General features: G+C 28.2%; 150 protein-coding genes, 1 tRNA gene, 2 riboswitches and 1 other annotated feature. Of the genes, 30 read left to right on the top strand and 121 right to left on the bottom strand.

Going from position 1 to position 179,465, the window contains the following annotated elements; genetic code table 11:
• Positions 1–520: 520 nt before the first annotated feature.
• Both OIF33_RS16225 and OIF33_RS16220 read right to left on the bottom strand, forming a co-directional pair.
• Positions 521–1,177, bottom strand: a complete 657-nt coding sequence (locus OIF33_RS16225; protein ID WP_322505281.1) for a hypothetical protein — start codon at positions 1,175–1,177, stop codon at positions 521–523.
• Positions 1,178–1,842: 665 nt separating this feature from the next.
• A complete protein-coding gene (locus OIF33_RS16220; RefSeq protein ID WP_322505280.1) occupies positions 1,843–6,867 on the bottom strand; it encodes an endo-alpha-N-acetylgalactosaminidase family protein in 5,025 nt (1,674 codons plus the stop codon).
• A 293-nt stretch (positions 6,868–7,160) separates the two neighbouring features.
• Here OIF33_RS16220 and OIF33_RS16215 point away from each other — a divergent pair, with 293 nt between their 5' ends.
• Positions 7,161–8,390 (top strand): murein hydrolase activator EnvC family protein, encoded by a 1,230-nt coding sequence (locus OIF33_RS16215; RefSeq protein ID WP_322505279.1) that lies wholly within the window; start codon positions 7,161–7,163, stop codon positions 8,388–8,390.
• Positions 8,391–8,484: 94 nt separating this feature from the next.
• On the opposite strand, the gene galU is transcribed toward OIF33_RS16215, so the two are convergent.
• Complete coding sequence (galU, locus tag OIF33_RS16210) at positions 8,485–9,360, bottom strand: UTP--glucose-1-phosphate uridylyltransferase GalU (protein ID WP_322505278.1); 876 nt, start codon at positions 9,358–9,360, stop codon at positions 8,485–8,487.
• Between the two features lie 235 nt (positions 9,361–9,595).
• On the opposite strand from galU, the gene OIF33_RS16205 reads away from it, so the two are divergent.
• Positions 9,596–10,459, top strand: a complete 864-nt coding sequence (locus OIF33_RS16205) for a 5'-nucleotidase, lipoprotein e(P4) family (RefSeq protein ID WP_322505277.1) — start codon at positions 9,596–9,598, stop codon at positions 10,457–10,459.
• A gap of 246 nt (positions 10,460–10,705) precedes the next feature.
• Here the strand turns inward: OIF33_RS16205 and OIF33_RS16200 are convergent, their stop codons facing one another.
• The 10 genes from OIF33_RS16200 to OIF33_RS16155 all read right to left on the bottom strand — a co-directional run bounded on the left by OIF33_RS16200 (position 10,706) and on the right by OIF33_RS16155 (position 23,016).
• A complete protein-coding gene (locus OIF33_RS16200) occupies positions 10,706–10,897 on the bottom strand; it encodes a hypothetical protein (protein ID WP_322505276.1) in 192 nt (63 codons plus the stop codon).
• A gap of 663 nt (positions 10,898–11,560) precedes the next feature.
• A complete protein-coding gene (locus OIF33_RS16195; protein ID WP_322505275.1) occupies positions 11,561–12,478 on the bottom strand; it encodes an aldo/keto reductase in 918 nt (305 codons plus the stop codon).
• A 432-nt stretch (positions 12,479–12,910) separates the two neighbouring features.
• Positions 12,911–14,353 carry a glycoside hydrolase family 1 protein gene (locus tag OIF33_RS16190; RefSeq protein WP_322505274.1) on the bottom strand — a complete coding sequence of 481 codons (1,443 nt, stop codon included), beginning with the start codon at positions 14,351–14,353 and terminating at the stop codon, positions 12,911–12,913.
• Between the two features lie 109 nt (positions 14,354–14,462).
• The gene (locus OIF33_RS16185) at positions 14,463–15,215 is read right to left on the bottom strand and encodes a MurR/RpiR family transcriptional regulator (RefSeq protein WP_322505273.1); all 753 of its coding nucleotides are present in this window, start codon (positions 15,213–15,215) and stop codon (positions 14,463–14,465) included.
• A gap of 89 nt (positions 15,216–15,304) precedes the next feature.
• Positions 15,305–15,835 carry a hypothetical protein gene (locus OIF33_RS16180; RefSeq protein WP_322505272.1) on the bottom strand — a complete coding sequence of 177 codons (531 nt, stop codon included), beginning with the start codon at positions 15,833–15,835 and terminating at the stop codon, positions 15,305–15,307.
• A 190-nt stretch (positions 15,836–16,025) separates the two neighbouring features.
• Positions 16,026–17,351, bottom strand: coding sequence for a 6-phospho-alpha-glucosidase (locus tag OIF33_RS16175; RefSeq protein WP_322505271.1), 1,326 nt, complete (start codon positions 17,349–17,351; stop codon positions 16,026–16,028).
• Between the two features lie 261 nt (positions 17,352–17,612).
• Positions 17,613–18,113, bottom strand: coding sequence for an SIS domain-containing protein (locus OIF33_RS16170; RefSeq protein WP_322505270.1), 501 nt, complete (start codon positions 18,111–18,113; stop codon positions 17,613–17,615).
• Between the two features lie 94 nt (positions 18,114–18,207).
• Positions 18,208–19,779 carry an alpha-glucoside-specific PTS transporter subunit IIBC gene (locus OIF33_RS16165; protein WP_322505269.1) on the bottom strand — a complete coding sequence of 524 codons (1,572 nt, stop codon included), beginning with the start codon at positions 19,777–19,779 and terminating at the stop codon, positions 18,208–18,210.
• Positions 19,780–20,278: 499 nt separating this feature from the next.
• Positions 20,279–21,049 (bottom strand): MurR/RpiR family transcriptional regulator, encoded by a 771-nt coding sequence (locus tag OIF33_RS16160; RefSeq protein ID WP_322505268.1) that lies wholly within the window; start codon positions 21,047–21,049, stop codon positions 20,279–20,281.
• A gap of 383 nt (positions 21,050–21,432) precedes the next feature.
• The gene (locus OIF33_RS16155; RefSeq protein ID WP_322505267.1) at positions 21,433–23,016 is read right to left on the bottom strand and encodes an alpha-glucoside-specific PTS transporter subunit IIBC; all 1,584 of its coding nucleotides are present in this window, start codon (positions 23,014–23,016) and stop codon (positions 21,433–21,435) included.
• Between the two features lie 330 nt (positions 23,017–23,346).
• Between OIF33_RS16155 and OIF33_RS16150 the strand changes: the two genes are divergently transcribed.
• Positions 23,347–23,616: a SemiSWEET transporter gene (locus tag OIF33_RS16150; RefSeq protein WP_322505266.1), complete on the top strand. Its 270-nt coding sequence runs from the start codon at positions 23,347–23,349 to the stop codon at positions 23,614–23,616.
• 215 nt (positions 23,617–23,831) lie between these two features.
• Here the strand turns inward: OIF33_RS16150 and OIF33_RS16145 are convergent, their stop codons facing one another.
• The 7 genes from OIF33_RS16145 to OIF33_RS16115 form a co-directional block, all read right to left on the bottom strand.
• The gene (locus tag OIF33_RS16145) at positions 23,832–24,689 is read right to left on the bottom strand and encodes an ATP-binding cassette domain-containing protein (protein ID WP_322505265.1); all 858 of its coding nucleotides are present in this window, start codon (positions 24,687–24,689) and stop codon (positions 23,832–23,834) included.
• A 14-nt stretch (positions 24,690–24,703) separates the two neighbouring features.
• Complete coding sequence (gene cbiQ / locus OIF33_RS16140; protein WP_322505264.1) at positions 24,704–25,474, bottom strand: cobalt ECF transporter T component CbiQ; 771 nt, start codon at positions 25,472–25,474, stop codon at positions 24,704–24,706.
• Positions 25,461–25,769 carry an energy-coupling factor ABC transporter substrate-binding protein gene (locus tag OIF33_RS16135; protein ID WP_322505263.1) on the bottom strand — a complete coding sequence of 103 codons (309 nt, stop codon included), beginning with the start codon at positions 25,767–25,769 and terminating at the stop codon, positions 25,461–25,463. The genes cbiQ and OIF33_RS16135 overlap by 14 nt, the downstream gene beginning before the upstream one ends.
• Positions 25,769–26,512: an energy-coupling factor ABC transporter permease gene (locus OIF33_RS16130; RefSeq protein WP_322505262.1), complete on the bottom strand. Its 744-nt coding sequence runs from the start codon at positions 26,510–26,512 to the stop codon at positions 25,769–25,771. Before OIF33_RS16130 ends, OIF33_RS16135 begins: the two co-directional genes overlap by 1 nt.
• A gap of 286 nt (positions 26,513–26,798) precedes the next feature.
• Positions 26,799–27,001, bottom strand: a riboswitch (cobalamin riboswitch).
• 258 nt (positions 27,002–27,259) lie between these two features.
• Entirely contained in the window at positions 27,260–32,143 is a 4,884-nt protein-coding gene (nagH, locus tag OIF33_RS16125; RefSeq protein ID WP_322505261.1) for a hyaluronoglucosaminidase, read from the bottom strand.
• A gap of 219 nt (positions 32,144–32,362) precedes the next feature.
• Positions 32,363–32,779 carry a DUF3021 family protein gene (locus tag OIF33_RS16120; RefSeq protein WP_322505260.1) on the bottom strand — a complete coding sequence of 139 codons (417 nt, stop codon included), beginning with the start codon at positions 32,777–32,779 and terminating at the stop codon, positions 32,363–32,365.
• Position 32,780: 1 nt separating this feature from the next.
• Positions 32,781–33,230 (bottom strand): LytTR family DNA-binding domain-containing protein, encoded by a 450-nt coding sequence (locus OIF33_RS16115; RefSeq protein ID WP_322505259.1) that lies wholly within the window; start codon positions 33,228–33,230, stop codon positions 32,781–32,783.
• 271 nt (positions 33,231–33,501) lie between these two features.
• Here OIF33_RS16115 and OIF33_RS16110 point away from each other — a divergent pair, with 271 nt between their 5' ends.
• Positions 33,502–33,891, top strand: coding sequence for a hypothetical protein (locus OIF33_RS16110; protein WP_322505258.1), 390 nt, complete (start codon positions 33,502–33,504; stop codon positions 33,889–33,891).
• Positions 33,892–33,976: 85 nt separating this feature from the next.
• Here the strand turns inward: OIF33_RS16110 and OIF33_RS16105 are convergent, their stop codons facing one another.
• From OIF33_RS16105 to OIF33_RS16070, 8 genes are all read right to left on the bottom strand, one after another.
• Positions 33,977–34,828 (bottom strand): MurR/RpiR family transcriptional regulator, encoded by an 852-nt coding sequence (locus OIF33_RS16105; protein ID WP_322505257.1) that lies wholly within the window; start codon positions 34,826–34,828, stop codon positions 33,977–33,979.
• A gap of 164 nt (positions 34,829–34,992) precedes the next feature.
• The gene (locus tag OIF33_RS16100) at positions 34,993–35,877 is read right to left on the bottom strand and encodes an ROK family protein (protein WP_322505256.1); all 885 of its coding nucleotides are present in this window, start codon (positions 35,875–35,877) and stop codon (positions 34,993–34,995) included.
• Between the two features lie 172 nt (positions 35,878–36,049).
• Entirely contained in the window at positions 36,050–36,502 is a 453-nt protein-coding gene (locus tag OIF33_RS16095) for a YhcH/YjgK/YiaL family protein (RefSeq protein ID WP_322505255.1), read from the bottom strand.
• A gap of 93 nt (positions 36,503–36,595) precedes the next feature.
• On the bottom strand, positions 36,596–37,393 hold the full coding sequence (locus OIF33_RS16090; RefSeq protein ID WP_322505254.1) for a sialate O-acetylesterase: 798 nt from the start codon (positions 37,391–37,393) through the stop codon (positions 36,596–36,598).
• Between the two features lie 144 nt (positions 37,394–37,537).
• On the bottom strand, positions 37,538–39,055 hold the full coding sequence (locus OIF33_RS16085; protein ID WP_322505253.1) for a sodium:solute symporter: 1,518 nt from the start codon (positions 39,053–39,055) through the stop codon (positions 37,538–37,540).
• A gap of 67 nt (positions 39,056–39,122) precedes the next feature.
• On the bottom strand, positions 39,123–39,989 hold the full coding sequence (locus OIF33_RS16080) for an N-acetylneuraminate lyase (RefSeq protein ID WP_322505252.1): 867 nt from the start codon (positions 39,987–39,989) through the stop codon (positions 39,123–39,125).
• A gap of 36 nt (positions 39,990–40,025) precedes the next feature.
• The gene (locus OIF33_RS16075) at positions 40,026–40,691 is read right to left on the bottom strand and encodes an N-acetylmannosamine-6-phosphate 2-epimerase (protein WP_322505251.1); all 666 of its coding nucleotides are present in this window, start codon (positions 40,689–40,691) and stop codon (positions 40,026–40,028) included.
• A 252-nt stretch (positions 40,692–40,943) separates the two neighbouring features.
• Entirely contained in the window at positions 40,944–41,324 is a 381-nt protein-coding gene (locus OIF33_RS16070; RefSeq protein WP_322505250.1) for an SHOCT domain-containing protein, read from the bottom strand.
• A 298-nt stretch (positions 41,325–41,622) separates the two neighbouring features.
• Between OIF33_RS16070 and OIF33_RS16065 the strand changes: the two genes are divergently transcribed.
• Genes OIF33_RS16065 through OIF33_RS16055 form a run of 3 tightly spaced genes read left to right on the top strand, consistent with a single transcriptional unit; the run spans position 41,623 to position 44,265 of the window.
• Positions 41,623–42,648 carry an ABC transporter ATP-binding protein gene (locus OIF33_RS16065; RefSeq protein ID WP_322505249.1) on the top strand — a complete coding sequence of 342 codons (1,026 nt, stop codon included), beginning with the start codon at positions 41,623–41,625 and terminating at the stop codon, positions 42,646–42,648.
• 2 nt (positions 42,649–42,650) lie between these two features.
• On the top strand, positions 42,651–43,469 hold the full coding sequence (locus tag OIF33_RS16060; RefSeq protein WP_322505248.1) for an ABC transporter permease: 819 nt from the start codon (positions 42,651–42,653) through the stop codon (positions 43,467–43,469).
• A 4-nt stretch (positions 43,470–43,473) separates the two neighbouring features.
• Complete coding sequence (locus tag OIF33_RS16055; RefSeq protein ID WP_322505247.1) at positions 43,474–44,265, top strand: ABC transporter permease; 792 nt, start codon at positions 43,474–43,476, stop codon at positions 44,263–44,265.
• 212 nt (positions 44,266–44,477) lie between these two features.
• On the opposite strand, the gene OIF33_RS16050 is transcribed toward OIF33_RS16055, so the two are convergent.
• The 5 genes from OIF33_RS16050 to OIF33_RS16030 form a co-directional block, all read right to left on the bottom strand.
• Positions 44,478–45,446 (bottom strand): alpha/beta hydrolase, encoded by a 969-nt coding sequence (locus OIF33_RS16050; RefSeq protein WP_322505246.1) that lies wholly within the window; start codon positions 45,444–45,446, stop codon positions 44,478–44,480.
• Positions 45,447–46,149: 703 nt separating this feature from the next.
• A complete protein-coding gene (locus tag OIF33_RS16045; protein WP_322505245.1) occupies positions 46,150–46,605 on the bottom strand; it encodes an S-ribosylhomocysteine lyase in 456 nt (151 codons plus the stop codon).
• A 55-nt stretch (positions 46,606–46,660) separates the two neighbouring features.
• Positions 46,661–47,569 (bottom strand): cysteine synthase family protein, encoded by a 909-nt coding sequence (locus tag OIF33_RS16040; RefSeq protein ID WP_322505244.1) that lies wholly within the window; start codon positions 47,567–47,569, stop codon positions 46,661–46,663.
• Positions 47,556–48,710 (bottom strand): trans-sulfuration enzyme family protein, encoded by a 1,155-nt coding sequence (locus OIF33_RS16035; protein ID WP_322505243.1) that lies wholly within the window; start codon positions 48,708–48,710, stop codon positions 47,556–47,558. Before OIF33_RS16035 ends, OIF33_RS16040 begins: the two co-directional genes overlap by 14 nt.
• Before the next feature lie 100 nt (positions 48,711–48,810).
• Positions 48,811–49,434, bottom strand: coding sequence for a class I SAM-dependent methyltransferase (locus OIF33_RS16030; RefSeq protein ID WP_322505242.1), 624 nt, complete (start codon positions 49,432–49,434; stop codon positions 48,811–48,813).
• Between the two features lie 56 nt (positions 49,435–49,490).
• Positions 49,491–49,732: a binding site (T-box leader), on the bottom strand.
• 436 nt (positions 49,733–50,168) lie between these two features.
• On the opposite strand from OIF33_RS16030, the gene mscL reads away from it, so the two are divergent.
• The 3 genes from mscL to OIF33_RS16015 all read left to right on the top strand — a co-directional run bounded on the left by mscL (position 50,169) and on the right by OIF33_RS16015 (position 54,926).
• Entirely contained in the window at positions 50,169–50,627 is a 459-nt protein-coding gene (gene mscL / locus OIF33_RS16025; RefSeq protein ID WP_322505241.1) for a large conductance mechanosensitive channel protein MscL, read from the top strand.
• A gap of 584 nt (positions 50,628–51,211) precedes the next feature.
• The gene (locus OIF33_RS16020) at positions 51,212–52,702 is read left to right on the top strand and encodes an amino acid permease (protein WP_322505240.1); all 1,491 of its coding nucleotides are present in this window, start codon (positions 51,212–51,214) and stop codon (positions 52,700–52,702) included.
• Between the two features lie 154 nt (positions 52,703–52,856).
• On the top strand, positions 52,857–54,926 hold the full coding sequence (locus tag OIF33_RS16015) for a beta-galactosidase (protein WP_322505239.1): 2,070 nt from the start codon (positions 52,857–52,859) through the stop codon (positions 54,924–54,926).
• Positions 54,927–54,973: 47 nt separating this feature from the next.
• On the opposite strand, the gene OIF33_RS16010 is transcribed toward OIF33_RS16015, so the two are convergent.
• From OIF33_RS16010 to OIF33_RS15855, 32 genes are all read right to left on the bottom strand, one after another.
• Positions 54,974–55,528 (bottom strand): metallophosphoesterase, encoded by a 555-nt coding sequence (locus OIF33_RS16010; RefSeq protein ID WP_322505238.1) that lies wholly within the window; start codon positions 55,526–55,528, stop codon positions 54,974–54,976.
• Positions 55,529–55,706: 178 nt separating this feature from the next.
• A complete protein-coding gene (locus OIF33_RS16005; RefSeq protein WP_322505237.1) occupies positions 55,707–55,892 on the bottom strand; it encodes a hypothetical protein in 186 nt (61 codons plus the stop codon).
• A 360-nt stretch (positions 55,893–56,252) separates the two neighbouring features.
• The gene (locus OIF33_RS16000) at positions 56,253–56,708 is read right to left on the bottom strand and encodes an arginine regulator (protein ID WP_322505236.1); all 456 of its coding nucleotides are present in this window, start codon (positions 56,706–56,708) and stop codon (positions 56,253–56,255) included.
• Positions 56,709–56,780: 72 nt separating this feature from the next.
• Positions 56,781–57,725 (bottom strand): carbamate kinase, encoded by a 945-nt coding sequence (gene arcC / locus OIF33_RS15995; protein ID WP_322505235.1) that lies wholly within the window; start codon positions 57,723–57,725, stop codon positions 56,781–56,783.
• Positions 57,726–57,855: 130 nt separating this feature from the next.
• The gene (gene arcD, locus OIF33_RS15990) at positions 57,856–59,289 is read right to left on the bottom strand and encodes an arginine-ornithine antiporter (protein ID WP_322505234.1); all 1,434 of its coding nucleotides are present in this window, start codon (positions 59,287–59,289) and stop codon (positions 57,856–57,858) included.
• A gap of 145 nt (positions 59,290–59,434) precedes the next feature.
• The gene (argF, locus tag OIF33_RS15985; RefSeq protein WP_322505233.1) at positions 59,435–60,430 is read right to left on the bottom strand and encodes an ornithine carbamoyltransferase; all 996 of its coding nucleotides are present in this window, start codon (positions 60,428–60,430) and stop codon (positions 59,435–59,437) included.
• Between the two features lie 107 nt (positions 60,431–60,537).
• Positions 60,538–61,779: an arginine deiminase gene (arcA, locus tag OIF33_RS15980; RefSeq protein WP_322505232.1), complete on the bottom strand. Its 1,242-nt coding sequence runs from the start codon at positions 61,777–61,779 to the stop codon at positions 60,538–60,540.
• 627 nt (positions 61,780–62,406) lie between these two features.
• Entirely contained in the window at positions 62,407–62,547 is a 141-nt protein-coding gene (locus OIF33_RS15975; RefSeq protein ID WP_322505231.1) for a DUF6019 family protein, read from the bottom strand.
• 48 nt (positions 62,548–62,595) lie between these two features.
• Positions 62,596–63,378 (bottom strand): helix-turn-helix transcriptional regulator, encoded by a 783-nt coding sequence (locus OIF33_RS15970; protein ID WP_322505230.1) that lies wholly within the window; start codon positions 63,376–63,378, stop codon positions 62,596–62,598.
• A 455-nt stretch (positions 63,379–63,833) separates the two neighbouring features.
• Positions 63,834–64,289 carry a hypothetical protein gene (locus tag OIF33_RS15965; protein WP_322505229.1) on the bottom strand — a complete coding sequence of 152 codons (456 nt, stop codon included), beginning with the start codon at positions 64,287–64,289 and terminating at the stop codon, positions 63,834–63,836.
• A gap of 473 nt (positions 64,290–64,762) precedes the next feature.
• Complete coding sequence (locus tag OIF33_RS15960; RefSeq protein WP_322505228.1) at positions 64,763–65,221, bottom strand: DIP1984 family protein; 459 nt, start codon at positions 65,219–65,221, stop codon at positions 64,763–64,765.
• 78 nt (positions 65,222–65,299) lie between these two features.
• Positions 65,300–65,800, bottom strand: coding sequence for a YbhB/YbcL family Raf kinase inhibitor-like protein (locus tag OIF33_RS15955; protein ID WP_322505227.1), 501 nt, complete (start codon positions 65,798–65,800; stop codon positions 65,300–65,302).
• Positions 65,801–66,247: 447 nt separating this feature from the next.
• Positions 66,248–67,753 (bottom strand): thiol-activated cytolysin family protein, encoded by a 1,506-nt coding sequence (locus OIF33_RS15950; protein WP_322505226.1) that lies wholly within the window; start codon positions 67,751–67,753, stop codon positions 66,248–66,250.
• Between the two features lie 614 nt (positions 67,754–68,367).
• Positions 68,368–69,399, bottom strand: coding sequence for a PTS sugar transporter subunit IIC (locus OIF33_RS15945; RefSeq protein WP_322505225.1), 1,032 nt, complete (start codon positions 69,397–69,399; stop codon positions 68,368–68,370).
• Between the two features lie 439 nt (positions 69,400–69,838).
• The gene (locus tag OIF33_RS15940; protein WP_322505224.1) at positions 69,839–70,000 is read right to left on the bottom strand and encodes a hypothetical protein; all 162 of its coding nucleotides are present in this window, start codon (positions 69,998–70,000) and stop codon (positions 69,839–69,841) included.
• A 24-nt stretch (positions 70,001–70,024) separates the two neighbouring features.
• Entirely contained in the window at positions 70,025–70,882 is an 858-nt protein-coding gene (locus OIF33_RS15935) for a hypothetical protein (RefSeq protein WP_322505223.1), read from the bottom strand.
• A 226-nt stretch (positions 70,883–71,108) separates the two neighbouring features.
• Positions 71,109–72,080 carry an HD domain-containing protein gene (locus tag OIF33_RS15930; RefSeq protein ID WP_322505222.1) on the bottom strand — a complete coding sequence of 324 codons (972 nt, stop codon included), beginning with the start codon at positions 72,078–72,080 and terminating at the stop codon, positions 71,109–71,111.
• Positions 72,081–72,488: 408 nt separating this feature from the next.
• Positions 72,489–73,400, bottom strand: coding sequence for a DUF2935 domain-containing protein (locus tag OIF33_RS15925; RefSeq protein ID WP_322505221.1), 912 nt, complete (start codon positions 73,398–73,400; stop codon positions 72,489–72,491).
• Between the two features lie 264 nt (positions 73,401–73,664).
• Entirely contained in the window at positions 73,665–74,342 is a 678-nt protein-coding gene (locus OIF33_RS15920) for a TVP38/TMEM64 family protein (protein ID WP_322505220.1), read from the bottom strand.
• A 236-nt stretch (positions 74,343–74,578) separates the two neighbouring features.
• Positions 74,579–75,130: an RNA 2'-phosphotransferase gene (locus OIF33_RS15915; protein WP_322505219.1), complete on the bottom strand. Its 552-nt coding sequence runs from the start codon at positions 75,128–75,130 to the stop codon at positions 74,579–74,581.
• An 84-nt stretch (positions 75,131–75,214) separates the two neighbouring features.
• Complete coding sequence (locus tag OIF33_RS15910; protein WP_322505218.1) at positions 75,215–76,033, bottom strand: class C sortase; 819 nt, start codon at positions 76,031–76,033, stop codon at positions 75,215–75,217.
• A gap of 221 nt (positions 76,034–76,254) precedes the next feature.
• The gene (locus tag OIF33_RS15905; RefSeq protein WP_322505217.1) at positions 76,255–77,829 is read right to left on the bottom strand and encodes a SpaH/EbpB family LPXTG-anchored major pilin; all 1,575 of its coding nucleotides are present in this window, start codon (positions 77,827–77,829) and stop codon (positions 76,255–76,257) included.
• Between the two features lie 3 nt (positions 77,830–77,832).
• The gene (locus OIF33_RS15900) at positions 77,833–80,001 is read right to left on the bottom strand and encodes a SpaA isopeptide-forming pilin-related protein (RefSeq protein ID WP_322505216.1); all 2,169 of its coding nucleotides are present in this window, start codon (positions 79,999–80,001) and stop codon (positions 77,833–77,835) included.
• A 62-nt stretch (positions 80,002–80,063) separates the two neighbouring features.
• Positions 80,064–80,147: riboswitch (cyclic di-GMP riboswitch) on the bottom strand.
• 285 nt (positions 80,148–80,432) lie between these two features.
• Positions 80,433–81,122 (bottom strand): ABC transporter permease, encoded by a 690-nt coding sequence (locus OIF33_RS15895; RefSeq protein WP_322505215.1) that lies wholly within the window; start codon positions 81,120–81,122, stop codon positions 80,433–80,435.
• Positions 81,123–81,166: 44 nt separating this feature from the next.
• Complete coding sequence (locus OIF33_RS15890; RefSeq protein WP_322505214.1) at positions 81,167–81,862, bottom strand: ABC transporter permease; 696 nt, start codon at positions 81,860–81,862, stop codon at positions 81,167–81,169.
• Between the two features lie 208 nt (positions 81,863–82,070).
• Positions 82,071–83,438, bottom strand: coding sequence for a PapB family radical SAM/SPASM ranthipeptide maturase (papB, locus tag OIF33_RS15885; RefSeq protein WP_322505213.1), 1,368 nt, complete (start codon positions 83,436–83,438; stop codon positions 82,071–82,073).
• Positions 83,439–83,867: 429 nt separating this feature from the next.
• Positions 83,868–84,572 carry an ABC transporter permease gene (locus tag OIF33_RS15880; RefSeq protein WP_322505212.1) on the bottom strand — a complete coding sequence of 235 codons (705 nt, stop codon included), beginning with the start codon at positions 84,570–84,572 and terminating at the stop codon, positions 83,868–83,870.
• Entirely contained in the window at positions 84,556–85,485 is a 930-nt protein-coding gene (locus OIF33_RS15875; RefSeq protein ID WP_322505211.1) for an ABC transporter ATP-binding protein, read from the bottom strand. Before OIF33_RS15875 ends, OIF33_RS15880 begins: the two co-directional genes overlap by 17 nt.
• 80 nt (positions 85,486–85,565) lie before the next feature.
• Positions 85,566–86,483 carry a HAMP domain-containing sensor histidine kinase gene (locus tag OIF33_RS15870; RefSeq protein WP_322505210.1) on the bottom strand — a complete coding sequence of 306 codons (918 nt, stop codon included), beginning with the start codon at positions 86,481–86,483 and terminating at the stop codon, positions 85,566–85,568.
• Positions 86,484–86,486: 3 nt separating this feature from the next.
• On the bottom strand, positions 86,487–87,167 hold the full coding sequence (locus tag OIF33_RS15865; RefSeq protein WP_322505209.1) for a response regulator transcription factor: 681 nt from the start codon (positions 87,165–87,167) through the stop codon (positions 86,487–86,489).
• A 388-nt stretch (positions 87,168–87,555) separates the two neighbouring features.
• A complete protein-coding gene (locus OIF33_RS15860; RefSeq protein ID WP_322505208.1) occupies positions 87,556–89,112 on the bottom strand; it encodes an ABC-F family ATP-binding cassette domain-containing protein in 1,557 nt (518 codons plus the stop codon).
• Positions 89,113–89,346: 234 nt separating this feature from the next.
• The gene (locus OIF33_RS15855; RefSeq protein ID WP_322505207.1) at positions 89,347–89,472 is read right to left on the bottom strand and encodes a hypothetical protein; all 126 of its coding nucleotides are present in this window, start codon (positions 89,470–89,472) and stop codon (positions 89,347–89,349) included.
• A gap of 533 nt (positions 89,473–90,005) precedes the next feature.
• Here OIF33_RS15855 and OIF33_RS15850 point away from each other — a divergent pair.
• Positions 90,006–90,551: a 2'-5' RNA ligase family protein gene (locus tag OIF33_RS15850; protein ID WP_322505206.1), complete on the top strand. Its 546-nt coding sequence runs from the start codon at positions 90,006–90,008 to the stop codon at positions 90,549–90,551.
• 395 nt (positions 90,552–90,946) lie between these two features.
• On the opposite strand, the gene rbr is transcribed toward OIF33_RS15850, so the two are convergent.
• The 3 genes from rbr to OIF33_RS15835 all read right to left on the bottom strand — a co-directional run bounded on the left by rbr (position 90,947) and on the right by OIF33_RS15835 (position 95,245).
• Positions 90,947–91,534 carry a rubrerythrin gene (gene rbr, locus OIF33_RS15845; RefSeq protein WP_322505205.1) on the bottom strand — a complete coding sequence of 196 codons (588 nt, stop codon included), beginning with the start codon at positions 91,532–91,534 and terminating at the stop codon, positions 90,947–90,949.
• 780 nt (positions 91,535–92,314) lie between these two features.
• On the bottom strand, positions 92,315–93,238 hold the full coding sequence (locus tag OIF33_RS15840) for a type II CAAX endopeptidase family protein (protein ID WP_322505204.1): 924 nt from the start codon (positions 93,236–93,238) through the stop codon (positions 92,315–92,317).
• Between the two features lie 768 nt (positions 93,239–94,006).
• Positions 94,007–95,245: a competence/damage-inducible protein A gene (locus tag OIF33_RS15835; RefSeq protein ID WP_322505203.1), complete on the bottom strand. Its 1,239-nt coding sequence runs from the start codon at positions 95,243–95,245 to the stop codon at positions 94,007–94,009.
• Positions 95,246–95,829: 584 nt separating this feature from the next.
• Between OIF33_RS15835 and OIF33_RS15830 the strand changes: the two genes are divergently transcribed.
• The 3 genes from OIF33_RS15830 to OIF33_RS15820 all read left to right on the top strand — a co-directional run bounded on the left by OIF33_RS15830 (position 95,830) and on the right by OIF33_RS15820 (position 99,012).
• Positions 95,830–96,723: a DMT family transporter gene (locus OIF33_RS15830; RefSeq protein ID WP_322505202.1), complete on the top strand. Its 894-nt coding sequence runs from the start codon at positions 95,830–95,832 to the stop codon at positions 96,721–96,723.
• 283 nt (positions 96,724–97,006) lie between these two features.
• Positions 97,007–98,080 carry a hypothetical protein gene (locus OIF33_RS15825; RefSeq protein WP_322505201.1) on the top strand — a complete coding sequence of 358 codons (1,074 nt, stop codon included), beginning with the start codon at positions 97,007–97,009 and terminating at the stop codon, positions 98,078–98,080.
• A 101-nt stretch (positions 98,081–98,181) separates the two neighbouring features.
• Complete coding sequence (locus OIF33_RS15820) at positions 98,182–99,012, top strand: SdrD B-like domain-containing protein (protein ID WP_322505200.1); 831 nt, start codon at positions 98,182–98,184, stop codon at positions 99,010–99,012.
• Positions 99,013–99,047: 35 nt separating this feature from the next.
• Here the strand turns inward: OIF33_RS15820 and OIF33_RS15815 are convergent, their stop codons facing one another.
• The 3 genes from OIF33_RS15815 to OIF33_RS15805 form a co-directional block, all read right to left on the bottom strand.
• Positions 99,048–99,203, bottom strand: a complete 156-nt coding sequence (locus OIF33_RS15815; RefSeq protein WP_322505199.1) for a hypothetical protein — start codon at positions 99,201–99,203, stop codon at positions 99,048–99,050.
• A 117-nt stretch (positions 99,204–99,320) separates the two neighbouring features.
• The gene (locus OIF33_RS15810) at positions 99,321–100,340 is read right to left on the bottom strand and encodes a YeiH family protein (protein ID WP_322505198.1); all 1,020 of its coding nucleotides are present in this window, start codon (positions 100,338–100,340) and stop codon (positions 99,321–99,323) included.
• A 507-nt stretch (positions 100,341–100,847) separates the two neighbouring features.
• Positions 100,848–101,864, bottom strand: coding sequence for a TDT family transporter (locus OIF33_RS15805; RefSeq protein ID WP_322505197.1), 1,017 nt, complete (start codon positions 101,862–101,864; stop codon positions 100,848–100,850).
• 390 nt (positions 101,865–102,254) lie between these two features.
• Here OIF33_RS15805 and OIF33_RS15800 point away from each other — a divergent pair, with 390 nt between their 5' ends.
• The 5 genes from OIF33_RS15800 (at position 102,255) to OIF33_RS15780 (ending at position 107,779) form a co-directional block, all read left to right on the top strand.
• Positions 102,255–102,833, top strand: coding sequence for a TetR/AcrR family transcriptional regulator (locus tag OIF33_RS15800; protein ID WP_322505196.1), 579 nt, complete (start codon positions 102,255–102,257; stop codon positions 102,831–102,833).
• A gap of 93 nt (positions 102,834–102,926) precedes the next feature.
• On the top strand, positions 102,927–104,354 hold the full coding sequence (locus tag OIF33_RS15795; RefSeq protein WP_322505195.1) for an MDR family MFS transporter: 1,428 nt from the start codon (positions 102,927–102,929) through the stop codon (positions 104,352–104,354).
• Between the two features lie 694 nt (positions 104,355–105,048).
• A complete protein-coding gene (locus OIF33_RS15790) occupies positions 105,049–105,876 on the top strand; it encodes a type II CAAX endopeptidase family protein (RefSeq protein ID WP_322505194.1) in 828 nt (275 codons plus the stop codon).
• A gap of 133 nt (positions 105,877–106,009) precedes the next feature.
• On the top strand, positions 106,010–106,846 hold the full coding sequence (locus OIF33_RS15785) for a CPBP family intramembrane glutamic endopeptidase (RefSeq protein ID WP_322505193.1): 837 nt from the start codon (positions 106,010–106,012) through the stop codon (positions 106,844–106,846).
• Positions 106,847–106,978: 132 nt separating this feature from the next.
• Positions 106,979–107,779, top strand: coding sequence for an LssY C-terminal domain-containing protein (locus OIF33_RS15780; protein ID WP_322505192.1), 801 nt, complete (start codon positions 106,979–106,981; stop codon positions 107,777–107,779).
• A 168-nt stretch (positions 107,780–107,947) separates the two neighbouring features.
• Here OIF33_RS15780 and OIF33_RS15775 read toward each other — a convergent pair whose 3' ends face one another.
• The 18 genes from OIF33_RS15775 to OIF33_RS15690 form a co-directional block, all read right to left on the bottom strand.
• The gene (locus OIF33_RS15775; protein ID WP_322505191.1) at positions 107,948–109,303 is read right to left on the bottom strand and encodes an MATE family efflux transporter; all 1,356 of its coding nucleotides are present in this window, start codon (positions 109,301–109,303) and stop codon (positions 107,948–107,950) included.
• 232 nt (positions 109,304–109,535) lie between these two features.
• Positions 109,536–109,961: a MarR family transcriptional regulator gene (locus OIF33_RS15770; protein WP_322505190.1), complete on the bottom strand. Its 426-nt coding sequence runs from the start codon at positions 109,959–109,961 to the stop codon at positions 109,536–109,538.
• Between the two features lie 79 nt (positions 109,962–110,040).
• Positions 110,041–110,568: a YcxB family protein gene (locus tag OIF33_RS15765; protein WP_322505189.1), complete on the bottom strand. Its 528-nt coding sequence runs from the start codon at positions 110,566–110,568 to the stop codon at positions 110,041–110,043.
• A 683-nt stretch (positions 110,569–111,251) separates the two neighbouring features.
• Positions 111,252–111,638: a hypothetical protein gene (locus tag OIF33_RS15760; protein ID WP_322505188.1), complete on the bottom strand. Its 387-nt coding sequence runs from the start codon at positions 111,636–111,638 to the stop codon at positions 111,252–111,254.
• A gap of 1,594 nt (positions 111,639–113,232) precedes the next feature.
• Positions 113,233–113,781 carry an RNA 2'-phosphotransferase gene (locus OIF33_RS15755; RefSeq protein WP_322505187.1) on the bottom strand — a complete coding sequence of 183 codons (549 nt, stop codon included), beginning with the start codon at positions 113,779–113,781 and terminating at the stop codon, positions 113,233–113,235.
• 10 nt (positions 113,782–113,791) lie between these two features.
• The gene (locus OIF33_RS15750; RefSeq protein WP_322505186.1) at positions 113,792–114,184 is read right to left on the bottom strand and encodes a hypothetical protein; all 393 of its coding nucleotides are present in this window, start codon (positions 114,182–114,184) and stop codon (positions 113,792–113,794) included.
• Positions 114,165–116,858, bottom strand: a complete 2,694-nt coding sequence (locus tag OIF33_RS15745; RefSeq protein WP_322505185.1) for an SH3 domain-containing protein — start codon at positions 116,856–116,858, stop codon at positions 114,165–114,167. Before OIF33_RS15745 ends, OIF33_RS15750 begins: the two co-directional genes overlap by 20 nt.
• A gap of 429 nt (positions 116,859–117,287) precedes the next feature.
• Positions 117,288–117,641, bottom strand: coding sequence for a sigma-70 family RNA polymerase sigma factor (locus tag OIF33_RS15740; protein ID WP_322505184.1), 354 nt, complete (start codon positions 117,639–117,641; stop codon positions 117,288–117,290).
• Positions 117,638–117,844 carry a helix-turn-helix domain-containing protein gene (locus OIF33_RS15735; RefSeq protein ID WP_322505183.1) on the bottom strand — a complete coding sequence of 69 codons (207 nt, stop codon included), beginning with the start codon at positions 117,842–117,844 and terminating at the stop codon, positions 117,638–117,640. The genes OIF33_RS15740 and OIF33_RS15735 overlap by 4 nt, the downstream gene beginning before the upstream one ends.
• 259 nt (positions 117,845–118,103) lie before the next feature.
• Positions 118,104–118,301, bottom strand: coding sequence for a BhlA/UviB family holin-like peptide (locus OIF33_RS15730; RefSeq protein ID WP_322505182.1), 198 nt, complete (start codon positions 118,299–118,301; stop codon positions 118,104–118,106).
• A gap of 263 nt (positions 118,302–118,564) precedes the next feature.
• On the bottom strand, positions 118,565–119,122 hold the full coding sequence (locus OIF33_RS15725; RefSeq protein WP_322505181.1) for a sigma-70 family RNA polymerase sigma factor: 558 nt from the start codon (positions 119,120–119,122) through the stop codon (positions 118,565–118,567).
• Positions 119,123–119,844: 722 nt separating this feature from the next.
• The gene (locus OIF33_RS15720; RefSeq protein ID WP_322505180.1) at positions 119,845–121,824 is read right to left on the bottom strand and encodes an ABC transporter permease; all 1,980 of its coding nucleotides are present in this window, start codon (positions 121,822–121,824) and stop codon (positions 119,845–119,847) included.
• The gene (locus tag OIF33_RS15715) at positions 121,814–122,584 is read right to left on the bottom strand and encodes an ABC transporter ATP-binding protein (protein WP_322505179.1); all 771 of its coding nucleotides are present in this window, start codon (positions 122,582–122,584) and stop codon (positions 121,814–121,816) included. Before OIF33_RS15715 ends, OIF33_RS15720 begins: the two co-directional genes overlap by 11 nt.
• Before the next feature lie 176 nt (positions 122,585–122,760).
• Positions 122,761–123,774, bottom strand: a complete 1,014-nt coding sequence (locus OIF33_RS15710) for a sensor histidine kinase (RefSeq protein WP_322505178.1) — start codon at positions 123,772–123,774, stop codon at positions 122,761–122,763.
• Positions 123,771–124,451, bottom strand: coding sequence for a response regulator transcription factor (locus OIF33_RS15705; protein ID WP_322505177.1), 681 nt, complete (start codon positions 124,449–124,451; stop codon positions 123,771–123,773). The genes OIF33_RS15710 and OIF33_RS15705 overlap by 4 nt, the downstream gene beginning before the upstream one ends.
• 221 nt (positions 124,452–124,672) lie before the next feature.
• Complete coding sequence (locus OIF33_RS15700; protein ID WP_322505176.1) at positions 124,673–124,897, bottom strand: DUF2922 domain-containing protein; 225 nt, start codon at positions 124,895–124,897, stop codon at positions 124,673–124,675.
• 310 nt (positions 124,898–125,207) lie between these two features.
• Positions 125,208–125,441 carry a DUF1659 domain-containing protein gene (locus tag OIF33_RS15695; protein WP_322505175.1) on the bottom strand — a complete coding sequence of 78 codons (234 nt, stop codon included), beginning with the start codon at positions 125,439–125,441 and terminating at the stop codon, positions 125,208–125,210.
• 191 nt (positions 125,442–125,632) lie between these two features.
• Positions 125,633–127,159: a DUF1002 domain-containing protein gene (locus tag OIF33_RS15690; protein WP_322505174.1), complete on the bottom strand. Its 1,527-nt coding sequence runs from the start codon at positions 127,157–127,159 to the stop codon at positions 125,633–125,635.
• A gap of 377 nt (positions 127,160–127,536) precedes the next feature.
• On the opposite strand from OIF33_RS15690, the gene OIF33_RS15685 reads away from it, so the two are divergent.
• On the top strand, positions 127,537–127,788 hold the full coding sequence (locus OIF33_RS15685) for a TM1266 family iron-only hydrogenase system putative regulator (protein WP_322505173.1): 252 nt from the start codon (positions 127,537–127,539) through the stop codon (positions 127,786–127,788).
• A gap of 105 nt (positions 127,789–127,893) precedes the next feature.
• Positions 127,894–129,315, top strand: a complete 1,422-nt coding sequence (hydG, locus tag OIF33_RS15680; protein WP_322505172.1) for a [FeFe] hydrogenase H-cluster radical SAM maturase HydG — start codon at positions 127,894–127,896, stop codon at positions 129,313–129,315.
• A gap of 285 nt (positions 129,316–129,600) precedes the next feature.
• On the opposite strand, the gene OIF33_RS15675 is transcribed toward hydG, so the two are convergent.
• Positions 129,601–129,795, bottom strand: coding sequence for a hypothetical protein (locus tag OIF33_RS15675; protein WP_322505171.1), 195 nt, complete (start codon positions 129,793–129,795; stop codon positions 129,601–129,603).
• A gap of 245 nt (positions 129,796–130,040) precedes the next feature.
• Here OIF33_RS15675 and OIF33_RS15670 point away from each other — a divergent pair, with 245 nt between their 5' ends.
• From OIF33_RS15670 to OIF33_RS15660, 3 genes are all read left to right on the top strand, one after another.
• Positions 130,041–130,973 carry an AEC family transporter gene (locus tag OIF33_RS15670; RefSeq protein WP_322505170.1) on the top strand — a complete coding sequence of 311 codons (933 nt, stop codon included), beginning with the start codon at positions 130,041–130,043 and terminating at the stop codon, positions 130,971–130,973.
• Positions 130,974–131,182: 209 nt separating this feature from the next.
• Positions 131,183–131,470: a hypothetical protein gene (locus OIF33_RS15665; RefSeq protein ID WP_322505169.1), complete on the top strand. Its 288-nt coding sequence runs from the start codon at positions 131,183–131,185 to the stop codon at positions 131,468–131,470.
• A gap of 871 nt (positions 131,471–132,341) precedes the next feature.
• Complete coding sequence (locus OIF33_RS15660; protein ID WP_322505168.1) at positions 132,342–133,664, top strand: GTP-binding protein; 1,323 nt, start codon at positions 132,342–132,344, stop codon at positions 133,662–133,664.
• A 148-nt stretch (positions 133,665–133,812) separates the two neighbouring features.
• Here OIF33_RS15660 and OIF33_RS15655 read toward each other — a convergent pair whose 3' ends face one another.
• The 5 genes from OIF33_RS15655 to OIF33_RS15635 all read right to left on the bottom strand — a co-directional run bounded on the left by OIF33_RS15655 (position 133,813) and on the right by OIF33_RS15635 (position 138,623).
• Positions 133,813–134,769, bottom strand: a complete 957-nt coding sequence (locus OIF33_RS15655; protein WP_322505167.1) for a DUF975 family protein — start codon at positions 134,767–134,769, stop codon at positions 133,813–133,815.
• A 181-nt stretch (positions 134,770–134,950) separates the two neighbouring features.
• On the bottom strand, positions 134,951–135,742 hold the full coding sequence (locus tag OIF33_RS15650; RefSeq protein WP_322505166.1) for a DUF975 family protein: 792 nt from the start codon (positions 135,740–135,742) through the stop codon (positions 134,951–134,953).
• Positions 135,743–135,940: 198 nt separating this feature from the next.
• On the bottom strand, positions 135,941–136,681 hold the full coding sequence (locus OIF33_RS15645) for a DUF975 family protein (protein WP_322505165.1): 741 nt from the start codon (positions 136,679–136,681) through the stop codon (positions 135,941–135,943).
• Between the two features lie 208 nt (positions 136,682–136,889).
• Positions 136,890–137,303, bottom strand: coding sequence for a hypothetical protein (locus OIF33_RS15640; protein WP_322505164.1), 414 nt, complete (start codon positions 137,301–137,303; stop codon positions 136,890–136,892).
• A gap of 153 nt (positions 137,304–137,456) precedes the next feature.
• The gene (locus tag OIF33_RS15635; protein WP_322505163.1) at positions 137,457–138,623 is read right to left on the bottom strand and encodes a hypothetical protein; all 1,167 of its coding nucleotides are present in this window, start codon (positions 138,621–138,623) and stop codon (positions 137,457–137,459) included.
• A gap of 661 nt (positions 138,624–139,284) precedes the next feature.
• Here OIF33_RS15635 and OIF33_RS15630 point away from each other — a divergent pair.
• Positions 139,285–140,238, top strand: a complete 954-nt coding sequence (locus OIF33_RS15630) for an L-lactate dehydrogenase (RefSeq protein WP_322505162.1) — start codon at positions 139,285–139,287, stop codon at positions 140,236–140,238.
• A gap of 476 nt (positions 140,239–140,714) precedes the next feature.
• The gene (locus OIF33_RS15625) at positions 140,715–141,326 is read left to right on the top strand and encodes a DedA family protein (protein ID WP_322505161.1); all 612 of its coding nucleotides are present in this window, start codon (positions 140,715–140,717) and stop codon (positions 141,324–141,326) included.
• A gap of 188 nt (positions 141,327–141,514) precedes the next feature.
• Here OIF33_RS15625 and OIF33_RS15620 read toward each other — a convergent pair whose 3' ends face one another.
• From OIF33_RS15620 to OIF33_RS15600, 5 genes are all read right to left on the bottom strand, one after another.
• Positions 141,515–141,787 (bottom strand): hypothetical protein, encoded by a 273-nt coding sequence (locus tag OIF33_RS15620; RefSeq protein WP_322505160.1) that lies wholly within the window; start codon positions 141,785–141,787, stop codon positions 141,515–141,517.
• A 289-nt stretch (positions 141,788–142,076) separates the two neighbouring features.
• On the bottom strand, positions 142,077–143,702 hold the full coding sequence (gene yjeM, locus OIF33_RS15615) for a glutamate/gamma-aminobutyrate family transporter YjeM (protein ID WP_322505159.1): 1,626 nt from the start codon (positions 143,700–143,702) through the stop codon (positions 142,077–142,079).
• A 693-nt stretch (positions 143,703–144,395) separates the two neighbouring features.
• The gene (locus OIF33_RS15610; protein WP_322505158.1) at positions 144,396–145,829 is read right to left on the bottom strand and encodes an MFS transporter; all 1,434 of its coding nucleotides are present in this window, start codon (positions 145,827–145,829) and stop codon (positions 144,396–144,398) included.
• Positions 145,830–146,167: 338 nt separating this feature from the next.
• Positions 146,168–147,916: a dihydroxyacetone kinase subunit DhaK gene (gene dhaK, locus OIF33_RS15605; RefSeq protein ID WP_322505157.1), complete on the bottom strand. Its 1,749-nt coding sequence runs from the start codon at positions 147,914–147,916 to the stop codon at positions 146,168–146,170.
• 25 nt (positions 147,917–147,941) lie between these two features.
• On the bottom strand, positions 147,942–149,072 hold the full coding sequence (locus OIF33_RS15600) for a glycerol dehydrogenase (RefSeq protein WP_322505156.1): 1,131 nt from the start codon (positions 149,070–149,072) through the stop codon (positions 147,942–147,944).
• 588 nt (positions 149,073–149,660) lie between these two features.
• Between OIF33_RS15600 and OIF33_RS15595 the strand changes: the two genes are divergently transcribed.
• On the top strand, positions 149,661–150,011 hold the full coding sequence (locus tag OIF33_RS15595; protein WP_322505155.1) for a DsrE family protein: 351 nt from the start codon (positions 149,661–149,663) through the stop codon (positions 150,009–150,011).
• An 82-nt stretch (positions 150,012–150,093) separates the two neighbouring features.
• Here OIF33_RS15595 and OIF33_RS15590 read toward each other — a convergent pair whose 3' ends face one another.
• A complete protein-coding gene (locus tag OIF33_RS15590; protein ID WP_322505154.1) occupies positions 150,094–150,750 on the bottom strand; it encodes a toxin regulator in 657 nt (218 codons plus the stop codon).
• A 261-nt stretch (positions 150,751–151,011) separates the two neighbouring features.
• Between OIF33_RS15590 and OIF33_RS15585 the strand changes: the two genes are divergently transcribed.
• Positions 151,012–151,335, top strand: a complete 324-nt coding sequence (locus OIF33_RS15585; protein ID WP_322505153.1) for a PadR family transcriptional regulator — start codon at positions 151,012–151,014, stop codon at positions 151,333–151,335.
• Positions 151,328–152,935, top strand: a complete 1,608-nt coding sequence (locus OIF33_RS15580; protein WP_322505152.1) for a DUF4097 family beta strand repeat-containing protein — start codon at positions 151,328–151,330, stop codon at positions 152,933–152,935. Before OIF33_RS15585 ends, OIF33_RS15580 begins: the two co-directional genes overlap by 8 nt.
• A 311-nt stretch (positions 152,936–153,246) precedes the next feature.
• Here the strand turns inward: OIF33_RS15580 and OIF33_RS15575 are convergent, their stop codons facing one another.
• The 13 genes from OIF33_RS15575 to OIF33_RS15515 all read right to left on the bottom strand — a co-directional run bounded on the left by OIF33_RS15575 (position 153,247) and on the right by OIF33_RS15515 (position 168,885).
• Positions 153,247–154,383 carry an acyl-CoA dehydrogenase family protein gene (locus OIF33_RS15575; protein ID WP_322505151.1) on the bottom strand — a complete coding sequence of 379 codons (1,137 nt, stop codon included), beginning with the start codon at positions 154,381–154,383 and terminating at the stop codon, positions 153,247–153,249.
• Between the two features lie 170 nt (positions 154,384–154,553).
• Complete coding sequence (locus OIF33_RS15570; protein ID WP_322505150.1) at positions 154,554–156,104, bottom strand: acyl CoA:acetate/3-ketoacid CoA transferase; 1,551 nt, start codon at positions 156,102–156,104, stop codon at positions 154,554–154,556.
• 102 nt (positions 156,105–156,206) lie between these two features.
• The gene (locus OIF33_RS15565; RefSeq protein ID WP_322505149.1) at positions 156,207–156,983 is read right to left on the bottom strand and encodes an enoyl-CoA hydratase-related protein; all 777 of its coding nucleotides are present in this window, start codon (positions 156,981–156,983) and stop codon (positions 156,207–156,209) included.
• A 226-nt stretch (positions 156,984–157,209) separates the two neighbouring features.
• On the bottom strand, positions 157,210–157,974 hold the full coding sequence (locus OIF33_RS15560; RefSeq protein WP_322505148.1) for a formate/nitrite transporter family protein: 765 nt from the start codon (positions 157,972–157,974) through the stop codon (positions 157,210–157,212).
• A gap of 284 nt (positions 157,975–158,258) precedes the next feature.
• Positions 158,259–159,308 carry a Gfo/Idh/MocA family oxidoreductase gene (locus OIF33_RS15555; RefSeq protein WP_322505147.1) on the bottom strand — a complete coding sequence of 350 codons (1,050 nt, stop codon included), beginning with the start codon at positions 159,306–159,308 and terminating at the stop codon, positions 158,259–158,261.
• A 63-nt stretch (positions 159,309–159,371) separates the two neighbouring features.
• Positions 159,372–160,964: a solute:sodium symporter family transporter gene (locus OIF33_RS15550; protein WP_322505146.1), complete on the bottom strand. Its 1,593-nt coding sequence runs from the start codon at positions 160,962–160,964 to the stop codon at positions 159,372–159,374.
• Between the two features lie 83 nt (positions 160,965–161,047).
• A complete protein-coding gene (gene iolE / locus OIF33_RS15545; protein WP_322505145.1) occupies positions 161,048–161,941 on the bottom strand; it encodes a myo-inosose-2 dehydratase in 894 nt (297 codons plus the stop codon).
• A gap of 113 nt (positions 161,942–162,054) precedes the next feature.
• Entirely contained in the window at positions 162,055–163,056 is a 1,002-nt protein-coding gene (gene iolG / locus OIF33_RS15540; RefSeq protein WP_322505144.1) for an inositol 2-dehydrogenase, read from the bottom strand.
• 75 nt (positions 163,057–163,131) lie between these two features.
• Positions 163,132–165,051 carry a 3D-(3,5/4)-trihydroxycyclohexane-1,2-dione acylhydrolase (decyclizing) gene (gene iolD, locus OIF33_RS15535; protein WP_322505143.1) on the bottom strand — a complete coding sequence of 640 codons (1,920 nt, stop codon included), beginning with the start codon at positions 165,049–165,051 and terminating at the stop codon, positions 163,132–163,134.
• Between the two features lie 16 nt (positions 165,052–165,067).
• The gene (locus tag OIF33_RS15530) at positions 165,068–165,835 is read right to left on the bottom strand and encodes a 5-deoxy-glucuronate isomerase (RefSeq protein ID WP_322505142.1); all 768 of its coding nucleotides are present in this window, start codon (positions 165,833–165,835) and stop codon (positions 165,068–165,070) included.
• 13 nt (positions 165,836–165,848) lie between these two features.
• Entirely contained in the window at positions 165,849–166,865 is a 1,017-nt protein-coding gene (iolC, locus tag OIF33_RS15525; RefSeq protein WP_322505141.1) for a 5-dehydro-2-deoxygluconokinase, read from the bottom strand.
• A gap of 13 nt (positions 166,866–166,878) precedes the next feature.
• Positions 166,879–167,724 carry a class II fructose-bisphosphate aldolase gene (locus tag OIF33_RS15520; RefSeq protein WP_322505140.1) on the bottom strand — a complete coding sequence of 282 codons (846 nt, stop codon included), beginning with the start codon at positions 167,722–167,724 and terminating at the stop codon, positions 166,879–166,881.
• A gap of 6 nt (positions 167,725–167,730) precedes the next feature.
• Positions 167,731–168,885 carry an iron-containing alcohol dehydrogenase gene (locus OIF33_RS15515; protein WP_322505139.1) on the bottom strand — a complete coding sequence of 385 codons (1,155 nt, stop codon included), beginning with the start codon at positions 168,883–168,885 and terminating at the stop codon, positions 167,731–167,733.
• Between the two features lie 475 nt (positions 168,886–169,360).
• Between OIF33_RS15515 and OIF33_RS15510 the strand changes: the two genes are divergently transcribed.
• On the top strand, positions 169,361–170,131 hold the full coding sequence (locus tag OIF33_RS15510; RefSeq protein ID WP_322505138.1) for a DeoR/GlpR family DNA-binding transcription regulator: 771 nt from the start codon (positions 169,361–169,363) through the stop codon (positions 170,129–170,131).
• 384 nt (positions 170,132–170,515) lie between these two features.
• Here the strand turns inward: OIF33_RS15510 and OIF33_RS15505 are convergent, their stop codons facing one another.
• The 7 genes from OIF33_RS15505 to OIF33_RS15475 form a co-directional block, all read right to left on the bottom strand.
• A complete protein-coding gene (locus tag OIF33_RS15505; protein WP_322505137.1) occupies positions 170,516–171,139 on the bottom strand; it encodes a histidine phosphatase family protein in 624 nt (207 codons plus the stop codon).
• Positions 171,140–171,167: 28 nt separating this feature from the next.
• Positions 171,168–173,162 (bottom strand): EAL domain-containing protein, encoded by a 1,995-nt coding sequence (locus OIF33_RS15500; protein WP_322505136.1) that lies wholly within the window; start codon positions 173,160–173,162, stop codon positions 171,168–171,170.
• A gap of 365 nt (positions 173,163–173,527) precedes the next feature.
• The gene (locus OIF33_RS15495) at positions 173,528–174,073 is read right to left on the bottom strand and encodes an NADH peroxidase (protein ID WP_322505135.1); all 546 of its coding nucleotides are present in this window, start codon (positions 174,071–174,073) and stop codon (positions 173,528–173,530) included.
• A gap of 626 nt (positions 174,074–174,699) precedes the next feature.
• Positions 174,700–175,647 carry an ROK family protein gene (locus tag OIF33_RS15490; protein WP_322505134.1) on the bottom strand — a complete coding sequence of 316 codons (948 nt, stop codon included), beginning with the start codon at positions 175,645–175,647 and terminating at the stop codon, positions 174,700–174,702.
• A 253-nt stretch (positions 175,648–175,900) separates the two neighbouring features.
• Positions 175,901–176,137: a hypothetical protein gene (locus tag OIF33_RS15485; protein WP_322505133.1), complete on the bottom strand. Its 237-nt coding sequence runs from the start codon at positions 176,135–176,137 to the stop codon at positions 175,901–175,903.
• Between the two features lie 441 nt (positions 176,138–176,578).
• Positions 176,579–178,669 (bottom strand): elongation factor G, encoded by a 2,091-nt coding sequence (gene fusA, locus OIF33_RS15480; RefSeq protein ID WP_322505132.1) that lies wholly within the window; start codon positions 178,667–178,669, stop codon positions 176,579–176,581.
• Positions 178,670–179,381: 712 nt separating this feature from the next.
• Positions 179,382–179,456, bottom strand: a tRNA-Asn gene (locus tag OIF33_RS15475).
• Positions 179,457–179,465 lie beyond the last annotated feature (9 nt).

Below are 179,465 nucleotides of genomic sequence, written 5' to 3'. Positions count from 1 at the left end.
CGTCACCCTCAAGCGACTTACTTGGTTTAACATCTTTAAGAAACTTTGTCAACAACTTTTTTCAAATTTTTCATTTGATATTTTGTTGCCGTGTCTCTTACTGACGAGATTTATCTTACCACCTCAGATACTTTTAAGTTAATATATTTTCCTATTTTAATGAGAATAAATTTATATTTCTGTATTTCTCTTTAGAATACTTTCTTTATCTTATATAGACACACTAGGAGTAGTGTCTTATATAAAATTTACATTCAATATACTTTTTTGTAGAATATTGTATTATTTTTAATATATATTAATAGCTTATCACCGTAAATTATTAATATTTTTCTTGTAAATAACCATTTTTCTATTAATCATTTCCATATTTTTAGCTAAATTTTTAATTCGACCCTAAAAATCTATATTTTTATTGTACTTATAAATAAAATTTTCTTACTTAAATAACAACTTAATATTTAACTAAAGCAATTGAACTATTTTAATTCTACATTTTACTTAATAAAAACAAATGCACCTATTTACTAGATGCATTTAAACTATAAGCAAACTCTTCTAAACTATATTTCACATCATCTGTAGGAATAGATTCTTTTCCTATATCCATATAACATGCTGTACAAACAGATATTATGAAAAATGCTACTAAAGAAAATACTACAGTCTTTCTTAAATACTTTATAAATAATATTCCCATTAGCAAAGATATAACTAACCATAGTATTTCTGAAGATACATCTATTTTTAAAGAATTTATAACTACCATACCTTGCATTACACAGAAAAACAATAAAACTCCTGCTAACAACAAAAATACTGTTATTATAGATGAGAATAAATAAGCTATAACAATATTAAAATAAAAATTTCCTGTAAGATCCTTTTTACTTAATATATAAGATGCTACTAATATATTTACAATTACTATTAATGTTATTCCTTTATAAGTTTCCAAAGTAAAGCTTCCAAAGAAATTTACAAGACTCTCTAAAAACATTCCTGCTGTGATATCTCCATTATAAATCCTAGCCTTTGATAACTCTTCAAATTCCATTCCAGATAGTTCACTCATGAAGTTTAAAACTACCATTCTCATTATTACCATGATTAAAACAAATAATATTATTTGTGCATTCACTTCTTTTAAATATTTTTTAGATCCTCTTCTTCCCATAAGAAATACCCCCTTTTTCTAACTTACCTAAATTATTGACAAGCTATCTTACTTTTAATCAAATAACTTTTATAAATTTAAATAAGTTATCTTAAAAAATAAAATAACTATGTTAAATTCCATAAATTCAATAATTCGTACTTAAAATCTATTAACTTAGAAAAGGTTCATCTTATAAAAATTATTTCTTCTATTTAAAACTCATACCTTTAGACTATCTTTTAAACTAGTTTTGATTTTTAGATAGAACTGTAAGACCATCTTAATGATCAGTTAGTATTAGTATTGCATCTCCTAATAGCTAGTAACTCTAAGATTTCAGCTTATCCAAGCTGTCATCAAGAGTTTCTACGCTTTAGATAAATTCGACTAAAATTCAGAGTTCTCATTATCTCTCTCTGAATTAAGTCTCATTTTATATACGTAAGAATAATAGCGTTAAGAAGCCTTTTCTGTTTGAGCGAAGGTAAAAGTAGATGATAGCAATACTTTGCGAAATTAAGTTAGGTCTGAAGGACTAACTAAAAATCAACATTTGCTTAAAAAAGATCCTAAAATAAAAAGAGTGTATTAAGATGAATTTAAATTCACCTTAATACACCTTGTATAAAATAAATTAATATGAGGTAGCTATTTAATATGCTGTTATATTAATAACAGTTTAATTACCTTTCTGTTCTAATAGTTAGCGATTCTTTACTTGAAATCTCTGCATTAGAATACTTTGCAGCAACTTTAAAGTTATAGATTGTATGTCTATTTAACCTTTTGAATGTATATTCAGTTTCATCTGCTGAAATTTCATCAACAATCTTACCATCTTTGTATAAAACATATCCTTCTAATCCATAAGTGTTTTCTGGTTCATCCCAACTTACGGTTACATGTTTCTTATCCTTCTCCACAACTTTGAAGTTCCTAATTGGTGAAACAACTATCTCCTCTTCACTTTGTGGATTTCCAACCTTTATCTTAATCTTATTTGAAGAAACCTTAGTTCCATCAAGAGTTACATCAACAACTAATTCACTTATTCCTTCTTTTAATCCTGTCATAGTATTATTTTCTATAATTAATACTTCTGGATTTGAAATATTATATTGTACTTTGGCCTCTTCTAAGTTTACTTTAGCTCCATTATTCATTAAAGCATTAACATTAAACTCAACGGCTTGACCAATCTCCAATTTGTTTAAACTTGTATTTAGATTTACATACTCTAAATTAGGATTTTCTATACTATTATCTATTTCCTTAATATATAAGTTATCTAATAATAATTCACTATAAACTTTGCCATTCTTCACTATAGAGATATAATAATCATCCTTATCTCCAGTAGCAAACTGAACACTCTTGTCTTTAGTTACAGTGAATACATCCTTGCTATAATCTGAGCCAGTAGCCTCTAAATTTATTGTTGCTACAGGTTCTTTTGAAGATTTAGACATTATATTAACAGAATAATTTGGGCCAGCATTAGCTAATGAATACAAGAATCCTAATTCATAAGTCTTATTAGGTTCTAAATTAAGTGTTCCACTATCAGTTACAAGTATTGTTCCTGTCTCTTCTTCCTTTTGATTTGATTTTAATGATAATCTTCCATCAAGAACCCAGTTCATTCTTTGCTTAGCATCAATAGATATATCTTTTTCTGCTAAATGAGTTCTATTTGAATTTCCTCTACCCGGAGCTAAGAACAATGGGTTAATTCCTTCATCTACATTTTCAAAATCTTCATATAAAACATATCCATCTTTATTAGTATGTCCTGGATTTTCCCATAACCTGAAATCATCAATATAAACTAAAGAGCCTTCTTCACCTTCTCCTACATTCAATTTAAGAGTTGCTGAATCCACTCCCTCTGGAACTTTAAATTCAACTTCTAATCTAGTAAAATTATCATTTCTAAATTTAACAGCCTGTCCTGATCTTTCAAAAGAATCTTTATTTACATAATTAGAATACTCTTCTTCTCCACTATTAACGCTTAAAGTTACCATTCTATTTTGATTATTTTTTACCCAAACAGATGCAGAATAAGTTTTTCCTGCCTCTAACCCTTCTAATTCTTGAGATATTGACACTTCTTTACTTCCTATTTCAACAATATCATTACCTGCTCTTCTCTCATGAGTTTCATTTATTATATTCACATGTTCAGTAGAACCCTCTTCTGACTCAACATTCCATTTATCAAAAGTTTGAGAATCAAATCCTGGATCTTTTATACCTGAACCCTCTCCCCAATCATCAATTCTTTCTTCTTCAACTTTTTCTTTTACAACTATATAAGGAGTATCTTGATCTACTTTTAAATTAACCTCTCCATTAACTATTGGAACTTCCTTAACAAAAGTTTTTCCTAAATCAGATAGTTCATATAGATATAATTTCTCTAAAGAAGACCATGACTCCGGTAATGTCCAAGTTGAACTTGTCCCTAATGGATTCCAATGATAAATCTTTTCGTCTTCCTCAACTGGATTCCATGGTAAGAATAACTGAGTATCACCAACCCCTCTTTCATCAATTGAAGACTCTGGAGTTGTAGCGACTAATCTACCACCTCTATAATAATTTATATTTGCACCTTCTCTAATAGCTTTTAATCCATTATCAAAGTTAATCTCATTTTCACTCATATCCATTATATTAAAGTGTTGCATATACTTAGTAGGTAATATCTGATTATAAAATACTTCCTCTGCATATTTACCCTCTATATTATGTCTATCACCCCAACCGCCAGATAACATATGCTTATTACCTTTTAATAATGGATCCGCTAAAAATGTATCTTGAGTTCCATTTTTCATAAATCTCATTATTTTACTTGCATTACCTTTGTTTGGATATGCAGGGTCTCCCCCCCAATGAGTCCAAACAGATTGTTGCTCTAATGGTCCATTCATTTCAGTTGCAAGAGTATAATCTAAATCATTTATCTTTCCTGCAAGTTCATGAGCATTCCATCCGTTACCCGTATAAACGTCAACATATACCCAACCTAGGTCTGGAGCATCTGCTTTTAGCATGTCTAATCTTCTAAATAATTCTCCAGTTGTTATATCTGCTCTTTGGTCAACATAATATGATTTATCCATCCATCCCCAACCTGGAGCATTTTCATTAACTATTTCAGCTGGATATTCAAAAGCATCCATCATATATTCAGTAGCATTTATGTGAACTCCTATTTCAGCACCATACTTTTTACCTTCTTCTATAAGAGTATTGAAATCCTCAATACCACCTTGTCTCATACCAATATGTCCACCGTAATCTGGATGTGAATCATCATGTCCTTCTGCTTGATATCCCTTATGAAGAACCAATTGACCAAAACCATCGGTCATATTGCTTACTTTTTTAACCATATCTAAAGATCTTAAAAATGGATTTTGAGTATATCCAATATTCATTGCTATATAGGAAAGTTGATTCTTTATTTTATCTCCCCCCTTAGCAATGTCCATATTCTTTCTATATAAAATAGCTGCATCTTGCCAATCAATGGATGAATCTTCATTTTCATCTCTAGCAATCATAACTTCAGCCCATGGTAATTCTTCTTCTACTGCTAACACATTTCCATCTAAATCTTTAGCATTCCAATCTAATACTTCCCTATATGTCCATGCACCACTACTAATACCTGTTTGTACATATCCAGCTCTGCTTGAAGTTGAAAAACTAACCCTATTTCCGCCTTCAATAACGTTATTATTAACTGTTATTGCAAAGTCATCATTTGAAATGAATCCATAAGTCTTACCAGCTATTCCTGGCTTCATCTCATCTACTGAAGTAAACTCTTCAATTATATTGTTCCAATCTCCAGTAGTTAACACTGAGGCAGCTTGTCCATTTTCAACATTTTTGACGGAAGCTAAATTATGATTTGGGAAATTTATTTTTTGAACTTTAAAGTCTCCCTCTTCTCTTATTTCCTTAAATTCCATTCTAACCTTGTTATCTTCTGCTATCATGTCTAGCACTAAAGTAATCTTTATTTCTGGAATTCTTATATTATAAGTTACCTTATCTCTACTAAATGAACTTCTTATTTCTGGAACATATTTATCTCCATTTATCTCTACTATATAAAGCTGTTCATCTTCTCCAGCTAAAATTTTTCCATCATCTTTCCACTCATACTGAAGTATTCTTGGATAATTGGCATCTAAAGTAACCCTCATCTTATCAGATTCTATAGTCTCAAATTTTTCATCAACAATAGGAGGTGTTGGAGGTGTTAATTCATTTACTTTAACATTATCTAAAGTTACAGTTTTATTACCATACCATCCTGTTAATCCTATTTTTCCAGCCTCTTGTGGTAAACTTGCAATTGTTTGACTTCCCTGCAATTCATTATTTACCCATAAAGAAACATTATTATCCTCAACCTTTACTTTTAATTTATATGTTTTATTTGCTTCTAATTTAAATGAACTTGGGAAACTTCCATATTGTTTAGCTCCAGTCTTCCAAATCCAAGCACCTGCATCATAACATATAGACCCCCATTCTGATGGTGATTTATACCTAAACATTAATCCAATTCTTCCATCATTATTACTAGTTGTAAACTCTGTTTCATAAATAAAGTTTTTAACCTCTGGTGCAGCTTCATCATAAGCTAAAGAAACACCATTCATTCCAACTTGAACCTTACCATCAACATAGTTAACTACTCCGCCACCACTTACAATTTGCCAATTTCCTTGTGTCTCTTGTGTGTTAAAATTAGTTTCATAGGAGATAGCTTCTCCTCTTACTGTTACATAAGCCTTTGCCTTAATATCAGTTCCTTCAACAGTACCTTCAACAATAAACTCACCTGGATTTTGATATTGCTCTTTATTTATTCCATCCCAAATAACATTGGCATTACCTGCTGCTCCATTAGTGTATTTAACTCTAACCTTAGAAGTTAATTCAGGTTTTAGCCTTGGAAAAGTTTCAACATGAATATCTTCAATACTTTCAACTATATATTCAGGTTTCTCCATATCACCTAATGAGCCAACAGGTCCATATTTTATATAGTCTATGGAACTTGTTTTATTACTAAACCAACTTCTATAGCCTATATGTCCAGCTTTAACTGGTATTGTATTATTTGTCGCATTATAATACTCTTCTCCATTAATATTTATAGTTAAGTGATTTCCTACAAAGGTTACCTTTAAAGTTACCCAATCGCCTGCTTGAATCTCTGGTCCATCAAATAATTCATAACCACCATTTTTATGTATTGTCCATTTAGTTTCCTTATCATAAGCAACACCAGCATGTCCATTTTCATCTGCTCTAAATAAAAGCCCAAATTGACCTGGTATCTCATCAGCATTTATTTGGAATCTTGCTTCAAGTTCTCCATCTTCTAAAACAGGAGATTCATTTTCATAAAATCTATAATCACCATTATTATTTACTCTTAAAAATCCATCAGAAACCTCTGGCGTTCCATTTCCACTTATACCAGTCCATGTTATTCCTTCAGGTCTATCATATTGCTGATCATAAATCTCCGCACTCTTTTCTATCCCCTCATTTTGAATGTCCTCAATCTTAGTCTTATTAGCATCCTTTTTAACCTCATCGGCCAATGCCATAGTAGGTAATTGTCCAATAGCTAAAACCGTAGCTATAATTAAAGCAATCTTCCTATTCATATATATTTCCCCCTCACAAAATCCACTCTAAAACCTTTACATAAATATTGTATTGTTTTATCAACCAATAAGACATATATTATTTCTACTTAATCATGTATTTATTTTACATTTATTGAATTTAATCTCAAAATATAGCCACATTTAACTATTTGTTAACCTTTTATTAAAAAAATAAAGCAAAGTTTTCAAAATGTTTGTGGTTACATATAAGGCTTTTACGATATAATACGGTATAATTTGATGAAATTAGAATAAAATTCTCGAAAAATATATTAAAGATAGGTGATTAAATGAACAAACTTAAAATAGTATCTTTGTTTATGAGTAGCTTTTTAATATTTAGTGCTGTTTCAGCACCATTAGTGGCTAAAGCTAATCCCGAAGTTAATAAATTGCAGGAAGAGAAAAGACAGATTACAGAAGAAAAAGAAGTTCAAAAGGGAAAGCTAGATCAAATTAAAGATAGTATAGATTCTAAACAAGCTGAAGTTAATTCAGCTCAAGCTAAAGTTGATGAATATGAAAATAAAATAGAAAGTTTAAATAATGAGATATCTTCAACTGACTCTGAAATAAACAAAGTAGAAAAATCAATTGAAGAAAACACTAAGGAAATTGAAAAAGCTAAAAAAGAACAAGAATTAAAAAAAGAAATTCTTGGAGAAAGACTTAGAAATGTTTATAAGTCTGACTTAAGTGATAGATTTTTATACATAATTCTTGAATCTAAAAGCTTTGGAGAATTAATGTCTAACATAGCTAATATAAGAACTCTTGTTAAAACAGATAACAAGCTTATTGATGAAATTGAAGCTCTACAAAAGGAGCTTGAAAGTAGACAAGCTGAACTTGAAAGTTCAAAATCAACACTAGATAGTAAGAAGGATGAACTTCTTTCTAAAGAAGAAAGCCTAAAGGAAGTTAAGGCTGAACATGAAAATACACTAAATAGTTATAAATCTCAATTAAGTGAGTTAGAAAATCTAGAAGATGAAAAGAATGCCGAATTAAAGGCTCTAGCTGAAAAAGAAGACGAAATAGAAAAAGAAATACAGTCTTATTTCACACCTGCTCCAGCTGCTGATAATGATAATTCTTCATCAGGGGGTTCAAGTACTATAATAGAAGGATCTTCAGGTGGATTTATAAGACCAGTATCTTCTTCATCAATAACAAGCTCATATGGTCCAAGAGTACACCCTGTTACTGGACAATACAAAGTTCACACTGGTGTAGACTTTGCAGCCTCAACTGGAACACCATTTGTTGCCGCAAAAGATGGTGTAGTAACAGCTGCTGAATATCATCCGGCTTATGGAAACATGGTTATTATAGATCATGGTGGTGGAGTTAGTACACTTTATGCTCATGCATCTCAGTTAAAAGTTTCTGCTGGACAAAGAGTAAAACAAGGACAAGTTGTATCTCTAGTTGGGTCTACAGGATATAGTACTGGTCCTCATGCTCACTTTGAAATTAGAATTAATGGACAACATGTAAATCCAATGAATTATATCTAAAACAAAAAGGATAGTCATAGGACTATCCTTTTTTAACTTCTCCAAAACTTATTATAAATATATCTTTTCAACTTATTAATCTGTATTTGAATTTTTATTCTACTATTTCTCTTAGATACTCAATAAATCCATCCTTTAACTCTGGTTTTCTTAAGGCATATTCAACTGTCGCTTTCAAAAAACCAAGCTTATCTCCTACATCATATCTTTTTCCCTTAAAGTTATAAGCGTATATGGCCTCATACTCTAATAGCTTTAAAAGAGCATCTGTAAGTTGTATCTCTCCACCCTTTCCAGGTTTTGTTTCATCAAGTATTTCAAATATTTTTGGAGTTAATATATATCTTCCTAAAATGGCTATATTTGAAGGCGCTTTATCTATATCTGGTTTTTCAACCAAATCAGTTACTTTATATACATCTCCTTCAATATGGATTCCATTAACTATTCCATACTTATTAACATCCTTTTCAGGAACCGCTTGCACGCCTAATATACTTGTATGATATTCGTTATAACAATCAATTAACTGTTTTAAACAAGGATACTCATCATTATAAACAACATCATCTCCTAGGAGAACAGCAAAAGGTTCATCTCCAACAAAAGTTCTAGCACAATTTATAGCATGTCCTAATCCCCTTGGCTCTTTCTGTCTTATATAATGTATATCAACCATATCAGTAATATCTTTAACTAAATCTAACAGTTCACTTTTCCCTGCTTTTTCAAGTTCATATTCAAGTTCAACTGATTTATCAAAGTGATCTTCTATACACTTTTTATTTCTTCCAGTTACTATTAATATCTCTTCTATTCCTGACTCTACAGCTTCCTCAATTATATATTGAATTGTTGGTTTATCTACTATTGGTAGCATCTCTTTAGGCTGTGCTTTAGTAGCTGGTAAAAATCTTGTTCCTAGCCCAGCTGCAGGAATAATTGCCTTTTTTATTGTTTCTCTTCTCATTTCATCCTCCTATAATACTCCATATTTTTCAAATAATACAATTAAAAATAAATATATTTCCTATTATACACTTCTTTTTTTAATTGATAAAATATCCATAATAAAATTTTTTTATATTATTTTTCCTTTAATACTTGATTTTAACAATGACATAAAATATAATGAAAGCGTTAACATAATAAGAACTAATTTAATTATTTATACATACTTAAGAAACAATTGAAAGGAAGATCTTATGAAAAACTCAAAAATCACTTCGATTATATTATCAGCAATAATAGGTATTGGTGTTGGAACTGGTGGAACTCTAGTCTATGAAAATCACCAGACAGCAAAGGAAGTAGCTCAAATAGAACAAATTACTGGAACCAATGCAACAAAGCAACTTGTTCAAGGAAATGTTTTAGCCACTTTATGGCAACAAAATTCAGGTGAGGTAAAAGCTTTAAGATATGAAGCATATAACTCTGGAAAAAGATATATTGATGAATTAGTAAAAGAACCTGCTGCTAAACCATATGCAGTTACTTTAGATATCGATGAAACAATAATCGATAACTCTCCTCATGCAGGATATGAAATAAAAAACAATGAACTATATTCTAAAGAAAACTTTGGTGAATGGGTTCAAATGGCTGATGCCGCTGCAATAGATGGAGCTAAAGACTTTACTGATTATGCCAAAAGTAAAGGCCTTGAAGTTTTCTATGTGTCTAATAGAAGTGAAGAAAAAGAGCTTGATGCTACAATAAAAAACATGGAAAAACTAGGCTTTGTAAATGCTGATAAAGATCATGTGCTTTTAAAAACAGATACAAATAGCAAAGATGCTAGATGGGATAAAATTAAAGAAAATTATAATCTTGCAATTTATTGTGGAGATAACTTAGGTGATTTCCCTAATGGATATGATAATAAATCAAATGAAGAAAGAAGAGAAATTGTAGATAAAGAAGCTCAATTCTTCGGAACAAAGTATATTGTACTTCCAAACCCAACTTATGGTGACTTTGAAAACGCAGTTTATGGATATGACTTTAAGAAATCTCCTGAACAAAAACAACAAGATAGATTAAATAGCATTAAATCATTTAAATAAAATTTCACTAATCATTTATAATATGTAGTTTTAAACCTTTAAGTTACATAATTTACAAATAACAAAAGAAAATCTATACTACTCTAAAGTGGAATAGATTTTCTTTTTATAATCATTATATATAATATAAAATCTAAATATCAACTTCTTTAAAATTAATTGCAGTGTCCATAGTCTAAGAAAATTATCCTTAAACATTAGAGTTAATAAGTATTATCTTGGTTTATTGCCTTTAAGATTAATATTCTATTTTCTTTCTTTATATTCTTTTAATCTTGCACTTTGTTCTTCAACTATAATTCTGTCTATTATATTGCTTAGCTTAAGAACTTCTTGAGTACAGCCATATTTTTGATATAAACCTGCTAATAAATCCTTTAACTCCTTTGTAAACATATTATCATACTCTCCCTTTTTTATTTTAATATCATCCCCCAATTAAAACTCTCCAATTTCTTTGATTATAGAAATCTCAATAAACCATAATAAATAATTAAAGTTACTTATGTTAAGAATCCATAATTAAACTGAATTTGTAATTTATTATTACTGTATGTAATAAATTATCATTAATTATATTTTAAAATCATTTAATAAATTAGTAAATAACATTCAAATTACAAAATTCGACCATGTTTATTTATCAATTTAGTATTACTTTTTATAATATTTATTCTTTTATAACAGTAACTTATTAATAAAATATTAAATTAACCTAATTCTATTTATTTATATTATCTATTTTTATAATTTTCATCCATATTTTATTTTTAATAAAATATTTAAATTAAAAATAAAACACTATAATGTAAGTAAATTACATTTTTATTTTAAATTAAATCTATTATTTTTATAATTATTAAACTTCGTATAAAAGTTTAATAATTATTTTTTAAATAATTTTGATAAATTAAGATTTTTCCTACTTAAATACTGTTATATAAGTAAAAACAACTCAATATTATACTTTAAATGAGAAAAGATGCTTAAATATATAAAGCATCTCATCTAGATTTCATATCTTAACTTGCATAAATTTAAAATTAAAAACTATTTTCTAAACTTATAATTAATAAACTCCTTTTAATATATTTTTATGTTCTAAGGTAGTTTATTTCCTGCTGCTCTATAAAGTTCGTACCATTCTTCTCTACTTAATACTACCTCTGAAGCTTTACATATAGCTTTAATTCTATCCTTATTAGTAGTTCCAACAATAGGTTGCATCTTAGCTGGATGTCTTAATATCCAAGCAATAGCAATAGCTTCTTTGGTAACATTATATTTTTTTGCAAATTCATCTATTTTATCATTAAGCTCCTTAAACTTAGGATTATTTAAGAATACACCTTCAAAGAATCCATATTGGAAAGGAGACCATGGTTGTATTGTTATATCATTTAAACGACAAAACTCTAATACACTTCCATCCCTATCTATTGAAGGAGCTATTTCCATGTTAACATTCAACCCTGAATCTATCATTCCAGTGTTAGTTAAGCTAAGTTGAAGTTGATTAGCTATTATCTTATCTTTTAAAAACTTATTAAGTAATTGTATTTGCATGGGGTTTTGATTACTAACTCCAAATTTTTTAACCTTACCACTATTACTTAAAATTTCAAAAGCTTCAGCAACCTCCTCAGGTTTCATCAATGTATCCGGTCTGTGTAAAAGCAAAATATCTAAATAGTCAGTTTTTAGTCTTTTTAAGATACCATCTACAGAATTTAATATATGCTCTTTAGAAAAATCAAAAAATCCAGGTCTTATTCCACACTTACTTTGAATTATAATTTTTTCTCTAATGCTTGGATTCATATCAATTGCATCTGCAAAAACTTCTTCTGATTTTCCTTGTCCATATATATCTGCATGATCAAAAAGGGTTATCCCCTCATCTAATGCAGTATTTATAAGTAAATTAGCCTCTTTCTTAGACATATCAGCAATTCTCATACATCCTAAAGAAATTTCAGAAGCTATTATCCCACTATTCCCTATGTTTATATTCTTCATAAAAAAACTCCTCCTAATACCAAATCTTTTTAAAGTCTATGTCTTAAACCAATGTTGATTTTTAGATAGAACTGTAATGCCATCTTAATGAGCAGTTAGTCTAAAGTTGATGATAGCAATACTTTATGTCTAAAAATCAACATTTACATAAAACATTTTCTCTACTTAACCTTTCTTTACTTAAGTAAAGGTTTAACTCTATTATACAAAAAAATATGAATTTATTATGTTAATTTTAATGCAAACTATGAAAATTTTTAATGCCAAATTATTTAAAAATCTAATATTTAAATCTATTTATAATTTAAAGTCATTAAAAAGGAGCAGCTTATTTAAGTAGTTAATATTAACAACCTTTAAGCCACTCCATTAAAGAATTTAAATCATTCTTTTAGTTAAAAACAGTCCTTCTGTACCTATTTAAAAATCAGTCTATTTTATATTTTCTCCATTTGTTTTTATAACATCTTTATACCAATAGAAGCTATCCTTCTTATATCTATTTAAAGTTCCATTATCAGTCTCATCTCTATCAATATATACAAAACCATATCTCTTTTGATATCCATTTAACCAACTTAAAAGATCTGTAAATGACCATGTACAATATCCTATTAAGTCTACCCCATCACTTATAGCTTCTCTACATGCTTTTACATGAGCTTGTAAATAATCAATTCTATATTGGTCATGTATTTCATCACCATTTTCTAAAGTATCAAAAGCACCTAATCCATTTTCAGTAATAAGTATAGGTAAATTATATCTATCTGTTATTCTTCTTAACCCTATTCTTAATCCTTCTGGATCTATAGTCCAATCCCAATCTGTCGCTTCTAAATACTTATTTTTAACAGTTTTATATACTCCTGGAATCCCACTATCTTGTGTAGTTCCTTTCTTACCACTGTTATTAAATGTTCCTTCACCAACTCCACCTTCTAGTGGATTTTCTTCATAAGTTGTTGTTTGATAGTAGTTAACTCCCATGAAGTCAGGTCTACCCTTCTTTAATAGTTCAATATCACCATCTTCTATAGTAGGTGCTAATCCTTCACTAGCTAAGTATTTCCATGCTCTAATAGGATATTCTCCATTACAATAGACTTCTAACCACCAATCATTATTTAAAAGTTCTGCATTTTCACCAGCTAATATATCTTCTGGTTTTGGTGAATTATAATATGAAGGTGAATAAGCAAAACTAGGTCCTATCATACCTTTTAAGTTAAGCTTTCTAAATGAATCTATTACCTTAGCATTAGCTAAATTAGCTATATGGTTGGCTTCATACATTCTCTTTAAGTCTTTAACTCCTGGAGGGTGAAGAGCTATAGCATATCCTAATTTTATAAATATGTTTTGTTCATTCAGTGTAACCCAATACTTTACTCTATCTCCAAAAGCCTTAAATAAAGTAACTGCATAGTTATTGAAGTCTTCAATTATCTCCCTAGATTCCCATCCATTGTACTCATCCATAAGAGCTTGAGGTAAATCCCAATGGTATAAAGTCACTATTGGTTCTATATCATTTTTAATTAACTCATCTATTAAGTTCCCGTAGAATTCTAATCCTTTTTGGTTTACCTCACCTTTTCCCTTTGGATATATTCTTGGCCAACTTACAGAAAATCTATATGCTTTTAAGCCCATCTCTTTCATTAAGGCTACATCTTCTTTATATCTATCGTAATGGTCAACTGCAACATCACCGTTAGTTCCTTTAAAAGTCGTTCCAGGTATTTTAGTGTAAATATCCCAAACTGAAGGCCCTTTCCCATCTTTATCCCAAGCACCTTCTACTTGATAAGCTGCTGATGCAGATCCCCATAAAAAATTCTCATTAAATTTATCAAGGTTTAAATACTTCATAAAAACACTCCCTTCATCTCTTAAGGAAATCATAACATAAAGAAAATTCAAAATGTTTAATATAAAAATAAGTGTTACAAGTAACATAAGAAAGTTACTTGTAACACTTTTAAAACACCTTGTTACTTCTGCAGTTTCTAGCCAACCTTTCAATTATATAAACTGTTGGAATATGTGATGTTACATCATTATACTCAAGAGAACTTCCCGCTTCATAATAATATCTTTCCTGGCTTATGTAATAATTTATTGTATAATCAGTTAACTTAGCTAAGGTATTACTTCTCTTATTTGTTATGCTTAAGGTCTCTACCCCTAATGACTTAAGCTTTTCAACCATTCCTATTATTGAAGAATTTTCTCCAGAAACAGATAAAATTATAGCCATGCTATTATTTAATGACTTTGTATTTATAGGATAAAAAGGATCATCAATATATATTGAGAACTTACCAAAATAAGACATATATTTAGCTGCATAAGATGCCATAGCTCCTGAGCTTCCTATTCCAATAAATAATATGGTGTCTTTATTTTTAATTACTTCCTTTAATTCATCAACTTGTTCATTTATACTTTCCATATTCTTAGAAAACTCATCAAAATAATCTATTTTTTCAAAGGCAGTAGAAACTTTTTCTTCTTTTAAATTGCTTTTAAGAAAAGATTTGAATTCACTAAAGCCACTAAAATTATTTTTCTTACAGAATCTTAATATAGTGGCTGTAGAAACATGAACTTCATCTGCCAACTCCCTTATTGTCATATAAACTACCTTTTCTTTATTTTCTAATATATACTTATAAACATCTAATTCTAAATCGTTTAAATCTGATATGTTAATATTAAATATTTTTCTCACCTCTAAGCACATTGTATAGTTTTAATCCACATTATAATTATAAACTAAACATATTATATGAGCCATTTTCTCTTTTGATTGTAAATAATTTAATTATCTTTATAAATCATAACTTCATTTACTAAAATATTATCAAAATACAAGTAATCTTCAAAAGTTAATTTATTAGGATAACTAAGAACAACAGAATTTATATCTTCTGATATACTCTTATATGCTGGATGCTTATGCAAGTATATATTCCTCTTAAATCCAAGTTCCTCATAAGATATAATTCTCATAATAGTTTCATCATCAACAACTTTATCTAACTCTATTATAGTTGGTCTATTATCTTCACAAAGCTTTGAAAGAATTTCACATTCATATCCTGAACACTTTAATTCCTTATCCCAACCTAAATGTTCCACATATCGAAAGTTATCTAAATCCCAATAAAAAATCATACCAATAACTCTCTTTTTTAGTATAGCTGCCAAACACTTAAAATCTTTGTTTTTCATAGCTTCCTCTTGCATCTTTAAGCTTCTTTGTTTATAAATTGGAAAGCTATTTTTATAGATTTTCCAAACATCGCCCCAATAATAATCATCTACACTTTCAACAATTCTAAAACGCATATTCCCTTCCCCCAAAAAAATTCCTATAATAAACATTGTACCATATAATGTAATATTTTACATATATATCATCAATTTTCATTGTTTTTCTTTGTAAAATAATACGTAAAATATAAAAAAACACTCGTTTTTTGTAAAACAAGTGTTTTTCTATTGTGGACTTTATATATATTTTAAAGAAATCATTTAACTATTTTAATTCTGGCCAGAAACCTTTATTAGCTTCTATTAAATCATCTAATATTTCTTTAGCAACTGTCGCACTTGGTACAGTTTTTGATAAAGTTAAAGCTTGCCATAATTTTTGATATGAATGTTCAGCCCAAGCTTCTACAACTAACTTTTCAACAGCTACTTGTTGTTCCATTAATCCCTTTTGGAATCTTGGAATATCTCCAATAACTAATGGTTCTGGTCCATTTGATCCAACTATACATGGTATTTCAACCATTGCAGTTTTATCAAAGTTTTCTATAGCTCCGTTATTTTCAACTATTAATAACATTCTTTCTTGAGTGTTAAATGCTATAGCTCTTGCTAAATCAACAATGTATGAAGCATGTTCATCAATGTGTAATCCTGATCCTTCAGCAGTACCATTTTCAGCAACTTTTCTACATTCTCCAAATACAAATTTTTCTCTTCCATCCATAACTTCATTTGCTCTAGTATATTCTTTGTCTGAATGGTTTACTACATAGTCTTGGAATAAGTAGTATTTTAAATAAGTATTTGGTAAGTGAGTTGGATCTACTGCTAGGATATCTTTAGCCTTAGCAAAAGTATCATTCCAACTTGCTTCTGAATGTTGGTTTTCATCTATATCAACAATATAACCATGTTTAGCCACATGTTCTTTTAATCTTGGCATTAAATCATTACCTTCTTTATCTCTGATGCTTGACCACCATCCGAAGTGATTTAATCCATAGTATTTAACTATCATATCTTTTCTTGATTCTAATCCTAAGATTTGAGCCATATGAGTTTCTATACCTATTGGCATATCACATATATTTAAAACTTTTGAATTTGGTTTTAATTTTCTTGTAGCTTCAGCAACTATAGCTGCTGGATTTGAATAGTTAAGCATCCATGCATTTGGTGAATATTTTTCCATGTAATCAATTATTTCTAATATTCCACCTATTGATCTCATACCATAAGCTATTCCTCCTGGTCCACAAGTTTCTTGTCCAACTACACCATGTCTTAGTGGAATTTTTTCATCTAATTCTCTCATAGCGTATTTACCAACTCTTATGTGGGCCATTACGAAATCTATATCAGTAAATGCTTCTTCTGGATCTATTGTTGCTAAGAACTCAATTTCTGGAGCTCTTTCTCTTAATAATATTTCACAAGCTTTTGCTATTGTTTCTTGTCTTGCAGCATCATTATCATAGAATTTAATCTTTCTTATTGGGAATTTGTCTAAGTTATCTAATAACATTAAAACTATTCCTGGAGTAAATGTACTTCCGCCACCTGCTATAACTATTGAAAATTTCTTCATAAAAATCTCCTCCTAAACTATACCCTTTATTTATTTCAAAATTTGTTAGTTCGTTTCTATGAGTTAATGATAACAAAGCTTTTTTCTATATACAACGTTTTCACACCCTTTAGGGAATAGTATCACATATACGAACATCCTCTCATTTGATGTGAAATTTCACAGGTCAATTAATAACTCTCGCAATTAGCTTATATTCTGGCTTTAGCTAGTGTTTTATATAATGAAAACTCCTCTTTTATAAATTTACATATTTTATTTTCACATGTCGCATAATTCATATAAAAACTTAATAAGCATACAATATAATTCTAACCCCTCATAAACCTCATCATAATTTTTATCTATTCTCTCTAAATCACCACTACAAACTGGAACCTTTTTCTCTTTATCTAAACCTATAAAAAATTTACTAACTTCTTCTTTTTCTAGTCTCTCTTTAATTTTATATAAATACTCCTCTGAATTCTCTAAAGAAATTATTATCATACAATCATCATCCCTTATTAAGCTTAAAACAGCATTAATTTCATCGCCTTTGTAGAAATCAAAAACATATTTTCCTAAGGCTGTAAAAGCTCTTTTTAACTCTTGTCCTAGTATTGTTGAACTTATTCCTTTTCCATAGATAAATATCCTATTACTTCTATTTATTTTTTCAATGAAATCTCCACAAGCTCCCTCTTCTATAAGTTCAAGTATTAATGCATTTTTAATCCTATTATCTTCTATTGTTTTTCTTAGTAAAGTTATATTTTCCATACAAATCATCTCCATATCTTATAATTTTATCTATAAAAAATTTCAGGGCTGTACCGTTTAATGTACAACCCTTACTTAATATAAATATTTTTAATTACTTATTAGTTTGAGTTAATAGACCTTCAAACTCCTCTCTAACACTTGGAACAGAAAGTCCAACTATAACCTGAATAGCCTTTCCTTTTTTAACCAAGCCATGTGCTCCAGCAGCTTTAAACACTGATTGATCCTGAACTTTATCTGGATCTTTAACAGAAATTCTTAATCTAGTAGCACAGTTAGTAACATCAACTATATTTTCACTACCACCTAAAGCTTCTAAGAATAATGCTGCTTTGCTTGATTCCTTTACTTCATCAGATTTCTTATTCTTATAATCAGCCTTGGTATATAACTTAGTTTCTTCATTATCATCTTCTCTACCTGGAGTTTTAAAGTTAAACTTAATTATTAGGAATCTAAATACAAAGAAATATATTCCTGTAAATATAAGCCCAATAATTATTTGAGTTATATAAGTATCAGCATGATATTTAAATAATGGTATCCAGTTTAATGCTACCCATTCTATAAGCCCACTTCCAAAGTTTCCAACAACCCCAAAGGCATAAGAAACCGCTGAAAGCGTTGCTGCCAATAATGAATGTACTAAAAATAAAGCCGGTGCTATAAATAAGAATGTAAATTCTAAAGGTTCTGTAATTCCTGCAACGACCGCTGTAAGTGTGGCTGGTATTAAAAGCCCTGCAACAAGCTTTTTCTTACTTGGCTTAGCAGTAAAATAAAGTGCTAATGCTATCCCTAAAGATCCAAATACCTTTGATAAACCATGAAGTGCAAATCCTCCTGCCGGGAACATTTCTTTTAAGCTTTGTGCAGAAGTAGCAAACTCACCTAAATGTGTTGCCCAATAAACATTTATTCCACCGTTAACTACAGCTGAGTCAAATATAAAAGGTGAATAAATAAAATGATGTAATCCTGTTGGTATTAAAAATCTTTCAAGGAATGTATAAACCCATACCCCTATAACTCCTGATGAAGTCAAGAATCCTTGCATTGAAGCAATTATTCCCTGTATTTTTGGCCAAATAAATGCCATTAAGAATGCAACAGGTATCATAACGAAAAATGCTATCATAACTACAAAGGAAGACCCTTTAAAAGTTCCTAGGAATTCAGGTAGTTTAACATCAAAGAACTTATCATGTAAATAAACAACTATACCTGCTATTAATATTGAACCAACCATACCAGTATCTAAAGTCTTTATTCCAGCTATTAAAGTTAAACCAGAACCGCCTCCTACTTCTTGTAAAAAATCGACCCCGAAAGTTGGTCCCCACATTGTAAGAATGGCATTTAGAAAATAATTAAAAGTTAAGTAAACAACCAAAGCCTCCATACATGCACGTGCCTGTTGTTTCTTAGCAAGACCAATAGGTAACCCAATAACAAACAATAGTGGTAACTGTCTAAAAACAGTCCATGCTCCCTCTTCTAACAATGTCCAAACCTGAACCCAAGTACTTCCCTCAGCTGCTATGCTTCCCATAATTTCTGGATTCTTAAACAAGATTGCTAATCCAACCATTATACCTGAGAAAGCAAACAACAGTACTGGCGTAAACATTGCGCCACCAAATCTTTGAATTTTTTGCATCATAAACCCTTATACCCCCAATTTCATATATACATTTTTTCCCTTAAATATTTCTGTAAGAGAATAATATCAATTTCCAAAAACGTTTTCAATGAAATTAGGTTCTTTAGGGACTTTTCTACCTTTATTGTTATTAGTAACATTTACTGTGAATTTTCCCACTATTAAATTTGTTAAAAAGGTATAGGATTCTAGTCTTCTTTTAATCAAATCATAATTTTAAAATATTAATTCAATAAAAATAAATGAGGTTATAACATACTAAAAACATAAATAATACGTTTTTATCCATATGATATAACCTCATAAAGCATATCAAATATTAGAGCACAACTTAAATAAAACTAAACCTCTTTTCTATTTAAGTACATATATCCAAAAGAAATTGATGCTATAATAGGCGCTACTGCAACTAAAAAATCTATTATGATCTCAAACATAAAAACTTCCCTTCTTTTATTTAATCTAATATTTTATTTGATATGCTTATGTTCTATATTTATTAATTTGTATCTTCCTTTTCTAGATCATTTTTATACATTGAATATTTCAAGAATATCATCTCTGCAAGAGTAAAGAATAATGCTGTTGATTCATATTCCTTTCCTCCCCCTAAATCATGCATTGATGTATTTATGTATAAATTCTCATCACTTAATCTAGCTAAGGCATTATTCTTCAATTTTGTTATAGATATTATAGGAACATTTCTTAACTTAAATTGCTTAGCTAAAGCTTTTATATGATTTGATTCTCCAGTTAATGATATTAAAATTATTAAATCTTCATCACTTATTGTATTTAAAATCATATCGGCCTCTGCTTCTCCTTGTATATTATATATACACTCTTGGCCTGATAAAAATATTCTTTTTAATTCAGCTGCAACTGCTGACTGTACGGCCCCAGTTCCATAAACAAATATTCTTTTAGCATTGTACATAAGACTACAGACACTAGAAAAATCTTTTTCTTGCATATCATTTATAAATTTTGTTATATCGTTACAAACAACCTTTAAATAATCTTGCTCTTCAACTTCTTTATCTTCACTTTCCCATTTTAAATATATTTTAAGTTCACTATATCCTTTTAATGAAAGTTTCTGCGCAAATCTTAAAACTGTTGTTCTAGACACATTACATCTATTTGCTAACTCATCAATGGTTAGATTACAACAATCCTTTTTATGATTGAACACATATTTCCAAATATGCAAATCACTATGATTTAATTTATCATAATGTTTATTTACAAGCTCTTCTAATCTCATACCAGCCCTCCAAATAATACGAATAACTTAAATGTCATACTTTATAAAATCCGTTTATATATGAATAAATTTTAGCTTTTTTTAATTAATTTACAATAAAATTACTTCTTGTTTTAATAATACCATAGATTTACTATTTTTGAACTACTCTACATTAATGCATTACTTATTTCATTAACTAAAATAAAATTATTTAACCAAACATTTTATTCTATAAAATTCTTTTAAATACCTGTTGATTTTTTAATAATACCATATTTTAAATCAGTATTAATTTTTAGATAGAACTGCATGGCCATCTTAATTATTATTTAATAAAAAAACACCATGGGAACCTTCTCCCCATGATGTTTTTAGGTATTTGAGTTAATTGTATGCTTGTGTTATAGAAGTTGTTCAAACTCTTCTCTTACTTGAGAAACAGATAATCCTATTATTACTTGAATAGCCTTTCCATTTCTAACAACTCCAAGAGCCCCAGCAGCTTTAAATGCTGCATCTGAGGCTAATTTACTTTCATCTTTTACACTTAAACGTAAACGAGTTGCACAGTTTGTAACATCTACTATGTTATCTTTTCCTCCTAAAGCTTCTAAAATCGCTTCAGCTTTTTGAGCTGTTTTACTTTTTCCTGATTTGTTTTCATTTCCTGATTCTTCGCCTTTTTTAGCCTTGTAATCAGCCTTAGTGTATAATTTAGTTTCTTCATCATCATCTTCTCTACCTGGAGTCTTAAGATTTAATTTAAGTATGAAGAATTTAAATACAAAGAAGTATATTGCTGTGAAACTTAAGCCTATAGCTATTTGAATTAAATATGTTTGCCAATGGTTATGAGCTAGAGGTATCCAGTTTTGAGCTGCCCATTCAATTATTCCTCCACCAAAGTTACCTGATACTCCAAAAGCATATTCTGTAGCTGCTAAAGTAGCTGCTAATATTGAGTGAATAACGAATAATATTGGTGCAACGAATAAGAAAGTAAACTCTAGTGGCTCTGTGATACCAGCTAATATGGCTGTTAATGTGGCTGGTATTAATAAACCTGCAACGATTTTCTTTTTATTAGGCTTAGCTGTTACATATAATGCTAAGGCTATACCTACAGAACCAAATATTTTAGAATGACCATGTAAAGCAAATCCACCAGCTGGGAATAATTCTGTTAAACTTTGAGATGACATAGCATATTGAGCTAAATGTTGAGGCCAATAAGTGGCTATTCCACCTTCTACAACGGCTGGTCCAAATATAAATGGTCCATATATAAAATGATGTAATCCTGTTGGTATTAATATACGTTCTAGGAATGTGTATATCCAAACTCCTACTATTCCTGATGAAGCTAGGAACCCTTGTAATGAATTAATTCCATTTTGAACTGCTGGCCATACTAAACAAATAATAAATGCTGTTGGAATCATTACGAAGAATCCTATCATAACTACGAAAGATGATCCTCTGAATATTCCTAAGTACTCTGGTAATTCTGTATCAAAGAAACGATTATGTAGCCAAACAGCTATACCAGCTATTAGGATTGCTCCTATCATACCAGTATCAAATGTTTTAATACCAGCTATGGTTGTTAATCCACTTACTCCACCAACCTCTTGTGAGAAGTCAACTCCGAAGAATCCACCCCATTGAGTTAGCATTGAATTAACAAAGTAGTTAAAAGTTAAATATGTAACTAAAGCTTCCATACATGCTCTTGCTTGAGCCTTTTTAGCTAATGCTATTGGTAAACCAACAACGAATAGTAATGGAAGTTGTCTAAATACTGTCCATCCACCTTCTTCAATAAGTGTCCAAATTTGATACCATAAAGTACCTTGGTTTGCAATTGGTCCTACTATGTCCGGATTTTTGAATAGAATACATAGTCCTACTGTTATACCTGCAAAAGCAAATAGTAAAACTGGTGTAAACATTGCAGCTCCAAAACGTTGAATTTTTTGCATCATCCTTTACCACCTCATTTTATAAATCCTATTATTACCCTTAACTTAAATATTCTAAGAAACCCATAATACTTAAGTTATATTTATAAGTCCAAGTACAGTTCATAATTTATTTATTGAAATGAACTTTTCTTGTACGATTTGTTAATTAAATAATAGCAATCAATGATAACATTTACAATAATATTCACTCACTCTGTTCCTAGTTTCATCATCATGTAACTTTTTCCCAAAAGCCGTGAAATTTCACAGCTATATTATATTGACGAAACTAGCTCTTATCTATAGATTATTACTATATGGTGTAATTTTAAAAGGTAAGGAGAAAATTTTATGATAGGTTCATTAGCTGCAATTTTAACAACAGCATCCTTTATTCCTCAAGCAATAAAGGTAATAAAAACTAAAGATACCTCAGGTATATCTCTTATAATGTATTCAATGTTCACAATAGGTGTTTTTCTTTGGATTATACATGGCTTTATAATAAATGATTTAGCTGTTATATTAGCTAATTCTTGTACTTTTATATTTGCCGTAATAATATTATTCTTTAAGATTAAATATAAAGATGGTGTTACTAAAGAAAATATAGTCAATTAATTTACTGTAATAAGTTTAAAATAGCATTTTTAATATAATATTTAACTTACCCAGTTTTTTAATTAATTCTTTAACCACTTAAAACGCGCTCAGAATACATTAATATTTATACCAATTTAAATATTAATATAAAAGGTTTGTATAAAGTATGATTATTTTGAAATCTTACTTTAATACAAACCTTTTTAAGTTAATTTCCCATATTTAATTTTGCTCTAATCTTTAAATAATTTAAATTTCCAAGAGTTTATTGTCTTTCTAGCCTGTCCGATAGTTAATGATAATTCGTCAAATACAAAGCCATCTTTTTCTTTCAATATCTCCATGAGATGTCCGATACGCGGTAATCTTAAATTTACTTTTCTTATAGTATCTTTTTGATCAAACACTTCCTTAGGACTTCCCTTTAATATCACTTTTCCCTCTTTCATTACAAAGACATTATCACAGTATAATGGAACAATATCTATATCATGAGTTGCTATTATTATGGTTATGCCAAGTTCCTTTTGCATTTCAATTAATAACTTCATTATCTCTGAAACACCCATTGGATCCAAACCAGCTGTTGGTTCATCTAGTATTAAAACCTTAGGTTCCATAACTAGTACTCCTGCAATTGCTACTCTTTTCTTTTGCCCAAAGCTTAAACAGTGAGTTGGTTTCTCCTTTAAATGCTCTATTCCTGTTCTTTTTAATGCCTTATTAACTCTTTCTCTTACCGCTTCAGTTGGAAGCTTCATATTAACAGCTCCGAAAGAAACATCCTGATACACACTAGCTGAAAAAAGCTGATTATCAGGGTCCTGAAAAACAATTCCTATAGATTCTCTAAGCTTCATGATTCCCTTCCTAGAATAATCAATAGGTTTATTCTCAAAAAGTATCCTTCCTGAAGAAGGCTTTAATATACCATTAAGATTTTGGAATAATGTTGATTTTCCTACACCATTTCCTCCTAATATAGCCGTTACTTCCCCTCTTTTTATATTCATATCTATACCCTTTAGAGCATGAGTTCCATCTGAATAATTATAATTAAGATCCTCTACTTTTAATATATAGTCTTCCATAAAATCCTCCTACTCTACTTTGTAAATATAGTTATTCCTATAAAAATCATATTAATAATTATAGCTAAAATATAAATATAGTTTCTTCTTTGAACTTCTTCTTCTAATACCTTAAGCTCTCCATTATATCCTCTAGATTCTAATGCAGTATATAAATCATTAGCTCTCTTAAATGAGCGTATAAACAGTGTTGATGCAAGAGCTCCTAAAGATTTATATGATGTCCTTATGTCTCTATACCCTAACCTAGATTTTTGAGATATAAACATCATTTCTGAAGTTTCTAAGATTATAAATATAAACCTATATACTAAGCTTATTAATTCTATTAAAAAGCTTGGTATTTTAAGCTTTGATAATACTGATATCACATCTATCATTGGTGTAGTTAAAGATATAAAATATAAGCAACTTAAAGATCCCATTACTTTTAGGAACATATTAACACCTTGAAAAATCCCCTCTTTAGAAACTCCGATCCATCCATTAAAGAACCTAAAGGATATTAAAAGATTTTCCTTATTCATAGAATAATTTATAACTATTGTTAGAATGCTAATTATTAAAAAAGCTATTGGTATCATCATTAACTTAATAAAAACATTTATTTTGGTCTTTCCTAATTTAGTTATTAAAAAAGTCATAAGACCTATTACAAGCATAGAAACAATAAAATTATTTGCCCATAAGCAAACACATAAAGTAATTAGAGCAAAAAATATCTTTTCTGCAGGATTGATATTTTTTAGTTTTGATGAATAAGCATATTTATCAATATTTATCATTTACTTCTTCATTCACTTTCTTTTTCCCCTTTAGATATCCTAGTCCAAACCCAATTACTCCTGCACCTATAGCTGCTTGAAGAGCAAATAATAGACTTTCTATCTCTCCACTTGCAGGTTCAAATATTGGTGAGAACCAAGGCTCGTAATTTTCATCTATTTGTGTTATTGCTTCTTCTGCTTGATCATCAGATCCACCGAACTCACCATTCTTAGCCACAAAGAAAGGTATGATTGTAATAAATACAACTAATAAAATTAATATCACATTAGTTAATGCTCTCTTATTTTTCATTATTTTACCTCCTCTGAAAGAATGTTAAGTTCCATTAAATCATCTTTTGCATAATTTTCTATAGTATTAAATATTATAACTGTTAATATTCCCTCACTTATAGCTAAAGGAATTTGAGTAATAGCAAATATACCCATGAATTTCATAACCGATGCCATAATTCCACCAACTTCTGCTGGGAAAGCTAGTCCTAATTGAATTGAAGTTACCATGTATGTTGCTAAGTCACCAAGGGCAGCTGCCAAAAATACTCCTAACCATGTTGGTCCATTAAGTTTTTTTACTAATTTATAAAGTCCATATGATACTAAAGGTCCAACAACAGCCATTGAAAAAGTATTAGCTCCAAGAGTTGTAAGTCCCCCATGTGCTAAAAGTAAAGCTTGGAATAAAAGAACAATAAGTCCTAAGACTGATGCTGCTGTAGGTCCGAATAATATTGCCGCAAGACCAACCCCCGTAGGGTGTGAACAACTACCAGTAACTGATGGAAGTTTCAAAGCTGAAAGAACAAAGGCATAAGCTCCTGCCATAGCTAATAGTATTTTTAATCTTGGATTATTCCCTACTTTTTTCTTAATAGAAAATACACCTAAAACCACAAAAGGTATTGTTATAACACCCCATGCTATACACCATTTGGGTTGCAAAAATCCCTCCATAATATGCATAGCTGAAACACTTTTTGGTATTAATAAGAACATTAACAAAAATCCTATAAATACTTGATTCTTTTTTGACATAATAATTCTACTCCTTAAATTATATTTTTATTTTGTATATCCACTTCATAAAATAGATTTTCTTTATTTCTTAGGTCTTAAAGTCTCTTTTAAATCTGTTAGTCTTTCCTATTTTCCCTCTGAGATTGTCCAAATTAAAATCAAATGCATTTTGCTTAAATTTAGGTTGACTCTAAGCTAACTTTAATCCTAAAAATAAAAACCTCTAGACATTGAGTCAAGAGGTTATAAAAATTCTAAAAAAATATAACTTACCAAAGCACAACACCTCCTATTTCCCGTAGGATCTGATGTTTTAAAAACAGGCAGGTCTTCTGGCTCAAGTATCAGCACCTTTTGTAACCTTCCCAAAATCTTATGTTTCAGTGGCTTACAATACAAAAAGCTCCTCTATTACAGCGGCGGGACCGCGTGGGATTCAAACCCAACTTCCCTTTTAATAAATAAATTTACTTAAATAACTATTTAACCTATTTTTAAATATTTAATTTTACATTCTATTAACATTATATATTATCTAGAATTGATTTACAATTAAACTATATTTAATAAATCATTATTAAAGCTAAACAATAAGCTTTTTAACTTAATATAAAAAGGATATAAAAATAAAAAGGGACTATCTTTGACGATACATTACTCTAATCTCAATATTAATCTTTTTAATGATTAATATTACAAAATTAGTTTAATATATCTTCATAGTCCCTTAAACTTAAAAATTTAATTTTATTCTAATAAATTACCTTAATTTAATATTCTATGATTTATGAAGCTTATTTCATATTCATCAACGACTCCATCTTTGTTTAAATCAAAAGAAGCATTCTCACTTCCATAGTTTTTAGAAACTATTGCTAAGTCACCTATGTCAATCTTTCCATTACTATTGAAGTCTCCTGTACTTTCCTCAATTATTAAAGAGTTGAATCTTTCTATTGCATTATTTAAAGCTTCTTTAGCTGAATTGATTTCTTCTTGAGTGACTTCTTCATTATTGAATATCTCTTCAGCCTTATTTATTTCACTTACTAAAGTATCTTTAGCCCCTTTATGATATTCACCAACTTCAAAACCTTCTACAGCCTCTTCTACTAAAGCTTTACCTTGGTTAATTAAAGCTTCTAAATCTGCTTTATCAACTTCTGGAGTCTCTTTAACTAAAGCTTTTATTGAAGCATCTAAATCAGATACTATTTGATTTATTTGCTCTTGAGTATAATCTGCTCTATTTTCATTAGCTTCATTAGCAAGGGCTAGTTTTTCACTGAATACAGCCCAAGACTCTGCTGTATACTCATCTTCTACTAAAGAATTTCCTAAAGCTAATACTTCATCAAAGGCTTCAAAATCAGTTGCTCTAAGAACTAACCCTTCTTCTGCCTTATTTAAATTATCTAAAGCCTTATCTATTTTCTTTTGAGAAGAATTAGAATTATCTAAAATAACTTTTGCATTGTCTAAAGCTTCTTTTAAGGCTTCATAACTGCTTAAAGTATATTCATCTCCACTTAAATCAATAAGCTCATCATACTTCACTTTTAATGCATCATTAACTGGGAATTCAAACTCTTGATTTAAAGTTATTATTTCATAAATATTTGGTGCCACATCTGTCCACTCAATCTTTATTTCATAAATGTTACTATAATCACGATTTATAAATTCATTTAAGCTATTACCTAATGTGCCTAATTGAACCCACTCATCAGTTACAGATTCGCTTCCATCACCAACTCTAGCCATAACCTTAGCATTTGAAATTGAGCTTCCATCTTGAACTATAGTAACCTTTCTAACATCAGTTTTTTCTGATAGACGATAAGTTATGCTACCTTCAGTTATCTCTCCATTATTAGTATTAGGTTTATATGAGCTAGTTAAATCTCCATCTCTTAAATTATTTGGAGTAAATCCTCTTTCTTCAATTGGATTTGAAACATAAGTTGGGTCATTTACTGTAGGAATATACTCCCCATTATTTATCATAAGCTCGTTTATAACAGTCCAACGATGTTTGTATGGAGCAGTAAATAATATTCTTACATATCTAGCTTTTTGATTTAAATTAGATCCTTCAACATATGCACTATCTATTGGAATAATTCCACCAGATTGATTTCCATGCTTATAACCATTTTCTAATGGTTTAGCATATATGTCATCTACACCATTTTCTATTCCATCCCCAATAGTAATAGCATCTGTCCAAGTTTCACCGTCTAAAGATAATTGAATTTTACCATCTCTTACGTGGTCAACTTCAGTATCTAATACAACATATTTTAAATTGTCTACTTGGATTTCTTGTCCTAAATCATAAACTATAGTATCGCCAAATTTAGGAGCTCCATTAAACTTAACGCTAGTTTTCAAGTCTCCATCTACAGCTTTTTTAGCTCCAGTATCACCAACATAAGCCTCAACTAATGATGGCTCATAAACCTCAGTTGAATTAACCTCAAATTTAGTTAAATTAAAGCTAGCAGTTTCATTTCCTGTATTTATTAATCTTACATATCTTCCATCCTCTAAAGTGTTAGTATCTGTTATCTCTGTCCATTCAACACCATTCATAGAGCTTTGAAGTTTTAAGCCTGTATCATTTGAAACCTCAAGGTTAATATTACTTAAATCCTTAATACGATCTAATTTAACACCAATATATTCCCCTGAATTTAAGCTTATATTATCTACTGGCATTAACTTAGTTACATCTTCCTTAGCTAAAGATAATAAATCTAGCTCTGTATTGGTATAAACATTCTCTCTGTTTCCTGTACTTTCTAATTCTTCACTCTTTATTCCGAACTCTGAGAAAGTAAGCCACTTATTGATGTTTTCCATATTAGTAAGTCTTACATATCTAGCTGAAATAGGAGCTTCAAAGGATTCTTCTATGACATCCTTACCAGCTGGAGCACCAGTCTTATTATACTCCTTAATAGTTGTCCAATTTTCATTGTCTAGTGAATATTCAAGTTTAAACTTATTCCACTTATCGGCACTTCCTCCACCATTTTTTCCTATTACGAATCTGATTCCATCAAGCTTAAGTTCTTTTCCTAAATCTAGACCTATAAACTCTCCTGCTAAAGATGTATCTCCATTAGCTGTTTTATACCAAACACCAGTATTATCATCACCATCTAAAAGACTTGATTCATTTCCCTCATAGACTTTCCAAGATTCACTTCTTATGAGACTTGGATTAAACTCTACACCTGAGTCTGAATCTTCTTTTTTATTTACGTTAATATCTCTAATACCTAACCAAGTATTACTTCTTGCCTCTGTAGCTATTAAACGAACTCCTCTAACTTTTAAGTCTAGGTTTTCTACCTTTACAGCTTTAGGCATTGTATATTCAACACCCTCTTCTAAATCAATCCACTCTTTTCCATCAATAGTGTATTGAATTTTAGCTTTTTGCATTGTATCATTTGGGTTTGAATTAGCTCCCATTAAGAACTCAACATTATTTAAAGTTATAGGATTACTATACTTAACCCCTACATAAGTTCCAACATCTACTCTGTTCGGATTCTTATATACTATTTCTGTACTAGCATTATTATCAAAAATATTATCTGGATTTCCTGCTGGTGCATCCTGTCTATTACTTATATAAGTTGCTATTATCTTATTTGGATCAACAATTGAGCCTATAACAGCTGATAGGTTCTGTCCCATATGCTTTATAAATGGAACAATATGTTGAACTCCAACCTCTGCATATTCAGTATGGTCTACATAATGGAACCCATATGTTTTTGATTTTTCAAAGGCAGTCTGAGCTTCTGAATAATTAACCCAAGCAGCCTCATCATCACCATCTTCTACTGCAATTGCTGATTTTAAATATCCAATAGCTGCATCCATAGTATCTTCCCAACAATTTAACCAATGTATTATTTGATCTCTTGTTCTCTCATTACCCGGATTATTCTTATAGTAATCTGCAGCCTTTTGAAGGTTTGTAAACTCTTCTATTAAATCTAATGCCTCTTCTTTAATACTTAATCCACTATCATATTTTTCTTTGAATGCCTCTAGTTTAGGTGCTAACTCAACAGACTCTTGTAGTGGCTTAACTCTTCCATCCATATTTTGATTTATCATGTGCTTACTAATTTCTCTTAAAGCCAGTGAAGAGTTTGTCTCCTCAGCAGTTCCATGGTCCATATACTTAAATGAATCATGCCAATTTTGATCTGCCTCATCTTTATTGTCCCATATATTCCAAGCATAATCTGCTACTGCAAATAAAGCTGATTTATTAGCCTCTGCCTGTTGCATTGGATTTAAAACTATACCATCAATCTTACTTGGGTCAACGCCTGGGTGTAAGAATGTATCATTTCCTCCCATTATTAAGTGTTGCTTTGAGTTATCTGAACAAGGCCAGTTAATCCAGAAGAAAGGTGCTCTTCCAGGGTTCCCCTCTGTAGCTATGTTATTCATGAAGTTATTTGCAAAGTTCTCATCTACTTCTCCCCAAATTTTACCTCCAGTCATAACAATACTTACATTATCTTCAGCCTTATTTAATTCCTTTAATTGAGTTGAACTTCCATTACCATAATAATCTGAAGGACAGAACATTAAATCAGTTTTTAAATCTGGATAATCAGCCTGTTGCTCTTCTAACCATCTTGTTAAATCCGTAAGAAGTTTAACATACATACTAGCTCCTTGAGCTGGTGCTGCAGCATCATCAGCCAATATAGCAAATTGTCTAACATCGTTTTCTAAAAGCTGAGTAAATTTTTCCTTTATTACTCCTAAGTCAGTTTGATAGTTTTCCTCTGTATCAAATCTAACTGGATTACTCATAAATGGGTGTAAAGCATATACATATCTATTTTTAGTTTCATTACCAACCTGAGCTAACTTTTTAATTTCTGATAACTTTTCTTCTGGATATAATTCTCTCCATTTACTGTTATGATAAGGATCATCTTTAGGAGCAAACACATATTGGTTTAACTTATAATCTCCTCCAAACTTCATAAGCTCTGCTCTATCCTCATTTGACCAAGGGTTTCCATAATAACCTTCTATAAAACCTCTATGAGCAACTTCTGCATAGTCATCTGCTCTGAAATTTTGAATCATTTTATCGTCTTCTATTTGATTAAATACGTGTTTTAAAGTAGTAACTCCATAGAAAGCACTGTCTGGATCTTCCCCAATTACACTAATTACTCCATCATCAACACTTACTATATGTGAATCCATTTTCTCATCAAAAAAGCTTTCTTCATGAGGCACATTCTCGTTAAAATAATTATCAACAAATCCTCCAGATTCATTAATACCTACTAATAAGTTTGTCTTTCCTGGTACTATTTCACCTGAAATAGTAGCTTCTAAATTGCTAGATTCTAAAACCTCATTAACACGATTTTTAGTGTAAATATCAATTCCTTCATCATATACGATATTTACTTCATCACTTAATTGAAATTCTCCCCCACTATAATTAATTTCTTGCGGCTTTGGATAAATTTCATAAAAATTTTTGCTTGTACCATCCGTTGCAAAAACTACTAAGTTAGATGGTAAAACACTAATTGTCATAGCAGCTAAAGCTGTAGATGCAACAATTTTTCGAATGCTTTTCTTCATAAATCTTCCCCCTTATACTTATTACAAATTAATCATTTTGTTTCATAATTTCCCATTTTATACTCATATTGTAATTGATTTCACTAAAAGAGTACATGTATTTTATTTACTTCTTATGTCTATTACTGATTTATTTACAAAAAAATAGGGCTGTATCAAAACTCAATAATACAACCCAATTTAAATTAAGTTTGTTTTCACTTAATTTAAAATATAAATCTATTTATTTTTCTTACTTAAAGCTTTATTTATTTTCTCTATCTTTTTTTTTTCAATAAAATAAAAGATACTCCAAATGGCAATAAATATAACTATACTCATTATCACTGTACCTAAGTTTATTGAAAACCATCCAGCATAAGAACCAACAAATAAATATACTACTATTCCTATAATAAAATGTATTGATATTTTCCCAAGCATACTAAGATTATCTAAAACATAAATTGCAGATAATCCAACTGGAACTCCTCCTGCTAGGCATGAAGCTAAAAATTGTTTAAATAGAATATCGAAATCAACACTAATAGTTCCTATATGCTTTAAAATTATGAGAAATATGATTTGGTTTACTAAAACTCCAAAGGCTGCTCCAACAAAAAATCTCTTTATAAATTGACATATAAAATTCTTCATACTACTTTCCTCCTATATTTAAATAATTTTTTATATTTTTTAAATATCTTCTAGAGACATATTCTTTTTTTCCATTATTAAAATTAACGACTAAATTTCCATTGAACATCTGTTCAAAATTTAATACCTTATCCATATTTATAATTACTCCTTTAGACGCTCTTATCATTGATGTTCCTTTTAATCTTTCTTCCAATTCTAAAAGTGTATGTTTAACAAAAAAGGATTCCTTTTCTGTAAGTAATAAGACCTTTCTTGATTCTGTATAAAAACAATAAACATCCTTTATGTCAATAAGATATATCTTTGAATTATTATAAGCTGTTATCTTCTCTAATTTATCTTCTTCTAAAATGTTCATAACTTCAGAAACCTTTCTATCAAGCTTAGGTGCTCTTATTGTTACAAATATCTCTTTTAATTTACTATCTATGTCTAAGCTTATCTTCATTACTTCTCAGCCCCTTTTATTTTTCTTTTCTACTAACAGTATATAGTCTTCCAATATTCCCTTAAACAGATTTTGACTATGTGGTTACTTTTCATGTCTAAGTGGCATATATGCATAACTTAAATATTTCTAAAGAATCTTTTCTTTTTCTTTAGAAATATTTATAGGAAATTTAAGGTCTTTGTAACTACGATGTCACTCTCTTCCTCTATTTAATTGTTAAAATTTTGTGTATAATCAATATTATAGTAAGATTTTAGGGGGGATTGTAGTGAAAAAAAGAAACATCCGTACTTTAGATGCTTTGGTTTACTTCTTATTTGTTTTAATGACTATGGTTACACTATTCATAATATATAAAGATGTTCCAAGTAGAAGTGCTCTTACATTTGTTACTGCTTATGCTATACTTGCAATACTAATTCCTTTTTATATATTAATAAGAGTGTTATTTACAGTAAAGCAATTTACTTTCGAAGAAGTAAAAAAAGAAGGGTTTAAATTTGTAATATTCTTTATATGTATTATGATGCTTGGATTAATAGGTAATTTTATTCTACCATTACCTGATTTAAGACTTAGCAAAATATTACCTTCATCACTTGCTTTTGCTTTTGGAATAACATGCTTTGATATAGCATTTTCAAAAAGAACAAAGTAAAAAGAGTTAGGCAATTTACCTAACTCTTTTTTGTTAACCAATTTTCTTTAACTATTAATTTAAATATACTTCTCATTTATTTTATCTAACTATAAACGTTTAATCCCTCAATAGCACTAGTAGTCTTAATTTTCTTTTCAACAGCTTCGCTAAACATCTCTTTAATTACCTCTGTGTACAATAAATCTAGTAAAAATATTTGAGGTATTTTTGAAGAAATAGATCCAGTTTCAAAAATTGTTTCAGCTGATGTATATGTAAGTTCATAATCAGCTAATTTTCTTAATGGATTATCACTATCTTCAGTTAATGTTATTATGTTAACTCCATTCTCTTTAGCCTGCTTAACTGTTTTTATTACCTCTTTAGTTGTACCTGAGTTTGATATGGCAACTATTACATCATCATTATTCATTATAGGTGACATAATAACCATTGTATGACTATCGGTTATAGGTACTGTAGTAAAACCTATTCTCATAAACTTATAGTTTATATCCATAGCTGCTATACCTGAATATCCGATTCCTATAAAGTAAACTCTTTTAGCATTCATTATTATATTTCTACACTTGCACATTAAGTCTACATCTATATGTTTAACAGTTTGTTCTAATATATTTATAGATGACTTTAACATTTTATTGGCGGTCTCTGTTACCCCTTCATCTCTGTGAACATGTAAGTTTATAATACTTGTGTTCTTCTTATTTGAAAGTTCCTTAGCTAAAGTAACCTTAAAATCTTGGAAACCATTAAATCCAAGCTTTTTTGTAAATCTTGTTATGGTAGCCTCTCCAACTCCAGACTCTTTTGCTATTACGGATATTGATTTATATATAATATTATCTAAGTCTGATTCTATATATTCAATTAATGTCTTTTCGGATTTAGTTGCTTTAAATTTTGGATTTTCTAATTGTTCTAATATCCCCATAAAATACCTCTTAATACTTTAATATTTTGGCTATGTTTTAAACTAATGTTGATTTTAGCTAGTTGTTAAGAGCTATCTAAAAATCATCACTAACTTAAAACAGAGCTAATATCTTATATTTTAAGTATATCATTCCTACCAATAAAATTACAAAGAAAGCCTATTTAATTAAATTTTGATTTAAAATTATAAAAAGCTCCTTTCATTCCAGCGGTATTTTTAAGTTGTGCAAAAGCTATATTAGTATTCTTATAAACTGATTCTATTAAATACTTTCTTAAACTATTCTCAATTAATGGTCTGAAAATTTCTTCTCTAGCCATTATTCCTCCACCTAAAACAACAACCTCAGGATTTATTAAATAAACAATATTTGAAATTCCTAAAGCTAGATTATCAGCTAATTTCTCAACCTCCTCCTTACATATTAAATCTCCATTTCCATAGCTATCTAATACATATCTTCCATCTATACTACTAACATCAATCTCCTTTCTCAAAGCTACATTCTTAACCAAAGCGCTTGCTGATGCGATATTTTGGATATGATCTCCATTAACCATCATATAACCTATTTCCCCAGCAGAATTACTAAATCCATGAAGTATTTTTCCATCTATGATTAAAGCTCCTCCAATTCCAGTTCCTATTGTTAAACAAGCCATTGAATTAGTACCTTTAGCCGCTCCACCAAAGAATTCTCCTAATGCTGCACAGTTTACATCATTTTCTACTGAGCAAGGTAAGTTAAATTCCTCTTCTAGAATCCTCTTAATCTCAACTCCAGTATAATTAGGTATTGTTGGACCAGCATAAACAATCTTTCCTTCCTTTGGACATACCATCCCTGCGGTTGAAATACATATTCCTTTTAAATCATTATTGATTTGAAGGCTTTTAACTATGTCCTTAACCTTATCTATTATACTTAATCCTCCTTTATACGCTTCTGTATCTCTACTATTTGTTTCTAATAATGTTCCTTCTTCATTTATAATTCCATACTTTATGCTAGTTCCACCTATATCTATAGCTACAAATAACTTCATACTTATCACCTCTACAAAAATTTATACCTTCTAGAAATTATTATAAACAACAAGGTTGCATCAAGATTAACTTAAAATAAAACTTATAAATCTCTTTCTATAATAACTTTTTTATTAAGACTTATAAGATTTATTATTTTAAGTTTCGATACAACCTCATAAAATAAACATACTATAAAATTACTTTATAAATAGCCTTTTTAACATCTGAAGGCTCATTATCAGCCTTTAAGCAAGTCATGTGTATATCCTCTGGATAACAAATAAGGAAATCTCCCTCTTCTAAAATAACTGATGCATCTGCATCCCCTTCAAAGGATAAGAAATCATCCTTTTCAACAAACTCTTTAAACTCTAAATTTTCTTTAAAGTTAAGATTTATTCTTTCCTTTCCACTGAAAACCACATGAACATCTATATATTTTTTATGACCTTCCCAAAAACGATCCTCTTTATTTTTTGTAGTGTAATTAACTCTATTAAAGAACAGCTCTTCACCTTTTATTTCATGAGTACCTGGATCAAATTCTATTACATTATTATTTTTCGCATGTAATAAAGCTTCTTTAACAAGCTTTGGTAGATAATCATAACTTTCTAAATTTATTAAATTGCCGAATATCATTTCATTCACCTCTAAATTAATCTTTTATAAATATAACTTTCAAATCATACCATACTTAAATAAAAAACTATATTTAATATTTCTAAATTCATATTATAAATTTTCATATAAATCAATTAATTTGCTTACATATTTTTTATTGTCTTCTAAATCTATTTCATATTTTAATTTAGGAGTTTCTTTTTTAAAATAAAACTTATAAATATTATTAGCTAAATCTTCTCCTAATTCATTTAAAGCGTCCTGTGAATAATGCACTTCATCAATTAAAAGTTCTCTTTCTCTAAATGATAATCCTAGATTTGAAGCTACAATTAAGTTTTCACATTCTTCAGATGTGATTATTTGTGTACTTGCAATATTGTGAACCCTCTTATCATCTACACCATCCCAGTAACCCGTAAGACTCAAAAACACATTTTCAACTCCTATATTCTTTAAATCATTTACTAACTGTTTTAACTTTTCTCTATAATATACGGGGTCTGTTCCGTACTTAGCATCACTTTCCCCTTGAATCCAAATAGCATTTTGACTATTTATTGAATATATTTTACTTATTTTTTCAATACCTCTTTTATATTTCTTCAAAGTATTTTCTAAATAATTATATCTGTCATGCCCCCAGTTTTTTATCATAGATCCATCTACTGCACTGTGTATAAAACACACATATCTATTAGTTAATTCATTCCACTTTACTGAGAAACTTTGTGCTATAGTTCCATTTCCTCTAGATACTTCTAAAAATTTTCTCATAGGTATAATTTCATCTAGTTCAATGTATTCAAAACATTTACTATTTGGAGTTACTGCATATTCTGTATTTCCAATTCCGAGAGCATTGCTTTGTCCTATTAATAAAAACACATCAATTAAAGGCTTATTCATTTTAAACTCGCTCCTTTTAACCTTATTAATGCATAGTTTATAAAAACATATAATTTTAAAGTAGTGCTGAACTTTAAATAGTTTATAAAAACATTTTAAAGTCAACACTTACCTTAATTAACCATTCATATTCTTTATTTTACACTATCCATTTGCAACTTCATTTTTATCATAGTATATTGTTGCTTCATCTATAGTCTTTTGATCAACTAATTGTGATTGAGTCATCATTGAAACTATCATTCCAACTATAACTGAAACACCTATTGATATGATTGAATATGACCATATGCTTACGTCGAATCCGCCGTATTTACATACTACAACAGCTATTGCTGATGCTATAAAACCAGCATATGCACCTGCTTTTGTAGCCTTCTTGAAGAATATTCCTAATACGAATATTCCAGCTAAAACTCCAAGAACAAGTCCCATAAATCCATTAAACCACTCATAAGCTGAGTTTACTCCACCATTTGCAAGTATTACAGCCATTACGATTGAAGCTATACCAACTCCTAAAGATATATATTGAGCAACTTTTGTTTGTTTTTCCATTGACATATCTTTTGTTATAAAGTTTTGAATATCTAAAGTCCAGCTTGTTGCAACTGAGTTTAATCCAGTTGAAAGTGTTGATTGTGCTGCTGCATATATAGCTGCAAGAACTATACCTGTTATACCTACTGGTAATTGGAATGCTATATATGATGCAAAAATTTGGTCTTGTTGAGCAGTTTGTAATAATTGTGGATTTTGATTATAGAAAACATATAAAGCTGTTCCTATTAAATAGAATATAGTTGCTACAAATAATGATAAAACTAAGTTACCATAAGTCATTTTCTTTAATTGTTTTATATCTGTAGTTGTAGTAAACCTTTGCACTATATCCTGACTTGAAATATATGATGAGAAAGTATTTAATCCTCCTCCAACTATTAATAAGAATACACTTGTCTTAAATATATTCGCATTAAATATCGGCTCTGTTGAAGCTAGGAATTTTCCGCCCTCAGTTAACTCACCCATGATAGCTCCAAATCCACCATTTATTGTTGAAATTAAGAATATTAATGAGAAAATAATACCTGCTATAAGTACACATCCTTGAATAAAGTCTGTCCATAATACTGACTTTAATCCACCTGTATATGAATAAATTATTGCTATTACGCCCATTGCTACGATAAGTAAATAAACATTTATGCCTGTAAGATTTGCTAATACCATTGATGGTAAATACATTATGATTGCCATACGTCCTATTTGATAAATGATGAACATTATAGCTCCAAGAATTCTAAGTCCTTTATCTTTATATCTTATTTCTAGATATTCATAAGCTGTATCTATATCTAGTCTACTATAAACTGGTAAGAAATATCTTATTGTAAGAGGTACTGCTATGAACATACCAAGTTGAGCAAACCACATTATCCAAGTTCCTTTGTAAGAGTTACCAGCTAATGATAAGAATGAAATTGGACTTAATAAAGTTGCAAATATAGAAACTGAAGTAACCCACCAAGGAATAGTTCCGTCACCTCTGAAGAACTCTTTTCCTTTCATTTCTTTCTTAGAAAACTTTAATCCTGCGTAAAGCACAGCTCCTAAGTAAAGAACTAGAACAACCAAATCAAATTTCGTAAATCCTTGCATACCAATTCTCCCCTTCTAATTTTTTTGTGTAGACTAACTTTAAAAAGTTAGTCTACATTTAATATCCTTAAAAATATTTTTTATTAATTTCTTTAGCTTTTTGAATCATTTCTTCAGTAGCTTCTTTCATAGGTTGTCTACAATATCCAGCGTCAACACCTTGTTCTTGAAGCATTAACTTAATTGTTTGGTAAAGACCATTGTTTAAGATATCAGTTATTAAATCATTAGTTACATGTTGAACTTCTAAAGCTGTTTGAATATCACCCTTTTGAGCAGCCTCAAATATTTGTCTTGCTCTAACACCATTTACGTTGAATGTTGATCCTATAGCTCCATCAACTCCAAGTACTGTAGCTGGTAACATCATTTCATCAAATCCAGCAAAGATTAATTTGTCTGGGAATGCTTTTCTCATACGTTCTAATAAGTAGAAGTCTGCTGCTGTGAACTTAACTCCTATAATCTTATCGTTTTCAAAAAGCTCAGCAAATTGATCTATTGACATATTTACTCCTGTTAAGAATGGAATTGAATAAATTATAAGTTTATTATCAACAGAATTTATTATTGTTTCATAATAGTGTTTTATTTCATTAAAATCGAATTTATAGTAGAATGGTGTAACTGCTGATATTGCATCATATCCTAAATCTGTAGTAAACTTAGCTAACTCTACAGCTTCTTTTAAATTAACTGATCCAACTTGAGCTATTAATTTAACTTGTCCTTTTGCTTCATCCATAGCAATTTCAAATATTCTTTTCTTTTCATCAGTTGCAAGCATGAAGTTCTCTCCAGTACTTCCTCCTACATAAAGACCATCTACTTTACATACATCAATATTGTGTCTAATTATTTCTCTTAATCCCTTTTCATTGATGTTTCCATCCTTATCAAATGAAACTAATAATGCTGAATAAATACCTTTCATTGTTCTTCTCCTCCCAAAATCCTTTAAATATTTAATTTATTTTAAAATATCAGTAAATCTCTTAGTTATTTGTTGTGGTCTTGTTATTGCTCCTCCAACCACCGCTGAATATGCACCTAAATCAAATGCCTTCTTTAGTTCTTCTGGAGTGTTTATCCTTCCCTCGCAAATAACTGGGATTTTTACCGTTTTTACTAACTCTTCTAAAAGTTCAAAGTCAACACTGTTGCTTTGCTTAGAATATGGTGTATATCCTGAAAGTGTTGTTGATATACAATCAAATCCTATCTTTTCTGCCTCAATACCTTCTTCTAAAGTTGATACATCAGCCATAGCCAACTTTCCTTTTGCATGGATAGCATCAACTAAATCCTTTACATTTTCGTTATTAGGTCTTCTTCTCTTTGTAGCATCTAATGCTATCATTTCACAACCTGTTTCTAGAAGCTCGTCCACTTCTTTTCTAGTTGGCGTTATATAAATTTCTGAATCATCGTAATTTCTCTTTATTATTCCAATGATAGGAAGCTTTGTAACCTCTTTTATTTCATTGATATCACTAACACCTTGTGACCTTATTGCTACTGCTCCACCTTCCTTAGCCGCGATTGCCATTCTTCCCATAATAAAAGAACTATGCAAAGGTTCATCTGCTAAAGCTTGGCAAGAAACTATTAAATTCCCTTTTACCCCATCTAACATTCTATCACCTTTTTCTGAAAATTATTTTCTTTATGTTTTTATTGTAATCCTTTTCTAATAAAAATTCAATACTTTTTGAAAATATTTTTCTATTTTATGGTTGTTTATTTTTCTTTTCTTGTGGAAAACCCTTATTTTTAGCCATTCTAATTCATATTTTTTTCATTTTTATACCCTTTAATTTATTTTTGAAAATTAATTTCAAAATAAAAAGAACTAAACTTTCGCTTAGTTCCTAACTTTGAATGGAATTTACCACTTTTCTTCTAATATCTCTTGCTTTTTTATTTGATACTCTAACTCACTTAACACTCCATCATCTCTTAGCTTTTTTAATTTTCTAAGCTTTTCATCAAAGTTATATTTTTCTTCGATTTTTTCCGCTTTAAAGCCATTAATACTGTCTAAATCATTTTCTGAGTTAAACTCAATAACCTCTGTTGCTACTCCTTTGTCACTAAATACATTCATTCCATGAGTAACAGTTATTACTATTGCAATAACAGTCCATACTATACCAAAAGCTCCCATTTGAGATATAGTGGTAATACCTATAAACACAAATATTAAACCAACTATTAATCCAAGTACAGACTGACTTTTACTAGGTTTTACTCTAATCTTTTTCTTCATAAATCCTCCTATAGAACCTAAATATATCTTAAATATTTACTATAAATTTAATCTCAAATCACTTTGATTATGCCATTTAATTCAAATTGTTATGCACTTAATCTACATATACAATAATGTTTTAAATATTCATTTTAATAAGATATTTTTATTTTCTAAAACTAATTAAATTTCATTTGTAATTTTACTTGAAAAGAACTAAAATATAATAGGCATCATGGGTTAATCGTATTCAAAAATTATTATTTTAACCAATATGCTAAGGGATATTATTGAGAAATTTTTAGGAGGTGATTTTATGATAAAAGTTGAAAACTTAACAAAGGAATTTAAGATTCAAAAGAAAGAAAGTGGTCTTAAAGGTGCTTTTAAGTCATTGTTTTCAAATGAGTTCGATTTAAAAACTGCAGTTTCCAATGTTTCATTTGAAATAGGAAGTGGAGAAATTGTTGGTTACATTGGCTCAAATGGTGCTGGTAAATCTACTACAATTAAGATGATGACAGGGATACTAACCCCTTCTTCTGGAGAAGTCTTAGTTAATGGAAGAATTCCTTACAAAGAAAGAGAAAAGAATGCTAAAGATATTGGAGTTGTTTTTGGACAAAGAACTCAACTTTGGTGGGATTTAGCTCTATCGGAGACCTTTACTATCTTAAAGGATATATACTCTATTCCAGATGAAGTGTTCGAAAAAAACATGAAATTCTTAAATGAAACTCTAGATTTAGATGAGTTTATGACTCGACCTGTTAGAACCCTTTCCCTAGGACAAAGAATGAGAGGAGATTTAGCTGCCTCATTAATACATAGTCCTAAAATATTATATCTAGATGAGCCAACTATTGGATTAGATGTAGTTGTAAAGGAAAAGGTTAGGACAGCCATAAAAGAGATAAACAAAGAATTCGGGACAACCATTATACTTACAACTCATGACTTAAGCGATATTGAGGAACTTTGTAAAAGAATAATCATTATAGACAAAGGAACCAAAATATATGATGGTAGTTTAGATGACATTAAAAAGAAATATGGCTATATGACTACATTAGAAATCCAAAGCAAAAATGATTTTAAAAACACTTTAAATCTAAAAGATTTATTTACCTCAGATAATAATGAAACTCTACGAAATTTGAAAGATGAAGATTTAAATGAATATATTGAAAATGGTATGCTTATTATAAACTTCAATAAAAACAAAATAAGCTCATCTAAAATCCTTTCAAAGGTTATGGAAAAGGTTGATGTTTTAGACTTCTTATTAAGAGAAAGTAGCATTGAAGATATAATCAAGAAAATCTATAGAAATGAGGTGTAACTATGGATTTCTTTAAAACAATACGAGTTTATAGTTCCTTTGCTAAAGGTGACTTTAAAAAACTCTCAGCTTACAAAGCCAACCTATTCATGGGATTAATAGGTCAATTAATTATGATAAGTGTTACTTATTTTCTTTGGATAGCTATTTATAGCAGTTCACAAGAAGGAGTTATGAAAGGTTTCACTCTAAAGGAAATGCTTACTTATATTATGATTACGCTTTTAATCGGAATCGTTACCAGTACTGATGTAAGCCGTGATATATCCTTTGAGGTTAGAGATGGTTCTATTGCTATGAATCTAATTAAGCCCATAAATTATAGACTAAGAATAATTTTTATTGGAATAGGAAACTTCATATTTTCCTTTTTGACCTTGTTTTTACCTGGTGCAATTTTAGTTAGTATTTATGCATTATATAATGGAATAAATATTAACCTAATTTCACTTTTAATATTTTTGATTAGTATTATTTTAGGTTTTTTAATCAATATTTATTATTCTTATATGTTTGGATTATTAGCTTTTAAATTTTACAACATATGGGGAATATCTCAAATTGCTCGTGCTATTATAATGCTTGTTTCAGGAGCTATGATTCCACTTACATTCTTCCCTGAAATAGTACAAAAGCTATTTAACTTTTTACCATTTAGCTCAATAATATATACTCCTGCTATGATTTATCTTAATAAATTAAGCTCTATTGAAATAGCTAAATCACTTGGATTACAACTTCTTTGGGTTATTATACTTATGGGCTTATCTAAGGTTATGTGGAATAGAATAATTGATAAATTAACTATTCAAGGGGGTTAAGAGCATGAAAAGATATTATAAAATTTATATACAATTTTTAAAGCAATACTTAAAAACCTTAATGGAATATAAAGAAGACTTTATTTATGGAATCTTTGGATTTTTGTTAGTACAAGCTACTTCCTTAATATTTATTTCTCTTATATTCAGCAACATCCCTACTCTAGCTGGATGGAGTTTTTACGAAATAATATTCATATATGGCTTTTCCCAAATTCCAAGAGGAATTGACCACATATTTACTGACTATCTTTGGATTTTTTGTTGGAAAAGTATAGTTCATGGAGAGTTTGACAGATATCTATTAAGACCTTTAAATCCATTATTTCAAGTAATAGCAGAAAGGTTTCAACCTGACGGCTTTGGAGAACTTATAGTTGGAATTATACTTGTTATTTATTCAGGAATAAAACTTGGAGTAAAAGTTACCCCTCTTTGGATTATAGGATTCATAATTGCTGTTATAGGAGGTACTTTCATATACACAGGAGTAAAACTTGCTGCAACATCAATATCCTTTTGGACTAAAACAAGCTTTAGACATGTTCAAATTGCTTATGGATTAAGTGATTTTGCTAAATATCCTATAAATATTTATCCAAGTGCAATAAAGTTTTTATTAACTTTTTTAATACCATTTGCTTTTACAGGATATTATCCCGGAACCTATCTTCTTGGAAAGGAAGGCTTTTTTATGGGAGTTATATTAACCTTAGTAGTAGGTGTTGCTACTATTCTTGTAGCTTATATGATATGGCTTAAAGGGGTTTCCTCTTATGAAAGTGCCGGAAACTAAACTTATAATAAATAGAATGTATTTTTATCAAATGTTTGTTCTTATAGTGAACCATAAGAACATCTTAATTAGCAGTTAATATTACATTCTCTAATAGTTAGCAACTCTAAGACCCTTATCTTTACAAGCTATAACCTTAGAGTTTCTCGCTACTAAATAAAATGAGACCATGTATTAGAGTTAAATTTAACTCTAATACATGGCCTTATTTTTTATGCTTTACTATTTTCTTTTAAGAAGTCAATCACACTCTTAAATGTTTCTTGAGCTTCTTGAAGAGAAAACTTAAATTGATATTCATGCCATAAATCCTTATTTTCAAAGAATTTTGAAGTAACTTTAACTCCCGAATCTCTTAATAAAGCTGCTAACTCTTTTCCTTGATTTACAAAAGGATCTATATCTCCAACAGTTATAAAGGTATTAGGATAATTAAGGGTTATGTTTTTAATTGTAGATAGCTCGTCTATTCTTTTATAATGCTCAAAATCTTTAACTCCAGTTAAACATTGCATATATGTTTGAATCCCAGGGAATTTTGTTGCTCTAACAGAATCCATATCATATAGTCCACAAAATAATATAACTCCCCTTAATACACTATTACATATACTTGGTTTTAAATTCATTCCTTCAGCTAATTTTTTATTACTTATAATAGCCCCTAACTGGCTCGCTATTTGAGCTCCTGCTGAATCTCCTCCAATGAATATACTCTCTCTATCTCCATTAAAGTTTTCTATGTTATTCCAAACATATTTTAAAGCTTCATTACATTGAGTAATCTGACTTGGATATTTATATGTTGGTGCTAAAGCATAATCTATATTAACTACAACAAAGCCTTCATTAGCTAGAGCCATCATATAACTTTTAACTGTCTCCTTACTATTAGCTATGTATCCTCCACCATGAATCCACATTATAACTGGCATCTTTTCATTAATGCTCTTTGGATAATATATATCTAATTTATTATTATTTAAAATTGATGATTTATAAGTAATATCATCTTTAATATTTAAGTTATTATATATCTCACTAAAATTCTTAGGCTTTGGATAAGCTCCCAATTGGAAAATAACCTTATAAATTTTAGCTGCTAAAGTATATTTAGTAACTTTCTCTACAACACTAGATGATAAATTTATGGCATCTATATATAAACTTTTAAAACTCATTTTACTCACCTTCTTAAGTTGCTTTTCATCCAAATAAGTATATCCCAAGTATTATTATATACTTCTATTTTAATAAGGTATATTATTCATTTAAATTTATTTTTTCCTACATACCCAATATTTATTTTATTAGCTTATTTAAGCTTGTTTTATTTTTTATCTTTTGTCATTTTATCCATAAAATAGCTTTAACTTATATATCAAACTCTTTAATTATCTTCAACTTAATCATAAAAAATTATCTTTAATCTAAATAATAATAAATTTAAAAAATATCCTTAAAATTTATTTATGTTATAATAATTTCATTGATTAAAACGTTTAAAAATAAACTAAACTAACCTCTCAAAGCTAATAATTAACTTGATTTTTAATTATAGATTCCATCTGTTATATGACATCTTAGAATTTACTTCAATGAAATTTATGATTTATATAAATATTTTATAGTATTAAACTATACGGATGTTACTCCTATATACCAAGAATAATATTATGTAATAGTCCTTATAGCTGCCCTAATAAACTAAATTTAAATAGCTTTCCATCAAATTTTAAAATATAAATAATCATCACTCCAATGTGCTTTTTTATATAAAAAGCATCATATACTCCTAAAGCCATGAATAGATTTATTTCTATTCATGGCTTTAATATATTTACAATCTCTATTCAAAATACTTTTTATAACACTATTTTCTTTTTACTCTACATAAAATTTATCACTTATTCCATTTTCTAAAACTTGTCTTGCATGATTTTTAGCCAATTCTAATGAATGTAACTTTGCACTTCCACATTGTAATTCATTGGCAGCAGGAATTTCTTCTTGTACTAAAACCTTATCTAGTGAATATTCTAATGCTTCTATAACCGCTTTAACTTCAACATCTCCAAAGCTTGTTAAATAAAAACCTGTTTTACATCCCATAGGTGATATATCTATAACATCTTCTAATTTTTCTCTCATAAACCCTGCTAGAAAATGTTCTAATGTGTGCATTCCCTTATCACTTAAAAGTTCCTTATTAGGTTGTACAAATCTTAAATCAAACTTTGAAACAATGTCTCCTTTAGGTCCAACCTTTATCCCAGCTTTTCTGACATAAGGTGCTTTAACCTTTGTGTGATCTAATTCAAAACTTTCAACTTTAACCATTTAACCCATCTCCTTTTAATATGTTCTATTAATATATTATTTTATATATATTTTTTTAGAATAATTCTGTACTAAAATATCTATCTCCTCTGTCAGGAAATATTGTTATTATATTACCTTTTTTTATCCTTTCAGCTAGTTTCAATGTAGCTGAAAGTGCTGCCCCCGATGATGAGCCTACTATTAATCCTTCTTTTTGTGCTAGTAGTTTCACTGCCTCAAAGGCTTCTTCATCATCTACTTTTATAACATCATCTACTAAGCCCATTTCCATAGTTTCAGGAATAAAGTTATTACCTATTCCCTCTATTTTGTAGCATCCACAAGTTCCCCCTCCTATAATGGAACCTACAGGATCTGCTAATACACCTTTTACTTCTCGTATATTCTCTTTTAAATATTTCAATACCCCTGAGAATGTTCCACCACTTCCTGCTCCAGCAACGAAATAATCAATTTCCCCATCTAGCCCCTCATATATCTCTTTTCCAGTAGTCTCATAGTGAGCCAATGGATTTGCTTCATTTGAGAATTGATTTAAGGATAAGGAATTAGGAATTTCACTTAATAATGAATTGGCTACCTTTATGGCACCTTCCATTCCATCTTCTTTAGGAGTATTTATTATAGCAGCCCCCAAAGCCTTCATTATTTTCTGTTTTTCTATAGAAAATTTATCTGGAACCACAAATATTATTTTATAGCCTTTATTAATAGCAGCTAAGGCAATGCCAATACCAGTATTACCTGCTGTTGCCTCTATAATAGTATCTCCCTCTTTAAGTTTGCCTTCTTTTTCTGCTTTAGCTACCATATACATTCCTACTCTATCTTTGCAACTTCCTCCTGGACTATTCCCCTCTATTTTTGCATATATATTTACTCCATCTTTAACTTTTATATTATTTAATTTTAATATTGGAGTATTTCCTATTAATTCTCTTATATCGTTATAGTACTTCATTTTCATCACCAGCCTTAACTAAAGCTTGTTTTATATCTTCCAATATATCTTCCCTATCTTCTATACCTACAGAAATTCTTATTAATCTATCTGTTATACCTATACGTTCTCTAAGTTCTATAGGCATAGCAGCATGAGTCATTGATGCTGGATGGCATGCTAAAGATTCAACACCGCCTAAGCTTTCCCCAAAGGTAATAAGTTTTAGATTATTTAAAAATTTCTTATAATCAATTTTGCTATCTAACGTAAATGAAATTACTCCTCCAAACCCAGAAGCTTGTTTCTTTTGTATCTCATGTCCTTTATGACTGTCTAAACCTGGATAATATATCTTTTCTATCCCGGATAATTTACTTAATTCTTTAGATATAAACTCAGCATTTAATTCGTGTCTATCCATTCTTACTGATAAAGTCTTAATTCCTCTAATCAATAAGAAACTATCAAAAGGTTGAAGTATTCCTCCAGTAGAGTTTTGAATAAAATGTATTCTTTCTCCAAGTTCTTCACCATTAACTACAACTAATCCTGCAACTAAATCACTATGTCCTCCAAGATACTTAGTAGCTGAATGAAGTACAATATCAGCTCCAAGATTTAATGGATTTTGGAAATATGGACTCATAAATGTGTTATCTACAATTGTTAATAATCCATATTTTTTAGCTTTGTTTGCTATCATTTTTATATCCATAACATCTAATAAAGGATTTGTTGGCGATTCTATATAAACAGCCTTAACATCTTCATCTACCTTTTCTTCAAGTTTTGTGAAGTCATCAACAACTTCATATTTTATTCCAAAGTTAGAGAATACTTTGTCTATTACTCTAAAAGTTCCTCCATAAACATTGTTAGTAATTAATATTTTGTCTCCACTCTTAAATAAGCTTAAAACTGCTGTAATGGCTGTAAGACCAGAGGCAAAGGCAAATCCTCTTTTTCCATATTCTATATCTGCAATCAACTTTTCTAAGGCTTCCCTTGTTGGATTACCTGTTCTTGAATACTCATAACCACTATTTTCCTCAAAATCCTTTTGCTTATATGTAGATGTTTGATATATAGGTATATTTACTGCCCCAGTTTTTTCATCTATACTTATGCCCCCATGTATTAATAAAGAATTCTTTTTCATAATTATCTCTCCTTTTTATTTTTGCTTTGCTTTAATTAACATCAATTTTAAGCTAGCTTTGAATAATTAGCTTAAAATCAACATACCCCTAAAAAAAGTTCTATTTTTTTGCTATTGCCATAAAAATACCTGGTTCTATTACTTCCCCAAGTAAAGACTCTCCTCTAGCAATTAATCCTGTATTTTCTACATGAATATTTTTAAAATATGCTTTTTCAAACCAATTTATTAATTGCTCATAATTAAATCCTAGCCAAATATCAAACATCTCCTCTCTTGCCCATTGTCCATTATGCTCTAATACATCAGTTATAATGACCTTTCCACCTGGTTTTAATATCCTATACATTTCCTTTATGGCCATGTCTGGATTTTCCACATGGTGTAATGCCATATTCATAAAAATTAAGTCAATGGAATCATCAAAAATTGGAAGATTTTCTACTTCCCCATTTATTGGATAGATATTATTTAACTCATTATCCTTAGCTGTTCTATAAAGCTCACTTAGCATATTCTTAGATGAATCTACTGAAAAAACTATATTAGCCTCTTTAGCTATTTCAAGACTTATAAATCCTGTTCCAGCTCCTAAATCTGCAATAACTTTATTTTTAATATCTACAGAGTTTATAGCCTTTTCTCTTAATTCATCTTTGAAATACTCTACTCTTATTCTGTTCCACTCCTTAGCTATGGAATTAAAATAGTTTACTGAATTCATGTTTTTAGCCCCCTAATTATAAAATTTACAATAAAAAAAACTCGCCTCTATAAAAATATAGAGACGAGGTAATTCGCGGTTCCACTCTAATTCAGATAAAATAAAATATATCTGCACTCAAAAAAATCAGCACTAATATGCCTAATCACTATAACGGGCGAACCCGGAGAACCCTACTAATAATTTCGGATTTCTGCTCCAAAGTGCACTTCACATTTTTTCTAAATAGAAAATTCTCACCATCATTTTCCTCTCTGTGATTTTCCAAAATGCTACTTTACTTTTTCAACGCATTTATACCCTAGTAATCTTATCTGAAAACTAGCAATTTTTATTAAATTCTAATACAATTCTTTTTAAAAATCAATACTTTTTTTGAATAAAATGAAAATAAAATTTATAATTTAGATTTATCTATTACAAAATAAACATACATATTCACTCACCAAGGTGTTTCTTTTCCTAACCATCCTTTTTGACTCCAGTATTCCTTATCTGCTTCAATTAGCTTTGTCTTTTATGCAAAAATAATATAGTATAAAACAATCCTTTAACTATTAATTTCACAGTTTTTTAAGTTATAAAAGTTTATTGTTTTAATAATAGGCTCTAAGGGAATGATAATATTTATATTATTTTACACTTATCTAAAACAAATATAGGTTTAAAATATAGCCTAATAATAAAAAATATAAATTATAGCTTGTAATTATATTTTGAAAGGAGAAATTAACATGTGGAAAGAATTCAAAGAATTTGCCATGAAAGGAAATGTAGTAGATTTAGCTGTCGGTGTTGTTATTGGTGGTGCTTTTGGTAAAATTGTAACTTCATTAGTAAATGATATTATAATGCCTTTAGTAGGAGGTTTAATAGGTAAAGTGGATTTTTCTAATCTATATATAAACTTAAGCGGTCAGCCCTTCAACTCTTTACAAGAAGCTCAAGCGGCTGGCGCAGCTACTATAAATTACGGACTATTTTTAAATAATTTACTTAATTTCTTAATTATTTCATTTTCTATATTTATAGTAATAAAGCAAATTAATAAAATTAAAGACTTCTCTATGAAAAAAGAAGAAGTTGAAGTTAAAGCTACAGAAAAAGATTGTCCTTATTGCTTTACAAAAATGGATATAAAAGCTACTAGATGTCCTAACTGTACTTCTACTTTAGAGAAATCAAATAGTTAATATACATATTGACTTTATCTTAAATATCGCATAAAACATAAAAGCTTTAAAACTATATTTTAACACTCTCACATAAAAATCAAGATTATGAATGGCAGAATTTCAAAATAAAATCCTGCCATTTTTTTATTATTGTTTTAGGTAAATATTGATTTTTAGCGACTTCTCCAAATCTAGCTTAATATGGCAAAAATCATATTAACTAAAGCATGAATTTACTCAGTAAATTTTTACCAATATTTTTACTAGAAAAACACTTACTTTATATAGTCATTTCATAACTATCTTCTTAAATCATATATTTTATTTTCACGAAATTTAATTTCAAAATAAATACTTTTATTGAAATATATGTATTAAATCTATGTTTACGAGTATAATTTTCTTTAAATTTAATATTAAAACAAATTTTATTACCATAATTATTTAGTAAAACTTTTTAGTAAAATTATTATTTTTTTACTAAAAATTCAAACTTTATACATTAATATCCAAGTCAAAAATGGTATTATATACTCACGGAAAACGTTTCCTTGATAAAAAATCAAATTAAAAAACTATGGAATATAAGGGGGAAATTTAAAATGAGTGAAAGAAAAAGGTCGCTTAGTTCAGGAGCTTTAATGCTTATGACATTTACGGCAGTATTTTCATTTGGAAACATAATTGATAGTAGTGTAAACATCGGACTTGCTACAGTACCATCTTACATTTTTGGTACAATATTTTATTTCTTACCATTTGCATTGATGATAGGTGAATTTGCAACAGCTAGTTCCGATTCTGAATCTGGAATCAACAGTTGGATAAAAAAATCCTTAGGTGCAAGATGGGCATTCTTAGGATCTTGGTCTTATTTCTTTGTTAATTTATTTTTCTTTACATCACTATTACCAAAGATATTAATTTACGCATCTTACACAGTAGTTGGTAGAAATGTCTTTGATGGAAGAACTGTTTTAATATCTGTTATATCAATAGCATTATTCTGGATAGTAACATTCTTATCTACAAAAGGGGTATCTTGGGTTGCTAAAGTAACAAATGTATCTGGTGTAGCTAGAATAGTTCTTGGATTAGGATTTATAGCATTATCTTTTGGAGTAATCTTATTCTTAGGGGAAGCTCCTGCTCAGGAATTCACTGCAGAAACTCTTGCTCCAAAGTTTGATTGGAAATTCTTCATGGTTTTAGCTTGGATATTACAAGCAGTAGGTGGAGCTGAAAGTATTGGAGTATATATTAAAGACGTAAAAGGTGGAAATAAAACTTTCATAAGAACAATGTTAATCTCAACTGGAATAGTTGGTGGCTTATATGCTCTTGGAGCTGTATCAGTAGGTTTAGTTGTACCATCTGAAACATTAAGCGGTAACTTCTCTAATGGATTATTTGACGCTTTCGCAATATTAGGTTCTCACTATGGAATAGGAAATATAGTAACAAACATAGTTGGATTTATAATGATGCTTGCTTCTTTAGGCTCATTAGTTTTATGGACAGCAGCACCAGTAAAAGTATTATTCTCTGAAATTCCAGAAGGAATATTTGGTAAGTGGATTTCTCAAACAGATAAAAAAGGTACTCCTGTAAATGCTTTATATGTTCAAGCAGCAGTTGTAACAGTATTATTATTAATACCTGCTTTAGGAATTGGATCAGTAGATAGCTTACTTGAAATGTTAATAAACATGACAGCATCAACTTCTCTAATCCCAGTATTATTCTTCTTAGTTGGATATATTGTTTTAAGAGCTAAGAAAGATGATATGGAAAGAAGCTTTAAAGTTGGACCAAGAGGTTTTGGTATAGCAATTGGTGTATTATTACTTGCACTATTCTCATTAGTATTTGTAATATCTTCAGTTCCAGCACCACAAGACTTTATGGCTTACTTCAATGGAACATTAGAAGCTGGAGCAACAAATCCTGTATTCATACTTGCATATAACGTAATAGGCTTAATAGTATTCCTAGGATTTGCTGAAATATGCTGGAGAAAATATGAGAAAAAAGTTGGAAAAGCTATTGCTAATGAATGGGTTGATGAATCTAACTCAGAAAAAATTGCTTAATTAAATCTGGTAATCTTTTAAGTTGAGACGTAAGGATTTAATACATCCTTATTTTCTCTCAACTTAAATTAATAAATAAATACTTAAAATTTTAAAACTTAAACAAACTTAAATAAAAATAATTTAATTAATATGGTATATGGAGGAGATTATTTTGAAAAACTTTGGACCAATAAGTTCTAAAATAACAAGAATGCTTCACGGAGCAGATTATAACCCAGAACAATGGATTGATATGCCTAATATATGGGGTGAAGATGTAAGATTAATGAAACTTTCACATACAAATGTTGTTGCTGTAGGAATTTTCTCATGGACAATGTTAGAGCCTGAAGAAGGAAAATTCAACTTTGAATGGTTAGACGAAATCATGGATTTAATGCACAAGAATGGTAACCAAGTTATACTTGCTACACCAAGTGGAGCTAAACCAGTTTGGATGGCTCATAAATATCCTGAAACTTTAAGAGTTATGCCAAACAGAGTAAGAAATTTATATGGTGAGCGTCATAATCACTGCTACACTTCTTCTATATATAGAGAAAAAATCGCTATAATAGATAGACTATTAGCAGAGAGATATAAAGACCATCCTGCTCTAATCATGTGGCACATTTCAAATGAATTTGAAGGACAATGTTACTGCCCTCTATGTGAAGAAGCATTTAGAGAATTTTTAAGAGAAAAATATGATAATGATATAAATAAATTAAACAATGCTTGGTGGGCTAAATTCTGGAGCCACACATATGCGAGCTTTGATGAAATAGAAGCACCAGCACCTCATGGGGAGCCTGCTCTTCATGGATTAAACCTAGATTGGATGAGGTTTGTTACTCACCAAACATTAGATTACTACAAGCATGAAAGAAGTATATTAAAGGAAATCACACCTGATATTCCTGTAACTACTAATTTCCATGACTATATATCACTTTACAGAGGTATAGATTACTGGAAATTTGCACCTTATTTAGATGTTGTATCATGGGATAACTATCCTTACTGGCATGGTGATGACAGAAATGATGCCCATGAAGGAAGTAGAATTGGCTTTGTTCATGATTTAAACAGAGCTATTTTAAATGGTAAACCATTTATGATGATGGAGAGTTCTCCAAGTTCAACAAACTGGCAATCAGTTGCAAAGCTTAGACGTCCTAACATGCACGTTCTATCTTCTCTTCAAGCTGTTGCTCATGGATCAGATACTGTTCAGTACTTCCAATGGAGAAAAAGTAGAGGATCATCTGAGAAATTCCATGGTGCTGTAGTTGACCATTGTGGACATGAAAATACAAGAGTATTTAGAGATGTAACTAAGGTTGGAGAAATTTTATCTAAGCTTAATGATGTAATTGGAACATCTGTAGAACCTGAAGTAGCAGTTATTTATGACTGGGAAAACTACTGGGCAATTAATGATGCTCAAGGTCCAAGAATAGAAAAGAAAGATTATCACGATACTTGTCAAAAACACTATAAAGCATTCTGGGATATGTCAATTCCAGTTGACGTTATAAACATGGATTGTGATTTCTCAAAATATAAAGTAGTTGTTGCACCAATGCTTTACTTATTAAGACCTGGTGTAGGTGAAAGACTTGAAGAGTTCGTTAATAATGGTGGTACTCTAGTTACAACTTACTGGAGCGGAATTGTTGATGAAAATGACCTATGCTTCTTAGGAGGATTCCCTGGTCCACTAAAAAAAGTTACAGGAATATGGGCTGAAGAGTTAGATGCTCTTTATGATAGCGATGTAAACTACGTAGCTATTGAAGAAGGAAATAGCCTTGGAATGAACGGTGAATATGAAGCTAGAATATTCTGTGACCTAATCCACTCTGAAGGTGCTGAAGTTCTTGCAACATACAAAACTGACTTCTATAAAGGCATGCCAGCTCTAACTTGTAATAAATTTGGACAAGGAGAAGCTTACTATATAGCATTTAGAAACAATGATGAATTCCTTGCTGATTTCTATGGAAACTTAGCTAAGAAAATCAACTTAAAGAAAGCTATAGAGCTTGATTTACCTGCTGGAGTTAACGCTCAAGTCCGTATGGATGAAAATAATGAGTTTGTATTCTTTATGAACTTCTCAGATGAATCTAAGTCTATCGATACTAAAGATCTTAATTTAACAGATATGTTAACAGGTGAAAAAGTAGAAAAAGTATTTGAAATGGAACCTTATGGAATAAGAATAGTTAGAAGATAATTTAAATAAAAGATACTAGGTAAAATTTTACCTAGTATCTTTTTAATTTATTTTTCATATATATCATATCCAAAGTTCTTTTTATTTCTTATTATCTCTTCCAAAGTACAAGGTTCTAAATTATTAACGTCAGCTCCAACGTTATAAACATTATCCATATTATACATTATTTTAGTTTCCGTATTGCAAATATCATGTACATGTCCATACAGATGTAGTGAACCATTATTTTTATACGCCCACTCAATTATTGGATAATGAAATAATACAATTTGTTTCCCACAATCCTTAATTATTTTATAATCTACTACTTCTAAAAATAGCTTTTTTAAATTTTCATTATTCTCTATCCATTGATCATGATTTCCCTTAATTAATATCTTTTTACCATTTAATCTATTTATTATCTTTTCATAATCTAACTTTATTCCATAAAACATATCTCCTAGAACATAGACCGTATCCTCATGGCTCACTTTATTATTCCAACGTTTTATTAATCCTTCTGTCATATCTTCTATAGATTTAAATGGTCTCTTTGAGTATTTTATAATGTTTTTATGACCAAAATGAGTATCACTAATATAAATTTTTTTTCCCATAGTAACCTCTCCTATTCATTTCTATTAATTAAATCAAAGCATTCTTAACTTTATTATTAATTATATTAATAAATTCACCATAAAATTTATTATAAATCTTACTCATATTATACTTATTATTTTTAAACTTTATATATAATCAAAACTATAAATTCATAAGAAAGTTATGTTTTCAGAATTACTTATTTTCTTTAATTACATAGTAAATTAATCCAATAACTATATAATCAATTACACAGGATATTAAACTAGAAATTGTAAATCCATTCTTAAAATTTGTTATTAAAGTTATCGTATTTAAAATTAAAGTTAAAATCAAAAGTATTTTAGTTATTTTTGTTAACCTAGATATTTTTTCTTGCATCTTAATCTCCTCTTATTCTAATCATATTAAATTAATTATAAAAAAATTATCCAAATACAGTTTATTATATTTAAATTATTATTAGTTTTAAATATAGTAATTTAAATATTAAACAAGGTTAAAATGTTTACTTTTCAGATATAAAAAATGTCACAGTCAAAGTTTATAAATTACAAACTTTGACTGTGACATTTTAATTTTATATTTAGGTAATTGTTTAGGATTTTAATTACTCAATTAAAACATTTTTTATTTTTTAATATTCTTAATTCTTAATAATAAAAATTGTTAATTTCTTTATGGTTTCTTGTATAATTTTTAAGTATAAAATGCAACATTTTTAAGGTGGTAAGATTTTAATTATAGTCTTAAAGAATCTAATTCTTTAAATATTTGTTGTGTAGCATTAAGGCTTCTACACAACACTAATATATGATTTTTTCTAGCTACAGTTCCAGCTATTCTATTATCTCCAAGCCTATCTATAAATTCTCCAACTAAACTAGCCATACCATTTAATGTATTAACTAATATAAAATACTCTTGAATAGCTATATCTACAACTGAGCTTTTAAATATGTTTTTATATTTTTTCACAAAAGCTCCTTCTTTTGTAACTACATATTTATGTTCTTTATTATCAAGTTTTTTTCTAATTATATTCATTTCATGTAAATCTCTTGATAGTGTAGCCTGTGTTACAATTATTCCACATGCTTTTAGTTCAATTATTAATTCTTCTTGTTTACCGATACATTTCTTTTCTATTATATCTAATATTGCCTGTTGTCTTAAAGATTTCTCTAAATTACTCATAGTTTCTCCTTTTCTACCATCTAACCCTTTATGTATGCTAATATAAACAATGAAATTAATATTTTTAGGTAATTATTTAACTATTTTAGTTCCAGATTCTCCTCTAAGAGCATCTCTAGCATTGCTTAAAGAAGCAATTATAGCCACTTTATCATCGCCACTTAATACGAATTTTTTACAAGCTTCTACTTTTGGAAGCATGCTTCCTGGAGCAAATTGTCCTTCTTCTATGTATCTATCTACTTTTTGTAAATTAATTTCTTTTAAAGCTTCTTGATTTGGCTTGTTGAAATTTACACAAACTCTATCTACTGCTGTTAATATTAATAATGCATCTGCATCTAATATTTCAGCTAATTTTTCAGCGGCAAAGTCTTTATCTATAACAGCTGGCACTCCTATAAGACTATCTCCTTCTTCTATTACAGGAATTCCACCGCCTCCGCAAGCGATTACAATAAAATCATTCTCTACCATAGTTTTTATAGCATCTTTTTCTACTATATCCAGTGGTTTTGGAGAAGCTACCACTCTTCTATACCCTCTACCAGCATCTTCTTTCATAACATAACCATTTTCTTTTTCTAATCTTTCAGCTTCTTCTTTTGAGTAAAAAGAACCTATTGGTTTAGTTGGATTTTTAAATCCAGGATCATCTTTATTAACAATTACTTGAGTTGTAATTGTATCCACTGATTTTTTAATTCCTCTTTTTAAAAGTTCTTCTCTTATTGTGTTTTGAAGATGATAGCCTATATAACCTTCTGAAAATGCATCAACTACATCAAATGGGAATAATGGATTTTTATCATCAATTTGATGAGCTAACTCAAGACTAGCTAATATTTGTCCAACTTGTGGTCCATTTCCATGTACTATTGATACTTCATGTCCATCTTCTATTAAATCAGCTACTGAAGCAGCTGTTTGTCTACATGCTTGTAATTGTCCTTCTGCACTTTTATCTGTTGAGTCTTTTTGTAATGCGTTTCCGCCTAATGCTAAAACAATTTTCATTGTCTTTTCCTCCTTTATTTCTCACAATTTAATCTTTAAGTAACCCTTTATATTTATACTTGTTTTTAATTTTATTCTTTGTCTTAAATCAACGTTTGCATAAAATATAGCCTTCTTTTAAAGCCACTATTTAAATAGTAATTGTTCCATTAGCTAGCATTACTACTGCTATGATTGCTATAACTAAAACTATTAAAGCTAGGACTTTTTCTTTTCCTTCAAAGACTTTATCTTTATTATTTTGTTTCTTACCAATGTAGAAGAATATAATACCTACTGCATATAATATAAAACATAATAATAAGTACTTAATTCCTGCAGCATAGCAAAGCCATATAGCATAAACGGTTGCTATTACACCAAAAATTTTATCTTTTGTTCTACCTGTAGGATCTTTATCGTAAGTTTCACCTGTTAAAGCTAATTTTAATCCATACATTGCACTTAAAAGATATGGAACTAAAATAGCTGTACTAGCTACTGAATATAAAGCTTGATAAGTACTACTTGCTACTAAAGTTAATATTAAGAATGCTTGTACTAATAAGTTAGTTATTATTAAAGAACCACTTGGTGTACCTTTTTTATTTAATTTAGCAAAAACCTTAGGTAATACCCCATCTTTTGCTGCTACATAAGGAATTTCGGCTGCAAGTAATGACCAACCAAGAAGTGATCCAAATAATGATATTATTAATCCTAAATTTATAAGAACTGCACCCCATTTACCCACAGCAAACTCTAAAACATATGCCATTGAAGGATTTTCAAGACCTGAAAGTTTAACTCTGTCCATAACGCCAAGTGCCATTAATGATATTAACATGTATATTACAAGTGTACCTACAAGACCAATTACTGTTGCCTTACCTACATCACTTTGCTTCTTAGCTCTTCCAGAAACAACTACGGCACCTTCAATACCTATAAAGCACCATAATGTTACTAGCATTGTGCTTTTAGCTTGTTGTACAATTCCACCTAAGTCAGTTGTACCCCAGAATTGGAATGTAAAGTTATGAAAATTAAACACAAATAATGAAATAACTATAAATAAAAATATTGGAACTAATTTAGCTATAGTAGTTATAAGATTTATAAGTGCCGCTCCACTTACACCATTTAATATTAGTAATGTAAATGCCCAAAGTAATATTGATGCACCAATAATAGCTGCTACATTATTCCCTTCTCCAAAGACTGGAAAGAAATAACCAATAGCTCCAAATAGAAGTACTGAATAAGATACGTTTCCAATCCATGCACTTAACCAATATCCCCAAGCTGAGTTAAATCCTATATATTCTCCAAAACCAGCTTTTGCATAACTATAAACCCCACCAGTAAGTTCAGGTTTTCTATTAGCTAATGATTGGTATACAAATGCTAATGCTATCATTCCAATACCTGTTATAACCCATCCTATTATAATTGCTCCAGTTCCAGCTCCTCTTGCCATATCTGATGGAAGATTGAAAGCTCCTCCTCCAATCATAGAACCAACTATTAATGCTGCTAACTGAGCAAACCCTAATTTTTTTGGTTCATTTTGTTGATCTGCCATATAACTCACCCACTTTCACATTAGTAAAAACAGGGCGGCATTTATAATATGATGAAAGGAAAACTCAGTTATTAAATTTAAATAATTTAAATGCTAATTATTTTCCTTAGATAATATTATAAATACAGCCCCTTAAGAAAATTTATTATTTACCAGCAGTTGCTACCATTACTGCCTTAATTGTATGCATTCTGTTTTCAGCTTCATCAAATACAACTGAATTTTTGCTTTTGAATACTTCATCCTCAACTTCTCTTATATCAAGGCCTAATCTATCAAGCATATCTCTGCATACTTCTGTATCTTCATCATGGAATGATGGTAAACAGTGCATGAATAATGTATGTTTATTACCTGTTTTATTCATCATTTCTTTAGTTACTTTGTATGGAGTTAATAATTTAACTCTTTCTGGATATAAGCTTTCATCTTCTCCCATTGATACCCAGATATCAGTGTATATAACGTCTGCATCTTTAACTGCTTCATCAACATTTGAACTAAATTCTATTGTTGCTCCAGTTTGTTTTGAGTATTCTTGCATTTCTTTAAGAATATCTTCATCTGGTTTTAAGCTTTCTGGTCCAAGAGCTACGAAGTGCATTCCCATTTTAGCTGCACCATACATTAATGCATAACTCATGTTATTTCTTGTATCTCCAGTGAATACTAATTTTATTTCACTTAATGGTTTATGTGCATGTTCTTCTATTGTTAAGAAATCTGCTAATATTTGAGTTGGGTGGTCAGCATCAGTTAATCCATTCCATACTGGAACTCCTGCATATTTAGCTAATTCTTCAACAGTAGATTGTTTGAATCCTCTAAATTCAATACCATCGTACATTCTTCCAAGAACTTTTGCAGTATCTTCTATTGATTCTTTTTTACCCATTTGTGAGTTAGTTAAGAATGTTACATGAGCACCTTCTTCAGCAGCTCCGCATTCAAAAGCACATCTTGTTCTAGTTGAAGTTTTTTCGAATAATAAAACTACATTTTTACCTTTTAAGTTATCTCCTAATATTCCTGCTCTTTTTTTAGCTTTTAGATCATGAGAAAGATCTAATAAGTATCTAATTTCTGCTGGTGTAAAGTCTTTTAATGTTAAGAAGCTTCTTCCTTTTAAGTTAACTGCCATTGTTAATTCCTCCTAATATTCAATATCTCTTAATTTATATACGTTTACAAAAAATCCGAAAGTTTTGTATTCTCTTAAATTCTCTAATATATTATGTTAAGTATATTCTATAAATCTTCTCTAATTAGAGGCATTGACATACATCTTGGGCCCCCTCTACCTCTTGATAACTCAGATGAAGGGATAACATGTAATTTGATTCCTTCTTTTTCTAATATTGCATTAGTTACGTAGTTTCTTGAGTAAACTACAACTTCACCTGGTGCAATAGCAAGCGTATTTGAACCATCATTCCATTGTTCTCTAGCAGCTATTATTTCATCTCCGCCACCACATTTTATTAATTTAATATCTCTATCTAGATATTTCTTTAATATATTTTCTAAAGTATCTGATTCTTCAGTTGCAAGTAATTGTCCATCATTATCAGGATCCTTAGTTAATGCATAAACTTCTAAAGGTCCTACGATACCAGGATGAACTGTAAATTTATCATAATCTACTTGAGTAAATACTGTATCTAAGTGCATAAATGCTCTTGATACTGGTATTTTAAATGCTAATACAGTTTTGAAAGTTGTATCTGGATAGTAAAGTAACTTTTTAGCTAGTTTTTCAACTGATTTTGAATCAGTTCTTTGAGATATACCAACTGCTAATATTTCTTTTGAAAGTATTAATTCATCTCCACCTTCAAGAGAAGTTTTGTCATCTCTGTTAAACCAGAATGGAATATCTTTTCCTTCAAATCTTGGATGATATTTGAATATGTATTTTGCAAATATTGTTTCTCTGTTTCTTGTAGCTGTTCTCATATGGTTTAATGTAATACCATTTCCAATTGTTGCAAATGGATCTCTAGTAAAATAAAGATTTGGCATTGGATCACATACAAATGGATATACATCATTTACTTGATCATATAATGATTCTCTGTGATAACCCTTAAGTTCTTCTTTTCTTACTCCAGCCATCATTACATCAATCATTCTTTTATTATCACTAAATGAAGTAAAGTATTCTATTAATGCTTCTTTTAATTTTTCACTTTCAACTCCAGCTTCATCTATAAACTCATTTATAAATTGTTCCTTAACTTCTTCACTAGTTCCTATTGCTTCAGCAGCAAGAACTTCTAGATAAAGCACCTCTACTCCCGCATCTCTTAAAGTTTGTGCAAAGGCGTCATGTTCTTCCCTTGCAACTTTTAAGTATGGAATGTCATCGAATAATAATCTATCTAATAAATCTGGTGTTAAATTTTCAATTTCTTCTCCAGGTCTATGTAGTAGAACTGTTTTTAATCTTCCAATTTCAGAAGTAACGTTTAATGCTCTGTCATCTCTCATAATATACACTTCCTCCCTTTATCTTTTAGTTTTTTTTGTAGGTCGTTGTCCTCCCCACACCTATGTTATACACCCTCTTAAAAACGATTTCAAACCCATATATTTGAAATTATTGTATATAAGTTTTCATTTTTATTCAAAATAAAAATTACTAAATAAACCGGTTAATCAAGAAATTTTTGTAAAAGTCAGATATTTCAATTACCGTGAATATTTTAAATTTTTTGAATATATTATGTATATTTATTGAATAATATTTTTAAAAAATTTAATGTTTTTTTATTTTTATCTTGAAATTAGGGTTAAACTTAGAAATTCTAAATAAAATCTTACACATATTTTTATCATTTTACTTTAAAAATAATCGAAATATATTTGCATCTATTTGATTAAGTTTCCATTTTAAATAGTTATTAATAAAATAAAAAAAGACAAGTCTACACTTGCCCTTTTTTAAAAAATATTCCTTATATTTAACTTAAAATATTATTTACTAAAGTACTAAAACTTAGAACTCTCTACTTTTCTTTCTCATCTTTTTTAGTATCCTAAAACTAAATGAACTATTATATGTTTTTAATTATAGACTAAACACACATAACTCCAAAATAATTATTTCTAACCATATTAAAATTCATCTTTATTTTTATAATTTCTTCCTAAATTTGATTCATTAATACCATTTTTCACAGCCAATTTTATTACAAAATAAATAGCAATTAGTACTATTATTGCAGTCCCACCGCTAATGCCTAATTCTTCCCACATAAAATCACTCCCTTATTTTAAGTAAATATTATTGTTATCTAGATAACTCTAAAAATCGCCATGCTTTTCTCTCATCTTCTTTAGTACCTTAAAGCTAAATTTATTAACATATTCATCATTCTTAACTATTAACTCATAAGCCTCCATCATAGAGGCAAAATATGCAACCATATACGCTCCAATTGAAATCATAAATGCACAAATAACATAATAGTCACTTGGTTTTCCATCTAAGTTAAATCCACTTTCTAATAAGAAAATAACTGTTCCACTTGCAATGATAAATCCTAAACCAGTTATTATTAAAGCAATATATTTTTTTCTTAAAATGTTATATTTACTTTTTAATTCTTTCAAAACATTTTCATCAAAGATAAGGGTTTCCCTTTTTAAAATCTTATAATCTTCCTCTCTAAAACTAGCTGCTATGATTAATCCAAATCCTAGAGCGACCATTATTGCTATGATTATAATTGCAAAAGAATCCTTTAAAAGCGCATAAGGGATATATGCTGCTATAATAGTACTGATTCCTAAAGAAGTATATTTTGAAATCTTATTGGCATTTATTAAAAAGCCTTCAATCATTTCTTTGCTCACATAATAACCTTTTTGAGTTTCAATATTCTCTTCCTTAGTTTCTTTAAGTAAATAATCAATAGACACATTAAAAAAATTACTAATCATAAGTAGTTTTTCAGTTTCAGGGAACCCCTGTCCATTTTCCCATTTACTTATCGCTTGTCTGCTTGTATTTAACCTTTCAGCTAATGCCTCTTGAGACATTCCTTTCTCTTTTCGTAGCTTTAATAATTTCTCACCAAATACCATATACATTCCTCCTATTTAACTTTGTACATGTATCTTATCAAAACAAGCTTTTTACTACTATCACTTTTAAAATGCACTTTGTCAACTTCAGGTTGCACTTGCGCAACTCCTGTAAAATAGCCATTTATATATATCAAAGCTTTCACTTAAGTTTGTATTCCTCAGCTTTTATTTTTTAGATTCTCTAATACTTATTTTCCTCCTTTTTTTGCCTATTGGTATTAATATATTAAACTTTTTATATTTAGCAAAAATACTGTTTTATAGATTTTAACATTTTTTACCTTATAACTTATTAATTTCAATAAAAGTTTAAAAAAACTTGATTCTAAATTAATATTCATATAGCTTAATTATTTATATAGGATTTTTTTTAATTACTACTTAACCATTTTTATTGTTGCTTAAATAAAAAGAAGAGGAATATATCCTCTCCTTTACCATATAAATATATTCTATTTTAATTTAGTACTTTCATAATTATAATCCACACTACTTCCAAGAAGCACATCTTCAATTTTCTCTACTATAAGCCAATCATCCATATTGTTTTGATGTTCAAAATCTAAAGGCTCTATTTTCTCTAAGTTATTAAACTCCACTAAACACAAACATTTTTTATTCCATCTTTTCATTTGCTTTTCAGATAGATTTAATTTATCTTGATTTTCTTGAATAACATTTAAAGAATCATCCTGAGAAAGTTTGACGTAATTTTTTACATTAATTATACTTGCTTTGGCACAAATTTTTTTAGATCCTTTTTTCATAAAATATAAGTCTTCACCTTTAAATACCCTACTATGAGGAATTTTTCTGCCTGCGGCTCCTCTAATGATCATTGTTTTTGTACCCTCAATTATCTTTTCTAACACCTTTTCTTTATCATCACAATAAACTACATGAACCATATTTCCCTCCATTTTCTCCCATTTATATCTATTAATTATACCCACTTACATAATATTATACAAACAAACTTTAATTTAATAATTATTATAAAAAATGATCTTTTTAAATTAGTATTGCTTTTTAGATATAACTGTAAGACCATCTTAATAAACCATTAATTTTAACAGGCTAGGTAAAAATCAACACTTATCTAAAGCATAGCCTAAAAAAAAAGACCAATATTCTATATAAATATAGAATATTAGCCTAACTTTACTCTAATCCCCTTACCCATCCTCACTTATTATTAACAGTCATATGGTTGTAAATTGTAAGTTGTAAATCGTACTCATGTAAATTGTTTGAGCATAAATTATAAAAAGAGTATCTGCTCCTAGATACATATGTACATTTAATTACCTTTTTCCTAGGTTAGGATTTATGACCTCTTTAATAAAAGCTACCAACTAAAAATACTTGTATTATTTAAAACTTACTCTATTAAGTCTATTGTCCAATTTAATCCTTGTAACTTTGTATCAAGTTCTCTATACTCCTTAGAGTATTTATTAATCTCTCTTTGTATCTCATCAACTTTCATTGTGGAAAATATTTTTATTTCAGTTTGAGAATATCTATTGACCTTTACTGTAGCCTCTTCCGCTATTTCTTTTAAAATATTTATTTTCTTTCCAATCATATCTCTTTTAACAATTAAGTCTGAAATACTTTCATTACTACTTGTAATATAGTCACTATTAGTCTTGTTAATCCTTAATATTAAATCTTCCAATTCATTTAATTTCAAAAATATTTCATCATATAAAATATAGGGATTTTCTGATGTTTCTTCTCCTTCTTGAACTAATAGATTCTGATTTATTCTGTTTTTTAAGTTCATTAATTGCTTTTGTAAGTCTGCTCTTAAAATTAATGCCTCAGCTAACTTCATCTTAATTCCTCCAATAAAAAAGCCTGTTAATATTAGTCTCTGTTTTAAAGCAACACTCAACTAAAATAAAGCCTAATATTAAGCTTCATAAATTCCTTTTAATGTGTATTCGTCTAATATATGTCCATCCATTTTCCTAAATAATTCATTTGCATAGAAGCCATTCTCTAAATCCACCATACAATCTAATGCATATACATGAATTTCATAAATATGAGCCTTATCTGGTGGTGCCATTCCCCCATAGTACATACATGCTTCTTTTGGTTTTTGTCCTCCTTGAATACTAATCCAGCTATTTAAGCCTTGTACAATATTCTTTAAAGTTCTACTTGCATTCTCAGGGATTTCTTTTTCTGTGATATTAGCAGCAACCCAATGAATCCATGAGAATCCTCCGCTTACTGGTATAGCATCCTTATCTTCAAGGAAAATAGCATATGATTTTGTCTTCTTTGGTGAATCTTTTATTTTTAAAGGAAGAGAGCACATTGGTATTCCATACTCATCTAAAGGTCCTCTTTTCCCAAATTCATCCTGAATAACTCCATCAATTATTCCCGTACTAGTTACCCTCACAAAATCATCTCCTAAAAATCTTATTTTTGATGCTTACCTCTTTTCTAAGCATCTCTGATTTATACTATGAGTTTATGATAAATCTAATATTTAGTAGACACAATTAATAACTTTTTTGTTTGTATTAAATAAATCGAGTAAATATAATAGGTATTTCCTTTTATCCTACTTAAAATTATTGATTTTATATTTATTCTATATAAAAAACTTATTTATTAAAATCTTTTACTTTGACTCTATTTAAAGTTGATTTTAATATAATTCCAAAAGAAAAAAGCTCTCCTTCCATTAAGAAGTAAAACTTTTTTCTTTACATATCATTATATATTCAATTTTGTTTTTTAATTATTTAATATCATATTTTATTAAATCTCTAACTTAAATTAAAGCAAATTCTAAAAGACTTTCATCTTTCTACTCTTTAGAATTAGTTATATTCCCACTAAATTAATTATAAGTGATACTAGATGCCGGATATAAAGTAGTCCCCCATATTGAAACATTTATATTATTTGTTAATGGTACATTATTCTCATTAATAACATTTCTCCACCATTCCCAAGCAAGTCCTGTACACTCTCTTGCCTTAATATTTATATTCTTTGTATTGGCTTCAAGTGGTATTACTGTAGAATAGTGAGCTGTTTTATCTTGGTAGTTTCCATCCCAAGTTTTATGAGTTAATACTTCATTTCCATTTTTATCGTATGAAACCTCATCCCATGATACATCAAACTGAGCAACATAAGCTCCACTATGATCAAGATTAATCTTTCCTTTAGAATATTCTGTAGAAGTTGTTTCTATATAATCTGTTTTATTATGTACAGCGGCAACTGAATTATCCTTTAAGAAAACACTAGTATATGAAATTGGATAAGCAGGATTTTTTGTACTAAATGTTGCATTATCTTTAATTACATTTCTTATTTCATCAAAGTCTTTAGTTACTACTTTGTTATGTTCCTGTGCATCTCCACCTAAAACAACCGCTGTAAATGAACTGTCTTCATAAATATCTTTATATTGTTCACTATTTTTTACATCAACATTTTTTATAAGGGCATTAAATGCAGCCTGTACATCTTTACTCTTAGATGTTGTTTCTAATTTAACATAAATAGTTCTACCATAAGCTACGTTTGAAACCATAAGTGGTGGTGCTTCGTTGCTTACTCCCTTTTGAGTTAATTCATTAAATGTAACACTATCATCAAAAAGTTCAGATGGATTATTAGGTAACTCTGCACTTACTGTATAAAATATTTGTTTATATGCTAAAACCATAACTTTTTTTTCATTGTTTGCTACGGCATTAAAATCTATTCCAAGTGAGTTCTCAAGAACCTTAGCATTAACATTAAGTGCACTTGCTATTTGAGATTTACTATAAACCATAGATTCTGAATATTGAGTTCTTGCAGGTAAGGTATGTGTTGATGAGTACTTATCACTCCAATTGGATACTAATTGGTCAATTGCTCCTGATACCTTTCCGTAAGTTGGATTGTCCACTTTTATAGTATTTTCATTTTTTAAGCCTGGTAAATCTATACTGATATTCATAGGTTTTCTTTTACACATTAAAAGTGTAGGTCTATTTTCAACAAAGGCATCATCTGCAAGTTGTAACGCCCCTGGATATGTACGATCATTTACAGAATCAACTATTGAGATATCTACTGGTGATGTAGTAAGTGATTTTTTCTGACGCTCTACTACTACAAATTTATCTCCTGTCTTTTTACCCTCTTTTGGAACAAAGCTTTCAATTGTATCTCCATTGTTTGCTAATACTTCGTTTCTATTATAATTTAAGCTTGCTATTCCTGAGTTAATCCCCTCTTGATTGTTAGTAGTATTTGTTGCTGCAAAAGTAGCTACTGGCTGTGTAAACAGACATAAAGCCATTGCAATACTTGCCATAAGTTTTGTTCTCTTAAATTTTATCATAATGTGAATCCCCCTCTTGTAATATAAGTTGATGGTTAATTATCCATTAAACCGTAACAAGTTCATTTTATTTTTCCAATTGTTTAAACAATTAAAAAATGCTTATTATTTTTAGCTTTTTCAGAAAATATTTTCAAACTTTACTTCTATAAGATGCTCAAATTATTGCCTACGCTCAAATAAGTAAACGTATTCTTAGAGTGTAAAAGGAGTCATCTAAAATTACTATTTTATTTAGGTGATTTATCTATTATTAATATGCTTATACACATACCATAATAGATAAATTCACAACCCATTAAATACTCCTAAAAAACTCTTTTTATTAAAATTTAATTAAGAAAATATTTACTAATTGTTCATTTGTAATAAGCAACTTCAATATAACAGACTAAATAATTGCTTTCAATACTCTGTGCATAACTGGCCCTTAAGCGTGAATAACTGGACTTCAAATTATAATTTATAATCACAAATAGAATTTCAAGGTGTTAAAATAAGTCCACAAAAACTTAAAAATAAATTCAAAAAACACTTATAAATATATTCCGAGAGATATTCCCTTCATACTATTTATAAGTGTTTTAGAAAAAGTTTTGATGCAACTCTTTTAATTACTCTATCTCTAGAGCATTCCCACGAATCTCATCAACTGTATGTATTTTATAATTTTTAAATAATAAATATCCTATGTATCCACTACCTGCACTTACAACTACACATCCTAAAGCAGTTAATAATACTTTGTAAGCTGGATTATAAGCAAACATTACAGCAAATCCTGCAATAGGGGTAGCTGTACCTGGAGACATGTTAGTAAGCCCCATTAAAACTATTATTATACCACATAAAGCTCCACCAATAAAATTAGTCACATAGATTGGAATAGGATTAGCTGTGATTATATCAGCCTGTGTTAAAGGCTCTATAGCTACTGATATTGTATCCTTCTTGCTTCCAAACTTCATCTTTTGGAATAAAACAAAATTTAAAAAAGATGATCCGAATACTGATAATGCTCCTATTGCCATTGGTGCTCCCGTTAGTCCAAGCATGGCTGTTAATGCCATTGAACTTAAAGGTGCTGTAGCAACTACTGTTATGATTCCACCAAGGATTATTCCCATTATTATTGGATTAGAATCTGCTGAAGCTATTAAAACTTGTCCAATTTTTAATAAAGTAGAATCAACTATTGGTGTTGTGAAATCACCTATGATTCTTGTAAGAGGTGTAGCTATAACTATTATTACAATTAAATCTAAACCACTTGGTAATTTTTCTTCTAAGAATTTCACTACAAATGACATTAAATAACCTGCTATAAATCCTGGTAATATTCCTAATCCTAAACAAGATAGTCCTATTAAAACTGAATAAACTGGTGAAACTCCTAAAGCTAGTGGTACAAGAATTGCCGCTGCAACTCCTCCTAGGCTTCCATTAGCATCTCCAACCTTCTTCAAAAACTCTATATTTAGAATATTTCCAAAGAATGATGAATGAAATGCCTCAACTAGAAAGCTCGCACAAGCAGCTCCTGCTAATGCTCCCATAGCCTTCATTCCATGTGGTGCTTTGTAACTAAATAAAGTAAACAATCCTAAAACCATTAATAAAAGTCCTGCCCCAATTAAAACTTGCATAAATTTTTTCCTCCTTAGTTTTTAAAAAACCTTTTCTTAAAAATGTTTATTGATTGATATTTATAATAAATTGTATTATTACCTATTAATTTTTTAATCTTCCATGGACTTGTATAATTTATTTTTTAATATTACTTTTATAAATATTAAATCCAACTTAATATTTATATTTTTTTAAGGTTATTTATCATTTTATACTAATTTTTAAAATAATTAAACATTTTTTTAATAAAATGAAAATTTTTAAATATAAAGGAGAAAATATTACAACTTTTCCCTGTTGCATATTTTCTCCTATTATTTGGTTGAAATATTTACTTATATGCTGTTTTATTTACTCCAACTAACAAAGTATAAAACTTCTCAATTAAATTTATATCTTTATAATAATATATATCCATATAATCTTGTGACATTAATAATTATTTTAGCACTTAAATTACACCCATATTTTTATACTTATAAAAATAAATATTAAAGTAATTATCATGCAAATTATCTTAGATAAAATTTTTACATCTTTTTCTTTCCAAGTTTCATAAATATCTTTTATTCCATCAACTAAATCCCATAAAAACATCAATTTCTCAAATAACCACATCTAAGTATCCCCTTAAACAAAGCTTTAATTTCTAATAAAATCTGAATTCATTTTTTGTTTTAGAAAAATCCACCATTGATTATGAAATCCATCATAAAAAACTTCTTCAAATTCATCATTATCTAGTAACCATGCTCTTACTATAGGTATTAAGTCCTCAAATATTTCTCTAGGATATCCTAAATCTAAATCTAGTTGAAACATATAATGACTTATGACTATAATTCCTTGTGGTTTTAGTACGGAATCTAAAGTTTTTAATAAATTTAAAAATGGTTCTTTTAAACTTTCATTAAAACTCTTATTTGCCACTTCCCTCTTAACTAATTCAATCATTTTAGGTAAACATTCCATCCAATCACAATTTACTGTATCAACATCATTTTTAGCACATAAGATTCCTTGAAGAACATCATTTACTCCATGCTGAAATGCTATTATATCAACTTCTCTTTCTTTTATATATTCATTTATAACCCCAGCATCATCATCGATGAGCTCTAAACTTATATTTAAATCTTTTGTTTTTCTAATAAGACTCTCATTTAAAGCCTTATTCATGTTTGCTGTTATATATTTTGAATTTGGATTTGAAACTGATAAACTTTGAGGAATCATATCAGCATCTCCAGATGCTACTTCTAAAAGACACACCTCATTTTTTCCATATAGCTTATTAAATAGTTCTGACCATTTCCACCTAAAATAAAGTTCATTTACTTCTGTAAATTCATTTATTGGTTTTTCTAATAAATTTCTTAATAACTCTTCTCTAACCTCAGTGTTAAATTTTATAAAATTCTCATATTCTTGTTCATTCAAAAACCTTTTTGCATTTTCTAAAGATATAATTTCACTCCTAAAATTATCTATCGCTCTCATATCCTCTTTCCCCTTTAAAATAAATTATAGAAGAAATAATATCATATATACTATTTATTTACGCATATCTAGTTTTGAATTATATATTTTTTCAACTATATGTATAATAATTTCAAATTTACAAATTTTACTTAATAAAAAAGCTATATCAAAATCAATTAACAAAACTCATAATTGAAATATATTATGAGTTTTATCACAGGCTTTGATATAGCATAATTTTTTATTATAAAATTCTAATGTAAGTTCCCGCTTTACATGTTTTTAGAGCATTTTCATTTAATGTTTCAACTTTTTCTGACTTTTCTGATGCTAAATAAACTTTATCTTCTATAACTAAACCTGGGTTAATAGTTCTTATCTTATTTACTTGATATATATCATAATTTTCACTATCTTCTACTACTTTAGCATCATAATTTAATTGATTAACAAAAGCCATTACCTCTTCATCTTTAGAACTTTTAAGTATATTAAACACGTAATTATCATCTTCTAATAAATCATCTAACGTAATCTCATTTACCTTTAAAGCAGCCTTTATTGCTTTAGACAATCTATCATTAGAATATATACTAAGAGGATTCATAAATAAGCCTATAACCTCTTTATAGTATAAATCAACAAACCATTCAGCACTTTCAATAGAACTAATAACAACTTCCCCATTAACTACTCTTAAACTATCTAAAAAGGGTTTAATTTCTTCCTTTGATATAACACCATAGCTAAACATATCTCTTAATGTATAATCAATTCTATCAGCACATAATTTTGGTGCTTTTCTTTCTAAGATAGTCCATTTTGATTCATCATAAAGTATTTCTTTTGGATCATAACCATATTTATTTAATATCTTAGGAATATCAGAATTCTCAATTACATTTTCGAATATTTTCTCATGATAATCTTCTTCTTTGTTGCCTACTACTAAGTCAACAACATGAGAAAATGCAGTATGAGATATATCATGTAATAATCCTGCTGCCTGCTCTGCTATACTTCCTCCCATAAGGCGTACAAATAACATTACTCCAACTGAATGCTCATATCTAGTAACATTCCACCCTGGATTAACAAGGTAGTTAGCTCCCCCTTGATGAATGTTCTTTAATCTCTGAACTTCCCTTGTGTTTACTAGTTCCTCTAATACTGGCTCAACAACAAACTCACCATATACTACATCTTTTATCTTCATGTTCCCCTCCTATTTCTCTTAATATAAAAACTTAAATCATAACATTTTACCATTCAAAGGTAGCTTATTTAAATCAATTATTGTTTTTAATTAATAAAATAATAACATAGCTTTTATTATTTTATTCTCAAATATATTTAAAATTAAAATAAAAAGCGAGCATACAATATACTTACTTTTTCTTTATTTAAAAATTCTATTATCAAACTTATTAATCCTTTTTTATTTTTTAGAGACATTAAAAATTTAAATAATACATATTTACTGATGCAACTACTGTTATATCAGTATTATTTAATTTAAAACTCACAATTGGCGAATAATTATATTTAATTTACTTCAAATACAAAAAGAGCTAGTTTTTAAACTAACTCTTATAATATTCTACTTAAAGATAAATTTCATTATTTAGTCTTCATAGCTTTCTAGTATTCTTACATAGTGATTTGCTTCTCTTAGTACATGGTCAGCAAGAAGTGGTACTATTATAGACCTTATCTCACAATCAAGTATTCCTTTTGTACCAGCCTTTTTAAAATCTCTTAACTTAATTGTTTCTGCTAATGTATCATCTGTAACACTAGGCATTGTCATTTCCATAGCATGACTTGCTTCTTCAATTAATTCGCTAAACTCATTTGCAAAATCATTTGCAGTACTTACTAATTTAGCTTCACTTGGATCAAGTAATCCTCTAATAAATAAAGAATGCTCCATCATAATTTGATTCCAAAATAGTTCAGTTTCTTTAACATTACCATTATCTATATCGTTATTACATTCAATCTCCTCTATATATGAACGATATAATTTAGCTTCTCGTATTATATGTTCAATAAGTAATGGATAATTTACTGTAAACAGCTTACAGCATAACATACCATCTAGAATTTTCATTTTAAATTCTATTAGTCCATCCAATAATTTCAAGGCTCTATTATTAATACTCTTTACACAGCTTATCACCTTAGAATCAATATTCTTTATAGTTGCGCATTCCAAATCTTCCTGCATTAATGTTATCTTAGAATTAATGTTTATTCCTGTATAATATTCTGTTTTCTTTTCTGCACTTAAAGTATACTCAGTAAAAACTTCTCCAGAATTTATTACTGATTGTCTAACCCTTCCTTGGCTTAATTTGACCACCTCTAGTAGAAGCTTTTCAAAACTCTCTTTATACCTATCAGCCTCTTTAGCAAGTTTTGAATTTTTAGGTGTAAATCCAGCCTCTAAAAATAGGGAGTGTTCCTTCATAATTCTCCCAAAAAAAAGATGTAATTCTAGTGATGATGTAACATACTTCTCTCTAGTTATCATAGCTCTCTCCAATACAAGTTTTCTATATTATACTCTTATAAGAACCATTATGTTCTTAATTATAAAACCTATATTTTTATATTATTTCTAATAAAATTGGATTGAAAGATTTAAGAATACTAAATAGATTTATATTTTATAACATAGTAGTTATAAGACTTTTAGTTTATCAATAGCTATTCCGTAATTCATAAATATTAGCCTTTAATATCCTAAAAAAATTACCCCTATTCTTCAGAAAGGGGTAATTTAAATAAAATAACTTTAAAGCTTTTCTATGTACTTAAAAACATCTTTTCTAAATATAACTCCTAAAACACAAGCTATTAGTGCTATTACACCAACAACTATCACAGTAACAATCTTACCTTGTGCTAAATTTGCTCCCATAAAAGATGAAACAGCTAAGGCTGGTATTCTTCCAAGCATAGAAAATATTATAAAATTTTTCATTGTTATGTTACTCAGAGCACAAACCATAATAAGTGAATCCTTAGGTGCACCTGGTACAAGGAATAATATTACTAAAATCAGTTTAAATTTAGGACTATTCAATACTTTTTCTAAGCCATCATACATATCTTTAGGTACAAATTTTTGTACTAACTTCTTTCCAAACTTCTTGCATATATAAAATAAAGCCGCTGATCCAACTGCAATTCCAAAGAATGAAAGCAAAGTTCCTTCTAATGTACCAAATATATATCCCCCAGCCGCTTGTATAACTTCTCCAGGGATAAAAAATATAACAACTTGCAATACCTGAAATATAAAAAATATTAAAGCTGCCCAAGCACCAAACCCTTCAATATAACTCTTTATAACCTCACCATTAGTAATCAATTTATAAAAAACTATTATCTGCTCTCGAGTTAAATAAAGAGTTATTCCTGTAAATATTAAAACTAATATACTTAAAATTATTAAAATCTTCTTTTTCATAAGTTAAATAAATCTTTGATTTTCCTCCTTAACTAGTTTATTTTAAATTTATGGCTTTAGTTTATGTTAATGTTCCCTATAATACTTTATATATAACCTAACTTTAACCACATTAACTCTTTTTATGTAAATCTATTGTAATTTTTTACATACATTATAACTTAATTTTATATGTTAGAGATTATAATAATATTAAATTTGAATTACATTTTAACTTTAAAAGTCTGGCATATAATTTAATCTATTCTTAATTCTTTTATATATTCTACAGGTACATAATCACAAAGCCATACATTGTTATTAGATAAATAAAATTTAATTTCTTTATTAAACATATCTTCTGCATTTACTTCTAAAATAACTAAATCTCCATGTCTCTTGCCAACAATACTTGCTGTTTCTAAATCCTTTGATAAATGAACATACTGTCTTTCCTTTTTTATAAGTCCATTTTTCAAAATAGAATCTAAATATTTTCTTCCAGTACCATGATATAGTTTATTAGGAGGTTTAATAGGCTTTAATTCTAAATTTACAGGAATTGAGTGACCTTGATTGGCTCTTATCTTACTTTTATCTTCATTAAAAGAATATCTTTGTTTTGAATCTCCTCTAACTATTCTTTCTAAGTCATCCATATTAAAATCTTTCCAAGATTTATTTAATCCATTTATTAAGTCTGAAACATTTAAATATCCATGCTCATCTAATTCTAATCCTATTTCTTCTGGTTTATGTCTTAATATTAAACTTATATATTTACTTATTTTTGTATCATTATTTTTCATCCTCAATTACCAACTTTCATCTATATAAATTGACTTTATTATAACTTAATCTAGTCGCGCTTACATAGAAATATTTATATTGATTTAAGCTTTCTTTTTAGATTTAAATTTCATGATTAAAAATACTAAGAAAATAAATAATATTATTGTAAGTAATATTATTACTATTAATATAAGATTTTGATTTGAATGATTAAAAGTGCTTATTTCTTTTGGAATATCATCTGCGTGATTTGAATTTAATTCAGTTCTTTCTCCTCTTACTAATAAACGTTCAGTATTAACACCATAAGGATAACAAGTTAGTAAAGTAACATAGTCTTTACCATTAACTATTTTTAAATCATCAATTTGGTTAGGATTTACCACTTTAATCTGATCTACTTTATAAGCAAGATCTTTTTTGAAAACATGTAAATAGAATATGTCTCCTTCTTTTAATTTATCTATATCTGTAAATAATTTTTGATTTGTCAGACCAGTATGAGCAGACAATACAGAATGAGTATTTACTCCACCAATTGGAATAGAAGTGCCTTCTAACACTCCAACCCCCTTTTTTAATGTATCTACTGAAGTTCCAAAATATATAGGTAAATTAATATTTATACTAGGAATTTCTATATATCCTAATACGCTCCCCTGCTCAATATTTAAATCTGAAGGTAGATTATTGTCTGCAGTTCCATTGAATAAATCTTGATTATATTTATTAATTTTTTTTATTAAACCACTAAGTTCTTCATCATTAACATTATTTATTTTTTTTGTATAATCGGAAATTGTGGAAACTGCCATTTTATTGTTTATGTAATTAGAAAAGCTAGGATATAGTAAGAATCCTAAGGCAATTAATGTAATTAAAATTAAAATAAAAAAATATAGTTTTCTTAGCTTTTTCAAATAATTTTTCATAGTAATAAAATTACTATGAAGTTCACCTCCTCAATTAAATATAATGCATCAAATATAAATATTATCTCATAAAAAAACTTCTTTTTAAGTAAAGGATTATATAGAATAAACTTTACATTATAAAAAGAAGTTTTTTATTTAGGCTATGTTTTAGGTGAATGTTAAGTTTTAGCTAGTTCTTCAGACTTAGCTTAAAACAAACCTTTTATTTAATATTTATTTTTAGTTTTTTTATTATTTTCTAATTTAATGTATCCAAGCCCTAATATAGCTAGAACGCAAACCACACTTAATAAGATAATAGCTATTTTTATGAATCCTGTTGTTCCAAATCCACCTGTGTTTGGAAGAGAGAATCCTTCATAGTTTTCTATTTGAACATTAAATAAAGTATTTCCATCTTTTTCTGAAATATCATCTATTATGCTAGAAGCCTCATTGATGTTAGAAATATTTATAGTGGCAGCACCATTATAATTACCTCTAATATCTTTGTTAGCTGTAATTCTTAAGTCTATCGGATCTTTTAATAGACTATATCCATTTGGAGCTTTTTCTTCTGTAATAATATAAGTTCCTTCTTCTAATCCTGTGAATGTTGTAACACCATTTGAGTCAGTTACTGCATTTCCTGTAAGAGGAACTACTTGTCCATCTTTATTGTATGTATATGATGCTAATACATTTCCTTTAGAATCTTTTATTGAGAATTCAGCACCAGCTAAAACTTTAGACTTATCATTTGAATCAACTTTTTTAATACCAAATCCCCAAGTATAAGAAGTAACTTTATCAGTTAAAGTTTTATAACTATTTTCAACATTTGGATTATTAGTATAATCTAATTCTATAGTATTGGGATTACCAGGATTTCCTACAGTACTAACAACTGCCTCATTATTTAAAGTAGCTTGGTAATTTAATGTTAAACCAGTATCTACATAAGTTTTTATATTATCATATACAAAATTAATTGTAATCACTGTTGAACCATCTGATTGTTTTTGTGAACTTAAAGTATAATCTTCTGGACTACTAAAAACTTTATCTCCTGAAGTTATTTTAAATCCAGTAGCCTCATCGTATGTTAACCCTTTGCTCATAGTATCTGTAAATTTATACATTATATTTTTCGCATTTGCTTCATATGTTGGTATAGTCGCATTTACTTGATATTTTATAACATCTCCAATATTATCAGAAGAAGTTTTAACTTTTTCATTATTTTCAATTATATTTTTTTCTAATGCAGGAGTATTATCTTTTGGATTAATAGTCACATTATAATTCCATGTATCTCCTGAAACTTCTGGAACTGAAACTAATATAGGTCCTGAAGCAACAGCAGCCCCCTCTGAATCACTTGAAGTTTCTGTTACTAAATAATATCCTAAATTAACAGTATTTTCTTGTCCCTCTAAAAGTTTTTGTCCTAATACATCATTATCAGTAACATATTTATGTAAATCAACGGCAAATTGTTTTGTTTGTTCTGCATCTAAATTTTGTATATCATTTTCAGAATAAGAACCATATTGTGAATTATTAAAAAATCCTTTAAACTCACTAGTTGGTGAATATTCATAAGCATCTCCACTCTGGGTTGCATCTAATAACTTATATGCATTAAAAGTTGCCCCATTTTTTGCTATTGTTATACTACCTGTAGTTGGTGCATTCTTAGAAATTGATGGTGTTGCTGCAAATACAGGGATTGATGTTGCAATAAAAATAAACATGAATGACATAAAGATACTAAGTTTTTTTAAAATATTGTTTTTCATTTATTAATTCTTCCTTTCTTTTAAAATAAATTTAGTGCTAACTAACAAGATTAATACCCCTGCTAATAATGTAATTCCAATTAAATAAAATTTAAAAGTTCCACTTCCGCCTGTTTCAGGTAATATTATTCTTGGGATATTTTTTACTGAAATACTATATCCATCTATTTCCGAGTTTTTATTTAAAATTATTTTTTCGCCTTGTTCTCCTATTTTATAAAAGCTTTCTTCAGAGTTTAAAGTTATATAAATATCTTCACTTAATTTATAACCATTAGGAGACTTTATTTCTTTTAATATGTAATTACCATAAGGTAAGTTATTAATTTTAAAAGATGCATCATTTCCTAAAGGTACTAAATTTATAGTTCCATTTTCATTTATTTCATAATTGTCTTGTTCAGAGCTAAATTTTAAAGCATTTTCAGGATCGTCTTGTTTTGCTAATTCAAATTCAGCACCTAAAATAGGATCATCTTTTTCATCTATTTTATTTATAACTAAGTTACAAGTAGTTGGGAGTGGATCATCTTTAGCAACTACTTTAACTACCTTACTTTGATTATTCACATTAAATTTAATAGGTATCTGACCAAGTTTATATCCATCTGGTGCTTTAGTTTCTTCTAATTTATAATCACCATAAGGTAATTCTAGTGTTATTGGTGATTCTGATGAACTTATAATATTGGTAATCTCTTTACCATAGACATCTTTAACAGGGTTGCCATCTTTAGTTGTTAGTTTAAAAATAGCTCCATCAAGTAAAGTGGCTTCTGCATCATTTTTAGATATTTTGATTATTTCTACTAAAGGATTTTTTTTAGTAGAAACTTCATTGGTAGGATTGCCATTTACATATGCAATATTTTTAACCTCATCTCCTGGCTTAACATTTTTCATACTTGCTTCTATAGTAATATAAGCATCATCATTAGGATCTATAGCCGCTTTATCATTTTTAATAGTCAGTTTTTTTGTTGTTTCATCAAAATTAGTAGTAAATTGATCAGTAGATGTTATTTTAATATCACTTAATCTAGAATCTAATGTATCAACAATATTTAAAGTATCTTTTAAAAAATGTCCATAAGAATCAAATTTAATTTGATATTTAATTTTTTGATCATTAGGATCATTGGTTACATTTGTTTTATCTACATGTTTGTAAACGTTTAGAGCACCTGCATCTTTGGATAATCTTGAATAATGACTAGAAGGTACATCTTTTGATTCACTGTCATAATATAAATTTGCATTATTTAAATATCCATCTTCAGTAGATGTAACAAGTGTATTATAACTAATAAAGTAATGGTCATATGGTATATCTCCAAAATCTACTTCCAAAGATTTAGTATCAGCTTTAAGTTTATTATTGTCCCAAAACTCTTGTGTGGCATCTGTGCTTTTCCCAGAAAAACTATCTCTCCTTATATGTATACTTGCTGTATCTAAAGCCATTCCTTTTGGAATATTATCAACAAATTTAGCATTATTTAAATATTGTCTAGTATGTGGATTTATACCATCACCTAAATTTATTTCTATATAATATGTTATAGGCTTGTTTCTATCAGTTATTTCTCCATAATATTGCTTTACCCCATCCTTATCTATAGCAGCGTTTGGTAAATTAGCTGTTTTGTACATAAGTGGATACTTACCAGAACCCCCACCTTGAGACTCGTTACCTGTTACATCTATTGTTTTAGTTTGTCCATTTAAATCAATGTTAACTGGATATTTTACACCTTGTCTAATATTGCTATTTCCAGTGACACGTATAGATAGATATCCTGTTACAGCTTTTTCTACATTTTCATTAAATATTAGAGTAACTACTCCATTTTTATTAGTACAACTGGTAAAATGTGCATCGGAATATACAGGTGTTATATCCTTAAAAATATCTGGAAATTCAATAACAATTTTATCGCCAGGTTTTAGTTTGCTTTTATCTAAAATCTTATAGTCAATTTGTAAAGTATTGATTATATCTTTTGAGACAGTATTACTTTGGAAAGTAGCACTTGTAATTTCAACACCACCATCACCTTGAAGTAATTTTGAATTTTCACCAAATACAAGAACTCCAGGTGAGATTATACTTAATAGCATAGAAATAAATGTTGCTAAGGCCGTAATAAAATACTTTTTCTTTCGCTTCACAGAACTCCTCCTTTCTTTAATAAAATTAAAAATAAAAAAACCGACTAATATTTATAAATTTTTATAAATATAGCCGGTTGCATCAATAACTCAATATATCCCAGATGCCCAGATACAGGATATATCTCAACGTTTCTATAATTTGTATTCATTTTATTTACTTTTTAATTGTTTTTAGGTCAATTGAATTCGTCTTGTATACTACATCATTTTGGGAAAACTGTCAAAATATATGTAAAATTTCCGAATACATATTATTAATATTAATCACAAATAATTAATATTAATAATTTATTCCTATATTTAGTTACCATATTTCTAAATAAACAACAAATTTCTTAACAAATTCATTTTATTTAATTTATTAAAGTTATTTTTAAAAATGAATTTTTAATCTATTACTAATTGAGTTGTTTTTCATAAATCTTTATTTAATTATTTACTATATCACTTTTTATAAGAATATAACAAAAAGTTATTCCCACAATTACTAACCCTATTAAAACTGACACAACAACTAAATTTCTTATATTAGAACTTATTCCTATTATTATTGGTATTAATATTGAAATTATTATTGAGGTGACCAAAGTTGCTACTGATGATTTTTTTATACTTCCAATAACAAATGGAAGTAATGATAATATACCTCCAATAATTATACTTATAAAAAGTACTACTATCATGAAATTTTCAAAGACGAATTCTCCATATATTACATGTGTAAAAGAATTTAAAATTATCATATAAGAAGAACAGACTAAATCTCCAATTAATATAGATATCATAGTAAATCCAACAACTATAAGCATTTTAGATATAATAATTTTTCTCCTACTTATTGGATATGTAAACATAACTAAAATAGTTTTATTCTTATATTCACTTATCATTATTTTTGCTGTTAGTACTGCTGAAAATATTATAAACGTTATTGTTACAATCATAATACTCATTCTTAAATTGCGTAACATTGTATTTCCTGTATCTATAGCTCTATTTGAATCTTTTACAAAATCACTTGTCATACTAGCCATTATTGCGACTATACATATAATAGCCGCTAATATATATCTTTGTAATTTATATTTCTTAAATTCTAACTTAATTAAATCAAACATATTTTTTATCCTTTCAAAATTTATCAGTCTCTAAACATTATTTCTTACCTATAATTATTTATCTCCTTTTTAAAAACATAAAACATTGATATAACTAAAATCATTAAAATTACAGCAATTTCAATAAATATAGCTTTTTCATTGATTATTAGATTTGTGTTTTTAGATATTATCTTAGGCATAAACGCAGCTATTATTACTGCTGTAACTATGGTAACTATACCCGACTTTTTCAAAATACCAATTACAAAAGGAAATAATGATAAAATTATTCCCATGATTACACTTATAATAGGGCCCACTATAATAAAATGTCTTAAATTAAAATTTCCCTTTATTCCTTGTGTAACTGATTCTAAAATTATCATATAACCTGTACATACTAAATTACCAATTAGTAAAACTATAATTGTAAATATAATAACTATTATTAATTTTGCCAAAATAACCTTTTTTCTGTTTATTGGATAAGTAAAAAGAATTAGAATGGTTCTATTCTTATATTCATCCATTATTATTTTTGTCATTAATACTGCTGAAAATATAACAAATGTTCCTATAACAATTACATCAACCATCCAAAAAATCATTTCGTATGTAGTATTTCTTTCTATAATTTTTTGTGTAAATAAATTAGTTATTGTTATATATGTCAAGATACCAATTATGCATATAAAAGCAAAAAATATGTATTTATATAATTTATATTTTTTTAATTCTAACTTAATCAAATGAAACATAGTTCTCCTCCTTGATAAGTAAAAAACTTCTAATCTCTCTATTAATTAGTTTATCAATAGAAAAATTCTTTTTTCTGTCTTAAAACTATCTTTTATATTAATTTTTAATTTCAACATTTTTTATATTCTTAGCAACTTATTAATCTATTTATTAATTTAAACTAAAAAAGAGAGTATAATTACTCTCTTAAAACTTATAACTTTCAAATTAAATATTTTCAAAAATATGTTTTTTATCTTCGTCATCTAAACGTAAATATAACTTAATTATTTCCTCATAAATTATTTTAGTAAAATTACAATTACGATAACTCGAAGTTTGAATATTACCTGTATTAACTAGATTTTCATTTGGACATCCACCTAGACATAAATTTTGCACCCAACAATTTTCGCATTGTTTATGGCTATAAACATTGAATTTTTTAATAAATTTATCTATGTTATTAAATTTTTTAAATATGCTTCCAACACAATATTCTTTGTTAGCTACAAATCTATGACAAGGAAATAAATTACCATATATATCTACAGCATATGTATTTCTACCCGCTCCACATCCCAAAGATCTTTTATTAGAAAATTCTATTTTCTCTAAAGCTGACTTTAACATTGGAAATTTATTTATTTCAAAATATTTCTTTTCTTTTATTAAATTTTCAAAATAATTTATAAATTTTACATATTCTTCAGTCGCTTTTTTATAATCATTATCATCTAGTAAATTTTGTGCTAAAGCAATTGGAATACATTTAAATCCTAATGAATTTAAGTGGTTAAATATTTCAATAAAATTCAAATTATTTTTTGTAGCTGTTGCTCTGGCAGTAATTTTATCATATTTTCTTATATTTTTAGTTTTGATTATTATTTCATCGTATGATTCTCTTTTATTACTAAAATATCTATTTTCATTATGTTTTTCTTTTACACCGTCAATACTTATTTGAATAGAAATATTATTTTCTACTAAGAATTCTTCTATTTCATCATTAATAACTGTTCCATTAGTTGTAATTGTGTAAGAAAATTTCTTATTGTATTTTTTCTCTTTTATTTTACAATAATTAACGACTTCTTTAATTAACTTAAAATTTAATAAAGGTTCTCCCCCTAAAAAAGCTATTAATAATTCTCTTTCATCTGTATTATCTATTAAGAAATCAATTGCCTTTAAAGCAACTTCCTTATTCATTTTACCTTTGTCACTATATTCGCCACCATCTCCATAACAATATTTACATCTCATGTTACATTCTTGAATAACCATTAATGTTAATGAAGATAATTTCTTATCTAAAAGATAAGTATCATTATTATATATTTTTTCAAATCCCTTTAAGAATTCTACCTGCTCCATTTGAATTAATACTTCTATAAATTCATTTTTAGAAAATAAATGTTTTAAATTATTATAAGCTTCCTTAATACTTTTCCCCTCATTTTCTATTAAAAGTAAAGTTCTATAATCTAATTCAAATAATCCATTTGAATTAATAGTATATAAATAAATTTTATTATTTTGTTTAAAAATTTTAAATGGATAAAATTCTAAAACTCTATCAAAGTTATTCATGTATAAACTCCTTATATTTTCTCATATAAAAAATCACTTTTTATTTATTAAATAAAAAGTGATTTTTTGTTAGATTTTTTTAGCTAAGTACATCCCATGACCATTCATCACAAAGCATACAAGGCCAACGATTCTCTTTTTTAGCATTTTGATTTACTTGTTTAAACATTAATATCTCTCCCTTGTTGTTTATTTTTTGTATATATAACAATAACTAGTATATCAATTAAATATTTCTTTTTTATATTGTAAAACTGTCTAAAAACTTTCTTTTTTATTAATTTTTCAATTTATATTTTGTATTCAGCCATCAACTTACATATAATTTTATTATCTTGCAAAAAATTTTTATTGTTCTCACAAATATAAAAAACCATCAGATAATCTGATGGTTATATATTAAATCTTTATATAAAATCACTATTATTTTTAATCTACATAATTATTTTCTATTTTATTTATTTGATTTTTTAAAACATAGAAACTTATACCCCAAACTATTATTAATACTATTATTAACTTAATAAGTGTACTTAATAAACTAGAGTTGCCTATTATTATAGGTTGTAATACTACTGCTATTATTACTGAAGTAATTAAAGTAGCCACCCCCGATTTTTTTAATATAATACCAATTGAAAAAGGAATTAATGATAAAATTCCTCCCATAGCTACGCTTGTAAGAAGTACTCCTATAAGAAAATATTTTAAATCAAAATTTCCACTTACTACATTTACAAATGAATCTAAAATCATTACATAAGCTGTACATATTAAATCACCAATTAATATAGCTATCATTGTGAATAATATAATTACTAATAGTTTTGCTATAATAATCTTCTTTCTATTTATTGGATAAGTAAACATATTTAAAATAGTTCTATTTTTATACTCATCCATTATTATTTTTGTCGTTAATACTGCTGAAAATATTATAAATATTTGTGTCATAATCACTTGTATCATTCTTAAAGTGTTTTCATATGTATCCATAGCTTGTCTTGAATCAACTAAAGTAGTTATAAAAGACATTGTTAAAAAAGCTATAACGCCAATAATACAAATAACAGCTGGTAAAACATATCTATATAATTTATATTTTTTTATTTCTAGCTTAATCAAATGAAACATAGTTTGCCTCCTGAATAAGCTTTAAAAAATATTCTTCTAAGGTGCTTTCCTTTTTACTTATACTTTCTAATTCAATATTATTATTAATCATTAATTTTGAAATTTCATTTTTGGATACTGTTAAATCATAGATTCTAATTTTATTTTCAGAAATTATTTTATAATTTTTAATACCAAATTCTTCTTCAATTAAGTATCCAGTCTTTTCTAGATTATTAACTTCTAATTCTATGTAATTTGAGTTATATTTTTGCATATCTTTCATAGAAATTTCTTCTAAAATTCTACCATTTTTTATAACCCCAATAGTATCTGCTATCAATTCAATTTCTGATAGAATATGACTTGAAATAAGTATTGTTGTTCCATACTTCTCATTTAACTCCCTTATTATCAACCTCATTTCTTTTATTCCCTCTGGATCTAATCCATTAATAGGCTCATCTAATATAAGAAATTCAGGTTGTGTAATTATAGCTCTAGCTATTGCTAGTCTCTGTTTCATTCCTAATGAAAAATCACAAACACGTTTTTTTTCGATATTATGTAAACCAACAAAATCTAAAACTTCTTTAATTCTTTCTTTATTGTGATATCCCATATACTCACAATGTAAATTTAAATTTTCTCTTGCCGTTAACTTATCGTAAAAATATGGACTTTCTATGAGAGAACCAATTCTTTTTAAAATATCAAAATTATCTCTATTAGAATCTTTATCAAATACTAAAACTTCACCTTCAGTTGGCTTTACTAGATTAAGAATTATTTTCATAATAGTACTTTTCCCTGCTCCATTCGGACCTAGAAAACCATATATTTCACCTTTTTTTATCCTCATATTTACATTATCAATAACCTTATTATTGTTATATATTTTAGTTAAATTATTTATCTTTAACATATCATCCATGAAGTTCTCTCCTTTCAATGAAAAGTATAGCAAAGTAAAAATTCTTTTTTCTGTCTTAAAACTGTCTTTTATATTAACTTTTAATTAGCTAATGGAAATAGTATTTTAAATACCGTTTTTTCATTAGGTATACTAAACAAACTAATTTTACCATTCATCTTTTCAACAAGTTCTTTTGTTATAGTTAAACCTAGCCCACTTCCTTGATATTCCATACTTCTTGAATCTTCTAATGTATATAATCTTTCAAAAATTAGTTCTTTTTCTTTTTCTATTATCCCCTTACCATGATCCTCAACCTCTACACAGGTATATTCTTTATTTTTATAAAGCTTTATCCCTAAATATTGCCCATCACTACCATATTTAATAGCATTATCTATCAAATTTTTTAGTATTCTTCCAAGCGCTTCTTCATCACCACTTATAAAAATAGGTTCTTCTGGTATTTTTATTTTTACTTCAAGTTTTTTTCTAGAAATAACATTATAGAACTCAAACATATTTTTCCTACATACTTCACATAAGTTTATCTTCTTTAACTTAAGAATTTTATCTCCTGACTCAAGTTTTGCTAAATCAAAAAATTTATTTATCAGTTGTAAAATTTCATCAATTCTAGATTCTACTTTAATGATCATTTTGTCCTCATTAAATTTCATTTTTAGCATTTCTACGTACCCTTTTAAAGTTGTTAATGGTGTTTTCAAATCATGTGAAATATTAGATATCATCCTCATCATTGATAATTTAGAATGCTCATATGCTACTTTATTATTAGTACTATAATCCAACAATCTGTTTATACCAGAAATTAAACTTATTAACTCTTTACTATCAGTAAATAATAAAATTTTTTCATTTGTTCTATTTTCCAAAATATCATTAAGTTTGTCGCTTATATAATTTATTTCATTTGTTTGTTTTTTATATTTTTTAAATTCATATAAATAACCTAATATTAAAAAAATTATTACTAGTAACATTAGTATTTTCATCAGTTATTCCTCCTCTATACAGTACCCAATGCCCCATAGAGTTTTAATATAACTATTTTCCTTTTTATCTTCTATCTTTTTTCTTATCCTTCTTATATGTAAATTTATCACGTTTTCTTCACCATAATATGGTTCATTCCATACATGGTTATATATCATTTCCTTTGAAAAAACTTTCCCTTTATTTGAAGCCAATAATTTTAAAATTCCAAACTCTGTCTGAGTGAAATTTAAATTTTCTCCATTTTTAGTTACTGAATATCTATCTAAATCTATTTCTAAGTCCTTCACAAAAATTATATTATTTTTCTTTTCTATATATTGAGTAACCCTTCTTATATTTGCTTTAATTCTTGCAGAAAGCTCAACTAAAGAAAATGGTTTAGTTATATAATCATCAGCTCCTAACCCTAATCCTATGGCCTTATCATTATCATCATCTTTAGCAGTAATAATGATTATAGGAACTGTACTAGTCTTTCTAATTTTTCTTAAAACATCTATTCCATTTATTTTTGGTATCATTAAATCCAATAAAATCAAATCATATTTTTCTGTATTGAAATAATTAATAGCATCTTCTCCATTGAAGCATGTGTTAATAATATATGATTCACTGGTCAAATAATCTGTAATCATCTCACTTATGTTCTTATCATCTTCCACTAATAGTATTTTAAACATTTTATCGCTCCTCTTAAGTTTATGTATCTAACATATATATTAGTTTAAAATTCCTTTTAAATCAAAAATTTCTAAAATAAACTATTTATTCAATGAATTCATATTAAAATAAAAAGCTATATTTAAGTCAAAGTATTTTAAAACATAAGAAAAAGTGCTTAACATTTTAAATGTTAAGCACTTATTTTTGCATCATTATCTTTCATCCTCAATTACAAACTTTCATTCTTCATAAATTAAGCTTATTTTAATTTCTATTTATTCATTCATCAATAATCACTATACTATATTTTAATTTTTTACTTTTAATGATGTAAATATAAAAAAATATATACTTAATATATCTAAAAAGAGTTAGCAAAAATCAGCTAACTCTTTTCTAACTTATTTACACAATTTTAGTCGTCCACTCTTCGCAATTCCATACATCTGTTACTACATCTCTATAGAATTCAGGTTCATGGCAAACTAAAAGTATGCTTCCTTTATATTCTTTTAATGCTCTCTTTAATTCATCCTTAGCTTCAACATCTAAGTGGTTTGTAGGCTCGTCTAGGATAAGTATGTTTGTTTCATTGTTTATTAGTTTACAAAGTCTTACCTTAGCTTGTTCTCCCCCACTTAATACTGCTACTGAGCTTTCTATGTGTTTTGTTGTTAGTCCACATTTAGCTAAGGCGCTTCTTACCTCGTATTGAGTGTATCCTGGGAACTCTTGCCATACTTCTTCTATACATGAATTGTAATTAGCTTCTTTTATTTCTTGCTCGAAGTATCCTATGCTTTGGTAATCTCCTGTTTCAACTTCTCCACTTATAGGTTTAATTATTCCCATTAAACTTTTTAGAAGAGTTGATTTTCCAAGACCGTTAGCTCCAACTAAAGCTATTTTTTGGCCTCTTTCCATTCTTATGTTAAGTGGCTTACTTAATGGCTCATCATATCCTATAACTAAGTCTCTTGCTTCAAATATTAATTTACCTGAAGTTCTTCCTTGCTTGAAGTTGAACTCTGGTTTTGGTTTTTCTCCTACAAGTTCTATTCTATCCATCTTATCTAATTTCTTTTGTCTAGCTCTTGCCATACCTGTTGTGGCAACTCTCGCCTTATTTCTAGCAACGAAATCCTCAAGCTTAGCAATCTCAGCCTGTTGTCTTTCGTAAGCGGCCTCTAATTGCTTCTTATTAGCTTCATATACTCTCATGAAGTTGTCGTAATCTCCTGTGTATCTAGTTAATGCTCTATTTTCAACATGGTAGATTACATTTACTACGCTATTTAAGAATGGAATATCATGTGATATTAATATAAATGCATTTTCATATCCTATTAAGTAGTTCTTAAGCCAAGCTATATGTTCCTCATCAAGATAGTTTGTAGGCTCGTCTAGAAGTAATATATCCGGTGTTTCTAATAAAAGTTTAGCTAATAAAACCTTAGTTCTTTGTCCTCCACTTAAATCAGTAACGTCTTTGTCTAATCCTACATCTCTAAGACCTAAACCAGCTGCAACTTCTTCAACCTTTGCATCTATCATATAAAATCCGTTATGATCTAGCATATCTTGAATTGTAGCTGTTCTTTCTAAGGCTTTAGTCATTTCATCCTCTGACATTTCACCCATTCTCTCATAAAGACCATTCATTTCAATTTCCATATCAAAAAGATATTGGAATGCTTCTCTTAAAACTTCTCTTATACTCTTACCTTTTTCAAGTTGAGCATGCTGATCCATGTAACCAACTCTAACCTTGTTACTCCATTGAACATCTCCCTCATCTGGCATAAGTTTACCTGTGATTATGTTCATGAAAGTTGATTTACCTTCTCCATTAGCTCCTATAAGACCTACGTGCTCCCCCTTTAAAAGTCTAAAGGACACATCTTCAAATATGGCTCTATCTCCAAAGCCATGATTCATATTCTTAACTATTAAAATACTCATTTAACTTATATCTCTCCTTATCTACAAATCTAAAAAAATTTCTATAAAAATCATTAATCTTATATTATAAACTCAAAATAGTATATCTTAGTAAATTAAACCTGCACTTCAATACTAAGTGAAATTTTCATATCAAAACTTATATATTATGTAACATATAAAATATTTTAAGCTGGAATTTATATTTACCGAATAGTTATTCGTGCAAATAAACTCCAACTAAGTAATCAATTCTTAAAGAAACATTTGGCTACCAATAAACAAAATTAGAGCTAAGAAACAAACTCCAATTATATTATATAGAACTGATCCCTTAGATGCTTTTTTCTTATTTAATCTACTTACTCTGCTCTCTACCATTTCCCTATTCCACCTTTCAAACTAAAATTTTTATATAAAAATCTATATTACTGTTTTTCATACTATGTTTTAAACTATTATTTATTTTTAGCTAAATCTGAAAGTCTATCTAAAAATAAATATTAACTTTAAAATTCTTTAATACACATCATATATAGTATATTATCTAAGTTTGATTTTTCAAATATATTTTTATTTCCTCCCCATAAAATTCAAACCTTATTTACTCTTAATTTACTGAAAAAAATTTTTACTTCCATGATAAATTCCCTCAATAAACTAATATATACATTTTAAAGAAAATTGTTCTAAAAATTTTACTTTAAAATAAAAAATTCTTTTTATCAATACTAATTAAATAAAAAACTATATTTTAAATTAACCTTTACTTAAATCAAAAAAAGAAACTCTTACTCTAACTCTGTATATAATATAATCAAGATGTTCTATTATAGTATTAATAGGTTTCAATATGCTATAATAAACTAAATACTTGGTATAAATTTGTACATTTAGTAAGAAAGGGGTTTATTATGCTATATTATTTAGTTGCATTATTTGACAAGGCTTCCTATGCAATAATAAAGCCACTGCAAGAATCAATTTCAAATGAATATAAGCTTTATGAGAATCTCCCAATGCTTCATATTACTCTAGATGTAATTGAAGATCCTGATATGGATAAATTAAATGAGGTAGTAAAAAACACTTTAAAATCATATAAAAAATTTGAAGTGCACATAAACGGGCTTATTAAGTTTGGAGAACCATATAGGTCTGTAAATTTAAAAGTAGATGAGAAAAGTGGCGTAATTAAAAAACTTTCTATAGAGCTTTATGAAAACCTATTAAAAGCAGGATTTAAGCTAACATCTAATCCAAATACATGGAAACTTCATGTATCCTTAGCTAATCCATATTTTGCTCAAAGGGTATGGGGAAAGGACGAGTTTGAATCAGCTTATACTAAACTTCAAGACTATAATTTTAATAGAGAACTTCTAATTGATGAAATTCAATTTTGGAGACCAATTAATGATGAAAGTAAAATGGTGGTGTTTAAATACTCATTATCCTAATAAAAAGTTTATATTAAAGATTATATAGATATTAATAAAAACTTACACAGATACTAAACAAAATAGTATTTATGTAAGTTTTTTTAGAAAGTAATTTTAATACAACAATTTTTATTTTGTCCATAAACATACTAATTTAATATAATAAAAAGGACTATCTCTAAGCTTAAAATAAAGAACTTTTAATTGGCGCAAGGGTAATGTACCAATTAATTTATAAGTATTTTAAGCTATTTTTGATGCAGTCCTCTTAAAGTGTGCTAAATAATATTATGGTAATCGTAAAAAAAATTCAGAGAGAGTTTAGGCTCCCTCTGAAATAAGTTTAGTTTTATCAAATTCACATTCAATCCATAATAAAATGGTACGAGTTAAGCGTAAATAAAATTTATATTTTAATAAGTTTCTTTAAAAACTTCAAAGTAACCTTGTGGATGATGACATGAAGGACATTTTAATGGAGCTTCTTTACCTTCCCAAATGAATCCACAGTTATCACATTTCCAAAGAACAACTTCATCTTTTTTGAACACTTGTCCTTCTTCAATGTTTTTAGCTAATTTAGTATATCTATTAAAATGAGCTGTTTCAGCTTTAGCTATCATTCTAAAAGAAGCAGCTACTTCTGGGAATCCTTCCTTATCCGCAACCTCTGCAAATGATGGATAAAGATTACTTAATTCATCATATTCTCCTGCAGCAGCAAATTTTAAATTAGTTAATGTATTTGTAGGTAATTCTACTGGATAAGCAGCATCAATTTCTACCATTTCTCCTTGTAAATCATTTTGTAAATGCTTAAAAAATACTTTAGCATGTTCTTTTTCATTTTCTGCAGTTTCTAAGAAGATATTTGATATTTGAATATATCCTTCTTTTCTAGCTGTACTTGAAAAATAAGTATATCTAGTTCTTGCTTGGCATTCACCAGCGAATGATTTCATTAGATTTTCAGCAGTTTTAGTTCCTTTTAAACTTTTCATTATAAAAACCTCCTACAAATCACTTATTTGAAGAAACATTACATTGTCTATTTTTCCAAATAAATAATTTCTAAATTGTATTAATTAATAATAATTATTTCTTACATATTTATAATAACACTTTCCTATGAAAATTCAAGTGCTTTTTAAACATTTTATGAATAAATTTTATTTTTGTTCATAATTTTATGCATACTATTCTTTTATGCATATTTTTTATTATATTCAATATAGAATAAAGTTGACTATTATTTTTATAAAAGGCTATGTTTTAAACAAACAATATAATAGATTCTTTTTTAATCTGAGTATATAATCTAAGTCATAAAGTTAAATTAATTATATAAAATCTTTAACATTAATTTTATGGAAGGAGTTTTATTATGAAGATTAAGATACATCCAAACTCAATTGACAAAGTTAAAGATATGCTTGCCAACAGTGATAAAGATGCTATTAGAATAGAAGCTTGTTCCTCTGGCTGAGCAGGCTTAAATATCAAGGTTGTTCTGGATGAACAACATGAAAATGACGATGTGGTTATAGATAATGGTATTAAAATAGTTGCAGATAAAAAAATATCTCACTTTTTTACTGACGCAACCTTAGAATATAAAAAGACTATTCTTGGTAAAAAATTTAAAGTTTATTAAGATGTATAAATTTTAATTTATTAGTTAATAATATTAGTAACTTAATACACTCTTAAGTTAACCACACAATTTAATAGAAAAAGGAACTGTTATCCCAAAACAGTTCCTTTTTTGTATTCTAAAATTACTAAATGGCTATAAAGAAGGTGTAAATTATAAATATTATTACACTTAATACAAATGGTACATTTATTACTTTCTCTTCTTTGTAAGAAACTCTTGTTGCAACATCTAGTTCATCTAAAGTAATATTTAGATTTCTCTTTTCCATTTTTCTTATTAAATAACTAATTAAAAATCCACAAATTATTGCTAATACTAAATAATAGAATAATAATTGTATTTTAACCTCAATAGGTACATTTTGTACCGCATCCATTTGATGTACTAGATCCTCTGTTGTTATTCCTTGGCTAGTTATTCTCTGCATAATTAAATTCCATGAGTTAATTAAAAAGTGAATTAACATTGATAAGAATATGCTTCCAGTTGCTCTTACTACATAAGCTAAGATTATTCCCATAACTGCAGCATATAAAAATTGCTGAGCATTTAAATGAAGGATACCAAACATTATACCTGTCATTATTGCTGCTACATGCTTACTTTTAAATTCAAATCCTGATAGAACAATCCCTCTCATAGTTATCTCTTCTGTTATGGCTGGTGTAACCCCTATAACTAAAACCATTAACCATAATGGGAATGAATTCATTTGACCTAAAAGTAATGCTACATCATTTGTATAAAAGAAGCTTGATAAATATGAAAAAAACATCATAACTGGATTTGCTAAAGCTGCTATTAATATAGCAAAAAACACATCTTTTCCCTTTGGCTTCTTAAAGCTAAAAACTTTCTTGTAATTACTTTTAGTTACTATAATATATATTATTGCTGGTATTATAAAAAATACTATGTGCGTTGCCATTAAAACTAATGGTGGCGTTAATCCTATGCTATATAGAGCTGGTGATAAAAAATATGGCCCTATTATTGATAAAACTAATACTATAAGAAAATATAAACTTACTTTAAATATAGGCTTCATCTTATTTCTCCCTTCTAAAACATAAAATTTAAAATATCGCATAAACCTAAGTTTAATACATTAAAGCATATTTACTCAACTTAAAATATAACATATTTATTAATTAGCTAATATTACTAATTAATTACTTTTTTGTTTAATTACTATCTTAGTGTAGTAATTTTGCAAGGTATAAATTCACTAAAAAAATTCTATAAAATATTAAAATATTTTGTTTATAACTGTATAAAAAAATTAATACTGTTAATACTATTTACTGAGGCAATAAGCTTCAATCTTATAATAGCCTCTCCCCCATTTTATTTATACTGACAGTTTCGTTAATGTACGGAATAACGAAACTGTCTCCCCCTTAAAACCCTTATAATGTAATAAATTTTCTTCATGTTTTTCTAGTAGAGAGTATTTAAATACTCTCTTACTTTTTAAAAATTTAATTAAGACATATATTTATAAGTTTTATTTTAGGTTATTTTTGATTTTTAGATAGAACTGTAAGACCATCTTAATGAGCAATTAGAGTTTCATTATATATGAAAGAATAATAGCGTTAAGAGGCTTCTTCTGTTCGACGCGAAGCTAGTTTAGAAGCCTTAGCTATTATTCTGGAATAGATAATAGACACTCTTTGCGAAATTAAGCTAGGTCTGAAAGTCTAGCTAAAAATCAATATTAACTAAAACAAAGCTTTTAAAATAAATTATTAGCTAGTCTAAGCACATATGAATACCCATTAAGTAAACTTAATGGGTATTTCCATTTTTATCTTTAGTTTCTCTTTTCGAGCTCTCTTCTTATCCAATCTAATGCATTCATCATGGTTCTAGTTCTAACTCTTTGTCTTTCTGCTTTAAAGTTAAATTTCTTAACCTTTGTAACACCATCTATACATAAACCAACATAAACAAGTCCTACAGGCTTCTCCTCAGTTCCACCACCAGGACCTGCTATTCCTGTTACAGAAACTCCAATTCTTGTGCTAGCATTCTTGGCTATTCCTTCTGCCATTTCCCTAGCACACTCTTCACTAACTGCACCAAACTTATCTAATGTTTCTTTTTTAACACCAAGTCTTTTCATTTTTGCTTCATTAGAATAAGTAACAGCACCTTCCATAAATACCTCGGATATTCCTGGGTAGTTTATTAAGGTACTTGCAATCATTCCGCCAGTACAAGATTCAGCTGTTGAAATTGTCATCTTCTTATCTACTAGTAACTTTCCAACAACCTCTTCTAAGGTTACTTCACCTTCTCCGTAAATATTATCTCCAAGTCTCTTTCTAATTTCTTTTTCCATTGGAGCAATAAGTTTCTCAGCCTCTTCTTTGCTCTTACCATTGGCAGTTACTCTTAAGATAACATCAATATTCTTTGCATAAGGAGCTACTGTAGGATTCTCACTGTCTAAAAGATCAGAAACTAAGTCCTCCATCTTGCTTTCTCCAATACCAAAAACTCTTAAAATTTTAGAAACTAATACTCTGTCAGTAAATTTACTTAAATATGGTACCACGTGATTTGTAAACATTGGTTCCATTTCTCTTGGTGGTCCTGGAAGAAGTATTATTCTTTTATTATTTTCTCCCTCTAAAATAGCTCCTGGAGCAGTTCCATTAGGATTTGGAAGTATTATTGCCTCCTTTGGAAAATAACATTGCTTTTTATTATTCTCTGTCATTTCAAGGTTATTTTTCTTAAAATAATCCTCCAAATCACAAAGCAGATCTTCTCTTAAACACATTTCCACATTGAAATATTTTGCTGCAAGTTCCTTACTTAAATCATCCTTAGTAGGTCCTAAACCACCAGTTGTGATTATAGTGTCACAATTCTTAAAAGCATTATCAAAAGCTTCTAAAATCCTGTCTGAGTTATCCCCAACTACTGATTGGTGATACACACCTACACCTAAATTGGCTAGCTCTCTAGCTAAAAATTGTGCATTTGTGTTTACTATATCACCTAAAAGTATTTCTGTTCCTATTGCCATTATTTCAGCTTTCAAAAAATCACCTTCTTAAATTTAATATGTAAAATATCTTTTCTATATAAATTCTTATAAAAGTTATTATTCTCTAATAAATAATTTTACTCCACTTTTCTCTATATGTCCTAGTTTTTATTTATATTCTTTTCATTATTCATAATTTATTTGTATATTCAAAACTTTTCTCGACTAATTTTATATAATATCCTAAATTATAAATAATTATCCCAACTCATAAAAATAATTTACTTAATTATCTTTTTATAAACATATTCTTTTATTTCAAACTTCAATACATTTTTTTGTACCAAATTAATAACTTTGCTATGTTTAAAGCTTGATAAAATTTTAAAGTTTAATTCATCTTTTTTACCTATTTTTTGATTTGACCTCTCTTTTTCTTACACCTATAATAGTCTTTGTTTATATAAATACAATAAACATCTAAATTTTTTATAGTAGAATATGTTTTAAAATAGTATTTATTTAAGGAATACAACCTCACTATGTTCCATGGTATAAGTTCAAGATACCAAATTGAAAATTTGGACTTTCACTTAAATTCAACGCATTATGGATAAAAATATATTAAGGAGAAGAAAATGAACTCAAAAACTAAAGGAATTATTTTTATGATACTTTCTTCAGCAGCCTTTGCTACTATGAACTTGCTTAGTAAGCTTGCTGAAGGTGTTAACCCTTACCAAAAAACCTTTCTAACAAATGTTGTAGCAACCATAATAGTTTGCTTCATCATAGGATATAAAAAAGGTTCTTTCTTTGGTAAAAAAGGAAGTAGAAAATATCTATTTGCTAGAGGTGTTGCTGGAACTTTAGCAATACTAACAAATTATTATGCTCTAGATAAAATGTTTTTATCTGATGCAACAATACTTTCTAAATTAGCTCCATTTTTCACAATAATTTTTTCTTACTTATTAATTAGCGAAAAAATTACTAAAAAACAAGCTACTCTTTTATTTGTAGCCTTTGGAGGAAGTTTATTTGTTATAAAACCTCAATTTAGCACTGCTGTTATTCCTGCTCTTATAGGTGTTGCTTCTGCTGGTTTTGCTGGTTTCGCATATACAATGATAAGGGTATTAGGAAACAAAGAAGATTTCTGGACAATCATATTATCATTTACAGGTATTGCTACAATTGTTATGCTACCTTCAATGTTTATGAATACAGAGAATTTAACAATGATGAATGTGGTTCTACTTGTAAGTGCTGGTGTGGCATTCACATTAGGACAAGTTGCTTTGACTGTGGCTTATAAAAATGCTCCTGCATCTGAAATTTCAATGTACGATTACATAGGTCTTATAATAGCTGCTATGTATGGATTTATGTTTTTTAAAGAAATTCCAGACTTCTTATCATTCCTAGGATATGTAATAATAATTGGAGCTTCAATTTTTAATATTTTAGGTGGTAAAAAACCTTCTCAGGATGAAATAACAGATGAAGACTCTGCTATTTCTACTAATTAAAAAAGCTGTGAGAATCTCACAGCTTCCTTTTTTGTCGAAATGTAAAATTATTATCTTATAATGAAATCAATTAATTATAAATTGTTATTAAGTAAAAATCAATATAAGATATTACCAGATACTATGATACAGAATATATATCTAATTATTTTTTTGTATTTATGATATTACATATTAGCCCCCTTACAATTAATATATAAAATGTAATATATTGTAACATTCTGCAATTATAAAAATACTATATTTATATAGAATATAATCGTAGACATAGGAGGATAATAATATGTCTAAACTTGACTTTAATAATAAAGTAAAGATAAAACAACAAACAACTTATCCAATAGTTGGATCTAATAATGCTGAAGTAAATGTTATGCCTGAACTAAGACTTTTTAGATATAAATATTCATATCAAGAAAATGACCCTAATCCAGCAGGCAATGGTGATGACATTGGCTTCTCTCTAGTATTTGGTAACTATGGTGAGCTAAGCTGGGAAACTGATAACAGAACCCCAACTCTAGAAGATACTTTAGTAATAGAAAAGCCTGTAAACTTAAAATTAATGCATTTATGCCTTCCTTGTGGTTTTAAACTATATATGTATAGTGATGATATGGATGCTGCTACTGAATTACAAACAGGAATGCCACTAATCCCTGGAACTTATACACTTCAATTAAGAAAATGTGAAATGAGTGAAGAAGACCTTAGTGAGGAAGAATGCACACCTTACTTTGATGTTCCTTGCCACTTTATATGCTGTATATCAATGCTATTCCAAGTAGAATTCCCTCCTTGTTCTCCAGACTCAGATTCAGGAGACTGTTCAACTAGTCCTATATCAAATGGGGATTTTGAAGAATCACCTCATGGAGTAGATAAGATACCAGACTGGGAAGTATCTTCAGATGATGGTAAAACTAAAACCGTGAAAAAAGCTAAATTAAAAAATATTAGTAAGGAATTCCAACACGAATATACTGCTCCTCTAAATAATTATTTTGCACTTTTAAGTGCAGATAGTTCAAAAAATTATGATTATATATCTCAAAGCTTTGAAGTTTGTGCTGGTGATAAAATAGAAGGACATGCATTCTTCTTTAATGAAGGTTCCTCTGATAATGGCTCTAGTGCTGAAATCAATATATTGGATAATGAATCTAACATTGCTTATAATCTTTTTACAGGAGAATCTAACAATAGTGATCCAGGATACGGTTCAACTTATTGGGAAGATTGGTCTTATACATTTGAAGAAGGCGGATCCTATACTATAAGATGTGAAGTTGATAATGGTGAAAATGAATACTCTTCTTATTTAGGTGTAGATGCAGTTAATATTATCACTGAATAATTCTTTTCATTTCTAGTAGTTAATGATCTTCATTAGCTACTAGAAATACTATTTAAAAATTTATTATATATTAATAATTAAATTTTTAGGAGGATTTATATATGGCACTATTTACATTCAATAGCAATGTAGGATCTCCATCAAATATAATTGAACCAATTCCTAAAAATGCTAATCTTCATAAGCCAACTGATTTTGTAGAAAATGATATTGGCTCTTCTAACTCTAAAAAAAACAAAAAACATTCTATTAAGAACTCTTATCCTATATGCGGGAATGTTTGGTGTGACTTAGATGGTAATGGCATTAAAGACTCTACAGATACCCTTTTAAGTGATGTTAGAATTGAGTTATATAATTTAGATAATTTTAATTCTCCAATATTGACAACCTTCACAGATGTTAATGGTAATTATGAATTTAAAAATATTCCTCTTGGTTATTACTTTGTACGAGCTAGACTGCCTAATAATTATACTGTTATAAAAAAATGTACCGATTCACTTATAAATGATAGAACATTATTATCAGATAAGATATATAACGATAAAAGTGGAATTCATATACCTATTGGTCTAACAAAACAGTTTAAAGTAAGCGGTATTGTTTTTTCTGATAGTGATAAAAATGGTATATATAACGAATCTAAATTAGGAATAAATGATTTAACTCTACAGTTGTATAATAGCGATAATATTCTTATGGCTTCAATCCAAACCTCTGATTTTATGAAATTTAAAGGTTATTATGAGTTCATAAATATTACTCCTGGTTTTTATAATTTAAAAATACTTATTTCAGACTCCATAAAACTTTCAAACTCTAAAATTAATGAGTATTATGGCTCTAAAATTAATTCATCTACAGCTACTATGAACTTTAAGGTTATTGATGGAGACATACAGAATATTTTTATTGGAATAATTAAATAAAAACCTACCTAATTTAAAAGGTAGGTTTTTTTATTTTACTCTTCTTTACATTCTAAATCATTTTTAACTCGTACTATAATAAATCCTAGTATTCCAAGGTAAATAACTAATCCTTCTAATGCACCAAAGCCAATTGTATAGCCAAGTTTAACGCATTGATTATAACCAAAACTTAAGAAGTTTTCTAACATCTTAATCCTCCTAATAAAGTCTTTCATTAAACATATATGAATAAAAACCATATAAATAGAAGAGGTTATACAAAACTTAAAAACAATTATTTTGTACAACCTCTTTAATGATGATTTTTATTTTATAAATATGCTAATCAATGATATAGCGAATATGATTTGGCAAACTCCTACAAGGCCTCCATAAAGCATTGATTTTGGACCTTCTTTTACTAAGTCCCCAATTTTTACTCTCATACCTATGCCTGCTAAGGCTATGATTTCAAAATTAGAGCTTATCCACTTAAATGTACTTCCAACAATACCTGGAACCATTCCAAGAGTATTTAGAATACATACTATAAAAAAACCTATTATAAACCATGGTATATGTACCTTATGTGTTGGTTTATGGTGATGGGCTATTTCTTCTTTATTTTCTTCATTAACTTCTATTTTGGCAAAAACTAAAACTACTAAAACTAAGAATATTATTCTTATTATCTTAAATACAGTAGCAAGTTCTACAACTGGATCACCAATAAATTTAGCGGAACCAATAACTTGTCCTACAGACTGAAGTATTCCTCCCATTAGTGCAGAGGTCTGTAAAACATCATTGTTATAAAGTATAGCTGTAAGTACTGGTAAAAGAATCATTAATATAGTTCCAGTAACGTTAACTATTGTTATGGCAATTACTTTATCTGAATCCTTAGCTTTTATTACTGGAGATACTGATCCTATAGCCGATGATCCACATACAGCATTTCCTGCTGACATTAAAAGTGAATACTTTTCTCCAAAGCCTAGTTTTCTTCCTATAAAATAAGTTATGGCTATTGTTAATGTCATTAAAATAGCTATATATATTACTCCATTAAATCCTAGAGCTATTATGTCTGTCATATTCAAAGAAGCTCCCATTAAAACAATTGAATAGTTTAAAAGATCTTTCTCTGAAAATTTAGTTCCTTCATCATATTTATCACTTTTTAGAAATGTATTTCCAGCAAAAATCCCCATAAATATTGCAAAGGTAGCTGCCCCTATAGTAGGAAATTTATTTCCTAAAACTTCAGCAATAATGCCAATTATTAAACATATAATAAGACCTGGTATTATTGATTTAATTTTTATTCCTAATTTCTTTGTCATATGTTACCTTTCTTATTTTCATATTAAGTAAATGCCATAAAAGATTATTTTATGTTGGCTTTACGAAATTATTATACATATGTATATATATAATTAAAAATACTAAAAATTTATATATAAGATAAGTTTTTAGTTATATAAAATAAAGGAAATGAATTTTAGATTCATTTCCTTTATCTTTTCAATTTCTACAAATAAGAAATTACAGCATGACATATTATTTTGGAAGTATTTTATAAAAAGATTATGAGTAGAGACTAGTTTATAAATTTATTAGTTGATAAAGTCGGTGGGAGTTTAACTTACTATAAATGTAATTACCCATAATCTTTGTTATAAAACACTGTGAAATGATTGATATTTTATTATGTTGTTTGATTAAAAGTTTTTCTTATAGCCCTTAAGAGCCAAAAGAATTTTTATCCCTAGAAGTTTGACCCCATTCTAGAAATATTCGACTAAAATTCAATTGTGAATCAAGTCTAAATTTATGTTAACTCCATTCAATTATTTTGAATAAAGAGCTCCACCAATTAATTCTTCTTCCTCTTCTACATATTCTCCAAGCTTTGGATTTATAGCTTTGAAGAACATATTTAAGAAGTTTAATAACATAAAGAATATTACATATGTTGCTATAAATATTTCAACATCACCTAAGAATTTAAATAAGGTTGCCATTCCTGTATAGCCTAAACCAGTAAAATAAGTTGTTAACTTAAATGCTGATAAAGTAGCTATTGCTAATGGGAATGTAAATGCTGCATATGATGGTTTAAAACCTTCTTTAAATAGTTTTAAAATATATCCATAAACAACTACAAGTAATATTAAACCTGTTACTATTAACCAAGCTAACATATATGGGTTAGGGTTTGGTTCTATTGTTAATATACCAACTACTCCAAGTGGAGCTGGTGAACAAATTATACCTACTGTTGGTAATTTATGATCATCTAATATCTCGCTTTTAAATACTATATATAAAACCACTGGTAGAAGAATTGTATAGAATATAAATCCGAACATAAGCATAAAATGTGCTATTTGTGGGATTTGAGAAATTACTCCATCCATACCTTTACTTGCTACACTACCTGTTATCATACCTGTATAAACTATGAAACAAGTTGGCATTATGTTTTCAAATTTTCTTTCTTTAAATCTAATTACTGTATAAAAAATCACTATTCCATAATGATATATTACTGCTGCTATCCAAAGCCAACTACATACTACTGGGAAGTAAGGATAGAAGAATCCAGATACTAGCCAAAGTACCATTCCCATTGTAGGATAGAAAGTTCCTGTTACTGGGTTCTTAAGTTCTTCATACATAAGCTTTGGAAATTTTACAAATCTTAAAAACATTAAGAATAACATGCAAACAGCTAAAAATATCGCTATTGGTTTAAAATAATTTATTCCTTTTAATTGCCAAGAATTGCTTAATGTTATAAAAGCTAAACAAGTTCCGCTAATTCCTATTGGCATATTTTTAAGTTTATCTAAATATTTTCCCATCTATCTAATCACCACTTCCTACTCACTTTATGTCTTTATTATACTTCCATTTACTTATAAGTAAAAATACTTATTTTGCATATATACAATAAGTATTTACTTATATATGATTTTAGTATATCTCCACAATGCCAAAACCTCTTATTCCTTTATTTCAAAGGCTTCTAAATATCTATCCCTTATTTTTGTAAATATTTTTATAAAATACTCAAGAAAAAAGCTTACTATGATTCACAACTAAAATTTCCAATTATTTTTAACATAAAAAGTTCTTTAAAGAAGTCATTATGATAACTTGTAGAATAGTAAATAGTTTAATCTATTGACACTCAAATATTTAAAAAGTATTGTATATATAGACCAATCGTTATAATTATTAGGAGAAATAATATGGGAAATAAAATAGATACTAGAGAAAAAATACTAATGACATCATCACAAATGTTTTTTTCAAATGGATATCATGCAACAGGCCTAAATGCAATTTTAAAAAAAAGTGAGTCTCCAAAAGGGTCACTTTATTATTACTTTCCAAATGGAAAAGAAGAATTAGCATTAGAAGCTATAAAAGTAGTAAGAGAATCTATTAAAAAAGATATAAAAGAAAAATTATATTCATGTAATAATCCAATAGAAGGAATACAAAAAGTAATTTTAAATATTGCTGATATAATAGGGCGAAATGAAATAGAAAAGGGGACAACGGTTAGCCTTTTAGCATTAGAGGCATCTCAAACTAATGAAAATTTAAGAAAAGCATGTGCAGAAACATTTGGAACTTGGGAAAACTTATATGAGGATAGATTATTAGAACTAAATATAGAAAAAGAAGATGCCATAGAAATTAGTAGGATGATTCAAATAATGATTGAAGGAGCTATTGTAATGTCTTTAACAAAAAAGGACACTAGTTCACTTATACTAGTTAAAGATAATATAACTAGTATTATAAATAAGTATATAAAATAGATTTGTTTTAATAAAGGATATTTTATATAATACCCTTTATTATTTTTAAGATAATTATATAGACTGGTCTAATTATAGAAAGAGGTTAAAAAGATGAACACGAAAGAAAAAATATTTAAGATTATGGGAGTATTACTATTTGGTGGATTTATGGCTCTTTTCAATGAAACAATAGTAAACGTTGCGCTTCCAAAACTTATGGAAGAACTTAATGTAACGGCTCAAACAATACAATGGCTAAGTACTGGATATCTTTTAGTTATAGGAATATTAGTCCCTGTAACTGCATTTTTGATACAAAAATTTACTCTTAAACAACTTTACATAGTTGCAATGAGTTTATGTTTACTTGGAACTATCATAGCAGCAAGTGCACCAAGCTTTTCTTTTTTACTATGTGGTAGATTAATACAAGCTTCAGGTACAGGAATGTTAGTACCAATAATGATGAATACAATAGTTGTAATAAGTCCTCCAGAAAAAAGAGGAGCAGCAGTAGGTCTTGGACTTTTTGTTATATTATTTGCACCATCAATAGCACCAAGTATATCAGGATTTATACTTGAAATGTTATCATGGCGTTATTTATTTATAATAGAAATACCTTTAATAATTATTGCAATATTAGTTGGATACAAATACTTAGAAAAAGTTACTGAAGTAACCAATCCCCAAATTGATATACTATCAATAATTTTATCAACATTAGGTTTTGGCGGAATTATAATGGGCTTTAGTTTACTTGGAAATAGCAAAGCAATTATCGCATTTATAGTAGGAATAATATCACTTATTCTTTTCTCAATTAGACAATTAAAATTAGAAGAACCAATGCTAGATTTAAAAGTTTTTAAATCTCCAATATATACTTTAGGTGTAATATTTGTAATGATATCTATGATGACTTTATTTGAAACTTTAGTTGTTATGCCAATGTATTTAGAGGGAGCATATCATTTAACACCACTTCAAGTTGGATTTGCAATACTTCCAGCCGGATTAATAAATGCGGTAACTTCAATCATAACAGGTAATATATATGATAGATTAGGGGCTAAAAAAGTAGTTCCTTTTGGATTTGTTATATTAGTTGTATGTTTTTATTTATTATCAAGAGTTGAAGTTAGTACAAGTTATAGCACAATAATAATATTACTTTGTATATTAAATGTAGGAATGCCACTTGTTATGACTTCATCACAAACAAATAGTTTAAACCAATTGAAACCAAAGGAATATCCACACGGAACAGCAATAATTAATACAGTACAACAAATTTCAGCTGCAATGGGATCATCTTTATTTGTTAGTTTAATGACTACTCATAAAAATTCTTATTTAGAATCTATTTCTGGAGCTATAAGTAAAGAACAATCAGCTTTAGCATTTACAAAAGGTTTTAATTTCACATTCTTAGTTGGATCTATTATCCTTTTAATAGGATTAATTGGTTCATTAAGTTTATTTATAAATAAGAAAGATATAAGAGAAAAGCAAAACTTAGAATACTTAAGCGAATAAATTTATATTAGTGGTAGCACCAACATTTCCGCCCCCGTTACTGAAAATAGTATAATAAATTATATAGAAAAATATAAAAATCCACTCAAAAATTCTTAAAACCTATATGAGGGAGCTTACTCAGTATGATGGCTCCCCTTTTAGGTTGTAGACCCAACACAATTCTGCATTGCGTCTTAAGACGCTTAAATCGCTCCGTCAGCCTATTTCAAAGACTTCTAAATATCACCTCCCTTGTTTTCGTAAATATTTTTATAAAATACTCAAGAAAAAAACTTACTATTTCTATATTAAGTTTTGATTTTATATTTAAGCGAGTTATTTTTAGTGCAACTTTATGGGGAATTCCTATGTATATTGCATTTAGTTTTATGATTAAAATTTCAGAAAAGAATGTCAATAAAGGTGCAAAGTCTTAAAACTCTCTGAAATAAATTTTCAAAGTTTACATTTTTTAAGAATTTTGATACAATATTAACAATAATTACATAATATTTACTATTTATAAATATTTTAGTTTTATATAAAATAGGTATGTTTTAAGTAAGTTTTAGATTTTAGCCAGACTTTAATATTTATTTAATTTATCAAAGTATTAACCATGAAGTTATTCTTATAGTTACATCTAAAAATCAACACTAATTTAAACATATCTTAAAAGCAAAATATTTTGAAAAAAAGGAGGTCAAAATATATGAAAAAAGCCTTTAAAACATTAGGATTCGTAATAGGATTACCTCTACTTTATTACTTTATATCCAGTTTAGTTTCAGGATTTTTTATTGGATTTTATTTTGTCGTTAATCAGGTAGGATCAGATTCCTTCAATGTACTAGAAGTTTTAACGCCTGTTATGTATCACCTATCTTTGGTTTCTGATTTAATAATGCTTCTTGTACTATTTTTAATATATTTAGGAGCAAAAGAAAAACTATTTAAAAGTTGTAGATTTAATAGAATTCAAGGTAATACTATACCGTATATTATTATTTTTTCTATTGGTTTAACAATGCTTATATTATTCTTAATGGGTGTTTTTAGTAGCTTGTTACCTAGTATATTTGAAAGTTATTCAATTGTTGGTAACGCAATGCTTGCTACTCACAATTCAGTATTATCACTTATAATAGTTATAGTTTTAATACCAATCTTTGAAGAGATATTTTTTAGGGGAGTAATTTTTGGTTTTTTAAGAGATAATTATAAGTTTCCAATAGCTTTAATAGTACAAGCTTTAGTCTTTGGTATACTTCATGGTAACTTAGTTCAAAGTGTTTATGCATTTATATTAGGATTATTCTTAGGTGCAATTTTTTACTACACAAACTCCTTATATGCATCAATACTATCTCATATAACTTATAATTTATTTGGTATTTTAATACTTCCATTAATAGTGTCTTCATTACAAGGATTCTCACCAATATTAGTTAATATAATTTTTGTAGCAATTGCATTAATCTTATTAATCTTCGGAAGTATAAAACTTATTAATACATTAAAAAAACAGACTATGTTTTAAAACTAAAATTAAAATTCTAGATAAACTAATACTTCATAAATTATAAAATATACCAAAACAAAAGTTCCTTATGAAGTTTAGGAACTTTTGTTTTTTTAATATATTTGAATTTTAAACTCAAGGAGATGGTTTGATGTCTAAATTAAAATTAATCCTAAAGGCAGCTTTAGGACTTCCATTCTTTTATTTTATTAACTGTGGTATTTCTTATTTTATAGTACTTACTATATTATCCCTAACTTCAGGATATACATCTGATCAATTACACTCATCACCACATTATATAGGACTTGTATCTAACTTATCATATATATTAGGGGCCATCCTAACTCTTGTAATGTATAAGATTATTTGTGAACCAAGTAATTCTCAGATTATGAAAATGTGTAAATTTAATAAGATTTCATCTAATAAAATTACCTATATAATCTTATTTTCTTTAAGCTCATCAATCTTAGTAAATTTAATAAGTTGTATAGTATATCCCCTTTTTCCTAACCTATTTAAAAGCTATGAACATATTTCTAGAACATTAGTATACTCATCCAGTACATTTTTTGGAATTTTTACAACTGTTGTTATAGCTCCTATTTTTGAAGAAATATTTTGTAGAGGTCTGGTTTTTGGATATCTAAGAAGAGACTGTAAGTTAATTACTGCTTTAATTCTTCAGGCTTTTGTTTTTGCCTTTATGCACGGAAATTTATTTCAAGGTTTTTATACCTTTCTTCTTGGTATATTACTCGGATTATTAGTTTATTATACAAATTCAATTTATTCATCTATGATTGGTCATATAATATTTAATACATTAGGTTCTGGAGTACTATCTTATTTAAGTGATTACTCAATCTTATCTAATATAATTATTGTAATTTCAATTCCTTTAGCTATATTTACTGGAATTAAATTGTTTAGAAATAGTGGTCAATTAATACCTGAAAAGCAAATTGATACAAGCAGAATTTAGATTATTATTAAAATTTATATTAATATTTATGAATTTCTCAATATAACCAATTAACCCTACTTGAATTAAAGTGCTATAGTTAAAGAAATGGCTTATCTATTAAATTTTAACTTAAGAAAAGGAGAATAAAAAATGGAGTCTCAAGTAAATAAGGTAAACTTATCTTTAAGAATATTTAAGTTTTTTATAACTTTATTTTTAGCCGTTATAATATACAAAGCACTCCTTACACCTATACTAACAAAAAAACTTAGTATAATGTTTTATTTGTTTTTTTGGTTAGTTATATCTTATTTTGTTTTGCCTATTTTAACTAGATTAATTACCAAACTTTATCTACCTAATTATTATATTGGTAGAACAAAAACAAGTGATGGATTATTAGGTGACCCTATTAACCTAGCTTTTTATGGTACAAGAGAAAATATTATTAAGGCCTTTGAAGCTAGTGGATGGCATGTAGCTGATGACCTTAATATTAAATCTTCCTTTAAAATTGCCTTAGCAAGTGTTCTTGCAAAATCTTATCCTACAGCTCCTGTTAGCTCATTATTTTTATTTTCAAATAAACAGGATTTAGCCTTTGAAAGAGAGATTCATGGAAATCCTAGAAAAAGACATCATATTAGACTTTGGAAAACTCCTGAAGACTGGTACTTGCCTGGTGGGTTTAAAGCAGATTGGCTAGCCGCAGCAACTTATGATAGAAATGTTGGTTTATCTCTTTTCACTTGGCAAATAACACATAAAATAGATGCTAATATAGATAAGGAAAGAGATTTTGTTATAGACTCATTAAATACTAAAAAAACTATTGAAAATGTTAATGTTATTGAGCATTTTACTAACAGTTATAACGGACGTAATGGTGGAGGAGATAAAATCTTTACAGATGGTTCTCTTCCATTTGTAACAGTAAAAAAGAATGCTTAACAAAATAAGATTAAGATAAATATCTTAATCTTATTTTGTTATATAAATTATATCAAACTTATTAATCTATTATACAGTTATACTTTATGTTATTTAGTTACTCTATACTTTACAACTTTTATAATCACAAAATAGAAACTAAATAAAAGTTTCACTTAACAGTTTTTCTTAATTATTTTCAACTAATTTTTTTAACTTAATACTATAAGGTATATATAAAATTAAGCCTATTAAAAATGTTATAAATTCTGCTATTGTCATAGACCAAACTAATCCATGTAAACCATAAAACTTATGAAGTACTATTACCACAGGTATATATAAACACCCTTGGCTTATAGCCATAATACCTGTTGATATTCCTTCCCCAGAAGCTTGATATATTGTCATAAATAGAGTTGTTAATCCATTAAACAAAGCTGATATAAGCATTGCCATTAATACATATGCACCTATAGATAAAACTGCAGGATCACTTGAAAATGCTTGAACAACTTGATTTCTAAATATAAATACAACTCCAACAAATACTACCGAAATTGAAATTATAAATAAAGCAGAGTATTTTATTCCATCTTTTAATCTATGTAAGTTTTTATTAGAAAAATTGTAAGCTATAAGTGGCATTACGCCTAAAACTATCCCCATAGTAAAAAACTCAGGTAACTGAACTATTCTAAGTGCTATACCGACCCCCGCAACTACACTATCTCCATATTGCATAGAATAATTATTCAATAATAAAGTAGTTACAATTAAGAATGCACATTGAATTAACTCAGATACACCAATTTTATATATTTCAATCTGATCACTTATATTAATTTTAAAATGATGTAAAAATCCTCTTAGATTTTCACTTCTTTTATCTAAATACCATACGTAATACGCACTTGATGCAATATTAGCAATTACCATTGATAAGGCGGCTCCATAAACATGCATATCAAGAATTAATATAAATAACACATCTAATAAAATACTAACTGCAACACTAACAAACATACCGTACATTGATTCCTTTGATGCACCTTCTGCTCTTACAACTTGCTCTAGTCCAAAGTTTAATATAATTGCAAATCCACCTGCAAACAATGTAGTTGCATATTGTCTTGTATAGTCTAGTGTAATTGAATCTGTACCTAATAAATTAACTATTGGCTCCATAAATAAATAAGCAATAAATCCTAATAATAAACCTGCAATAATACTTCCATAAAAAATATATCCAACTACTTTTTTAGCCTTATCTCCTTCATTTTTAGCAATCAATCTTGTTGTAAAACTTCCTCCCCCTACACCAAACATATTCCCAAATGCCATTAAAACTGTAAATATAGGTAAACCTAATGTAATTGCACTAAGCATTGCAGTATCATGAACTAAACCTATAAAATAAGCATTTATTATATTGTAAATAGTCCCTACAGACATACCTATCATCATAGGTATAGATAGATGAGCTATAGCCTTTTTTATAGGCTCATCCCTTAAATATTTAATATTTGATTCATTATTTTCCATCTTAACCTCCTTAATAAATATTCTAATAATTAGAATTCTAACTATTTACTTAAAAATTTTTAAATAAATAATCTTGATCATTCTAATTATTGGAACTCTAATAATTAGAATTCTATGTTTTATTATATTCTCCATATAATTACCTGTCAATCATCAGTTCAATTATTTTATTAAACTTAATTAAATTATATAAATAAAATAAGAATGGTGATTTCAACGTATATCACCATTCTTATCTTGTATTATTATCAATTTTAATAAGCATATCTAAAAACATATTTTTTTCATCATAAGTTAGTGAAGAAGTAATCTCTTCTTCTATTTCCATAAAAATTTTCTTGAACGTCTCTATTAATTCTATTCCTTTAGGTTCTACATAAATATTTTTCTGTCTTTCATTGTTTGAAGGTATCTCTCTTCTTATATAACCATTTTTCTCTAATCCTTTAAGCATACTAGTTATACTTGCTGTTGTTCTTCCAAATACATCAGCTAAATCTTTCTGAATCAATCCATCATCTTGATGTTCATAAATATATTGTATTACTCTACCTTGTTGAGAGTTTAATCCTAATTTTTTTATTTTTTTATCTGCTTTAAACATTAAATTTCTTGATATCATGGCAATAAGATTTGTGTAAATTGTATCTTCATTCACTTTAACCACCTCATTTCATACTAACAATTTGAATTCTAATTGTCAATTTGTTTGATTTCATAACTTCCTAATAAGTTGTTTACTTTAAATTTTTTATCTTTTCGTTTATAAGTTTTAATAATTCTTTTCTTTCTTCTTCATTTTCAAATGCACCACTAGGAATAATTATTGCGCTTAAATCATCAACATATACATATATATGAGTATCTACATCCTCTACTTTCTCTATTTCATTCCATGAAAATTTCGCAAATCCATCTTTACTTTCATTTCTAATTCCATATTGATCTATTATTAAAATTTTTTCAGAACAAATACGTTTTGATTTACTAAAGGTTCTTTTTAGTTGAGTATTATATCTAAATTCTATAATTTTTGGGTAAAAAACAACCCATAATAAAATTATTGTTATGCAAACTATCAAAGATGTACTATCTATTTTATGACTTTTATCAATTAAAACAACCAAAGTAAATGTAAAAACAATAATAATAGGAATTATTATACGCAGTAAATTTATTCTTTTCTGGATAGATAAATCTTTTTTGAATAAATACATACCCCATTTTATAAAATCATCTATACTATTTTTATATTTTATTCTCATGTTAATACAACTCCTATTGTAGTAATAAATAACCCAGTATATAAGTTAAATTATTTTAATTTTATCTATAACATTTTTAGCTATAAATTATTTACTATTACTATATAAATTAGTTAATTTATATTCTTTTATCTTCTTTACTTCATTTACTAATTCTCTAGCTACAATAATCCCAACGTTAATAATGTGTATTCTATTAAAATTTATTGTATTAATAAATTCCTTTAATATATTAATACAAAAACTCTAATTACTTATGTCATAAAAAAGTAAATCATTATTATTAATTTAAGCAATATATTTTTATTTATTATCTAGTTCATCATCCTTAAATTTCTTTAATTTTAATAATGATACTCCAGTTATATTGCTAATAGTATCTATAGAGATTCCCTACTCAATAGCTTTTAAAGAAATTTTTATATCTTGACTCTCTAAACTATTGATATACCTATCCAACACATTAAAATATGTATTAAATAATTCTGAATTATCCTTACTATATTCAATATAGTTATTTTCATCTAACTTTGTAGTATATTCTTTTAATTTAAAATAATTTATTAATAAAAAATAAGCACTACTTTCTAATTTACTATCTTCAGAAATTTCATTTATATTTCTAACTTTTTCAATAATCTAATATTCATTTAATATTGCTATATTTCTAAATTTAAATCCCCTTATATTGATTTTTTTGTAATACTACTATTTATTTCTAGTAAATTTAGTTCATCATCAATATAACTATAAGAATTATACTTAGTATATATACTATTAGATTCACAGACTACGGATTCTAATAAATAATTCATTTGAATATCTTTTAGCTTATACTTATATTTGTATTCATCTAAACTTTCACTAATATCATTAGAATTTACTGCATTGATAAATTCCTTTGACATATTAACATAAGAACTTTGATTGTTATTTATATCCTTAAAAATCAACTTATTTATATCTATGTACTTTCTTCTATCTTTTGCTAAAAACTCAACTTCAAAAACTTTTCGACTTAATGCAATTACTTGTATAACTTCAAATAACACGAAAAATAATATAAGCATTGTTTGATTAGCTAAAATACAGATAATTAAAAGAATTAATGTTCCTACTGGACCTATTATTATTGTCCTAACTTCATAATTTCCCCCAATATATTCTCCTTTTTCAACTAATCATTTTAATTTTATACATAATATTAGACTTATTAAATTTAATACTACACATAACCCCTCTATTAATATCACAAATTTATCCCACTTTATTACTTAAAATAACTATTATAAAGTAATTATACTAATTATATTAGAGATTTTGAATGAATATCATAATATAAATTCTATTTATTATAATAAGTAAATTAATATATACATTGGATTTTCTAAATTTTATTTATAAATAATTTATATTTTTATACATATATGTTAAAATATTTTATAACTTTATATGAAATGAGTTAATGATTTTATGGTTAAAGAAAAAGATTTAGAGTCTAATCGTCCACTTATATTAGCAGTAATTTTTTTTGTAGACTTTTTTTATATTTATTTTATTTATACATAACTTTAATATTTTTATATAGCCATATTTAATATTTTTTTTTGATAAATTTAATATTATTTATGAAAAAACTATATAGTTTCATAGATTTGTACACTGCTATCTCAATGTCATCTTTTTCACTATTTTTATTTTTAGCTGGTTTATGTAAATTAAATGAAATGCTTTCTACAGCTAATTTTATTAATTTATCTATTTTATTCACAATAATATATATTTTAATAATTATTCTATCAATAAATCATATGAAAAAGTTTTATACTTATAAAAGTTATCAAAGTAAAATTTTAAGACATTCCCCTAAATATGATTTAATAGTTATTGGTAGTGTATTAGGCCTGCTTTTATCTAAACTAAATTTGAACCAAGATTTGATTATTACTTTAGGCATGTTATTACTTAGTTGTAGATTTGCAGTATGTTATTAACATTTTTATAATTTAATCCAATAGCTTTTACCACTATGTGTATTAGTCTTAGTTTTATCAAAAAAATACCATGTAACTCTAGAAGCTCAATTTTACATTACTCTACTAACATACTGTATTAAATGACTTATCTATCTAACTCTTAACTATTACAACCTAAAAAATAATTTAAATTTTAAAAAACTATATTTATTATTTCTATATCTAGTTTTTTATTTATTTCTTGTTCAACTTAAAATATTGAAACAGTTAATATCCCATGCGAAGCTGATTATAATAATTTTAAGGTAAATGTTGAATATACTAAATATTATCCTAATTATTTAATTACAAAATACTATTTAGCTCTTCCGGAAAATAATTCTACATATATAAATAACATATTTAATATATTTCTATATTTAATTTTATTAAAATTCTTTCTTACTTTAAAATACAATTATATCTATATATATTAAATATATCATAAAAATGTCAAAAGGACTGATTTTTTGAATAATAACTTTTTAAAAGAATTTACTAAATACCCATCAAAGGAAATAGCCGATAAGATATTTAAGTGCTGTTTTTTATTAAACTTCTTTTTTGTTCCATTAATTTTTTTCTGGTATAAAATAAAGAGTAGTTTATAAATTTTAATAAAATTTTTAACTACTCTTTATTTTAAAAATTATTTATTTATATCTAGTATTTCAATATATTTTGAATCTATATAATTAGATAACCATACATTATCTTTTCCTATATAAAAATCAATTCCATCATTCCAAGCAGCTAATGAATTTATCTTCAGTATTACTGGTTTCTTATCATATCTTAATCCTACTTCATATGCCTCATTAATATTAGTTGTTAAATGCACATATTGTCTCTGCATAGATTTTAAACCAAATTTAAATATATTATTAATTGCCTTATTACTTGTTCCATGAAATAAATATTCAGGTGGTTTACTTTTATCTTTCTTTATTTTTTTTATAAACGAATGTCCATATACTGCTCTTATCTTATCATTGGCTACTTCAAACCTTTTTTTATCTGAAGTTTTAATTATATGTTTAATTTCATTCTCAGTTATTTTTTCAGGATTAATTAAATTTAAAATAGAAATTAATTCCTTTAATTCTACCCACCCAAATTCATCAACTATTAAATCATATTCAATAGCTTTATGTCTTAAAATATATGAAATGATTTTACTTACTTTTTCATAATCCATAAAAATCATCTTATTCTAATTCAATCTTATTAAATTCTATTAATTCGTCTATAGCATCTTTAAACCATAACCAAAAATTATTATATATTGATACTTGCTCAAATCCTTCTGATGCGAAGTCATGTATTAATTGAACTTGTCCTTCAATATCACCAACTTCAAAACATGCTACATCATCATTATCAGCTCTTTTAGCAAATGGTATTAATTTTCTTTTTGGATATCTTTTCTTTAATCCATTTAACTTATTTAAGAATTCATCTCCACTAAGTATATACCATACATCAAAATCTATTAAATTAAGTTCTAAAATTTTAATAAATTCCTTTGGATAGCTAAACTCTTTATAATCTATATTTTTTTCTAAATCTTTTATGTTCATTTTACATACCAATCCTTTCAATTTCATAATTTCCTAATGGGTTATTCTCTCTAAATTTTTTATTTTGCTTACCAATTCTAAATCTTATTGCATCTCCCCAAGTTTTTGGCACTTTATCTTTAACAGTAAATCTTTCAATCATCTCTTTATCTACTAATTCTTCAGTTTCTTCATGTATATTAGCTAAAACATTAGTTTTAGTTTTTCTAGCTGCAACAACTCTAGTATTATCTATCGTAGTTAATTTTCCATCTTCCATTTTTATAACATCAATAGGATCACCTTTCCATCCATTTTTCTTCATACTTTCAATTATTTCTCCAGCTCCATTTACAGATGATTGACTAAACCTAATTCTTTCTGGATCTAATTTTATTGTTTTTCTAGAAGCTTGTTTTAATGTTGATATTATTCCATCAGTATCTCTAAATGAATTATGAAAAATTACTGAACTTAAATTAAGTATTAATGATGTTCCCCTACTAATTTCTTCACCTGTTATTATATCTTTTCCAACTATAAAATCAACTACCTCTTTTGCAAGCCCAACTCCTGGAACAAAACCTATTCCAAATGATAAAATTTTATTTATTATAGGATTTACTGCATATGCATGATGATATTTTTCTAAATCCTCATAAATAGGCATTAACATATATTTACCTGATATATACTGCCATCTAAAACGTATATCATATCCGTTTATATTAGATGTAATTATTCCAAATAATTCATTTGGTTCCACATTAAATCTAGCATCTTCATTTCCAGAGTTTAATTTTATTATATAATCTGAATGTACATAACCATATCCAGAACCATATTTTATTTTAAACCAAACAACTCCATTATTGACTAATTGTACTACATCTCCATCTTTTAAACTTCCAATTACTTCATAATTTGTTCCTGGTCCCTTTCTTACATTAAGTGATGTTTCAATACCAGTTACCATACCTTTAGCATACACTTCTGTTTTATTAGGTGCTAAATCATCTATATCGCTTCCACCTGATGAACTACCACCAGAACCACCGATTAGGTTTGTTACTGCATTTGTTATTTTTTGTAGATATCTTCCATTAACTACATCACTATGACTCTTAGTTGATCCTGGTAATTCTATTAAGGCTGCTTTTGCTCCTATGGATTTTGCCCATCCTATCATGAATCCTCTATCATCACCATATCCATATCTTTGTTCAAATCCAAATTGATTTCTAAAATACTGACCTATCTCTGGATTTCCTATTGCTGCGCCTTCCCATCCGTGTAAGTCTATTACACACATTTCTCCTGATGTTCTATTTTTAATACCTTGAATAAAGTTACGTAACCCTCTTGACTCTGGTACACTTAATGGTTCATTTCCTGAATGGTATCTTGGTACTCCACCTTTTGAAAATCCTAATGGGAAATCTCTATTACAATCTACTGCGCCTACTATAGTACATCTTCCTGGTCCATTATTAGTAAAACCTTCTGATAATCCATCTGGATTTGCTACTGGAATTATATATAGTGACCAGTTATTTGTTGATGCATTTTGGAAATGCTCTATAAGCCCATTACCTATTCTAGTTAATTCAATACCATCTGCTGGCCAATTATCTTCCCATCCATGTATTGCACATACAAATACTAATGAATTTGAGCCATTACCAACCTTATAAGCTGCCAACTCTCTACCTCTACCACTTGTTCCATATACTATTTTTTGTGCATTTGTTATGCTAGGATAAGGTATGTCTACTCTAGTAGCTGCTGATCCTTCATACTTTACATACCCTGATTTTGTGTTAGGTCCTTTATCTGTATCATATACAACATGTTTCATTCCATTTTTCTCATATAATGGTGTTGCTGCTTCATATGGATTTAATGATCCTAAGTGTCCACCATTTTCATCTAATACTTCTTCTGGTGTACTTCCATTGTGCCATGAATATTGATTAAAGTATCTTATTAAGTTAGTTGCATTTGTTACATAACCTTGTCTTACTACATTTCCAGCTGGATATTGTACTAATGCTAATTGTTTAGTATATCCTACATCTAAAACTGTTATCTTATCTCCTACACTTACACTTCTACCTGGTATTAAGTTACCATTTGCATCTCTAAGATATAGCTCATCTCCAACTACTTCTGCATTGTTATCATATGTGAATCCACCTGGTACAACTTCTCCTGGTGCTACTCCATTAAAGCTGCCACCTCCAGTAGAACTTCCTGAACCTTCATAATGAACTAATCCTGACTTTGTAAGTTTACCTTTTCCTGTATCGTAAGCAACATATGTCATACCACCTACTTTATAAAGAACTACTGCTCTTTCTCTTGGATCTAATGTTCCTATTTGAGTTGTTTTATCAAAGTCATATACTGGCTCAGGTGTTGAACCATTTACCCATGAATAATCATCTTTGTATTTTATTATGCTTGTTGCATTAGTTACATATCCTTGTCTATATCCTGAACCTGTTGGATATTGAACTAACACTATATTTTTTTCATTACTTATAAATAAAACAGTAATCTCATCTCCATCACTTACTGTTCTACCTGGAATTTGATTTCCATTAACATCTCTTAAATATAAGAAATCTCCTCTTACTACTGCATTTGTTGGAAATGTAGGGGTACTTCCTACTAAATCTCCTGAACCAACATTTGGAATTATATTATTTGCCATTTTAAGCCCCTCTTTTCATTTATTCTTTTGCTTTTTATCTTTTATCTTTTATCTTTTATCTTTTGTTCTTATAATTTTTTATCTTTTGTTTATTGTTTTTACAAAAATCAAGCTTGAATTTGTCTTACATAATATAAAAAGTAATTTTCTTTTATTTTGTAACCCTACAAAATAATTTTTTTTGCTAACTTGTGATTTAAACTTCAAAATAACATTCTCAGTATTAAATCCATTTAGTATTTCACCTCCTTCAAATTAGCTTCTAAAATTAGCTTTCATAAATAAAGAAGTAATTTTATTTAAAAATGTAACCCTAAAAAATAAAAAAAGCCGATATTTTCATATCGACTTTTTATAATTTATTTCTAAATCTACTTATAACCTACTTTCAATCAATTAAGTTTAATTTTAATTTTTTGTATAATAAAACTAAATAACATCTTTAAGCTTTTTTAAAGCTCTATTTTTAGTCTTATTCACAGCTTGTCTAGATATATCTAACATTTCTCCTATTTCTACATCACTTCTTCCTTTAATAAACTTATATTGTATTACTTTCTTTTCTTTTTCAGTAAGAGTTTTTAACAAATCATTTATTAAAATATTGGAATCTACCAATAAAATATTAGAATCATCCTTAAATTCATTTAAATCAAATTCATATGTACATATTAAATCATCTAATTTTCTTCTTTTATTTATAGACATGTCTTTTTTTCTATGTACTATAGCTTTATTTATATATTTAACTATACTTCCATCATTCTCAAAACCATCATTCATAATAGGAATTTTTTTACTACTTTTAAAAGAGTAATTATTAAATCATGTTCATTATCTTCTATATCATGCTTGTTATAAAATTTACTCCTATCAAAAGATACCTTATTAGAGTTTATCAATCTTCTAAATTTATTGACTATATACTCCATTGCAGTTTTATCTCCATTCTGACATAATATAATATTTTCGTATAATTCACTCATAAAAAATCTCCTTTTAATTTCTTTTACTAAGTAAAAACAAGTTAAAAGAAAAATTGTAAACCAATTATGTATAAAATATTATATTTATTTACATTAAATCCATTTGTATACTTTTTGTAACTAAGTTCACTTTAGATCCTTACTTTTATGTATATACGTATTAAATATCTCAGAATAAAAAAACCGTACTCCTATTAAATATAGGTGCACGGCTTAAAACTAACTATTATATGCTTCTTCAATTAAAAAACTTTTTTCATTACTTATCATTTAATTTATTTTTAATATCTTCTACATCTTTTTTTATGGTTGGTAACAGCTCCGTAAGTTCTTGTATTATACTTTGATAATTACCTTCTCTTTTACTATTTTCTTTTAAAACATAAAATAACAAATAAGAAAATAATACAGCAAATCCACCTTGAGTAACTATTAATTTAAATACCTCATTCTCCATATAAATTAATCCTCCAATCTATTTTTAAATTAGGCCCTCTTTATGTGCATACTAATTCTTTAGTTTACTTCCTATTTATCTAAAGCTATGTTTTAAAATAATCCTAATTTTACTCAGAATTTAATCTTCTTTAAAATATTTAAAGTTATTACGAATTTAAAACATATTTTTATCTAAAAAATGAGCATGCTCAAATTTATAACCTAAACAAATTCAAGCTCACTTCTATGTAACAATAAAAATAGATTTTCAAATTAACATAACTAAAGAACTTCTTTAAGTTTCTTTAAAGCTCTGTTCTTAGTTTTGTTTACAGATTGTCTAGATATTCTAAGCATTTCACTTATTTCTCTCTCACTTTTTCCTTCTAAAAATTCATATTCTATTATAAGTTTTTCTTTTTCTGTAAGAACCTCTAATAAATCTCTTATAAAAATTTCTGATTCTATATCTGGCGTATAATATTCATCTCCAAACTCTACCATGCTAGATAAATACTTATTCATAATAAAATCTTTCTGTATGTTTTTATTGGCATACATATACCTTCTACTGTTTTTAATTGATTTATAAATATAGTTAACTAAACACCCTTCATTCCTAAAACCAGGATTTTCAATTGGTATTCTTTTAACTATATTTAAAAGGTTCATTACTAAATCTTGTTTATTATCTTCAATATCATAATTATTGAAAAATCTATTTTGGTCAAAAGACATTTTAGAAGAATTTATTAATCCTTCAAATTTATTTATGATATATTCCATAGCATTTTTATCACCTTTTTGGCACAATACAATATTTTCATATAATTCACTCATACAAACTCTCCCCTAACTACATTGCTTATAAAAGCAAAATAAAATTATATCTGATTATTTATTAGGCTATGTTTTAGGTGAGTGTTGATTTTTAGCTGGTTCTTCAAATCTAACTTACAGTTCTATCTAAAAATCAACACTAGTTTAAAACAACGCCATTTATTAAAATTAATAGTATTTTTAACATGGTAGAGTTTGCATTTGATTAAGAAAATTATTGTTATTTGCACTTTGTTCTAATTCTATGCGAACATGTGTTCGTATTAAATGTTAAAACTTTTCCATGGAAATGTCAAGAAAAACATTTATTAACATAAATTTTAAGCTCATTCCAAATAAGTATTAATTTTCAACTAGCCATGAAAATGGTCTTACAGTTTAATCAGAAAATCAAAATAATTGAAACATACAAAGTTTGTCCTTTATTTTAGATAAATGTTCACCTTAAGTCAGTTTTTTACGAACCTCTTAAATCATAACTAAATAAAAATGCTATTATGTAATATAAAAAGATTACTTTATTCATTCTGTAAACCTAAATAAAAAAGTTTATTTATAAGCCTCTGTTTAGGCTCATATTGATTTAATATTGACTTAAAGTTCTCTCTAAATACCAACACTAATTTTAAATAGAGCCCTTAACAAAAAAAACTGTATCAAAACTTTAAATAATAAAGTTTTGATACAGTCTATTAAAATCGCTCTATATTCAATAATTTATTCTACGCTCTTTCATTTATGTTTTTCTTAGCTCCTAAATATGTTGCTAAGAAATAGCCTCCATAAATTATAACAAGAACTATTGCTGTCATAATTATATTTGGCATTATACTAGCACTTCCAAACATCTCTACAATATGAGATGAAACTTTTAGTCCAACTATTGCATGTACTATAGCTAAAGATAATGGAAGCATAAAATATATTCCTACTTGAGTGAATACAGACTTATTTATCATCTTTTGATCCACACCTATTTCTTTCAATAATTTATATCTCTCTATATTATCTGTAGACTCTGTAAGTTGTTGAATAGCAAGTACAACTGCTGATGTTATTATAAAGATTAAACCTAGGTATATTCCTAAGTAAGCTGCTGTAGCCCCTAGACCAGCCGCATTACTATATATTTCTTCATTTGTTATTGAATATACTTCATTATCTACTAACTCATCTCTTATACTTTCTAACTCTGTCTTTGTAGTAGAGTTATTATTTAACATAATATTAAATCTACTATATATAGGTTTTAATCCATCAAGTAAAGAATCATTAACAACAAAAAGTAAAATATCAGCCTTCATAGTATAATTATATAAAGTTACATCTTCATACTTTTTATTTGCTGGTTCTAAAATTTTTCCTGAAATATTTATTTTCTTTCCTACTTCTAAACTATTGTTAACCCATTTTTGCATATCTAATATATTCCCAACTGCTAAATATTGATTTTCTTTTAAATTAACAGGTTCTTTTCCAAGCATTTTTAATGTATTATTATATCCCTTTTCTCCAATAACCATTATATTATCATCATGCGCTATTGGAAAATAATTTCTCATAGCATACATTCCTTCTTCTGATAAGAAATTACTATATTTAACGCCACTATCATACATAATTATATTTGAATCCTCTTTTGCCACAGAAGATATATCAATATTTTTTTCTTTTAATAAATTTTCTATATTTTCACCACTATTGCTCCAACAGCTAACATCAAACTTAGTTAAATCCTTTAAATCAGCATTTAAAGCTTTATTTATTCCTAAGCCACCTGAGAATGTACAAATAGCTAAGAATAACATTAAACATATAAATGATAATGATACAAATGCTGTGTTTATTTTACTACTTATTTGTTTCATAACAAACATATTTAAATCTCTTAAATAGAATTTTTTATTTCCTTGAATCACCTTTAAAAAGAATCCTGTTAACGAATAAAAGAATAGAAATGTCCCAACACAACCAAATACTATTGGTAACCCAAGAACATTAAAACTAGCAACAGCAATACCATCATTTATAACCTTATAATAAGCTATTCCTAACATTCCTACACTAATTAAAAATAGTATTACTGATACCCATAAGTTTTTAATAGTAGGCTTTTCATTTCTTCTTGAAGCTGTTAATAAATCTATTAATTTAATCTTTCTAATACTTATAAAATTAAAAATTAACACAACAAGATATATTACTGAAAAACATAATACTGTTTTCTTAAATCCACTTGGAGAGAATACAAATTGAAACTTAGTAAGGTCAACTTGGAACATATAAGCTGTTAATACTGAAAGTGCTTGAGATAGCATTATTCCTAAGATTAATCCTATACCTAATGATATAGCCCCTATAAGTAAAGTCTCTAGGAATATCATTCTTGATAATGTTCCATTCTCCATTCCAAGAGTCATATAAACACCAAACTCTTTTTTTCTTCTCTTTATTAAATAGTTATTTGCATAAATTATTAGAAATCCTAAAACAAAGGCTATGAAAACTGAGAAATATCCCATGAAAGTTTCTGCCATATCAAAAGCTACTTTCTTTTGTTCATTAAGATCCATCATAATACTTTGTGATTCTATTGAGTTAAAAGTGTAGAATATACAAACTCCAAATATCAAAGTTAAAAAGTATATTACATAATTCTTATAACTCTTTTTTATATTCTTAAAGGCTAATTTAAAGTACATTATTGCTGTCACCTCCAAGAAGAGTTATGACCTCAATTATTCTATTAAAAAACTCTTTCCTTGAATCAGTTCCTTTTATAAGTTCATTAAATATCTTACCGTCTTTAATAAATAAAATCCTGTTTGCATAGCTTGCTGTAAACGCATCATGAGTTACCATCATAATTGTGGCATTTAATTTCTTATTTAAATTTTCTAAGCTTTCAAGAAGCATAGTTGCTGCCTTTGAATCAAGTGCTCCTGTTGGTTCATCAGCTAATACTAAAGATGGATTAGTAACTATTGCTCTTGCCGATGCTACCCTTTGCTTTTGTCCACCTGACATTTCATAAGGATATTTATTAAGTTCATTACTAATATTTAAAGCTTCTGCCACTTCTCTTACCCTTCTATCTATTTCCTTGTTATTAACTCTTTGAATTGTAAGAGCCAAAGCTATATTTTCATAAGCTGTTAAAGTATCTAAAAGGTTAAAATCTTGAAATATAAACCCTATTTTCTCTCTTCTAAACTTAGCTAACTTTTTAGAATTAAAAGTTGTAACATCTTCCCCTTCTAAATATATATGCCCACTAGTTACCTTATCTATAGTTGATATACAGTTTAAAAGTGTTGTCTTACCACTTCCTGAAGCTCCCATTATTCCAACAAATTCGCCATCTGAAACAGTAAAACTAATATCATTAATAGCCTTTGTAACGTTGCCCTTTTTACCATAATATTTTTCTATATTACTTACTTTCAAAATATCTTTACCCATAATCCTTCTCCTTTAATATACTTCTATTTAACCCGCGGTATCTCATCTCTATAATTTAATTCTAAGTTATATTAAAATTTCAATCCATAGAAGTATATAACACCAAACGAACAAAACTGTCACATTATAGTTTTTAAGTAATTTCTAACTTAAAAGAAAAAGTAGGTCAATGCAACCTACTCAAAAATCATCATTCTGTTTATTGGAAAAACAATTGAAACCTTAGTGTATTTTCCTTCTTCAGAAGTTAAGGAAATATCTAAACCAAGCTTTTTACAAAGTTTTTTACAAAGATATAACCCTATGCCAGTAGACTTTCCAAATTTACGTCCATTCTCTCCAGTAAAGCCTTTATCAAAGACCCTTGGTACATCTTTCTCACTTATTCCAACACCATTATCCTCAATATTTAAAACTATATATTTACTGCTTTCCCCGCAATATATTTTAAGTTCTTTTTCTTCTTTATTCATATATTTAATAGAGTTTGAAATTAGTTGTCCTAAAATAAATTGAACCCACTTACTATCTGAATAAACAGTTTTATCTACATCTCCAATATTAATTTTAACTCTCTTTTTTATTAATATATCTGCATTATTGTTTAGTGCCTTGTTTATACTCTCTCTTAGGTTCATTTCCTTTATAATATAATCCTTCTCAAGAGTGTTACTTCTAGTATAGAAAAGAGCTTGATCAATGTAATTATCAAGCTTACCGACCTCTTCTCCTATACTTTTAGTTAAAGGTGATTCATTATTTTCTATTAATAATCTACAGGTTGCTATAGGAGTCTTTATTTCGTGAACCCACAGTTCTATATACTCTTTATATTCATTTAAATTTCTCTTAAAGTTTCCTATTTCATCATTCATAGCCTTATTACTTTTATTTATTACATCATATATTAATTTACTCTCAGTAAAATTTTCTTCCTCAATAACTTCTGATATCAAATATTTTTTATCTAAAGATTCCATATTTTCTTTTATCTCATCATAATATTGTTTTTTTCTTAAGTAATCATATATGTGGAATGAAAGAATACCTAATACATTTATAATAACAATAAAAATAATAGCAAATCCTCCAACATGTAAGAAATATAATAAGACAGCTGTAAAAAGTAATATTAATAAATTTATTATAATAAAAATAATTCTTTCTTTAATAAAATCACTTAAACTCATGCTAATATATACCCCTGCCCCCTCTTAGTTTGTAAATATCCTTCCGCTCCAATTCCTTCAATTTTTCTTCTAAGTCTATTTACATTAACAGTTAAGGTATTGTCATCTATAAACTCATTTGTTTGCCATAAAGCTTTAATAATCTCATCCCTAGACACTATTTTCCCTTTATTTTTAATCAATACATATAGTATTTTACTTTCATTCTTAGTTAATTCCATTACTTCTCTATTAAATGAAACCTCACTTGTGGACATGTTATACTTTAAACCTCTATGCTCAAAACATTCTCCTTCACCTTCTGAATCAGAATAAGTTCTTTTTAAAATTGATGCCATTCTCGCTAAAAGTATTTGAGTGTTATATGGTTTAGTAACAAAATCGTCTGCTCCTAAGTTCATACTCATAAGCTCATCCATCTCACCCTGCCTACTAGTAACAACTATAATAGGAACTTCACTTCTCTTTCTTATCTCTCTGCAAATATAATAACCATCATAATAAGGAAGATTTATATCTAACAAAATTATGCTAGGTTCATATTCTAAAGATATATCAACTATATTTTCAAAATCATTTGATGACCTTACAATATAGCCATACTTCTCTAAAAATTTAGTAAGCTCTTCTCTTATCTTTTCCTCATCCTCTATAATAAAAACTTTTTTACTATTCATAAAATACTACTCTCCTTATAAAACTAAAGCCGTACACCAAATTGTACGGCAATAAATCCTTTTGTATAATTATACCATATATAATATTATTAAGAATAATATATATGGTTTTGCATTTAACTCCAAATAACTATTTAAATTATTACTATGTACTATTAAACTATTTTTAACTAATATAAAAGGTATAAGAATTAAATTCTTATACCTCAAAATTTTACATATTAAGCCATTTCAAAGATCTCAGTTGTCTTTTCAACTATTTGTCCTCTCACCTTTGAAACCAAATCTCCACCAGTTGAAAGAAATATATTTGATGTTAGTATTTTTTCCATAGCGTTTTGAACTTCTTCTTCAGTTACATCCTCTCTTATATGCTTAAGTGTTATTGTTGTTGTTTTCCCCTCTGCATTTTTAAAAGACATAGCAAGATATAATTCTCTCTCCATTTTATCTTCCCCCTTATTTATATTGATAGTTAGGTTCTCTCTAAGAGTTATGAAGTCATTAACATTTAATTTATTAGGTTAAGTCTTTTGTGTTTCTACCCCTTTATCCTAAGTACTTATTAATCTTTCGATCTTCATTAATAAGCTAAAATTATAGCTCTTTATCTTAAGTATTTACTTATAATCTCTAGTAATTTTCTTAAAGTAGTAATTCCCTTTTCTATTCTTTTGATTGTTATTAATGTAGAATTTAAAAGACTTTTTAGATTTTTAAATGCTACTAAGTCGGCTAATCACCTCTCTAAATTTATTAGATTTCTGGTGCTGCTTCCTCAAACTTAAAGTCATCCTCTTTTAATACAAAATTAACATCAGATGCTAAAAGTGCTGTTAATGCTTCTCCCACCTCATAAAGTTTTGAATCCTCTGCATCAACTCTTATTTTAGAAAACTTTTGTGTTGAGAACTTAGGGTCTCCATTATTATCTACCCCCTTTTGATACTTTAATACTAAGCTTTTCTTTGTTAAGATTGCCTTTGCCATATCTATCAACTCCTTTCACTATATAAATATGATTTACTTCTTCTTTCAGTTGTAAAATTATAAAAAAAACTGCAATAAAAACATATTTTTTTATTATCTATGTTTCTATTGCAATTAATTTATATATTCTAGGGTAAAGTTATTTGCTTAATATTAATATCCCTAATTATTTAAATATTATAATCTAAAACTTAATTTTCAGGATTAGAATCTCCATATCCACCTGTTTCAGGATTATATTCTTGTCCCTGTGCATTGTGTAATGGTACCTTTTTACCATCAACTATTATATAACCATTATTTTGATCTGAATCTTTTCCAGCATCTTCAGTCTCTTTTATATGTCCGTATCCACCAGTAACAGGATTATATTCCTCACCCTTTGAATTATATCTAGGAACTACAGTACCATCTTGAAGTGTTATGGTCTCCTTACTCTTATCTGTTGAATTATTATTGCTTCCACTATTATTTTTGTTTGGACTATTTTCTGATGAACTTTCACTATTTTTAGAGCTGTTATTTTGAGCTCCTCCATTACTTTGAGTACTATTATTTTGAGTACTATTATTCTTATTTTGCTCTCCACTATTGTTGCTATCACTTTGCTCTTTATTATTAGATTGAACATTTGATTGCTCATTAGAATCACTTGATTGTGATTTTCCATTAGCATTATTTGGAGTTCCATCAGTATTATTTGGAGCTTGTTCATCTATTGAAGTTCCTTCATTGTCTATTTGCTCCTTATTTACCATGTTACCATTTTTGTCATATGTAACTCCATTTATAGTGACTTCACCACTTCCAAAATATGATACAAACCAATTTTTTATATCAGTACAAGTATCTAAAATTTTATTTAATATTCTATCTAAAGTTCCACTTTCTTTTAGTTCTTGTCCATTTTGCTTTAAAACTTCTTGTATATTATTAGACATATTATCTAGTTCTCCTTTTAGGCTAGAATAATCTAATCCTAAAGAGTTTATATTAGCCATAAGTCCAACTAATTCTTGCTCCTGTTCTGGAGTTAACTGAATATTATAGTTATTTGTAACGTTATTTACTATTTCTCCAACCTCTTTATCATTTTTAGGCTTATCCTTTATAACCTCTTCTTTAGCTTGGTTTACAATGGCACTAGCTCCATTTTGTCCAATATCTTGCCCATCACTATTTTTAGCATTAGCTAAGTTATTTGTTATACTTAATTCCTGTCTAGCCACCTCTTTATTTTCAACAGGTATATTCTTTCCTGTAGCCTTTTCAAAGGCTTGTAAAACACCTGCTAAAGCTGATGTTCCAGTTACAGGGAATGGAGATGTAGCAATAACATCTGCATCAGTAACTCCTGATGTTAGTAGTGCATTACTTAACATAGTAGGTGTGACAGCTGTTAAATTATTTGTTTTAACCTTTATTCCATATCCAGGTTGTTCTATCTTAACAAAAGCACTTGAATATGCATTTCCTTTAACATCTCCTGATATTGGAGGTAATCCAAGCTGCTCTCTTATTTCTTTAACATTCATGGTTATAACCTTAACATCACTAGGCTTAACTCCAAATTCATTAAACATTTCTTGTTTTTGGCTCGAATTTAGGTTAGCTCCCAAAGTTACAACCTCATTTGTACTAGCAAAAACCGTTGTAAATGAACTAATACTTATTGCTCCTGCTAGTATTATTGTAGTTATCAATTTATTTCTCTTCATTTTTCGTCTCCCTTTCTAAAAGTTACTTTTTCTAATAACTCATTAAAGTAAAACTTCCCTTTTTCCTAAAAAGCTAATAAATCTAAAGCTTTAATCTAAATTATACCAAAATAAAATCATCAATGTTTACAAATTGTTTTAATTCAATATAAATTTATCTATTTTTTCACCATAGAAAATTAAGCTATATTTTTAAAAATTTTGTAGTATAATTATAATAAGTCTTCTTTGTTGCGAGATGTTATTAAAAAGGTAAATTCTTTCAACCGAGAAGCTAAGTCAAAAATAATATAAATATACTTTAGTCCTAATTGTAAGGAATTCTCTGAACAAAAAGGTAAGAAAAACTATGAACTTTAGAAAGGTTTGATGACAATATGAGTACTAGAATTGCCGTTGTTGGCATTGTTATTGAAAGCCTTGATGATATAAAAGAAGTAAATTCTATTTTAAGCGAATACGACAGAATAATTGTCGGCAGAATGGGTCTACCATACAAAGAGAAAAACGTTAGAGTTATCTCCATTGTTGTTGATGGAACCACTGATGAAATCTCAGCTATAACAGGAAAAATCGGAAAACTTAGAGGTGTTTCTGTTAAGGCTGCCATATCTAAAAATAGCTTCTAGCCATAGTGCTATAAGCATCTTAATCACTGAATTCCCATGAGTATATTTTAGTTATTTATATTATTTTTTGGCAAACTCTAAAAGTAATTTTAAAGGAGATTTGTTATGCTAAAAGATAACGAAAAGTACAATGCTTTAGATTTTATTAAAGATGATGAAATTAATAGTCTTATAGCAAAAGGAAAAGAACTTGCTTCTGATAAGGAGTTAGTTAGAGAAATCATCGAAAGAAGTAAAAGTGCTGAAGGTTTAACACCTGAAGAAACTTCTGTTCTTCTTAACCTTGAAGATAAAGAGCTTATTGAAGAAATGTTCAAAGCTGCTAGAGAGGTTAAAGAAAAATTATATGGTAAAAGACTTGTTGTATTTGCACCTTTATATGTAAGTAACTACTGTGTAAATAACTGTCAATACTGTGGATATAAGCATTGTAATGATGAGCTTAAGAGAAAGAAACTTAATAAGGAACAACTTATTGAGGAGGTTAAAGTTCTTGAAAGCTTAGGTCATAAGAGAATAGCATTTGAAGCTGGTGAAGACCCTATTAATGCTCCTCTTGACTATGTTTTAGATTGTATAAAAACAATATACTCAATTAAATTTGATAATGGAGCTATAAGAAGAATCAACGTAAACATAGCTGCAACAACAGTTGAAGACTATAAGAGACTTAAAGATGCTGATATTGGAACATATATTTTATTCCAAGAAACTTATCACAAACCAACTTATGAAAGATTACATGTAAGTGGTCCAAAACATAACTATAACTATCATACAACAGCTATGCATAGAGCTAGAGAAGCTGGTATAGATGATATTGGTATGGGTGTTTTATATGGTCTTTATGATTACAAATATGAAACTCTAGCAATGCTTATGCATGCAATGGATTTAGAAGCAACTACAGGGGTTGGTCCTCATACATTATCAGTTCCAAGATTAAGACCTGCTGAAAATGTTAGCTTAGAAAACTATCCTCACTTAGTTGGTGATGAAGACTTCAAGAAAATTGTTGCTATCTTAAGATTAGCTGTACCATATGCTGGTCTTATTCTTTCAACAAGAGAAGAACCTACATTAAGAGATGAAATAATAGCTCTTGGTGTATCTCAAGTAAGTACCGGTTCATGTACTGGTGTTGGTGGCTATTCAGAAACTTATCATGATCCAGAAGAAAAACCTCAATTCGAAGTTGGAGATCACAGATCACCAGTTGAAATGATAGAAAGCCTTATGGAAGCTGGATATATTCCAAGTTACTGTACAGCTTGCTACAGAGAAGGTAGAACTGGCGAAAGATTCATGGAAATAGTTAAAAGTGGAGAACTTTACAAAGTATGTGAAGCTAACGCTTTAATTACATTAAAAGAATTCGTAGATGACTATGGTACAGATAGAACAAGAGAAATCGGTGACGCTTTAATTAAAAAATCTTTAGATGAAATCGAAAATGAAGGATTTAGAAAATCTGTTGCTGAAAAAATCGAAAAAATAAGCAAAGGAACTAGAGATTTAAGATTCTAATATAAAAATTGCTTATTAAGTAATTTAAGATTAAAATAGTTATAAAGCTATTTTTACTTAATTTAAAACCAAAATCTATGAGAAATAAATTAATTATTCATGCAATATCATTTTAAGTTTTACAAAAATACCTACTCCACAATCAGGTATTTTATGAAGGAAAATGATAAAACTAACTTTTAAATACTAAACACTTATTTAAAATATAAGGACTTGCACCAAGTTTACTAATAAAACTTTAAAATGCTTTATTAGTTTTGGTACAAGTCCTTTTTATTATTTTCCTTATAGCACATCTCTTTTAACTTTTTCAATTCCTCTTACTCTATTACATACGTATATAGAAAATATTAATGCTGGTATAAGTAAAATCCATGTCATCTCATTATTTATAAAATCTAAGTAAGACATAATCATAACTATAACCATATATATAATAGAAATAATTCTCGGTATTAATAAAAACTCTTTCTCCCTCATAAACACTTCACCCCTTTCATAAATTTTACCACTTATGAGATTCCATTTAAATAATTAAAATCTCTAAACTATTCTTTATAACTTAACTATATTTAATTAAACATTACCAACAATCATAAATTTCTTAATTAATATAAGCAAATTTGCTTTTTCTCTCCCCCATCTATTTGCCAAGCTATGATACTATTAAAATAACTATGGTAAAAATTAAATTTATTTTTTATTTGAGAGGAGACTTTTTTGAAATGACAGGAGTTATGTCTAATGTAGTTCCGATAATATTACTTATTTTATTGGGCTACATTATAAGAATCAAAGGATTATTAAAAGAAGAAACTATGACGGGTATAAAGAAACTTGTCCTAGATATATCTTTACCTGCAATCTTATTTTCAACATTTCTTAATATGGACTTTGAAAAAGGATATTTATCTGTTATCTTTATATCCTTTATCATGCTCTGCATATTTTTCTTAATAGGTTCATTAATAAATAAAATCAAGCCTTTATACCATCCAATGGATCCATTTATTTCTTCAGCCTTTTGTTTTGGATTATTAGGTGTTCCACTTTTCGGAACAGTTTTTGGCACAGAAAACCTTGGAAAAATTTCTATACTTGGAGCTGGTAATGAGCTTTTTTGCTGGCTTGTTTATTATAATGCTCTAGAGCTTAGATTTAATGAAAAGAAATTTTCCATTCATTTATTAAAGGAATTATTTAAATCTCCACTTTTAGTAGGTATGTTTATAGGAATACTTTTCAATCTTTTAGGATTTAAAGATTTATTTAAAACAAATGCTCTATTGTCAGGTGTTTATACCACAATTCAATATATTGCAAATTTAGGTACTCCATTAATATTACTTATTATTGGATTCACATTAAAGGTTAATAAGGAATATACTAAACAAAGCATTAAATTTGTAATAACTAGAATGGCTATAATTCTTGTTATTGGATATTTAATCAAATTCCTAATAATAGACAAGCTCATAATTAGTGATACTTTATTTAATTATGCATACTTTACTTTTTTAATACTCCCATTACCATTTTCACTGCCAATATTCGCTGGAAAACATTGTCCTGAGTATGAGGAGCTTATAAATAATACTGTTATATTATCTACAATGTTATGCATATTAACCTTTATTATATTCATATTATTAATATAGGAACTTTAAGTAAAAATAATAATTTCTTCAAATATCTCTTAATTTCTTTAATTATTCACATAATTTTAGTTATTATTATCATCTTAAAGTGCGCCATAGATTGTTAAAAATTTGACTATTCAATGTAAAGGTTGTAAAATATAGTTGAACATTATGTAAATATTAGGAATAATTTGAGAGTTTTATTTATTATGAGGGAGGTTTTTTTTATGGCAGTAAATCAAAATTCAACAGAAAGAAAAGCTTGTTGCTGTGCTTTATACAAAATAGTTCTTACTTTAGAAAATGGTTTTTCTTCAATGGAAGCTTTAAAAGATGCAGTTATAACGCGCCTTCAAAATGAAGGATATAGGTGTAAAGATACAAAAAATAATATAGGGGATTATCCTTTATTAAATATAAATGCTAATGATTTTTTATTAACTTTAAAAGATGTAGATGAAAGCACCGTAAACTTCGAAGAATGTAATGAAGTAGTTTTAATTCCACAATGTTAATTTGTAGACAAACATTAATAAAGAGAGACGATAAAGATAGTTGTTATAACTAACTTTTATCATCTCTCTTTTATTTTACTACTCTATCATCCTAAAAAAGTCTTTAAAATACAAATTAACTTTCTAAAAACTTATTAATAAAATCCCTTATATTTTAAAATTACTTCTAATAAGACTCTATAACTTGTATAATAATAATTATTAATTGGCTTTATATTCTACTAGTTTTTGATTATAAAGCTAACATAATCACAGCTTTCATAATAAGTTTGAGTAAAATTATAGTTAGAGTTTATTTATATTTATTATGAAATAGGGGGAAATCCTTAATATTTTAGAATCACATTTAATTTCATTCAAATAGACAATCTAACTCTATATAGGAAATATTATCCTATAGTGTATATATAAAAGTTTTATAACACTTGCTAAAAGGTATTGTTTATATATGAATACATAATATATTTAGATTACAAATTTAGGATATTTCAATATTTAGTGTGTATACAAATATACCACAACTATATGTTGTGAATAACTACCGAGTTATCCACAGGCTAATGTGGATAACTAGAAATCTTCTATGTAAATAGGTATGTATTTTTATAATTTTCCAATGAAAATTTATAAAGGAAAAGTAAATTTTTTGAAAAGGTGAAAACTCTTATAAACGGCTTGGTATAGCCATTTGTAGTTGTAATTTTTTTACTTTTTTCGTTGCTTATTTGCATGATTTGACTTTAATTTTGACATGAAAATTCATTAAAAAAGTTATCCACAGATTTATTCACAATTGAAAATATTTTCACTAAAGATTTAATATAAGGAGGTGAAATTCTACTATTCATTTCTTGCAATAGTAGAAAAATTTATGAGTAATTTTAATGAAACTCCTAGAGGAAGTAGAATACATATTTCTCTTTTTGGTAAAACAAACTCTGGAAAATCTAGTATAATAAATGCTTTAACAGGACAAAATATATCCCTAGTTTCTGATGTTAGAGGGACAACAACTGACCCAGTTTATAAAGCAATGGAACTTTTACCTTTAGGCCCTGTTGTTTTTGTTGATACGGCAGGATTTGATGATGAAGGGGAAATAGGTAAACTTAGGGTTGAAAGAACTGAGGAAGTTGTAGGGAAAACAGATGTTGCCCTTATAACACTTTCACTATGCGAAATATTAGATGCCATAAAATCAAATACTTCATTCAAGGACATGCTTTCTAAGGAAATCTTATGGCTAGAGAAATTAAAAAAAGCTAATAAACCAGCTATCCTAGTTATCAATAAATGTGATTTAGTTCCTAACAATCTTATTGAATCTAAGATTGACTTAAAAAATATAGATGAAACATCTAATTCTAATAAGGACTATTTTGGTGATAACCAACTAAACTCTACATTAAAAGCTATTGGTGAACTATTAGCTATTCCTTATGTTGCAATAAGTGCTAAAGAAAATCTTAATATAGCAGAATTAAAGAAGGAACTTGTAAAAGTATCTCCTGCTTCAATTACCGAAAGTGCAATAATAGGAGATAAAATAAAACCTGGTGATAATGTTCTTTTAGTTGCTCCACAAGATATTCAAGCTCCTAAAGGAAGACTTATACTTCCACAGGTTCAAGTCTTAAGAGATATATTAGATCACGGTGGAATACCTACTATGGTTACATTAGATAAATTAGAGGATGGACTTAAAATATTTAATGGTAAGCCTGATTTAGTAATAACAGACTCTCAAGTATTTAAGCAAGTTAATGCTAAATTAGATAGGGATGTTCCCCTTACTTCATTTTCAATACTTATGGCTAGATACAAAGGAGATTTAGACAAATTCTATGCAGGTGCTAAGGCCATAAAAAATCTTAAAGCAGGAGATAAAGTTTTAATATCCGAAGCATGTACTCATCACCAACTAAAAGGTGATATAGCAAGAGAAAAATTACCTACTTGGTTAGAAGAAATTTGTCCTGGCATAATTGTAGATAATTGCTCTGGTAAGGATTTTCCTAAGAATCTCAGTGAATATGCTCTTGTAGTTCATTGTGGTGGCTGTATGTTTAACAAGGCTGAAATAATGAATAGAATCGGAATATGTGATGATGCCTTCGTTCCTATAACGAACTTTGGTACATCAATAGCTGAAATTAATAATATATTAGATAGGGTTATGGAACCTCTTAAATAATATTAATCTCGCTATGTTCTATTGCATAAGTTCAAGATACCAAATTTAAATTTGGACTTTCACTTAAAATAAAAATGCCTAAGATTTCATTTAATAATACGCTTTTATATGTTTATTAAATGTATTTCTTAGGCATTTAAATTAAATATTAGATTTCAAAATCATCGTCCTCAACCTCTACAGATATGTTAGGTTGATCTTTTTTTAGATTTAAATTTTCTTCTGAATTTGCTTCTTTTTCTAAGTCTGATTCTTTCTCTTGATCTAATTTTTCTTCTATAACTACTTTATTATCTAATATTGAAAGATAATAAACTCTATATACTGTATTAGCATAACAATAGAACCATAATAATCCTATTCCAAAAGGAGCTATTAAAAGCATATTCCAACCCATTAAAGCAATTAATACACTTCCTATTATTATAGGTAATATGGCAAGTATTCCCCAACCAATTAAGCTTAATTGTAATATAAAAAGTTGCCATTTATGGCCTTTCATTATCTTAAATCCTTTTCCAACCGCTTCCCATATTCCAACTTCAGGTTTATCAACTATGATATATTTAACTGGGAAAAGTAATAAACTAATAACTACATTATAAATAGTTGCCAAAATTAATGTTATAATTAAAATTCCTAAGAAACGCTGTATTACTACAGTATAATCCATATAGTTTGCAGTATAATTCATATAATTTGAAAGTAATGAACCATAAAAATTTGTATAAACATTCATAAATGCTACAGCTATCATAATACCACTTAATATTATCGCTGGAAGAGTAAATAATATTAAAACAAATAATTTTTTAATAAAGTTTATCCAAATTCTACGTGATGGAATTGCTTCCTTTAAAGGTAATATTTCATCGCTATTAACTAATTTAACTACATATACTATTAATACAGCTCCTAGAAAAGGTGTTAATAAAATACTGTCACATAAGTTTAATATTGAATGTAGTACTCCTTCATTCATATTAAACAATATAGTTGTAACAACTATTTCTACTATAGAAACTATAAGCATAAGTAAAACAAAATTTTTCCATCTTCCTTTCAACTTACTTTCAGCTAAATCTTTTACTTCTTTTCTTGTCATCTTATTTCACCCCTTTTATTTTTAATAAAATGTTAACACCCGCATAATACAATGTCAATATTATCCACTAAAATAGTTCTTTTTATTGTATAAATCATAAAAAAACCAGCCTTAATACTAATTAAAGCTGGTTTTGATATTTAAATTGAAAGAAAATTTTGAAGTAAAATCAGCTACTTAATTATTTGACTTCAAAATCTTCCTCAAGTTCGAATTTAACAGTTTTTCCTAACTCTCTATCAGAAATTGAAAGATAGTATATTCTCATTGTTGTTTGAATATATGGTATTAACCATAAAAATCCGATTCCTAAAGTTAATATTGAAAGTATTCCCCATCCAATGAAGCTTAATTCTAAAACAAAAAGCTCCCATTTATGACCTTTCATAATTTTAAAAGATTTACCTACACCTTCCCAAACTCCTAACTCTTGTTCTTCTGTCATTATGTATGAAAGTGGGAATAAGAAAAGTGATATTATTATACAGTAGATTAATGATATAATGATAGCTACTACAATAATTCCAGTAAATGTAGTTATTGTATCACTGTCAATAAACATTGATGGAGAATATGCTATTACTTGTGATACTGTTGCTGTTAGTATTGATATTATTTGTGAGACAAATACAATCAACATAGCTGGTAGTATAAATAAAGTAGACGCTAAAATGATCTTAATAAAATTAATCCAAACTTTCTTTGTTGGTACTGCTTCTTTCATTGATAATTTTTCATCACTATGAACAAATTTAATAACATAAACTATTCCTGCTGCACTTAAAGCTGGTGCTAATAATAAATAATTACATATATCTAATACAAAAAACATTCCTAGTGAATCTATCCTATTAATTAAAAGTGTAACTATTAGTTCTATAGCAATTATTATAAGAGTAAGTAATACAAAATTCGTCCATCTTCCTTTTAACTTATCCTTAGCTAAACTTTTCATTTCTCTTCTTGTCATCATGATACTCACCTCTTTCTATCTATCTAAATGTTAACACTTTATTAATTTTATGTCAATTTTGTAAACTTTATTTTGTACTTAAAACTTCTCTTATTCCACCAAATGTAGTGTGTTATTAACTATTTTCAATATTTATCTATTAATACCTAAACTTTTTAATAAAAAAAGGCCATATCATACGATACAACCTTTTTTCTATTAATTTATTTCATTTTCTCTACCTGTAATTGAAAGATAGTAAATTCTTAGAGTAACTTGTATATATGGTAATAACCATAATAAACCTATTCCAAGAGTTAATAATGATAATACTATCCATCCTAAAAAGCTAAGTCCCATAACAAATAGTTTCCATCTATGCCCATTCATTATACTGAAACTTTTTTTAACAGCTTCCCATATTCCGCAATCCTCTTCAGCCATTAGGTATGGTAATGGGAATAAAAGAATTCCTAATATAATAGCTAATAATGCTACAAATATTATCATTACTAAAATAATTCCCCAAAGTGCTATTACAGGATTTATTGCTGACTGTCCCATAAGCATAGCATTATGTAAAGATGTTATCGACAAAACTAAAATTATGTTTGCTATAAATACAAATATCCATATTGGTATGCTAAATATCATTGTAACTAACATAGCCATTATAAATCTTCCCCAAGTATTAGCTGTTGGTATTGCCTCACCTAAAGGTATAACTTCATCACTTTTAACAAACTTAATAGTGTATATAATCCCTGCTGCAGTTATAGCTGGCATTAATAAAAAGTTATTTACTAGACTTAGAACAGTTGATACTATTCCATCAGCTCTTCCTATAATTTCATTAGCACCCAATTCTATTAAAGCTATTATTAGGGTTAATAGAACTATATTAAACCATCTACCTTTTAGCTTTGACTTGGCAATGCTTTTTATTTCCTTTCTTGTCATTATTCCTTCCACTCCCTTCTTCTGCTAATAAGATAGTAACCTGTTGAAGCTTTTACTGTCAAACACTTCAATTTCTACTAAATAAAAAAAGTTCAAGCTAGGTCTGAAGAACTAGCTAAAAATCAATATTCACCTAAAACAAAGCTATATTAATAAATTGGGGCTATATCAAAACTTAGTTAATTTTGATATAGCCCCTTAAAATATACTATTCTTTACACAGTAGAAAATCTATAGCCTCTTTAAGCTCTTTTTTTAATGTCCATATAAAGTAATATTTATTCTCTTTTTCATCATATTTCTTTGATCCATTAAACATAATAAGCCAATGTCTAAATTTGTGTCTCCAGCTTCCTATTTCTTTTTCTTCTAATTTTATTCCTACTTCAGACTCTATTCTCTTGCCCATTTTTTGAATTCTAGTTCCAATATCACTAAATTCTAAATGCTCTCCTATTAAAGCAGTCTTAAGGGGTTGTCCGTTATTACCATATAAATTAAGTAGTATCTTCATATCTCTTAGCCCAATTAAATCTCCATTTTTTAATATATCAACCCACTGTTCCTTAGTTAGATTATTCTTGAAAACATTTTCATTTAATTGTTCTTTTTTTTGCTCCACTTAAATCACCCCATAAATTAATATTCTACATAAAAATATACTAAGAACTGAATATCTATAATTCTGTCCTTAGTATACTTATATTCTACTGAATATATCATTATGATTTTTTTAATGTTAATTTACATAAAATTTAAAGCTTTATCTAAGGTATTAATATTTTTTATTCCTTTTATACCTTCTTTTTTCTACATTTTTTCCTCTTTCAAGTTTCATTAAATTACTTCTCATGTAGGGATTTAAAACTCCTTCATATACCTTTATAGAACTTGCACCTTCAACAGATACAATCCTATATATAGGTATTTGATTATATAAATACACATAAAATACAGGTTTATTAGTTGTCTTATCATTAAAAATAAGTTTTTTCTTTTCTTCTATTAACTTATTAACTTCATTCTCTGGCTCATTAACCTCTATCATATTTTCTTTCTTCATCTCAGAAAATAAATTTTCACCAATTTCTTGAATAGCTTGTTCATCTTCAATATTACTATTTTCCTGTAAGTTATTTACTAAAACCAAATTATCACTATTATATTTATCTAAATCCATATCCTTATTATCGAACTTAACAAAAATACTTGCAGCGACGATACATATTATTACAGTCCCTCCAACATACTTTAATAAATTAGATTTATTCTCTATAATAAATTCTAATAAAATCCCTACAATAGCTATATTTATCAATATTTCATGTTTTACACTTATAATCGACAAATAACATATGTATGTTCCTATTAAGAGAACTAGAATATTAATTACATTCTTCTCAAACCTATTCCTTTTTCTAATGAATGATGAGCTTGCCATTATTATTGTTAAAAAAATAATTGCAAGTACATATGGAGAAAATCTCTTAACTATTAATTTAAAGGTATATTTATTTTCAATAATTTTTATTTCTCTCTTGACCTGCTCATATAAATCTTTTCTATCTGCTTTAGATAGATTGTGTTTATCTATGTATGGTCTTATATATGGTTCTAAATATCTATTTTCATCTTGTCCAAAATAGATTATGTTTATTGCCATTAACTTATCTACTGAGATATTATGCTTATTTGAATAGTCATCATATATATCTCCGAGACTTTTATCATTATTCTTTATTTCATACTGAAAAAATTCACTATAATCATTTCTAACTATTTCTACAATTACTTTTCTCGTTTCCCCTGAATTTATTAAATTACTTACAGTAAATATGCAAGAAAAAAGAACAAGTAAAACCAAACCCAAGTATCTATAAAATTTAAATTCGTACTTTTTTTCAGCATCTTTTTTAACACTCTTTTTATCTAACTTTTCCAAAGATGCTCACCCCTTAAAATTGTAATAAATAGACATATTCATATAATTTTAATTATATACTATTTTTCCCAAAATATCACTTTATGATTATATATATTTTATCTTAAATCTTTCTTAAAGCAGAAAAAAAAATTAAGGCTATATAAATTCTATCCATGATTTTTGAAATATAATATCTAAAATTTATAACTATCATTTTTTATATAAATTTTTGGCAATTATATTTTAAAAGCATAAACTAAATTTTATATAACCTTAACTTAAACTTTTAAGAATTAACTTAAAGTACTCACTCCCCCATTGGAGACTCCAAATCAACTCTCTACTCCCATTAATAGTTTTAATAAAACATATATTTGAGTATTAAAAGATTTATAATTTATCCTGAATAGCCCACTAAATTATTGCTTATTAAATGTGTTAAATCTTTTTACTCATAAGATATATTTCTCTCGCAAGTATAAATATCCTTCTAATTTGAGAAAATATTTTTATAAACTTTCTTTAAATAATTATATTGGCTATTATTTTCTTTTTATATGGTTCTATATGGTTAAATTAGAATAATATTAAAAACTACTTGATAACAATTATTATTTGTTATATAATAAATTTATAATTCAGAGTAATTAACTAGGAATTAAATTAGGAGATGATATATATGATAAAAGAAAAAACTAATAAAATCTCAATAATAGGTGCAGGATTTGTTGGCTCAACAACAGCTTTTGCATTAATGCAAGATGGATTAGCATCTGAAATAGTAATAGTTGATATAAATAAAGATAAGGCACATGCTGAAGCTATGGATTTAGCACAAGGCGCAGCATTTGTTAAATCTGTTGATATACGATCTGGTGATTATGCCGATACAAAAGATTCTGATGTAGTTATAATCACTGCTGGAGTTGGTCCAAAACCTGGTGAAACAAGATTAGATATTATAAATAAAAACTTAAAAATATTCAAAAGCATTGTTCCTGAGGTTGTTAAATACAGTCCAAATTCAATACTTTTAGTAGTATCAAATCCAGTTGATATTTTAACTTACATCACTTATAAACTTTCTGGATTCCCTAAAGAACGTGTTATTGGATCAGGAACTGTTCTAGATACTTCAAGATTAAAATATATGCTTTCAGAACATTTTGATATAGACGCTAGAAATGTTCACACATATATAATCGGAGAACATGGTGATTCAGAAATAACAGCTTGGAGCTTAACTAACATAGCCGGAGCAAATGTTGATGAATATTGCAAAACTGTTTGCTCTAAATGTGATGGCTCATTCAAAAAACAACTTCCTGAAAAAGTTAAAAATGCCGCTTACGAAATAATAAATAGCAAAGGATATACAAACTATGCTGTAGCTCTTGCCGTTACTAGAATAGTTGAAGCAATTCTTCGTGATGAAAACTCAATCTTAACTATTTCTTCTCTATTTGAAGGACAATACGGAATTGATAATGTTTATTTAGCAATGCCTACTATAGTTGATAGAAGTGGAGCTAGAAAGATTCTAGATGTTCCCCTATCATCTCAAGAAAAAGAAGACTTAGTTAAATCAGCTAACATTTTAAAAGGTCATATTACTAATTCTGAATTAGATTAGTAATTAAATTCAGATGTGGTTATAAACTTTAATCCACATCTGAATAAAAAATATTAACTTTATTTTGTAAAAACTGCCAAACTTGAAACTAATTAATATTCAAACTATTGTTTGAATATTAATTAGCATCAAAAGCTAACACAAACTATATTCCTTAATTACATGATCCTTTTACATTTAAAGACACCATACAAGATTTTGCCTAAGATTATTCTTGTATGGTGTCCTTTTTCTTTAAAATCTTTTAAAAGTCTAACTTGTTCCTTATATTTTTAATATTCTCTATGTCATACTCTTCTTTTATAGTACTATCATTTATTGGTATAATTTAAATAATTATATTTATCTAATAGCTACTAATTCTAAGATTCTAAATTAAAAAATTAGAATTTTAGAAATACTAAGCTCCTAGATAAATTTGTTTAAAAAAAATTTAATATAAAATAAGTATCATTTTATTGATTGGAGTTCTTGTTATGAATTACATAGCTTTAATAAAAATGTTTATACTTAAATATGGAGCAATCAGTATATTTTTCACTAGCTTGCTTGAATATTTATCAATGCCCATTCCAAGCGAAGTTGTCCTCCCTTTTGTTGGAGCTGTAGCAAAAAGTAATAACCAAAATATTTACTTTTTAACACTGGTAGCTGTTTTAGGTGGTTCTGTTGGTTCATTAATAATGTTTTTACTTGGAAAATATTTAATTAAAAATTTTATAGATGACTTAAGAGCAAAACACCCTAAACTAAATAAATCTGTAGAAAAGTCACAAAAACTACTTTTCAAATATAGATATATTGGAGTGTTTCTATCTAGAGTAATCCCGATGGCCAGAGCCGTTATCTCTATTGTATCTGGAATAATAGGAATGAAACTTCATAGATTTTTATTTTTTTCAGCACTAGGTATGATTCTCTGGGATTTTACATTAATTAAATTAGGTACAATATACACCCAAAATTATACTGTAATAGATTCTGTAGTAAAAAAATATTCATGGGTACTAGGTGGAGCATTAATATTACTTATTATTTTCTACTTTATATTTAAGTACATAAAATCAAAAAGGAAAAATAAGGTATAGGTGAAAATAACTTTAAATAGGAATTATAATTATGAATCCTATTTAAAGTTATTTTTATTTATAGAAAGTCTCTAAAAAGTAAAATAAAAAGACTATATGCACATACGGGAATTATTTCATTGCATACAGTCTTTTTACATCAAAAGTAATGTGAAAATTTTTTTATTTAATTATATAATAAAATATTATTATTCTCTTGATTCTATATCAGCTTTTAATTCTTTAGCAAATTCTTTAGCATTTTCAGCTTCTTCTTTTATTTCTCTATCTAATTCTTTATTTATAGCTCTTCCTAATTTACCAGCCTCTTTTTCATCTTCTTTGTAAGCTGGACTATTTTCGTCAAGAACTTTTATATCTTCTTCCATTTTATTAATCATATCAGCTTTTATATCTTCTACACAAGATCCTTCTATATCAGCCATAACTTCATTTTTTAATTCTTCTACTTTTCTAGTCATTTTAAAAACCTCCTTAAAAATGAACATAATTAATGAACATTTTGTTAATTTTATTTACAAACTAATTATATCACCCTCTTATTTATAAATAAATACTTCTCTATAATAATTATTATTTTATCAATTCAAAGGTATATTCCTTAAAAATTATCACTATTTTCCACTATAAAATTAAACAAAATAAAAGAATCAATATCTAAATATTAATTCTTATAATATATTCTATATTTAACTAAATATATTAAATAAAATAGCAGGGATAAAATCTCCCCGCTACTAAATATTTATCTTATTTTGTTAATGCAATTTCTGCTTCAACTTCTTCAATTTCTTGTTCTTTTTTATCTCTGATTTTTCCTGATTTTAATCTTCTTTCATAAACAGCAGCTAATATATATCCTATTAATCCAAATGCAATTGGACCCGCTACTATCCATATTCCTTTTTGTATATCTCCTTGTAAAAAAGGTTCAATTATTGAAAATACTGTAGCAAATATTATTGTTATTAAAGTTATTGATGCAAAAATAACTCCACATTTTTTATTAAAAAATTCATATTCTTTTTTGATATTATCATTTAGTTTAAATCTTATGTACGCATAAACTATAAATGCCCATGGTATTGATGTTGCTATAGTAACCATAAATGTTAAGTTATTATATATTGTATTTGCTGTATCTCCGCCAAATCCTATAGCTAACATTACAATAATTATTATACTTGCTTGTATCATTAAAGCATTTCCTGTAAATCCATGTTTATTTTTCTTAGTTATAAACTTAGGTAACATCCCCTCTGGCATTCCTTCAAACATTTGCTTGATTGGAGAATAAAGTATTAATGGTAGATTAAGCTTCGCTATAAATCCAATCCAAGTTGTAAGTCTATTTACCCATTCTCCTAAGGCTATTGAAGCACTTTGGGATAATCCTAAGTATTGTCCTAAGTTATAAAATTGAGCTTGTACTAAATATATTCCATAGTTATATAAGTTAACTCCTGGTTTATTAAAGGCGTCTGACCAACTAACAGACATACCACATATAACAACTATGACTATATATAAAACAGCTATTATAATTCCTGATAAAATCATAGCTCTTGGAACATTCTTTTTAGGATTCTTAACCTTATCTACAAGTCCTCCACTACTTTCCATTCCACCTAATATAAATATAGCAAACACTAAAAATCCAACTGCTGCTAAGGGATTATTATAGGCTTCATTAGGTCCCATGAAAAATGATTGAACCCCTGTAAAGTTTAATGGTTGTTGAAATTTAAATCCAGATAAGAAAAATACTAAAAGGCCACCCCCAAGTATTAAAACATGCATTATTATTGTTATAAGCATTGAAATATTGGCTAACATTGTTACTGATTTAACACCTTTACGACAAAAGAATACTATTAACAAGAACCATGCAATCCCTATTAAAGTTGTTGTAGCTGTATTGCTTAAACCAAAGAGATGCCAACTTTGTGAAAGGTCTCTCCCATAAATCATATTAGAAAAAGTAATTGATATTGAACTTATACTAAACCACCATATTATGGCTGATATGTACCATATAAACGCTCCAACAGTACTAAACTTTGTACCTACAGATTTTCTCATCCAAGAAAATATTCCACCTTTTTCCTCACTAAACGCTGAACTCATTTCTGATACTATAAAAGTATATGGAACAAAGAATAAAATAACCCCGATTATTACATATGTTATGGATGCATACCCCATTTGATAATATATTTGTTGCCCATTTGCTAATCCATAAACAGTCATGAAGATCATAGCTACAAATGACCAAAAACCTATTTTATAGTTCTTACCATTTCTTGCTTCTTCACCGTCAATAAGTTCTTCAACTTCTACTAAATCTTCATCATGTATTTGACTGCTTTCTTTCATATAGTTTTCCTCCCCAATTTATAATTTTAAATATTTTATATGTTTTTACATCAATTTTGAATATTTATTCATTTGTCATTTCATATATATCTAATTATCTCTAAAGATAATTAATAATATTATTATTTTTTTCTTGAATTAATTTATAAAATATATTACTCAATTCAAAATTGTATTTTTTAATTAAATTAACCACTTATTAACACTTAATTCATTATTTCTTTGTATTTTATGCTAATTTTTAGTAAATGTCAAAGGTTTTTTCATGTTAAATCATTTTTTATGTACATATGTCTCTGTATAAAATACACTTGATGTTAAAGTCCTTGTACAGAAAACACTCTTTTATTCAAGAAATTTAATTATCAATTGTATTTTAACAAAACTAAAATTTTCTTTTTTATTTTAAAACTCACTTTAATATTTATTCATAAATATGTATTTTATGAAATATCCTCTTTTCTTCTCTTTACTCTCTATTAAAATTTTTAACTATGATAATTTATAAATATTATTTAATTTCACTTCTAAATAAATATATTGTTTTCTACAAAACTTTTAATTTTAGATAAGATTTGCTTAAAGAAAGATTTTTAAATGAAAAAACTAAAAAAAATAGCTAAAGTATAGACTGATGACAAGTATTTTTATCTTTAATCAGTCTATACTTTAGCTAAGAAACTGTAATTTCTATTAAATTTTTTTATTTTTATATCTAATGAAAGCTACTATAGTTGCAAGGAAACAAATTATTGTAGCTGAGAAAAATGCACAATCTAATCCATATAAGAATGCAGATTCATGCCCTGGTACATAATTTGAAACCCTATATCCAAGTTTGTAACTCATTCTTCCATATAATATAGTTGTTGCAAAAGTAAACCCATAGGACATTGCTAAATTTGTAACTAGAGAGTTTACACTTCCTGCAATTCCAAGTCTATCTTTTTCAACTTTTTCCATTACAAGAGCGTTATTAGCTGATTTAAACATTCCATTACCAATCCCCATGATAACACAACATATCCCAAGATAAACTAGAGAACTTTCTATATTAATTCTTGCCATAAAGAAAAGTCCTACTGTTAATAAAGTTATACCAATTAATGAAATTAATCTTCCATTGAATTTATCAGAAAGGGAACCGCTAAGTGGTGCTACTATTGATAAACATAATGGGTAAATTATTAAGAATAAGCCTGCCTGTAAAGAACTCATTTGTAAGGCTTGTTCTAAATATAATGGAATTACTATATTCATACAACTTATAGCTAAAAATGAAAGTGCTGAACAAACTATACTTAATGAAAATAATTTATTTTTAAATAGTTTTAAATCTAAAACAGGAGACTCTAATGTCTTCTGTAAATATATGAATACTATAAAAGATACTATTGCTATTATAAATCCAAGTATTACATATTTATCTGTATACCCTAAGACTTCACCTTTAGTTATTGATAAAGTACTAGATACTATAGATATTGCAAATACTATTGTTCCTCTAATATCTATCTTTTCCTTTGAGTTTGTTCTCATCTTAGGTAAATATCTTATTGAAAGTAAGAAAGCAAGTATTCCAATAGGCACATTAATCCAAAATATAAGATCCCACCTAATAGAAACTAAAATACCACCAAGTGCTGGTCCAACCATTACTCCTAAAGCTACAGCACTAGCTGATATCCCCATAGCCTTTCCTCTCTGTTTTTTATCAAAAATAGCCGTTATTATGCCCATTCCAGTTGCCATGGCACAAGCGCCTCCAACCCCTTGAATAGTTCTAGATAAGACTAATAAAGGTAATGTTTTTGATAGTCCACTAAAAAATGAACCAATAGTAAAAATTAATACTCCAACTTTAAAGACATTACATTTTCCTTTAATATCACCTAATCTTCCACATAGTAACACTAAAGACGATATTACCATGAGATAACTGGTTACAATCCATTGTGTATCTAAAATTGGTTTATTTAAATCAGATGATATTTTAGGTAAAGCAACATTTACTATACTACCATCTATACAGGCCATAAAAGTCATTATAACTACACATATCAATATGGCCCATTTGTTCTGATTATCTCCAGATATAACTCTCTTATTATTTTCTATATCTTCCATATCAAAGTTCTCCTCTCGTAAATTTTATCTACATTATACACCTTTGTTAACTTTTTGTTAACAAATCAATTTATCTATGAAAATTTTGATTTTTATTGATACTATTTTAGCCATTAATTCTTTAATAAAATCTAATGATTATACTTATTTCCATAAAAACTCGATGTTTTAATAAATAATCGTTAAATTCATTTCTTTAGAATAATTTACAATACAAAAAAGAATGTATTAAGAACAGGTGTGAGATGCTTATTATGACAAGCATTACTGTTCTTTAATACATTCCCTTAATCTATAAAACTATTTGAACTATCTATTAAAATTTTTATTTTATTAAACTATTTTATATCATTTGATATTTCAGTGAATATTACACCTAGTCCATACGCACCTGCATCTGGATAACCAATACTTCTTTCACCTACTGTACCAGCTCTTCCCATACGAGCTACTATTTCTTCTGTTTTCTTAGCTCCTAAAACTGCTGCCTCTGCACCATTTTTAAATGCTTCCTTGAATTTTAATCCTTCTTTTGCATTATTTGTCCATGAATCTGCACAAGGGACTAAAGCATCTATTAATGTTTTGTCTCCCACTACAGCGCCTCTTCCAAATGAACGCTCTCCAGTCTTTTGAATTCCTAATACAGCGGCTTGCATCATTTCAGCAAAATCTTCTACTGTTAACTCATTTTTATTTATAACACTTTTGCTTGCTGCTCTGAAAGCTGATCCCCATATTGGACCTGATGCTCCACCACAGTGTTCCATTATAACTAATGAACAAGCATTTAAGAACTCAGATATATTTAAGTTTTCTATATTTAATATATCTTTCCACTCTTTTTTAAGCATTCTAAATCCTTTAGCAACACTCATTCCAAAATCTCCATCTCCTGCATGAGAATCTAATTCACAGAATGGAACTTCATTATCAATTATTACTTCACTCATTTTATCTAATATGTAAATCATATTATTAAGTGATATTTTTTCACCTTTTATTTCATTAAATGATTCACAAGTTTCAACTTTATATGATACTGGAACCTCTTTTTCTTCTATTACTACTTCTTCATATTCTTTTACATCCATATGATTAGAAACTTTAAATGCTGGAGTATCACACTGATCTTTCATCAATTCTTTTAATTCATCGTCAAGTTTCATTATTGATACTGAAGCTCCAGCCATATCTATACTTGTCATGTAGTTACCAACGAAGTTTTTACATACTTTAATTTCTCTTTTATGTAATTCTCTAAATACTGAGTTATTTAATAAATATAACTCTTGAAGTGGTGTAGCTCCAAATCCATTTATAAGAACAACTACCTCTTCATCCTTATAGTCTAATTCATTTATAAGTTGATTAACCATTCTTTCAGCTAATTCATCTGCTGTAGCTATTTTTTCTCTACGAATTCCAGGTTCTCCATGTATTCCAACTCCATATTCCATTTCATCTTCACCTAATTCAAATGTTGGAGTTCCCTTAGCTGGAACAGTACAAGATGTGAATGCAAATCCTATACTTTTAACACTACTAGCAGCTTTCTCAGCTATTCTTTTAACTTCTTCTAAACTGTTTCCTCTCTCAGAAGCAGCACCTGCTATTTTATGTACTAAAACAGTACCTGCAACCCCTCTACGTCCTACAGTATAAAGACTATCTTCAACAGCTATATCATCATCAACCTTTATATAATCAACTTTTATTCCATCTTCTGTAGCAAGGTGAGCTGCATTCTTGAAGTTCATCATATCCCCACTATAATTCTTGATTATAAGAAGTGTACCTTTATTACTCTTAGATGCTTTTATAGCTTGGTAAACTTGTATTTGTGAAGGTGAAGCAAATACATCTCCACATACTGCTACATCTAACATACCTTTTCCTATAAACCCTGCATGTGCTGGCTCATGACCGCTTCCCCCACCACTTATAAGTGTTACTTTATCTTCATTAATGTTTTTCTTTTTAACAACCTTATATTTATTTAAAAATTCTAACTCTGGGTGTGCCATAACCATTCCGTTACACATTTCTCTTACTAGTGTTTCTGCTGAATTCATTATTTTCTTCATGTTAAACTCTCCCTTGCTATTAAAATTACTTTCTATTTTTGTACTCTCTACCTATCTTATCTGCTAATTTAATTGCTGAAACTACTTCTGAAATTTCTATTCCAAATGGCATTGAGTATATTGATTCTTCTGGTATACAAGCCTTTTCAGCAACCTCAAATAACTCTTCATCTGAAACCTCTGTTACTCCTATATCTTCAAGACATACAGGAAGACCTATTTCTAAACAGAAATCTAATACTTCATATAACTCCTCTTTTGGTGCATTCTCAAGAACTAATTGAGCTATTGTTCCAAAAGCAACCTTTTCTCCATGGAAGTATCCATGTGTTCCTTCTAATATTGTTAAACCATCATGTATTGCATGAGCTGCAGCTAATCCACCACTCTCAAATCCTAATCCTGATAATAATATGTTTGTTTCTACTATATTTTCTAAAGATTTAGTAACACAGTTACATTCACAAGCATCTTTAGCTTTCTTTCCATCTTCTAATAATGTTTCATAGCAAAGCTTAGCGAGTGCTAATGAAGCATTTGTTCCGATTGCTGGTCTACACTTTTCTTCTCTTACCCCACATGGTAATCCCGCATTGACTTTAGTAAATGAACTTGATGTTGCTCTTGCTTCAAAGTAAGTTGATAAGGCATCTCCCATACCTGCTACTAAGAAACGTGTAGGTGCTTTTGCTATTACCTCTGTATCTACTAAAACAACGCTTGGGCTTGCTTTGAAGTACGCATAATCATCAAATGATCCATCTTCTGTGTATAAAACTGCTGAGTGGCTAGTTGGAGCATCTGTAGCCGCTATTGTTGGCACTACTATAAGCTTTTCACCTTCAGCTACACACTTAGCTGTATCTAAAGCTTTTCCTCCACCAAGACCTACTGTGCAATCACATTTCTTTTCTTTTGCAAGTTCTTGAAGTCTTTTAACTTCTTGACGTGAACATTCACCTTTAAATCCGCCTTCTATAAATTCAATATTGAATTTCTTTGCTGTTGCATCTAATTTGTCTTTAATTCTCTTTATATCCTCCGGATGAGCTATTAAAAGTGCTGACTTTCCGTAAGTCTCTACAAAGTAACCTAAATTAAGTAACTCATTTTCTCCTTGAACATATTTTGTTGGACATATAAATGCCTTTCTCATAAAATCATCTCCTCAATAAAATCGTTTACCAAATGTTATGATGTTATTATAAACCTCACTGCAAACTATTACATTGAAGTTTATTGATATAATATTGGACTATTTCAACCTTTTCATACATCTTTTTCATAAAAAATAGGACTTTTGACACATTTAAAGCAAACGTATTCAAAAAGTCCAATTATTTTTATTATTTAAGTTATTCTCCTTTAAAATATGTATTAAAAAAATATACATATTAAAGTTTTGAATTACTATTTTTGAAAAATATCAGGATAAAATCGTAATAAATCTAAACATTGTCAAAATAAACTATTTATTTTATAAATCTTATTTTTATGTAATTTGCTTATTCATTTTTAAAGGTTTATATTAAGGACAAGGTTGTTGATGTTAGAAATTTTGTTCAGAGTATTGTTAAAAATTCGCTTAGTAAATTTAGACAAAATAATCTATTTACTAAGAAGTAGTACACTTCTGTAAGTGGTTATAGAACAAAGAAATAACATCAGCAACTTTACTATATAATGCTGTATAAATATATTTATATGTCTTTAAAAATCAATATAAGGTTTGGAAGTGGTTAAGATGAAAATTATATTTCATATTGATGAACCTGGTAAATGGCCTATTGTTTTAGAGAATCTAAAGAATGTATTAAACAATGCTAAAGAAACTAATAGAACATATGAATTAGAAGTATTAGCAAATTCTATGGCTGTTTTTCAGTTAAAAGAAGTAATAGCTAGAAATACTAATTTAATAGACAAAATTATTGAACCTGCTGAACAAGGTGTTGTTTTTGCAGTGTGCAATAACTCATTAAAAAAATTTAACATAGCTAAAAATGAATTGTTTTCTTTCTGCAAAGTAGTTCCCACTGGAATTATTGAGCTTGCTGAAAAGCAATCAGAAGGATATTTATACATCAAACCATAAAATTTAACATAACCCACTACCCTTTAAAATTATTTAATAAAAACTCTATGTTCTACCGACATAGAGTTTTTTTTATTAAATATTATTCAAATTTATCTACTAAAACAGATGGAATAGTTATATTTCCTCCCATAGTAGATTTATATGTTAATAACCCTGCAGATTTTCCCATTATAGTAATTTCATCATTCTCTAAAATTCTATTATTACCAGTTAAAGTCTTAGGTACTCCTAAATATAAAATATTATCATAATTATCATTAACAGCTAACCTTATTTGAGTTTCATCATCATCTTCCATTACTTGTACAACTTTTCCACTAAATTTTACTTTTTTCCCTAAATAATCATCTGGAGTTCTAGCTAAATTTTCATAAGTTACGCCTGTATCATATCCCTTTTTTTCTTCTTCCTCTTTAGCCTTTTTCTCAGCTGCCGCCTTTTCAGCTGCCGCTTTCTCTTCTGCCTCTTTTTGCTTTTTCAATTCTTCTTCTTTAGCTTTCTTTTGAGCATCACTCATTTCAAACCATGGTTTAGCTTCATCAAGTTTACTATTTAATTCTTCATTCTTTTTATTTAATAAATCTATTTGAGAATTATATTTATTCTCTATATCTTTAATTCTTTTATCAGTATTTGATTTTTCTATGCTTCCCCCTAAAATTAAACAAACAATAGCTACTACTATACAAAGTCCTTTTTTTGATTTAAAAAATTCCGTCAATTTTTGTTTATTCATAATCCTACTCCTTAAATTTAATTTAACATTATTATTTTTTTACTGGAATATTATAGCATACAATTCATAATAAGTTAATAATTTACTTTATAGTAATTTAATATACTATAGTATATTTTTATATTCAGTACCTTGTAATATATAGTAGTGTATGATATATTATAGTCAAGATTTACAAATTATTGTTAATAATACAATTGAAACTCCGCATATTGCAAGGGTTTTAAGAAGATTTATATAAATGAGAAAGCAGGTGAATAGATGAATTCTCAATTTAAAAAAGGGGTTTTAGAACTTTGTGTTCTCTCTCTACTCTCAAAAAAAGACTACTATGGATATGAACTTATAAGTAAAATCTCAGAGAGAATATATATTTCAGATGGAACAATATACCCTATCCTAAGAAAACTTAGCAAAGAAGGTTTTTTTACAACCTACTTAAGAGAATCTCAGGAAGGTCCCCCAAGAAAGTATTATAAAATCACAGACTTAGGACTTCAGCGTAAAGAACTTTTAAAACGTGAATGGTTTGATCTATTAGATGGTATAAATTATTTATTAGAGGAGGGTGATGAGAATGACTAAACAAGAATATCTTAATGAATTAAGAAGAAATTTAAGAGGTTTTTCCCAAGAAGAGATTGATGATATTTTATATGATTATGAAGAGCACTTCTCTATTGGATTATCCTCAGGTAAAACTGAAGAAGAAATAGCTGAAGATCTTGGAGATCCCAAAGATATAGCTGAGCAATATAAAAAGGCTAAGGGTAATCCAACAATTGAAGAAACAGCAAGATATTATAAAGAAAAAGCAAAAGAAAAAACTAGAGCATTCAGTAAAAGTATATCTGAAAGTTCAAATAAAACAGATAAACTTATGAAAATAGTTTTATTCATTGTATTAGCTATTATTTTATCTCCTATAATTTTAGGAATCGCAGGATCAATTATCGGCATATTTATAGGTGGAATAAGTCTTATATTTAGTTGTTTAATCGGCATGATATCATGTATAGCTTTAGCTGCTACAAGTACAGGCGGACTTACATCTCTATTCTTTGGAGTTATTTGGATATTAATCTCTTTAATATTCCTAGGAATTCTTATGACTACACTGGGATATTATGGAATTAAAGCATGTATAGTTTTAATAAAGAAAGCTATTGAGTATTTAACAGAGCCTAAATTAAAAGATAAGAAGCCCTTCTGGAATAAGAAGGCTGTTGTTGGTATGATAGTTTCTCTAGTGATATTCATAGCAACATTTTCAGTGGGATTATTTCAAACTATTTCATCAGGACTTTCTATAGGAAAAGATTTAGCTCCTCAGATTTCTAATTACTTAGGTGAATTTGATTATGGTCAATTTAATTTTGATTTATTTGGTACTAGTCATACTATAAATGATAGTGAATCTCGTAGCATAGAGTCTGTAAACAAAATTACTATAAAATCAAGTATTGCAGATGTTAATATACTTAAGTCTGATACTGATGAGTTAAAAACCGAGCTTAAAGGAAAATACAACTCTAATGATAACAACACACTAAAACTTAGTGTAACAGAAAATAATGATAATTTAATTATAGAAACTCAAAACTCTCCTCATAATATATTTTCAAGAGATTTAACATTAAATATTTATATTCCAGAAAGTTATAAAGGCGATATATCAATAACAAATGTATCTGGAGACATTAAATCTGAAAGAGTTTTAGAACTTAACTCTCTTAGAATGGAAACTGTAAGCGGTGATATAGAATTCAACTCTGTATCAGCTCCAACAGTAACAGCTAACACAACTTCTGGTGATATAGAATTTAATAAACTAAATACAAATACCTCTTCACTAAAAACAGTTTCTGGAGATATTAAGGCTAGCTCCTATGTAGGAACGCTAACTGTAGATTCAACTTCTGGATCTATAGATATAAACTTAGCCGAGGTTAAAGGTGCTTCAACAATAAACTCTGTTTCTGGAGATGTAGAACTAGGAGTTGAAGTTTCAAACAATCTAGCTTTAGAAGGGAAAACAACATCTGGCTCTATAGAAGTTGCTGATGGTGTAAATACATCAAATATAGAAAAAGGTGATAAACTTTTAAAAGCAACATTTAATTCTGGAGATAATAAATTAAATATTACAACAGCAAGTGGAGATATTAAATTAGATAATTTCTAAATTAAAAGCACCCCGTGGGTAAAGCGGGGTGCTTTATTAATTAGTTGTTGTTTATTTTTGTTGTTAGTTATTAGTTGTTGTTTTTATTTGAGCTTACAAACTCAATGGTTGTCCATTTTGGATTTAAATAAAATTGTTTAAGGGTTAATTGGAGTTTATTAACTCCTAAAGTATTAATACATTTTTATCACTTGGTTAACTCTCATTATAAGAGCTAAGCATTCATTTTTAATTTTGACTTTTAGTTAATATGTTGTGTGTGTTTAATTTTCAATTAACTTCAAACTGCAGATAGTGTATAGTCTATTTTATTATCTAAATAAACTTCCACTTATTATTAATTTTTGAATTTCATTTGTACCTTCATAAATTTGAGTTATTTTAGCATCTCTCATCATTCTTTCTAATTGGTACTCTCTCATGTATCCATTACCACCAAGCATTTGAATAGCTTCAGTAGTAACATGCATTGCTGCATCTGTACAAACTAATTTAGCCTTTGCAGCTGACAATGAATAAGGTTTTCCTTCTTGCTTGTCCATAGCTGCCTTATATAACATATATTTAGCTTGTTCAATTTCAACAGCTAATTCAGCCATTTTAAATGCTAAATATTGTTGTTTAAATAAAGGCTTACCAAATTGTTTTCTTTCCTTCATGTATTCCTTAGCAATTTCGAAAGCTCCTTCTGCTATTCCTAAACCTTGGGCTGCAACCCCGATTCTTCCTCCATCTAGAGTTTTCATAGCTATCTTGAAGCCATCACCTTCCTTACCAACTAAATTGCTAGCTGGCACAACACAGTCATTAAATAAAACTTCTGAAACTTGTGCTGATCTAATACCACATTTATCTTCTATTTTTCCTATTGATACTCCTGGAAAATCTTTTTCAACGATAAATGCAGATAATCCTTTAGGTCCTTTTGTTCTATCTGTTAATGCAAAAACTATGAATGTTCCTGCTAAAGGTGCATTTGTTATGAAGCATTTAGCTCCATTTAATATATAATTATCGCCTTTTTTCTCAGCTACAGTTATAACTCCACTAGCATCTGAACCAGCATTTGGCTCTGTTAATCCAAATGATCCAAGTTTTTTACCTGAAAGTATGTCAGGTAAATACTTTTTCTTAAGCTCCTCTGAAGCGTTACTAATTCCTCCTGCACATAATGAAGTGGTTACTGAGACTGCTATCCCCATAGATGCATCAACCTTTGAAATCTCTTCAACAGCTATAACATATGAAAGATAGTCTCCCCCAGTTCCGCCATATTCAGTTGAATATGGAAGACCTATAACTCCTAATTCACCTAACTTTTTATAAGCTTCCATTGGAAATGTACTATTTTCATCATTTTCAATAGCAAATGGTTTTAGTTCTCTTTCAGCAAATTCTCTTACCATTCTTTGAACGTCTAATTGTTTCTGTGTTAAACTGAAATCCATACCTTAATTCCTCCCAAAATTCTGTAATTATATCTAAAGCTAAAAAGCTATTTAAACATCTAATATTAAGTTAAAATTATTCTTTGCCACTATAAATGTGACTAAGTATTATCTTTTAATATATTTTTCAATTTCAAAGATTACCTAATACTACTTATACCAACTTATCCTTATTTAATTCCCATAAGTTTATCGTGGAATATTCTTTCATCCATTAACTTAAGAGGCTCGTCTATCTTAGGAACAAAGTCCATATAAGCTAAAATATCATTTTCAAGATCAACTCCTGGAGCAATCTCTGTTAAGTGTAATCCATCATCTCTTAATTCAAATACAGCTCTTTCAGTTATATACATAACTGTCTGATTAGTTTTGTTGGCATATTCTCCACTAAAAGTAATTTGCTCAACATCTTCAAGAAACTTACTACACTTTCCTTCTTGAACTATATGAAGTTTGCCATCTCCTATCTCTACCTTTAATCCTGAAGCCGTGAAAGTACCACAGAAAATAACCTTTTTAGCATTTTGAGTTATGTTTATAAATCCACCACAGCCTGCTATACGAGGTCCAAATTTACTTACATTTATATTTCCATTTTTATCAGCCTGAGCTAATCCTAAGAATGCTATATCAACTCCACCACCATCATAGAAATCAAATTGATAAGGTTGATCTAAAATAGCATCTGGATTTATACAGGCACCAAAGGCTGCTCCCCCTTGAGGTACTCCTCCAACAGGGCCAGATTCAACTGTAAGTGTCATATAATCTCCAATACCTTCTTCATTAGCAACTAATGATATAACCTCTGGTATACCAATTCCTAAGTTAACTATAGTATCTTTTTTTAGTTCCATAGCGCCTCTTCTTGCAATTACCTTCCTTGCATTTAAAGGTGCCTTTTCTATGCTACTTAATGGAACTCTTACTTCTCCTGTATATGCCGGATTAAATTTCATTCCTAAACATTGTTCATGATCACAGGGTTCTGCTAGAACTATTCCATCAACATATATTCCCGGAATTTTAACAAGTCTAGGGTCTAAACATCCACTTGCTACCACTCTCTCAACCTGTACAAAAACTTTTCCGCCGTTATTCTTACAAGCTTGCGCAATTGAAGTAACGTCTAGTGTGGCAACTTCTCTATCTAAAGTTATATTTCCACACTCATCAGCTGAAGAGCCTCTTAAAAAGCAAATATCTATTGGAAAAGATTTATAAAGAAGCTTTTCTTCTCCTTCTATTTCAATAAGTTTAACTATATCCTCTTTAGTGACGTCATTTAACTTTCCTCCACTAATTCTTGGATCAACAAATGTATTTAACCCTACATGAGTTATAGTTCCAACTCTCTTACCAGCTATATCTCTAAATAACTGAGCTAAAGTTCCTTGAGGCAAGTTATATGCCTCTATTTTATTTTCAACAGCCATCTTTCCTAGCTTCGGAGCCATATTCCAATGACCTGCTATTACTCTCTTTGTCATTCCTTCATGAGCAAAGTGGTCAGCACCACTTCCATCTCTATTTCCTTGAGCTGCAGAATACATTAAAGTTAAATTCTTTGGATGACCAGTTTCCAAAAAACGCTTTTCTAAAGCCTTAGTCAAAGACTCTGGACAACAGCTAGCAACAAATCCTTCTGTTACTATAGTATCTCCATCTTTAACAAATTCCGCGACCTCACATGGTTTCAAAAAACTAACCCTTACCATACATAACAATCCTTTCATGGGTAGATTAATATAAGTTACATAAACTTAATTGCTGTTTTATTTTTTATAAACTTATTTAGATTTTATATATTCAAAGTAGTTTTATTTATCCTGGAAATCAGCTTTTCTCTTTCCAACAAAGGCATTCATTCCTTCTAATTGATCTTCTGTTGAGAAACATAAAGCAAATAAATCTGCTTCATAGTTATATGCTGATTCAGTATCCATGTTTAATCCGTTGTTTATTGCAGCCTTAGCTAATCTTACTCCTACTGGGCTCTTGCTCATTATCTTATTAGCTAACTCTCTTGCTTTATCCATTAACTCTTCTTGCTCATAAACCTTATTAGCAAGTCCTATTCTATGTGCTTCTTCAGCATCAATCATATCTGTTGAGAATATAAGTTCTTTAGCTACTCCCTTTCCAACTAATCTTGGAAGTCTTTGAGTTCCTGCAAACCCTGGAAGAATTCCCAAGTTAACTTCTGGTTGTCCAAATTTAGCTTTTTTAGAAGCTAATCTTATATCACAAGCCATTGAAAGTTCACATCCACCGCCTAATGCGTATCCATTAACAGCAGCTATAACAATTTGTGGCATATTTTCTATGTCTGAAAATACCTTTTGAGCAAGTCTTGAGAAATCTCTTGCCTCCATTGAATTTAAATCTTTCATCTCAACAATGTCTGCTCCTGCTACAAAAGCCTTTTCTCCTGATCCTGTTATAATTACAGTTTTAATATCTTTTCTTTTTGAGATTTCGTTTATAACGTCACCAAGTTCAGTTATAGTTTGATTGTTTAAGGCATTTAATGCTTTAGGTCTGTTTATAATAACCTCTGCAATCCCATTTGCTTCATTAAAAATAATATTTTCCATAATACTCTACTCCCTTTCAACCTTTAAATAATTTTAAAATTTGCCTGTTACTATAAATTCTTTAGTTTTTATATATTAATAAAATTTGAGATATTTATTTTTTAGTGTAGTAAAATTTATCAAAATCAATAATTTTAAAAGGTGGTAATTTTTAAAAATCATTGTTTTTAGGTGCTAAATAAAATTTATAATTAACAGATAAGGAAGTTAGTTAATTCATAAAAAGTTATTCCATGTCCATGCTCATAAATTTAAGTGGTAATGCTAACAGAACTCCTCCCCCAACCATATTTCCTAAAGTAACCCAAAATAGATTACGAAAAATAAGTGGTAAACCTAAACTTCCAGAAGAAAAATAAGTTATTGAGAATATTCCCATATTAGCAATACTGTGTTCAAAACCAGCGATAACAAATGCAAATATACACCAGAACATAATTATTAATTTTCCTGTTTCAGATTTCATTTTTATTGTGCTTAGGAATGCTATACAAACCATGAAGTTACAAAGCATACCTCTTAGAAAGAGCTCTATAGCCGGCAAAGTAAGTTTTATATCAACTATACTTTTGGCATAATCACTGATTAAATCAATGGATGCTCCACTTTTCACAAATAAAAACGCTAATAATATAGATCCTATAAAATTACCTAAATAACTCATGAACCATACTTTTAAAGCCATGGTTAAAGTACAATCTTTGTTGTATATTCCCATTGCCATTACTAAGTTGTTTCCTGTGAAAAGTTCTCCTCCAATGAAGGCAATAAGCCCTAATGCTAAAGAGAATGTAGCAGCCACCATTATTCTAGCTATTTCTGGATAGGAATTATTTAATACCGCTCCAGTGGTATATGAAAGAATTATAGCCACTACTAGGAAAAACCCAGCAACTACTGCTCTGAAAAAATACTTTATAGGAGCTCTATCTGCAAATTCAAACTTATTAACTGCCATGTCTGAAATCAATTTTATGTCTTTCTTTTGCATTCATTCTCCTTTATTTATATATATTATGTTTTTATTTGGCTGATTTTATATTTTTAATTTATTAATTTAAATCACTAAAGTGCTAAGTAAAACTTAACTTCCTCAATGATAAATAACCATCTTTTAATTTTAAAGTTATTAGATTTTTAATTTATATAAAACTACTCTTTTAATTAAATAATCTTATATTGGGCGAAGCCCAAAAATTTATTGAAAAACTTATCAAAATCCAATCTTTTCCATAGCTTTCCCAATATAAAGATATTTAATTGAGTATTAGGCGGCTATTTTACTAACTCATCGTAACCTTCGTAATTAACTTTAACTAATTCTCCAGTTTCGAAAGATTCTTTACAAGCGTATCCAACGATAGTAGATAATACACCATCTTCAACAGTTACATCTGGCTTTCTATTTTCTAATACACAGTCAACAAACTCTTTAACTTCTGCTAAGTATGCATCTTCAAATCTCTCTAAGAATCCACCAGCACATTCTTTATTAATTCCTCTATCATCAAATACTGTAACTATGTTCTTATCTGGAGTTGTTCCAATTCTTAATGTACCTTCAGTTCCTATGATCTCAGTTTCTATATGATAACCATGAGCACAGTTTCTTCCAGCAACAAGTAATGCCATTGTTCCATTTTTGAATTTAACCATAGCTGCTCCAGTTTCAGCATCATTTATCTCATCAAACTCTTTATGTCCATAAGCTCCACCTATAGCCCATAATTCATCTGCTTCTGACTCTAAATACCATCTAGCTAAATCTATATCATGAATTGCCATATCTAAGAATAATCCACCACTGTAGCTATCTTTAGCAAATTTTAAGAAGCTTGGTAAAGCTTTAGCTGGATCTAATCCATAACATCTAACTAATACTGGTTTACCTATAGCACCTTCTTCAATTTTTTGTTTAGCATAAGCATATGATTTATCATATCTTCTCATAAATCCAAGCATGAATATTTTTTCTGGATGAGAATTTACAGCTTTCATAGCTTCTACTGCATCTTCTAAATATAATCCAAGTGGTTTTTCACTAAACACATGGAATCCAGCATCTAAAGCTTTCTTGATTTGTTCACAATGATACCCTGATGGTGATGCTATAAATATTGCATCTAACTCTTTGTTAGTTAACATTTCATCGAAATCAGTATATCCATATGGAATGTTCCATGCTTTTTGAACCTCATCAACTTGAGATTGATCTATTGAACAAACAGCTAAAAGATTTGCATTTGGAATTTTAAATGCTAAATTTTCAGCATGAGCTCTTCCTAATCTTCCTAAGCCTACAATACCAAAGTTTACTTTTTTCATGATTAATTCCTCCCAAAAATTTATCTTGATACATTAAGTTATATACTCATAAACTCTTATAATTTACACTGCTATTCCTAAAGGTGAGAAAGTTAAATAAACTACTATCATAATAAGAACTACAGCTATTGATGCTGATTTTGCATATTTCCAAGGAGTCATATCTATTAATGCATGGTCAGCTTGAACAAAATCTGTTTCTCTTGGTTTAATCTTACCTATAATTAACATTACAACTATAGCTACTGGTAGTAATACACCTAATACGTATAAGAAATGTACATCTGATAAGAAGAATTTTGATAACGTATACAAAATAATGTGAACTATGAATACTACTTTAGCAGCTAAACTTGGAACTCTCTTTGTAAAGAATCCAACTATTACACAGGCTAATATTGGTACGTTAAAGTATCCATTACATTCTTGTAAGAAGTTATATAATCCTGATGGAGCATATAAAATGAATGGAGCAACAACAACTGATACAATTGATACTACTATAACAAATTTTTGTCCTACTCTTACAAGATGCTTTTCTGAAGCCTCTGGATTTATCATAGGCTTGTATAAATCTAATGTAAATAGTGTTGATGAACTGTTCATAGCACCATTTAATGAACTCATAGCGGCTCCAAATAATACTGCTGCAAATATTCCTAATAAAGGTTTTGGTAGTACATCAAGTAATAATGTTGGGTAAGCCATATCTGCATTTGGTAATCCATTTCCATATTTTGCGAATGCTATAATTCCTGGGAATACAAGTATTGCTGGAGTTAAAACCTTGATCAAGCCTGCAAGTATAGCTCCTTTTTGAGCTTCTTTTAAGCTACTAGCTCCTAATGCTTTTTGTACTATTGACTGGTTTGTACACCAATAGAATAAGTTATTAAATAATAATCCTGTAAATAATACTGGCCATGGAATTAATGGTGCTTGTGCATTTGCTGGGTTAATAGCGTTAAGCTTTTCTGGGTTTCCAAGGATTATTTCAAATCCTCCAATAAAATCTCCATTTCCAAGTAATAATAGACCTAATATAGGTACTAAAAGACCTCCAATTAATAATCCAAGTCCGTTTATAGTATCAGAGAATGCTGATAATTTCATACCTCCAAGTACTGTGTAGATAGCACCTACTACCCCTAGTAAGAATCCAGTTAATGCAACTGCTTGGAATGTAGTTATTCCAAACATTTCTGATATACCAAAAATCTGATTTAAAACTAAACCACCAGAGTATAAAACTGTAGGTATGTAAGTTATAACATAACTAACTAAGAATAAAATTGAAACTATTCTCTTTGTTGTACTATCGAATCTTTCTTCTAAATAATCTGGGATTGTTGTTATTCCACCTTTTAGATATCTTGGTAAGAATATAAGTGCTAATGTTATAAGGGATATACATGAGGTTACTTCCCATGCCATTGGTCCCATATTAGTGGCATAACTTTGACCGTTAAGGCCTATGATCTGTTCCGTTGAAAGGTTTGTAAGTATCATTGTTGCAGCGATTACAGGACCACTTAATCCTCTACCTGCTAAGAAGTATCCTGTTGCTGTTTCAGTGTTATCTGTTCCTTTAGCTTTATACCATGCAATAGCGAATACACCTACTAAAAAAACTGCAAAACTCAAAAATATGAACATAAAATTTCCCCCTACCCTACTTAGTGGTGGTAACAGCATTTTTAATGCTGTTACCTAAAATTCATTATTAACCAATTTAGTTATTAAAGATTAGTTTTTTCTTTTATATATTCTCTAGCTTTTATTGCATATTCTAATGGGTTTGCTATTGCTGGATCTTGTTCAGCTTCAACTAATAAATATCCTTCATAGTTATTATCGTCAAGTACTTTGAATATTGGTTCAAAGTCTATACATCCGTCTCCAGGAACTGTGAACGCTCCTTTTCTTACTCCTTGTAAGAAACTTAATTTATCTTTCTTAACTTCTTCAACTACATCTTTTCTTATATCTTTTAAGTGAACATGTTTTATTCTATTTACATATTTCTTTAATACTTCTAAAGCATCTTCACCTGAGTAAACTAAGTGACCTGAATCAAATAGTAAGTACACTAAATTTTCGTCTGTTAAATCCATTAATTTATCTATTTCTTCAGTTGTTTGTACCCCAGTACCCATATGATGATGGTAAACAACTTTCATACCTTTTTCCTTTGCTAACTCTCCTAATTTATTTAAACCTTCAGCTAGCTTTTTCCATTCTTCTTCATTGAAAACATACTTTCCATCGAATATTGGTGTTTCCATTTGTCCTTGGATACTATGTCCTTGTTCTGAAACTACGATTACCTTTGCTCCCATAGCATTAAGGAAATCTCTATGTTCTATAAATGCTTTTTCAGTTTCTTCATATGGTTTAGTTGTTAAGAATGAACTAAACCAAGCACTTGCTATTTCCATATCTCTTAACTCTAAAGCTTTTTTAAGAACTTCTACATCTCTTGGATATTTGTTTCCAACTTCTGATCCTTTAAATCCTGCTAAAGCCATCTCACTTACACATTGTTCAAAAGTATTTTCTTTTCCTAAGTCTGGCATGTCATCATTTGTCCATGCTATTGGTGCTATTCCTAATTTTACATTTGAATTAAACATTCTCTCTTCCCCCATTACCTTTTTATTTGTCAGAAAAGCTAACTCCCATTTAGCTTTTCTGACCAAACCTCATTTATACCTTTTAAATTTTTATACCGTTCTAATTTATCATTTTAATATTCTATTTTAACTGGCTTACCTTCTTTTAATGATTTAGTAGCAGCTAGTCCAACTAAAACTGAATATAAACCTTCATTAGCTCCAACTGGAACTTCTGTATTGTTTTCTAAGCAGTTTATAAATTGTTGCATCTCGTTTACATAAGCGTCCATATATCTTTCTAAGAAGAAATATTTTGGTTTTTCTCCAACAATACCATCTACTGAAGCTATTGTAACAGTTGTATCAGAATCATTGTCAGCCATTACATATCCTTTTCCACCAAATACTTCAACACGTTGGTCATATCCATAAGCAGCTTCTCTACTGTTATCTATTACCCCTATGCATCCATTTTCAAATTTTAAAGATATGATTGCTGTATCAACATCTCCAACTTCTCCAATTTCAGGATTTACCATACATGCACCTTGTACATATACTTCTGAAATTCTGCTTCCACTTAAGAATGCAGCCATGTCAAAATCATGAATTGTCATATCTAAGAACATACCACCTGAAACTTTCACGTATTCTATTGGTGGAGCTTGTGGATCTCTTGAAGTAATTTTTATTATATGTGGATTTCCTATTTTACCTTCTTCTATAAGATCTTTTAGTTTAGCAAAGTTATGGTCGAATCTTCTGTTGAAACCAACTTGATATTTTACTCCGGCTTTTTTAACAGCTTCTAAAGTTGCTTCAATTTTAGCAACATCGTAATCTATTGGTTTTTCACAGAATATGTGTTTACCTCTTTCAGCAGCTTCAATTGATATTTTTGAGTGAGTATCTGTTGATGAACATATTATTACTGCATCAATTTCTGGATCATTTAAAATTTCCATATAATCTCCTGTATAATTTGGAATTTTAAACTCCTCAGCAGCTTTTTTAGCTGACTCTTCAAATACGTCTGCTATAGTTTTAACTTGAGCTCCCTTTACCTTTTCTTGAATAGATTGAGCATGGATTCTACCTATTCTTCCTGCTCCAATAACACCAATATTAATCATGACCAAATTCCTCCCTATTATTTAAAACTTAGATTTATTTTTAAAATACTTTAAAGTCAAATAGCTTTAAATATTTTAATATCTTCTTGCGTTCTTTAAATTTTTCTCTTTGTTCTCAAATGCTTTATTTACATCCTCAATCTCTGACTCTCCAGCTATTCCAACATGCCACCATGCATCATAACCATCTGTCATAGTTTTTGGTAATACTTTTATATCTATTAAAGTTGATACTTTTTGCTTTTTAGAATCTTCTAATGCCTCTTTTAATTCTGATAAGGTCTTAACTGTATATGTTTTCAAACCATACCCACTTGCAGATTTAGCAAAATCTATTGGAATTAATCCACCTTCTAATTTGCCCTCTTCATCTCTATATCTAAACTCTGTTGCAAGGCTTCCTATACCATTTGACATCTGTAAGTTGTTTATACATCCAAATCCACAGTTATCAAATAAAAGTATATTTATCTTTTTATGCTCTTGCATAGCTGTTGCTATCTCTGAATGAAGCATTAAGTAGCTTCCATCACCAACCATTGAGTAAACTTCTCTCTCTGGTTCAGCTAACTTAACTCCTAATGTAGCTGCTATTTCATATCCCATACATGAATATCCATATTCCATGTGATATGAATCCCTAGCATCTGTTTCCCACATTCTTTGAAGATCCCCTGGTAAACTTCCAGCAGCTCCAACTACTATGGCATCATCATCTATTGTTTCTCTAATAACCCCTAAAGCAGCTGTTTGAGTTATTAAGCCACCTGTTAATACGCTAAACTCTTCTATGCAACCTTTTCTCTTAGGTTTTATTAAAGCTTCAAAATTTTCATCATATTTAATGCCTGTTAATCTCTTCATTTCTTTTTTCCAAGCTTTTTTAGCCTCTACTATCTCATCTTCATATGATGATTCATAGTTATTAGCTTCTAACATAGCTTGTAACTCTTCTATACAAACTTTTGCATCACCTATTATTTTGTGAGCATCCATTTTTCCACCATGGAATTTTGATACGTTTATTGTTACAAAATCAACATTTGGATTTTTAAACAATGATTTTGATGAAGTCGTGAAGTCTGAGAATCTTGTTCCAACACCAATTACTAAATCAGCATCTTTAGCAATCATATTTGCAGCAAGGTTACCAGTAACCCCTATACCACCTAAATTTAATGGATGACTTGATTTTATAGCACTCTTTCCAGCTTGTGTTTCACATATTGGAATATTAAATTCTTCTGCGAAATCAGCTAAGGCTTCACCAGCTTCTGAGTATCTAACTCCACCACCACAGATTATTATAGGTTTCTTTTTAGTCATTATTACATCTAATGCCTCTTCAAATTCTTCTTGTACAGCTAAAGGTCTTGTTATTCTATGAACTCTCTTTTTAAAGAAATATTCTGGGAAGTCATAAGCCTCTCCTTGAACATCCTGTGGTAATGCTATGCAAACAGCCCCTGTTTCTGCTGAATCAGTTAATACTCTCATAGCATTTATCATTGCTGACATAAGTTGTTCTGGTCTATTTATTCTATCCCAATATTTACATACTGGTTTAAAGGCATCATTTGTTGTTATTCCTAAGTTATAGGATTGTTCTACCTGTTGAAGTACAGGATCTGGTTGTCTTGTAGCAAAGGAATCCCCAGGCAATAATAATAATGGAATATTATTAACTGTAGCCGTTGCAGCCGCTGTAACCATATTGGCAGCTCCTGGCCCTACCGAACTTGAACAAGCTATTATTTTTCTACGATTGTTTTGTTTTGCGAAAGCTGTTGCAACATGAGCCATACCTTGCTCATTTCTTCCATGATAAACTCTTAGATTACCTGGTTCTTCATACAAAGCTTCTCCCAAACCAACTACAATACCATGTCCAAATATAGTGAATATACCATCAACAAATTTTTCTTCTTTGCCATCAAAGGAAACGTATTGATTATCTAAAAATTTTACTAGCGCTTGGCCTGTAGTCATTCTCATAAACTTCTCATCCTTCCTATTTTTCATCTAATAACCAAATATGAGCTGGATCATCAATTCTATCTGTCCAAGGGTTTCCATCTAAATGTCTTATCATCCAACAATAATACATTCTATAACCTGGTGCAGTAGCTTGTGGATGTGTATATCCACCTTCTATAATCGCATATCCACCATCTTTAACTTTATAAGCCTCATCACCTATAAAGCAAGCTCCAAAGCCTTGTGGCTTATCAAATTTATAATAATAAACCTCTGGTTGTGGATGTTCATGTGGAATATAGCTTGACCATCTTCCTGGGTAAGAAACTATTTCTCCGTTAACCATATTAGAATATGGCGCATTACTATAATCAAAGAATGTTTTAATCTTACGAGCTGCTGTTCCATCCCATCTATCTAAAGATGATTCTTGAATTATTACATCTTCTGGTCTATAAAGTTTAGCTAAGAACTCTTTATCATTCTCAGTTTTTTGAATTAATATTTCAGTATCTTCTAAAGCTTCAATCTTAACCTCTACATTTTTGCAAACATGTAGGCAAAAACCTTCTTCTTCAAACACATTCTTTCTACTAGCTTCAACCTCTTTGTTTTCCCAAAGGTATTTTATTTTACCTTCCATAAGAAGTACTGCAACCTCTTTTTTAGGCTCTAAAATTGTTATTTCATCACCTTTTTTAATTTTTATAACTTCTATATCCATTAGCATATCGCTATGTTTACCATCAATTTCTGTTACAATCTTTTTCCCATCTTCTGAAAAACCTATATTTTCTACCATAGTTATGACCTCCCTAGCATCTAGCTACCATTTCTCCATACTCTTCTTTTTCTTTCTTTATGAACTCTTTAATAGCTTCTACTGTTGGCATGTCCTCTGAGCAACTATGACTTGCAACTAACATTGCTGCTGATGCACTTCCAAACTCTAGGGCATCCATCATATCCCATCCTTCTAGTACTCCATATATGAATGCTGATGCGTAAGCATCTCCACCACCAAAGGATTTTAAAAGTTTTACTGGGAAAGGTTTTATTTTATATGATTTTCCGTCTCCAGTATAAGCTGTAGAGCCTTCTTTACCATGTTTAATTACTACAATTTTATTACCATAGTTTAACCATCTTTTTGCTGTCTCTTCATCAGTGCTATCTTTAGTTATTAAACCTTCCATTAGATCAAACTCTTCTCTTGATCCCATTATGATATCACTTTCTTTTCCTACTATTGAATAATAAATTGCAATCTCATCTTTATTTTTCCAGTTATATTCTCTATAATCTACATCGAATATAACCACTGTTCCATTCTTTTTAGCAAGTCTTAATGCCTTTAATGAAGCTTCTCTTGAAGGACTCATTGCTAAGGCTGTTCCTGAAATAACTATTGCCTTTGTATTCTTTATATAGTCCTCGTCTATCTCATCTACATCTAACTGTAAATCAGCTATGCCATTTCTATACATTAAGATACTACTTTCTGTAGGACTTAATATTTCTGTAAATGTTAATCCTAAAGATTCACCATTTTTTGCTTTACTTATTTCAGATACATCTATTCCTTCCTTTTTGAAGTAATTTACTACGAACTCTCCAAATCTATCATCTGAAACTTTTCCTATAAACCCAACTTTTTTTCCTAACCTAGCAAGTCCAACTGCTATATTTGCAGGGGAACCACCTAGGTATTTATTAAAATTCCTACTTTCTGATAATGGTTTATGAATATCTGTAGGATTGAAATCTATTGCTACCCTTCCTATTGGAACAATATCAAACTTTCTATTCTCATCAAATTCTATATATCTCATACTAACCCATCTCCTAAGCCTTATTTACACTCTCAAAAATATCCATATGCTTCTTTACATTCTCATAAGCTCCCTGAACCTCTGTAGCTTGAAGTGTGAAGTAATCTTTCTTCTCATTATCTGCATATAATCCCCTTACAGCCTCTTCAACAGAATTGAAGGTTGCAGTCGCAATGTTTATTTTTCTTATACCTTTATTTTTACACTCTTTAAAGCCCTCTGGTGTTATTCCTGATCCACCATGTAGAACTAGTGGTGTTTCTATGTTTTCTCTCAATTCTTCTAATACATCAAATCTAAGTTTTGGAGTACCTTTATACACTCCATGAGCATTTCCTATTGCTACTGCTAAAGCATCAACCCTAGTTTCTTGAACAAATCTCTTAGCGTCTTTTAAGTTGGTTACTTTCATCTCTATATTTTCACTTCCATCCTCACTTCCGCCAACTTGTCCAATTTCAGCCTCTACAGCAGCACTATATTTATCAGCTAATTCTTTTACCCTCTTAGTTATTTTAACGTTTTCATCAAAGCTTAAATGAGACCCATCTATCATCACTGATGTAAATCCAATCTCTAAAGCCTTTTCTATATTTTCTAAGGTTAAGCCATGATCGAAATGAACCGCCACAGGAACCTTAGCATTCTTTGCAGCACTTACCATTAAAGGTCCGATTAATTCTAACGGGGAGTTAGTTAATCTAACCTCTGCAATCTGAAGAATCATCGGGGAATGCATTTCTTCAGCTGCCTTTAAAGCACCCATAACCATTTCCATATTTGATATACTGAAGCTTCCAACTGCATAGTTCTTTTCTTTTGCTGCCTTTAAAAGCTCAGTCATTTTTACTAATGCCATTTTTTATTACCTCCAAAGATTATTGTAGATTTTTATTACATCTTCAATTTCAATAATCTTACGAGTATTGCTTGGGCTTCCACTTTCCATAGCATCAGCCGCCATTTTTTCTATATTATCAAAGAACTTAGTTTTATCTACTCCAAACTCTTCTAAAGTTGGTATTTCTAATTTAACCATTAATTTAACTATTTCTTCTATAAATAATCTTGAAGCTTCTTCATCACTAGTATTATCAGTTGCCACATTTATTTCTCTAGCTAACTGAGCGAATTTATCATAAGCTCCATCAACTACATATGTGAAACAAGCTTCTAAAAGCATTGCATTTGATAATCCATGTGGTACATGAAATAAAGCACCTATTGGTCTACTCATTCCATGAACTATTGTAACTGAAGAGTTATTGAATGCTATACCAGCTTCTAAAGCTGCTATTGACATTTCTTCTCTTGCTCTTAAATCTTTCGGAGTATCAAAAGCTATAGGCAAATATTTAAATATTCTTTTAACCGCTGAAACTGCAAAACCATCTGAAAGTGGTTGAGCTTTTCTAGAAGTATAAGCTTCTATTGCATGTGTTAAGGCATCTAATCCTGTAGCCGCTGTTATTTTAGCTGGTGCTGTCATTGTAAATCTAGGATCTACTATAGCCAATGTTGGTAATAAGTTAGCACCTTTTAAAAGCATCTTAACATCATTTTTTGTATCAGTTATTATTGTAAACTGTGTTGCCTCTGAACCAGTACCAGCTGTAGTTGGTATTACTGCAAATGGTGGAAGTTCTTTTTCTATCTCTCTACCCATGTAATCTGCTATGTTTCCTTCATTAGTTATCATAGCACCTATAGCCTTAGTAGAATCTATTGGACTTCCTCCACCTAACCCAATTAGGAAATCACAATTATTTTCCTTATAAAGCTTTACCCCTTTTTCTATCATAACATCTGTCGGTTCGCTGTTTATTTCATTATACAAAACATGCTCAATATTCTCACTATCTAGGATATCGGTTAAAACCTTTACATTACCTAGATCAGTCATTACTTTATCAGTAACAATTAATACCCTTTTACCAAAACTCTTTAAGTAAGATTTACTTTCTTTTAAAGCATCCTCACCTGATAGAATACGCTTTGGCATAATAAATTGGTTTGCCATATAATCACCTCTCATGAGTTAACGTTTTCTTTATGTTTACTATTTGTTTTCCTTATGTCTCAATAATATCAACTTAACCACTACATGTCAATAACCTTTTCACAACTTTACCATAAATATAATCAATTTTTATAAAAAATATAACCAAAAGTTACTCATTTATTTTCGAAAATACCCTTCCTTTTATTTTAAAATTCGTTTATAATAAAAACAAAAAGCCTATGAAAGGAGATGAACACTTGTTGTAGTAGGTCTCATGACAATAACTTGCTGTATTAAATCCAGATTATACACATAATATTTTGAGTTAAATTTAGTTTATATAGATTACTTTCTTGGGGTTTTTATTGGTTAATCATAAAATTAAAGTGATACCTTTAGTATAAACTCTCTATATTATAAAAGGTTACAAACATAACAATTAATTATCTATATTTATATTGTTGATAGTAGATTGCGAGCAACAAGGAAAGATATGCGTTCAAAAAGAATAGATCTAGTAGAGAATTACATTATTAACCACAAAACCGTATCGCTTGACAAACTATGTGAAGTATTCGATGTATCAAAAAATACTATAAGAAGGGACTTAAGTGTTCTAGTTGAAAAAGGAACCATAAAAAAAGTCTATGGTGGAGTAACTGTTAATGAAAACCAAGAATTAGTATCTTTTGAAGAAAGAAATATTAAAAATAGTAATGCAAAGTTAGCTATAGGTAAAGCGGCTGCTGAATTTATTGAAGATGGAGATAGTATCTTCTTAGATTCTGGTACAACTACAGTTAATATAATTGACTTCTTGAAAGATAAAAAAGATATAACAATTTTCACAAATAACGTTACTGCTATATGTAAAGCTGTGCATTATAATAACTTAAACATAATTTGTTTATCAGGTATCCTTAATAGAAAAACTCAATCATTTACAGGCCTACATAGCACAGATATATTAAAAACTTATAATATAAATAAGTGCTTTATGGCTTGTACCGGTATCTCTTTAAAAAGAGGAGTTACAAATTCTACAAAAGAAGAATTTAAAATAAAGAAAATTGCTATAGCTAGAAGTGCTGAATGTTTTCTTCTAGCAGATCAATCAAAATTTGATCACGTTTCTTTAATGACATTCTGTGAGATTAATGATTTAGATTGCATAATAACTGATTCAGAACCTAATGATACCTATGTGAAATATTTTAATGATAATAATGTAAACCTAAAAATCTGCGAAAAATTAATTTATTAAAAGAAAAATAGAGGTACAATAATGTACCCCTATTTTTTTTATGTGCTTATAGATTATCTAAAAGTATAATTTTCCATAACTTTTTTGCTACTATTTAGCTATAGTCTACTAAGTTTAATCGATTAATATTAGATAATAAAATCTACTATTTTTCATTTAATACTAACTTTTAGATTTAGGAGGTGCTAATTAAAGCACCTCAATATTTAAAAATCTTATTTCTAAAATTTATTACCTTCTCCCCATTATCGAAGAAGATAGATTTTTGTAAATCGCTAAATTTTAGACTTAAGATTTGTAGCACAAATCTATTATTAAATTGTGTAGTTTCTAAATTTTTATTCATTAAATAATTTGCTATTTAAAAATTTAAAAACTTCTATATTACTTATCATATTCATAATGGTCAATATTGTTCAAAGTAACTACATCAAATTTTTCTCCATTCCAGTTAACCTCATTATAACTAACTTGGTGAAATATAGGATAATCTACTATCTTACTTTCTTCAAATTCATTTTTAAAATATCCTATTAAGTATCTAACACACATTCCATGAGTTACTATTAAGATATCCTTATCCTCATTACTTTTAATTATATCATCTACAGTTTTAAACAATCTTTCTGTAAATTCCTTTATATTTTCTCCTTCGAAACTCTTATAAGAGAAAGGTTTATTAAATAGGTTGTCTAATTCTTTAACATATTCCTCATAGCTTTTTATTTCTTCAGTAGTCATTCCTTCCCACTTACCAAAGCTAATTTCTTTTAATCCTTCAACCTCTTCAACTTCAATATCCTTATTTCCTTTTATTAAGTGAGCTGTTCTCTTAGCTCTTTTTATAGGACTTGTAAATATCTTATCTATTTTAACATCCTCTAATCTTTTTCCTAATAACTCTGCCCTCTTAACTCCTGCTTCTGTAAGTTCAGAATCTTTCCATCCTTGAAATCTATGTTCAAGATTCCATAAAGTCTCTCCATGTCTAGTAAAATATATCTTCATACTACAAATTATGCTCCCTTCCATCTATTTATCTATCTATAAGCTTTAGTGTTTCCTCTTCACTTAAAGGCTTTGAAAAATAATATCCCTGTATTTTATCAATTTGTATATCTTTAAGTATATCTAATTCCTCTTTACACTCAACGCCCTCCGCCATAGTTTGCATACCTAATTTAGTTCCTATATCTTTTATTATCTTTACAACAACTTGCTTCTTATTATTTTTATGTATATCTGTTATAAAGGCTTTATCTATTTTAATAGCATTTATAGGCATATGTATTAAATAAGATAATGATGAAAATCCAGTACCAAAATCATCTAGATTTATCGCTATTCCTAATACATTGTTTATATAATTTATTTTTTCTAAATTCTGTTTAGTATTTTTGAAAAATGCAGTTTCCGTTATTTCTATACATATATATTTATTACAAACTTTAGTTTCCTCTAATAATCTTTCTAAATCATCTATAAAATCATTCTCTATGATTTGAAGTGCAGATATATTTATAGATACAACTAATTTATTCTTTCTATTTCTATTTATCTTTTTTGCAAATAAAAAGGCTTCTTTCATTATATAATTATTGAATTTATTTAAATATTCACTATGTTCTATAATTTCTATTATCTTATCAGTTGGAATTTTATCATATTTAGGTGTATTCCATCTAGTTAGAGCTTCAAATCCAGTTAATTTCTTATCTATAGTATACTGTGGTTGATAAAAAAGGACTATTTCTTTTTCTTCTATTGCCTTTAATATATCTCTTTTAACATTTAATATAAGATTAAACTTTTTGTTTAATTCTTCTGAATAAAAAATATATGAACTTCTGTTTTTACGTTTAGCTTCTACCAAGGTTAAATCTACTTTTTTTAATAACATGTCCAAACTATTTTCTTGAAGATTATCAATTAATATTCCAGTACTAACTGATATTATTTCTTCTGAATCACGCTCATATTTCTTAAGTTCTATCTTAAAATCATCTATTTTTTCTGCTAATTTTTCCTTATCAATTAAATCATTAAAAACAATTATAAATTCATCTCCAGCTATCCTTGCTATGAATTGATTTTTAAAACATTTTTTTAAATTATTTGAGAATTCAATGAGCAATTGATTTCCGCGAGTATGCCCAACACTATCATTTATTAATTTAAAATTATCTATATCCATTAAGAAAATTCCAATTTCCTCTATTCCATCCTCTCTTAATTGATTTAAATAACTTGTTAAGAATCTTCTATTTTTTAATTTAGTTAAAGGATCTATTTCTGTTAGCCTTTTTATTTCTTCTAATTTTTTTATCTTTTCAGTTATATTCATATATATACATAATAATAATTCAACTATCCCATTTTTATTTTTTAAAGGAATTTTATATACTTCAAAAATATATCTTTGCCCATTATAATAGTATACATTATTAAATGTTAATATTGTCCTTCTCTGTATAACTAATTTATCTTCCTCTGTAACTCTCTTTAACTCTTTTTCATTAAGCAAATCATTATTATCAACATTCATAATAATCTTAAATTCTATATGTTCGTCATTAAGAGCCTTATTATTTGATTTTAAAACAGTTCCATCTAAATCCTTTAAAAAAAATTGAAATGGGAATTCATTCATTATTGAATTAAAATCTATATCCTTCTTATATACATATTTCAATACTTTTTCTTTTGCCTTATATTCAATAAAATCAATAATTAATAAATCTCGACTAAAGCTATCACTATACTCAAAAGCATAATATTCTATTCCCAACTCTTCAATAACACTCTTATTCAAAGTAGTAATAAGAAAAATTTTATCTTTTTTTCTTAGATTTTTTAGTATATCATAATCATTACATTGCAATATAAGTACATCAAAATCTAAATCTACTAATTCTTTTACTCTTTCTATTTGCAAATGTTTATAGTTAACTTTATCTACTAAATCTAATAATTCATTATATATATTATCATCTAAATACGCTTTTATCTTCAATTTATATAAATTGCTCATCTTTTCTATCTACCATTAAACTATTAAAGCATTGTCTGATTAGTTTTAAATTACTATTATTAAATGCTAAAGTATAAAATAGTATTTCCTCCCATTTTTTTCTTACGAAATAAATTATATACCTTTTTTTTGCTTAAGAGTATTCACATATAAATTTTTTTATTTATATTGTTATATTAACTTAATGATTATTTTGAAGTAGAATATTAAGAATTTCAAATTTAATCTGTGTAAATACTTAAAAATAACCCTATATCTAAAGTAAATAATAATTTATATAAGAAAAGAGATACCTAAAAAGGTATCTCTTTTAAATAAGGAAGTAATTAAATCCTTTAATTTATAAAGCGTGTAATTTTTATATATTATTTTTGGAAATATCTGTTTAATAATCCAGCGAAAGCTTTTCCATGTCTAGCTTCATCTTTACACATTTCGTGAACTGTGTCGTGGATTGCATCTAAGTTTAATTGTTTAGCTAAAGTAGCTAAGTCTTTTTTACCTTGGCAAGCTCCGTGCTCTGCATTTACTCTTGCTTGTAAGTTAGCTTTTGTATCAGCTTCTACAACTTCTCCTAACATTTCCGCGAATTTAGCAGCGTGCTCTGCTTCTTCGAAAGCTATTCTCTTATAAGCTTCTGCAACTTCTGGGAATCCTTCTCTATCAGCTTGTCTTGACATTGCTAGGTACATTCCTACTTCTGTACATTCTCCCATGAAGTTAGCTTGTAATCCTTCGATTATTCTTTCATCTACACCTTTAGCAACTCCGATTCTGTGCTCGTCAGCGAATGCTAAATCTTCTCCTTGCTCTATGAACTTGTCAGCTCCAACTCCACATACTGGGCATTTTTCTGGTGCTTTTTCTCCTTCATAAACATATCCACATACTGTACAAACAAATTTTTTCATAATATTAGTCCTCCTACAAACAAACATTTATTTAATTTCAATTTATAATCATAATTTAAAAGTCTTTATTATTAAGTCATTTCTTGTTGATGTTTTTTCTTCATCAACCCTATGACATTATTATATAATAATAATTATTATTTAGCAATAGTTATTTTCAGTTTTTAAAAAAAATTTTTAAAGAAACTTTTAAGACTTAAATTTCTAAAGTTTAATACATAAAATATTCTTACTTAATCACATCAATTATATACTCTTATTAGAGATATTATATTTATCATAACTTAAAATTATATTATAATTTTTATTATATTGTTTTATACATATATTGTCACTACATTTTATTTTTAAAATAAAAAAGGTTCTATATAATTTTAATTATATAGAACCTTCTTATAAGTAATCACAATATGTGGTTATGACCTAACATTCAAACTAAATTTTCCCATTTTTAATATAGTTTTATCACAAAATTATCTTTTTTTCTAGTCTTTATCCCTTTAATTCTTTCTAGTTCATAAATTTATAATATTTTACTATCTTAAACCTATATTTGTCTAGTATAATCTTTCATAAAAAAATAAAGTTAGAAGCTTAAAAAGCTTCTAACTTATTATATAAAAATATTATTTACACTCTAATAATGCTAATGCTACTGCTCCAACGACACCTGCATCAGTTCCTAAACCAGCAGGAACTATTTTACAATGTTCAGACATAGATTTAAAGCATCTTTCATTAACAACTTCTTGAACTATTTCAAAAACTATCTCTCCAGCTTTTGAAACTCCTCCACCTATAACAACCATATCTGGGTCGAAAGTTGCTATTGCATTTGCAACACCAATTCCTAAATAATTTAAAGCTTCATCTATGATTGACTTTGCAACTTTATCGCCTTTAGCAGCTTCAACGAATACTTCATATGAAGTTACGTTGTCATAGTCTTTTAAGCTTGTTTCTACGTTTGTAGCAACAGCTTCTCTTCCTCTTTTACCAATAGCTGTTCCTGATGATACAGCCTCTAAACATCCCATGTTACCACAGTTACATCTTACTGTTCCTGGTGCAACAGTTGCATGGCCAATTTCTAAAGCATTTGAAGTACTTCCTCTGTATATTTTACCGTTAAGGATTGCTCCTCCACCTACACCAGTACTTACAGTGATATAAATCATGTTTTCAGTACCTTTACCAGCACCTAACATAAATTCACCAATAGCAGCTACGTTAGCATCGTTATCTAAGTAAACAGGTATGTTAAACTTAGCTTTTAATGGTGCAACTAAGTTGAAGTTCTTGAAAGGTAAGTTTGGAGTTGTTATTATTATACCAGTTCTAGCATCTAGTGGTCCTGGTGATCCAATCCCTATAGCTTCTACTTCATCAATAGTTACCTTTCCTTCACATATTACAGTTTCAACACAACCTATTATTCTATCTAAAACTGCTTGCTCTCCTTCATGAGCATTAGTTGGAGTTGTATGTTGAGCTATAACATTTCCTTCTAGATCAGCAAGAGCACAGCTTATTTTTGTTCCTCCTAGATCTATTCCAACAACGTAATTCTTCATTTAAAAAATCCTCCCCCATGTTTCTTATGGATTAATTCAACTATAAGTGCTTCTTACAAGTTGCCCTTTAGAATTCACTTTGTTAAATTATTATATGACAACTTAAATTATAGCTTATTAATAATTAATTATTTAACACAAAGTACATTATAACACAAATGTACGTACCTTTACACAGTTAAAGTTATACCCTTTTTAAATTATATACTTTTACAATTATTTATATAAAAAATACTATTAAAAGTTAGTCATTTTAGCCTATTTTTTTAGCATTTATATAGTAAATTCCTTGATTATCATACCCTTGGTTTTTTATGTTAAAATTGTTATCTTCAAGCATAGAACAAATAATACCTATATTATCATCATCTAATGATTCCATATAAATCATAAATCTATCACATACACCAACAATGTTTATATAATCAAAGATATTACTGTAATCACTTAAACCTATTTTACCCTTTATATCCATTCTATAATTACACATGAATTGCACCTCATTTAAGATATTATCTCTAAATATATAATTAGATATGTAAATATAAAAATCCTTTTATTTCTATTAAAAATCTAAAAATTTTATAATTGTTTTTAATAATTTAAATTAATTTGCTTTAAATTAAGGTAATTTTTAGAAATAAATAATTTAAGTTAAAGTAAATTCATATTACTAAATAATAATTTTTAATTTTTTTAATTATGGCCATAAATAAAATATTTCTAAAAGATTTATATTCCACTATCTAAAGTTTTATTCCTTCTTTTTTATAAATACTATTTTCTTTAATTTTTGAACTTTATCCAAAATTTCTAAAATAATACCTTGAACATTATTAATTTAACCACATTATTTTCCTAGTATACATAAAAAGTACCATCTTTTTAAAATTTAAGATGATACTTTTAAAAATTTCTATATTTTTATTATTTAAGCTTCCTTAGCTTCTTTAATCTTTCTAGCAACTTCTATTATTTTCTCTGTTTCATTACTTGGAACCTCTTCATATTTTTCAAAAGTCATACTAAAACTTCCTCTAGCTTGAGTCATTGAACGTAAATCAGTAGCATATTTAAACATCTCTGATAAAGGAATCTCAGCTATAACCCTTTGATTCTTTCCATCTGGTTCCATTCCAATTACTCTACCTCTCTTTTTATTTATATCACCAATTATATCTCCCATATATTCATCAGGAATAACTATTTCTGCTCTCATAATAGGCTCTAATATTACAGGTTTTGCACCCTCTATACCTTTCTTATATGCTAAAGATGCAGCGACCTTAAATGCCATTTCTGAGGAATCTACAGGATGATATGAACCATCATATAAAGTAGCCTTAATTCCAATCACAGGGTATCCTGCTAAAACACCTTTCTTTAAACAATCTCTTAATCCTTTTTCAACTGCTGGTATATAGTTTCTAGGTACAACTCCACCAACAACCTTATCTACAAACTCTAAATCACTTTCTCCATCTCTTCTTGGCTCAAATTTGATCTTTACATCACCATATTGTCCATGACCACCAGATTGCTTTTTGTGCTTTCCTTGTACATCAGAATTGCCCTTAATAGTTTCTCTATAAGGAATTTTAGGTTCTTGAAGTATTACATCAATACCAAATTTACTCTTTAATTTGCTCGCTAAAACCTCAATATGAGTTTCACCAATACCAGATACTAAAGTCTCTGCATTTTCTTTGTCTCTAGAAATCTTAAATGTTGGATCTTCATCTAAAAGCTTAGCAAGACCTTGAGATATTTTTTCCTCATCACCTTTACTCTTTGGCAATACTGCCATAGTCATAACCGGCTCTGGAAAGTCAAATCTTTCATATGAAACCTTAAAATTACTTTCACAAAGGGTATCCCCTGTAACAGTATATTGAAGCTTTGTAACAGCCCCTATATCTCCTGCGCTAATTTTCTTTGTTTGCATTTGGTTTTTACCTCTTAAGAAGCATAAAGCACCAATTTTTTCTGATTTATCATTTTTAGAATTTATAATAATTTTATCATTAGTAAGCTCACCTGTTTGAACCTTAAACATAGAGAGTTTACCTACAAATGGATCTGCGATTGTTTTAAACACAAATGCAGAGAATGGCATTTCATTACTTGCCTTAATAGCTATTTCCTCATCATTACTATCTGTAGCAATTTTAGCCTTACTTTTATTTGGTGATGGAAAATATTCTTTAATTGAAGATAAAAGACTTTGCATACCAACAATTGATGCTGAACTTCCACACATAACTGGTGCTATATCTCCACTTTCAAAACCAATAGAGAAACCTTTATATATTTCATCAACTGTAAGTTCTCCATCAGATAAATATTTATCAAGTAATTCCTCATCAGTCTCTGCTACAGCTTCTATTAAATAAGTTCTATATTCTTCAACTTTATCTTTAATACTTTCTGGAATTTCTATTTTATTTATTGTTCCTGTATTAGCTTCATATTGAAAAGCTTCTTCAGTTATTAGGTTAACAATACCTTTAAAATTCTTCTCTGTTCCTATTGGATAATGAGTAGGTATTGCTCCACTTCCAAATGTATTTCTTATGTTTTCTAAAGTTTTATCAAAATTTGAATTTTCTCTATCTAATTTATTTATAAAAAATGCTCTTGGTAAATTTTCTTTTTTACAACATTCCCATGCTTTTTCTGTTCCAACCTGTACTCCAGTAACTCCACAAACAGTTATAATAGCTGAATCAGCAGCCTTAATTCCCTCTATTTGCTCTCCAACAAAATCAAAATAACCTGGAGTATCTAATAAGTTAATCTTAATTCCATTCCACTCAAAAGGAACAACAGATAATGATAATGATATTTTTCTTTTCTTTTCTTCTTGATCATAATCACTTACTGTATTGCAATCTTCACAAGTTCCTAATCTATCAGTAGTTTTTGTATAGTAAAGTAATGCTTCTGTTAATGCAGTTTTACCTGAATCACTATGTCCTATAATCCCTACATTTCTTAAATTCTCAATCTTATACTCTTTCATAAAACTCTGCTACACCATTGATATTGTTTACATAACAATATATAAGTAGCACCCACCACCTTTCTAGAAAAAATTAGTATTAGTAATCTGTTTAAAGTATGCATTAAATTCATATTTAATAACTTAATTTATATTAAATTCCCTTATGCATTAACTTAAATAAATAAGACCTTATATTAAATAGACTTCTTGATTCTATTTAACCCCAGTCAAGTTATCAAAAACAATAGAACCTATTTGAGGCTTTATTCCTATAGCTCTATATTTAAGATAAATTTAAAATCACTTTATACTCATTTGCTTTCTACCAGTGTCTTTAAATCTAGTCTAAAAATTTATTTTTATAACAATTTAAATTTGAATAAGCAGCTTATATAACTAAATATATTCTGCTGAACTAAAAATTATTATATTTATTATTTAGTACTTTTGTATAATAAGATTAAGCATTTTAACTTTTCTAAATTCACCTATACTTTTTATATAATATAATTCTTATCTTCTTATAATTTTTATCTGATTAAAATTAATAATTAGCTTAAAAATATAAGTTAAAAATTTTTTATTTTATTTAAGCTAAAATAAATTGAAATATTTTATTTTATATTTTTTTAATTCAACAAAAATTTAAAAATCCCTTTTAAAACAATAAAAAGAGTTATTAAAAAAGACAATGCTATCTTCTTTAATAACTCTTTTTAGACAAAAAAAATGGCTCCTCGGAGAGGACTCGAACCTCCAACCTATCGGTTAACAGCCGAGTGCTCCACCATTGAGCTACCGAGGAACATTTTGG

This window comes from Clostridium sp. LIBA-8841, assembly GCF_034439435.1.
Taxonomy (GTDB): Bacteria; Bacillota; Clostridia; order Clostridiales; family Clostridiaceae; genus Sarcina.
Note: the sequence above shows the minus strand (reverse complement) of the source record. Positions and strands in the feature narration are given on the sequence as shown.

Coding starts and splice junctions, on each gene's coding strand:
- OIF33_RS16225 (WP_322505281.1), bottom strand. CDS start 1,177: ATGGGAAGAAGAGGATCTAAAAAATATTTAAAAGAAGTGAATGCACAA.
- OIF33_RS16220 (WP_322505280.1), bottom strand. CDS start 6,867: ATGAATAGGAAGATTGCTTTAATTATAGCTACGGTTTTAGCTATTGGA.
- OIF33_RS16215 (WP_322505279.1), top strand. CDS start 7,161: ATGAACAAACTTAAAATAGTATCTTTGTTTATGAGTAGCTTTTTAATA.
- galU (WP_322505278.1), bottom strand. CDS start 9,360: ATGAGAAGAGAAACAATAAAAAAGGCAATTATTCCTGCAGCTGGGCTA.
- OIF33_RS16205 (WP_322505277.1), top strand. CDS start 9,596: ATGAAAAACTCAAAAATCACTTCGATTATATTATCAGCAATAATAGGT.
- OIF33_RS16195 (WP_322505275.1), bottom strand. CDS start 12,478: ATGAAGAATATAAACATAGGGAATAGTGGGATAATAGCTTCTGAAATT.
- OIF33_RS16190 (WP_322505274.1), bottom strand. CDS start 14,353: ATGAAGTATTTAAACCTTGATAAATTTAATGAGAATTTTTTATGGGGA.
- OIF33_RS16180 (WP_322505272.1), bottom strand. CDS start 15,835: ATGCGTTTTAGAATTGTTGAAAGTGTAGATGATTATTATTGGGGCGAT.
- OIF33_RS16175 (WP_322505271.1), bottom strand. CDS start 17,351: ATGAAGAAATTTTCAATAGTTATAGCAGGTGGCGGAAGTACATTTACT.
- OIF33_RS16170 (WP_322505270.1), bottom strand. CDS start 18,113: ATGGAAAATATAACTTTACTAAGAAAAACAATAGAAGATAATAGGATT.
- OIF33_RS16165 (WP_322505269.1), bottom strand. CDS start 19,779: ATGATGCAAAAAATTCAAAGATTTGGTGGCGCAATGTTTACGCCAGTA.
- OIF33_RS16160 (WP_322505268.1), bottom strand. CDS start 21,049: ATGAGATTAGAAGAGCTTGTAAATAAACATTATGATAAATTAAATCAT.
- OIF33_RS16155 (WP_322505267.1), bottom strand. CDS start 23,016: ATGATGCAAAAAATTCAACGTTTTGGAGCTGCAATGTTTACACCAGTT.
- OIF33_RS16150 (WP_322505266.1), top strand. CDS start 23,347: ATGATAGGTTCATTAGCTGCAATTTTAACAACAGCATCCTTTATTCCT.
- OIF33_RS16145 (WP_322505265.1), bottom strand. CDS start 24,689: ATGGAAGACTATATATTAAAAGTAGAGGATCTTAATTATAATTATTCA.
- cbiQ (WP_322505264.1), bottom strand. CDS start 25,474: ATGATAAATATTGATAAATATGCTTATTCATCAAAACTAAAAAATATC.
- OIF33_RS16135 (WP_322505263.1), bottom strand. CDS start 25,769: ATGAAAAATAAGAGAGCATTAACTAATGTGATATTAATTTTATTAGTT.
- OIF33_RS16130 (WP_322505262.1), bottom strand. CDS start 26,512: ATGTCAAAAAAGAATCAAGTATTTATAGGATTTTTGTTAATGTTCTTA.
- nagH (WP_322505261.1), bottom strand. CDS start 32,143: ATGAAGAAAAGCATTCGAAAAATTGTTGCATCTACAGCTTTAGCTGCT.
- OIF33_RS16120 (WP_322505260.1), bottom strand. CDS start 32,779: ATGAAGAATTTTATATGTCAATTTATAAAGAGATTTTTTGTTGGAGCA.
- OIF33_RS16115 (WP_322505259.1), bottom strand. CDS start 33,230: ATGAAGATAAGCTTAGACATAGATAGTAAATTAAAAGAGATATTTGTA.
- OIF33_RS16105 (WP_322505257.1), bottom strand. CDS start 34,828: ATGGGGATATTAGAACAATTAGAAAATCCAAAATTTAAAGCAACTAAA.
- OIF33_RS16100 (WP_322505256.1), bottom strand. CDS start 35,877: ATGAAGTTATTTGTAGCTATAGATATAGGTGGAACTAGCATAAAGTAT.
- OIF33_RS16095 (WP_322505255.1), bottom strand. CDS start 36,502: ATGATATTCGGCAATTTAATAAATTTAGAAAGTTATGATTATCTACCA.
- OIF33_RS16090 (WP_322505254.1), bottom strand. CDS start 37,393: ATGAATAAGCCTTTAATTGATGTGTTTTTATTAATAGGACAAAGCAAT.
- OIF33_RS16085 (WP_322505253.1), bottom strand. CDS start 39,055: ATGCAAGGATTTACGAAATTTGATTTGGTTGTTCTAGTTCTTTACTTA.
- OIF33_RS16080 (WP_322505252.1), bottom strand. CDS start 39,989: ATGAAAGGTATTTATTCAGCATTATTAGTTTCATTTGATAAGGATGGA.
- OIF33_RS16075 (WP_322505251.1), bottom strand. CDS start 40,691: ATGTTAGATGGGGTAAAAGGGAATTTAATAGTTTCTTGCCAAGCTTTA.
- OIF33_RS16070 (WP_322505250.1), bottom strand. CDS start 41,324: ATGAAGAAAAAGATTAGAGTAAAACCTAGTAAAAGTCAGTCTGTACTT.
- OIF33_RS16065 (WP_322505249.1), top strand. CDS start 41,623: ATGATAAAAGTTGAAAACTTAACAAAGGAATTTAAGATTCAAAAGAAA.
- OIF33_RS16060 (WP_322505248.1), top strand. CDS start 42,651: ATGGATTTCTTTAAAACAATACGAGTTTATAGTTCCTTTGCTAAAGGT.
- OIF33_RS16055 (WP_322505247.1), top strand. CDS start 43,474: ATGAAAAGATATTATAAAATTTATATACAATTTTTAAAGCAATACTTA.
- OIF33_RS16050 (WP_322505246.1), bottom strand. CDS start 45,446: ATGAGTTTTAAAAGTTTATATATAGATGCCATAAATTTATCATCTAGT.
- OIF33_RS16045 (WP_322505245.1), bottom strand. CDS start 46,605: ATGGTTAAAGTTGAAAGTTTTGAATTAGATCACACAAAGGTTAAAGCA.
- OIF33_RS16040 (WP_322505244.1), bottom strand. CDS start 47,569: ATGAAGTACTATAACGATATAAGAGAATTAATAGGAAATACTCCAATA.
- OIF33_RS16035 (WP_322505243.1), bottom strand. CDS start 48,710: ATGAAAAAGAATTCTTTATTAATACATGGGGGCATAAGTATAGATGAA.
- OIF33_RS16030 (WP_322505242.1), bottom strand. CDS start 49,434: ATGAATTCAGTAAACTATTTTAATTCCATAGCTAAGGAGTGGAACAGA.
- mscL (WP_322505241.1), top strand. CDS start 50,169: ATGTGGAAAGAATTCAAAGAATTTGCCATGAAAGGAAATGTAGTAGAT.
- OIF33_RS16020 (WP_322505240.1), top strand. CDS start 51,212: ATGAGTGAAAGAAAAAGGTCGCTTAGTTCAGGAGCTTTAATGCTTATG.
- OIF33_RS16010 (WP_322505238.1), bottom strand. CDS start 55,528: ATGGGAAAAAAAATTTATATTAGTGATACTCATTTTGGTCATAAAAAC.
- OIF33_RS16005 (WP_322505237.1), bottom strand. CDS start 55,892: ATGCAAGAAAAAATATCTAGGTTAACAAAAATAACTAAAATACTTTTG.
- OIF33_RS16000 (WP_322505236.1), bottom strand. CDS start 56,708: ATGAGTAATTTAGAGAAATCTTTAAGACAACAGGCAATATTAGATATA.
- arcC (WP_322505235.1), bottom strand. CDS start 57,725: ATGAAAATTGTTTTAGCATTAGGCGGAAACGCATTACAAAAAGACTCA.
- arcD (WP_322505234.1), bottom strand. CDS start 59,289: ATGGCAGATCAACAAAATGAACCAAAAAAATTAGGGTTTGCTCAGTTA.
- argF (WP_322505233.1), bottom strand. CDS start 60,430: ATGGCAGTTAACTTAAAAGGAAGAAGCTTCTTAACATTAAAAGACTTT.
- arcA (WP_322505232.1), bottom strand. CDS start 61,779: ATGAGAGATGACAGAGCATTAAACGTTACTTCTGAAATTGGAAGATTA.
- OIF33_RS15975 (WP_322505231.1), bottom strand. CDS start 62,547: ATGTGGGAAGAATTAGGCATTAGCGGTGGGACTGCAATAATAGTACTA.
- OIF33_RS15970 (WP_322505230.1), bottom strand. CDS start 63,378: ATGGTATTTGGTGAGAAATTATTAAAGCTACGAAAAGAGAAAGGAATG.
- OIF33_RS15965 (WP_322505229.1), bottom strand. CDS start 64,289: ATGGTTCATGTAGTTTATTGTGATGATAAAGAAAAGGTGTTAGAAAAG.
- OIF33_RS15960 (WP_322505228.1), bottom strand. CDS start 65,221: ATGAAGTTAGCTGAGGCATTAATTTTAAGAGCAGACTTACAAAAGCAA.
- OIF33_RS15950 (WP_322505226.1), bottom strand. CDS start 67,753: ATGATAAAATTTAAGAGAACAAAACTTATGGCAAGTATTGCAATGGCT.
- OIF33_RS15945 (WP_322505225.1), bottom strand. CDS start 69,399: ATGCAAGTTTTAATTGGGGCAGGACTTTTATTAATGGTTTTAGGATTG.
- OIF33_RS15940 (WP_322505224.1), bottom strand. CDS start 70,000: ATGTGGTTATTTGAGAAATTGATGTTTTTATGGGATTTAGTTGATGGA.
- OIF33_RS15935 (WP_322505223.1), bottom strand. CDS start 70,882: ATGAGAGCGATAGATAATTTTAGGAGTGAAATTATATCTTTAGAAAAT.
- OIF33_RS15930 (WP_322505222.1), bottom strand. CDS start 72,080: ATGAAGATAAAAGATGTAGTATATGGTGAGTTTGTTGTTGAGCCAGTA.
- OIF33_RS15925 (WP_322505221.1), bottom strand. CDS start 73,400: ATGATAACTAGAGAGAAGTATGTTACATCATCACTAGAATTACATCTT.
- OIF33_RS15920 (WP_322505220.1), bottom strand. CDS start 74,342: ATGAAAAAGAAGATTTTAATAATTTTAAGTATATTAGTTTTAATATTT.
- OIF33_RS15915 (WP_322505219.1), bottom strand. CDS start 75,130: ATGAAAAATAATGATACAAAAATAAGTAAATATATAAGTTTAATATTA.
- OIF33_RS15905 (WP_322505217.1), bottom strand. CDS start 77,829: ATGAAAAACAATATTTTAAAAAAACTTAGTATCTTTATGTCATTCATG.
- OIF33_RS15895 (WP_322505215.1), bottom strand. CDS start 81,122: ATGTTTGATTTAATTAAGTTAGAATTTAAGAAATATAAATTACAAAGA.
- OIF33_RS15890 (WP_322505214.1), bottom strand. CDS start 81,862: ATGTTTCATTTGATTAAGTTAGAATTAAAAAAATATAAATTATATAAA.
- papB (WP_322505213.1), bottom strand. CDS start 83,438: ATGAATAACTTTGATAGAGTTTTAGAATTTTATCCATTTAAAATTTTT.
- OIF33_RS15880 (WP_322505212.1), bottom strand. CDS start 84,572: ATGTTTCATTTGATTAAGCTAGAAATAAAAAAATATAAATTATATAGA.
- OIF33_RS15875 (WP_322505211.1), bottom strand. CDS start 85,485: ATGGATGATATGTTAAAGATAAATAATTTAACTAAAATATATAACAAT.
- OIF33_RS15870 (WP_322505210.1), bottom strand. CDS start 86,483: ATGAAAATACTAATGTTACTAGTAATAATTTTTTTAATATTAGGTTAT.
- OIF33_RS15865 (WP_322505209.1), bottom strand. CDS start 87,167: ATGTTTAAAATACTATTAGTGGAAGATGATAAGAACATAAGTGAGATG.
- OIF33_RS15860 (WP_322505208.1), bottom strand. CDS start 89,112: ATGAGTATTTTAATAGTTAAGAATATGAATCATGGCTTTGGAGATAGA.
- OIF33_RS15855 (WP_322505207.1), bottom strand. CDS start 89,472: ATGGTAGAGAGCAGAGTAAGTAGATTAAATAAGAAAAAAGCATCTAAG.
- OIF33_RS15850 (WP_322505206.1), top strand. CDS start 90,006: ATGCTATATTATTTAGTTGCATTATTTGACAAGGCTTCCTATGCAATA.
- rbr (WP_322505205.1), bottom strand. CDS start 91,534: ATGAAAAGTTTAAAAGGAACTAAAACTGCTGAAAATCTAATGAAATCA.
- OIF33_RS15840 (WP_322505204.1), bottom strand. CDS start 93,238: ATGAAGCCTATATTTAAAGTAAGTTTATATTTTCTTATAGTATTAGTT.
- OIF33_RS15830 (WP_322505202.1), top strand. CDS start 95,830: ATGAACTCAAAAACTAAAGGAATTATTTTTATGATACTTTCTTCAGCA.
- OIF33_RS15825 (WP_322505201.1), top strand. CDS start 97,007: ATGTCTAAACTTGACTTTAATAATAAAGTAAAGATAAAACAACAAACA.
- OIF33_RS15820 (WP_322505200.1), top strand. CDS start 98,182: ATGGCACTATTTACATTCAATAGCAATGTAGGATCTCCATCAAATATA.
- OIF33_RS15815 (WP_322505199.1), bottom strand. CDS start 99,203: ATGTTAGAAAACTTCTTAAGTTTTGGTTATAATCAATGCGTTAAACTT.
- OIF33_RS15810 (WP_322505198.1), bottom strand. CDS start 100,340: ATGACAAAGAAATTAGGAATAAAAATTAAATCAATAATACCAGGTCTT.
- OIF33_RS15805 (WP_322505197.1), bottom strand. CDS start 101,864: ATGGGAAAATATTTAGATAAACTTAAAAATATGCCAATAGGAATTAGC.
- OIF33_RS15800 (WP_322505196.1), top strand. CDS start 102,255: ATGGGAAATAAAATAGATACTAGAGAAAAAATACTAATGACATCATCA.
- OIF33_RS15795 (WP_322505195.1), top strand. CDS start 102,927: ATGAACACGAAAGAAAAAATATTTAAGATTATGGGAGTATTACTATTT.
- OIF33_RS15790 (WP_322505194.1), top strand. CDS start 105,049: ATGAAAAAAGCCTTTAAAACATTAGGATTCGTAATAGGATTACCTCTA.
- OIF33_RS15785 (WP_322505193.1), top strand. CDS start 106,010: ATGTCTAAATTAAAATTAATCCTAAAGGCAGCTTTAGGACTTCCATTC.
- OIF33_RS15780 (WP_322505192.1), top strand. CDS start 106,979: ATGGAGTCTCAAGTAAATAAGGTAAACTTATCTTTAAGAATATTTAAG.
- OIF33_RS15775 (WP_322505191.1), bottom strand. CDS start 109,303: ATGGAAAATAATGAATCAAATATTAAATATTTAAGGGATGAGCCTATA.
- OIF33_RS15765 (WP_322505189.1), bottom strand. CDS start 110,568: ATGAGAATAAAATATAAAAATAGTATAGATGATTTTATAAAATGGGGT.
- OIF33_RS15760 (WP_322505188.1), bottom strand. CDS start 111,638: ATGCTTATATTATTTTTCGTGTTATTTGAAGTTATACAAGTAATTGCA.
- OIF33_RS15755 (WP_322505187.1), bottom strand. CDS start 113,781: ATGGATTATGAAAAAGTAAGTAAAATCATTTCATATATTTTAAGACAT.
- OIF33_RS15745 (WP_322505185.1), bottom strand. CDS start 116,858: ATGGCAAATAATATAATTCCAAATGTTGGTTCAGGAGATTTAGTAGGA.
- OIF33_RS15740 (WP_322505184.1), bottom strand. CDS start 117,641: ATGAATGATGGTTTTGAGAATGATGGAAGTATAGTTAAATATATAAAT.
- OIF33_RS15735 (WP_322505183.1), bottom strand. CDS start 117,844: ATGAGTGAATTATACGAAAATATTATATTATGTCAGAATGGAGATAAA.
- OIF33_RS15730 (WP_322505182.1), bottom strand. CDS start 118,301: ATGGAGAATGAGGTATTTAAATTAATAGTTACTCAAGGTGGATTTGCT.
- OIF33_RS15725 (WP_322505181.1), bottom strand. CDS start 119,122: ATGAGTGAATTATATGAAAATATTGTATTGTGCCAAAAAGGTGATAAA.
- OIF33_RS15720 (WP_322505180.1), bottom strand. CDS start 121,824: ATGTACTTTAAATTAGCCTTTAAGAATATAAAAAAGAGTTATAAGAAT.
- OIF33_RS15715 (WP_322505179.1), bottom strand. CDS start 122,584: ATGGGTAAAGATATTTTGAAAGTAAGTAATATAGAAAAATATTATGGT.
- OIF33_RS15710 (WP_322505178.1), bottom strand. CDS start 123,774: ATGAGTTTAAGTGATTTTATTAAAGAAAGAATTATTTTTATTATAATA.
- OIF33_RS15705 (WP_322505177.1), bottom strand. CDS start 124,451: ATGAATAGTAAAAAAGTTTTTATTATAGAGGATGAGGAAAAGATAAGA.
- OIF33_RS15700 (WP_322505176.1), bottom strand. CDS start 124,897: ATGGAGAGAGAATTATATCTTGCTATGTCTTTTAAAAATGCAGAGGGG.
- OIF33_RS15695 (WP_322505175.1), bottom strand. CDS start 125,441: ATGGCAAAGGCAATCTTAACAAAGAAAAGCTTAGTATTAAAGTATCAA.
- OIF33_RS15690 (WP_322505174.1), bottom strand. CDS start 127,159: ATGAAGAGAAATAAATTGATAACTACAATAATACTAGCAGGAGCAATA.
- OIF33_RS15685 (WP_322505173.1), top strand. CDS start 127,537: ATGAGTACTAGAATTGCCGTTGTTGGCATTGTTATTGAAAGCCTTGAT.
- hydG (WP_322505172.1), top strand. CDS start 127,894: ATGCTAAAAGATAACGAAAAGTACAATGCTTTAGATTTTATTAAAGAT.
- OIF33_RS15675 (WP_322505171.1), bottom strand. CDS start 129,795: ATGAGGGAGAAAGAGTTTTTATTAATACCGAGAATTATTTCTATTATA.
- OIF33_RS15670 (WP_322505170.1), top strand. CDS start 130,041: ATGACAGGAGTTATGTCTAATGTAGTTCCGATAATATTACTTATTTTA.
- OIF33_RS15665 (WP_322505169.1), top strand. CDS start 131,183: ATGGCAGTAAATCAAAATTCAACAGAAAGAAAAGCTTGTTGCTGTGCT.
- OIF33_RS15660 (WP_322505168.1), top strand. CDS start 132,342: ATGAGTAATTTTAATGAAACTCCTAGAGGAAGTAGAATACATATTTCT.
- OIF33_RS15655 (WP_322505167.1), bottom strand. CDS start 134,769: ATGACAAGAAAAGAAGTAAAAGATTTAGCTGAAAGTAAGTTGAAAGGA.
- OIF33_RS15650 (WP_322505166.1), bottom strand. CDS start 135,742: ATGATGACAAGAAGAGAAATGAAAAGTTTAGCTAAGGATAAGTTAAAA.
- OIF33_RS15645 (WP_322505165.1), bottom strand. CDS start 136,681: ATGACAAGAAAGGAAATAAAAAGCATTGCCAAGTCAAAGCTAAAAGGT.
- OIF33_RS15630 (WP_322505162.1), top strand. CDS start 139,285: ATGATAAAAGAAAAAACTAATAAAATCTCAATAATAGGTGCAGGATTT.
- OIF33_RS15625 (WP_322505161.1), top strand. CDS start 140,715: ATGAATTACATAGCTTTAATAAAAATGTTTATACTTAAATATGGAGCA.
- OIF33_RS15620 (WP_322505160.1), bottom strand. CDS start 141,787: ATGACTAGAAAAGTAGAAGAATTAAAAAATGAAGTTATGGCTGATATA.
- yjeM (WP_322505159.1), bottom strand. CDS start 143,702: ATGAAAGAAAGCAGTCAAATACATGATGAAGATTTAGTAGAAGTTGAA.
- OIF33_RS15610 (WP_322505158.1), bottom strand. CDS start 145,829: ATGGAAGATATAGAAAATAATAAGAGAGTTATATCTGGAGATAATCAG.
- dhaK (WP_322505157.1), bottom strand. CDS start 147,916: ATGAAGAAAATAATGAATTCAGCAGAAACACTAGTAAGAGAAATGTGT.
- OIF33_RS15600 (WP_322505156.1), bottom strand. CDS start 149,072: ATGAGAAAGGCATTTATATGTCCAACAAAATATGTTCAAGGAGAAAAT.
- OIF33_RS15595 (WP_322505155.1), top strand. CDS start 149,661: ATGAAAATTATATTTCATATTGATGAACCTGGTAAATGGCCTATTGTT.
- OIF33_RS15590 (WP_322505154.1), bottom strand. CDS start 150,750: ATGAATAAACAAAAATTGACGGAATTTTTTAAATCAAAAAAAGGACTT.
- OIF33_RS15585 (WP_322505153.1), top strand. CDS start 151,012: ATGAATTCTCAATTTAAAAAAGGGGTTTTAGAACTTTGTGTTCTCTCT.
- OIF33_RS15580 (WP_322505152.1), top strand. CDS start 151,328: ATGACTAAACAAGAATATCTTAATGAATTAAGAAGAAATTTAAGAGGT.
- OIF33_RS15575 (WP_322505151.1), bottom strand. CDS start 154,383: ATGGATTTCAGTTTAACACAGAAACAATTAGACGTTCAAAGAATGGTA.
- OIF33_RS15570 (WP_322505150.1), bottom strand. CDS start 156,104: ATGGTAAGGGTTAGTTTTTTGAAACCATGTGAGGTCGCGGAATTTGTT.
- OIF33_RS15565 (WP_322505149.1), bottom strand. CDS start 156,983: ATGGAAAATATTATTTTTAATGAAGCAAATGGGATTGCAGAGGTTATT.
- OIF33_RS15560 (WP_322505148.1), bottom strand. CDS start 157,974: ATGCAAAAGAAAGACATAAAATTGATTTCAGACATGGCAGTTAATAAG.
- OIF33_RS15555 (WP_322505147.1), bottom strand. CDS start 159,308: ATGAAAAAAGTAAACTTTGGTATTGTAGGCTTAGGAAGATTAGGAAGA.
- OIF33_RS15550 (WP_322505146.1), bottom strand. CDS start 160,964: ATGTTCATATTTTTGAGTTTTGCAGTTTTTTTAGTAGGTGTATTCGCT.
- iolE (WP_322505145.1), bottom strand. CDS start 161,941: ATGTTTAATTCAAATGTAAAATTAGGAATAGCACCAATAGCATGGACA.
- iolG (WP_322505144.1), bottom strand. CDS start 163,056: ATGATTAATATTGGTGTTATTGGAGCAGGAAGAATAGGTAGAATCCAT.
- iolD (WP_322505143.1), bottom strand. CDS start 165,051: ATGAGAATGACTACAGGCCAAGCGCTAGTAAAATTTTTAGATAATCAA.
- OIF33_RS15530 (WP_322505142.1), bottom strand. CDS start 165,835: ATGGTAGAAAATATAGGTTTTTCAGAAGATGGGAAAAAGATTGTAACA.
- iolC (WP_322505141.1), bottom strand. CDS start 166,865: ATGAGATATATAGAATTTGATGAGAATAGAAAGTTTGATATTGTTCCA.
- OIF33_RS15520 (WP_322505140.1), bottom strand. CDS start 167,724: ATGGCATTAGTAAAAATGACTGAGCTTTTAAAGGCAGCAAAAGAAAAG.
- OIF33_RS15515 (WP_322505139.1), bottom strand. CDS start 168,885: ATGGCAAACCAATTTATTATGCCAAAGCGTATTCTATCAGGTGAGGAT.
- OIF33_RS15510 (WP_322505138.1), top strand. CDS start 169,361: ATGCGTTCAAAAAGAATAGATCTAGTAGAGAATTACATTATTAACCAC.
- OIF33_RS15505 (WP_322505137.1), bottom strand. CDS start 171,139: ATGAAGATATATTTTACTAGACATGGAGAGACTTTATGGAATCTTGAA.
- OIF33_RS15500 (WP_322505136.1), bottom strand. CDS start 173,162: ATGAGCAATTTATATAAATTGAAGATAAAAGCGTATTTAGATGATAAT.
- OIF33_RS15495 (WP_322505135.1), bottom strand. CDS start 174,073: ATGAAAAAATTTGTTTGTACAGTATGTGGATATGTTTATGAAGGAGAA.
- OIF33_RS15490 (WP_322505134.1), bottom strand. CDS start 175,647: ATGAAGAATTACGTTGTTGGAATAGATCTAGGAGGAACAAAAATAAGC.
- OIF33_RS15485 (WP_322505133.1), bottom strand. CDS start 176,137: ATGTGTAATTATAGAATGGATATAAAGGGTAAAATAGGTTTAAGTGAT.
- fusA (WP_322505132.1), bottom strand. CDS start 178,669: ATGAAAGAGTATAAGATTGAGAATTTAAGAAATGTAGGGATTATAGGA.